This window comes from Pseudomonas sp. DW-iso17 (genome assembly GCF_058725345.1).
Genome location: NZ_JBZXEA010000032.1, coordinates 1 through 230686 on the forward strand (window position 1 = coordinate 1; position 230686 = coordinate 230686).

At 60.7% G+C, this 230686-nt stretch carries 184 protein-coding genes, 1 pseudogene and 2 riboswitches (1 of these 187 cut by a window edge); of the genes and pseudogenes, 100 read left to right on the forward strand and 85 right to left on the reverse strand.

From position 1 onward, the window contains the following. The first annotated feature begins 161 nt into the window (after window positions 1–161). The 6 genes from lexA to uvrA all read left to right on the forward strand — a co-directional run bounded on the left by lexA (window position 162) and on the right by uvrA (window position 10375). The gene (lexA, locus tag AC4PS6_RS18295; protein ID WP_020301598.1) at window positions 162–779 is read left to right on the forward strand and encodes a transcriptional repressor LexA; all 618 of its coding nucleotides are present in this window, start codon (window positions 162–164) and stop codon (window positions 777–779) included. Further along, on the forward strand, window positions 779–1393 hold the full coding sequence (gene imuA / locus AC4PS6_RS18300) for a translesion DNA synthesis-associated protein ImuA (RefSeq protein ID WP_003191873.1): 615 nt from the start codon (window positions 779–781) through the stop codon (window positions 1391–1393). The genes lexA and imuA overlap by 1 nt, the downstream gene beginning before the upstream one ends. Before the next feature lie 7 nt (window positions 1394–1400). Beyond that, complete coding sequence (locus AC4PS6_RS18305) at window positions 1401–2816, forward strand: Y-family DNA polymerase (protein ID WP_060767417.1); 1416 nt, start codon at window positions 1401–1403, stop codon at window positions 2814–2816. A gap of 157 nt (window positions 2817–2973) precedes the next feature. Next, window positions 2974–6045, forward strand: coding sequence for an error-prone DNA polymerase (locus AC4PS6_RS18310; RefSeq protein ID WP_288857352.1), 3072 nt, complete (start codon window positions 2974–2976; stop codon window positions 6043–6045). 101 nt (window positions 6046–6146) lie between these two features. Next, window positions 6147–7859 (forward strand): ATP-binding protein, encoded by a 1713-nt coding sequence (locus AC4PS6_RS18315; RefSeq protein ID WP_003191866.1) that lies wholly within the window; start codon window positions 6147–6149, stop codon window positions 7857–7859. Next, the gene (gene uvrA, locus AC4PS6_RS18320; RefSeq protein WP_336826280.1) at window positions 7856–10375 is read left to right on the forward strand and encodes an excinuclease ABC subunit UvrA; all 2520 of its coding nucleotides are present in this window, start codon (window positions 7856–7858) and stop codon (window positions 10373–10375) included. The genes AC4PS6_RS18315 and uvrA overlap by 4 nt, the downstream gene beginning before the upstream one ends. 58 nt (window positions 10376–10433) lie before the next feature. Here the strand turns inward: uvrA and tkt are convergent, their stop codons facing one another. After that, entirely contained in the window at window positions 10434–12491 is a 2058-nt protein-coding gene (gene tkt / locus AC4PS6_RS18325) for a transketolase (RefSeq protein ID WP_336826282.1), read from the reverse strand. A gap of 175 nt (window positions 12492–12666) precedes the next feature. On the opposite strand from tkt, the gene AC4PS6_RS18330 reads away from it, so the two are divergent. Continuing rightward, on the forward strand, window positions 12667–12891 hold the full coding sequence (locus AC4PS6_RS18330; RefSeq protein WP_060764685.1) for a DUF465 domain-containing protein: 225 nt from the start codon (window positions 12667–12669) through the stop codon (window positions 12889–12891). A gap of 786 nt (window positions 12892–13677) precedes the next feature. Here AC4PS6_RS18330 and hglS read toward each other — a convergent pair. After that, on the reverse strand, window positions 13678–15054 hold the full coding sequence (gene hglS / locus AC4PS6_RS18335) for a 2-oxoadipate dioxygenase/decarboxylase HglS (RefSeq protein ID WP_014718183.1): 1377 nt from the start codon (window positions 15052–15054) through the stop codon (window positions 13678–13680). Window positions 15055–15252: 198 nt separating this feature from the next. Between hglS and AC4PS6_RS18340 the strand changes: the two genes are divergently transcribed. Beyond that, window positions 15253–17889, forward strand: coding sequence for an MGH1-like glycoside hydrolase domain-containing protein (locus tag AC4PS6_RS18340; protein ID WP_103452410.1), 2637 nt, complete (start codon window positions 15253–15255; stop codon window positions 17887–17889). 191 nt (window positions 17890–18080) lie between these two features. Here the strand turns inward: AC4PS6_RS18340 and AC4PS6_RS18345 are convergent, their stop codons facing one another. Together AC4PS6_RS18345 and AC4PS6_RS18350 are read right to left on the reverse strand one after the other, a co-directional pair. Then, the gene (locus tag AC4PS6_RS18345; protein WP_014718185.1) at window positions 18081–18395 is read right to left on the reverse strand and encodes an SCP2 sterol-binding domain-containing protein; all 315 of its coding nucleotides are present in this window, start codon (window positions 18393–18395) and stop codon (window positions 18081–18083) included. Window positions 18396–18451: 56 nt separating this feature from the next. Beyond that, window positions 18452–19162: a histidine phosphatase family protein gene (locus AC4PS6_RS18350; protein ID WP_032903875.1), complete on the reverse strand. Its 711-nt coding sequence runs from the start codon at window positions 19160–19162 to the stop codon at window positions 18452–18454. Between the two features lie 194 nt (window positions 19163–19356). Between AC4PS6_RS18350 and sohB the strand changes: the two genes are divergently transcribed. Continuing rightward, complete coding sequence (sohB, locus tag AC4PS6_RS18355) at window positions 19357–20382, forward strand: protease SohB (RefSeq protein WP_014718187.1); 1026 nt, start codon at window positions 19357–19359, stop codon at window positions 20380–20382. 133 nt (window positions 20383–20515) lie between these two features. On the opposite strand, the gene dhaL is transcribed toward sohB, so the two are convergent. From dhaL to AC4PS6_RS18390, 7 genes are all read right to left on the reverse strand, one after another. Continuing rightward, window positions 20516–21160 carry a dihydroxyacetone kinase subunit DhaL gene (dhaL, locus tag AC4PS6_RS18360; RefSeq protein WP_020301590.1) on the reverse strand — a complete coding sequence of 215 codons (645 nt, stop codon included), beginning with the start codon at window positions 21158–21160 and terminating at the stop codon, window positions 20516–20518. 3 nt (window positions 21161–21163) lie between these two features. Continuing rightward, the gene (locus tag AC4PS6_RS18365; protein WP_014718189.1) at window positions 21164–22165 is read right to left on the reverse strand and encodes a dihydroxyacetone kinase subunit DhaK; all 1002 of its coding nucleotides are present in this window, start codon (window positions 22163–22165) and stop codon (window positions 21164–21166) included. 156 nt (window positions 22166–22321) lie between these two features. Continuing rightward, complete coding sequence (locus tag AC4PS6_RS18370) at window positions 22322–23437, reverse strand: erythritol/L-threitol dehydrogenase (RefSeq protein WP_020301589.1); 1116 nt, start codon at window positions 23435–23437, stop codon at window positions 22322–22324. A gap of 27 nt (window positions 23438–23464) precedes the next feature. After that, complete coding sequence (locus AC4PS6_RS18375) at window positions 23465–24220, reverse strand: SDR family oxidoreductase (RefSeq protein WP_020301588.1); 756 nt, start codon at window positions 24218–24220, stop codon at window positions 23465–23467. Between the two features lie 153 nt (window positions 24221–24373). Next, the gene (locus AC4PS6_RS18380) at window positions 24374–25381 is read right to left on the reverse strand and encodes a substrate-binding domain-containing protein (RefSeq protein ID WP_014718192.1); all 1008 of its coding nucleotides are present in this window, start codon (window positions 25379–25381) and stop codon (window positions 24374–24376) included. A 34-nt stretch (window positions 25382–25415) separates the two neighbouring features. Further along, complete coding sequence (locus tag AC4PS6_RS18385; RefSeq protein WP_014718193.1) at window positions 25416–26393, reverse strand: ABC transporter permease; 978 nt, start codon at window positions 26391–26393, stop codon at window positions 25416–25418. After that, the gene (locus AC4PS6_RS18390) at window positions 26390–27877 is read right to left on the reverse strand and encodes a sugar ABC transporter ATP-binding protein (RefSeq protein ID WP_336826292.1); all 1488 of its coding nucleotides are present in this window, start codon (window positions 27875–27877) and stop codon (window positions 26390–26392) included. Before AC4PS6_RS18390 ends, AC4PS6_RS18385 begins: the two co-directional genes overlap by 4 nt. A 262-nt stretch (window positions 27878–28139) precedes the next feature. Between AC4PS6_RS18390 and rpiB the strand changes: the two genes are divergently transcribed. From rpiB to AC4PS6_RS18405, 3 genes are all read left to right on the forward strand, one after another. Next, complete coding sequence (rpiB, locus tag AC4PS6_RS18395) at window positions 28140–28601, forward strand: ribose 5-phosphate isomerase B (protein WP_019817614.1); 462 nt, start codon at window positions 28140–28142, stop codon at window positions 28599–28601. Between the two features lie 63 nt (window positions 28602–28664). Continuing rightward, window positions 28665–29645, forward strand: coding sequence for a sugar-binding transcriptional regulator (locus tag AC4PS6_RS18400; protein WP_003191835.1), 981 nt, complete (start codon window positions 28665–28667; stop codon window positions 29643–29645). A gap of 434 nt (window positions 29646–30079) precedes the next feature. Continuing rightward, window positions 30080–31648 carry a TerC family protein gene (locus AC4PS6_RS18405; protein WP_200600852.1) on the forward strand — a complete coding sequence of 523 codons (1569 nt, stop codon included), beginning with the start codon at window positions 30080–30082 and terminating at the stop codon, window positions 31646–31648. 52 nt (window positions 31649–31700) lie between these two features. Here the strand turns inward: AC4PS6_RS18405 and AC4PS6_RS18410 are convergent. Continuing rightward, window positions 31701–31958 (reverse strand): annotated as a pseudogene (locus AC4PS6_RS18410) (thioredoxin family protein); the annotation flags it as partial. A gap of 326 nt (window positions 31959–32284) precedes the next feature. Here AC4PS6_RS18410 and AC4PS6_RS18415 point away from each other — a divergent pair. From AC4PS6_RS18415 to AC4PS6_RS18450, 8 genes are all read left to right on the forward strand, one after another. Beyond that, window positions 32285–33133 (forward strand): transporter substrate-binding protein, encoded by an 849-nt coding sequence (locus AC4PS6_RS18415; RefSeq protein WP_336826295.1) that lies wholly within the window; start codon window positions 32285–32287, stop codon window positions 33131–33133. A gap of 52 nt (window positions 33134–33185) precedes the next feature. After that, entirely contained in the window at window positions 33186–33848 is a 663-nt protein-coding gene (locus AC4PS6_RS18420; protein ID WP_019817612.1) for an amino acid ABC transporter permease, read from the forward strand. 11 nt (window positions 33849–33859) lie between these two features. Further along, complete coding sequence (locus AC4PS6_RS18425) at window positions 33860–34522, forward strand: amino acid ABC transporter permease (RefSeq protein ID WP_014718199.1); 663 nt, start codon at window positions 33860–33862, stop codon at window positions 34520–34522. Further along, window positions 34519–35301 carry an amino acid ABC transporter ATP-binding protein gene (locus AC4PS6_RS18430; RefSeq protein WP_336826298.1) on the forward strand — a complete coding sequence of 261 codons (783 nt, stop codon included), beginning with the start codon at window positions 34519–34521 and terminating at the stop codon, window positions 35299–35301. The genes AC4PS6_RS18425 and AC4PS6_RS18430 overlap by 4 nt, the downstream gene beginning before the upstream one ends. A 14-nt stretch (window positions 35302–35315) precedes the next feature. After that, complete coding sequence (locus tag AC4PS6_RS18435) at window positions 35316–35705, forward strand: RidA family protein (RefSeq protein ID WP_003191822.1); 390 nt, start codon at window positions 35316–35318, stop codon at window positions 35703–35705. Between the two features lie 134 nt (window positions 35706–35839). After that, on the forward strand, window positions 35840–36604 hold the full coding sequence (locus AC4PS6_RS18440; protein WP_014718201.1) for an IclR family transcriptional regulator: 765 nt from the start codon (window positions 35840–35842) through the stop codon (window positions 36602–36604). Window positions 36605–36613: 9 nt separating this feature from the next. After that, window positions 36614–37822: an amino acid deaminase gene (locus AC4PS6_RS18445; protein WP_072434466.1), complete on the forward strand. Its 1209-nt coding sequence runs from the start codon at window positions 36614–36616 to the stop codon at window positions 37820–37822. Window positions 37823–37950: 128 nt separating this feature from the next. Next, window positions 37951–38856 carry a sugar kinase gene (locus AC4PS6_RS18450; protein WP_032903896.1) on the forward strand — a complete coding sequence of 302 codons (906 nt, stop codon included), beginning with the start codon at window positions 37951–37953 and terminating at the stop codon, window positions 38854–38856. Window positions 38857–39015: 159 nt separating this feature from the next. Here the strand turns inward: AC4PS6_RS18450 and AC4PS6_RS18455 are convergent, their stop codons facing one another. The 7 genes from AC4PS6_RS18455 to AC4PS6_RS18485 all read right to left on the reverse strand — a co-directional run bounded on the left by AC4PS6_RS18455 (window position 39016) and on the right by AC4PS6_RS18485 (window position 52201). Continuing rightward, window positions 39016–39291 (reverse strand): peptidylprolyl isomerase, encoded by a 276-nt coding sequence (locus AC4PS6_RS18455; RefSeq protein WP_003174397.1) that lies wholly within the window; start codon window positions 39289–39291, stop codon window positions 39016–39018. Window positions 39292–39334: 43 nt separating this feature from the next. Next, window positions 39335–41872, reverse strand: a complete 2538-nt coding sequence (locus tag AC4PS6_RS18460; protein ID WP_032903871.1) for a PAS domain-containing hybrid sensor histidine kinase/response regulator — start codon at window positions 41870–41872, stop codon at window positions 39335–39337. A gap of 138 nt (window positions 41873–42010) precedes the next feature. Beyond that, the gene (locus AC4PS6_RS18465) at window positions 42011–43966 is read right to left on the reverse strand and encodes an acetoacetate--CoA ligase (RefSeq protein ID WP_336826305.1); all 1956 of its coding nucleotides are present in this window, start codon (window positions 43964–43966) and stop codon (window positions 42011–42013) included. Between the two features lie 126 nt (window positions 43967–44092). Beyond that, window positions 44093–44866 carry a 3-hydroxybutyrate dehydrogenase gene (locus tag AC4PS6_RS18470; RefSeq protein ID WP_032903869.1) on the reverse strand — a complete coding sequence of 258 codons (774 nt, stop codon included), beginning with the start codon at window positions 44864–44866 and terminating at the stop codon, window positions 44093–44095. Window positions 44867–44873: 7 nt separating this feature from the next. After that, window positions 44874–46265 carry a GntP family permease gene (locus tag AC4PS6_RS18475; RefSeq protein WP_032903867.1) on the reverse strand — a complete coding sequence of 464 codons (1392 nt, stop codon included), beginning with the start codon at window positions 46263–46265 and terminating at the stop codon, window positions 44874–44876. 237 nt (window positions 46266–46502) lie between these two features. Next, entirely contained in the window at window positions 46503–49076 is a 2574-nt protein-coding gene (locus AC4PS6_RS18480) for a single stranded DNA-binding domain-containing protein (RefSeq protein WP_146051507.1), read from the reverse strand. Window positions 49077–49096: 20 nt separating this feature from the next. Beyond that, window positions 49097–52201 (reverse strand): non-ribosomal peptide synthetase, encoded by a 3105-nt coding sequence (locus AC4PS6_RS18485; protein WP_032903865.1) that lies wholly within the window; start codon window positions 52199–52201, stop codon window positions 49097–49099. A 180-nt stretch (window positions 52202–52381) separates the two neighbouring features. On the opposite strand from AC4PS6_RS18485, the gene AC4PS6_RS18490 reads away from it, so the two are divergent. Genes AC4PS6_RS18490 through AC4PS6_RS18525 form a run of 8 tightly spaced genes read left to right on the forward strand, consistent with a single transcriptional unit; the run spans window position 52382 to window position 61709 of the window. Further along, the gene (locus AC4PS6_RS18490) at window positions 52382–53779 is read left to right on the forward strand and encodes an MATE family efflux transporter (protein ID WP_032903864.1); all 1398 of its coding nucleotides are present in this window, start codon (window positions 52382–52384) and stop codon (window positions 53777–53779) included. Between the two features lie 5 nt (window positions 53780–53784). Continuing rightward, a complete protein-coding gene (locus AC4PS6_RS18495) occupies window positions 53785–54966 on the forward strand; it encodes a 3-dehydroquinate synthase family protein (protein WP_050587250.1) in 1182 nt (393 codons plus the stop codon). Further along, window positions 54959–55765 carry a sugar phosphate isomerase/epimerase family protein gene (locus tag AC4PS6_RS18500; RefSeq protein ID WP_050587249.1) on the forward strand — a complete coding sequence of 269 codons (807 nt, stop codon included), beginning with the start codon at window positions 54959–54961 and terminating at the stop codon, window positions 55763–55765. Before AC4PS6_RS18495 ends, AC4PS6_RS18500 begins: the two co-directional genes overlap by 8 nt. A 19-nt stretch (window positions 55766–55784) precedes the next feature. Next, a complete protein-coding gene (locus tag AC4PS6_RS18505) occupies window positions 55785–57128 on the forward strand; it encodes an amidase family protein (protein WP_050587248.1) in 1344 nt (447 codons plus the stop codon). A 55-nt stretch (window positions 57129–57183) separates the two neighbouring features. Continuing rightward, window positions 57184–57930 (forward strand): radical SAM/SPASM domain-containing protein, encoded by a 747-nt coding sequence (locus AC4PS6_RS18510; RefSeq protein ID WP_081036852.1) that lies wholly within the window; start codon window positions 57184–57186, stop codon window positions 57928–57930. Between the two features lie 45 nt (window positions 57931–57975). Further along, window positions 57976–59295, forward strand: a complete 1320-nt coding sequence (locus tag AC4PS6_RS18515) for a DegT/DnrJ/EryC1/StrS family aminotransferase (protein ID WP_081036851.1) — start codon at window positions 57976–57978, stop codon at window positions 59293–59295. A 24-nt stretch (window positions 59296–59319) separates the two neighbouring features. Beyond that, window positions 59320–60984: an FAD/NAD(P)-binding protein gene (locus AC4PS6_RS18520; RefSeq protein ID WP_391802335.1), complete on the forward strand. Its 1665-nt coding sequence runs from the start codon at window positions 59320–59322 to the stop codon at window positions 60982–60984. Next, a complete protein-coding gene (locus AC4PS6_RS18525; protein WP_032903862.1) occupies window positions 60981–61709 on the forward strand; it encodes an SDR family NAD(P)-dependent oxidoreductase in 729 nt (242 codons plus the stop codon). Before AC4PS6_RS18520 ends, AC4PS6_RS18525 begins: the two co-directional genes overlap by 4 nt. Before the next feature lie 9 nt (window positions 61710–61718). Here AC4PS6_RS18525 and AC4PS6_RS18530 read toward each other — a convergent pair whose 3' ends face one another. Next, a complete protein-coding gene (locus tag AC4PS6_RS18530) occupies window positions 61719–62402 on the reverse strand; it encodes a Type 1 glutamine amidotransferase-like domain-containing protein (RefSeq protein ID WP_032903861.1) in 684 nt (227 codons plus the stop codon). A gap of 437 nt (window positions 62403–62839) precedes the next feature. Between AC4PS6_RS18530 and AC4PS6_RS18535 the strand changes: the two genes are divergently transcribed. Then, window positions 62840–63550 (forward strand): LuxR C-terminal-related transcriptional regulator, encoded by a 711-nt coding sequence (locus AC4PS6_RS18535; RefSeq protein WP_133244101.1) that lies wholly within the window; start codon window positions 62840–62842, stop codon window positions 63548–63550. Window positions 63551–63587: 37 nt separating this feature from the next. On the opposite strand, the gene AC4PS6_RS18540 is transcribed toward AC4PS6_RS18535, so the two are convergent. The 8 genes from AC4PS6_RS18540 to AC4PS6_RS18575 all read right to left on the reverse strand — a co-directional run bounded on the left by AC4PS6_RS18540 (window position 63588) and on the right by AC4PS6_RS18575 (window position 72811). Next, window positions 63588–64982: a sigma-54 interaction domain-containing protein gene (locus AC4PS6_RS18540; RefSeq protein ID WP_032903860.1), complete on the reverse strand. Its 1395-nt coding sequence runs from the start codon at window positions 64980–64982 to the stop codon at window positions 63588–63590. Between the two features lie 146 nt (window positions 64983–65128). Next, on the reverse strand, window positions 65129–66700 hold the full coding sequence (locus tag AC4PS6_RS18545; protein ID WP_019817606.1) for an ABC transporter ATP-binding protein: 1572 nt from the start codon (window positions 66698–66700) through the stop codon (window positions 65129–65131). A 10-nt stretch (window positions 66701–66710) separates the two neighbouring features. Beyond that, window positions 66711–67733: an ABC transporter permease gene (locus tag AC4PS6_RS18550; RefSeq protein WP_014718210.1), complete on the reverse strand. Its 1023-nt coding sequence runs from the start codon at window positions 67731–67733 to the stop codon at window positions 66711–66713. Beyond that, window positions 67733–68791, reverse strand: coding sequence for a microcin C ABC transporter permease YejB (locus tag AC4PS6_RS18555; protein ID WP_038449934.1), 1059 nt, complete (start codon window positions 68789–68791; stop codon window positions 67733–67735). The genes AC4PS6_RS18550 and AC4PS6_RS18555 overlap by 1 nt, the downstream gene beginning before the upstream one ends. Further along, window positions 68791–70650 (reverse strand): extracellular solute-binding protein, encoded by a 1860-nt coding sequence (locus tag AC4PS6_RS18560; RefSeq protein WP_032872826.1) that lies wholly within the window; start codon window positions 70648–70650, stop codon window positions 68791–68793. Before AC4PS6_RS18560 ends, AC4PS6_RS18555 begins: the two co-directional genes overlap by 1 nt. A gap of 130 nt (window positions 70651–70780) precedes the next feature. Then, entirely contained in the window at window positions 70781–71062 is a 282-nt protein-coding gene (locus AC4PS6_RS18565; protein WP_014718212.1) for a peptidylprolyl isomerase, read from the reverse strand. Window positions 71063–71170: 108 nt separating this feature from the next. Beyond that, complete coding sequence (locus tag AC4PS6_RS18570) at window positions 71171–71665, reverse strand: DUF1543 domain-containing protein (RefSeq protein WP_336826321.1); 495 nt, start codon at window positions 71663–71665, stop codon at window positions 71171–71173. Between the two features lie 630 nt (window positions 71666–72295). Beyond that, window positions 72296–72811, reverse strand: coding sequence for an Hcp family type VI secretion system effector (locus AC4PS6_RS18575; RefSeq protein ID WP_014718214.1), 516 nt, complete (start codon window positions 72809–72811; stop codon window positions 72296–72298). 469 nt (window positions 72812–73280) lie between these two features. Between AC4PS6_RS18575 and tssA the strand changes: the two genes are divergently transcribed. The 15 genes from tssA (at window position 73281) to AC4PS6_RS18650 (ending at window position 90662) form a co-directional block, all read left to right on the forward strand. Further along, window positions 73281–74825, forward strand: a complete 1545-nt coding sequence (gene tssA, locus AC4PS6_RS18580) for a type VI secretion system protein TssA (RefSeq protein WP_336826667.1) — start codon at window positions 73281–73283, stop codon at window positions 74823–74825. A 24-nt stretch (window positions 74826–74849) separates the two neighbouring features. Then, window positions 74850–75347, forward strand: a complete 498-nt coding sequence (gene tssB, locus AC4PS6_RS18585) for a type VI secretion system contractile sheath small subunit (RefSeq protein WP_014718216.1) — start codon at window positions 74850–74852, stop codon at window positions 75345–75347. A gap of 27 nt (window positions 75348–75374) precedes the next feature. Beyond that, window positions 75375–76853, forward strand: a complete 1479-nt coding sequence (gene tssC, locus AC4PS6_RS18590; RefSeq protein ID WP_336826324.1) for a type VI secretion system contractile sheath large subunit — start codon at window positions 75375–75377, stop codon at window positions 76851–76853. A 14-nt stretch (window positions 76854–76867) separates the two neighbouring features. Further along, window positions 76868–77269 carry a type VI secretion system baseplate subunit TssE gene (tssE, locus tag AC4PS6_RS18595; RefSeq protein ID WP_019817601.1) on the forward strand — a complete coding sequence of 134 codons (402 nt, stop codon included), beginning with the start codon at window positions 76868–76870 and terminating at the stop codon, window positions 77267–77269. Then, window positions 77259–79046 carry a type VI secretion system baseplate subunit TssF gene (tssF, locus tag AC4PS6_RS18600; protein ID WP_133633905.1) on the forward strand — a complete coding sequence of 596 codons (1788 nt, stop codon included), beginning with the start codon at window positions 77259–77261 and terminating at the stop codon, window positions 79044–79046. The genes tssE and tssF overlap by 11 nt, the downstream gene beginning before the upstream one ends. Further along, window positions 79010–80017 carry a type VI secretion system baseplate subunit TssG gene (gene tssG, locus AC4PS6_RS18605; RefSeq protein WP_019817599.1) on the forward strand — a complete coding sequence of 336 codons (1008 nt, stop codon included), beginning with the start codon at window positions 79010–79012 and terminating at the stop codon, window positions 80015–80017. Before tssF ends, tssG begins: the two co-directional genes overlap by 37 nt. A 104-nt stretch (window positions 80018–80121) precedes the next feature. After that, the gene (locus AC4PS6_RS18610; protein ID WP_032903853.1) at window positions 80122–81651 is read left to right on the forward strand and encodes a sigma-54 interaction domain-containing protein; all 1530 of its coding nucleotides are present in this window, start codon (window positions 80122–80124) and stop codon (window positions 81649–81651) included. 35 nt (window positions 81652–81686) lie between these two features. Next, window positions 81687–81818 carry a hypothetical protein gene (locus AC4PS6_RS18615; protein ID WP_014718222.1) on the forward strand — a complete coding sequence of 44 codons (132 nt, stop codon included), beginning with the start codon at window positions 81687–81689 and terminating at the stop codon, window positions 81816–81818. Between the two features lie 11 nt (window positions 81819–81829). Next, on the forward strand, window positions 81830–83026 hold the full coding sequence (gene tagH / locus AC4PS6_RS18620) for a type VI secretion system-associated FHA domain protein TagH (RefSeq protein ID WP_019817597.1): 1197 nt from the start codon (window positions 81830–81832) through the stop codon (window positions 83024–83026). A gap of 5 nt (window positions 83027–83031) precedes the next feature. Further along, a complete protein-coding gene (tssJ, locus tag AC4PS6_RS18625) occupies window positions 83032–83517 on the forward strand; it encodes a type VI secretion system lipoprotein TssJ (protein WP_014718224.1) in 486 nt (161 codons plus the stop codon). Window position 83518: 1 nt separating this feature from the next. Next, a complete protein-coding gene (gene tssK, locus AC4PS6_RS18630) occupies window positions 83519–84847 on the forward strand; it encodes a type VI secretion system baseplate subunit TssK (RefSeq protein WP_336826329.1) in 1329 nt (442 codons plus the stop codon). 5 nt (window positions 84848–84852) lie between these two features. Beyond that, window positions 84853–85713, forward strand: a complete 861-nt coding sequence (gene icmH, locus AC4PS6_RS18635; RefSeq protein WP_014718226.1) for a type IVB secretion system protein IcmH/DotU — start codon at window positions 84853–84855, stop codon at window positions 85711–85713. Between the two features lie 16 nt (window positions 85714–85729). Continuing rightward, complete coding sequence (gene tssM / locus AC4PS6_RS18640) at window positions 85730–89095, forward strand: type VI secretion system membrane subunit TssM (protein WP_103452207.1); 3366 nt, start codon at window positions 85730–85732, stop codon at window positions 89093–89095. Window positions 89096–89100: 5 nt separating this feature from the next. Then, complete coding sequence (locus AC4PS6_RS18645; RefSeq protein ID WP_019817593.1) at window positions 89101–89823, forward strand: PP2C family protein-serine/threonine phosphatase; 723 nt, start codon at window positions 89101–89103, stop codon at window positions 89821–89823. Further along, window positions 89820–90662, forward strand: coding sequence for a serine/threonine-protein kinase (locus AC4PS6_RS18650; protein ID WP_014718229.1), 843 nt, complete (start codon window positions 89820–89822; stop codon window positions 90660–90662). The genes AC4PS6_RS18645 and AC4PS6_RS18650 overlap by 4 nt, the downstream gene beginning before the upstream one ends. Window positions 90663–90670: 8 nt before the next feature. Here the strand turns inward: AC4PS6_RS18650 and AC4PS6_RS18655 are convergent, their stop codons facing one another. Together AC4PS6_RS18655 and AC4PS6_RS18660 are read right to left on the reverse strand one after the other, a co-directional pair. Beyond that, window positions 90671–91000 carry a DUF6388 family protein gene (locus AC4PS6_RS18655; RefSeq protein WP_014718230.1) on the reverse strand — a complete coding sequence of 110 codons (330 nt, stop codon included), beginning with the start codon at window positions 90998–91000 and terminating at the stop codon, window positions 90671–90673. An 11-nt stretch (window positions 91001–91011) separates the two neighbouring features. Then, window positions 91012–91266 (reverse strand): hypothetical protein, encoded by a 255-nt coding sequence (locus AC4PS6_RS18660; protein ID WP_224797013.1) that lies wholly within the window; start codon window positions 91264–91266, stop codon window positions 91012–91014. Between the two features lie 345 nt (window positions 91267–91611). Between AC4PS6_RS18660 and AC4PS6_RS18665 the strand changes: the two genes are divergently transcribed. The 10 genes from AC4PS6_RS18665 (at window position 91612) to AC4PS6_RS18710 (ending at window position 102186) form a co-directional block, all read left to right on the forward strand. Continuing rightward, entirely contained in the window at window positions 91612–93681 is a 2070-nt protein-coding gene (locus AC4PS6_RS18665) for an EAL domain-containing protein (RefSeq protein WP_103452206.1), read from the forward strand. A 562-nt stretch (window positions 93682–94243) separates the two neighbouring features. Next, window positions 94244–95239: an HOASN domain-containing protein gene (locus AC4PS6_RS18670; RefSeq protein WP_032903844.1), complete on the forward strand. Its 996-nt coding sequence runs from the start codon at window positions 94244–94246 to the stop codon at window positions 95237–95239. Between the two features lie 39 nt (window positions 95240–95278). After that, window positions 95279–96265: an HOASN domain-containing protein gene (locus AC4PS6_RS18675; protein ID WP_032903843.1), complete on the forward strand. Its 987-nt coding sequence runs from the start codon at window positions 95279–95281 to the stop codon at window positions 96263–96265. Between the two features lie 29 nt (window positions 96266–96294). After that, window positions 96295–97728, forward strand: a complete 1434-nt coding sequence (gene purB / locus AC4PS6_RS18680; RefSeq protein ID WP_492180898.1) for an adenylosuccinate lyase — start codon at window positions 96295–96297, stop codon at window positions 97726–97728. Next, the gene (locus AC4PS6_RS18685; protein WP_336826337.1) at window positions 97728–99176 is read left to right on the forward strand and encodes a class-II fumarase/aspartase family protein; all 1449 of its coding nucleotides are present in this window, start codon (window positions 97728–97730) and stop codon (window positions 99174–99176) included. The genes purB and AC4PS6_RS18685 overlap by 1 nt, the downstream gene beginning before the upstream one ends. Window positions 99177–99214: 38 nt before the next feature. Further along, window positions 99215–100288 carry a class I SAM-dependent methyltransferase gene (locus AC4PS6_RS18690; RefSeq protein ID WP_014718237.1) on the forward strand — a complete coding sequence of 358 codons (1074 nt, stop codon included), beginning with the start codon at window positions 99215–99217 and terminating at the stop codon, window positions 100286–100288. A 110-nt stretch (window positions 100289–100398) separates the two neighbouring features. Then, on the forward strand, window positions 100399–100728 hold the full coding sequence (locus AC4PS6_RS18695; protein ID WP_014718238.1) for a hypothetical protein: 330 nt from the start codon (window positions 100399–100401) through the stop codon (window positions 100726–100728). Between the two features lie 97 nt (window positions 100729–100825). Continuing rightward, a complete protein-coding gene (locus AC4PS6_RS18700) occupies window positions 100826–101272 on the forward strand; it encodes a GNAT family N-acetyltransferase (protein ID WP_014718240.1) in 447 nt (148 codons plus the stop codon). Window positions 101273–101276: 4 nt separating this feature from the next. Next, window positions 101277–101537 carry a hypothetical protein gene (locus AC4PS6_RS18705; protein WP_019820299.1) on the forward strand — a complete coding sequence of 87 codons (261 nt, stop codon included), beginning with the start codon at window positions 101277–101279 and terminating at the stop codon, window positions 101535–101537. Window positions 101538–101937: 400 nt separating this feature from the next. After that, window positions 101938–102186: a DUF1652 domain-containing protein gene (locus AC4PS6_RS18710; protein WP_014718242.1), complete on the forward strand. Its 249-nt coding sequence runs from the start codon at window positions 101938–101940 to the stop codon at window positions 102184–102186. A gap of 15 nt (window positions 102187–102201) precedes the next feature. Here the strand turns inward: AC4PS6_RS18710 and AC4PS6_RS18715 are convergent, their stop codons facing one another. Beyond that, window positions 102202–102564, reverse strand: coding sequence for an NUDIX hydrolase (locus AC4PS6_RS18715; protein ID WP_014718243.1), 363 nt, complete (start codon window positions 102562–102564; stop codon window positions 102202–102204). Between the two features lie 126 nt (window positions 102565–102690). On the opposite strand from AC4PS6_RS18715, the gene AC4PS6_RS18720 reads away from it, so the two are divergent. Together AC4PS6_RS18720 and AC4PS6_RS18725 are read left to right on the forward strand one after the other, a co-directional pair. After that, on the forward strand, window positions 102691–103668 hold the full coding sequence (locus tag AC4PS6_RS18720; RefSeq protein ID WP_336826340.1) for a Gfo/Idh/MocA family protein: 978 nt from the start codon (window positions 102691–102693) through the stop codon (window positions 103666–103668). Between the two features lie 45 nt (window positions 103669–103713). Further along, window positions 103714–104343 carry a ribonuclease T2 family protein gene (locus AC4PS6_RS18725; protein WP_336826342.1) on the forward strand — a complete coding sequence of 210 codons (630 nt, stop codon included), beginning with the start codon at window positions 103714–103716 and terminating at the stop codon, window positions 104341–104343. A gap of 13 nt (window positions 104344–104356) precedes the next feature. On the opposite strand, the gene AC4PS6_RS18730 is transcribed toward AC4PS6_RS18725, so the two are convergent. After that, window positions 104357–104959 (reverse strand): LuxR C-terminal-related transcriptional regulator, encoded by a 603-nt coding sequence (locus AC4PS6_RS18730; protein WP_168223790.1) that lies wholly within the window; start codon window positions 104957–104959, stop codon window positions 104357–104359. A gap of 181 nt (window positions 104960–105140) precedes the next feature. Here AC4PS6_RS18730 and AC4PS6_RS18735 point away from each other — a divergent pair, with 181 nt between their 5' ends. After that, window positions 105141–106754, forward strand: coding sequence for an ATP-binding response regulator (locus AC4PS6_RS18735; protein WP_019820293.1), 1614 nt, complete (start codon window positions 105141–105143; stop codon window positions 106752–106754). Here AC4PS6_RS18735 and AC4PS6_RS18740 read toward each other — a convergent pair. Continuing rightward, window positions 106744–107079 carry a hypothetical protein gene (locus tag AC4PS6_RS18740; RefSeq protein WP_014718248.1) on the reverse strand — a complete coding sequence of 112 codons (336 nt, stop codon included), beginning with the start codon at window positions 107077–107079 and terminating at the stop codon, window positions 106744–106746. The genes AC4PS6_RS18735 and AC4PS6_RS18740 overlap by 11 nt on opposite strands. A 176-nt stretch (window positions 107080–107255) precedes the next feature. On the opposite strand from AC4PS6_RS18740, the gene AC4PS6_RS18745 reads away from it, so the two are divergent. Next, complete coding sequence (locus tag AC4PS6_RS18745; RefSeq protein ID WP_014718249.1) at window positions 107256–107738, forward strand: GNAT family N-acetyltransferase; 483 nt, start codon at window positions 107256–107258, stop codon at window positions 107736–107738. Here AC4PS6_RS18745 and AC4PS6_RS18750 read toward each other — a convergent pair. Then, a complete protein-coding gene (locus AC4PS6_RS18750; RefSeq protein WP_014718250.1) occupies window positions 107722–108210 on the reverse strand; it encodes an HIT family protein in 489 nt (162 codons plus the stop codon). The two genes, AC4PS6_RS18745 and AC4PS6_RS18750, sit on opposite strands and share 17 nt — an antisense overlap. 344 nt (window positions 108211–108554) lie before the next feature. Here AC4PS6_RS18750 and AC4PS6_RS18755 point away from each other — a divergent pair, with 344 nt between their 5' ends. Next, window positions 108555–109142: a LysE family translocator gene (locus tag AC4PS6_RS18755; protein WP_019820289.1), complete on the forward strand. Its 588-nt coding sequence runs from the start codon at window positions 108555–108557 to the stop codon at window positions 109140–109142. On the opposite strand, the gene AC4PS6_RS18760 is transcribed toward AC4PS6_RS18755, so the two are convergent. The 8 genes from AC4PS6_RS18760 to gloB all read right to left on the reverse strand — a co-directional run bounded on the left by AC4PS6_RS18760 (window position 109084) and on the right by gloB (window position 119878). Next, complete coding sequence (locus AC4PS6_RS18760; RefSeq protein ID WP_020301570.1) at window positions 109084–109977, reverse strand: AraC family transcriptional regulator; 894 nt, start codon at window positions 109975–109977, stop codon at window positions 109084–109086. The two genes, AC4PS6_RS18755 and AC4PS6_RS18760, sit on opposite strands and share 59 nt — an antisense overlap. Before the next feature lie 35 nt (window positions 109978–110012). After that, a complete protein-coding gene (locus tag AC4PS6_RS18765) occupies window positions 110013–111614 on the reverse strand; it encodes an ABC transporter ATP-binding protein (protein ID WP_020301569.1) in 1602 nt (533 codons plus the stop codon). Window position 111615: 1 nt separating this feature from the next. Then, window positions 111616–112635 carry an ABC transporter permease gene (locus AC4PS6_RS18770; RefSeq protein WP_003190688.1) on the reverse strand — a complete coding sequence of 340 codons (1020 nt, stop codon included), beginning with the start codon at window positions 112633–112635 and terminating at the stop codon, window positions 111616–111618. Between the two features lies 1 nt (window position 112636). Continuing rightward, window positions 112637–113710 carry a microcin C ABC transporter permease YejB gene (locus AC4PS6_RS18775; protein ID WP_014718253.1) on the reverse strand — a complete coding sequence of 358 codons (1074 nt, stop codon included), beginning with the start codon at window positions 113708–113710 and terminating at the stop codon, window positions 112637–112639. Next, on the reverse strand, window positions 113711–115549 hold the full coding sequence (locus AC4PS6_RS18780; RefSeq protein WP_014718254.1) for an extracellular solute-binding protein: 1839 nt from the start codon (window positions 115547–115549) through the stop codon (window positions 113711–113713). Then, window positions 115546–117375, reverse strand: a complete 1830-nt coding sequence (locus AC4PS6_RS18785) for an extracellular solute-binding protein (RefSeq protein WP_014718255.1) — start codon at window positions 117373–117375, stop codon at window positions 115546–115548. Before AC4PS6_RS18785 ends, AC4PS6_RS18780 begins: the two co-directional genes overlap by 4 nt. Window positions 117376–117611: 236 nt before the next feature. After that, on the reverse strand, window positions 117612–119012 hold the full coding sequence (locus AC4PS6_RS18790; protein WP_020301567.1) for a transglycosylase SLT domain-containing protein: 1401 nt from the start codon (window positions 119010–119012) through the stop codon (window positions 117612–117614). A gap of 98 nt (window positions 119013–119110) precedes the next feature. Then, window positions 119111–119878, reverse strand: coding sequence for a hydroxyacylglutathione hydrolase (gene gloB / locus AC4PS6_RS18795; protein WP_336826348.1), 768 nt, complete (start codon window positions 119876–119878; stop codon window positions 119111–119113). 65 nt (window positions 119879–119943) lie between these two features. On the opposite strand from gloB, the gene AC4PS6_RS18800 reads away from it, so the two are divergent. Together AC4PS6_RS18800 and rnhA are read left to right on the forward strand one after the other, a co-directional pair. After that, window positions 119944–120702: a class I SAM-dependent methyltransferase gene (locus tag AC4PS6_RS18800; protein ID WP_003190694.1), complete on the forward strand. Its 759-nt coding sequence runs from the start codon at window positions 119944–119946 to the stop codon at window positions 120700–120702. A 31-nt stretch (window positions 120703–120733) separates the two neighbouring features. After that, window positions 120734–121186, forward strand: coding sequence for a ribonuclease HI (rnhA, locus tag AC4PS6_RS18805; RefSeq protein ID WP_003173571.1), 453 nt, complete (start codon window positions 120734–120736; stop codon window positions 121184–121186). A gap of 135 nt (window positions 121187–121321) precedes the next feature. Here the strand turns inward: rnhA and AC4PS6_RS18810 are convergent, their stop codons facing one another. Beyond that, window positions 121322–121627, reverse strand: a complete 306-nt coding sequence (locus AC4PS6_RS18810) for a DUF2388 domain-containing protein (RefSeq protein ID WP_336826350.1) — start codon at window positions 121625–121627, stop codon at window positions 121322–121324. Between the two features lie 202 nt (window positions 121628–121829). Between AC4PS6_RS18810 and dnaQ the strand changes: the two genes are divergently transcribed. The 3 genes from dnaQ to AC4PS6_RS18825 all read left to right on the forward strand — a co-directional run bounded on the left by dnaQ (window position 121830) and on the right by AC4PS6_RS18825 (window position 126002). Next, a complete protein-coding gene (dnaQ, locus tag AC4PS6_RS18815; protein WP_164692278.1) occupies window positions 121830–122570 on the forward strand; it encodes a DNA polymerase III subunit epsilon in 741 nt (246 codons plus the stop codon). A gap of 586 nt (window positions 122571–123156) precedes the next feature. After that, window positions 123157–125412 (forward strand): Orn/Lys/Arg family decarboxylase, encoded by a 2256-nt coding sequence (locus tag AC4PS6_RS18820; RefSeq protein WP_108538502.1) that lies wholly within the window; start codon window positions 123157–123159, stop codon window positions 125410–125412. Between the two features lie 20 nt (window positions 125413–125432). Further along, the gene (locus AC4PS6_RS18825; RefSeq protein ID WP_032903567.1) at window positions 125433–126002 is read left to right on the forward strand and encodes a GNAT family N-acetyltransferase; all 570 of its coding nucleotides are present in this window, start codon (window positions 125433–125435) and stop codon (window positions 126000–126002) included. 4 nt (window positions 126003–126006) lie between these two features. Here AC4PS6_RS18825 and AC4PS6_RS18830 read toward each other — a convergent pair whose 3' ends face one another. Then, entirely contained in the window at window positions 126007–126915 is a 909-nt protein-coding gene (locus AC4PS6_RS18830; RefSeq protein WP_014718261.1) for a LysR substrate-binding domain-containing protein, read from the reverse strand. A gap of 183 nt (window positions 126916–127098) precedes the next feature. On the opposite strand from AC4PS6_RS18830, the gene AC4PS6_RS18835 reads away from it, so the two are divergent. Beyond that, the gene (locus tag AC4PS6_RS18835; RefSeq protein WP_020301563.1) at window positions 127099–127437 is read left to right on the forward strand and encodes a hypothetical protein; all 339 of its coding nucleotides are present in this window, start codon (window positions 127099–127101) and stop codon (window positions 127435–127437) included. Between the two features lie 49 nt (window positions 127438–127486). Here the strand turns inward: AC4PS6_RS18835 and AC4PS6_RS18840 are convergent, their stop codons facing one another. Further along, window positions 127487–127723: a hypothetical protein gene (locus tag AC4PS6_RS18840; protein ID WP_032874044.1), complete on the reverse strand. Its 237-nt coding sequence runs from the start codon at window positions 127721–127723 to the stop codon at window positions 127487–127489. Window positions 127724–127950: 227 nt separating this feature from the next. Between AC4PS6_RS18840 and AC4PS6_RS18845 the strand changes: the two genes are divergently transcribed. Further along, complete coding sequence (locus tag AC4PS6_RS18845) at window positions 127951–128508, forward strand: NADPH-dependent FMN reductase (RefSeq protein ID WP_032903539.1); 558 nt, start codon at window positions 127951–127953, stop codon at window positions 128506–128508. Between the two features lie 52 nt (window positions 128509–128560). On the opposite strand, the gene poxB is transcribed toward AC4PS6_RS18845, so the two are convergent. From poxB to AC4PS6_RS18865, 4 genes are all read right to left on the reverse strand, one after another. Then, window positions 128561–130285, reverse strand: a complete 1725-nt coding sequence (gene poxB / locus AC4PS6_RS18850) for a ubiquinone-dependent pyruvate dehydrogenase (RefSeq protein WP_032903540.1) — start codon at window positions 130283–130285, stop codon at window positions 128561–128563. 78 nt (window positions 130286–130363) lie between these two features. Beyond that, a complete protein-coding gene (locus AC4PS6_RS18855) occupies window positions 130364–131596 on the reverse strand; it encodes an NADH:flavin oxidoreductase/NADH oxidase family protein (protein ID WP_058410574.1) in 1233 nt (410 codons plus the stop codon). Between the two features lie 134 nt (window positions 131597–131730). Beyond that, a complete protein-coding gene (locus AC4PS6_RS18860) occupies window positions 131731–132225 on the reverse strand; it encodes a DUF934 domain-containing protein (protein ID WP_003190711.1) in 495 nt (164 codons plus the stop codon). Further along, the gene (locus AC4PS6_RS18865) at window positions 132209–133867 is read right to left on the reverse strand and encodes a nitrite/sulfite reductase (RefSeq protein ID WP_003190712.1); all 1659 of its coding nucleotides are present in this window, start codon (window positions 133865–133867) and stop codon (window positions 132209–132211) included. The genes AC4PS6_RS18860 and AC4PS6_RS18865 overlap by 17 nt, the downstream gene beginning before the upstream one ends. A gap of 425 nt (window positions 133868–134292) precedes the next feature. Here AC4PS6_RS18865 and AC4PS6_RS18870 point away from each other — a divergent pair, with 425 nt between their 5' ends. Beyond that, window positions 134293–135360, forward strand: coding sequence for an ABC transporter substrate-binding protein (locus AC4PS6_RS18870; protein ID WP_336826356.1), 1068 nt, complete (start codon window positions 134293–134295; stop codon window positions 135358–135360). On the opposite strand, the gene AC4PS6_RS18875 is transcribed toward AC4PS6_RS18870, so the two are convergent. From AC4PS6_RS18875 to metH, 3 genes are all read right to left on the reverse strand, one after another. Continuing rightward, window positions 135357–135575, reverse strand: coding sequence for a DUF2970 domain-containing protein (locus AC4PS6_RS18875; RefSeq protein WP_019820265.1), 219 nt, complete (start codon window positions 135573–135575; stop codon window positions 135357–135359). The two genes, AC4PS6_RS18870 and AC4PS6_RS18875, sit on opposite strands and share 4 nt — an antisense overlap. A 52-nt stretch (window positions 135576–135627) precedes the next feature. Beyond that, window positions 135628–140472: a dermonecrotic toxin domain-containing protein gene (locus AC4PS6_RS18880; protein WP_103451755.1), complete on the reverse strand. Its 4845-nt coding sequence runs from the start codon at window positions 140470–140472 to the stop codon at window positions 135628–135630. A gap of 633 nt (window positions 140473–141105) precedes the next feature. After that, window positions 141106–144816 (reverse strand): methionine synthase, encoded by a 3711-nt coding sequence (metH, locus tag AC4PS6_RS18885; protein ID WP_492180904.1) that lies wholly within the window; start codon window positions 144814–144816, stop codon window positions 141106–141108. A 167-nt stretch (window positions 144817–144983) separates the two neighbouring features. Here metH and AC4PS6_RS18890 point away from each other — a divergent pair, with 167 nt between their 5' ends. After that, window positions 144984–147275: a fatty acid cis/trans isomerase gene (locus AC4PS6_RS18890; protein ID WP_103451751.1), complete on the forward strand. Its 2292-nt coding sequence runs from the start codon at window positions 144984–144986 to the stop codon at window positions 147273–147275. A 188-nt stretch (window positions 147276–147463) separates the two neighbouring features. On the opposite strand, the gene AC4PS6_RS18895 is transcribed toward AC4PS6_RS18890, so the two are convergent. Genes AC4PS6_RS18895 through AC4PS6_RS18905 form a run of 3 tightly spaced genes read right to left on the reverse strand, consistent with a single transcriptional unit; the run spans window position 147464 to window position 151816 of the window. After that, window positions 147464–148270: an SET domain-containing protein-lysine N-methyltransferase gene (locus tag AC4PS6_RS18895; RefSeq protein ID WP_492180905.1), complete on the reverse strand. Its 807-nt coding sequence runs from the start codon at window positions 148268–148270 to the stop codon at window positions 147464–147466. 18 nt (window positions 148271–148288) lie between these two features. Then, window positions 148289–151093 carry a hypothetical protein gene (locus tag AC4PS6_RS18900; protein ID WP_492180906.1) on the reverse strand — a complete coding sequence of 935 codons (2805 nt, stop codon included), beginning with the start codon at window positions 151091–151093 and terminating at the stop codon, window positions 148289–148291. Between the two features lie 3 nt (window positions 151094–151096). Then, the gene (locus AC4PS6_RS18905) at window positions 151097–151816 is read right to left on the reverse strand and encodes a hypothetical protein (RefSeq protein WP_492180907.1); all 720 of its coding nucleotides are present in this window, start codon (window positions 151814–151816) and stop codon (window positions 151097–151099) included. Window positions 151817–152030: 214 nt separating this feature from the next. Between AC4PS6_RS18905 and nfuA the strand changes: the two genes are divergently transcribed. Further along, window positions 152031–152615 (forward strand): Fe-S biogenesis protein NfuA, encoded by a 585-nt coding sequence (nfuA, locus tag AC4PS6_RS18910; RefSeq protein WP_003190728.1) that lies wholly within the window; start codon window positions 152031–152033, stop codon window positions 152613–152615. A 115-nt stretch (window positions 152616–152730) separates the two neighbouring features. Here the strand turns inward: nfuA and cobM are convergent, their stop codons facing one another. From cobM to AC4PS6_RS18930, 4 genes are all read right to left on the reverse strand, one after another. Continuing rightward, a complete protein-coding gene (gene cobM / locus AC4PS6_RS18915) occupies window positions 152731–153477 on the reverse strand; it encodes a precorrin-4 C(11)-methyltransferase (protein ID WP_020301554.1) in 747 nt (248 codons plus the stop codon). 70 nt (window positions 153478–153547) lie between these two features. Further along, a complete protein-coding gene (locus tag AC4PS6_RS18920; protein ID WP_019820250.1) occupies window positions 153548–153940 on the reverse strand; it encodes a cobalamin biosynthesis protein in 393 nt (130 codons plus the stop codon). Beyond that, complete coding sequence (locus AC4PS6_RS18925) at window positions 153937–154641, reverse strand: CbtA family protein (RefSeq protein WP_336826366.1); 705 nt, start codon at window positions 154639–154641, stop codon at window positions 153937–153939. The genes AC4PS6_RS18920 and AC4PS6_RS18925 overlap by 4 nt, the downstream gene beginning before the upstream one ends. An 11-nt stretch (window positions 154642–154652) precedes the next feature. Next, complete coding sequence (locus tag AC4PS6_RS18930) at window positions 154653–154841, reverse strand: CbtB domain-containing protein (protein ID WP_003190735.1); 189 nt, start codon at window positions 154839–154841, stop codon at window positions 154653–154655. Window positions 154842–154937: 96 nt separating this feature from the next. Further along, window positions 154938–155149, reverse strand: a riboswitch (cobalamin riboswitch). Window positions 155150–155340: 191 nt separating this feature from the next. On the opposite strand from AC4PS6_RS18930, the gene AC4PS6_RS18935 reads away from it, so the two are divergent. The 5 genes from AC4PS6_RS18935 (at window position 155341) to AC4PS6_RS18955 (ending at window position 163677) form a co-directional block, all read left to right on the forward strand. After that, complete coding sequence (locus AC4PS6_RS18935) at window positions 155341–156708, forward strand: M10 family metallopeptidase C-terminal domain-containing protein (RefSeq protein ID WP_003190737.1); 1368 nt, start codon at window positions 155341–155343, stop codon at window positions 156706–156708. A 64-nt stretch (window positions 156709–156772) separates the two neighbouring features. Then, window positions 156773–156972: riboswitch (cobalamin riboswitch) on the forward strand. Between the two features lie 93 nt (window positions 156973–157065). Beyond that, on the forward strand, window positions 157066–158127 hold the full coding sequence (cobW, locus tag AC4PS6_RS18940) for a cobalamin biosynthesis protein CobW (RefSeq protein WP_014718278.1): 1062 nt from the start codon (window positions 157066–157068) through the stop codon (window positions 158125–158127). 2 nt (window positions 158128–158129) lie between these two features. Then, a complete protein-coding gene (cobN, locus tag AC4PS6_RS18945) occupies window positions 158130–161891 on the forward strand; it encodes a cobaltochelatase subunit CobN (RefSeq protein ID WP_336826369.1) in 3762 nt (1253 codons plus the stop codon). A gap of 125 nt (window positions 161892–162016) precedes the next feature. Then, window positions 162017–163021 (forward strand): magnesium chelatase ATPase subunit I, encoded by a 1005-nt coding sequence (locus AC4PS6_RS18950; protein WP_019820244.1) that lies wholly within the window; start codon window positions 162017–162019, stop codon window positions 163019–163021. Window positions 163022–163074: 53 nt separating this feature from the next. Continuing rightward, window positions 163075–163677 carry a vWA domain-containing protein gene (locus AC4PS6_RS18955; RefSeq protein ID WP_019820242.1) on the forward strand — a complete coding sequence of 201 codons (603 nt, stop codon included), beginning with the start codon at window positions 163075–163077 and terminating at the stop codon, window positions 163675–163677. Window positions 163678–163791: 114 nt separating this feature from the next. Here the strand turns inward: AC4PS6_RS18955 and AC4PS6_RS18960 are convergent, their stop codons facing one another. Further along, window positions 163792–164739, reverse strand: a complete 948-nt coding sequence (locus AC4PS6_RS18960) for a DUF1853 family protein (protein ID WP_336826372.1) — start codon at window positions 164737–164739, stop codon at window positions 163792–163794. Window positions 164740–164883: 144 nt separating this feature from the next. Between AC4PS6_RS18960 and AC4PS6_RS18965 the strand changes: the two genes are divergently transcribed. Genes AC4PS6_RS18965 through pepN form a run of 6 tightly spaced genes read left to right on the forward strand, consistent with a single transcriptional unit; the run spans window position 164884 to window position 171384 of the window. Then, entirely contained in the window at window positions 164884–165774 is an 891-nt protein-coding gene (locus tag AC4PS6_RS18965) for an NAD(+) kinase (RefSeq protein ID WP_003217892.1), read from the forward strand. After that, window positions 165771–166745: a metallophosphoesterase gene (locus AC4PS6_RS18970; RefSeq protein ID WP_162236638.1), complete on the forward strand. Its 975-nt coding sequence runs from the start codon at window positions 165771–165773 to the stop codon at window positions 166743–166745. Before AC4PS6_RS18965 ends, AC4PS6_RS18970 begins: the two co-directional genes overlap by 4 nt. Further along, on the forward strand, window positions 166742–167611 hold the full coding sequence (locus AC4PS6_RS18975) for a rhomboid family intramembrane serine protease (RefSeq protein WP_336826374.1): 870 nt from the start codon (window positions 166742–166744) through the stop codon (window positions 167609–167611). The genes AC4PS6_RS18970 and AC4PS6_RS18975 overlap by 4 nt, the downstream gene beginning before the upstream one ends. 14 nt (window positions 167612–167625) lie before the next feature. After that, entirely contained in the window at window positions 167626–167886 is a 261-nt protein-coding gene (locus AC4PS6_RS18980; protein ID WP_003190750.1) for a YeaC family protein, read from the forward strand. Next, a complete protein-coding gene (locus tag AC4PS6_RS18985; RefSeq protein ID WP_336826377.1) occupies window positions 167883–168713 on the forward strand; it encodes a DUF2797 domain-containing protein in 831 nt (276 codons plus the stop codon). The genes AC4PS6_RS18980 and AC4PS6_RS18985 overlap by 4 nt, the downstream gene beginning before the upstream one ends. 13 nt (window positions 168714–168726) lie before the next feature. After that, a complete protein-coding gene (gene pepN, locus AC4PS6_RS18990; RefSeq protein ID WP_058410561.1) occupies window positions 168727–171384 on the forward strand; it encodes an aminopeptidase N in 2658 nt (885 codons plus the stop codon). A gap of 121 nt (window positions 171385–171505) precedes the next feature. On the opposite strand, the gene AC4PS6_RS18995 is transcribed toward pepN, so the two are convergent. The 3 genes from AC4PS6_RS18995 to AC4PS6_RS19005 are packed head-to-tail and all read right to left on the reverse strand — an operon-like array spanning window position 171506 to window position 174804. Beyond that, window positions 171506–172363, reverse strand: a complete 858-nt coding sequence (locus AC4PS6_RS18995) for a metal-dependent hydrolase (RefSeq protein ID WP_019820224.1) — start codon at window positions 172361–172363, stop codon at window positions 171506–171508. Window positions 172364–172378: 15 nt separating this feature from the next. Continuing rightward, window positions 172379–173269, reverse strand: a complete 891-nt coding sequence (locus AC4PS6_RS19000) for an SDR family NAD(P)-dependent oxidoreductase (protein ID WP_020301543.1) — start codon at window positions 173267–173269, stop codon at window positions 172379–172381. Next, the gene (locus AC4PS6_RS19005; RefSeq protein ID WP_336826380.1) at window positions 173266–174804 is read right to left on the reverse strand and encodes a flavin-containing monooxygenase; all 1539 of its coding nucleotides are present in this window, start codon (window positions 174802–174804) and stop codon (window positions 173266–173268) included. The genes AC4PS6_RS19000 and AC4PS6_RS19005 overlap by 4 nt, the downstream gene beginning before the upstream one ends. A 287-nt stretch (window positions 174805–175091) precedes the next feature. On the opposite strand from AC4PS6_RS19005, the gene AC4PS6_RS19010 reads away from it, so the two are divergent. From AC4PS6_RS19010 to AC4PS6_RS19055, 10 genes are all read left to right on the forward strand, one after another. Beyond that, window positions 175092–176090, forward strand: coding sequence for an alpha/beta fold hydrolase (locus tag AC4PS6_RS19010; protein ID WP_032903562.1), 999 nt, complete (start codon window positions 175092–175094; stop codon window positions 176088–176090). A gap of 295 nt (window positions 176091–176385) precedes the next feature. Beyond that, window positions 176386–177666 (forward strand): alkane 1-monooxygenase, encoded by a 1281-nt coding sequence (locus tag AC4PS6_RS19015; protein ID WP_020301540.1) that lies wholly within the window; start codon window positions 176386–176388, stop codon window positions 177664–177666. 125 nt (window positions 177667–177791) lie between these two features. Next, complete coding sequence (gene praA, locus AC4PS6_RS19020; RefSeq protein WP_019820220.1) at window positions 177792–178286, forward strand: alkane oxidation protein activator PraA; 495 nt, start codon at window positions 177792–177794, stop codon at window positions 178284–178286. 134 nt (window positions 178287–178420) lie between these two features. Then, window positions 178421–178906: an alkane oxidation protein activator PraB gene (gene praB / locus AC4PS6_RS19025; RefSeq protein WP_014718293.1), complete on the forward strand. Its 486-nt coding sequence runs from the start codon at window positions 178421–178423 to the stop codon at window positions 178904–178906. A gap of 141 nt (window positions 178907–179047) precedes the next feature. Further along, window positions 179048–180493, forward strand: coding sequence for an outer membrane protein transport protein (locus AC4PS6_RS19030; protein ID WP_014718294.1), 1446 nt, complete (start codon window positions 179048–179050; stop codon window positions 180491–180493). A gap of 217 nt (window positions 180494–180710) precedes the next feature. After that, a complete protein-coding gene (locus AC4PS6_RS19035; RefSeq protein WP_336826385.1) occupies window positions 180711–183221 on the forward strand; it encodes an acyl-CoA dehydrogenase in 2511 nt (836 codons plus the stop codon). 152 nt (window positions 183222–183373) lie between these two features. After that, window positions 183374–184717: a 3-oxoacyl-ACP reductase gene (locus tag AC4PS6_RS19040; RefSeq protein WP_336826387.1), complete on the forward strand. Its 1344-nt coding sequence runs from the start codon at window positions 183374–183376 to the stop codon at window positions 184715–184717. 3 nt (window positions 184718–184720) lie between these two features. Further along, window positions 184721–185611, forward strand: coding sequence for a MaoC/PaaZ C-terminal domain-containing protein (locus tag AC4PS6_RS19045; protein WP_014718297.1), 891 nt, complete (start codon window positions 184721–184723; stop codon window positions 185609–185611). Continuing rightward, on the forward strand, window positions 185608–186906 hold the full coding sequence (locus AC4PS6_RS19050) for an acetyl-CoA C-acetyltransferase (protein ID WP_014718298.1): 1299 nt from the start codon (window positions 185608–185610) through the stop codon (window positions 186904–186906). The genes AC4PS6_RS19045 and AC4PS6_RS19050 overlap by 4 nt, the downstream gene beginning before the upstream one ends. 31 nt (window positions 186907–186937) lie before the next feature. Continuing rightward, window positions 186938–188641 (forward strand): AMP-binding protein, encoded by a 1704-nt coding sequence (locus tag AC4PS6_RS19055; protein WP_336826390.1) that lies wholly within the window; start codon window positions 186938–186940, stop codon window positions 188639–188641. Between the two features lie 114 nt (window positions 188642–188755). On the opposite strand, the gene AC4PS6_RS19060 is transcribed toward AC4PS6_RS19055, so the two are convergent. Then, window positions 188756–189871 carry a Gfo/Idh/MocA family protein gene (locus tag AC4PS6_RS19060; protein WP_014718300.1) on the reverse strand — a complete coding sequence of 372 codons (1116 nt, stop codon included), beginning with the start codon at window positions 189869–189871 and terminating at the stop codon, window positions 188756–188758. A 430-nt stretch (window positions 189872–190301) separates the two neighbouring features. Between AC4PS6_RS19060 and AC4PS6_RS19065 the strand changes: the two genes are divergently transcribed. From AC4PS6_RS19065 to AC4PS6_RS19085, 5 genes are all read left to right on the forward strand, one after another. Further along, window positions 190302–191339: a YCF48-related protein gene (locus tag AC4PS6_RS19065; protein WP_198833554.1), complete on the forward strand. Its 1038-nt coding sequence runs from the start codon at window positions 190302–190304 to the stop codon at window positions 191337–191339. Between the two features lie 18 nt (window positions 191340–191357). Next, window positions 191358–193733, forward strand: coding sequence for an efflux RND transporter permease subunit (locus tag AC4PS6_RS19070; protein ID WP_032903192.1), 2376 nt, complete (start codon window positions 191358–191360; stop codon window positions 193731–193733). 203 nt (window positions 193734–193936) lie between these two features. Beyond that, on the forward strand, window positions 193937–194224 hold the full coding sequence (locus tag AC4PS6_RS19075; RefSeq protein ID WP_198833530.1) for a DUF5629 family protein: 288 nt from the start codon (window positions 193937–193939) through the stop codon (window positions 194222–194224). Beyond that, window positions 194214–195386 (forward strand): lactonase family protein, encoded by a 1173-nt coding sequence (locus AC4PS6_RS19080; RefSeq protein WP_019820208.1) that lies wholly within the window; start codon window positions 194214–194216, stop codon window positions 195384–195386. The genes AC4PS6_RS19075 and AC4PS6_RS19080 overlap by 11 nt, the downstream gene beginning before the upstream one ends. A gap of 156 nt (window positions 195387–195542) precedes the next feature. Next, window positions 195543–195722 (forward strand): hypothetical protein, encoded by a 180-nt coding sequence (locus AC4PS6_RS19085; protein WP_003190784.1) that lies wholly within the window; start codon window positions 195543–195545, stop codon window positions 195720–195722. Window positions 195723–195832: 110 nt separating this feature from the next. Here the strand turns inward: AC4PS6_RS19085 and AC4PS6_RS19090 are convergent, their stop codons facing one another. The 4 genes from AC4PS6_RS19090 to AC4PS6_RS19105 form a co-directional block, all read right to left on the reverse strand. Further along, a complete protein-coding gene (locus AC4PS6_RS19090; protein WP_003190786.1) occupies window positions 195833–196426 on the reverse strand; it encodes a glutathione S-transferase in 594 nt (197 codons plus the stop codon). After that, window positions 196423–200061 (reverse strand): AAA family ATPase, encoded by a 3639-nt coding sequence (locus AC4PS6_RS19095; RefSeq protein ID WP_492180912.1) that lies wholly within the window; start codon window positions 200059–200061, stop codon window positions 196423–196425. The genes AC4PS6_RS19090 and AC4PS6_RS19095 overlap by 4 nt, the downstream gene beginning before the upstream one ends. Next, entirely contained in the window at window positions 200058–201299 is a 1242-nt protein-coding gene (locus AC4PS6_RS19100) for an exonuclease SbcCD subunit D C-terminal domain-containing protein (protein ID WP_032903194.1), read from the reverse strand. The genes AC4PS6_RS19095 and AC4PS6_RS19100 overlap by 4 nt, the downstream gene beginning before the upstream one ends. 174 nt (window positions 201300–201473) lie before the next feature. Further along, window positions 201474–201725 carry a DUF6124 family protein gene (locus AC4PS6_RS19105; RefSeq protein WP_336826399.1) on the reverse strand — a complete coding sequence of 84 codons (252 nt, stop codon included), beginning with the start codon at window positions 201723–201725 and terminating at the stop codon, window positions 201474–201476. Between the two features lie 407 nt (window positions 201726–202132). Between AC4PS6_RS19105 and AC4PS6_RS19110 the strand changes: the two genes are divergently transcribed. After that, the gene (locus AC4PS6_RS19110) at window positions 202133–202603 is read left to right on the forward strand and encodes a hypothetical protein (RefSeq protein ID WP_173877528.1); all 471 of its coding nucleotides are present in this window, start codon (window positions 202133–202135) and stop codon (window positions 202601–202603) included. 290 nt (window positions 202604–202893) lie between these two features. Here the strand turns inward: AC4PS6_RS19110 and AC4PS6_RS19115 are convergent, their stop codons facing one another. The 8 genes from AC4PS6_RS19115 to AC4PS6_RS19150 form a co-directional block, all read right to left on the reverse strand. Further along, window positions 202894–203016, reverse strand: coding sequence for a hypothetical protein (locus AC4PS6_RS19115; protein WP_020301527.1), 123 nt, complete (start codon window positions 203014–203016; stop codon window positions 202894–202896). Window positions 203017–203119: 103 nt separating this feature from the next. Further along, entirely contained in the window at window positions 203120–204760 is a 1641-nt protein-coding gene (locus AC4PS6_RS19120) for a BatD family protein (RefSeq protein WP_019820202.1), read from the reverse strand. Continuing rightward, a complete protein-coding gene (locus AC4PS6_RS19125) occupies window positions 204757–206496 on the reverse strand; it encodes a tetratricopeptide repeat protein (protein WP_198833825.1) in 1740 nt (579 codons plus the stop codon). Before AC4PS6_RS19125 ends, AC4PS6_RS19120 begins: the two co-directional genes overlap by 4 nt. Beyond that, window positions 206493–207581 carry a vWA domain-containing protein gene (locus tag AC4PS6_RS19130; protein ID WP_019820200.1) on the reverse strand — a complete coding sequence of 363 codons (1089 nt, stop codon included), beginning with the start codon at window positions 207579–207581 and terminating at the stop codon, window positions 206493–206495. Before AC4PS6_RS19130 ends, AC4PS6_RS19125 begins: the two co-directional genes overlap by 4 nt. Then, window positions 207574–208068, reverse strand: a complete 495-nt coding sequence (locus tag AC4PS6_RS19135) for a DUF4381 domain-containing protein (protein WP_003190798.1) — start codon at window positions 208066–208068, stop codon at window positions 207574–207576. The genes AC4PS6_RS19130 and AC4PS6_RS19135 overlap by 8 nt, the downstream gene beginning before the upstream one ends. Continuing rightward, complete coding sequence (locus tag AC4PS6_RS19140; RefSeq protein WP_492180913.1) at window positions 208065–208997, reverse strand: DUF58 domain-containing protein; 933 nt, start codon at window positions 208995–208997, stop codon at window positions 208065–208067. Before AC4PS6_RS19140 ends, AC4PS6_RS19135 begins: the two co-directional genes overlap by 4 nt. A gap of 5 nt (window positions 208998–209002) precedes the next feature. Further along, complete coding sequence (locus AC4PS6_RS19145; RefSeq protein ID WP_020301524.1) at window positions 209003–209962, reverse strand: AAA family ATPase; 960 nt, start codon at window positions 209960–209962, stop codon at window positions 209003–209005. Between the two features lie 266 nt (window positions 209963–210228). Further along, the gene (locus AC4PS6_RS19150) at window positions 210229–210582 is read right to left on the reverse strand and encodes a hypothetical protein (protein WP_336826403.1); all 354 of its coding nucleotides are present in this window, start codon (window positions 210580–210582) and stop codon (window positions 210229–210231) included. A gap of 482 nt (window positions 210583–211064) precedes the next feature. Between AC4PS6_RS19150 and AC4PS6_RS19155 the strand changes: the two genes are divergently transcribed. Next, window positions 211065–215933 carry an NAD-glutamate dehydrogenase gene (locus AC4PS6_RS19155; protein ID WP_492180915.1) on the forward strand — a complete coding sequence of 1623 codons (4869 nt, stop codon included), beginning with the start codon at window positions 211065–211067 and terminating at the stop codon, window positions 215931–215933. A 184-nt stretch (window positions 215934–216117) separates the two neighbouring features. Here AC4PS6_RS19155 and AC4PS6_RS19160 read toward each other — a convergent pair whose 3' ends face one another. The 3 genes from AC4PS6_RS19160 to AC4PS6_RS19170 all read right to left on the reverse strand — a co-directional run bounded on the left by AC4PS6_RS19160 (window position 216118) and on the right by AC4PS6_RS19170 (window position 219006). Continuing rightward, window positions 216118–216804: a GntR family transcriptional regulator gene (locus AC4PS6_RS19160; protein WP_014718316.1), complete on the reverse strand. Its 687-nt coding sequence runs from the start codon at window positions 216802–216804 to the stop codon at window positions 216118–216120. Window positions 216805–216820: 16 nt separating this feature from the next. After that, window positions 216821–217522, reverse strand: a complete 702-nt coding sequence (locus AC4PS6_RS19165; RefSeq protein WP_014718317.1) for a FadR/GntR family transcriptional regulator — start codon at window positions 217520–217522, stop codon at window positions 216821–216823. Between the two features lie 158 nt (window positions 217523–217680). Continuing rightward, a complete protein-coding gene (locus AC4PS6_RS19170; RefSeq protein ID WP_172832684.1) occupies window positions 217681–219006 on the reverse strand; it encodes a C4-dicarboxylate transporter DctA in 1326 nt (441 codons plus the stop codon). 215 nt (window positions 219007–219221) lie between these two features. Here AC4PS6_RS19170 and AC4PS6_RS19175 point away from each other — a divergent pair, with 215 nt between their 5' ends. Further along, entirely contained in the window at window positions 219222–219851 is a 630-nt protein-coding gene (locus tag AC4PS6_RS19175; RefSeq protein WP_336826407.1) for a DNA-3-methyladenine glycosylase I, read from the forward strand. Between the two features lie 127 nt (window positions 219852–219978). On the opposite strand, the gene AC4PS6_RS19180 is transcribed toward AC4PS6_RS19175, so the two are convergent. Beyond that, window positions 219979–220380 (reverse strand): cupin domain-containing protein, encoded by a 402-nt coding sequence (locus AC4PS6_RS19180; protein ID WP_014718320.1) that lies wholly within the window; start codon window positions 220378–220380, stop codon window positions 219979–219981. Window positions 220381–220464: 84 nt separating this feature from the next. Beyond that, window positions 220465–221898 (reverse strand): MocR-like pyridoxine biosynthesis transcription factor PdxR, encoded by a 1434-nt coding sequence (gene pdxR, locus AC4PS6_RS19185; RefSeq protein WP_019820194.1) that lies wholly within the window; start codon window positions 221896–221898, stop codon window positions 220465–220467. A 161-nt stretch (window positions 221899–222059) separates the two neighbouring features. Between pdxR and AC4PS6_RS19190 the strand changes: the two genes are divergently transcribed. Beyond that, window positions 222060–225428, forward strand: coding sequence for a calcium-binding protein (locus AC4PS6_RS19190; RefSeq protein ID WP_492180917.1), 3369 nt, complete (start codon window positions 222060–222062; stop codon window positions 225426–225428). Window positions 225429–225452: 24 nt separating this feature from the next. After that, a complete protein-coding gene (locus AC4PS6_RS19195) occupies window positions 225453–227183 on the forward strand; it encodes a hypothetical protein (protein ID WP_336826412.1) in 1731 nt (576 codons plus the stop codon). 51 nt (window positions 227184–227234) lie between these two features. On the opposite strand, the gene AC4PS6_RS19200 is transcribed toward AC4PS6_RS19195, so the two are convergent. The 4 genes from AC4PS6_RS19200 to AC4PS6_RS19215 form a co-directional block, all read right to left on the reverse strand. Next, window positions 227235–228002, reverse strand: coding sequence for an SDR family oxidoreductase (locus AC4PS6_RS19200; protein ID WP_014718324.1), 768 nt, complete (start codon window positions 228000–228002; stop codon window positions 227235–227237). A gap of 21 nt (window positions 228003–228023) precedes the next feature. Further along, window positions 228024–229091 (reverse strand): phosphotransferase family protein, encoded by a 1068-nt coding sequence (locus AC4PS6_RS19205; protein WP_020301516.1) that lies wholly within the window; start codon window positions 229089–229091, stop codon window positions 228024–228026. Between the two features lie 129 nt (window positions 229092–229220). After that, window positions 229221–230174 carry a 2-hydroxyacid dehydrogenase gene (locus tag AC4PS6_RS19210; RefSeq protein ID WP_014718326.1) on the reverse strand — a complete coding sequence of 318 codons (954 nt, stop codon included), beginning with the start codon at window positions 230172–230174 and terminating at the stop codon, window positions 229221–229223. 148 nt (window positions 230175–230322) lie between these two features. Further along, window positions 230323–230686, reverse strand: the 3' portion of a protein-coding gene (locus AC4PS6_RS19215) for a hypothetical protein (RefSeq protein ID WP_336826417.1). It continues 50 nt past the right edge of the window; the window shows 364 of its 414 coding nt (coding positions 51–414); its start codon lies beyond the right edge, outside the window — the gene reads right to left on this strand; the stop codon is at window positions 230323–230325.

Sequence of the window (230686 nt, forward strand, 5' to 3'; positions counted from 1 at the left end):
GGGGCGCCTAAGATCAAAAGCAGATCAAGATCAAGAGCGGCTCGCTTCGCATCGTTGTAACCGTTGAGCTTACAGACTTAAGTAGATACCTATGCCTTCATGTGGTAGCTGGCAATTAGCAGACTGACGGTTATTGTCAGAAATTTCCCACAGGAGTACAAATGTACTCCATGACAAACCTGACTCCCCGCCGCACCGCCATCCTGACCTTCATTCGCGAGCGCATCGCGCAACAAGGCCAGCCTCCCAGCCTCGCCGAGATCGCCGAGGCGTTCGGCTTCGCCTCGCGCAGCGTCGCCCGCAAGCATGTGGTGGCGCTGACCGAAGCCGGCTTTATCGAGGTCAACCCCAACCAGGCCCGTGGCATTCGCTTGCTCAATCAACCTGCGCGTCCCGAGTGGCTGGATGTACCGGTGCTCGGCCGTGTAGCGGCCGGTCGGCCGATTGGCGCCGATGCCGAGGTGCACAGCCGCTTGCAACTGGACCCCGCCACCTTCGCCAAAACCCCCGACTACCTGCTGCGAGTGCAGGGCGATTCGATGATTGAAGATGGCATTCTCGATGGCGACCTGGTGGGCGTACGCCGCACTGCCGAAGCCTTGAACGGGCAGATTGTGGTGGCGCGCCTGGACGGCGACGTCACCATCAAGCGATTCGAGCGCCACGGCGACAGGGTTCGCCTGTTGCCGCGCAACCCGGCGTATCAACCCATCGTGGTCGGGCCCGAGCAGGACCTGGCCATCGAAGGCGTGTTCTGCGGCCTGGTGAGGCAAGGCTGATGGGCGCCGTGGTTGCCCTGGACTCGCTGTTCAATGGCGGGCGAGTCTGGAAGGGCCGGCCCGCCGCGCCCCCGGCCAGCGTACATCCCACGGGGCTGGCGGCGCTGGATGCGGTGCTGCCCAGTGGCGGCTGGCCGGAATCGGCCTTGAGTGAAATCCTGATGGCCCAGGACGGGGTGGGCGAGTTGCAACTGGTGCTGCCCACACTGGCGCGCTTGTCGGCCCTGGGCGAGCGCATTGTGCTGGTGGCGCCGCCCTATACCCCCTATCCCCATGCGTGGCAGAACGCCGGGGTGGATGTGCGCCAGTTGTCCATCATCCGGGCCGAGGAGCGTGACGCGCTGTGGGCGGTGGAGCAATGCCTGCGTTCGGGCAGTTGCGGGGCGGTGTTGTGTTGGCCGCGCAAGGCCGATGATCGTGCCTTGCGGCGTTTGCAGGTAGCGGCGGAAACCGGGCAGACCCTGGCGTTTGCCTGGCGCTCCTTGAGCGAGGCGATCAATGCCTCGCCCGCCGCCCTGCGCTTGGCGGTCGAGGCCAGGCCCGCGCAAGTGCGGGTGCTCAAGTGCCGTGGCGGGCTGGCCCATCCGGCGCCGATTGCCCTGGCGGGGCATTGAGGTTGCCATGCGTTGGGTGTGTATTGTCTTCCCGCAATTGGCGCTGGACGGGGCACAGCGTGTGCACCCCGAACCCGAGCAGCCGCTGGCGCTGCTGGCCGGCACGCCGCAGCGGCGTGTACTGCAAACCGTCAACGCCGCCGCCCGCGCCTTGGGCCTGCGTCCCGGGCAATCGTTGACGGCGGCCCATGCCCTGGTCAAGCACTTTGCCTGTGTCGAATATGACCCGTTGGAGATCGAGCGCCTGCAGCAGTTTCTGGCCGCCTGGGCCTATCGTTTCAGCTCCCAGGTCAGCCTGTATTACCCACGGGCTTTGCTGTTCGAGATCGAATCGAGCCTGGGCCTGTTCGGGCCCTGGCCGCACCTCGAGGCGCGTTTGCGCAAAGAGCTGACCGAACTTGGCTTTCGCCATCGCATCGTCGCTGCGCCCAACCCGGCGGCGGCGCGGATATTGGCAAACGGCTACGACGGCCTGGCCGTGGCCGATGACCGCGCCCTGATGCAGGCCCTGGCATCGTTGCCTATCGACCGCGCGGGCCTTGAACCCCAGGCCGCCACCGCCTTGTCGCGCATGGGCCTGCGTAGCCTGGCCCAGGTGCAGGCCTTGCCCCGGCACACCTTGGCGCGACGCTTTGATGCCAGCCTGCTCAAGCACCTCGACGCCCTGAGCGGGCAGCGGCCATTGGCCCTGGAGTTCTATCAACCGCCCGACCAGTTCGATGCACGCATCGAGTTGAATTTCGACGTGCAATCCCACCAGGCGCTGTTGTTCCCCTTGCGGCGCTTGACCGGCGATCTGTCGGCGTTCCTGTGCGGGCGTGACAGTGGCGTGCAGCGCTTTGACCTGCACCTGGAACACGCCCAGGCACACGACAGCGTGATCAAGGTGGGCCTGCTCAGTGCCGAGCGCGAGCCTTCGATGTTGTTCGAACTGGCCCGTGGGCGCCTGGAGCAGGTACAGGTCACCGCGCCGGTGCGGGGGGTGCGCCTGGTGGCCGAGGACTTGCCGGTGTTCGTGCCGCAACGCCAGGACCTGTTCGACGACCGCCCGCAACAAACTCTGCCGTGGGAACAGTTGCGCGAACGCCTGCGTGCACGTCTGGGGGATGAGGCGGTGCAGGGCCTGCGTTTTCAGGCCGACCACCGCCCCGAATGCGCCTGGCAGGCCGCGACCGACCCCCAGGCGTGCCCGAGCTTGAACAAGGTCCGCCGCCCAGGCTGGCTATTGCCGCAACCGACCTTGCTGGCCGAACACGGCGTACAGATCCTGATGGGCCCGGAGCGCATTGAATCCGGCTGGTGGGATGGCGCCGATGTGCGCCGCGACTATTACCTGGTCCAGACCCGCGCCGGCCAGCAGGGGTGGGCCTATCGCACGGTGGGGCAAGGCGATGGGCTGTGGTTGCAAGGGTGGTTTGCATGAGCATCCCCTCAGCTGGAGCGCACCTACTGTGGCGAGCAAGCTTGCTTGCGCTGGGGTGCGCAGCGCCCCCAATAAAAGCCGGAGACTGCTGCGCAGTCAGCGGGAGCAAGCTCCCTCGCCACAGCAGGCTCGCTCCTACAACAGGAGGTGGGGGCGCATGAATTATGCCGAGCTGCACTGCCTGTCCAATTTCAGTTTCCAGCGTGGCGCCTCCAGTGCGCTGGAGCTTTTCGAGCGCGCCAAGCGCCAAGGCTACAGCGCCCTGGCGATTACCGATGAATGCACGCTGTCGGGCATCGTGCGCGCTTGGCAAGCCGCCAAAGCCGTAGACTTGCCGTTGATTATCGGCAGCGAAATGCACATCGAAAACGGCCCGAAACTGGTGCTGCTGGTAGAGAGCCTGAGCGGTTACCAGCACCTGTGCCGGCTGATCACCCTGGCCCGGCGGCGGGCTGAAAAGGGCCGCTATCGCCTGCTACAGGAAGATTTCGAGCAACCGTTGCCCGGTCTTTTGGCGTTGTGGGTAGCGCAAGACAGCGACACCCAGGCCAGCCTCGACTGGCTGCGCCGCACCTTCGACCAGCGCCTGTGGCTGGCGGTGCATCTGCATTGCGGCCAGGACGATGCGCGCCATCTGCAACAGCGTTTGCAACTGGCCCACAGTCTGCAAATCCCTGCCGTGGCCTGCGGCGATGTGCATATGCATGCGCGGGGCCGCCGGGCCCTGCAAGACACCATGACCGCCATCCGCCACCACGTGCCGGTGGCCGAAGCCGGCACGCGCCTGCACCCCAATGGCGAACGCCACCTGCGTAGCCTCGATGCGCTGGCGGCGCTGTATCCCCAGGCCTTACTGGATGAAACCCTCGCCATCGCGCGGCGCTGCACCTTCGACCTCGGCCAGTTGCGCTATCACTATCCACGCGAGCTGGTACCCGCGGGGCATGACGCCCAATCCTGGCTGCGCACCCTCACCGAAGAAGGCATCGCCCAGCGCTGGCCCGAAGGCATCGACGACAAGACCTTGCAGCAAATCCATCGTGAACTGCAGCTGATCAGCGAGCTGGGTTACGAAAGCTATTTTCTTACGGTGCATGACATCGTGCGTTTCGCCCGCAGCCGTTCGATTTTGTGCCAAGGCCGTGGTTCGGCGGCTAACTCGGCGGTGTGTTTTGCCTTGGGCATCACCGAAATCAACCCGAGCCTGACCAACCTGCTGTTCGAGCGCTTCCTGTCCAAGGAGCGCAACGAGCCGCCGGACATCGACGTGGATTTTGAGCACGAACGCCGCGAAGAGGTGCTGCAATACGTGTTCCAGCGCTATGGCCGCACCCGTGCAGCCTTGACGGCGGTGGTCAGCAGTTACCACGCCACGGGCGCGGTACGTGATGTGGCCAAGGCCCTCGGGCTGCCGCCGGACCAGATCAACGCCTTGGCCGATTGCTGCGGGCGCTGGAGCGATGAGGCGCCGCCGTTGGAGCGCCTGCGTGAAAGCGGCTTCGACCCGGACAGCCCACTGCTGCGGCGTGTCTTGACGTTGACCCAGCAACTGATCGGTTTTCCGCGGCACCTGTCCCAGCACCCTGGCGGCTTTGTGATCAGCGAATACCCGCTGGACACCCTGGTGCCGGTGGAAAATGCGGCCATGGCCGAGCGCACCATTATCCAGTGGGACAAGGACGACCTCGACGCCGTCGGCTTGCTCAAGGTGGACATCCTCGCCCTGGGCATGCTCAGCGCGATCCGCCGCTGTTTCGATTTGCTGCGCCGGCATCGCCACCGGGACTTGAGCCTGGCCACGATTCCCAAAGAAGACCCGGCCACCTACGCCATGATCAGCAAGGCCGACACCATCGGTGTATTCCAGATCGAGTCGCGGGCACAGATGTCGATGTTGCCCCGGCTCAAGCCGCAGACGTTTTATGACCTGGTGATCGAGGTCGCCATCGTACGGCCTGGGCCGATCCAGGGCGGCATGGTGCATCCGTACTTGCGTCGACGGAATAATGAAGAGCCCACGACCTATCCGTCGCCGCAATTGAAAGCCGTGCTGGAACGCACCCTGGGCATCCCGCTGTTCCAGGAACAGGTGATGCAGATCGCCATGGTCGCCGCCGACTACAGCCCCGGCGAGGCCGACCAGTTGCGCCGCTCCATGGCCGCCTGGAAACGCCACGGTGGCCTGGAGCCGCATCAGCAACGCCTGCGCACCGGCATGCTGAAGAACGGCTACACCGAAGCCTTTGCCGCGCAGATTTTCGAGCAGATCAAGGGCTTTGGCAGCTATGGTTTCCCTGAGTCCCACGCCGCCAGTTTCGCCTTGCTGACCTATGCCAGTTGCTGGCTCAAATGCCATGAGCCAGCGGCCTTCGCCTGCGCCCTGATCAACAGCTGGCCCATGGGCTTCTACAGCCCGGACCAGATCCTGCAGGACGCCCGGCGCCATCGCTTGCAGATCCGCCCGGTGGATGTGCAGGCCAGTGACTGGGAGTGCAGCCTGGAGCCCATTGACGGCCAGCAACCGGCGATTCGCTTGGGCTTGCGCATGATCTCGGGGTTTCGCGAGGAAGACGGGCGGCGTATCGAAGCGGCGAGGCAGCAGCGGCGGTTCAACGACATCGCTGACCTGGACGCGCGCGCCGGCCTGGATACGCGTGCCCAGGCGCTGCTGGCGGATGCCGGGGCCTTGCGCGCCCTGGCCGGCAACCGCCATCAGGCGCGCTGGGACGTAGCCGGTGTGCATCAGCAACTGGGCTTGTTTGCCGGCCTGCCGAGCCCCGATGAAACGCGGGTGGCATTGCCCGAGCCCACGGTAGGCGAAGATTTGCACGCCGATTACGCCACCCTCGGTACCACCCTGGGGCCCCATCCCCTGGCGTTGTTGCGCGCCGAGTTACGCCGGCGCCGCTGCCGCAGTTCCCAGGAGTTGCTGGCGGTGGAACATGGGCGCAACGTGAGCATCGCCGGGCTGGTCACAGGGCGCCAACGCCCAGGCACGGCGAGCGGCGTAACCTTTGTCACCCTGGAAGATGAGTTCGGCAACCTCAATGTGGTGGTCTGGCGCGACCTGGCCGAGCGTCAGCGCCAGGCGCTGGTGGGCTCGCGTTTGCTCAAGGTGGACGGCCGTTGGGAGGCGGTGGGTGAGGTGCGGCATTTGATCGCGGGGCGCCTCACCGATTTGACGCCGCTGCTGGATGGAATGGTGGTGCGCAGCCGGGATTTTCATTGAGTTCCAGGGGTTTATGCATTCCTCTGTGTTCAGGATGAAACCATCCACCGCTGGCGCGCTCCAAAACTTGCGACTGTCTTGTCCCTGCACAGAGCCCAATCATGCAATTTTTATCCAACCCCCATGGCTGTGAAGGCTGGGCCGGCGAAATGGCCCAGCGGATTCGCACGTTTGACTGGTCAAGTACCGACCTTGGCCCCTTGGATCAGTGGTCCACGAGCCTGGCTTGCACCGTGCAAATGATGCTCGCCTCACCCGTGCCGATGGTGATGCTGTGGGGGCGGGCAGGGTACATGATCTACAACGACAGCTATTCGGCATTTGCCGGCGGGCGCCATCCCTACCTCTTGGGCACTCCGGTCGAACTGGGCTGGCCGGAGGTGGCCGAGTTCAATCGGCATGTGGTGGATACGTGCCTGGCGGGCGGCACCTTGTCGTTCAATAACAAGGAACTGGTGCTATCGCGTCACGGCCAACCGGAAAGCGTATGGCTGGACCTCTATTACAGCCCCGTGGCCGGGGACAACCAACAGCCGGCCGGGGTGCTGGCGATTGTGGTGGAAACCACCGAACTGGTGAAGTCCGAGCGGGTGCGCCAGGAGCTCACCCATAATCTGGAGCAACGCGTAGCCGCTGAAGTGCAGGCGCGGTCGGCCGCAGAAGACCAGTTGCGCCAGTCACAGAAGCTGGAAGCGATTGGCGGCCTGACCGGGGGCGTGGCCCATGACTTCAATAACTTGCTGCAAGTGATCGCCGGCAACCTGCATTTGCTCGCCAGGCATGAACCGGACAACCCCCAGGTGCAACGTCGCGTCACCGCGGCCATCGCCGCCGTGGAACGTGGGGCCAAGCTGTCGTCGCAACTGCTGGCCTTTGCGCGTCGCCAGCCCTTGTCTCCGGCGGTGTACAACCCGCAGCGCATCTACGCTGGCCTGGGCGAGTTGTTGCAACGGGCGTTGGGGGAAACCATTCATATCGACGTGCAACTGCCCCAGGACTCCTGGTGCATCAATGTCGACCGCAACCAGCTGGAAAACGCGCTGCTCAACCTGGCGATCAACGCCCGAGATGCCATGCAGGGCGAGGGTGTGATTCGTATCACCGGAGAAAACGTCATCCTCAACCCGGACGATTGCATCGGTAAAAGCATCAAGCCCGGCGAGTACGTGCGCCTGGCAGTGGCCGACACCGGCGTGGGCATGTCCGAGGCGACCCTCAAGCGCGCATTCGAACCCTTCTTTACCACCAAGCGCGAAGGCCACGGCACCGGCCTGGGCCTGAGCATGGTGTTCGGTTTTGTGCGCCAAAGTGGCGGGCACGTGGACATGTGGAGCGAGGAGGGCAAGGGCTCGGTAGTGCAGATGTATTTCCCCCACTGCCTGGAGCCTGAATGCTTCGACGACTACAGTGATGCGGACCTGCAAGGCGGAGGCCAGGAAACCATCCTGGTGGTCGAGGACAATGAAGGCGTACGACTGACGGTGGTCGAGTTGCTGCAGCAGTCGGGCTATACCGTACTGATTGCCGAGGATGGCGACCGCGCGATGCAAGTGTTGCAGCGCGGCGTGTCGCCGGACCTGATCTTCACCGATGTGGTGATGCCCGGTCGGGTCAAGAGCACCGACCTGGCCACCTGGGCCCGCGCGCAGAACCCGCCGGTGCCGGTGCTGTTTACCTCAGGCCACACCCGCGACATTCTGTCTTCCAATCATCTGCTCAGCGCCGATATCCACCTGCTGAGCAAACCCTACAGCCCCGATGCCCTGACCCAACGCGTGCGCAGGGTGCTAAGCGCAAGACAAGGTTGCCCATGACATCACAGCGCAACATCCCACCGCTCACCGCCCGGCAAGCGGGCTTTGTCAGGGTGCGTGGCGCCCGTGAACATAACTTGCGTAATGTCGATGTGGATATTCCCCGGGACGCCCTGGTGGTGTTTACCGGCGTGTCTGGCTCCGGCAAATCGTCCCTGGCGTTTTCCACAGTGTATGCCGAGGCCCAGCGCCGCTATTTCGAATCGGTGGCGCCCTATGCGCGGCGCTTGATCGACCAGGTCGGCGTGCCGGACGTAGACAGCATCGAAGGCTTGCCGCCTGCCGTGGCCCTGCAACAGCAACGCGGTACACCCAGTGCGCGCTCGTCGGTGGGCAGTGTCACCACCTTGTCGAGCTTGATCCGCATGCTCTATTCCCGCGCCGGCCGTTATCCGAAAGAGCAGGCCATGTTGTACGCCGAGGACTTCTCGCCGAACCTGCCCCAGGGCGCGTGCCCGCAATGCCATGGCCTGGGCCGTGTGTATGAAGTGACCGAGGCGCTGATGGTGCCCGATCCGTCATTGACCATCCGCCAACGTGCAGTGGCGTCCTGGCCGTTGGCGTGGCAGGGCCAGAACCTGCGCGACATCCTTGTGACGCTGGGCTATGACGTGGACATCCCATGGCGCGACTTGCCGAAAAAGCAGCGCGACTGGATTCTGTTCACCGAAGAAACCCCCACCGTACCGGTGTACGCCGGCTTCACCCCGCAGCAGACCCGCGAGGCGTTGAAACGCAAGCTCGAACCCAGCTACCAAGGCACCTTCAGCGGCGCTCGGCGCTATATCCTGCACACCTTCGCCCACACCCAAAGCGCGCTGATGAAAAAGCGTGTATCGCAGTTCATGCAAGGCAGCGCCTGCCCATTGTGCGAGGGCAAACGCCTGAACCAGGCGGCGCTGTCGGTGAAGTTTGCCGGGGTGGATATCGGTGAGCTGTCGCAGCTGTCTTTGGCGCAATTGGCCGAGTTGCTGCGGCCGGTGGCAGCGGGACAGGACAGGATGAAGCTGTCGGTGGAAAAACGCCTGGCGGCCCAACGCATCGCCCAGGACCTGCTCGAACGGGTCAACACCTTGATCGAACTGGGCCTGGGCTATCTGTCCCTGGAGCGCAGCACGCCAACCCTGTCGTCCGGGGAACTGCAGCGTCTGCGCCTGGCTACCCAATTGGGCTCGCAGTTGTTCGGTGTTATTTATGTGCTCGATGAGCCTTCGGCGGGCCTGCACCCGGCGGATGGCGAAGCATTGTTCACCGCGCTTGATCGTTTGAAGGCCGCGGGCAATTCGCTGTTTGTGGTGGAACATGACCTGGAAACCATGCGCCGCGCCGACTGGCTGATCGACGTGGGCCCGGCTGCCGGCGAACATGGCGGGCAAGTGCTGTACAGCGGGCCGCCCGCAGGGTTGGCGGACGTCGAGGCCTCGCAGACCCGCGAATACCTGTTTGCCCCACCTCGCCCGGCCAATGCGCCAAGCCGCGAGCCGGCCGGGTGGCTGAAGCTCACAGGCGTGACGCGAAATAACCTGAAAAATTTGAACGTGGATTTCCCGCTGGGCTGTTTCACCGCGGTGACCGGTATTTCCGGCTCGGGCAAGTCCAGCCTGGTCAGCCAGGCGCTGCTGGAGCTGGTGGGCACGGGCCTGGGGCGTGTGCTGGAAAGCGACGACGAACCGAGCCTGGAAGATGCTGCACCGCAAGCCAGTGGCGGGCGCATCAGCGCCGGGCTGGAGCACATCCAGCGCCTGGTGCAGGTGGACCAGAAGCCCATCGGCCGCACGCCGCGCTCCAACCTGGCGACCTACACCGGGCTGTTCGACAACGTGCGCAAACTGTTCGCCGCCACGCCAGCGGCCAAAAAGCGCAATTACGATGCCGGGCAGTTCTCCTTCAATGTCGCCAAGGGCCGTTGCCCGAACTGTGAGGGTGAAGGTTTTGTCAGCGTCGAGTTGCTGTTCATGCCCAGCGTGTACGCGCCATGCCCGACCTGCCACGGCGCGCGCTATAACCCCGACACCCTGGCGATCAAATGGCAGGGCTTGAATATCGCCCAGGTGCTGGGGCTGACGGTGGAGCAGGCGGTGCAGGTGTTCGCCGAGCAACCGGGCATCCTGCGCTCGTTAGTCGTGCTGCGCGATATCGGCCTGGGTTATCTGCGCCTGGGGCAGCCGGCTACCGAGCTGTCCGGCGGCGAAGCCCAACGCATCAAGCTCGCCACTGAACTGCAACGTAACGCCCGGGGCGCCACCTTGTATGTCTTGGACGAACCGACCACCGGCTTGCACCCCAAGGACGTCGATCGTTTGCTCAGCCAGTTGAATCACTTGGTGGAGGCGGGGCATACGGTGGTTGTGGTGGAGCATGAAATGCGCGTGGTGGCCCAGAGTGACTGGGTGATTGATATCGGCCCGGGGGCAGGGGACCTGGGCGGAACGGTAGTGGCGTGCGGCACGCCCCACAAGGTTGCCAAGAGCAAACACAGCCGCACCGCACCTTATCTAGCCCAATCACTGACCTAACGGGGGCTGATGCCCAACATGTGGGAGGGGCAAGCCCGCTCCCCCATTAAGCCCCGTGTTAGTCAGTGAGGTTGTGCTGGATCTGCTCTTTGGCCAGCTTCACCACATTCTCCACGGTAAACCCGAACTTCTCCTGCAACTTGGCCAGCGGTGCCGAGGCGCCGAAGCTGTTCATCACCACTTTGGCGCCGGTCTGCCCGACGTAGCGGTCCCACCCCAAGGGCCCTGCCTGCTCCACCACTACACGGGCTTTTACCGCAGGCGGCAGGACGCTGTCGCGGTAGGCTTGATCCTGGTCTTCAAACAGCTCCCAACTGGGCATCGACACCACGCGAGCGCCAATGCCTTGGTCTTTGAGCTGCTCATAGGCGGCCACCGCCAGGCCCACTTCGCTGCCGGTGGCGATCAAGATGACCTCCGGTTGATCCGCGTCGGCCAACACATACGCACCTTTGGCCGCGCCGGAAGCTGCGGCAAAGTGGTTGCGGTCGAGGGTCGGCAATGCCTGGCGCGATAACACCATACAGCTGGGCCGATGGGTTTGTGCCAGCGCCACCTTCCACAGCTCAAGGGTTTCATTCGCATCGCCCGGCCGTAGCGTCAACAGCCCCGGCGTGGCACGCAGTTGGGTCAGGTGTTCGATGGGCTGGTGGGTGGGCCCGTCTTCGCCTACGCCGATGGAGTCATGGGTAAACACGAAGATCACCGGCAATTCCATGATCGCCGCCAGGCGGATTGGCGGTTTCATGTAGTCGCTGAACACCAGGAAGGTCGAGGTGTACGGGCGCAGGTAGGAAAGCGCCATGCCGTTGGCAATTGCGCCCATGGCGTGTTCGCGGATACCGAAGTGCAGGTTGCGCCCGCCGTAGTCACCCGCGCTGAAACGCCCGGCACCGTCGAAGGTGAGGTTGGTCTTGGTCGAGGGCGACAGGTCTGCCGAACCGCCCAGCAGCCATGGAATTTGTTGGGCGAAGGCATTCAATACCTCGCCGCCCGAAGCACGGCTGGCGACGCCTTTGGCATCGGCGGCAAAGCTGGGCAGGTGTGCTTGCCATTGCTCGGGCATCTCCCCGGCGCGCATGCGTTGCAGCTCATCGGCCCGTTGCGGGTCGAGGGCGGCGAGGGTCTGGTTCCACTCGGCGTACAGCGGCTCGGCGCGTTCGTAAAGGGCATCGCGCAACAGTGTGCGGGCCTCTTCGGGCACGAGAAAACTTGAATCCTGCGGCCAGCCATAGGCGGCCTTGGTCAGGCGAATCTCGTCCTCTCCCAGTGGCTCGCCATGGGCCGCAGCGGTGTTGTGTTTGTGCGGTGAGCCGTAGCCGATCACGCTGTCCACCACGATCAAGGTGGGGGCGCCGGTGTTGGCCTTGAAGGTTTCCAGCGCCACGCTCAAGGCCGGCAAGTCATTGGCGTCGGTGACGTGCACGGTGTGCCAGCCATAAGCCTGGAAGCGTTGGATTACGTCTTCACTGAACGCCAGCTCAGTGTGGCCCTCGATGCTGATGGTGTTGTTGTCATAGATCCAGCACAGGTTATCGAGCTTTAAGTGCCCGGCCAGGGACGCGGCTTCGCTGCTGATGCCCTCCATCATGTCGCCATCACCGCACAGGGTGTAGACGTCGTAGTCAAACAGCACCTGGCCGTCGCGGTTGAAGCGCTGGCCCAGCCAACGCTCGGCCATGGCCATGCCCACGCTGTTGGCGCAGCCCTGGCCCAGCGGCCCGGTGGTAGTTTCCACGCCCGTGGTCATGCGGTACTCGGGATGGCCTGGGGTCTTGGAGCCGATCTGCCGGAACTGCTTGATGTCGTCCAGGCTGACGGCCGGCTCGCCCGAGCGCTGGCCATGGGCATCGATTTCCACCACGCCGGCCAGGTGCAACAGCGAATACAGCAGCATCGAGGCATGCCCTACCGACAGCACAAAACGGTCACGGTTGGGCCAGTCAGGATGCTCGGGGTGATAACGCAGGAAGCGACTCCACAACGTATAACCCACCGGCGCCAGGCCCATGGGCGTACCCGGGTGCCCCGAATTGGCCTTCTGCACGGCATCCATGGCCAGGGTGCGTAGGGTGTTGATGCATTGGGTGTCGGCAGCAGTGGCAACGTGATTCATAAAACCGTTCTCCCTGGGGTGGCGATCTACAGTGGAGGGCGGGGCGGGGCAAAGGTTTGATCCCATCGCTTGCGCCGCGACGAACGGGACGTTGTTGGCCTCAAACATGACAAGAGCTGTTGGAATGGGCTAGCTTCAAGGGCGTAGACCATCGATCAATCTGTGGAGGTACGCCATGCCAGTGAAACACGACCTGTATCAGGACTTGGGGTTGAGCAAGGAAGTTGTTCACGAACGCAGGGCGCAGGATAAACGGTTGGATGCGCTGCTCACTCAATACGACGACGCCGACGCTGAGGTGCTAAAAGCGGAAAAAGCCAGTGCCAGCGATGAGGATGTGGAAAAGCTGAAGAAGAAACGGCTATTGGTCAAAGACGAAATCGCGCAGCGGCTGGCGTAAGCAAACCCGCAACCTGTGGCGAGGGAGCTTGCTCCCGCTGGGGTGCGAAGCGCCCCCATTGGCGGCGGCTGCGCAGCCGAGCGGGAGCAAGCTCCCTCGCCACACACACGGAATGTGCACATTTGTTCAGAATTGTCTGGAGGACAAGTGCCGTTTCACTCCTTATGATGCGCCCCGTCCACTCGGCTCTGGGGCTTGTTGCGACGCAAGGATTGCGTTGTTTGAGCCGGGTGGGCATCCTCAGAATTCATGCAACACAGGGCCGAATCGGTCGGCTGCAAATGCTGCCCGTGGGAGCTGGTTTGCCTGCGATGGCGGCCTCCCAGCCGATGCCTATCCACCTGACACCCCACAATCCAAATGTGGGAGCTGGCTTGCCTGCGATGACGGCCTGACAGTCAACACAGTTGGACCGGGTACATATCCATTCCTGCGGTAACGGCCACTTAGGGTTCCGCTTTTACAGCGGCTCACTTTTGAAAAGCCGGAATGCCGGCCCAGACAAAAGTTAGCAAAACGCTCTTGCCCCACCACTCGGCACCTCGCCTAGGCTCGGTGTGCCCGTAATCCGCCAGTGATTTGGGGGGCCGCCGCCACGCGCCATCCATGGCGCGGGGCGGCTAAACCGGCATCCCTGCCGGTTTACCCCCAAATCCCTGTCGAATTCCGGCCAGCGTGGTTTAACGGGGCGCCTAAGATCAAGATCAAAAGCAGATCAAGAGCGACTCGCTTCGCATCGTGGTTACCGTCAAGGCCGTGACGCTTGGCGTTCGGTCTTGCATCCAGTCATTTCAACAGCGTTTCAACACATATATCCATGGAACGCTGCTGCGTCTGCTCATACAACTGCAGCTCATCAATCGTGCTGCGCCCCAGCGCCTGCTCGAAGGCTGCCCGGTTGGAGTTGCCCGCGTAGTGACTCTGCGCCCCATCCCCCAGGTTTGACTGGAAGATTCCCGCCGCACTGACCGGCAGAAAATCCTCGTACACCAGCGGTTCCACCGCCACATGACCGGCGTTGACCAGCGTCTGCAACGTGCGTGGCTGGTCTACCTGGCCGCGTGCCGCCAAGCCCTTGTCGGTGACGAAGTAGCGAAAATACGCCAAGCCCTGCTCGCGCATTTGCGGGTAGTTATCGGGGAAGGCATGGAAGTGCTGTTCCATCAATTGCACATAGCGTTCGGCGTTGGCTTCATTGGGGAATGTGCCGAGTTCGTCGCGGGCGGCGTTCAGCAGTTGGTCGTACAGGGCGCGGCCTTTAGGCGTAAGCGCGACACCGCGTTGTTCGATTTCGCCGAAGCGCGCGCTGTGGCTGCCGTGGGCATCGGTGAAGGCGATGGGTTCGTCCAAGGCCTTGAAGCTGGTCTGGCGTAGCAGGATCGGGCACTGGCGCCGAGGTGGGCCTTCGATCACGGCTTTGGGGGTGATGCCTTTGCCAGGCATCGCCGCCTGCACCTGGTCGATGTCCAGGGTGCGTGGGGTGAGGTGGTTGATGTGCGGGCCTTTGAACGCGACGACGTCGGCGATCAGGCGGTGCTGGTCGCTCAGTTGCTGATATTGGGCGCCGGTGACCGTGGCAGTGTGGTGCCAGCGGAACGTCTCCAGGGCCTGGCGGATAAAGGCCTCGGCATCGCTGGCATTCAAGCCGCCTTGGGTCTCTGCCTGGTCGATCAATGCCAACGCCTCGGCGGTAAAGATCGAGCGTTTGGCCAGGGCGCTTTCGGCGAAGGCACGCAGGTCGGGGTTTTCGATCAGTTCCAGGCGCAGCAATGAAGTGAACACGCGAAACGGGCTGGTTTGCAGCGCGTGTTCATGCACGGCGCGAAAGGCGGTGGAGTGCACGGGCACGCCAGCGGGGGTGAGGTCGTAGTAGCCCACCGGTTGCATGCCCATCACCGCGAATAAACGGCTGATGGTTGCCAGTTCCGCAGCGGTGCCCAGGCGGATGGCGCCGTGGCGTTCCATGTCCAGGCGCTGGATTTCGCCGGTACGTTGCAGTTGATGCGCCAGGCCCGGTTCGCTGTCGAGCACGCGGGCATTGGTCTGGGCCACCAGCTCAAGCAGCGCGCCGTACAAGGGCACTTCATCTCGATACATGTCGGACATGGCCTTGGAAAAGCCCTTGCGGATCTCGTCGGGGCTGACATGGGCGGTGGCGTGCATAGAAAAATTCCTGATGACTGGAGCGATGATCGTGGCCTTTGCCCGATTTTGTTGAGCGGCCGGCCGGCTTGCAAACGAAGATTCCTCTGGACTTCATTCTGCAAATGAATGAGTTGACCTTGCGTCCAAGTCTTCATGTGCATGCGGGCGTCATTGCGCTCTACACTGCGCCTCACTGTGTAGGTGAAGGAGGACCCGATGACGGCCAAACCCGCAACCAACCTGCTGGGCACCATTGAAGGCCAGCGCCTGGCAACGCAACACGCCGAACGTTGGCGCGAGTGGGGGCCGTACCTGAGTGAACGCCAGTGGGGCACGGTGCGCGAAGACTACAGCGCCGACGGTGACGCCTGGGCCTACTTCCCTCATGAACACGCTCGCAGCCGCGCCTATCGATGGGGCGAGGACGGGTTGGCCGGTTTCAGTGACAAGGCCCAACGCTGGTGCCTGGGCCTGGCGCTGTGGAACGAGCGCGATGCAATCCTCAAGGAGCGTCTGTTCGGCCTCGACAACGCCGAAGGCAACCACGGTGAAGACGTCAAGGAGCTGTACTTTTTCGTCGATGGCGTACCGAGCCATGCCTACATGCGCATGCTCTACAAATACCCCCATGCGGCGTTTCCCTACGCCGACCTGATCGCCGAAAACGCCCGTCGTGGGCTGGATGATGCCGAGTATGAAATCCTTGATACCGGTGTGTTTGCAGATAACCATTACTGCGATGTCAGTGTCGAATACGCCAAGCATCAACCCGACGATATTTTCATGCGCGTCACCGTGCATAACCGTTCGGACCAACCCACACGCCTGCAGGTGCTGCCCCAGCTCTGGGCGCGTAATGACTGGAGCTGGACCTTCGATGCACCCAAGCCCAGCTTGAGGCTGGACGGCGAGCGGATTCTGGCGCTTTATCATGAACTCGATGATCGCCACCTCAGTGCCTGGGGCCAGGACGGGTTGCAGTGGCTGTTCTGCGAAAACCAAACCAATCGGCCCAAACTGGACGGGCAACCGGCGCCGGGGCCATTCAAGGATGGCATTAACGATTACGTGGTGGGCGGGGTTGAGTTGGCCGTTCGCCGGGACGCCGGCACCAAGGTGGCCGCGCATTTCACCCTTGAACTGGCAGGCCAGGAAAGCAAAACCCTTTACCTGCGTTTTGCGCCGGTGGGCGCGCCCGATGTCAATGCGCGCAAACTGTTCGAACAGCGCCGCCAGGAGGCCGATGACTTCTACTCGGTGTTGCAACAGGGCCTTGCCGATGACGATGCGCGCACTGTACAACGCCAGGCCCTGGCCGGCCTGCTGTGGTCCAAGCAGCTGTACTATTTCGACGTGAACCAGTGGCTTGACGGCGACCCGGCCCAGCCCGCGCCACCGCCCGAGCGCCTGCATATCCGCAATACTCATTGGCGGCACCTGTGCAACTTCGACATCCTGTCGATGCCAGACACCTGGGAATACCCGTGGTACGCCTCCTGGGATCAAGGCTTCCAGGCGGTGGCCATCGCGCTGATCGACCCTGGTTACGCCAAGCAACAGTTGTTGTTGCTGGTAAAGGACCGCTTCATGCACCCCAACGGCCAGTTGCCGGCCTACGAATGGCGCTTTGACGACGCCAACCCGCCCGTGCATGCCTGGGCCAGCTGGCGCGTATATCAGCAGGACAAGGCGCTGACCGGCGTGGGCGATATGGATTTCCTGGAGCGGATCTTTCACAAGCTGCTGTTGAATTTTTCTTGGTGGGTCAACCGCAAGGACGCCGAGGGCCGCAACCTGTTCCAGGGCGGTTTTCTGGGCCTGGACAATATCGCCTTGTTCGACCGCTCGGCCCCGTTGCCGACGGGTTACCAGTTGGACCAGGCCGACGGCACCGCCTGGGTGGCGGCCTATGCCCTGGACCTGATGCGCATCGGCCTGGAGTTGGCCAAGCGTAATGGGGTGTACGTGGATATTGCTGTGAAGTTTTTCGAGCATTTCCTCTACATCGCCGGCGCTATCAACCGCGTCGATGACAGCGCCGAAGGCTTGTGGGATGAGCAGGACCAGTTTTTCTATGACGTGCTGCACCGCCCTGATGGCCAGAGCGAGCCGGTGCGCCTGCGCTCCATCGTCGGGTTAATGCCGCTGTTCGCGGTGCTGGTGCTGGAGCAGCGCGAGCATGAAGGCTTGGAGGGCTTGCGCGAGCGCCTGCTGGGCTTTATGCATCATCGGCCGGACCTGGCCAAGCTGGTTTCGCGCTGGACCGAACCGGGGCAGGGCAACCGCCTGTTGCTGGCGCTGCTGCGCGGTGAACGCACCAAGGATTTGCTGCGGCGCATGCTGGATGATCAGGAGTTCTTGTCGGCCTTTGGCGTGCGCGCCCTGTCCAAGGCGTTCGCCGAGCAGCCCCTGGCGTTGAAGATGAATGGCGACACCTTGTGTGCCAGTTACCAGCCCGGTGAGTCCGACTCACGCTTGTACGGTGGCAACTCCAATTGGCGCGGGCCACTGTGGATGCCGGTCAATTACATGCTGATTGAATCGTTGCGCGAGTTTCACCGCTACTACGCCGATAACTTTTCCGTGGAGTACCCGGCGGGCAGTGGGTATCTGGCGTCTCTGGAGGAGGTGGCTGACAGCCTCAGCGAGCGGCTGACGCGGTTGTTTCTAAGAGATGAAAACGGGGTGCGGCCGTCGATGGCGGGCTATGCACAGTTGCAGGAGGACCCGGCCAGTCGTGACCTGGTGTTGTTCCATGAGTATTTTCATGGAGAGACAGGGCGAGGGCTGGGGGCTTCACACCAGACCGGGTGGAGCGCGTTGGTGGCGTTACTGCTGCAACCCAAAAACTGAGCAACCTTGCGGATTTGCTTTTCTGTGGGAGCTGGCTTGCCTGCGATACAGGCACCGCGTTGCGTCCGGCAAATGGAGTAGATGCCATCGCAGGCAAGCCAGCTCCCACAAGGGGTCTTCATTCTCCGCGAGAATGCAGGCAAAAAAATCCCGCCGGGGAGGCGGGATCAGGATTCAGGGTTACCCGTGAATCAGGAAGGGAACAGCTCGCTCAGCTTCATCGCCAGCATCATGTCGCCTTCGGTGCGCAGCTTGCCGCCCATGAACGCCTGCATGCCGTCGGTGGAGCCGTCGACGATGCCTTCCAGGGTCTCGCTGTCCATCACCAGGGTGACCTGAGCGTCAGGGTTTTCGCCTTCTTTGAGTTCGCAGGTCTTGTCCTTGACCACCAGCGAGAAATTCTTGGTGTCGTCGATACGGAAACCGAACACCAGGTCCAAGCCTTCGGCAGCGCTTGGGTTGAATTTGGCTTTCATTGCTTCTACGGCTTTAGCTACGTCAGTCATGGTTTCGATCCTTAAGGGTAGAGTCCAGTGACCTTGGGGTCACGGTTGGCCACAGTTCATCGGAAAGTGATGAGCTGCGGCGCCTTCAACAGTTGCAAGTGGGCGTGACTGTTGAAGGAAGCCAGTGCCACCTCGCGACCACGGAACTTGAGTTGGTTGAGCGAGGTGTTAACAATTTGCCAGTTCATTTCGAAGGCCTGGGCGGCAGGCATTCGGGTAATCAGGTGGAGCAGGGCGGTGATGGTGCCGCCGGAGGTGAATACGGCGATTTTGTCGGTGTGGTTCGCGGCTTCCAGGATACGCTGCAAGCCACCCTGGACCCGCTCGACAAACCCCAGCCAGCTTTCCAGCCCTGGTGGGTCATAGGTGCCGGCCAGCCAGCGTTCGATGATCAGGGCGAAAATGCGCTGGAACTCGCTGCGGTTCTGCGGGCCGTTGCGCAGGATGTGCACGGCATCCGGTTCACTGCTGAGCAGGTCGGGCAACAGGCCGCGAATGATCGCTTCGCCGTCGAACTCGTTGAACGCGCTATCTGTTTCCAGCGCCGGAACCGGCAAGCCCAAGGCGCTGTACTGATCGAACGTGGTGCTGGCAGTGTGCTGCTGGCGACGCAGGTCGCCGGCGATGCAGCGGTCAAACGCAATGCCCAGGTCTGCCAGGTGGCGACCGAGCACTTGCGCTTGTTCCACGCCAACGGGCGAGAGGACGTCATAGTCGTCTGCACCGAAGGAGGCCTGGCCATGTCGAATCAGATAAATGCTGCCCACGTCCGTTTTCCCGGTACGTTGAAAGTCTGGCGAGGTTATGAGGATGCCTGCGAGCTGTCAATGAAAAAACATACGCTTGTTTTAAAAGCGCGTTGGAGCCCGCCTGCTGGCGGTTTGATCACTGGCTCCTTCGCAGTGGCGTCGGTATGCTGGGGCCATCCGCGCCCGGCGCAGTGCATTTTTTAAGGAGACATATGGATTTTTTGGCCGAATACGCGAGCTTTCTGGCGAAGACCGTCACCCTGGTGGTCGCTATTCTGGTGGTACTGATCAGCTTTGCAGCACTGCGCAGCAAAGGTCGTCGTAAGTCCGCCGGCCAATTGCAGGTCAGCAAGCTGAATGATTTCTACAAGGGCCTGCGCGAGCGCCTGGAGTCGAGCCTGCTCGACAAGGACCAGCTCAAGGCCCTGCGCAAGTCCGAAAGCAAAGCCGAAAAGAAGAAAGACAAGAAGAAGCCCGAGCCCAAGCCGAGGGTGTTCGTGCTGGATTTCGACGGTGACATCAAGGCCTCGGCCACCGAAAGCCTGCGCCATGAAATCACCGCACTGCTGAGCCTGGCCACGCCCAAGGATGAAGTGGTGCTGCGCCTGGAAAGCGGCGGCGGCATGGTGCACAGCTATGGCCTGGCCTCTTCGCAACTGGCGCGTATCCGCCAGGCCGGCGTGCCGTTGACCGTGTGCATCGACAAAGTGGCGGCCAGCGGCGGCTACATGATGGCCTGCATCGGCGAGAAGATCATCAGTGCACCCTTCGCCATTCTCGGTTCCATTGGCGTGGTGGCGCAGTTGCCCAACGTCAATCGCCTGCTTAAAAAGCACGACATCGACTTTGAAGTGCTGACCGCCGGTGAATACAAGCGCACGCTCACAGTGTTCGGCGAAAACACCGAGAAGGGCCGGGAGAAGTTCCAGGAGGATCTGGACATCACCCACCAGCTGTTCAAGAACTTCGTCTCGCGTTACCGCCCACAGTTGGCGATTGACGAGGTGGCCACCGGTGAAGTGTGGTTGGGCGTCGCTGCCCTCGACAAGCAACTGGTCGATGAGCTGCAAACCAGCGACGAATACCTGGCTACCAAGGCCAAGACCGCCGAAGTGTTCCACTTGCACTATGCCGAGCGTAAGAGCCTGCAAGAGCGCGTGGGCCTGGCGGCCAGCGGTTCGGTGGACCGGGTGCTGTTGACCTGGTGGAGCCGCTTGACCCAGCAGCGGTTCTGGTAAGCCAGTACTGAAAACCAGGTAATCCCTTGTGGGAGCGGGCCTGCTCGCGAATGCGGTATATCAGTCAATAGATTTGCTGGCTGACACTCCGCATTCGCGAGCAAGCCCGCTCCCACATTGGTTTTCGGTCATGTCAGGTTAAACGGGGTTTAATCGAGTCCGCCAACTGCGTAAGGATCAGGCAGCACGACACGGCCCCGGCATCCAGAACGCCGAGGGAGCGCTCACCCAAACGACTGGCCCGGCCAATCTTGGCCACCAGGTCCTTGGTCGAATCCCGCCCTTGGGAGGCGGCCGTTTTCATCGCATCGAGCGCATCGCTGAAAGAACGCCCCGACGCATGCGCCCGTTCAAACGCTTCTACCGCCGGAATCAATGTATCCATCAAGCACTTGTCGCCCACGCCCGCTTCGGTGATGTCCTGCAGCGAGGTCAAGCCGCCGCGCAGCAGGCGGGCGAAGGTGGCGGCGTCGATGTCTTCACTGCCGCGCACTTCGTCGGCCATGCCGATAAACAGGCTGCCATACAAGGGCCCCATGGAGCCGCCGATGCCTTCCATCAGGCTCAGGGTCAGTTCATCCAGAGCTTCGGCCAGGGTCAGTTGGCGGCCTTCGATCGTGCGGCCGCAATGGGCAAAGCCTTTGGCCATGTTGATGCCATGGTCGCCATCGCCTATAGCGCCGTCGACTTCGCTGAGGTACTCCCGGTTGGCCACGATCACGCTGACCAGGTCGGCGACGATGGCGCTGCCATCATGGGTGGAAAAATGCTGGCTCATGGTTCACTCCGCCTGGGTCATGCCGATGGAGCGGCAGGGTTGGTCGATCAGGGTTTTCAGCTCGGCGTCGAGGCCGAGCAGGGTCAAGGTCACGCCCATCATCTCCAGGGAAGTGAAGTAGTTGCCCACGTAGCAACGGTGAATCTTCAAACCTTTGGCCTTGAGCTGTTTTTCCACCTCGGCGTAGAAAATATACAACTCCATCACCGGGGTGGCGCCGAGGCCAGAGACCAGCACCACCACGCTGTCGTCCTGGCTGAAATCGCGGTCGGCGAGGATCGGCGCCAGCATGCGCTCGGCCATGGCGGCGGCCGGTTCAATCGGGATGACTTCGATGCCCGGCTCGCCATGATGGCCAATACCTAATTCCATCTGCCCGTCGGGAATCTGGAAGTTCGGCTTGCCCACCGCGGCGATGGTGCAGGGCGTAAGGCCGATACCAATCGAGCGGCAGTGGTCGACGGTTTTCTGCGCCACCCGAATCACGCCGTCCAGGTCGTAATGCTGGGCAGCGGCGGCACCGCCGATCTTCCACATGAAGATCTCCCCGGCTACACCGCGACGCTTGGCGATGTCGGCCTTGGGCGCGGACGCCACGTCGTCGTTGGCGACCACCGTGCGGATGCGCATGTCTTTGCTGGCGGCCATTTTCATCGCCAGCTTCACGTTCATGTTGTCGCCCGCGTAGTTGCCATACAGGCAGGCAACGCCAGCACCATGGTCGGCAGCGCGGAAGGCGTCGAAAAAGCTTTTGGCGGTGGGCGAGGAAAAAATCTCGCCAACGGCCACCGCATCCACCAGGCCTGGGCCAACATAACCGAGGAACGCCGGCTCATGCCCGGAGCCGCCGCCGGTGACAATGCCAACGCGGCCCTGGGCTGAGGGCTTGGCCTTGACGATGACCCGTGGGTTGCTTTCGTACTGGCGCAGCTCGGGGTGCGCGACCAGGATGCCGCGCAGCATGTCTTCGACCACTTGGTCGGGATCGTTGATGACTCGATTCATAACGCGGGTTCCTGTGTTCTTGTTCTTAGGGGCGGCACTATTCCACTGTGGGAGCTGGCTTGCCTGCGATGGCGGTGTGTCAGCTGGGGATTTTTTACTGATGCACCGTCATCGCAGGCAAGCCAGCTCCCACAGGGTTTTGTGTTGTTACTCAGATCAGGGTTCGAGCACAACCTTCAGCGACTTGTCGCCGCGCTCCATCACTGCAAACGCTTCCTTGAAATCCGCCAGCGCAAACTTGTGGGTCACCACGTCGCGCATGTCGATCTTGCGGTTGCCGATAAAGTCGATGGCCCTTGGGTACATATACGGTCCCAGGTGTGAGCCGAGGATATCCAGCTCCTTGCGGTCGCCAATGATCGACCAGTCCACCGTGGCCTCGTCATTGAACACGCTGAATTCGACAAAGCGTCCCAGCTTGCGCAGCATCGCCAGGCCCTGGTTCACCGCCTTGTGGTGCCCGGTGGCTTCGATATAGATGTCGCAGCCGTAGCCATCGGTGATTTCGCGGATTTTCGCCAGCACATCCACCTCGGCCGGGTTCCACACTTCATCGGCGCCCAGGCGCAGGGCGAGGGCGGCGCGTTCGGTTTTCATGTCCAGCACGATGAGTTTTTTAGGGTTGCGCAACCGCACCGCGCCGATGATGCCCAGGCCCAGGGTGCCAGCGCCGGCGACCACCACGATGTCGTCATGGTCGACGTTGGCACGTTCCGCCGCGTGCAGCGAGCAGGCCAGCGGCTCGATCAGGATCGCTTCATCGGGGGCGATGGATTCCGGTACTTTGTGGATGATGCCTTCCTTGGTGAAGATCATGTATTGGGCCATGGCGCCCTGCACATTGTTCTGGAAGCCATACAGGTCGTGCTTCTGGCACATCCAGTACTGGCCGTGGTTGCAAAAGCGGCAGCCCCAGCACGGCACGATCTGCTCGGAGATCACCCGGTCGCCCACGGCCACGCCGCGCTTCTCGGCGCCTGGGCCAAGGGCGACCACGCGGCACACGAACTCATGCCCGGGGATCATCGGTGGCTTCACGTAGCGCGGTTGTTCGGCATCGCCCCAGAACGACGGCGCGCCGCGATAGGTCTTGATATCGCCCATGCAAATGCCGCACAGCTCGACTTTGGTCAGGATCTCGTCGGGGCCGGGGGTGGGCACGTCGACGGTTTCCAGGCGGTAGTCTTCCGGGCCGTGGCAGACCACAGCCTGCATGGTTTTCGGGATGCTCGGGGCGAGTTGTTCAGGTGTGCGTTCGGTGACAGTGGACATGACAAAACCTCACGACATAACGATGAATTACTGAATGCTGTAACCGCCGTCGATCACCATGTTGGCGCCGGTGATCATCTGCGCGGCGTCGCTGAGCAGGTACAGCGCCAGCCCGGCGATTTCTTCCGGCTGGGCAAAGCGACCTGCCGGGATCTGCAATTTGGCCCGCTCACCCACCTCGCCGGCCCAGGCTTTTTTACCCAGGGCGGTTTCGACGATGGTGGGGGAGATAGCATTGACGTTCACCTGCGGCGCCCACTCCATGGCCAATACTTTGGTCATGCCGACGATGGCGGCTTTGCTGGCGCAGTAGGCGACGTGACGGTCCAGGCCAATCACGGCGGCCTGGGACGCCAGGTTGACGATGCGCCCGCTGCCCTGGGCGATCATGTGCCTGGCGCAGGCCTGAGCCATGAAAAAGCTGGCCTTGAGGTTGATGTCCAGGGTGGTGTCCCAGGCGCTTTCGCTGACGTCGATGGCCTTGTCCAGCAGCACCACGCCTGCGCTGTTGATCAGGTAATCCAGGCGCTGGAAATGTGCGAACACCTTGTCGACGGTCGGTTGTATCTGGTCGATCTTCCCGAGGTCGACGGCAATGCCCAGGTGCCCGGCACCCAGGCTGGCGGCCACCTCGACCACGGCCGGATCGCGGTCCAGCAGCGCCACCCTTGCGCCGCGTTCCGCCAGCAAGGTAGCGCAGGCCAGGCCGATGCCGGCGGCGCCACCGGTGATCACCGCGCAACGGCCGCTGAGGTCGAAGGCTTGGTTCCAGAAACCAGACATGAATGACTCCCGATACAGATCAAAAGGTAGAACTCGGTCCAATGTGGGAGCTGGCTTGCCTGCGATTGCATCAACCCGGTCTACCTGATGCACCGAGGTGCCTGCATCGCAGGCAAGCCAGCTCCCACAGTTGACTGTGTTTCAAGCCACTGACTACTTACCGCCGCTGACTTGCTTGTACAGCGCATCCGCATTGGCATTGGTCACCGGCACCCAGGGCAGGATGTAGTTCTTGGCTGTGCCGTCGGCCCATTTCACGTCCTTGGCGTAGCGCTCCCAGATCACCGATTGCGGCTTGTAGTCCTCGCCTGCCAGGGCGCGCAGGGCCACGTCCAGTGCGCCTTGGGATTGGGCCTGGGCATCCTGGAGGAAGGTGGTGACTTCGTCCTTTTTCGCCGCCTGGATCGCATCCGGCATGCCGTCGATAGAGGTAACGGGCACATCCTTGGCGGTGAGGCCATGGGACTTCAAGGCCTGCACGGCGCCCAGGGCCATGTCGTCGTTCTGGGCGATCACGCCATTGATGCCCTTGGGGTGGGCGTTGAGCCAGTCTTCGGTGAGGGTCATGGCCTGGGCGCGGTCCCAGTTGGCGGTTTTCTTTTCGATGATCTTGATGTCCGGGTGTTTGCCCAGCACTTCCAGCTCGCCTTTTTCCCGGTCGATCTGCGCCGACTGGCCAATCGGGCCCTGGATGATCACCACGTTGCCCTTGCCGTTGAGCTTGTCGACCATGGCCTGGGCCTGCAGGCGGCCGCCTTCCACGTCGTCGTTACCCACATACGGCACGCTGGCATCGGCTACTTTCGTATTGGAGGCGATGACCACCACGTCGTTGCTCATGGCGGCCTTGACGGTGCCGACGCCGGCCTTGGTATCAATCGGCACGAACAGAATCGCGTCGTAGCGTTGGGTCACCATATTTTCGATCTGGTTGTTCTGGGTCAGGGCGTCGTAGTTGCCGTCGAACACGGTCAACTGCACGGTGCCATCCTTGACGGCCGGATGCTCCTTGAGCTCACGAACCCAGTTCTGCATGAACTGCCCCTTGAGGCCATAGACGGCTGCGCCGATCTTGTAGGTCTTGCCGTCGGCGGCCAGGGCGATACTGCTGGCGAGCAGGGAGAGGGCCGCCGCGGCGGCCAGGGTGGTACCCAGTTTCATAAGTAGAACTCCGGTTATTGTTATGGGTCGTTCTTCAGCGTTTCTTCTTGCGCCACACGTCGATCAGTACTGCGAACACAATGATCAGGCCCTTGGCGACCTGCTGGTAATAGGAGGACACGCCGAGCAGGTTCAGGCCGTTGTTGATCACGCCGATCAACAGGGCCCCGAACAAGGTGCCGACAATGCTGCCGGTACCGCCCGACAGGCTGGTGCCGCCGATCACCACCGCGGCAATCGCGTCCAGCTCATAGGAAACCCCGGCCTGGGGCAGGGCAGAGGTAGTGCGTGCCGACAGCACCACGCCGGCCAACCCGGCGAGCAGGCCCGAGACCACGTACACCGAGAACATCACCTTGCGCACGCCAATGCCGGAGGTGCGTGCGCTTTTTTCATTGCCGCCCACCGCATACACATAACGGCCGTAGGTGGTGTAGCGCAGCACCATCCAGAAAATAAGCGCGACCACGGCGAAGATGATGATCGGCACGCCCACCGGGCCGACCTTGCCGATGCCGAGGGCCAGGTAGGCGTCGGGCAGGTCGGTGATCGGGCTGCCGTCGTTGAGAATAAAGGTCATGCCCCGCGCGATGCTGAGCATGCCGAGGGTGGCCACGAACGGCGGGATCGACAGGTTGGCGATCATGAAACCATTGACCACCCCGAGCATCGCGCCGGCAAACATCCCTGCGCTGACCGCCGCCAACAGGCCATAACCCTGGGTGGCGACCATGGCGCTGCACAACCCGGCGAACGCCAGGATCGACCCCACCGACAGGTCGATACCCTTGGTCAGGATCACATAGGTCATGCCCACGGCGAGAATGCCGTTGATGGAGGTCTGGCGCAGGATGTCCATCCAGTTGCGCCAGGTCATGAAGTACTCACTGGAAAACGCCATCACCACGCACAGCAGGATAAACACCAGCGGCAGGCCGAAGCGGTCGAGGGACAGGCGCAGGCGGTTGCGCGGCGCGGCGGTAACGGGGGCAACGATGGTTTTGGCATTCATGAGGCAAGACTCAACAAGGCTTCCTGGGAAAGGGCGGTGTCGGTGCTGATAGTGACCAGCCGGCCGCCTTTGAAGACGGCGATGCGGTCGCTCAAGTGCAGCAGTTCCGGTGCTTCTGACGACACCACAATGGCTGCGCCACCGGCCCGCACAAACTGGTCGAGCAGGTGGTAGATCTCCTGTTTGGCGCCTTCGTCGATGCCGCGGGTGGGTTCATCGCAGAGCAGGCACACCGGTTCCGTGGACAGGCATTTGGCGAGCACCACCTTTTGCTGGTTGCCGCCGCTCATGGACGCCACCGGCAGCTCCAGGGAACTGGTCTTGATCTGCAGGCGCTTGACCATCTCCTCGGCCAGTTGCGCCTCTTTGCGTGCGTTGATCAGCGACCAACTCGACAAGCGCTTATAGGCCGACAGTGCAATGTTCGACAGGATGCTGCCGGTCAGCACCAGGCCGCTGTCCTTGCGGTCTTCGGTGACCAGCGACATGCCGGCGTCGATGGTCGCCTTGGGCTGCCCGATGGGCATGGGCTTGCCTTGCAAGGTAACGCTGCCGGCATCCGCCACGGTCAGGCCGTAGATGCAATTGAGGAATTCACTGCGCCCGGAGCCCATCAACCCATAAATGCCGAGGATCTCGCCACGGCGCAGTTGCAGGCTGATGTCGTGGAACTCACCGTTGCGGCTCAGGTGGTCGACCTGCAGGCAGGTGCTGGCCGCGCATTCGCGGCCCACCTTGTGGTCGATGCGCGTCAGTTCCTGGCCGACAATGCCGCGCACCAGGTGGTCGCGGTCGATATCGGCCATGCGCCCGCTTTCCACAAAGGCGCCATCACGGAAGATGCTGTAGTCATCGGCGATCTGCGCCAGTTCGCTCAGTCGATGGGACACGTACACGATGCCGGCACCGCGTGCGGTAAGGCGGCGAATCGCCTTGAACAGGGTTTCGGCCTCGCGCTCGCCGATGGCCGAGGTGGGCTCGTCCATGATCATCACCTGGCAGTCATGGCTGAACGCCTTGGCGATTTCCACCAGTTGCATCTGCGCCACGCTCAAGCGGTGCATGGGGCTGGTGGCGTCGACGTCGAACTCCAGGCTTTCGAGCAGTTCGCGGGTGCGGCGATTGAGGGTCTTGCTGTCGACGATGCAACCGGCGCGGCGCGGTTCGCGGCCCAGCCAGATGTTTTCGGCGACGGTCATGTAGGGGATGGGTTCGAGCTCCTGGGTGATCATTGCGATCCCCGCGGCCAAGGCTTCACTCGGGCGATTGAACTGCACCGGTGCGCCGTTGAGCACAATGCTGCCGGCGTCACGCTGGGTGATGCCCATCAGGATGCTCAGGAAGGTCGACTTGCCGGCACCGTTGCCGCCGCACAGGGCGTGGACGCTGCCGGCGCGCAGAGAAAGGCGCCCGTCGCGCAGGGCTGGCACCCCGGCGTAAGCCTTGGCGACATGTTCAGCCTGGAGCAGTAATGGCGTGGCCATCGGCGTGTCCTCGTGCTGTGAATTCTTATTAGGTCGCACAGTCATGTTTCGCTGTGATCATATGTGTATCAAATGAAATTCTGATCAGTCAATCTCTTTCACTTAAAAGGTGTGATTCTCATCTTTGACGCGGTTATTGCCTTGGTATAGGGCTTTGACTGGCAGGTCAGTTAAATCTCGCTTGACAGTAAGGGGTGAATGCTTGCGAAATGAGTGAGAGATATTTCACTAAGTGATCATTTGATCAGTGGAGTTTGGCGCCATGAACACACCTTTCCCGGTGGCTATCGGATGCGATGAAGCAGGTTTTGAGCTCAAAGAGTTGTTGAAGCGCCATATCGAGGCGTTGGGGTACCCGGTCACCGACTTCGGTACGCATTCAACGGCACCGGTGCTGTACCCGGACATCGCCTTGGCCGTGGCCACGGCCATCAATGCCGGGCAACAGCGCCTCGGCGTGCTGGTATGCGGCACCGGCATAGGCATGGCCATCTCGGCCAACAAAGTTCTGGGCATCCGTGCGGCCCAGGCTCATGACACCTACTCGGCGGAGCGGGCGCGCAAGAGCAACGATGCGCAAATCCTCTCCATCGGTGCGCGGGTCATCGGTGCGGAGTTGGCCAAAAGCATCGTCAGTGCGTTTTTGGCCTCGGAGTTCGAAGCGGCGCGGTCCGGGGCCAAGGTCGAGCGCATCAATGCGATCGAGCGCGATGGGCATCAGTAGTGGACGGCGCAGGGCAAGAGTCGGGAGAATGCGCCTTTGACGCCGAAACGGAAGCCCGTCCCCATGAGTGACAGTACCCAGCGCATGGCCAGTGATATCGATCAGATGACCGAAGTGGCGATGCTCTATTACCTTGAGAACGTCACTCAGGAGGCCATTGCCAAGCGTTTTGACCTGTCGCGGGCAAAAGTCAGCCGCCTGCTCAAGCGCGCGCGCGATGAAGGGATTGTCGAGGTGCGCGTGCTGCAGCACCCGGCAATGAACAACGAGCTGGAACGGGCACTGGTGGAGCGCTTCAAGCTCGACCGCGCCTTGATTGCGGTCGACCACAGCGACCCCGACACCCAGCGCTCGGCGGTCGCCAGCCTGGTGGCCAACTACCTCAACAAGACCCTGGGCGACGGCATGATCGTTGCGGTGGGCATGGGGCGTAACGTCGGCGCGGTGGCCGATAACGTGTTTCTGCCGGTGACCCGCAACTGCACCTTCGTGTGTGCCATCGGCGGTTCGCTCAAGGCCGGTGAATACATGAACCCTGACCACATCTGCCGGCGCCTGGCCCTGCGCTTTGGGGGCGAAAGTGAAAGCCTCTACGCTCCAGCGCTGGTGGCCAACCCCGAGCTGCGCGGGGTGCTGATCAACAACGACACGGTGCGCTCCACCCTTGACCGCGCACGCCGCGCTGACATTGCCTTGATCGGCATCGGCGACATGAGCGAGAACAGCAACATGGTGCGCATGGGCTGGTTCTCGCCCCAGGAAATAGCCCAGGCGCGCCTGTCTGGCACTGTGGGCGACATGATGGGCTATGACTTTATCGACATTCACGGCCAGCCGGCGGTCAACGCCATCCAGGGGCGCGTGATCGGGTTGACGGTGCAGGAGCTGTTTCGCATCCCGGATGTGGTGGCGATTGCCAGTGAGAACACCAAGGCGGCGGCGACCTTGGGGGCGTTGCGCTCGGGAGTGATCAATACGCTGGCGACCACCGTCACCAACGCCCACACTATCCTGGCGCTGGACGATGCCACTCGTAAAACCTGATACAGATCGTTCCCACGCTCCAGCGTGGGAACGCATCCTGTGACGCTCCGCGTCACCCTTGCGCGGGTGGGACGCGGAGCGTCAAAGGCGGCATTCCCACGCGGAGCGTGGGAACGATCAACACCGAGGTGCCTGCATCGCAGGCAAGCCAGCTCCCACAAGTATTGGTGTGCTTCTGATAGGGGCTACAGGTTTTGTAATAGTTTTGCGCTGTAGGAAATTTGTATTTCAAATGTAGGATTCAAGTCCTTTTGTCATTTCAGGACTTGCATGAACACCCTCTCGGAGCCTCCCAGTCGTCTTTCCCCAAGACAACCGCTGTCGCTGTTCCCGCTGAAGCACCCCGTATTCCGTCAACTAACCTTGTCTCGGTCGTATGACCGCACTTTGCCGTGCCCGGCGTTCTGAACACTTTAAAGACAGAGAATTTATAAATGGAATGGTTAGCGGATCCTACGGCCTGGCTCGGCCTTGCGACCTTGATTGTGCTGGAACTGGTGCTGGGTATCGACAACCTGGTGTTTATCGCGATCCTGGCGGACAAGCTGCCACCGGAGCAGCGTGACCGTGCACGTTTGATCGGTTTATCCCTGGCGCTGCTGATGCGCCTGGGCCTGTTGGCGAGTATTTCCTGGTTGGTGACCCTGACCCAGCCGCTGTTCGAGGTGTTCGACAAGAGCTTCTCGGGCCGTGATCTGATCATGCTGTTCGGCGGTATATTCCTGCTGTTCAAGGCCACCATGGAATTGCATGAGCGCCTTGAAGGCCATGTGGCGCAGCACAAGGGCAATGTGGCTTACGCGATGTTCTGGCCGATCGTCGCGCAAATCGTGGTGCTGGATGCGGTGTTCTCCCTCGATGCGGTGATTACCGCCGTGGGCATGGTCGACGAGCTGGCGGTGATGATGATCGCGGTGATCGTGTCCATCGGCCTGATGATCGTGGCGAGCAAGCCGCTGACCCGTTTCGTCAATGCGCACCCCACCGTGATCATGCTGTGCCTGGGCTTCCTGATGATGATCGGTTTCGCCCTGACCGCCGAAGGCCTGGGTTTCCATATTCCCAAGGGCTACCTGTACGCGGCCATTGGCTTCTCGATTCTGATCGAGGTGTTCAACCAGATCGCCCGAGCCCGTCGCAAGAAATCGGCGCAGGGCGTGTTGCCGGTGCGTGAGCGTACCGCCCATGCGGTGATGCGCTTGTTGGGCGGCCGCAGCTTGGCGGTGGAAGAAGTGGGTGAAGACGTGGCTGACCTGCTGGGCGAGCCGGATGCTGCGCAGGGGCCGCTGTTTGATCGACGCGAACGGGTGATGATCAGCGGTGTGCTGCAACTGGCCGAGCGGCCGATTCGCACCCTGATGACCCCAAGGGCCAAGGTTGACTGTATCGACCTGGCGGACGAGCCCGAGACGACGCGTCTGAAACTGATGCACTCGTCCTACTCGCGTCTGCCGTTGATCCGTAACGGTGCAGTGGATGAGCCTTTGGGCTTTGTGCACAAGAAAGAGCTGCTCAAGGAATACCTGGCTGGCAACGAGCCGAACCTTGCGCACTTGGCGCGTCGGGCGATCAACCTGCTGGAAAGCTTTTCGATCCTCAACGCTCTGGAGCAGATGCGCCAGGAGTCTACCCACATCGCTTTCGTGATCAACGAATTCGGCGACTTCATGGGTGTATTGAGCATGACGGATATTCTGGAATCCATCGCCGGTGAATTGCCCGATGCCAGCGAAATCGAAGGGCCGGACATAGTCGAGGACGGCGATGGTTTCCGTGCCAATGGTGCCTTGAACCTCAACCTGCTGCGTCAGCGAACGGGCTTCAAGGCTGCGGCTACTGAGGACTATCAAACCTTGGCGGGGTTGGTGATGAGCCTGCTCGACCGCCTGCCGGCGGTGGGCGATAGCCTGGAGCATGAAGGCTGGCGTTTGACCGTGGCTGAAGTGGAAGAGCGCCGGGTGACGCAAGTGCACTTGCGCCCTTGCTCAGGTCATAACGGCTGAAGATGTCTTTTACGCACTGTTCTTGACTTTCCCAAGGGCCGAAGCCTTTGAATATGTCTGCCAGGACGCCGTCCACGTAGACTAAAAGCGTCGGGGTGCCTGTAACGTCAGGGTGCTTCGGCGTATTTGCACAATCCAGTACCAGGCTGACTATCCAGGGATGCTTCCAGGCGGCCTGCTCGAAGAAGTCGCAGGCCTGCGCGCAAGCGGGGCAGTGCTCTGAAAAAAAAAGAATAAACACCGGGCGCGGTGTGTTCAGTACCCGATTGAACCCTTGGGCGCTGGAAATTCTGCGCGTGGCGACTCCCATGTTGATCCTCCTGCCTGCCGTGTTGGTTTTTGCTCACGCTAAGCCGGAGGGTCGTCACCGTCTACTGTCAACCTTCACAGGTGCGCGTCACTTGCACTCGACCCGTCTAGGTGCGCTGTAACACCGTTGTGGGGCGTTGCGTAGCACTGCCATGCGACGACGGCGCAACGCTGTTTATCTCTGCAATCGCTATCACGCTGATCCATAACGCATTTATTACCCCCATAGGTTTCCTCCAGCGTCTGTGGCACACTTTCTGCTGTCTATTCCGTTGTTACATACCAAGTTCCGGTATAGCGGAATACACAATCCCTGGAGTGCTTGTCATGCATCACCGACCTTCCGTATTCAAAGCGTGTGTTTTTCTCGTCGCTGCATCGGCTTCCTTCGCCAGCCTGGTGCAGGCGGCGGACAGCAAGCTCGATGATGTGCTCAAGCGTGGGCACTTGATCGTAGGTACAGGCAGTACCAATGCGCCGTGGCACTTCCAGGGAGCGGATGGCAAGTTGCAGGGATTTGATATCGACATCGGCCGCATCGTGGCCAAAGGCTTGTTCAATGACCCGAGCAAGGTGGAGTTTGTGGTGCAGTCGTCCGATGCACGTATTCCCAACCTGCTCACCGACAAGGTCGACATGAGCTGCCAGTTCATCACCGTCACCGCCAGCCGTGCGCAGCAGGTGGCCTTCACCCTGCCGTACTACCGGGAAGGCGTCGGCCTGCTGCTGCCGAACAACAGCAAGTACAAGGAAATCGAAGATCTCCAAGCCGCAGGTGATGACGTTACCGTGGCAGTGCTGCAAAACGTATACGCCGAAGAGTTGGTGCACCAGGCGCTGCCCAAGGCCAAGGTCGACCAGTACGACAGTGTCGACTTGATGTACCAGGCCGTGAACTCAGGTCGCGCCGATGCCGCCGCCACCGATCAGTCCTCGGTCAAATACCTGATGGTGCAGAACTCTGGCCGCTACCGCAGCCCCACCTACGCCTGGAGCCCGCAAACCTACGCCTGCGCGGTCAAGCGCGGCGACCAGGACTGGTTGAACTTCGTCAATACCGCGCTGCACGAAGCCATGACCGGTGTGGAGTTCCCCACCTATAAAGCCTCGTTCAAGCAGTGGTTTGGCGTGGATCTGCCAGAACCGGCGATTGGTTTTCCCGTGGAATTCAAGTGACCCGCAACAATAGGGGCGTGCCTGAACACGCCCCCTTCAGGTGCTGCTGACCATGAACTATCAGTTGAACTTTGCCGCCGTCTGGCGTGATTTCGACACCTTGCTGGCGGGGCTCGGCCTGGGGTTGCAGTTGGCGTTGCTGTCGATCGCCATCGGCTGCGTGATCGGCCTGTTGATGGCGTTTGCCATGCTCTCCAGGCACCGTGCGTTGCGTATTCTTGCCTCGGTGTATGTGACGGTGGTGCGCAACACCCCCATCCTGGTGTTGATCCTGTTGATCTACTTCGCCTTGCCCTCCCTGGGTATTCGCCTGGATAAGATTCCCTCGTTCATCATCACCCTGTCGTTGTATGCCGGTGCCTATCTCACCGAAGTGTTCCGCGCAGGCCTGGTGAATATTCCCAAGGGTTTGCGGGAAGCCGGCCTGGCCATCGGCCTGGGGGAGTGGCGAATTCGCGCTTACATCACCGTGCCGGTAATGCTGCGCAACGTGCTGCCGGCGCTGTCGAACAACTTTATCTCGCTGTTCAAGGACACCTCCCTGGCCGCTGCGATCGCGGTGCCGGAGCTGACCTATTACGCCCGCAAGATCAACGTCGAAAGCTATCGGGTGATTGAAACCTGGCTGGTCACGACCGCGCTCTACGTGGCTGCCTGTTACCTGATTGCCATGCTGCTCCGTTACCTGGAACAGCGTTTGGCTATCCGTCGTTAAGGAAGGGTCCCATGTACGAATCCCCCAGTTGGCTGCATGAATTGTGGATCGCCCGCGAGACCCTTTGGGCTGGCTTCCAGGCCAGCGTGGCGGTCTCGGCGCTGGCGATTGTCTTTGGCACCCTGATCGGCATCGTCGCCGGGTTGATCCTCACCTACGGCAAATTCTGGATGCGCGCGCCGTTCCGTCTGTATGTCGATTTGATCCGTGGCACGCCGGTGTTTGTACTGGTGTTGGCGTGTTTCTACATGCTGCCGGCCCTTGGCTGGCAAATCAGTGCGTTCCAGGCCGGTGCGGTCGGGCTCACCTTGTTCTGTGGCTCCCATGTATCGGAAATCGTGCGCGGCGCGCTGCAAGCCATTCCCCGTGGGCAAATGGAAGCGGGTAAGGCGATTGGCCTGACGTTTTATCAGTCCCTGGGCTACGTGCTGTTGCCCCAGGCGCTGCGGCAGATTTTGCCGACCTGGGTCAATTCCTCCACGGAAATTGTCAAGGCTTCCACCTTGCTGTCGGTGATCGGCGTGGCCGAATTGCTGCTCAGTACTCAGCAGGTGATCGCGCGCACCTTCATGACCCTGGAGTTCTACCTGTTCGCCGGTTTTCTGTTCTTTGTCATCAACTACGCCATCGAATTATTCGGGCGCTACATTGAAAAACGGGTGGCCTTGCCATGAACCAAGCTCAAACCAACCCAGCGCTGCTGGACATTCGTGGCCTGCGTAAACAATACGGCCAGGTGGAAGTGCTCAAGGGCGTCGACCTGTCCATGCAGCGCGGCAATGTGGTGACGTTGATCGGCTCCAGCGGCTCGGGCAAGACCACCTTGCTGCGCTGCGTGAACCTGCTGGAGGAGTTCCAGGGCGGGCAGATCACCCTGGATGGCGAGTCCATTGGTTACAGCGATGTTGGCGGCAAGCGCGTACGCCACCCGGAGCGGGTGATCGCCCAGTACCGCGCAATGACCGGCATGGCGTTCCAGCAATTCAACCTGTTCCCGCACCTGACTGCGCTGCAGAACGTTACCCTCGGCTTGCTCAAGGTCAAGAAGATGGGCAAGGATGAAGCGGTAGCCCTGGCCGAAAAATGGTTGGACCGCGTCGGCCTGCTGGAACGCCGCAATCACTTTCCCGGCCAATTGTCCGGCGGCCAGCAACAACGTGTGGCCATTGCCCGGGCCATTGCCATGAACCCCAGCCTGATGCTGTTCGATGAAGTCACCTCGGCCCTCGACCCGGAGTTGGTGGGCGAAGTGCTCAGCGTGATCAAGGGGCTGGCGGAGGAGGGCATGACCATGTTGTTGGTCACCCACGAGATGCGCTTTGCCTATGAAGTTTCGGACCAGATCGTGTTCATGAACCAGGGCCGCATTGAAGAGCGGGGCAGCGCGAAAGATATATTCGAGCGGCCGCAGTCGCCGCGACTGGCGGAATTTCTCAAGAACATTCGTTTTTAACAAGGAGCAACTATATGAGCATTACTCGTTACGGCACCGGCAGCACCGCAGGTGGCGGCCAGCCACGCCCGTTCGCCCGCGCTGTGGAAGCCGATGGCTGGCTGTACGTGTCGGGCCAGGTACCTGCGGTGGACGGTGAAATCATCAATGGCGGCATCATCGAGCAAACCCGCCAGACGATGCGCAACGTGGTGGCGATCCTCGAAGAAGCCGGCTACGAGCTCAAGGATGTGGTTCGGGTGGGCGTATGGTTGGAAGACCCACGGGACTTCTGGAGCTTCAACAAGGTGTTCGGCGAATACTTCACCCCGGAACACGCCCCGGCGCGTGCCTGTGTGCAGGCCAATATGATGGTCGATTGCAAGGTCGAGATTGATTGCGTGGCCTACAAGAAAAAGGCCTAACTGATCATTCCCACGCTCTGCGTGGGAATACCGCCTTGGACGCTCTGCGTCCGCGCTTGTGACGCAGAGCGTCACCGCATGCATGCCCACGCAGAGCGTGGGAACGATCATCTGGAACGGGACCGAGTACTGCCATGACCGAAGACACCATCAAACGCCGCGCCAAAGGCCTGGACCGTGCGTTCGATATCCTCGATTTTCTCAAGGAAATCGGCCAGCCCCTGCGCCCGAATGATATTGCCAGCGGCATCGGCAGCCCCAAATCCACGGTCTACGAACTGGTGGCGTCGTTGCTGGAGCGGCGCATCCTGGAAACCGTGGGCAAGGAAGGCCACGTGTACCTGGGGCGTCAGCTGTATTTCCTTGGCCAGGCACACTTGCGTCACTTTGACCTGACCCGCGAGGCCGACCACGCCTTGCAGGAGATCGTCAGCCAGACCCACGAAACCGCACAGATGTGCCTGCTCAACGGGCGCAAATACACGGTAGCGCTGATGCGCGAGGGCCAGCGGCATTTCCGTATTTCTTCGGATATCGGTGAAAACGCCCCCATTCCCTGGACCGCCTCGGGGCGCTTGTTGCTGGGGCATTTGAGCGATCAGCAGATCGTCGACCTGATCGACCCCGACGATTTCATCCTGCCGGACGGCCTGCGCCTGCCGCTGGACACCTTCCTGGCGCAGATCCGCCAGGCCAGCCTGGATGGGTTCTTCTCCTTCGACAGTGTGGCCGACACCTTCACCCATTGTTTTGCCGCCCCGGTGCGCGATGCCCAGGGCATCAGCATCGCGACTCTGTGCATCGTCGCCCCCCGGGCTGATGCGAGTAAAAACTACCACGACTATCGCCGGGTACTGATCGACAGTGCCAACAGCCTGGCCCGGCGCATCAACGAATAGGAGTTTTCCATGTCTGCCCTCAACGCCGTTGAAAAAGGTGCCGCTGCCGTCGGTGCCCATTTGGTTCGCGATGTCAGCCTGCCGGCCCTGGTGCTGCACCGTGACGCCCTGGAACATAACATCCGCTGGATGCAGGACTTTGTCCGCAGCAGCGGCGCCGAGCTGGCGCCCCACGGCAAGACCAGCATGATGCCCGCGCTGTTCCAGCGCCAGATCGCCGCCGGTGCCTGGGGCATCACCCTGGCTACCGCCGTGCAGACCCGCGCCGCCTACGCCAGCGGCGTGCGTCGCGTGCTGATGGCCAACCAACTGGTGGGCGCAGCGAACATGGCCTTGATCGCGGACCTGCTGGCCGACAAGGATTTTGACTTTCATTGCATGGTCGATCACCCGGACAACGTTGCCGACCTGGGCCTGTTCTTCGCCGCCCGTGGTCAGCGCCTCAATGTGATGATCGAGTATGGCGTGGTCGGTGGCCGGTGCGGCTGTCGCAGCGAGCAGCAAGTGCGCGACCTAGCCAAGGCGGTCCAGGCCCAGCCGGCCTTGGCCCTCACCGGTATCGAGGGTTACGAAGGCGTGATCCACGGCGAGCACGCCATCAGTGGTATCCGCGCCTTCGCCGCCAGCCTGGTGAGCCTGGCGGTCGAGCTGCAAGACAGCGGCCTGTTCGACCTGCCCACGCCGATCATCACCGCATCGGGCTCGGCCTGGTACGACCTGATCGCCGAGTCGTTCGAAACGCAGAACGCCGCCGGCCGTTTCCTCAGCGTGTTGCGCCCAGGCAGTTACGTGGCCCACGACCATGGCATCTACAAAGAGGCGCAGTGCTGTGTACTCGAACGCCGCAGCGACCTCAACGAGGGCCTGCGCCCGGCAATGGAAGTCTGGGCGCATGTGCAGTCGTTGCCGGAGCCTGGTTTTGCGGTGGTTGCCCTGGGCAAGCGCGACGTGGCCTACGACGCCGGTTTGCCGGTGCCACTCAAGCGCTACAAGGCCGGGATCGTGCCGGCGCAAGGTGATGATGTGAGCGGGTGCAAGGTCACGGCGGTAATGGACCAGCATGCGTTCATGACTGTGGCACCGGAGGTGGAATTGCGCATTGGCGACATCATTTCCTTTGGTACGTCCCACCCTTGCCTGACCTTTGATAAATGGCAGGTGGGGTGCCTGGTGGATGAGCAGTTGCAGGTGGTTGAGTCTCTGCGTACCTGCTTCTAGACCGAGTCGCGGCTATCGCAGGCAAGCCAGCTCCCACAGTGACCGCGTTTTAACTGAAGGAATGCAGTCGAATGCGGGAGTCGGGCTTGCCCGCGATGGGGCCCTCCAGCACACCTGAGAACTTTGCCATGAACACCCACCCCCGCATCGCCCTCATCGGCGAATGCATGATCGAACTGCAACACCGCGCCGACGGCAGCCTGCACCAGAGCTTCGGCGGCGACACCCTGAACACTGCGGTGTACCTGCGTCGCGAGCTGGGCGATGCCGGCAGCGTTGACTACGTCACCGCCCTGGGCGATGACAGCTTCAGCGATGCCATGTGTGAGCATTGGCACGCCGAAGGCCTTGGCCTGGGCAGGGTCCAGCGTCTGCCTGGGCGCCTGCCGGGCTTGTATTGCATCCAGACTGATGCCCAGGGCGAACGTAAATTCCTCTACTGGCGCAACGAAGCGGCCGTGCGCGACTGCTTCACCACGCCTGCCGCCGAGCCGGTCCTGGCGGCATTGCCGGGCTATGACGTGGTGTATTTCAGTGGCATTACCCTGGCGGTGCTGGGAGACATCGGGCGTGAGCGCTTACTGCAGGCGCTGATCGAAGCCCGCCAGCGTGGCGCCAAGGTGGTGTTCGATAACAACTACCGGCCCAGGCTGTGGGCCGATGTGCAAACGGCCCGTGAGGCGTATCGCAGGGTGTTGGCCGCAGTGGACATTGCCTTGTTCACCGAGGATGACGAACGCGCGTTGTTCGGCTACGAGGATAGCGAGCAGGTGTTTGCGGCGTATCCCTCGATTGCAGAAGTAGTGCTCAAGCGGGGAGCGGATGCGTGCCTGATTCGTTGCGCGGGCGAGCGCTTTGCGGTGCCGGCGTTGAAAGTGGAGAAGGTGGTGGACACCACGGCGGCGGGGGATTCGTTCAGTGCGGCGTATCTGGCCAGTCGGCTCAACGGTGGTTCGCCCCAAGACGCCGCACTGGCGGGGCATCGGTTGGCGAGCCGGGTGATTCAGGTGCCGGGGGCGCTGATACCGAGATGATCACTGATCGTTCCCACGCTCTGCGTGGGAGCGCAGCCCGGGACGCTCCGCGTCCCAGAAACGGACGCAGAGCGTCCAGTGAGGCATTCCCACGCAGAGCGTGGGAACGATCGGATGTGGGAGCTGGCTTGCCTGCGATAGCGGACTGAAGCCATCCACTCAATCGCGGTAAAACACCTGCACCAGGTGATAGCCAAACTTGCTCTTGATCGGCCCGTGCACCACCTTCACCGGTTTCTTGAAGATCACCGCATCAATCGCCCCCACCATCTGCCCGGGCCGCACTTCGCCCAGGTCACCACCGCGTTTGCCCGACGGGCAGGTGGAGTACTTCTTGGCCAGCACATCAAAGGCTTCGCCTTTGGCAATACGCTGCTTGAGTTGTTCGGCTTCTTCGCTGGTTTTCACCAGGATATGACGGGCTTGGGCTTTCATGGGGCTCTACCAGCTGTGCGACGGCGCGCGATTATGCCTGAACTCAGGCCTCGACGCCGATCATGCTACGGATTTTGTTGGCCAACAGGTCAATGGAAAAAGGCTTGGCGACCATGTCCATGCCGTCCTCCAGGAACCCCTGGCGTTCGGCGGCTTTCTCGGCATAACCGGTCATGAACAGCACGCGCAGGCCGGGGCGATGCTGGCGGGCGATTTCCGCCAGTTGCCGGCCGTTCATGCCGGGCAAGCCAACGTCGGTCACCAGCAAGTCCACGCGCAAATCCGATTCCAGCAACGGCAGCGCCGCACGCGCATCCGCCGCCTGGTGCGCGGTATAGCCCAGTTCGTCGAGTACATTGACCACCAGCATGCGCACCGCTGGGTCGTCCTCGACCACCACCACCGCTTCACCGGCCAGGGCCACGGGGGCTTCGGTCAGGCTGGTAGGCAGACTGCTTTCCAGTGCGGTGCCATACAACCGCGGCAGGTACAGGCGCACGCAGGTGCCCTGGCCCGGTTCGCTCTGGATGGTCACGTGGCCGCCGGATTGCTGGGCAAAACCGTAGATCATCGACAACCCAAGGCCAGTGCCTTGGCCGATGGGTTTGGTGGTGAAGAACGGGTCGAACGCCTTGGCGAGGATTTTCGGCGCCATGCCGCTGCCGTTGTCGCTCACGCCAAGCATCACATAGTCGCCGGCCTTGACCGGTTCCAGGGTGGTGATGTCGGTGCCGTCCAGGTAACTGTTGGCGGTTTCGATCAGCAGCTCGCCGCCGTCGGGCATGGCGTCGCGGGCGTTGATCACCAGGTTGAGCAGGGCGTTTTCCAATTGGCTGGCATCGGTGTTCACCGGCCAGGTGTCCTTGCCCAGTTTTACCTTGAGTTCGATATGCGCGCCCTTGGTGCGCCGGAACAGGTCTTCCAGGGACGCCACCAGTTGGTTGGGGTCGGTGGGGCGACGGTCCAGCGACTGGCGTCGCGAGAACGCCAGCAGCCGGTGGGTGAGGGCGGCGGCGCGGTGGGCGGAGGACACGGCGGCATCGGCAAAACGGCCGATATCGTCGCTGCGTCCGGCGGCAATGTAACGCTGCATCAGGTCGAGGCTGCCGATGATGCCGGTGAGCATGTTGTTGAAGTCATGGGCGATACCGCCGGTGAGCTGGCCGACCGCTTCCATCTTCTGCGCATGGCGCAGGGCATCTTCGGCACGCTCGCGCTCGAACATCTCGTTTTGCAGGCGCTGGTTGGCTTCGGCCAGCGCCTGGGTGCGCTGGGCCACGCGTTCTTCAAGGTTCTCGTTGAGGTGGCGCAGGGCTTCTTCGGTGAGCTTGCGTTCGGTCTCGTCGATCACAAAGATGTAGAAACCATTCACCGAGCCGTCACTGCTAAAGCGCGGCAGGTACTTCATCAGTGCATGGCGCGGGCGGCCATCGCGATGAGGCGTCACCGTCATGAAGCTGCACGCCTTGCCCTTGAGCGCGGCGGCAATCTTGTCTGCGCGCCCGGCATACACCTCGTCGCCAAGTACTTCGCGGATGGTTTTGCCGTACAGCTCCTGGGGCGTCTTGCCGTACCAGTCCAGGTAAGCGCTGTTGTTGAGGCGAAAGCGCTGGTCGTGGTCAACGTAGCCGATCAACACCGGCATGGCGTTGATGATCAGTTGCAGCTCGGTCTGGCTCTGGCGCAGGGCTTGCTCGGTGTTTTTACGCTCGGTGAGGTCCAGCGCGGCGCCGAGGAAACGCGCAGGCCGGCCCTGTTGATCCTTGTAGCAGCGGCCACGGGCGAACACCCAGCGCACCTGGCCGTCGGCTTGCAGCAAGCGATACTCCTCGGCGTATTCGGTGCCATGGGTAATGCAATGCTTGATGCTGCGCGTCACCGTTCCCCGGTCCTCAGGGTGCACACCATGCAGGTAGGCGCTGATGGGCAGCAGGCTCGAATCGTTGGGGTCGACGCCATGCAGGTAGGCGAAATGGGCGTCGGCGATGAAACGGTCTTCGCCGATATCCCAGTCCCAGGTGCCTACCGCGTCGGTGGCCGCCAGTGCCAGTTGCAGGCGCTGCTCGGTGTTGTGCTGGGCCTTGAGGCTGGCTTCGGAGCGCTGTTGCAGTTCGAGGGTTTTGCTGCGCCGCTCATTGGTTTCAATGGCCGTGACCAGGATGCCGGCCACCCGGCAGCTTTCATCGCGCACCGGGCTGTAGGTCAGGTCGAGCCATATCTCGGTGTCGCGGCCCTCGCGTTGCAGCACAAAGCGTTGCTCGCTGAAGGTGCGCACCTGGCCGCCGAGCACGGCGTCGTAGACCGGCGCGGCGAAGCTTTCCAGTTCGGGCCAAGTGTGGTGCGCCGGCTGGCCCAGAGCGCCGGGGTGCTTGCCGCCTATCAGGTGGGCAAAGCCATCGTTATAGAGTTGTATGAGGTGTGGGCCCCACAGCAGCACCATTGGCATGGGTGAATGCACGACGATATCGACAGCAGTGCGCAGGCTTTGCGGCCACTCAGTGGCCTCACCGAGGGGGCTTTGCGCCCAGTCCAGCCGCCTGATCAATGCAGCGGCTTCGCTACCGGTGGATGTTCCATTCATAAAAAGCCCTGAGCCTGACGCTTTGAAAAATGACAACACCCATTGTCCCAAGGAACGACAACGGGTGGCTACCCCGGAAAAATAGCATGCCTTGAGGGTTTTTCTTCAAAACGCTGTGTCAGCGCTGAAACCTTTCATCTAATCGGCCAGCTCAGCTCTGTGGCGAAATTGCTCCAGTGCCTGGGGGTTGGCCAGGGCATCGGTGTTTTTCACCGGCTCGCCATGCACCACATTGCGCACCGCCAATTCGACGATTTTGCCGCTGATGGTGCGGGGGATATCCGTGACAGCGAGGATCTTCGCCGGCACGTGCCGCGGTGTGGTGTTGGCGCGAATCACCTGGCGGATCTGCTGTTGCAGCGCCTCGTCCAGTTCAATTCCATCATCCAGGCGCACAAACAGCACCACGCGCACGTCGTCCTGCCAGCGTTGACCGATGGCGAGGCTTTCCAGCACCTGCGGGACCTTTTCCACCTGGCGATAAATCTCGGCGGTGCCAATGCGCACGCCGCCGGGGTTGAGCACCGCATCGGAACGCCCGTGGATCAACAGGCTGCCGTTGGCGCGTTGCTCGGCATAGTCACCCTGTGCCCACACGCCGGGGAACTGGCTGAAATACGAGGCGCGCAGTTTTTGCTGTTGCGGGTCATTCCACAGCCCGATGGGCATGGCAGGGAAGTGCCGGGTGCACACCAGTTCGCCTTTCTCCCCGATCAGGGGCCGGCCCTGGTCGTCCCACACTTCGATGGCCATGGCCAGGCTCTTGCACTGCATTTCACCGCGCCGTACCGGCAGCACCGGGTTGCCGATCACAAAGCAGGAGACAATGTCGGTGCCACCGGACATCGAGGACAGGCACAGCTCAGCCTTGATCTCGCGGTACACGTAGTCGTAACTCTGGGGCGACAACGGCGAGCCGGTCGAAATCAGACCCTTGAGGCTGCCCAGGTCGTGGCTCAAGCGCGGCTGCAACCCGGATTTTTCCAGGGTGGCGAGAAATTTGGGGCTGGTGCCGAACACGCTGATTTTTTCCGCATCGATCAGGTCGATCAAGCGTTCGGGGCCGGGATGGAACGGCGAGCCGTCGTACAGCACCGCGGTGGCGCCGATCGCCAGCACCGACACCAGCCAGTTCCACATCATCCAGCCGCAGGTGGTGTAGTAGAACAGGCAGTCCTCGCGGTTCAGGTCGGCATGCAGGCCGTGTTCCTTGAGGTGCGTCAGCAATACGCCGCCCGTGCCGTGGATGATGCACTTGGGGATGCCGGTGGTGCCGCTGGAATAAAGGATATACAGCGGGTGATCGAACGGCACCGCGACAAATTCGGGTTCGCCGCAGGCTTGGTAGAAGTCGTCCCACAGCGCAACATGGGCGTGGGTGGCGTAGTCCCCAGCCTGCGCCTCGGGCTTGGCGTAAGGCACGATGATCAGCTGTTGCAGGGAGGGCAGGCGTTCGAGGATTTCATTGAGCTTGGCGCTCTGGTCGATGCGCTTGCCGGCATAGCGGTAGCCTGCGCAGGTGATCAGCACCTTGGGCTCGATCTGGCCGAAGCGGTCGATGACGCCCTGGGTGCCGAAATCTGGCGAGGAGCACGACCAGATCGCACCGAGGCTGGTGGTGGCGAGCATGCCGACCAGGGTTTGCCAGGTGTTGGGCATACACGCGGCCACCCGGTCACCCAGGCCGACCCCTGCCGCCCGCAGGCTTTTTTGCAGGCCGGCCACGTGTTCCGCCAGCTGCGCATAGCTCAATTGTTCACGTTGGCCGTCTTCGCTGACAGCCACCACAGCAGGATGATCGTCGCGGCGGCGCAACAGGTGTTCGGCAAAGTTCAGGGTGGCGCCGGGAAACCATTGGGCGCTGGGCATCTCGATGTCTTCGATCAGGGTCACCGTGGGCGGGCTGCGAAACTGCACGTCAAAGAACGCGACAATCGCCTGCCAGAAGTCCGGGCGTTGGTCGATGCTCCATTGGTGCAGGGCGGGGTAGTCGTGGAGCTGCACGCCGTGGCGCTGGTTGATGAAGCGGCGGAACTGATCCATGCGCGTGTTGGCGATGCGTTCCGGGGACGGTTGCCAGAGGATGTCGGACATAAGCTGCCTCTTCTCGTTCCCACGCTTCGCGTGGGAATGCCTGACTGGACGCTCTGCGTCCGCTTTGGGGCGCGGAGCGCCCCGGTCTGCGTGCCCACGCAGAGCGTGGGAACGATCATCACGGGTTTACTGGGCCAGCCAGCCACCATCGATGTTCCAGGCCGCGCCGCGCACCTGGGCACCGGCTTCACTGCACAAGAACAACACCAGCTCCCCGAGCTGCGACGGCGTCACAAACTCCAGCGACGGCTGTTTCTCCGCCAGGAGATCCTGCTGCGCTTGCTGTGGGTCGACCCCGGTAGCCACGCGATCATCAATCTGCTTCTGTACCAGCGGCGTCAGCACCCAGCCGGGGCAGATGGCGTTGCAGGTGACATTGCTGGTGGCGGTTTCCAGGCCCACCACCTTGGTGAGGCCGATCACCCCATGTTTGGCCGCCACATACGCCGCCTTGCCCACTGAGCCGACTCGCCCATGCACCGAGGCGATATTGACGATGCGCCCCCAGCCCTTGGCCTTCATGCCCGGCAAGCTCAGGCGTGTGCTGTGGAACACCGAGGACAGGTTGATGGCGATGATCGAATCCCAGCGCTCCACAGGGAAGTCTTCTACCGCTGCCACATGCTGGATACCGGCATTGTTGACCAAGATGTCCACGCCACCGAACTCGCGCTCGGCGTAGGCGAGCATATCGGCGATTTGCGCGGGGTCGCTGACGTCTGCCGGGTGATGCCCGACCTTGCCGCCAAACGCCTGTACCTGGGCGATCACCGCGCTGGCGTCGCCGAAGCCGTTGAGAATCAGGTTGGCGCCGGCCTTGGCCAGGCTCAGGGCAATCCCTAAGCCGATGCCGCTGGTGGAGCCGGTGACCAGGGCGGTCTTGCCATTCAAAGTTGTCATGAAAACCTCACACAATGCCGGTGGCGTAGAAAGTGCCGATCACCACGAACACCGCAAGGGTCTTGATGATCGTGATGCCAAAAATGTCCTTGTAGGCTTCGCGGTGGGTCAGCCCGGTGACGGCCAGCAGGGTGATCACTGCGCCGTTGTGGGGCAAGGTGTCCATGCCGCCGCTGGCCATGGCCGCGACCCGGTGCAGCACCTCAAGGGGGATATTGGCCGCGTGGGCGGCTGCAATGAAGCTCTCGGACATCGCGGCGAGGGCGATGCTCATGCCGCCGGAAGCGGAGCCGGTGATACCGGCCAGCAAGGTCACGGTGATCGCTTCGTTGACCAGCGGGTTGGGGATGCCCTTGAGCCAGTCCGCCAGTACCAGAAAGCCTGGCAGCGAGGCGATTACTGCGCCAAAGCCGTATTCCGAGGCGGTGTTCATTGCCGCTAGCAGCGCACCGCTGACCGCACTTTTACTGCCTTCGGCCAGCTTGCTCCTGATCGCCGAGAAGCCGAACACCAGCACCACGACAATCCCCACCAGCAACGCCGCCTGCACCGCCCAGATCGCGGTGAGCTTGGCGATTTCGGTGGTCACCGGCGCGCTCATGCCCGGCAGGCTGAGGCTGTGGGTCTTGCCGTACCACTGCGGGATCCAGTGGGTGAACAACAGGTTCATCACCCCCACCAGGATCAGCGGCGACAACGCGAGCCACGGGTTGGGCAGGCTCAGGTTGTCGGCGGTTTCGGGCTCATTGCGCAACTCGGTGCCATAACCTTCACCGGCGCGCTGGGCCTTGTTGCGCTGGCGTGCGAGGTAGAGCATACCGGCGCAAAACACGAAGATCGTGCCGATCAGCCCTAGCCACGGCGCCGCCCAGGCGGTGGTGTTGAAGAAGGTGCTGGGGATGATGTTCTGGATCTGCGGCGTACCGGGTAGGGCGTCCATGGTGAACGAGAACGCACCGAGGGCGATGGTCGCCGGGATCAGGCGCTTGGGGATATTGCTCTGGCGGAACATCTCGGCGGCAAACGGGTACACCGCAAACACCACCACGAACAGCGACACGCCACCGTAGGTGAGCAGGGCGCAGACCAGCACAATCACCAGCATCGCCTGGCGCGTGCCGAGCAAGCGGATCGCGGCGGCGACGATCGAGCGCGAAAACCCCGACAGCTCAATGAGCTTGCCGAACACCGCACCGAGCAGGAATACCGGGAAATACAGCTTGATAAAACCGACCATCTTTTCCATGAACACCCCGGTAAAGGCAGGGGCGACAGCGGACGGGTCGGTGAGCAGCACCGCGCCAAGGGCGGCGATGGGGGCGAACAGGATAACGCTATAGCCACGGTAGGCGGCCAGCATCAGCAGCGCGAGCGCGGCCAGGGCAATGATCACACTCATGGTGTGTCTCCATCGGATTGTTATTGTTGTGGGGTAACACTGGGAAACGCTATAGCTAAATGCGTGCCAAGCGTATAACTGTTTGAAAAATAACGATTTAATGGATGTTAATTCAGGCGCTGTCTCCATTGTGAGACTGTGTGCTGGCGGGGTGTGATCAAACCAACTCGATTTCCAAAGCACGCGCTGCGGCGCCGTCTGTGACAACGCACAGTCTCTTTTATGAGGCTTTAGTCTCTAGATAGAGAGTTTTTGCGTTTGCGCCGTAGATCGCCATAGCGGATAGACGTCAGACAGGTAGATGGGGGTGCGGTAGTAAGTATAAAGGTGAAAAGGGTGGTCAAGCGTCAATGGCTCAGTGTGTGCCAAGCGTCGCGCCAGGGCAGCACGCAACTCTGGGCGATTGGAGTTAGAGTTCCAGAGGCCGTTCTGGTGTGCAACGCACACCATGGCGTAGGCATTTTCGGCAGCAAGGTCAGTGGCGCAGGCGATGATGCAATCGAGGAGTTCATCGACGAGTGCGTTGGTCGCGTAATGCTTGATCGGGTTGATGCCGCGAATCAGCAGAGCAGGCTCGTTGCCAATGGTCAGGGTATACAGTTGTACATTGCCCACCAGGCGCCCCCGTCGCTCGCTGAAAATATTCAGGTGAAAGTGATCGTCTCTTTCGAACAGCCCGCGGTTGATGTCGGTACAGATACCCGTCGTTGATTTGGCAAAAAAAGACGCTGCATTTTTTGAAAGATAAATTCGGAGGCGGTCATAAGGCTTGCGCTCTTGATTGATGAAATAGCGATAGCCTTGCAAATGCGGTACGAAGCCTCGGTTGAATCGTTTCAAGCCTGCACGCTCTACGTGCCCGCAATGATCCCGTAACTCGCACAGCGTTTGTTGCAGATCACTGATGCCGGCGGTAATTGGCCTGAACAGGGTATAGATCGTCTCTGCGAGCGACGGTTGGGTATCACCTTCATTCCCCGTCGACGAGGGCAATAGCGGATGGTTGCCCAATACGCGCTGGCTGGCTTTTAGATTGTTCAGGTACAGCTCATTTACGAGGGACGAAGGGTCGTCGCAGTCCAGGCATCGTGACAGCCAGTAAGGCGTAGTCAGACCATGTTTCACCGCGTTTTCGAGTTTTTTGGTCTGTGCGATGGCGGCGATTGCGTCAGCGGGGGACATCGCGCCCAGGGTCGTCAGTAAAGTGGCGAGTTCAGTCGGGGTTCTGGCAATTACACTGCGCAGAAGTGTGCGAAGGCGCCCCAGGGTATCTTTGTCGCGTATGTGTTCAAACAGGCTTCCCAGTGCGTCAATTGCGCCGGGGTGGATAAACACGAGCTGGCGAACGTCCGTCAGGATTCTTTGATCGACGAATACCGCCAGTAGACGATCACGGTGGGCGTTGCTGTCAAGCAGGCGCTTGGCTGATGGGTTGCCCAGTACGGTCCACAGCAATTGGAACAATTCCACAGGGCAAGCGGGGCCGCTGGAGTCTGGATGCAGTTGTGCCTGGAGCGAGAGAAAGCGTTGCGCCATGCCCGGGTCGATACCGTAGTGATCCAGGGCCGGTTCCATGTAGCGCAACGCTGCCTGGGCTGAGGTGCGGGCAGTTGCAATGTGCTGCGAGGGGTTGAACCCCTGCAGGGATTGCTCGACCAACAGCATCTGGTGTTCGGATTCCAGTTTTGAATATGCCTCATAGGACTCGGCGTGTTCGGGCTGGGAGCCCGGCTGAAGCTCTTGTGCGAGTACTTTGCCTCGTTTGGGCGGACAGGCCGCCTCCAGGTTCTGCCTGAGTGCGTCCAGTGACACGCTCAAGGTTGAAGCCATGTCGTCCAAGGGGGGCAGGGCACTCTTGAGGCGTCTGCGCATGGCGATCCGTTGTCCTGCAGCCCATTGCCCAGAGGGTTCGAGGGATTGCCGGTCGCCAGTGTGGCCTGTGATGTGCATCGAAGGCTGGGTCTGCAGCATCAGTGCAGGCCAGTGTGGCCGGGCCGCATCCAGTCGCCAAGGCGTGTCGGGGGCGAGCAACTCCACGACCTGCCGGGCGATGGCGCTCAATATCCCTTCATAGCCGTCAGGACCGCATTGGTGATGAGCAATCACAACGTGTAGCAGGTCAGGCAGGTTGCCGGCGCCGTCGATAAAGAAGTAGAACCGCTGGGTGCCAAACATTAATTGTTCGGTCGTATAGGCACTGAACAACGGCGAATCACATTCGCTGCTGTCGCAGAGGGCGACCAACTCGCGAACCCGTTGCTGTTCATGAAAGCCCAGTGACGCGGGCGGTGGCAGTTGCACAAAACCCTGGCGTTCCAGGTGCAGCTTGATCAGTGCAACGAGTTGACTGTTCTGGTGCCGGCGATGCCGGTGAAAGTGATGGTTTTTTGCTTTCGAGCTCGGCACGAAGTCGATTTTTTGCGCTGGCAAAAGAATCGAAAATTGCTCCAGAACCACCTCGTACTGATTCGGATGAGTTCGCGGGTCGACGCTCTCCTTGAGCACATCCGGTCTGATTCTCAAGCGGCCACTGACTGAAATGATGTCTGCCTGGCGAATCTGCGCCGTGGCATCCCGCAGCGCCGCATCCAGGACAATCACTTGTAATGAAAAATAGTGGCTGGCCACGCGCAAGAAGGTCATGCCGCCCAGCTGCCGTACCGCTTCGCAGCGCCCATTAAGGGAAATGACCCGGTCTTTATGCTCAGGCAGCTCATCCGGGTATAAAACCAGCGAAGCGTCAGGTCTGTCAGCGGTTTCAGTAAAGTGGCCCATTACAATGATCGTCCCTGTAAAAAGGTGCATCGACACGGCGACAGTGCCGGTTGCCACTAGGCGATGGTCAGCAATTGATCCAATGCTTGGTGGAAATCCGCCAACAACGCCTGGGCATTCACCTGCGAGATCCCATCGCGGTAATAGGACAGACTGCCGATCAGCCCGCTGTCGGTGCGCACCGTGTTAAGGGACACATCGGTCTTGATGCCTGTGGACGGCACGCCGATCCCCCGCAACGGCGCGTCACCCAATTGGCGCTGCCTTGACGGGTAGTTATGGTGGTTGTACCAGTAGGGAAACCGGGACCCATAGGCACTGGAGCGTGGTGAGCAGTTGGCTTCAAATAAGTGTGGAGGCAACAACGCATGGCCGTAGGCATCGAGCACGCAGTGATTGATCTGCTCAAGAAGGTGCAGGGAAGGTGACCAGTGGCTAAGCTTGGGTCTGATCACCATGGGATGAACGAAGTACCCCACCACCGATTCAAGGGCCGCATCGATCCGATTGGCGACTGGTGAGCGCACATACAGATCCTCGGTGTCGGTGTTTCGGGCCAGTGCCACCAGGAATGCGCTCAGGATGATGGTGTACAGGCTGAATCCGCTGCGATTGCACAGGCGTTCTATAGCGGCGTACTGCGCATCCAGGTTCAATGGGATGACCGCGCTGCGAAACGTAAACGCGTCCGGTCGCTGGCCCGCTCCGCGCAAGGCAAAAGGTTCGGGTAAATGTTCGAGTGCCTGTCGCCAGAAATCCAGATGCTTGTCCAGCAACTTCTCGGTAAAGCGTTGATGCTGGGCATCCGTATAGTCTGAGTAGCTGAGGCAATGCACGATCTGCTCAGGTGCGACGCTGCCCATGGGTGCCTGATAGTGTGCGCATAGCTGGTCCATCAGCACCGCGCCTGACCAGCCATCGAAGGCAATGTGGTGAGCAGTGATAATCAGCACATCATTGGCCTCAGGGCACTGAATATAAGTGGCCCGGATCAACGGGGGGCTGCTCAAGTCGAAGGCGGTCAGTGAAGCTTGCACCACTAGGTCTGTAACGGTGTCGTCGGACTGGTTTTGCGGCTCAAGGTTGATGACGTGAAACGGCAATGGGAAATCATCGATAACGTGCTGCGTGCGACGCCACTGGCCGTGTGTGTTTAGCGTGAAGCTGCAGCGCAGTGCCGGTTGCTGTGCCAGTACCGTAGCAAATGCCTCGCGCACCCTGATCGCTGAACAAGTGCCCTTAATGTAGAACGCCAGCACTACATTTTCCAAGTAGGCCGGGGTTTGCGCGGGTTTATCCAGTATCTCCAACTGAGCCAGCCCGGGCGTCTGTTCACCCACTCGTCGGCGCCAGGCATAAGCGTCGAGCAACATAGCGTTTTCAGCGCCATGGCTGGCACCTTCGCCGAGTAGCGTCACTTGTTGAGCCAGAACCGGATGATCGAAAATATCCTTGGGGCTCAGATAGACGTTGAACAGGTTCGCAATCCTGCCCAGCAGCATCATCACCGAGAGGGAGGTCGCCCCGCGTTCAAAAAAGTGGCTGTCAGAGGAAATCGTTTGCTGATTGAGTACTTCCGTCCAGATGGACTGCAATTGCACGGCCGTCGAGGTTTGCGCGTCGATTTCGGTGGGGCCGGTATCCGGTTGAAAAGCCAGTTCACGCAAAGTGTTATGGTTGATTTTGCCATTGGGCAACAGTGGCAGTTCGCTCAGTGCCTGGATTCGGCTGGGGTGCATATAGGACGGGAGCTGAAGGGAGAGGGCCTGCCTGATGCGTTGCTCAACGGCGTGTGTATCCGTATCGCCCTGTGGCACAAACGCCACGCAAATCTGTTTTTCTGCGCTGACGAGCGTATCAATGTAGGCGGCGGCGCTGTGCACGCCGGGCGTCTGCTGCACGATTTCCTCTATAGCCAGAAGCTCTACTCGGTGCCCGTTGATTTTGTACTGGCTATCGCGACGTCCCAGGTAGTGAAGATCGCCTGTGGTGGAAAAAAAGCCAATATCGCCCGTTTTGTAAGTTCGCAGAGCGTGTCCATCGAGGTTAAGCGATGTAAAGCGCAGCTCATTTTCATGAGGGCTGTTGACGTAGCCAATGGCGACACCCGGTCCCGCAATGACTATTTCGCCTTCTTGATGCGGTAGAGCAACAGGTTTCCCCTGCTCATCCAGCAGGTATACCTGCATACCGCGAATGGGCTGGCCGATGGGGGCAGGCAACGCCCTGTCGGCATCTGGGTTCACCCGCCAGAAGGTCGCGTCTATAGTGGTCTCGGTAGGCCCATACAGGTTGACCAACGGGGTGCGGGTTTTCGCCAGGAACAGGTCCGCCAACTCCCAGGTCAATGACTCACCACCACAAAATACCAGCCGGCAGGGGATGTGTTCGAATTGCCTCAGCCTCACCAGCTCGCGCAGCAGTGTAGGTACAAACTGGGCGATGGTTATATGTTCTCTCTGCAGTGTCAGCAAAATCCCCAGCGGATGCTTGGCATAAGCTGCGGGGAGCATGACGGTACATGCGCCGGCCGCCAGCCCCGTCCATAGCTCCCAGACCGACGCATCAAACGCTATCGAAGTGCGTTGCAAGATGATGTCAGCCTCGTTGACAGCGAACGCTTCTATGAACCAATGCGTATGGTTCAATAACGCGCCGTGGCTGATCAGTACGCCTTTGGGGGCGCCGGTGGAGCCAGAGGTGTAAATACAGTAGGCGCACGTACTGGGTCGTGGCCCGCTGATGTTTTTACGAGGGTAGGCTTGGCTGAAAATTGTGTGTGGGTTGACGGTCATGGCGCAAAAGCCCTGACGAGGGAATGACTCTGCATCGCTGAAAATACATTCAACCCCGGCGTTATCCAGAATGTTTTTGATTCTGTGCTCAGGGTTGTCGATGTCAATGGGTAGATAGGCACAGCCATGCTTCATTATCCCCAGGCAGACAGCCATTAGCTGGACGGTTCTTTCCATGGCGACTGCAACAATAGCATTGCGTGGAACGTCGTTATGCTCCAGGTAACCGGCAATCAGATCTGCCTGCTGGTCCAACTGTCGATAGGTCAAGTGCTGCGCACCGCATTTGACGGCGATACGATCAGGCGTGGAGTTCACGTGATATAAGATCATGTCTAATATACTGTCGTAAGTGCCATGATTCATATCAACTTTCTCCTAGGGTAGATAATAGCCGGTAGCATGATATTTATCCTGCTGAATAGGCTCTCGCCCTGCAACTACCAAGTTTGGTAGTTGCGCTGACTTCGTTGCGAAGTATGCTTTGTCCATTAGCGCCGCAGCACGGCAGTTTAAGCTGGCGCGGCCTCACTAGAGTGATAAACCATGTTTGCAAGTTATCTGGGCGTTGCCAAAAGCATCTCTTATATGTCAGTGCCCATTGCCGTCGGCATCGTTATCCAATCGTTATATTTGCTTATCGATTTGTTCTTTGTCAGCCACTTGGGGGCAAATGCAGTCGCAGGCGTCACGTCGACTGCCACTGCCGCGCTGCTCACCGGCATGCTTGGGCAACTCTTGGGTATCGGGGCGGTCGCGTTGATTGGTCAGGCACTGGGGGCCGGCCAATTTGCACTGGCGCGACGGATCTTTGTCCATGCGGGCCTGATGGCTGTTCTTTGCAGTTGCGCTGTGGTCGCTGCCGGATACATGGGCGGGGCTCACATGCTTTCCAGGTTGGCCTCGGGCGCGGCGGCCCAAGAGCTTGGCGAGTCCTACTTGAACGGGTACATACCAGGATTGGCCCTGCAGATAGTCATGACTGTCGCGACTTTCGGGTTACGTGCCGCCGGCGAACCCTATGGGCCTTTGATCGCTCAATGTGTTTCGGTCCCCATCAATCTTGTCCTGGCGCCTTTGTTGATTTTCGGCGTGCCGGGTGTCAATGGCTTGGGCACCTTCGGCGCCGGCCTGGCTACAACGGTCGCCACCGGGGTTGCTGTGTTGATAATTCTTCGCAGAGCATTTGATCGCTACCGTCAGTTTGCCCAACCACCAATGGCGTTTCGGTGGGAATACTCGACTGCCAGAAGGATCTTTTCAGTCGGGCTGCCTGCCGGTCTGGAAACCCTCGTTATTTATATGTACACCGCGCTGATGTATTGGGCCGCTGCAAAGTTAGGTGCGCCTGTGCAAGCGGCGATCGGTATAAGCCTGATGCTCATCCAGGCACTTTTTATTCCGTCTGTTTCCGTGGCGCACGGTTGCGTGCCAGTCGCTGCGTACTATATCGGCGCGGGTAACAGGCGAAAGGTCAAAGAAATATACGTTGTCGCATTCGCGCTGGTGACCAGCGTGATGGGCTGCCTGACGTGGGTATGTAACCTATGGGGACATAGCCTGGTGTCGTTTTTTTCCAGCGACCTTCAGGTTCTCGATGACGCAACTTATGTGCTGGCGTGCCTGGCCTTGAATTTCGTCACATCGGGATTAAGCCATATCAATAGTTCCATATTGCAAGCGGCCGGGCGAACCATCTGGTCGCTGCTGGCGATTTGCACGCGTTTGGCAATATTCATCGTGCCGTTGTATCTGCTGATCGACGCTGGCCAAGTGACCTTGCAGCGTTTGTGCCTGTTATCCAATCTGGCGTTTTTGTCCCAGGCACTGGTCAGCAGTTACGCGGCCTACCTTGTTATTAAACATCCTGTTTTCACAGCATCAGTGCCTGAGGCGGCTACTTCACGAGGGTTTGATTCGTTGTTAATGAACAAGGAGCAATAGAACTCATGAGCAACTCAACAAACTTTGAAAACAGATGGCATTCAGCGTCTGAACTAAAGCAATTCGAAAATCGCTACGCGATCAGCTCAACACTCTTGAGAGAGTACAAGATTTTTTTATCGTGTGATGTCATGTTCGACTCATCTGAGTTACTCGGATCACTCATTGATACACGCTGCGCCATGGTGATTTATACGCCAACTGTAAATGCATTATATGGCGAGGCCATTCGTCGAAAGTTTTCCCAGCTCGAGTGCGGCGAGCGGGTGTGTTTTTTCGAACTTGCCGTTACCGAGGAAAATAAAGATATCACTATGTCGCTCGAGGTCTGTCGATTAGCCAAACAGATCAATTTGCCCCGCCATGGCCAGATTATCGCAATTGGCGGCGGCGTATGCCTGGATATTGTCGGCTTTGCCGCGTCCATTTACAGGCGTGGGGTCAGGTGCATAAAAATACCGACGACATTCATTGGCATGATTGACGCAGCAGTCGGCATCAAGAACGGCATTAACTATGAAGGGAAAAAAAGTGTCCTCGGTTCGTTTTATCCGGCGGAGTACACCATTGTGTGTCCCAGCTTTTTAAAAACGCTAGCGGTAGAGCATTTGAAAGCAGGGTTTGCCGAAGCGATCAAGATAGCCGTCATCAAGGATCCAGTACTGTTCCGGCAGTTGGTCAACGTCTCAACGACCCTGCATGAGGAAAAGCTTCAGGGCGGTGTGGGCTGGGACGCGATTGATCGGTCGGTAGCGGGCATGCTGACGGAGCTGTCGGAGAATCTGTATGAGCTTGACAGCTATCAGCGCTATGTCGACTTCGGCCACACATTCAGCCCTCATATCGAGGCAGCGACTGCCTATAAAATCAGCCATGGTGAAGCGGTCGCAATCGATATTGCGTTGTCGGCTGTCATCAGTGCCCAACGCTCGATACTTGCCTGGCAAACCTGCGATCTGATCGTCAATACCCTTAAGAGCGTAGGGCTGCGCGTCAGCGTCCCGGCTGAAGTGAATACCCCGGCACTTTATGATTCCCTGGCCGCGGTGGTTGCCCATCGTGCTGGTGCGCTGAATCTGGTTATTCCCGTCGCGATTGGCGCGGTCGGCTACTTGGAGCAGTGGCAAGAGCTGACGTTTGAGCAACTGCAACAGGCTGTCACTTACCTGGCTGTCAATAATGACTGATCTGGGCTGCGCAACCTGGAGTTTGCCCCAATCCTGCCAGCCTGCTGTGTTGCCCCAACAACTGGTGCTGCATGCTGGCGTTCAGACATTGGCGCAACTGCGTCTTTTGAGGGCATGTCCAGTCAATAATGAACAAGCCCTGAATGTAGGCCTGGGTGGCTACAGCGGTAGCCATAAAGTCAGTGCCATCGGCTTGAACCTGGTTGAGGCGTTCGGACTGAACGAGCAGGGCGCACGCAGGTTTCAAACCGAGTTTTTTGAAAGTGCCGTGCATATTGTCAAGCAAGCGGCGTTTCTGGAAGTGCCTGCCGTTTATATTCCCAGCTTCAACAAAAATGAAATAGTGCAGGCGAGTGACTTCGCCGCGACCGCTACGTTTTTCCGGCGACTGTGCCGCGCCGTTCGGGGACTGCCGGTGATGATCGCCAGCGAAAACAGTCTGTCCGCGGGGCATCAATCAGCACTAGTGCATCAGGTAGATGAACCAAACTTCAGAATCTTGCTGGATATCTTCAACCCGTTGCGTTGGGGACATTCGGTTGAAGAAATTCTTTGTTCAGTCCATCCCTATCTGCTTGATCAAGTGCATGTGAAGGACGGTATCTTGCCAGCGTATGACAATGTTCCCCTTGGGCGGGGTGAGGGCAATGTCGCAGGAATTATCGACACTATTGAACGTCTTGGATTTTGCAATACCTACATTCTGGAAAATAACTACTCCTTGCTGTCCATTGCTGGATTGAATGCGGACATCGCGTTTGTGCGCTCGCGTTTATCTGGTGTGCAAAGAACACCGTAACCGGGGTGAAAGACAAGAGATGTTTGAACAAAAGAAACTGCGTCAGCTGTTAGAACACTCAACGCCAATGGCCAGGGTTTCATCTTGCCTGTCTGTCGACTGGGAGGACCGCTATTGCGTGTTCGTCAATCGCTTGGCCGCTGCGCCGCAAGGCCAGACGTCCCGCCCAAATTCGTCAGCTCCCGGGAGCGGGCCACTGGCCGGCGTAGGGTTTGTTGTCAAAGATAGCATTGACGTTCTTGGGTTTGCGACAACCAACGGCACCGCGGCTCTGAACAACAATTATCCGACGTCTGATCATCAACTGGTCGCTCGTCTTAGATCCATGGGCGGCATCTGTGTCGGTAAAGCCAACCTCGATGAAATGAGCTATGGCTGGGCGTCAGACAACGCCTATTACGGGCAGGTGATCAACCCGACCTTTCCCGAGCATTCTCCCGGCGGCAGCAGCGGTGGATGTGCTGCCGCAGTGGCGGGCGGTGCTGCCTGTTTCGCGGTGGGCGAAGATACCGTGGGGTCTGTACGGATTCCCGCGGCGTTCTGTGGGCTCAGCGCATATAGAGCGCTTTGCGCGCAGCCGGCCAGCCATGAGGTTTGTCCGTTAACGTCCTCTGGCTACGATCAATTAGGCCTGATTGCCCCCTCGATCGATGATATCTCCAAGCTGGAAAGCCTTATTCATGACTATGAAGAGTTGCCCGTCTTAGCGCCTGGGGAACTTTCTATTGCTGTCGCCGCCAATTTCTCGCTGTCGGCGCTGGCGCCAGAGGTTGAAGCCAGTATGCATGACGCGATCTTCAAGCTTGCCGGCGCCGGCGCCACGTTGGTGATGCATGAGGTGCCAGACTCATTCGGCTCGGCCGCCTGCGCATTAACCACGATTGTTAACTACGAATTTTTACCCGCGTTCAATAGTTATCTGGAGAGCCGGGCAGGTGAACCTGCGACGCTGGAACGACTGCTCGACCACCGACACACCCTGGCCGCCCGCCGCATCAGATCATTGGCACTCCCAACGGGTAGACCAGTACAAGCGGTATATGAGCGTGCCCGGCTCACTGCAAATCAAATAAAACAGGATGTGGTTGATTATTTCCAGCAGACCCAGTGCCAAGTGCTCATCCATCCTACAGTCGCAATCAATGTGGCCACGTCGGACATTCACAGTCACGCGTCGACAGACCCTCTTGCGCTAGCCCGGCATGTATCGGTCGCCACCTGTGCCCGGACCATTGCGATGAACTTTTCCATGACCAGTCCGAAAGGGCTGCCGGTCGGCATTGAAATGTTATGCGCGCCGACAATTGATTCAAAACAGGCACTGGCAATCTGCCGCACTATCGAAACTATCGTTAAAGACTGAACCAGCACGAGGGACAGTAGTAAGCCCTGTCATCCACGTTACGAGGCGAAGTTTTATGAGACTTTTAAATGTTGAAATTGAAATAAATTCGCGGTGTAACCGTAAATGCAGCTATTGCCCTGTATCGATTATGCCGTTTCCGCAAGTGCCACGCTTGATTCAAGAGCACGTGCTATCTGCCTTTATCGAGCGGCTGGTTGAAATAGACTTTGATGGCCGGATCTCATTTCATTTCTACAATGAACCGTTAATCCATAAAGGACTGGAAGAGATCATCCGTCGTATTTTGGCGGCAGTGCCAAAATGCCGTCCTGTATTGTTTACCAATGGAGACCTGCTGACCCAGCACCGCTATGACTCGTTGATCGAAGCTGGCCTGCAAATGATCGTTATCACCTCCCACAGCGGTAAATCCCACCCGCCCCGGCCCAAACAGGTTGTTCAGTTTTCAGACGATCTGGTGCTGACCAATCGCGGTGGAACCATGGAAGACCTGCCCAAGGCCACCGGCGAGGACGTTTCGCAGCGCTGCTTTGCGCCGACAGAGATGCTAATCGTTACCATCACCGGCGACGTGGTCCTTTGCTATGAGGACGCTCATCGCAGCCATGTCATGGGCAATATCTGCGAGCAATCCATTACCCAGATTTGGAATAGCCACGATTACTCGCGCATCCGCGCAGCGTTGGAAGCCGGCAATCGTCAAGGCGCCTGTGAAATGTGCACGCACTGTACAAACCGCGCGCATACCACGGTGGGTATGTCAGACCGATCCGAACCTTTTTGGGACCTAATTTCCTGAGCACTTGCTCGCAACCAGGCACTTTTCAGTCAACAGGTAAAACCCATGAATATTCACATCGACGCAACGAGCCGTTCTCTCCACACTCCGGCAGGGGCGACTGTTAGCTGGCCTAAATGGCCTTCACACGACAGTGACACGCTGAAGATCGTCAGTGAGGTTCTGGAATCGACACGGTGGACAATCAGTGGCGCCTACACAGGGCAGGAGGCGTACGAACGACGCTTTGCCCGAGCGTTTGCCGACTACTGCGGCACGTTGTATTGCACACCTGTCACCAGCGGCACCTCCGCGCTCACCATTTCGCTGCTGGCGCTTGAGGTCGGGGCGGGGGATGAAGTCCTCGTGCCTGGATTGACCTGGGTCGCTTGCGCCTCCGCCACCTGCAGCGTTGGTGCGGTGCCGGTGTTGGTCGATATTGATCCGATGTCCCTGTCGATGTCGCCGCAAGCCGCCCAGGCGCGGATCAACGCCAAGACCAAGGCGATCCTGCTGGTGCATCCTTATTGCCGAACAGCGGACATCGATGCCTTCCTGGACATTTCCGAGCGCTACGCCATTCCATTGATCGAGGATTGCTCTCAAGCCCACGGTGCAATGTGGCGTGGCCGCAAGGTCGGATCGTTTGGTGCGTTGGGCTGTTTCAGTATGCAACAAGCCAAGGTGCTGACCTCGGGCGAGGGCGGTGCAGTGGTGACCTCGGACCCTGTGCTGGCAGAAAAGCTTGAGCAGTTGAGGGCCGACGGGCGGCTATTTTCCGGTACGCCTGTGGAGAGTCGCTTGGAGCTGGTCGAACGGGGTGCGGTACAAGGACAGAACTTTTGCCTGACGGAGTTTCAGTCGGCCATATTGCTGGACAGGTTGCAGCATCTGGACCAGCAGAATACGCAACGTGAAGCATGCGCAGAAACCTTGCGAGCGTTGTTCGAAGGAGAGGAGGACTTCATTACCTTCCTGCGCCGTGATCCACGCAATACGCGCTGTACCTATTACAACCTGGTGATGAAAGTTGGCCTGGAAAAATATTTCCCGGGCTGCACGATCGATGCCCTCGCCCTTGCCATGACCCAAGCGTTGAATGTTCAGGTAAGCCCGCTTTATCAACCAATGAATTCGTTCAGGCTGTACAACCCGCTATCAAGTCCGAGAATCAAAAACTTTTCCAACAGGCTTGATTTCGAGCCCGCGCGCTATCCATTGCCCCAGGCTGAGTCCGCCCGGCTGGATCACATCACCCTGCCGAACTGGGTCTTGCTTGGCGGCGCCGACTCAGCGCACCGCATCGCGATGGCTCTCAGGGACCTGGCCGCGCAGCCGCACAAGGTGCTCGCCGCTCGGCAGGCTCCGACGGCTGACGCTTTTTAAATTACACCCAAGAGGGTATAGGTCATGAAGACCGTGAGCGTCACCATTGTCGGGTTCGGACCCCGTGGGCTTTGCGTGCTGGAGCGTATCCTGTCGCTGGCGGCGCGACGCCCGCAGCAGCAGGTTCAAATTGTGATTGTGAACAAAGGGCTACCGGGCCAGGGGGTACATGGCCAGACGCTGTCCGACAGGTTCTTGCTCAATACGGTGGCGGGCTTGTTGACCCTGATCCCAGGCGACGAATTCCAACCGTCATTGGTCAAAGACATGTTCGCGGATTTTCTGCCCTGGTTGAAACAGCAGGGCGTAGCGGCGCAAAGTGGCGCCTATGTGCCACGACGCTGGTTTGGTGCCTACTGTCACGCGCTGTACCAGTTGTTGTTGGAGCATTGCCCGGGCAATTGCCAAGTCGAATATGTCGATGACGAGGCCGTCGATATACAACAGGATGGCCCGCAAGAGATCACTCGTCTGCTGAGTGATCGCAGCATTGTCAGCGACTACGTGGTCATTGCCGTCGGCCATTTGCTGCCGGTTGCCAATTGCGCCGAAACGATCACGGACATCTACCAGGCCGGGCTTGATCGCCAGGACATACCGGCCGGTTGCACCGTCGGAATCCAGGGGTTTGGCTTGACGGCCATGGATGCGATCGCTGAGTTGACCCGAGGCAGGGGCGGTGTATTTGCCGACGGTGTTTATAAGGCAGCAGGTACCGAACCTGCCATTGTCCTTTTTTCGCGCAGCGGGTTGCCGTCGCGAGCACGACCGGTCGATGACGGACTCGCTGAGTTCGAACCCCAACTGCGCTTCGATGAGCGAGCTGCGTTGGCAATGCGCGAGCAGCATGGTTGCGGAACGATTAATTTCATGACGCAAATTTATCCCTTGCTTGCTCAGGACGTCGCACGGGTCGCACTTGAACAAGATGTACCGGCCGAAACGGCAACGGCGTTGATGAGTCGCCTGCTATGGGCTGAGCTCCCTCAGGCAAGTAGCGAAGAATATGCCGCCGGTGTTGTTCAGTTCATCACCAATGATTTGCACCAAGCCCGCCTTGGCCTGGCGGGCAGCGCGCAAAAGCGCGCCCTTGAAGTCTTGATGAGCGCCCGGGAATCGATCAGGGCCATCGTTAATCATGGGGGGCTGGCGCCATCCTCCCATAATTGGTTCTACAACCACTTTGCCTCTGCAATCAATCGCAATGTGATCGGCCCGCAGTATGATCGACAGGAAGAGTTGCTGATGTTGATCGACGCGGGGGTTGTCTCAACGCCACTGGGGCCTGCACCTGAGTTGCATTGGGTATCGGAAAAACGATGCTGGAATGTGCAGTCGACGGTATTTGCCGATCCGGTAAGCATCGACCTGGATCACCTTCTGCAAGGTTACACGGCCCAACCGACATTGAAGAACACAACCAGCGTCCTGTTCGCCGGGCTGATGGAAGGCGGGCGTGTGCACTCACGCAATGGATCTTGGCTCGCCACCCCGGGGGTTGCGGTCAGTGCCGGATCACACTGCATATCGGCCCAAGGCATAGCACAAGCACGGTTGTTCGCTACCGGCGTAATGAGTGAAGGCAGCACCTATTACAACTGGTATGTGCCCACCATCGCGAGTCAATCCAGGCCGTTCGTAGAGGCGCAAAGCATCGCCTGTGCGATATTGGGAGGTGGCGGTCTATGAGTGCAACTGAGCGTAAGATCGCCTGGGTAACGGGTGCCAGCTATGGCATTGGCCTGGTGATCGCCGATGCCTTGAGACAGGCAGGCTACGCTGTCGTGACCCTGCAGCGCAGCGGTGGTGATGTTGACTGCGATTTCTATCAGGCTGGCGATATAGGTCAGGCTTGGAGTGCGGCCGAAAAACTCTCCGGCCCCCCGGACCTGATGGTATTGAACGCTGGCGCCTGTGTTGATGACGATTTCGTCAACACCCACCTATCCACACTGGAGTCGACCTTTGCATTGAACGTCTTCAGCCCCATGTTACTTGCCCGGTTGGCTATTCGCAGCTGGCAGTCGCAGAGCAAGATGGGGCATATCATTTTCATTGGTTCCCAGGCGGCCCTGCCAGGGGCCAGGCAGACGGGCAATACCCTTTACACTGCCGCCAAAGGTGCCCTGCATGCGCTGATCGGGCCGCTGGCCTGGGAGTGTGGCCCGGCCATCAGGATTAACTGCATTGCGCCGGGTGATGTGATGACTCCGGGAGAAGAAAGGAGCCTGCAGGCGAGGTCGGACAAGACTGGAACGCAAGTGGCCGCATTGGTCGATCTGATAGCGGAAAATACGGCACTCAAACGATGGGTGAGGCCTGAAGAGGTGGCCCAGGCGGTCGTGTTTCTCGAACAATGTGGCGCAATGACCGGTACGCTGTTGAACCTGAGTGCCGGCTCTTGCATCCATTGAACGTTCCGATCACAAGCGCGTTACGTGGGGCGATTGCACGGCGATTGCATAACCGCTGCAAGTGGCGTCATTGTGAAGGGTCCTGTGATATCTACCATTTTTGAAGTGCAACGCAATGCCGTCATCGACGGCGTAGGCGGGATGAATGCGTTGGTTGCAAATCAGTTCGACAAAGGACGTTTCTCGCCCCTCTTCAGAATTGAAGTGCGGGCACAGCGCACCGGGCAGCAAGCCCAGTCCATCGATCAGCGCAAAAGCCCCCCCGGAATCCGAGTGGCCGAAATCGAACCAGCATATGGCACCCGCGCTGACGCCACACAGGACCTTGCCCTGGTCCCCGGCGGCTTTCAAAAGATCAATAACACCAAACTCGCGCCAGACCGCCAACATCGCACGGGTGTTACCACCGGCGACGTAAACGATGTCAGCCTTCTCGAACATCGATGAAATCTGCTGCGCATGAGGGAAGGGCGGGGTGAAGAATGCGAGCGGGATGACGGGGCAGCCGACCGCAGCATACTTGTTCGAGAAATCTGAGATTTTCTCCGGGTCATCGCCATTGGCGGTGGAGATATAAAGGACCACGGGCGCTGCTTTTCCGGTCAACGAAATAATGTATTCATCAATCGGTGTCATGCACTTCACATCGTCATCGGACTCGCCTCCAATGACAATAATATTTTTATTCGACATATATTCTGTCCCGCTGTTTTAAAGATATTGTGATTATGTTTACTTCGAATAGAGACTTGTCAAGTCAAGGCCGCGAATTGACTACAATTTACCATAAAAATATCGCATTTAACCATTTGGTTCATAGGCTATTTCTATATCAGATGAGCACCGTATATCGGATTCTCCATTTATTATTAATTTGCAATACAGTCTCTGCGCCGAGAGATAAGGGCTTTTGTAAGACTTTTCCCTATGATCTTGGGCGCTAGGTTTTGTCGAGAACAGCAAGAACCACTGGCGCTGCACAGCATCTACACTTATATTTCACTTGAAATGCGTTCCACGCACGACAAAGTATATGCCATGTTGTCAATGGCGTTTCCGCTTTAAACTCTAATCTTGGTAAAGACTAGGAAACTGACCAGTGTGATCACATTTAATACAGGAGGTGGAGTGTGTATGCATGGATCAGCAGTTTGAGTCAGCGATTTAAGACATGTGCGTGTGAAGAACATGCAACTGAAACCATGCAGGACGTCATCGGTGATTTGGGATTTTACTATTTTTCCTTCGCTGTTCGGTCGGCGACGCCATTCGTAAAGCCGATGACTAAAATTTCCGGGACTTATCCCTTACATTGGGTAACGCGATACCTGGACCTTCATCATTCTAGCAAGAACGAGCTTATTGCGAAGCACTCGAAATCGTCATCGCTGGTCATCTGGGATCACCGCTTACTCGCGGGCGTCGATAGGACACTGTCCGATGAGGCTGTTCGGCACGGCTTAAAGTACGGTTGCACCCTGACCTTACGTGACTTTAATAACTCATTGTTGACCTTTTCTGTGGCTAGGCCCCTGAAAGCGATCAGCGCGAGTGAAGCGCAGGAGCTGGCTTTGAAGCTCAGGGTATTGATTGAAGTTTTCAGTGAAGGGATGGACGTGAAGGAAACCGGTGAGAATAGCGCTAGGGAACCGTTGTTGACGGAACGCGAACGCCAAATATTGCAGTGGACTGCCGAAGGCAAGAGTTCGGCAGAGGTGGCAATAATCCTGAGCATTTGCGCTGATACGGTAAATTACCATTTAAATAACGTTAAAAATAAGCTCGGCGTTCCGAACAAGACCTCAGCAGTTGCCTATGGCGTTGCGCTCGGCCTGCTTTGAGCTTGAGCAGGTATGGGCATGTACTGGATGTCGTCTACTAAGATGTCATGCCCAATGCGACAATTTTTTTGTATAGCGTAGATCGACCAATCTTCAGGCGCCTGGCCGCCTCCACCACATTCCCCGCGCACGCCTGCAACGCCGCGCCAATCACCTGCCGATCAAATCGTTCCCTTGCTGCCGTATAGGTTTCGCCCTCGACCGCCGCCACCTGCCCCCGTCGCACCGGCCTGAACGTGCCAATCGCTGCGCGAATCTCTTCGGCGTTCAACACCAGGTCATCACTCAACAACGCCGCCCGCTCGAGCACATTGCGCAACTCGCGGATATTCCCCGGCCACGCATGCTGGGCCAACAACGCCAGGGCATCGCGGTCCAGTTCGTGCTGGCTGCGCAGTTCCTCGAGGATCGCCTCGCTCAATGCCGGAATATCCTCCAGCCGCTCACGCAACGGCGGCACCTGGATCGGCAGCACATTGAGGCGGTAATACAGATCGGCACGAAACTCGCCACGCTTGATCGCCGCCTCCAGGTCCATGGACGTCGCGGCAATCACCCGCACATCGCTGTGCAGCATCTCGTTGGAGCCCACCGGTTCGAATTCCTTTTCCTGCAACACCCGCAGCAATTTGCTTTGCAGTGGCAGCGGCATGTCGCCGATTTCATCGAGAAACAACGTGCCGCCCTGGGCGATCTGGAATTTGCCGGGGCGACCCTTGCGGTCGGCACCGGTAAAGGCGCCGGGCGCAGTGCCGAAGAACTCGGCTTCAAGCAGGTCATGGGGAATCGCCGCGCTATTGATGCTCACAAAAGCTTTGTGCGCCCGGGGCGATGCGCCGTGGATGGCCTGGGCGAGCAACTCCTTGCCGGTGCCGGTTTCCCCGAGCAGCAATACCGGCGACTCGGCACTCGCACTGCGCCGCGCCCGGCGCTTGACCTCAAGGCTGGCGGCGCTGGTGCCGATAAAGTGCGCAAAGTTGTATTTGCTTTGCCGCGAACGCAGCAGCGAGCGCGTGGAGGCTAGCTCCTGCTGCATGCTCAGGTAGCGCTCGATCAGCGGCGACAGGTTGCGCAGTTCATCGAACAGCGCAAACCCAATCGCGCCGATCACCGCCCCGGCCTCGTCGTGGATCGGCAGGCGCATCACCACCAGCGGGCCTTTGGGAGTGTCCTGGATATCCAGCAGGATCGGCCGGTCGTTGCGCACCACCTGGCGCAGCAGGCTGTTGGAAATCACCTGCTCGCAAGGCTGGCCGATGGCTTGGTCGGCGCTCTTGAGGCCAAAGCGCTTGGCGTAACGCTCGTTCATCCACACGATATTTGCATCGCGGTCGACGATGACCGTGCCCTCGCTGGACTGCTCGATGATCTCGAACAGCGACTGGATGGCCAGGCCGCGAACCTGTTGGTAGTCCTTGAGGCTAGTGCTCATGGGTACAGAATCCTGTTAATGATCGTTCCCACGCTCTGCGTGGGAATGCCTACCGTGACGCTCTGCGTCACTTGGCGTAGGGCCAGGGCACGACGCGGAGCGTCTCGGGTTGTGTTCCCACGCAGAGCGTGGGAACAATCTCACCCCTACAAAGGGATGTGCGCTGCTGCCAGCAGTTCTTTGGTGTACGGGTGTTGGGGCGATTCGAAGACCTCATGGCTCGCGCCACGCTCCACCACCTTGCCATCCTTGACCACGATCATGTCATGGGCCATGGCGCGCACCACCGCCAGGTCATGGCTGATAAACAGGTAGGTCAGGCCGTATTTGTCCTGCAGTTCGCGCAGCAGCGCCACCACTTGTTTCTGCACCGTACGGTCCAGGGCCGAGGTGGGTTCGTCGAGCAGCATCAGCGCTGGCTTGAGTACCAGGGCGCGGGCAATGGCGATGCGTTGGCGCTGGCCACCGGAAAACTCATGGGGGTAGCGATGTCGGCTGGCAGGGTCGAGGCCCACATCCTTGAGCACCTGGACCACTTGCGCATCGCGGTCGGCCAGGCTGCACGGGGCATGCACTTCCAGGCCCTCGCTGATGATCTGCTGCACCGACATGCGCGGGCTGAGGCTGCCATAGGGGTCCTGGAACACCACCTGCATCTGCTTGCGCCATGGGCGCATCTGCTGATGGTTGAGCGGGTCCAGAGCTTCACCCTGAAAGCGGATGCTGCCGCTGGAGTCGAGCAAGCGCAGGATCGCCTGGCCCAGGGTGGACTTGCCGGAGCCGGACTCGCCGACAATCCCCAGGGTCTTGCCGCGCTGCACGCTGAGGCTGATGCCGTCCACTGCGCGCAGGTAGGTCTTGGCCCGGAACAGTCCGCCACCGAGAGGGAATTGCACGCTCAGGTCATCCACTTCCAGTACCGTGTCACGCGGCTCGCTGCACAGCACGTCGCCCGAGGGCTCGGCATCCAGCAGCAGGCGGCTGTAGGGATGCTGCGGTGCGGTGAACAAGGCCTGGCAGTCGGCCTGCTCGACGATTTCGCCGGCACGCATCACGCAGACCCGCTGGGCGATACTGCGTACTAGGTTGAGGTCATGGCTGATCAGCAGCAGCGACATGCCCAGGCGTTGTTGCAAGGACTTGAGCAGCAACAGGATCTTGCGCTGCACCGTCACGTCCAGCGCTGTGGTGGGCTCGTCGGCAATCAGCAGCTCGGGCTCGCAGGCCAGGGCCATGGCGATCATCACCCGCTGGCGCTGGCCGCCGGACAATTGATGGGGGTAGGCCTTGAGCCGTTCCTGGGGTTTCTGGATGCCCACCAGTTCCAGCAGTTCGAGGATGCGCGCCTGCGCCGCCTTGCCGCCCAGGCCCTTGTGCAGCAGCAGGGTTTCGCCGATCTGCTTTTCGATGCTGTGCAGGGGGTTCAGGGAGGTCATCGGCTCCTGGAAGATCATGGCAATGCGGTTGCCGCGCAATTTTTGCAAGGTACTCGGTGAGGCGCCGATCAGTTCCTGGCCGCGATACTTGATCGAACCCAGGGTTTGGGTGCCGGCTTGCGGCAGCAGTTGCAGGATAGAGTGGGCCGTCACCGACTTGCCCGAGCCCGACTCGCCCACCAGCGCCAGGCACTCGCCAGGGCGCACGTCCAGGCTCAGGTTGCGCACGACGGTCTGGCCGTTGAAGGCGACGCACAGGTCGCGGATTTCGATCAGGTTCATACGCGGTCACTCATGAGCGGGGGTCGAAGGCATCACGCAATGCCTCGCCGATAAACACCAGCAACGACAGAATCAGCGCCAGGGTGAAAAACGCCGTCAAGCCCAGCCACGGCGCTTGCAGGTTCTGCTTGCCCTGGCCGATCAGCTCGCCCAGGGACGCGCTGCCGGCGGGCATGCCGAAGCCAAGGAAATCCAGGGCGCTCAAGGTGGATATCGCCCCGGTCAAAATGAACGGCAAATAGCTGAGGGTCGCGGTCATGGCGTTGGGCAGGATGTGCCGACGAATGATCTTGCCGTCGCCCAGGCCCAGGGCGCGCGCGGCCTTGACGTATTCCAGGTTGCGCCCGCGCAGGAACTCGGCGCGCACCACGTCCACCAGGGCCAGCCAGGAAAACAGCGCCATGATCCCCAGCAACCACCAGAAATTCGGCTCCACAAACCCCGACAGGATAATCAGCAGGTACAGCACCGGCAGGCCAGACCACACCTCCAGGATGCGCTGGCCGAGCAAGTCTACCCAGCCACCGTAGTATCCCTGCAACGCCCCGGCGGCAATGCCAATGACGGCGCTGATGGCGGTCAGGGCCAGGGCAAACAGGATCGACACCCGTGCACCAAAGATCACCCGGGCCAACACATCGCGGGACTGGTCATCGGTGCCCAGCCAGTTCACCGCCGACGGCGGGCTCGGGGCAGGGCGGGTGAGTTCGTAGTTGGGCGTGTCATCGCTGAAAGGAATTGGCGGAAACAGCATCCAGCCGCCCTCCTGCTTGATCAGCTTTTGCACGTAGTCACTGCGGTAGTCCGCCTGGAACGGCAACTGCCCACCGAACTGCTGCTCGGTGTAGCGCTTGAACACCGGAAAATACAGCTCGTTCTTGAAACTGAGCACCAGCGGCTTGTCATTGGCGATCAACTCGCCGCCCAGGGTCAGGATAAACAGGCCGATAAACAGCCACAGCGACCACCAGCCACGGCGGTTTTTCTTGAAGCGCTCGAAGCGTCGGCGGGCCACGGGGGAGAGGTTGAGCATCAGGCGTTCCTCGCGGCGAAGTCGATACGCGGGTCCACCAGGGTGTAACAGAGGTCACCGATGAGTTTTATCAAGAGGCCGAACAGGGTGAAGATAAACAGCGAGCCAAACACCACCGGGTAGTCGCGGGACACGGCCGCCTCGTAGCTCATGCGGCCCAGGCCATCGAGGGAGAAGATCACCTCGATCAGCAGCGAACCGGCAAAGAACACGCTGATAAACGCTTGGGGAATCCCCGAGATCACCAGCAACATCGCATTGCGGAACACGTGACCGTACAGCACCCGGCGTTCGCTCAAACCCTTGGCGCGGGCGGTGACCACGTACTGGCGGGTAATTTCATTGAGGAACGAGTTCTTGGTGAGGATGGTCAAGGTGGCGAACCCGCCGATCACCAACGCGGTTACCGGCAATACCAGGTGCCAGAAGTAGTCGGCGATTTTGCCCACGGCGCTCAGTTCGGCGAAGTTTTCCGAGACCAGCCCGCGTACCGGGAACCAGTTCAGCGAGGTACCGCCAGCGAACACCACGATCAGGAACATCGCGAACAGGAATGCCGGCATCGCGTAACCGATGACGATGGCCGTGCTGCTCCACATATCAAAGCTGCTGCCATGGCGCACGGCCTTGCGTATGCCCAGCGGGATCGACACCAGGTAGGTGATCAGCGTGGCCCACAGGCCGAGGGAAATGGTGACGGGCATCTTTTCCAGGATCAGGTCAGTTACCGTCGCGCCGCGAAAGAAGCTGTTGCCGAAGTCCAGTTGGGCGTAATTCTTGAGCATCAACCACAGGCGTTCCGGCGCGGATTTGTCGAAGCCGTATTGTTTCTCGATGTCCTTGATCAGCTTTGGGTCCAGACCGCGGCTGGCTCGCGAGCCGCTGATGCCTTCGCCGGATGCGCCGGCTACACCACCGCCGCCAATGCCTTGCAAGTGGGCGATAGCTTGCTCCACCGGCCCGCCGGGCGCGGCCTGCACGATCACGAAGTTCACCAACAGGATGATCACCAGCGTCGGGATGATCAGCAGCAGGCGCCGTACGATATAGGCAAACATCAGTGGGCCTCTCCGCGTTTTTTCAACTCAGCCTGCATTTGTTCGTTCGTCAGCGGGGTGGGGCTGACTTCCCACCAGGTTTCCAGGGCTTCGTCGTTCTTCGCCTCGATGGCCGGGCGCCCGAAACGGTTCCACCATGCGGCGGAGGTGCCCGGTGGGTAATAGTTGGGGATCCACAGGTAATTCCATTGCAGCACGCGGTCCAGGGCGTGGGCATAGGTGAGCATCTTCGCCTGGGTGTCAGCCTTGACCAGGCCATGGATCAGGGTATCGACGGCCGGGTCCTTGAGCACGATGTAGTTGTTGGCGCCCGAATCGAACGCGGCGGCAGAGCCGAAATAGTTGTACAGCTCCATGCCGGGCGAGGTGGTGACCGGGAAACCCGTGACGATCATGTCGTAGTCGCGGGCCATCAGTCGGTTGACGTATTGCGAGGAGTCGATGCGGCGGATATTCAGGGTGATGCCGATCTGCGCCAGGTTACGTTTGTAGGGCAGCAACAGGCGCTCAAGGCCGTTCTGGACGTTGAGGAAGGTGAATTCCAGTGGCTCGCCCTGGGCATTGACGAGTTTGTCGCCCACAGGTTTCCAGCCGGCGTCTTCCAGCAGGGCCAAGGCTTGCAGCTGTTTGTCGCGGATCATGCCACTGCCATCGGTGACCGGGGCCTTGAACACCTGGGTAAACACCTCGTCGGGAACCTGACCGCGCAGGGGTTCGAGGATCGCCAGTTCTTCCGGGGTCGGTAACTGGCTGGCGGCCAGCGGGCTATTGGAGAAATAGCTCTGCTGGCGGATGTACAGGTTGCGCATCATCTGGCGGTTGGCCCATTCAAAGTCCCACAGCATCGCCAGGGCCTGGCGCACGCGGCGATCCTTGAACATCGGTTTTTGCACATTGAACACATAGCCCTGGGCCGGCTGCGGCATCTCCTTGGCCAGGTGCGCGCGCTGCAGACGGCCATCGTCCAGGGCCGGGCCGTTGTAGCCGATGGAGTAACCGGTGGCGGAGAATTCACGGTTGAAATCATAGGCGCCGCCGCGTAGCACTTGGCGCGCTACTTCGGTGTCGCCGAAGTACTCCAGGCTCAGGTGATCGAAGTTGTACAAGCCGCGGCTGACCGGCAAGTCCTTGCCCCACCAGTCGGGGTCGCGGGTGAAGGTGATGGTATTGCCGGAGTCGATCTTGCTGACCTTGTAAGGGCCGCTGCCCAGTGGCGCTTCGTAGCCGCCGCCGTTGGCAAAGTCGCGGGTCTTCCACCAGTGCTCGGGGAACACCGGCAAAGTGGCGAGATCCAGAGGGAGGGTGCGGTTTTCGTTGCTGGAAAAATCAAAGCGCACCTGTCGTTCGCCTTCGATTTCGACGTGTTTGACGTCTGCAAATAACGTGCGATAGCGCAGGCTGCCTTGGGTCATCAACACGTCAAAGCTGTAGCGCACGTCTTGCGCGGTAATGGGCGTGCCATCGGCAAAGCGCGCCTTGGGGTTCAGGTAGAAGCGCAGCGACAGGCCGTCGTCGGCCCGTTCCATCTTTTGCGCCACCAGGCCATAGACGGTGTAAGGCTCATCCAGCGAGCGCAACGCCAAGGGTGCATACACCCAGCCGTCGACCTGGGACACGCCGATGCCTTTGTCGATATAGGGCAGCACATGGTCAAACCGCCCCACCTCCAGCGCTGAGCGCCGCAGGCTGCCGCCCTTGGGGGCGTTGGGGTTGGCATAGTCGAAATGGCTGAAACCTTCGGCGTACTTGGCGGGCTCGCCGTACACCGTCAGGTAGGTTTGCGGGGCTGCGATCACCGCAGTGCTGGCCATTAGAAAGGCCAGGGTGGAGCAGAGCAGAGATGAAAAAGCCAATCGCATTATCAGCCTTGAGCGCCGGGTAAAGAATAATAAGGATTTGTACGCTAACGGCCTGGGCATCGCCAGTCATCAGATGCACAACGGCCCACCAAAGGGCGGGCCGTTGTTTATAGCATCAGCGCAGATTGAATCAATCCTGGCGGCTGGTGACTTCCAACAGGTGATAGCCGAACTGGGTCTTCACCGGGCCTTGCACGGTGTTGACCGGGGCACTGAAGACCACGGTGTCGAATTCCTTGACCATCTGGCCTGGGCCGAACGAACCGAGGTCACCGCCCTGACGGCTGGATGGGCAGCTGGAGTTGGCTTTAGCGACTTCTGCGAAATCAGCGCCGCCTTCGATTTGGGCCTTGAGTTCGTTGCACTTGTCTTCAGAGGCAACGAGGATGTGACGGGCGGTGGCTTTGGCCATGGTGAGTAACTCCTAGAGTAAAAAACGGTGAGCGTACCGGATTCAGGCGGTTATTTCTCGGCAAAGTTCCACTGGGTTTTCAGTCGCCGCTGTTTAGGTCATGCCGGTTCAAGGTAGTACGAGATAGTCGTTGCGCTGCACGATCGCTTGGTGCGCTGCTTGCAGCAGGTGGATATAGCGGCCGTCCACCAGGTCGATGGGCAGGCAATCGTCGATATCCAGCACCGTGTCGGTGTGGGCCTGGGACCAGTGGCTGAGCATCTGCTGCTTACCTTTGCGCATGGCCTCCTGTTTGTTACGGGCGATCACCAGCAGGTAGTGGTGGGCTTCGCCAAAGCTATTGGCCTCGTAGCCGCCGAGGTTGATGAAGTACAGGCGCGGCGCATCGCCGTGGGGCGCCAGGTGGCTCAGTTCAACCTTCCAGCCGTCGACGCCATCGACGGCCATCCATGAATCGATGTGTACGCCTTTGGGGCTGCCAAACCAGGCGTCGCGTAATTGTGGGTAGGTGGCTTGCAGGGTATCGGCCACTGCGAATACCACATCGTGTACTTCGATCCTGGCTCGCGGGTGCTTTCCCCCGAGCATGACGACAAACAGCATTACCGGTGTTTCCTGGGGAGTGGTTAGAGGGCAACCATACTGCGATTGAGCTGGTTTGTCCGGTTGTGATGAGGCCTGTGTGTCGCGACGCTGAACCTGTGGGAGCTGGCTTGCCTGCGATAACGCCCTGACAAGCAATACCTATCTACCTGACACCCCAGGATCCAACTGTGGGAGCTGGCTTGCCTGCGATAACGCCCTGACAAGCAATACCTATCTATCTGACACCCCACAATCCAACTGTGGGAGCGGGCTTGCTAGCGAAGGCGGCCTGGCAGTCAACACAGTTGGATTGTGTACATATCCATTTCTGCGGTAACGGCCACCTAGGGTTCCGCCCAACGGCGGCTCACTTTCGAAAAGCGCGAAAGTAAGCAAAGCGCTCTTGCCCCACCACTCGGCACCTCGCTTGGGCTCGGTGTGCCCGAACGCAGGCTTGAATCCGTGGGCCGCCGCCACGCGCCATCCATGGCGCGGGGCGGCTAACCCGGCGTCCTGCCGGGTTACCCACGAATTCAAGCCTGCGTTCGGCCAGCGTGGTTTAACGGGGCGCCTGAGATCAAGATCAAAAGCAGATCAAGATCAACAGCGGCTCGCTTCGCATCGTGGTTACCGTCTTTACTGCTCGCGTTAACCCGTCACTGGGCTGCGCCAGTCATCCGAGCCGGACGTCCCGGCCACTTCGTGAGTCCAGATAATCTTGCGATAGGTGAAGTGCACATCCTCCAGGTGGGTAAAGTGGGCGTTGTCTGGGTCTTGGCAGTTGGGCATGCGAGATTGGATGTCAACGATGGTGGCGCCTTCCAGTTCAATCGTGAAGTAGTGCTCCTGGGTTCCGGCCGAGGAGGTGCGCAGCCACTCCAGGCGGCAGGACACTTCTTCGCCGGTGGTCAGGGCGCTGAACAGCAAGGGTGAGGATTTATCGAAAACCTTGCTGATCATCAGGGGTTTATGCACGCGCTGACCGGTCGGCTGGCCCGATTGCGGGTCGCGGGGAATGATCACCTGATGAGCAAACGCCTGCACCAGAATCTGGTCCTCATGGCCTTCCTGATAAATGTTGCCTACCGAGTCCTGGGTAAATGTGCCTGCCGTAATCAAACCTTGTTTGACACCAGTGATGGAGAGGTACGCGGGTGTGGGCATGACGGGTTTCCTTGCCTGATTGAGTAGGTATTGCCGGGCAGCGAGAGCGCTGAGCGGTCAAGTGCCTTTAACAAGAAGCGTGCCTGAAAGTGTGAGGCTCAATGAAATAAGGGCGAAGAAGACTCAGTGGCCGTTATTGAGAATTTGTTGTAGGGCTGTGGGTGAGTTTTTAGCGCTATTAGTTGCACGCCTATGCGCACTTAGTTGCTCATGTCATGTGTTTTTGTAAATGCAAGGCTGTGGGCGCTTGAGAGTGTTTTCTAGTTGGATAGACTGCGCAAATAACTGCGCATGTCTTTATTTTCAAGCTGCGTAGGATGTTTCTTAAGTTCCGTTCCGTTACTTGCTGATTGTTTTTTTCGTGGCTAAGGTTCGTTCACTTCGATGTGGTTTGAACGGAAGTTAAAAGGTTTTTAACAACGACGTTAATTTTGCCTGTTTTGCCTTGGATGGTTGTGTGCAGCCCAAAATAGTTTATTCAGAACAGCTATATGACTATTGCCAGGAACTTGCCCGGACAGCGTGTTCGCCAAGCAGTTTTGTTGGTAGCGACATGCGTTTTTCAAACGAGTTTGAGGTGCTGGAAACCGAGTTGGGCAAGGCTCACTCCATTCATGGTGCGGGGCTGCCGGATTGGCAGAAGATCAGCGAGATCAGCGAGTGCATTTTGCGTGAGCATTCCAAGGATCTGCGCGTTGCCGCCTGGTTGACCTGGGCCCTGTATCAGCGTGATTCATTCGCTGGGTTGCTGGCTGGTCTCGGTGTGCTGCGCGAACTCTGCGAGCACCATTGGACGCAGGTCTATCCAGTTAAGCTGCGTACCCGCGTTGCGGCGTTTGGCTGGTTGGTGTTGCGCCTTGAGCAAGCGTGCGCGCACAACCTGCCGCTCAGTGATCAACGGCCTTTATTCCAGGCGCTGTTGGAACACCTCGAATGTCTCGATCAGATATGGGGTGAACAGCTTGGCAGCGAGGCGCCGCTGCTGTTGCCGGTTCGCCGGCAGCTGTCGGCGCGCTTGGCCCAGGCTGCTGCCGAACCTGGCGACGTCGCGGGCGTCATTGCCCGGGTCAAACCTGCGCCAAGCCCGCTGCCGGCCCCCGAGCAACCGCTCAATAACGAAAAAGACGCGCACAAACGGCTGCGCGCATTGCAGGAGCAGGCTTGGCCTTTATGTACCTGGTGGTTGCGTCAGGATGCGGCCGACCCGCGCGCCTTGCGCCTGGGCCGAACCTTGGCCTGGCTGATGCTCGTCAATTATCCCGACGCCAATAATGAGCGCGTCACGGCGCTGCGCCCATTGGCTACCGACAAGCGCAAGCGCTATCAAGACCGCTTCAGCCAAGGCCATTACGCCGATCTGTTGCTTGAACTCGAGGTCAGCCTGGCCGGTGCAATGTTCTGGTTCGATGGTTTGCGCATGGTCTGGGAGTGCCTGGAGGCCTTGCACGCAGACCTCGCCATGACCGAACTGGAAATGCAATTTGCTCTGCTGCTGCATCGCCTGCCGAACCTGCCTGAGTATCGGTTCGAGGACGGCACGCCCTTTGCCGACTCCGCGACAGGTGAGTGGATCGCATTTCACGTCATGCGTCACCTGCACAAGCCTGAGCCCTCCAATGTCGTCGTCGACAGCGCTGCTCAGCCCTGGGAAGCCGCGTTGCAGGCGGTGATGCCCTGCCTGCGCAAAGACGGGCTCAAGGCCGCGGTGAGTGTGCTCAAGCAAGGGCTGCGGGCGGCGTGTGGTGATCGAGCGCGTTTTCACTGGCACCTGGCGCTGGCCAGGTTGTGTGTGGCGGCCGGCAAGCATGACCTGGCCAGGATCCAGCTGGAACAACTCGACCTGCAATTACAGCGCACGGGCCTGGAAAGTTGGGAGCCGGAGCTGGCCATGCAAGTGGGCCAACTGCTGTATCGCTGCTACGACCTGTTGCCACAAAACCAAGCCGTACAAGACGGAAAAGACACCCTGCATCGCCGGTTATGCCATTTCGACCTGGAAGCAGTACTTGAATAGCGCCTCATCAAAAGGAGAAGCACCATGGCCAAAGACGGTTCGGTAGCCCCCAAGGAACGTATCAATATTACCTTCAAACCCGCGGTCGGTAGCGCTCAGGAAGATGTCGAACTGCCGTTGAAGCTGCTGGTGCTGGGGGATTTTTCCCAGCGCGCGGACCCACGCAAACTCGAAGATCGCAAGCCCATCGGTATCGACAAGCACACCTTTGACGAGGTGTTGGCCAAGCAAGCATTGAGCCTGACGCTGAGCGTTCCCAACCGCCTCCAGGATGCAGCCGACGTGGAAGAACTGCCGGTTCAGGTGCGAATTAACACCATGAAGGACTTCAACCCCGCGAACCTGGTGGAGCAGATCCCGCAATTGCAAAAGTTGATGGCATTGCGTGAGGCATTAGTGGCGCTCAAGGGACCGCTGGGCAATACGCCCAGCTTTCGCAACGCTATCGAGCGGGCGTTGGCCAATGGTGACTCTCGCGCACGAGTGCTCGCCGAACTGGGCCTGGATAGGCCTCAAGCCTGACGTTTTCAGTAAAAGGACACTGACACCATGACCACCATTCAACACGGCACGCAACCCGTACAGGTTATCGAAAGCGGTAGCATCCTCGATAACATCATTTCCCAGACATTGCTCAGCGCCGACGACGAGGCTTATGGCATCGCCAAGCGCGGCGTGTCGGCGTTTATCGCAGAGCTGGTCAAGCCACATAATTGTGACGAACCCGTAAAGAAACGCCTGGTCGACCGGATGATCGCCGAGATCGACACCAAGCTCAGCGAACAAATGGATGAGGTCCTTCACCATCCGGACTTCCAGGCGTTGGAGGCTTCGTGGCGAGGCTTGCAGTTGCTGGTCGATCGCACCAATTTTCGCGAGAACATCAAGATCGAACTGTTGAATGTTTCGCGCGAGGACCTGTTGGATGATTTCGAAGATTCCTCGGAAATTACCCAGTCCGGGTTATACAAGCACGTCTATAGCGCCGAATACGGTCAGTTCGGCGGTCAGCCGGTGGGCGCGATCATTGCCAATTACTTTCTTTCGCCCAGTGCGCCCGATGTGAAACTGATGCAATACGCATCCAGCGTCGCCGGCATGGCCCACGCGCCCTTTATCGCTGCAGCGGGGCCAAGTTTCTTCGGCTTGGAAAGCTTCACCGGGTTGCCCGACCTGAAGGATCTGCGGGACCATTTCGAAGGCCCGCAGTTTGCCAAATGGCAAAGTTTCCGGCAGAGCGAAGACGCACGATATATTGGCCTCACCGTGCCGCGCTTTTTGCTGCGCACCCCGTATGACCCCCTTGAGTGCCCGGTCAAGACCTTCGCCTACCAGGAGAACGTGGTTAACAGCCACGAGCATTACTTGTGGGGCAATACCGCCTATGCCTTTGCCACTCGCCTGACCGACAGCTTCGCGCGCTTTCGCTGGTGCCCCAACATTATTGGCCCGCAAAGCGGCGGGGCGGTCGAAGACCTGCCGCTGCATCACTTCCAGAGCATGGGCGAGATTGAAACCAAGATTCCTACGGAGGTGCTGATTTCGGACCGACGTGAGTACGAGCTGGCACAAGAAGGTTTCATCGCCTTGACCATGCGCAAGGGCAGCGATAACGCAGCGTTTTTTTCCGCCAGCTCCGTGCAGAAGCCCAAATCGTTCGGCATCAGTGAGGAGGGCAAGGCGGCAGAGCTGAATTACCGCTTGGGCACCCAATTGCCCTACATGATGGTGGTCAACCGCCTGGCTCATTACCTCAAAGTGCTGCAACGGGAGCAGTTGGGCGCGTGGAAAGAGCGGACGGACCTGGAGTTGGAGCTCAACAAATGGGTTCGCCAATACGTGGCGGACCAGGAAAATCCCAGTGCCGAGGTGCGCGGGCGGCGCCCCTTGCGCACTGCGCGCATTGTCGTCAGCGATGTCGAGGGCGAGCCTGGCTGGTACCGGGTCAACGTTACGGTACGCCCGCATTTCAAATACATGGGGGCAGACTTCACGTTGTCCCTGGTCGGGAAGCTCGATAAAGAATGAGCAGAAGCCAGGGCATGCTTGAGCACAACAGCCTTTTCGAACGCCTCGAGCAGGGGGCGTCTAACCCGGGTGCCACCGTGGCGTCCATCGCCGCACATTTGGGGAAAATGCTCAGCACTCGTGCGGGCAGTGTCCAGACGCTGCCTGATTATGGCTTGCCTGACCTCAATGACATGCGGCTCAGCTTGCATGAGTCCTTGAGCCAGTCGCGGCTGCATATCGAACGTTTTATCCAGGCCTATGAGCCGCGGCTGACGAACGTACGTGTCAGGCTGTTGCCGGTTGTGCGTGACTCCTTGTCCCTGGCATTCGCCATTGAGGCTGAGCGGATGATTGCGGGCGTACTGCATCCTGTAGTGTTCCACGCGCGCCTCACGGATACCGGGCGGGTTGAGGTCTGTGCCAATGACGCTTAACCGTTATTTTCAAAGCGAACTCAGTGCGTTGCGCCAACTGGGGCGACGTTTTTCCGAACGTAATCCCGCCCTGGCGCCGTTTCTCGGCGAAGCGGGCCAGGACCCGGATGTCGAGCGCTTGCTGGAGGGCTTTGCATTCCTGACCGGGCGCTTGCGTCAGAAGCTGGATGACGAACTGCCGGAGTTGACGCACTCGTTGATGCACTTGCTCTGGCCCCATTACATGCGCCCGATACCGGCCTTCAGCATCTTGCAATTCGACCCGTTGAAACGCGCCGGCCCAAGCGTTCGGGTGGCTCGGGATACCGCCGTGCAAAGCGCTCCCATCCACGGTGAGCGTTGCCAGTTCCGTACATGCTATCCCACCGATGTCATGCCATTGCAACTCACTGACCTGGAATACAAATGCCAGGGCGAAGGGGCCTGGTTGGATTTGCGCCTGTGCATGAGTGTCGACGGCAGCTTCAGTGAGTTGGAATTCGATTCGCTGCGACTGCACCTGGCCGGCGACCACTACATCAGTCAGGGCCTGTACTTGGGCCTATTGCGTCATCTGGCGGGAATCAGCCTGCAGCTCGTGGATCACGATGGCCTGCCGATCAGCGCCGGCGATGACCAACCCCTGACGCTGCGGCTCAATGCCAACCAGGTCCGGCCAGTGGGGTTTTCCCAGGAACAGGCGCTGATTCCTTATCCGCAGAACACGCTGGAGGGCTATCGGCACCTGCAGGAGTACTTCGCGTTTCCCGAGAAGTACCTGTTTGTCGATGTCGAAGGCTTGGAGGTGTTGCACACGTTGTCTCACGAGTTGCTCCGGCAGGCGCACGGCCTGGTGATGCGTTTCGAGCTCCGCAGTCAGGGCCGCGAGCCCCTGCGTCCTACCTTGGATAACGTAAAGCTGTATTGCACGCCCATCGTCAACCTGTTTACTCAGGATGCAATTCCCATTCGCCTGGACGGTAAACAGGACGAGTACCTTTTGGTACCTGGGGAATACACGCCGGGCAATGCCAGCGTGTATTCAGTGGACCGGGTCACCGGCTGGCGCCCCGGTGGCTTGGGCTATCAAACCTACGTGCGGTTCGAGTCGTTTGAACATGACTGCCACAGCGAGCCTGTGGCGGCACCGCCCAGCTACAGCATTCGCCAACGTTCGTCGGTTCAACATGGTGGACTCGACACCTGGATGGGGTTCGGCAATCGCCGCAAACAGGGCCAGGAAACCCTGTCGGTCGAACTGACCTGTACCAATTGCAACCTGCCACGGCAATTACGTGCAGGCGATATCAACCAGCCCGGCGAACACACACCGGAGTCGTTGACGTTTCGCAATATCACCGCGCCAACGGCGAGCTACGCACCGCCCCTGGACCAGGATTTCCTGTGGAATCTCATCAGCAATATGTCGCTCAACTACTTGTCGTTGACCGACATCAACGCCTTGAAGGCGATTCTCGCAACCTACGACCTGCCGCGTTATTACGACCGCCAGGCGCTGAAGGTCAGCCAGAAAAGACTGGCGGCTTTGCGCGCCATCCATCATGAGGCGACGGATCGCCTGCATCGTGGGTTGCCCGTGCGAGGGGTGCGGGTCGATCTGACGGTCGATTCCCAAGGCTTTGTCGGCCAGGGCGACTTATTTGTATTCGCTTCGGTCCTCAATCAGTTCTTTGCGCTTTATGCCAGCCTCAATTCCCATCACGAGTTGCGTGTCATCAGCACACAAGGAGACGTGTATTTATGGCCATCCCTGACGGGACAACAGCCCCTGCTCTGAATCAACTTTGCCGTGGTATCCGTGAATACACGTTGTTCCAGGCGGTTTTGCAGGTGATCGAGCGATTGCGTGAGGCTCATCCGCTGCTGGATGAGGACGCGTTGTACGACCAGTTGGAGTTCCAGGCCAACCCTGGCTTGGGCTTTGCCGCGCACGATATCGACCGAGTGGAGTTCTTTATGGAGCATGGACATTTGCGCGCACGCCTGCGCCTCAATGTACTGGGGTTATTTGGCGCCGGGTCCCCACTGCCTGCGTTTTATGGTGAGCAGGCATTTGCCGAGCAGCCAGGCGGCAACCCGACTCGAGATTTCCTGGATATGTTCCATCATCGCTTGCACCGGCTGATGCTCCCGATCTGGCGCAAGTACCGCTATCGGGCGTGTTTCCGGGCAGGCGCCAATGATGGTTTTTCCGAGCAGATGTTTGCCTTGACGGGTCTGGGCGGCACCGCAATCCGTGGCGCTTCCCAGCTCGATTGCAAACGCCTGCTGCCCTACCTGGGCCTGCTGAGTGTGCGTGTGCACTCGGCGGCGTTGATCGAGTCGGTCCTGCGCTACTACTTCAAGCACGACGCGTTGTTTATCGAGCAGTGGGTTGAACGCCAGGTCGAGATCAGCCCGGTCCAGCGCAATGACCTGGGGCGGGCCAACAGTGTGCTTGGCGAGGACCTGGTGCTGGGGCGCCGCGTCGCTGACCGCAGTGGCAAGTTCAGGGTGCATGTCCGCGCGTTGGGGTGGCAGCGTTTTCACGACTTCCTGCCCACGGGAAAGGCCTATCAGCCGCTGCGTTCGCTGGTGCGCCTGACCCTGCGCGACCCATTGGAATACGACCTGCGTCTGGTACTGGCGCAGGGTCAGATCAGGGCTCTGCACATTGGCGAAAACACGGTTTGCCGCCTGGGTTGGACCACCTGGCTGGGGCACGAGCGGGCCGATGGCGTAGTCACGCTAACCCGTAATTTTCATTAGGGATGAATGGACATGATGAACAGGGATTTGCAACGCATGATCGGCGCACTGTCAGCACGGCTGGAAACAGCATCGGCCCTGGTGGATTTCTGCGGGTGCAGCCAATGACCGATAACCTGCCCGGTGGAGGGGCCGACGCGCTGAGGTATGCCGACGCGTTGTCTGCCTGTTTCGCACGCTTGGGGTTCGAGCGTGATGAACACGCGTTACCTGACGGATGTGTCAGCACGGCGGCCCGGCTGAGCCAATCTGACGTCAGCCAATTGTATCTGCTCGATGAAGTGACCGGCCGGCTTGAACTGATCGCCCAACATCTAGCCCAAGTGTCGTCGCTCACCGTCATGCCTCCACGGCCTGGTCAGCATTCCCAACAGTTGCTGCACGACGCCTTGACCCAAGGCACTGGGTTGAGCCTGGAGGATGTGCAAGGCAGCGGCCATGACACAGGTTTTCTGCCCGCATTGGCGACACCATGGCGTGCGCTATTAATCGTGCCGCTGTTCAATCAATGTGAGCGGATAACTGGGGTGCTGGTGTGCGCCCGCCAACAGCCGGCCCAGCTGCAAGGCTACGCCCCCTCGTTGGGGCATTTGGGCAGCTACGCCGTGAACCGGTTACGCGTACTGCGCGGTAGGCAGCCCAACGTCGGCCCAAAGCCCGCAGGCCACAAACCCTTGGCTGGCGCATACGGCCTGATTGGCACCAGCGCGGCAATGGAGCAGGCCTGTCGTTTGATCAGTAAAGTCCTGCACACCCCTTACACCGTGCTGTTGCAGGGTGAGACCGGCACAGGCAAGGAAGTGGTGGCCCGGGCCATACACACGGCCGGGCCGCGCAAGGCCAAGGCCTTTGTCGTGCAGAACTGCGCGGCGTTCCCGGAAGGATTGCTTGAAAGTGAGCTGTTCGGCTACCGCAAAGGTGCGTTCACTGGTGCCGATCGCAATCACGGGGGGCTGTTCGACGCCGCACATGGCGGTACGTTGCTGTTGGATGAGATCGGCGATATGCCGCTGCCCTTGCAAGCCAAGTTGCTGCGGGTATTACAGGAGGGTGAGGTTCGCCCGCTGGGTGCCAGTGCGGCACATAAGGTCGACGTACGCATCATTGCCGCGACCCACCGCGACCTCGCGGCGATGGTCGCCGAAGGGCGCTTTCGCGAAGACCTCTATTACCGTCTGGCTCAGTTCCCCATCACCTTACCGGCCCTGCGCGAGCGGGACGGCGATGTGCTGCAACTGGCGCGCCATTTCACAGGCAAGGTGTGCGCGGCGCTGGGGAGGCCACCTGTCGAATGGGCGAATACCGCCCTCGATCAACTGTCCAGCCATGGTTTTCCCGGCAACGTACGCGAGCTCAAATGCCTGGTGGAACGCGCCGTGTTGTTGTGTGACGACAGCGTGATTCGGCCCGAGCACCTGGCACTGCCGCCGGCACCAGAGCCGGCCACTCCCGATGACGTGACGCTGCGCCAGCGGATGGAGCGAGTGGAGCGTACGTTCCTGCTCGACTGCCTGCACAAGAACCATGGCAATCGCACGCGCACCGCGCGGGAGCTGGGGGTCGCCCGGCGCACCCTGCTTTACCGTCTTGCCCGTTTGAACATTCCCTTTGGCGATGCCCGGGAGGAACGCTAAATGGTGCACTTGATTTTTACTGTGGGAGAAACCTGATGCCTGATCGTCCATGGCACGTCGTCGTGCTGGTGATGTGTTTGCTGGGAGGCTGTAACGCTAACTATGTGTTCGATGATGCCGAGTACCACCCCATGGGTGACCCGCAGGCGATCATTCGTGGCCGCTGAAAGGAGGGGGCATGAAGCTGCAGCTTGTGTTTGAGGTCTGCGCGTGCGAAAGCGACCAGAGCCTACTTTTGGCCCGCAAAGTATTTGACGGTACAGGCGGCGTGATCGGGCGTGGTCCTGGATGTGACTGGGTGATCCCTGACGCCAGCCGCGTACTCTCCAGCCATCATGGATTGATCGGTTACCGTGAAGGACGTTATTTCCTCACGGATATCAGCCGCAACGGTATCGGGATGGCCAAGAGTCCTGAGCGCCTGCGCAAGGGGCAGGCACGATTGATCAGTGACGGCGACGTATTCGAGCTGGGGGTGTTGACGATACGTGCGCGATTGCTGGAATCGCCGCGACCTTCCGACGAGCTGCTGGCGCCAGCGGCGGTGCCGATCCCCGATGACGCTTTCCTGTCGCTGGACCCGTTGCATGGCTTGGATCTTGATCGGCAGATGCGGGCCACGTCGGATGATCTGGAGGCCTTGAACAAGAGCGCCGATGAGCAAGCGGTATGGGCAGATCACTATGGGGCCGATTGCGAGCACGTGGTATTGCCGCGGCGGCAAGACCCTTCGATGGAGGTTACCGCGGTACCCGCTGTCGCGTCGACGCTGTCGACCGACGAGGTGTTCTGGTCGCAATTTGCAGCGGTCCTGGGTATGGACCTGACGACCCTCGACACACCGGCCCGGGAGGCATTGGCGATCAAGGTGGCACGCTTGTTTCGGGTGACGATCGAAGGGCTGCAACAAGGTTTGCGCACCCGTGAAGAACTGAATAACGAACTGGGTATGGCGCCGTTCGCCAGTCAGGGCTCCGGCCAGAATCCCTTGAAAGTGTATAGCGACACCGATGCTGCTTTATCCGCGATGCTCGATACCCGGGAGTTGGGTCAACTGCCCGCGGTGCGCGCCATTGCCCAGGTGCACCTGGAACTACAGGTGCATCAGGTTGCGTTGCTGGCCGCTTGTCGAAGCGCCATGCGTAATGCCCGCGCTGTCTTTGAACCCAGCCATCTGTTGGGGTGTTTTGCGTCCCAGGGCAAGCCTGCCGGGTTTTTCTCCGATGGCGGGCGGTGGCGTGCCTACCAGCGTTACTACCAGCGTGTGGTGGCGCAAGAACAGTTGAATGATCGCCCGTTGGCCGGCGACTTCGCCAAGGCCTATGAGGAGCAGGTGCGCCTGATCTCCAGCCTGCACATTGATTTTCCAGGATGATAATCATGTATCGAGCCACCTTTGTTTCGTTGTTGCTCTTGTGCGGGCTGTTGGCGGGTTGCAGCGCCGTCTCGCCATTTTCCACGCTGACCAAGCTGGACGTGGTGCTGACTGCCAGCGAGCACGTCAACCCGGACTTGCACGGTCGTCCTTCTCCCGTGGTGGTGCAGTTGATCGAACTGCGCCATGGCGTTGCCTTTGAACATGCCGACTTCTTCAGCCTGTATGGCAATGCGCAGCACACGCTGCCAAAGGACTGGGTCGGCAGCGAGGAGGTTGAGCTGCGCCCGGGTGACCGGCTGGCGCTCAAACTGCGCATCGCTCCCGATAGTCGTTTTGTGGGAGTACTGGCCGCTTTTCGAGACTTGCCCCATGTCCAGTGGCGGCTGCTGGTGCCCTTGACGGTACAGCAACGCAACCGTGTCGAGCTGGTGCTGGACCAGGGCGGTATACGTGTTGCTGACCCGCTCGCCGGTGTGGAGGCGCAATAACATGCAGGTTCATAAAGTTATCTGGCAGGAAGGCATGCTGTTGCGGCCACAGCACTTGCAGCACAACGACCGTTATTACCACCAGCAGCTCAATCAGACCCGCCTGCTGGGCAGTGACACCTGGGGTTTGCTCACGTTCGAACTCAATACGCAGTACCTCAAGTTGGGCAAGCTGGTGGTCAACCAGGCCAGCGGCGTGTTGCCGGACGGCAGCCTGTTTGACTTGAATGCTGCCATGGAGCCGCTGGTGGTGCAGGTGCCAGAGGGTTCGGGCGCGCAAGGGGTTTACCTGGCGCTGCCGCTGGTCAGCGGCAGTCACCTTGAAGCCCGCCGGCCTGAGCAAAGTGACGTGTTGGCGCGCTACCTCAGCTGTGAAGTGGAAGTGGGGGATTCCAACGTGGGGGCGGATACGCGTTGCCGAATCCACTGCGCGCGCCCGGACTTACGTCTTCTGTTGGGTGGACAGCCGGGTGACCAGCACTTCATCAAGCTCAAGGTGGCCCAGGTACTCGACGCCAGCGGTGAAGGCGGTGTGAACCTGGATACGGCGTTCATCCCGACGTTTATCTTCGTGCAGGAGCATGGGTACGTGGCGTCGTGTCTCAAGGAGGTGATTGGCCTGCTTGCCAGTCGGGGCGATGCCATCGCGGCGCGCATTCGTGGCGAGAGCACGACCCAAGGCACACAAATCGCCGATTTCCTGATGCTGCAAGTGATCAATCGTAGTGAGCTGGAGCTGCGCCACTGCCTGAGCCAGACGCGGGTGCGGCCTGAAGCGGTGTTCCGTGCGCTGGTGTCGCTGCTCGGGGAGCTATCAACCTTCACCACTGAAAGTAAGCGCGCGCAGTTGGATGTTCACTATCAACACGGCGATCAGGGCGCCAGTTTTCGCGGGCTGATGGCGCAGGTGCGTACGGCACTGTCGGTGGTGCTGGAGCAACAGGCGATCAAGTTGGCATTGCAGCCTCGCCAGTACGGGGTGCTGGTATGCCCGGTCAGCGAGTTGAAACTGCTTGGCACAGCCACCTTCATCCTGGCGGCCACCGCGCAGTGTGAGGCGCAGGAATTGCGCCAGCGCCTGCCAGCCCACCTGAAAGTCGCGCCGGTTGAGCGCATACGCGAGTTGGTCAACCTGCACTTGGCCGGTATCAAGGTCAAGCCTTTGCCAGTGGCGCCGCGACAGATTCCTTTCCATGCCGGCAAGACCTATTTCGTGCTCGATATGAGCCCCCGTGATATCGCACAGCTGGAACAGTCGGGTGGTTTCGCTTTCCACGTAGGGGGTGAGTTCACCGGGCTTGAACTCGACTTCTGGGCCATCAGGAACTGAATGCCATGGACAGTGAATACACCCAGGATGAAAAAACCGTCCTGCTCGACCGGGAGACTCATGAGCCTGCCCAGGGGCCGTTGACGGATTTCCCATCGCCGCCGCGCTACGAACAGTTGGAAGACCGCATGATCTACGCCGGCCACAGGCTCGATACGCATAGCTTTCAGACAGGGCTCAACCCGCTGGTAGCCGCAGCCTTGGCGGTATTGTTCGAGGTTATTGGGATCAGGGTCTGCTCCGGCCGTGAAAACCTGGGCACGCTCAACGACCGATTAGTGTTGGCGGTGACTCAGTTCGAAACCCGCGCCTTGCAGGGCGGCGTGGAGAACAGCCAGGTCATGTCGGCGCGCTATGTGTTGTGCAGCGTGATCGACGAGGCGGTGGTGACGACACCGTGGGGGGCGCAAAGCGAATGGTCGAAGATGAGCCTGTTGAGCCGCTTCCATAACGAAACCTTTGGCGGCGAAAAAGTATTCCAGTTGCTGGAGCGCCTCACGCGCGACCCGGTGAAGCACCTGGCGATGCTGGAGTTGCTGTATCTGTGCCTGTCCCTGGGGTTCGAAGGCAAATACCGGGTGATGGAGCGGGGCGTGACGCAACTTGAGGCTGTCCGCGATGCCTTGTATCGCCAGATCAGGCACGTACGTGGGGAGCCGGCGGCGCAAGCGCTACTGCCTGCCCAGCAGCGGACCGACCGGCGCAAGCAGGTGCGGGTCATCCCTGCCACTTGGTGGGTCGGCCTCACCTTGGTGTGTGTGTTGGCGATGTACACAGGGTTTGCCTGGGTGCTGAGCAACGAGCGTACAAACGCGCTGCACCCCCTTCAACTTTCGGCGTCGGATCTGGTCCGCACGCCCTTGTAAACGCTGGGAGCAATGAATGATCGCATTCTTCAAGGGGGTGGGCACCGTGCTGGGCAGGATTTGGGTGTGGAGCCTGTTGCTGGTGCTTTCCTGCGCGGCAATGGTGTGGTTCTTGGGGCCGCTGCTGGCAGTGGATGATCACCGTATCTGGGCCGGGGCGACTGCTCGGTTGGTCACCATCAGCGGTGTGTTCTTGCTATGGGGACTGGCGATGGCGTTTGTGGGCCCAGGTTTTGCCGCCTGGCGCCAAAGACCAGAACGCGAGGTGCGCCGACAGCCGATGACGCGGGTGGAGGACGAACGCCGGCACCTGCGCAGTCGGTTCAAGAAAGCCGTGCACCTGCTCAAGATATCCCGCCATTATGGAGAGCGTAACGCGCGTTGGCGTCATGAGTTGCCCTGGTACCTGTTGATCGGTGAGCCGGGCAGTGGCAAGACACAGCTGCTGGCGGCAGCGGGCTTGCCGCTGGCGCTGGACCACGCGCAAACGCGGCCGATCGGTAGCAGTGCCCATTGTGACTGGTATTTCGGCGACGAAGGCGTGCTGATCGACACCCCGGGACGCTACCTTACCCAGCCCGACTCTTCAGTGGACGCCGCAGGCTGGATCACCTTGCTGCATCTGCTCCGGTGGCGCCGTCGAGTGCGGCCGCTCAGCGGTGTGGTGGTGACGCTATCGGTCGACATGCTGTCGAGCACCAACGAATACGACTTGGATCATCACGCACGCCATGTACACTCGCGCCTGCAAGAGATCCAACAAACGTTGCATGTGGATGTGCCGATTTACCTGGTGTTGACCCACGCCGACCGATTGCCGGGATTCGCTGAATTCTTCGACTCACCCATTGGAGAAAGTGCCGACAGCGTGTTGGGTCAGCACCTGCAAGGTTGCGCCGACGGTACTGACACAACACAGGTTCGTCAGGCGGTCGAGCAATTATTGCAGCGCTTGAACAGTGAGCTGATTGGGCGACTGCATCAGGAGCGCAATGTCGAGCGACGTGGGCAGATGCTGGAGTTTCCCCAGCAGGCAGCACGAATGGGGGAGCGCGTCAGCCTGTTCGTTGACATGGCGTTTTGCGCACATCGCTACCAACCCATCAACGGTTTGCGAGGGTTCTTCTTGACCTGCGCCGATGGCAGGCACCCGCGCTTTGTGCAGGGCCTGTTCAGCCAGGTGATCTTCGCCGAGGCCGACCTTGCGGGTTTGCAGGCTCAGGAACAACAACGTCTGCGTTGGCGCCAGGGCGCGCAGGCGGTGGCTGCAGCGCTGGTTATTGGCGGTGTCGGCGGGCTATGGGGGCACAGTTACTCAGTCAACCACCAACGCTTGGCGCAATTGTCGGCGCTGACCTCACACCCGCCGCTCGCCCTTGCGGCCGACGATGAAAGCACGGCGCTGTTGGCGCTGTTGGACGCGCGACTGGCGGCGACGCAGGTTTTTCCTGGGCCGGCAGATGTACGCCTGGTGGAGCGCACCGGGCTGTATCAGGGCGAACTGAGCCGTCCCAGCGTCGATCAAGCCTATGATCACGCGCTGCAAAAGCCATTTCTGGCCTGGACAGCCGCCCAGTTGGAAGAACAGGTAATTGCCAGCCTCGGGGACCGGGAGCGGCTGCTCGACGACCTGCGTGCCTACCTGATGCTCAATCTGCGCGAACGCCGTGACACGACCTGGCTGGCAGAACATATTGCAAGCCTTTGGTCGGTGCGGTTTGCCGGGGATATGCCAACACAGAAGCGCCTCAATGTGCACCTTGCGCGGCTGCTGGAGCAACCTTTTGTGGTGTCACTCAACGCGGAGCGGGTGGCCCAGGCCCGTGAAGCGCTGAGGGGCGAATCGTTGGCCGATGGGGTCTATCGGGTATTGCGCGAACAAGCGCGCAGCCTGGAGCCGTTGCGGCTGGCCGAGGGTAAGGTGTTCGCCGCTATCGATCCGCCTGTGCCGGGGTTCTATACCAAACGCTATGTGCAGTACTTTGAGGCGCAGGGCCCGCGGTTGGTAAACGCCATCACCCAGGACAACTGGGTGCTCGGCGAGGGTACCGACCTGGGGACCGAGGACTTGCGGCGCCTGATGGCTGAACTGCAGCAACGTTATTTCAGCGAGTATGCCGATGCCTGGAGCGATGCGCTTGGCCGAGTCAGGCTGCAAGAGACTGACAACCTGCGCCAGGATGCCGAGCAACTGATGAACCTGACGTCGGCGCAATCGCCTTTGATTCGTCTCTTGCAACAGGTGCGTGAAAATACGCGTTTGTTGCCAAGCCATGGACTGCTGGACAAAGTGGCCCAGCAGTCGGCAGACCTGGGCGAGATGGCCAAGTCGAGGTTGACGGCGGGGCAGGCGGGTATTGTCGAGGCTCCGCGGCGCGCCTTGCAGCGCCGCTTTGAGCCTTTGCATCAATTGCTGGATGAGCAGCAGAACCCCGGCGTAGAGCTGACTCAGGCCTTGCGTCTGCTGGATGAAGTGCACCTGCATTTGACGGCCTTGAACCGGGACAGCGCACCCGAGCAGGCCGCCTTCCTGCGTGCCAGGCAGCGCATGGAGGGCCAGCAGGATGCATTGGGCCATCTGCGAGACGCCGCCGCTCGCCTGCCGCTGCCCGTTGCCGGCTGGCTCGAAAGTATGGCGGATGACAGTTGGCGGCATTTGCTGGAACAGGCCTATGTGCACGTCAACCAACGTTATCAGAGCGAGGTGCATAGCCTTTATGCCAAGGCCATTGGCCGACGTTACCCATTCAATGCGCACGCCAGCAGTGAGGTCGCCCTTCACGATTTTCAGGAGTTCTTCAAGCCACGCGGGGTGATGGCGCGCTTTTATGAGGGCTACCTGCGGCCTTTTATCAGTGCCGACGGCAGCCGCTACCGATTGCGTGGGCTGGATGGCCAGAGTTTGCCGGTTTCCCGTGCGCTGCTGGAGCAATTGATGAAGATCCAGGTCATCCGCCGCGGCTTTTTTACCGAAGACGCGGGGGAGTTGTCCGTGCGATTCACCTTGGCACCCTACAGCCTGGACCCATCGGTCAGCCGAGCGATCCTGCGGTTTGGCGACCAGCAATTGGAGTATCGCCACGGTCCGATCGTACCCATGACGTTCCATTGGCCCACCGACGCAGACAATGGGCGCAGCAGCCTCGTCTTGGAGAGAGGCGCGGAGCAGCGCCCCTTGGGCATCGAAAAAGACACTGGAGCGTGGTCGTTGTTCCGGTTTCTGGACCTGCTGCAGAAAGAGCCCGCCAGCGGCCGTAATATACAGATCCTCAAGGCAGACCTCGCCGGCCTGCGCGCCAATTACCGGCTCACCAGCCAGCGTACGCCCGGTCCGTTTGACATGGACACATGGCGCACCTTTCGCCTGCCGGAGCAGCTGTGACCCCGATGGAAGCCCCGTGGCGCAGCGCCGGGCGCACGCAGCGAGGCCTGGCGCGGTTGCGCAATGAGGATGCATTCCTGGACAACCCGAGCACGGGTTGCTGGGCGGTGGCGGACGGCATGGGCGGGTATCGGCACGGGGATGTCGCCAGCCAGTGGATAGTCAGCCACTTGGCTTCAGTGTCGGCTGACGGCAACCTTGACCAGCGTATTCAGGCGGTTCGCAACAAATTGCAGGACGTCAACCAAGGAGTACGACGCGCATGGACAGAACCTGGCGCAACCAATGAAGTGACGATGGGCAGCACCGTGGTCGCCCTGTTGTTGGAGAAGGGCCGGGCGGCCTGCCTATGGGCGGGAGACAGTCGCTGCTATTTATGGCGCGACCAGAGTCTCTACCAATTGTCGAAGGACCACTCGCTGCTGCAGCGCCTCATGGACGAGCGTCAGTTGAGTGTGGCGCAAGCCCAGGCTTACCCGGGTGCCAGGGCCTTGACCCGGGCCGTTGGCGCGCGTTCGCGGTTGCATCTGGAGGTACTGGAACTGCGTACCCGCCCTGGGGATGTATTTTTGTTGTGCAGTGATGGCTTGTATCAGGCCCTCAGCCATGTTGACCTGGGGCGGGCGTTGAGCATGGGCACGCCTCAACGGGCAGTGGAACGGCTATTTGCAGCGGCGTTGCGCCGGCCGATACGCGATGATCTGACTGCGGTTGTGGTGCAGCCTTGAACTCGGCAGCTCAAGCCTGCCGTTTACTGTCTGGGCGCTATCACCTTGAACGTGTCTTGGGCAGAGGTGGCATGGGCAGGGTGTACCGCGCGCGCGACCTGTTGCACGAGCAATTGGGCGAACCCTGTTCCAAGGTCGCGATCAAGCTACTCGACGAACCCATTTCCCAGTGCCCCGACGCGCATGTGTTGTTGTACAGCGAGTTTGCGTTGACCCGCAGCCTGAGGCACGCGCATGTGGTACGGGCGTTTTCGTTTGAGGTCGATACACACAGTCAAGTCGCGTTTTTCACCATGGAGTTGCTGCAAGGAGTGACGCTGGACCGCCTGCTGCTGGAGTGCCCCTATGGCTTGCCCTGGCGGGAGTTGCGACCCATCGCCGTGCAGTTGCTGGATGCGCTGGTCTACACCCACCAGCAAGACGTTCTGCACGGTGATGTCAAACCAGCCAATGTCATGGTGGGCGAGGAGGGCGTGCGCTTGTTCGATTTCGGCCTGGGCCAGGCTCAAGCAGGCGCCGCAATGGGTTTGCCGAGTGTCAGCCGCAGTCGTTTCAATGCCTGGACACCTGCCTACGCCGCCCCGGAACTGTTGGCCGGCGGTGCGCTGACCGCCGCTGCCGACCTGTACGGCGTGGCCTGCGTCCTGTACGAACTGGCCCACGGTAAGCGCGTTGGGGAGCGCGCCTCCAAGGTCTGTCTGCCCCGGCCCGCGCAGTTACCCAGGCATTGCTGGGTGGCGTTACAGGCAGCGTTGGCGATAGACCCGCAGCACCGAAGCATAACGGTCGCCGAGTTGCGTCACGTCATGGGGCGCAACCGAGCACGCTGGTGCTTGTAGGGCAAAGGTCAAACGGCCAAGCCGTGCAACTGGCAGTACTGCGCCCAGTCCATGCCTGCCATCTGTGCGACTTCTTTATGCACTTCGCGCCGCTGGGCCTCGAAGGCTTCGGTCGAATCGGCCGTCAGCTTGAGGGTCAATTCCCAGGCGAATAATTTTTGCTGTTCAGCGTGTGCTTCGAAAGCCTCATGCAGGCGTTCGGCGCGATACTGCGCCAGGGTTTCGCCCCTGGCCTGGGCTACCAGCGGGTTTAGGCTGTCCAGCTCGGCAGCGACCTGCGGTTGTTCGCGCAGGAATCTGTCCAGCGCAAGTTGGTGCGTATCGTTGGGTGCCGACACAGGTAGACACCTTAATGAGAAGGGTGAGAGTTGCTATCGGACGCGCGTGCGTTGAGGTGATGGCGGGCACGCTTGCGCGACCTGCGCTGCATCCAGTTTTGCAACGGCGCCAGCAAGAAAAACATCAGGTAAGCGACCAGCACCAGGGTCAGGTCTACCCAGGTTTCAGCCACAGGCCCAGTGAACAATTCAATGAGGTTCTTGATTACAAACAGCAACACCACGCTGCACAACCACAGCAGGATGGTGACAAACAGAGGACGCATGTGACTTGAGCGTTTGTCTTGCATAGTGAGGTTCTCTCCTTTGGCCTGTTGTCGTTCCAGGCAAGATTCCCTGAGTGCGTACCCATTATCAGACAGGTTGTAACATCCTTTAACACGCACAAACCGTGCGGATGATACCGACTCAGACAGCCTTAGGGGATGATTCAAGTCAGAAAGTTCGATAAATCTGTAGGGATTTAGTCTAGCAACCCGGCATTCACTGGTAAAAAAGCCGGGCAGGGACGGGGATAAAGGCTTTCGCTTCGGCTATCAGGCCGTGTAGCGTTAGCGGGTGTTTCCGGCCCTGATCTTCAGCGGCAGTCGGTGACAGGCAGAGGACGGCCCATGGCGCACACCCTGTTCAAACTTTTCCTGACACAGCGCCTGGCGGTCCTGGCCAGCACGGAGTCGCTGCGTGCGATTCGGGAGGGGCTGCTGTGGATACTGCCGTGCCTGTTGGTGTCCGCTGGTTTCCTGATCCTGTCCGAATGCGCCCTGGCGCTGGGGTTCGATGCGCAGGTGGTGAGTTTCCTGGCCGGGTTGCATAAACAGATCAGCTCGGTGATCCCGTTGCTGGTGGCGGCCTCCATCGGCTACATGTTGGCGATTCAACACCGTCTGCCACAACTGCCGGTCGCCTTCCTGTGCCTGGCCCATGTAGTGGTCGCAACCTTCGTGCTGCGTGAGTACCCGCGTGCTTCGGCCACGTTCCTACTCTTTATTGCCATTGCTTCGCCCTTGATCAATGTGCCGGCCATCGCCTGGCTGCACCGCTTTCGCTGGACGCGCCTGGTCAACCAGGACCTGGTCGGCCATAACCTCAAGGGCACCATCAACATGGTGATACCCGGCGCACTCACGGCCTTGTCGTTGGTGGCGGTGTTGTCGTTGCTGCTGTTGATCCCCCATGTGGCGCAAATCCAGGGGCCGCAGGTGCTTGATGCGTTGCAGACGCCTTACGGCAGCGGGTTGTTTGTCACCCTGATGAATTCGCTGCTGTGGTTCTTCGGGATTCACGGCGTGTATGCCATGCAGCCGTTATTCGATGCATTGGACCAGGCGGTGGCGCTCAATGGCGCAGCGTTGGCGGCGGGGGAGCCGGTGCTGTACCTGCTCAACAACGGCTTGCTGGGCAGTTTTGCGTTTATCGGTGGCTCGGGCGCAACCTTATGCCTGTTATTGGCGATCCTGCTATTTTCCAAGAGCCAGTCCATGCGCTTGCTGGCGGTGGCCAGTTTGCCGCTGTCATTATTCAATGTCAGCGAAGTGCTGTTGTTCGGTTTGCCGATCATCCTCAACCCGCGCCTGTTCATACCGTTTCTATTGGTGCCGGCGTTCAACGCGATGGTGGCGTTGATGGTGGTGCAACTGGGCTGGGTCTCACCGGCGGTGGCCAGCGTGCCCTTTACCGCCCCGGTGCTGCTCAACGCGTACCTCAGCACCCATGGCGATGTGGCGGCGGTGGTGTTGCAGATCGTTCTGTTGGGCGCCGGTACCCTGGCGTATGCGCCCTACGTCAGGGCGATTCATCGCCAGTCCAGCGATGGCGGCACGGTGTACCTCAAATCCCTTGACATGACCTTTCGCGGTCTCGAGGAGAAAGGCCGTCTGCTGGAGTTCGATCCGGTGCTGGCCACTCACCAGACATTGGCCCGTCAGGCCGCTGAGTTGAACCGTATTCAACAGATCAGCGATTACGAGTTCTACCTTGAGTTTCAACCCCAAATCTCCACCCGCACCGGTTTGTGCACCGGCTGCGAGGCGCTGATGCGCGCCCGGGACAGCCAGGGCACGGTGCATTCGCCCTGGGAGTTCCTGCAATGGCTGGCGCACGCCAGGCTGATGCCGGACGTAGACGTGTGGGTGGCATCCCAGGCTGTGCGCCAGTATCAGAAATGGCAGAAGGTGGGTTTTGAACTGCCGATGACCATCAATATTTCCAGCACCACGCTCAAGGACGCCGCCTATGGCGACCGCCTGGTGGAAATTCTTCGCCAGGCCCGTGGGCAAGTTTCAGTGGAAATTACCGAAGACGCGCTGGTCAGCGACATCCCGGCCACCCGCCAGACCATCCAGAAGTTGCAGGCCATGGGCGCCAAGGTCTATCTGGATGATTTTGGCACTGGGTTTTCTGCGTTGAGCTATCTGCACCAGTTTCCTGTGGATTTCATCAAGATCGACCGCAGTTTTGTGGTTGCCCAGCATGACCCTAAAGGCGCCCAGGTGCTCACAGGTATGTTGCGGTTCTGCGAGGCCTTGGACCTGGGCGTGGTAGTGGAAGGGGTTGAGACGGCTGAGCAATTGGCCTTTTTGAGTAACGGGCCTGAGTTGTTTATCCAGGGCTGGTATTTCAGCAAGGCACTGCCTGGGGATCAGTTGCCGCGCTTTGTGCGTGAGCGCAGGGCGTTGGTCTGATGGCCGACGCTTATCTAACTGACGCCCTGCGGTCCAACTGTGGGAGCTGGCTTGCCTGCGATGACGGCCTGCCAGTCGACGCCTATCTACCTGACACCCCGCAGTCCAACTGTGGGAGCTGGCTTGCCTGCGATGACGCCCTGACAGCCGACGCTGTTATACCGTGTACATATCCATTCCTGCGGTCACGACCACTTAGGGTTCCGCTCTGACAGCGGGTCACTTTGGAAAAGAGCCGGAATGCCGGCCCAGCCCAAAGTAACCAAAGGGCGCTTGCCCCACCACTCGGCACCTCGCTTGGGCTCGGTGTGCCCGTAATCCGCCAGTGATTTGGGGGGGGGGGCGCTTCAGATCAAGAGCAAGATCAAGAGCGACTCGCTTCGCATCGTGGTTACCGCTGGCTGCTACGGAGTTGTGTAATACCTATTGTTTGGTGGCGCCAACCCCCCATCTCCAAGCCTTTGAAAGAATTTTCCTACAGGTGTTGACCTTGCCACTACGGGAACCTTTAGGCTTTTTTCCGAGTACGCCCAACCACAAAAACAAGATTCAGGGGTTATCAATGGATACTGCTGCCCTGCAACAACGCTCGGATTCCGATCTCTTCACCAACGCCTCGCGGCTGATGGTGAATGCCTTGGAACCCAGCGCCAACTACGCCCAAGTCACCCGCGCGCTGGAAGCGCTGCTCGCACTGACCCGGCAAGGCCTGGCGGGAGACGCCCAAGCTTATGCGCACTATCAGTCAGCCCTGCTGCAACTGCACCTCCCCGGTGACCCGCGCACCGAGCCGACCCGGCGCTGGATGGCCAGCGAGGTCTACCGCGTCGAAGATGAGTTCGCCGCCGACGTGCCGGGCTTTAAAGCGTTGCCGGCGGACGAGTTCCGTCAACAGGTCGACGCTGAAATCGCCGCACGCAGCCGGGTCAACCACCCGATGTCGGTGCACCTGTTCCAAGGTACGCCGCCGGTGCAGGATGTGCGCTTTTTCCTGGAGCATCACTGGACCCGTTCCTACAACTTCTACAGCCTGCTGGCCGAGTTGGCCTTCCGTTTCGAAGCCATCGAAGACGCCTCGGTGTTTTACCGCAACTTGTACGGCGAAGCAGGCGCTGAGACACCGGAGCGTTCGCACCCGGCGATGCTCGCCCATCTGATGGAGTATTTCGATATTCCGCTGGCCATCGATTTCCCCGCGCTGCATCCGCTGGAAAAGGCCTACCTGAATAATCGCATTCGCTGTGTGCGCCACACCGATGTCGCCTGGGGCCTTGCGCTGCTCTATGCGGTGGAGTCTGTCAGCTGCGTCAACCATCGGCGCATCTACGAGTTGTTGCAGCGCCTGGATGTACCGGCGCAGCCCAGCGAATTCCACCGCTTGCATGGCACCCAGGATGAGATCGACACCGAAGAAATGTGGGCACTGATTGCCAAGTTCGCCAGCGAGGAAGGCTTTCAACGCACGTTCATGCGCGCACTCAAGCACCACTTCGAAATCAACAAGGCCTACTTCGACAGCCTGTGGCAGCAGATGCAGGCCCAACGCCTGTCTGCCTGAACGACCTGCGACCCAAAAACAAAAATAATGGAGCACATGATGAGCCCACGTAATTTTTCCCTGGCGCAATTGCAGAATATTCACACGGCCGAAGCCCGTCTGCTGGCGGAAGCCTTGAAACCGGACGCGACGTTCAATCGCATCGAAATTGCCGCCAATATGCTGCGCGCCCTGTGCGAGACCGGCCAACGTGGCGACGCCGCGAATGCAGCGCAGTGCCAGCAATTGCTGTACATCCTCTCGTTGAGCGACGACGTGGCCACCGCCTCGACCCGGCGCTGGCTGGCCAATGCCGTCTATAGCGTGCAAGAGCGTTTCATGCCGTCAGCCGACTTGGCATCGCCCTTGTCCGAGGCCGGCTTCCAGCAGCGCCTGGAAGAGCAGATTGCCGCGCAGTCGCGGGAAAACCATCCGATGTCGCAGTATGTGTTTGAAGGCAAAGCCTCTCACGAGCAACTGCAGGTGTTTTTGCGCCACCAATGGTTCCGTACTTATCGCCTTTACCGGGACGCCGCCGACCTGCTGGTCAACCTGACTGACGTGGACGAGGCGGCCGCCCTGGCGCGTTATCTCTACGGCGAGTTGGGCGAAGAGGATGAGCAGCGTTCCCACCCGAAGCTGTTGGCCAAGCTGCTCGCCGCCGTGGGCCTGAATGCCGATTTCGAGGCCCTCTCGACGATGCCCGAGGAAATCGCCTACCTCAACAACCGCGCACGCTGTTTCCGCAACCCCGATGTCGGCTGGGGCCTGGCGGTGTTCTACATCACCGAACTGGTGGTGCCCGGTAACCACGGCAAGCTGTACAACGCCCTGCGCAACGCGGGCTTGAGCCAGGATGACGCGGAGTACTACGAAGTGCACATCAGCCTGGTGCCGCCGCGGGCCAAGCGTGAATGGGCACTGATCTCACGGCGTATTCCGGACCTGGGGTTCCAGAATGCGTTCCTGACGTCTCTGGCCGAGCACTTCCGGCTGGAGCGGGCTTATTACGATGCAGTCTGGGAAGAAGTACAACGCGTGAAGTAGCCCTCCCTGGACAACCCGAGTAACCCGACATGCCAAGTCATATCACTGAATCCCGTATCCACGGGGGCGCTTACTCGTCCCCGGAATTTGCTGCGATCTTCTCTGATGCCAATCAGGTGCAGAAGTGGCTCGATGTTGAAACAGCACTGGCGGCGACCCAGGCGCAGATGGGCCTCATCCCCCAGGAGGCCGCCCGGGAGATTGCCCGGGTAGCCAGCGTGGAACTGCTGGACCTCGATGCGTTGGGGCGCGAGGGCCTGGAAACCGGGCACATCCTGGTGCCGACCCTGCGCGCCTTGCAGGGGTTATGCGCCGATGGGCTGGGCGAATACGTGCATTACGGCGTGACCACCCAGGACATCCTCGACACCGGCCTCATCCTGCAAATCCGCGATGCCTGGGGCCTGGTAGTGCAGCGTTTGCGCGGGATCCGCGGGCATCTGCTCACGCTCGCCCTGCGCCATAAGCACACGGCGATGGTCGCCAGAACCCATGGCCAACACGCATTGCCCACCACGTTCGGCTATAAGGTGGCGGTGTGGGTCGATGAGATTGATCGACACCTTGAACGCTTTGACGAAGCCTACGCCCGGGTGATGGTCGGCAACCTGACCGGCGCCGTGGGCACCCTGGCCGGGCTTGGCCCGCAGGGTTTGGACGTGCAGCGCCGCACCCTGGAAAGCCTCGGCCTGGCGGCGCCGTTGACCAGTTGGCACAGCGCCCGCGACCGCATCCTGGAAGCGGCGTGGCTGCTGGTGCAGGCGTCGGCGACGTTGGGGCGTGTCGCCAATGAGATCTACCACCTGCAGCGCACCGAGATCGACGAAGTGCGCGAGGGGCGGCGAGCCGGGCAAGTGGGGAGTAGCACCATGCCCCACAAGCAAAACCCGTCGACGGTGGACTTGATCAGCGCGCTGTCACGGCTGGTACGTGCGCAGATGGTTGCGCTGACCGATGCGGCTTTCCAGATGCACGAGCGTGACGGCACCACCTGGCGCATCGAATGGGCGGCCTTACCCGAGCTGTTCATTTACGCCGGTGCGTTGCTCGCTCGTGTGGAAGGCTTGCTGCTGGCGGGGTTGGAGGTGCGTGAAGCGCGCATGCGCAGCAACCTGGACTTGTTGGGCGGGCTGATCCTGTCGGAGCGCGTGATGCTTGCGCTGGCGCCTCGGTGTGGCAAGCAGACGGCCCATCACCTGGTGCACGACATCGCCCTGCAGGCCCAAGACGCGGGCGTTTGCTTTCGCGACGCGCTGCTTGGCGACCCTCGGCTGCGCGGTTGTTTCAGCCCACAAATGCTCGATGACTTGCTTGACCCGACGGCCTACACAGGGCTGGCGGCCGAAATGGTCGATCTGGTGGCAACTAAAGCACGACCTCGCGCTTCAGGCGATGGCGCTGAAGCACTGATGGCAACCCAAGGCAATACCAATCAGTCCCTGTACGCTACGGAGGGTATGTGATGGATGCGCAAACTTTGGAAACGACAGCTCGTGCGTCTTGCACCGCACGTTCGGACCACCCAGGTTTTGATCATGACGGCGAGCAATGCCGCCACGAACACAGCCACATCCTCGATTCGAAAACCCACGGTTCGGGTTATGCCGGCCCGCAGAGCCGCAAGATTTTTTGCAGTCATTGTCGCCTGCAACGCTGGCTGGACGTGGAAGCCGCGCTGGCCATGGCGCAGGCCGATGTCAACATCATCCCGCGCGAGGCGGCCCTGGAGATCGAAAAGGCCGCGTTGCTATCGGGCATCAATGTGCGCCAACTGGCCGAGGGTGTGGTTGCCACTGGGCATTCGCTGATGCCATTGCTGAGCGCCCTGCAAAAAAATTGCAGCCCCAGTGCCCGTGAATACGTGCATTACGGCGCTACCACCCAAGACATACAGGACACCGCCCAGTCCCTGGAGATGCGCGATGTGCTTGATGCGATGGACCAGGCCCTGGAGACTTTGCTGGGTAAGTTGTCGACCCTGGCCGATGCGCACCGTGACTCGCTGATGGTCGCCAGGACCCACTCGATTCCCGCCTTGCCGACCACCTTCGGGCTGAAGGTCGCTGGCTGGATCGATGAGCTGTTGCGCCACCAGCAGCGCTTGGCCGAAGCCCGCCAGCGTGTACTGGTGGTGCAACTGTTCGGCGGGGTCGGCACCATGGCGGCGTTCGGCCCGGACGCCATGCCGATGCTGGAGCGTTTTGCCCAGCGCTTGTCGCTGCAAGTGCCCCTGACGGGCTGGCATGTGTCCCGTGACCGCGTTGCGGAGTTCGTCAGCACCCTGGCCATGGTTACCGCCTCGTTGGCCCGCGTAGCCGATGAAATCCGTACGCTCAATCGCTGGGAAATCGCTGAAGTGGAAGTGGGCTGGAGCGACCAGCAGATCGGCAGCAGCACCATGCCGCACAAACGCAACCCCGAAGGCTGCGAGCAGGTGGTGGTGTTGGCGCGGCTGGCCAAGGCCCAGGTCATGCTCGCGCTGGACGCGATGATTCTTGAGCATGAGCGCGATTACCGCGGTACGCGGCTGGAGTGGTGCGCGGTCGCGGACGTTTCCCACTATGCATTGATGGCGCTCTCGATTCTGACCGAGACCATCGACGGGCTCACCGTGAATGTGCAGGAGATGGAAGGCACCGCCCAGGCGTATGGCGATGCCATCTGCACCGAAGCGGTGGTGTTCGAAATGGCGCGCAAGCTGGGCAAGAGCAGCGCCTACCAGATCATCTTCGAAGTATCCCAGGCCAGCCAGCGCAATCACGTGTCGATCCGCGAGGCAATCGAGGCCGATGCGCGGGTGCTTGCTGTCATGAGTGACGGCGCCCTGGCACGGCTGTTCGAGCCCAGGACCCACCTGGGCATGTCCGAGCGCATCGTTGACAACGTGCTGGCCAAACTCGCCGGCCATTGATCCCTTAACAGACTTGCAAATTCATCAAGGAGCGACAGATGTCCAACGTTATGGAAGTTGATAAAGCCAAGGTCCAACAGTTCTCGGCGCGGATCATGGAGGATTACGGCAACACGCTGCGCGGTGCCATGCTCTACATCGGCGACCAACTCGGCTTGTTCAAGGCATTGGCCGACGGCCAGGCGGTGACCCTGGAAGAGTTGGCGCACAAGACTGGCTACAACGCGCGTTACTTGCGCGAATGGCTGGGCAGCATGGCCACCGGCAATTATGTGACCTACGACGCGCAAACCCGCCGCTACCAGATGCCGGCTGAATTTGTGCCGGTGCTGGCCGATGAAGACTCGCCGTATTTCGCCGGCGGCATCATTCAGCTGAGCGTGCCGTTCGTGAGCATGGCGCCCAAGGTCATCGAAGCCTTCCGCCATGGTGGTGGCTGCGCTGAAGAGGCGTTCCCGCTGGAAACCTGGAAAGGCATGGAGCGCATGACCATGCCCTGGTACAAGCATTACTTGGTCCAGCACTGGATTCCATCCTTGGATGGCGTCGAAGAGAAGCTCAAGACCGGCGGCAGTGTCCTGGATTTTGGCTGCGGTGCGGGCCTGGCGGCGATCACCATGGCCAAGGCCTATCCTGAGGCGCGCATTGTCGGCTGCGATTTCCACCTGCCTTCCATCGAGTTGGCGCGGGCCAACGCCGAGGCGGCCGGCGTGGGTGACCGGGTGCAATTCGAGGTGAACGACTCCGATGCGTTGCGCGGCCAGCAATTCGACTTCGTGACCACCTTTGTGGTGATCCACGATGCTACCGACCCCCAGCAGATGCTCAAGGATTTGCGCGCTGCCACGGCCGAGGACGGCACCTACCTGATGGTGGAGCTCAACCTGTCCGAAGAACTGCACGAGAACATGAACCTGTTCGGACGCGTCATGTACCCGCAGAGCACCCTCTATTGCATGACCTGTTCGCTGTCCCATGGCGGCGCCGGGCTGGGCGCGTTCATGGGCGAGAAGCGTGCCCGCCAGATGGCTGAAGCAGCCGGGTTCAGCCGCTTTCGTAAAGTGCCTTCGCAGTGGCCACCGATGCCGGCGCTGTTCGAACTCAAGCCTTGATAGAAAGCATCCGCGAGTCGCTTTGCGCAGTAAGGCAATTTAATGGCCCCTTTGTAACAAAATCCTCGCCAAAATCACTTTTATTTTCAGGTGGTTAGGTGAGGATGCAAATGCGCGCTGTGGGAATGATGCTGATTGCCTGCTCCCTGGCTGGCGGCGCGACTGTCGCGCAGGCCAGGGAATTGCGCGAGGGTGACAAGTACATGTGCAGTTGGGGCGCAGGCACGGCCGCCAGGGCCCAGGAGCTAAAGTTATCCGGCGTTTCGCTATACGCGGCCCGGCAGAAGATCCAGACCCTCAAGTTCAGCAAATCGTGGATGCGCATGATGGCCATGGGCATCACCGAGCAGACCTATGACAGCCGCTCAAGGCTCAAGCCCGAGGCGATTCGTCAGAGCTTTTATCAGGATTGCCTGCGCTACAAGGTGGCGCGCAAGTAATTCGTAGCCCCGCACCAGCCGTAGGGCCTTTACAAATCCACGACAAACCCCGTGTGAGTATTTGCATACAATTGCGCACTTCTTCATGGAGGCCGGTATGCAAGTACTGATTCGAACGGCAACACCTGATGACGTCGACACGCTGTGCGCGATTCGCACCTCGGTGGTGCAAAACCACCTGAGCCTTGAACAGATGGCTGGCCTGGGGATTACCCCGCAGGTATTGAGCGACACGTTGCGCGCAGCACCTTGTGGCTGGATCGCGGAAGTGGACGGCCAGGCGGCGGGGTTTTCCATGGTCGACCTAGATGAAGGTGAAGTGTTCGCGATGTTCGTGCTGCCATCCCACGAGAAGCTTGGCCTGGGCCGTCAACTGATGGCGGTGGCCGAGGCGGCCCTGTTTGAGCGCCACGACACGGCGTACCTGGTGACTGATGGGCGTGATGAGATCCGGGCCAATGGGTTCTATCAGCGCCTGGGCTGGTCTGTCGTGGGCCCGGTCGATGGAGATGATGTGCGTTATGAAAAGAGCAGGGCGCCATAAGGCCATGAATGCCCCAGCGCCTTCATCGTCCAACAGCTTGCGCTACTTCGCGGCGGGCGTGCTGGTTGTCGCCGTGTTACTGGGGTTCTATTTTGTTCAGCTCAACGCCAAGGTCGACCGCCAACGTGAAGAAGCCGCTGAACGTTTGGCGCTGTGTCGTCACCTGGAGGCTGTGGTGGGCGCCACCGCTTCGAGTCGTGAGGCCCTTCAAGAAACGTGCAAGCAATTAAGTGAACAATTACTTAAAAGTACGGCACCGGATTAATAACCCTTTTTTATACGTGGGTTTATGCCCGTTACTTGCACCAAAAAGTAGCATGACTGCCGCCTTCCACCTTAAAAAACATGTGGTTATTGAATGACTTACGACGCTTTCAATCCGACGAAAGGATTAAAATAATCTTGTTACATGTTTTTACAATCGCTACTATAGCCGGGCGTTCACCTCCCACGGTTTATGCATTTTTAAATCCCAAGTTTCCATCAGCTACTTGGGATTTTTTTTGCCCGCGATTTAATCTCGGCCTGTCGTTCATGGCCGGTTACGCCCGACAAAGTGAGGGCTGGTTAACACTGTTGCATTAAATGTCCGGTGGCCGGCAAAACCTTATCTATGCTGCTTGCATCGCCTCAATCGGGTAGAACCCAGGGACGGGGGGCTGATCATGATTTCCATCACCGAATTCAACCGCATCATGGCCTCAGGCTTCCTGCCGCTTGCGTGTGAGTGCTGCCTCAATAGCGACGGCTCGCTGCGCATCAGCGTGTTCGAGCCTGCGTCCGGTCGTGTCGACTTGCTGCTGACCCGCGTATCGCCCGAGGGCCTGGACAGCATCCGTGCCATCGCCAACCTGATTGGTGAGTTGCGTGCCGAGATAAAGGCCGGGCGCCGCGGGTTCGCGGCGGTGGGTTAGCGGCTGTCCAGGGCGTCAGAGGCGCCGCAGGAAGGATTTGACGATGTGGCGGGTGGCGTCTGTGGTGTCCAGCTCGTCCAGGGCGCTGTAGGCATACCACTGGCAATCGACAATCTCATTGCACGGCCGTGCCTCGTCGATATTGACCACCGAGGCCTCAAACACATGGTGGACGGTGTCGCGGGCCTTGAGCTCTTGCAGGTACAGCAAGCCGTCCACGTTTAACCCGGTTTCTTCTTCCAGTTCGCGTTCCGCCGCGCCGACAGGGCGCTCGTGCGCTTCGACTTTCCCGCCGGGCAATGCCCATTTTGATCTGGCCTTGCGCACGAAGAGGATATGCCCCTCATGTTCGCAAATGACGGTTGCCCTAATTTTCATCGAATGTGCCCCCGCGCCGAATGAGTGTCATAAAAGTGTAATGCAATTGTCATGCTAAGTGGTTATGGCGCGCCAGGGGCGGTATGTGGATACTGCCCGATTGACGAATACGACCGAGGACATTAGATGAAGACCATACGCTGGGGCATGATCGGCTGTGGCAGTGTCACTGAATTGAAGAGTGGACCGGCTTTCTATAAAGCGCCAGGTTCGGCCTTGGTCGCCGTGATGGGGCGGCGTGCCGAGGCGGTGCGCGATTACGCGGCGCGCCATGGTATTGCCCGTTGTTATACCGATGCCCAGGCCTTGATCGACGACCCCGAGGTGGATGCGGTCTACATCGCCACGCCACCCGACAGCCATCTTGAATACGCCTTGAGGGTGGCGGCGGCGGGCAAGCATTGCTGCGTCGAAAAGCCGATGTCGCTGAATGCTGAACAGAGCGCGTTGATGCAGCGCACATTCGAGCGCGCCGGGCTGCATCTGTTTGTCTCCTACTACCGGCGTTCATTGCCACGCTTTCAGCAAGTGCGCACCTGGCTGCAGGAAGGCCGTATCGGTGAGTTGCGTCACCTGACCTGGACCTTGTGCAAACCCGCTGTCGCTACAGACACCGACGCCAGCAATTGGCGCACCGACCCGGCCATTGCCGGTGGCGGCTACTTTGCCGACCTGGCCAGCCATGGGTTCGACCTGTTCCAGTACCTGGCCGGGGACATCGTCGAGGTCTCAGGCTTTTCCGCACGACAGGCAGGACGCTACGCGGCAGAAGACGCAGTGACGGCCTGCTGGACATTTGCCAGCGGTGCATTGGGCATGGGCTGCTGGAATTTTGTGGCGGACCGCCGCGAAGACCGGGTCGAACTGATCGGCAGTCGCGGCCGTATTCAATTTTCGGTGTTCGACGACCAGCCGCTGCGTCTTGAAGGCGAGACCACCGAGGTGTTAGAGGTGCCGTGTCACACCCATATTCAATGGCACCATGTCCTGAACATGAACGCGCATATTCGTGGCGAGGCCGAGCATCCGTCGCTGGCCATCGAAGCGCTGAAGACCGATATCATCCTGGACAAGGTGTTACACCGTTATTCCCAGCATCCCTAGTCGTGGCAATAGCGTAAGGCTTCACTCTTTTAAAGGAATACCGGGATGAAATACTGGATGGTGGTGTGGCTGCTGATCGCCACCGCGACAACGGCGGCGCCACGCAGCCAAGGGCAGTCGGGCGAGTTTGATTTCTATGTGCTGTCGTTATCGTGGTCACCCACGTTTTGCCTGACGCACCCAGGCAACGAGCAATGCTCGGGTAAGGGCTACGGCTTTGTGCTGCACGGTTTGTGGCCGCAATACGCGCGGGGAGGGTGGCCGGCGTCCTGTACGCCGCAGACGCGCTTGAGCGAGGCAGAAATGGACAAGGGCGCTGCGCTGTTTCCCACCCGCGCGCTGCTCAAGCATGAGTGGGCCACGCATGGCACCTGCAGTGGGCTCGAACCGTTGGAATATCTGGAGAAGACCGATGTAGCGCTCGGTGCGGTCGCCATCCCGCAGCAGTTGCAACCGTTTAATACGCCGCCGTCATTGCCGGCCAGTGAGATCGAGGCGCTGTTTCGCGCGAGCAACCCGCGTATGGGTAACCACGGGATGGCGGTGATCTGCAAGGGAAAGGTGTTGTCGGAGGTACGGTTGTGCCTGACCAAGGACCTGGCCTTTGCCGGTTGCCCGCGCAGTGTGAAAAGCCAATGCCGTGGGGGCGGTATTCGTATTCCCGCGCAGCGTTGAGCCGTGCAATCGCCTAGAACTCGCCGGAATACTTCACCGCAGCTGCAGCGCGCGAGGGGACATTCAGGCTGCGCAACAATGACGACACATGGATACGTACGGTAAACGGCGAGATATTCAGGGCCTTGGCAATTTCCTTGTTGGTCTTGCCCTGGGCAATCAGGCGCAGCACTTCCTGCTGGCGGGTGGTGAGGGTGTGGGTGTCGAGGGGCAGCAGGCCTGAAGGGGCGAATTTGACCAGCACTTCGCCTTCGCGGATCGCCAGCAGCGCCTGGCCGATCTCGTCCGGGGCGATGTTCTTGCCGATAAAACCGTCGGCGCCCAAGGCCATGACCTGTTCGATCAGCGCGGGGTCATCGACCATCGACACCAGGACCAAGGTGGTGCGCTTCAGTTGCTGGCGCAGTTCGGCCAGTTGGCTGATGCAGGTCAGGCCGGGAAAGCGCAAATCGAGGATCAAGGTATCGACCTCGCCCGCTTCGCGCAGCAACGCATTCACCGTGGCCAGGTCGCCGGCCTCCTGCACCACCGCGCCCGGCAGCAGGCGCTGCACGGTGCGCGTCATGCCTTCGCGAAACATGGGGTGGTCGTCGGCGATGATGATTCGGCCGGTCATGGCGAGCTCCTTCCTGGGGCAAGGTTGTGTCGAGGCATGCTAATTTATTTACCGTCGGTGTAGGAGCGGGCTTGCTCGCGAAGCACGCACGGGCGCCGGGTACTTCCAGGTCAAACGCGTTATCGTTGACGTTTTTCGCGAGCAAGCTCGCTCCTTCAGATGATAGGTCAAGGATATGACGATGAGCCCCGAGACTAACTCCGAACTCGATCAGGCAAACCTGCGCATCGTGGTGGCCAGCATCGCTATCGTTTACATCGGCGTGCTGGGCTTTTTGCCTGGGCAGTCGCTGGACACCTATCTGCCGGTGATCCTGTATATCTTGCTGTTCCTGCTGGCGTCCATCGTGCTTCGCCAAGTGATCGCACGCTGGCCCGGGCATTATCCGGCGCGGCGGATCTTTGGCATGATCCACGACTACACGGGCACTTCGTTCGGCCTGGTGGTAGGCGGTGAGGCGGCATTGCCGCTGTATGCGGTGATGGTCTGGGTGAACCTGGGCAACGGCATGCGCTACGGTTCGCGCTACCTGGCAATTGCGACGGGGCTGGCGTTGCTGGCGCTGTTGATCGTGTACCAACTCACGCCGCTGTGGCAGGCACAACCATTCATGGTGCTGATGCTGATGATCACCAGCACGGTGATCCCGGTGTATGCCCATATCCTGTTGGAGCGCACGCGCAAGGCCTCCGAGCAGGCGATCGCTGCCAACCTGGAAAAATCCCGTTTTCTCGCCCAGGCCAGCCATGACCTGCGCCAGCCGATCCACTCCATTGGCCTGTTTACCGCCTGCCTGCGCGAAGCCCGTTTGGGCGAGGACGAACAGCGCTTGGTGGACAATATCGACCGCTCGCTGCTTAACGTCTCGCAATTGTTCCGCTCGATTCTCGACCTCTACACCCTCGACAACGGGCGCCTGTTGCCCAAATACCAAGTGATCCACCTGGGCGACTTCCTTGCCGACCTCGTGCGCCAGAACGCCGAGGCTGCTCGCTGGGCGGGCGTGGAGTTGCGCCTGCGCCCCTGTGCCCACTGGGTGCTGGTTGATCCGGCCATGCTGGCGACCATGGTGCAGAACCTGCTCTCCAATTGCTTCAAGTACGGGGCGCAACGACCGGTGCTGATTGGCGTGCGCATGCGTGATGACGGCGTGGTGGTGCAGGTGCACGACCAGGGGCGGGGGATTGCCAGGGAGCATCTGTCAAAGGTCTTCGAAGAGTTTTATCGCGTGCGCCAACTGCGTGACAAGGACGTCGAAGGTGTGGGCCTTGGGCTGTCCATCGTCAAGCGCCTGGGGCAATTGATGGGGTTGCAGGTGAGCCTGCGTTCGCGGGTCGGCCATGGCACCTCAGTAAGCCTGCATGGCCTAGCCTTGGCCACCGCGCCGCGTCAACCGGCCTTGCGCGACGATGCACGCCAAGCCGGGCTGCTCACCGGCCTTAAGGTGTGCCTGGTGGAAGATGACTACAACGTGCTGCTCGCCACCCAGGCCCTGCTGGAGCGCTGGGGGTGCCAAGTGCAGGCCGAGTCCACGGGGCAGGGTTTGGTCAGTGACTGCGACATCATCGTTGCCGACTATGACCTGGGCAACCACGCCACCGGCATCGAATGCATCGACCAGTTACGCCAGCAACGCGGCTGGGCGGTGCCAGCGCTGATCCTTACCGGGCACGACGTGGAGAAAATCCAGGCCGCGTTGCACGATCGTCAGATCGCTATTTTGTCCAAACCGGTACGCCCTGCGGAACTGCGCGGCACTCTGCGAGCGCTCAGCCAGGAAAATATTACTGCATGAACGGCGTCAACCCATTGCCTTTGGCGCCCTTGGGCATGCAGTAGGCCGCGGGCTTCATCAGGCCGAAGCTGGCAATCGCGAACGCGCCGCCGCTGGCACCACTGGGTACGGAGCAGTTGTACTCGCCGGAGGCTGTGTTAGCGACGTAGTAGGTGGTCATGGAGTCGCTGCGCACATTGGAGATACGTTTTACCGGCTCGCCCAGATTGGTTTCCGACAGCTTCTTGAGATGATCTTCGGTGGGCTTGATATTGCTGCAACCGGCGACGCCGATGATCAAGGCGCCCAGCAGGGCAAAGCGAGTGACAGGGGAGTAGAGTTTCATGGTGCTTCTTCCTTGGGGTTGTTTTGGTTTTTCCAACGCGCAACGAACCCGCGCGCACGGAATGCGCGGTGTGGGTGAGAACGTTGGAAGTGCCGCGGAATATAGCGCTGCCGTGAGGTAGGGTCGATTAGCACAAATGGGCTAATGGCAGTTTGAGGTCACGGAAGGAGCTTGCGATGCTGGAGATAAAACGTGCCACGCCGGACGACGCCGAGCGTGCGTTTGAGATTCGTCGCGAGGCCATTCGCGGCCAATGCATTGGCGCCTATAGCGCTGAACAAATGGCGCTCTGGACCCGAGGTCGCGCCAGTGATGGCTACGGCGCGCTGATGGAAAAACAGTTCTACATGGGATGGTTCAATGGCAAACCAGTCGTCACTGGCATGCTGGATCTTGCCAGCCATGAAATCGGAGCCTTGTTTGTATTGCCCCTATTCAGCGGGCGAGGGTTTGGCAAAGTGATGCTTGCTCACTTGGAGCGTATGGCGCAGCAGCGGGCGATTGAACAGGTTGTGCTGGATGCGACACTGAACGCGGTGAGTTTTTATAGAGCGTGCGGGTATGTGGGCGATGAGCAGGCGGTGTACCGCTCGCCGTCCGGGTTGGTGCTGGCGTGTGTACCGATGGTGAAGCGGTTGCGGGTTATGAGTCCCGTTTGAATGCAGCGCGCAATTGCTCGATCACAGGCTCTATCCCTGGCCCTTGAATCGGCGGCGGGGTGAGGCTCTCGCCAAACTCGCGCCATACGAACAGGGTCAGTTCAGCGCCATCGGTCATGGGTTCGAGGGGGGGCGTCCCGAAAGCGTTCAGCGAGCGATAGCGTTCGTCCCGCCAGAACGCTTGCTCTACCCAGTCATAGACGGGGATGCAATGAAAATGCAGCGGTAAGCCCGGCACATGGCCGTAACGGCTGATATACAGCCATTTTGGCTGGAGCTGGGTTTGCATCACCCGCTGGATATTGGCGAGCAGGCCGCCCAGTTCGGCCAGAGCGGCTTCAGGCATGTCGGGGAGGGCGTCAATCGGCGCCCTGGCGCCCAGCATCAGGTAACCGGGCAGCTTTGAGGTCAGGTGGTGGTTGAGCTGCCAGTGCTCGGTCTGGTGAAGGATAAAGGCTGGGTTGATTTGCATGCGCACGGGTCCCTGTGGGTTGGAGTGGCAGGATACCAAGGGTGAGGCGGTGTCATCCCCTCCAAGTGGCCACGCGCTGTACCTGTGGCGAGGGCGCTTGCTCCCGCGACGCTCCACGGTCCAAATGTGGGAGCTGGCTTGCCTGCGAAAGCGGTGGTTCAGTTAAAGATGCAGTGGCTGACACGCCGCCTTCGCGGGCAAGCCCGCTCCCATAGTTTGATCGTGGGGGCATCCATCAGATCAGCGTTCGTTTCTGAAGCGCCCAGGGGCATTTTGTTCAATACGCTCATCGCCCGGCGCGTTACCGTGATCTCAACATCGTTGGCATCACACAAGGAACTGTAATGAGCTTGATCCTCTCCATGGCCGCTTTTGCCCTGGCCACGTCCATCACGCCCGGCCCCGTCAATGTGGTTGCTTTAAGTGCCGGCGCGCGTTTCGGTTTTGTCGCCAGCCAGAAACATGTGTTGGGCGCCGCCGTAGGTTTCACCTTGTTGTTGATACTGATCGGCCTGGGGCTGCATGAAGTGCTGGTGCGCTGGCCGATACTGATCCAATTGATCCGCTGGGGCGGAGTCGCGTTCCTGTTGTACATGGCGTGGAAACTCGCCGTGGACGATGGTCGGCTGGACGCTGACGGTACCGACACCGCGCCGTCGATGCTGTATGGCGCGATCATGCAGTGGCTCAACCCGAAAGCCTGGCTGGCGTGTGTGGCAGGCATGGGGTTGTTTGTGGCTGATGGCGATGCGGCGCAGGTGTGGTTGTTTGCCGCGCTTTACCTGGTGATCTGCTACCTGTCGGTGGCGTGCTGGGTGTATGCGGGGACGTTTTTACGCCGCTACTTGAACAACCCCAAAGGTGTACGGCTGTTCAACCGCTCAATGGCCGCGTTGCTGGTGGCCAGTGTGGGTTATTTGCTGATGGCTTGAGGTTCTCGCGGTATTGCCCCGGCGTGGCCGCGAGGTGTTGTTTGAAGGTGCGCTGGAAGTGCGCCTGGTCGGCAAAGCCCGCGGCCAGGGCGACGTCGGCAATCAGTGCGCCATTGCGCAGTTGGCTGCGGGCAAACTGGATGCGTCGGTTGACCATGAAGGCGTGGGGCGTCAAGCCGTAATACTGCTTGAACGCGCGGATCAGGTAAGACGGCGACAGGTCGGCCGCCTGGCAGATGTCTTCGAGTTTCAAGGCCTGAGTGCAGTAAGCGCGGATGTAGTCGGCGGCGCGTTCGAGTTTGTGGTTGACCTCGCGTACCGGTGCCAACGAAGGGTTCAGACGCTGTTGCACCTCGGTGAAGTAACTCACCAGCGTGCTCTGTTTTTGCAGCAGTTCGGCCTGTTCATCCACTAGCGTGCGGTACAGGTCGAGCAAGCCGTGGTACAGCGTGGTGTCGCGGGTATGGGGCGTGTCGAATGGCCGGTAGCCCTGGTCGGTACTGAACCCCAGCTGGTATTGCAGGTCGGTCAGCCAGGGCGTGTCCAGGTACAGCATGTGGTAGGACCAGGGCTGGTCATGGATGGGGTTGCACGCATGCACATCGCCTGGGTTCATCAGCACCACGGTGCCGGCGCTGATTTCGAAGGTGCGCGCGCCATAGTGGTAATAGCTGCAGCCGGTGGTGATCGCACCGATGGAAAAATGCTCATGGGCGTGCCGGGTGTAGGTGACCTTGCGCCCGTCGGCGATGGTGCGCGCTTCGATGAACGGCAGGCGTTCGTCGCGCCAGAAGCGCGGCGTGTCTGCGGGACGGGCGATTGGGCTGAGCGACATGGCGTTATTTCTCCTGCATTTGCACCCGCGTGCCGTCAGGCCGGCACCAAAAAAGCCGCCTTGAGCAACTGCCGGGTATAGGCATGTTGCGGGTCAGCAAAAATAGCCTGGGCATCGCCTTGTTCCACCACCTGGCCTTGCTTGACCACCATCAACTGGTGACTCAGCGCCTTCACCACTGCCAGGTCATGGCTGATAAACAGGTAGGTCAGGTTGTACTTGGCCTGCAAACCGCGCAGCAACTCTACCACCTGGCGCTGTACCGTGCGGTCCAGGGCCGAGGTGGGTTCGTCCAGCAGGATCAGGCGCGGCTTGAGCACCAGCGCTCGGGCGATAGCGATGCGTTGGCGCTGGCCGCCGGAAAATTCATGGGGGTAGCGATGCCGGGATTCGGGGTCCAGGCCCACTTCCTTGAGCGCCGCGATAATCGCCGCTTCCTGTTCGGCGGGCGTGCCCATCTTGTGGATACGCAGGCCTTCGCCAACGATCTCGCTGACGCACATGCGCGGGCTCAGGCTGCCGAACGGGTCCTGGAACACCACCTGCATTTCCCGGCGCAACGGGCGCACCTGCTGTTGGCTGAGGCGGTCCAGTTGCTGGCCTTCGAAGCGAATCCCGCCCTGGCTGCCGATCAGGCGCAAAATTGCCAGGCCCAAGGTGGACTTGCCCGAGCCACTTTCGCCAACGATGCCCAGGGTTTGGCCCTGGGGCAGGCTGAAGTTGATGCCGTCCACAGCCTTGACGTAATCGACGGTATTGCGCAAAAAGCCTTTCTTGATCGGAAACCAGACTTTCAGGTCGTCCACTTCCAGCAGCGGAGGGCCGACATCATTGTTGGCTGGCCCACCACTGGGCTCCGCCGCGAGCAATTCCTGGGTGTAGGGATGCTGGGGCGACTGGAACAGTGTCTCGCAATCGGCCTGTTCAACGATGCAACCTTGCTGCATCACACACACACGATGGGCGATGCGCCGTACCAGGTTGAGGTCGTGGCTGATCAGCAGCAGGGCCATGCCCAGCCGCGCCTGCAGCTCCTTGAGCAATTCCAGGATCTTCAACTGCACGGTGACATCCAGCGCCGTGGTGGGCTCGTCGGCAATCAACAACTCCGGCTCGTTGGCCAGGGCCATGGCGATCATCACCCGCTGGCGCTGGCCGCCGGACAGCTCATGGGGCAGGGCCTTGAGGCGTTTGTGCGGTTCGGGGATACCCACCAGCTCCAGCAATTCCAACGTGCGCTGGGTGGCGACCGTGCCGGTCAGGCCCTTGTGCAGGCCGAGCACCTCGTTGATCTGTTTTTCGATGGAGTGCAGCGGGTTCAACGAGGTCATCGGCTCCTGGAAGATCATCGCAATCCGATTGCCGCGTATATGCCGCAGGGTCTTCTCTTTAAGCGTCAGCAGGTCTTGCCCTGAATACTCGATAGTGCCCGACGGATGCCTGGCCAACGGGTAGGGCAGCAGGCGCAGGATCGAATGGGCGGTGACCGATTTGCCCGAACCGCTTTCACCCACCAGCGCCAGGGTTTCGCCGCGCTTGATGTCGAAGCTGACGTGGTTGACCACCCGGTGGTGGTGCTCGCCGGTGACGAATTCGACACTGAGGTCGCGGATTTCGATCAGATTGTCCGGATTCATCTCATTTCCTCGGGTCGAACGCATCGCGAGCGGACTCGCCGATAAACACCAGCAGGCTCAACATGATCGCCAGCACCGCAAAGGCACTCATGCCCAGCCACGGCGCTTGCAGGTTGGACTTGCCCTGGGCCACCAGCTCACCCAGCGACGGCGAACCTGCCGGCAGCCCGAAGCCGAGAAAGTCCAGGGCGGTGAGGGTGCCAATGGCGCCGGTGAGGATGAAGGGCAGGAAGGTCATGGTCGAGACCATCGCATTGGGCAGGATGTGACGAAACATGATCGCGCCGTTCTGCATGCCCAGCGCCCGCGCCGCGCGCACGTACTCCAGGTTGCGCCCGCGCAGGAACTCGGCGCGCACCACATCCACCAGGCTCATCCAGGAAAACAGCAGCATGATCCCCAGCAGCCACCAGAAGTTGGGTTGCACGAAGCTGGCCAGGATGATCAGCAGGTAGAGCACCGGCAAGCCGGACCAGATCTCCAGGAAACGTTGCCCGGCCAGGTCGACCCAGCCGCCATAAAAGCCCTGCAAGGCGCCGGCAATCACGCCGATGATCGAGCTGAGTATGGTCAGGGTCAGGGCGAAGAGCACCGATACACGAAAGCCGTAGATCACCCGCGCGAGCACATCGCGCCCCTGGTCATCGGTGCCCAGCAGGTTGACCGAGGACGGCGGCGCCGGGGCCGGGACTTTCAGGTCGTAATTGATGCTCTGGTAGCTGAACGGAATCGGCGCCCACAAGGTCCAGGCGTCCTTGGCCTTGAGCAGTTCCTGGATATACGGGCTCTTGTAGTTGGCTTCCAGCGGGAATTCACCGCCGAAGGTAGTCTCCGGGTAGCGCTTGAGCGCCGGGAAGTACCAGCCGCCGTCGAAGTGCACCGCCAGGGGCTTGTCGTTGGCGATCAACTCGGCGCCCAGGCTCAGCACGAACAGCACCAGAAACAGCCACAGCGACCACCAGCCACGTTTGTTGGCCTTGAACCGCTCGAACCGGCGGCGATTGAGGGGGGACAGGTTCATCTCAATGCTCCCGGCTGGCAAAGTCGATTCGCGGATCGACCAGGGTGTAGGTGAGGTCGCCGATCAGTTTCACGATCAGCCCCAGCAGGGTGAAGATAAACAGCGTGCCGAACACCACTGGGTAGTCACGGTTGATCGCCGCTTCAAAGCTCATCAGGCCCAGGCCGTCGAGGGAGAAGATCACCTCCACCAACAACGAGCCGGTAAAGAAGATGCCAATGAAGGCCGAAGGGAAACCGGCGATCACCAGCAGCATGGCGTTGCGGAACACGTGGCCATACAGCACGCGGCGGTTGGTCAGGCCCTTGGCCTTGGCGGTGACCACGTACTGCTTGTTGATCTCGTCGAGAAAGCTGTTCTTGGTCAGCAGGGTCATGGTCGCGAAGTTGCCGATCACCAGGGCGGTGACGGGCAGCGCCAGGTGCCAGAAGTAATCGAGGATCTTGGCGCCCCAGCTCAACTCCTCGAAGTTGTTGGAGGTGAGCCCGCGCAAGGGGAACCAGTCGAAATAACTACCACCGGCAAACACCACGATCAGCAGAATCGCAAACAGGAACGCCGGTATCGCGTAGCCGACGATGATCGCCGAGCTGGTCCACACATCGAAATGGCTGCCGTGGCGCGTGGCCTTGGCGATCCCCAGGGGGATGGACACCAGGTACATGATCAGGGTGCTCCACAACCCGAGGGAAATGGACACCGGCATCTTCTCCTTGATCAGGTCGATGACCTTGGCGTCCCGGAAAAAGCTGTCACCGAAGTCCAGCTGGGCGTAGTTCTTGACCATGATCCACAAGCGTTCCGGCGCCGATTTGTCGAAGCCGTACATCTTTTCGATTTCCTTGATCAGCGCCGGGTCCAGGCCCTGGGCGCCACGGTAGCTGGAACCGGCCACCGCAACTTCGGCCCCGCCGCCAGCAATGCGGCTGGTGGCGCCGTCGAAGCCTTCGAGTTTGGCGATCATTTGCTCCACCGGGCCGCCGGGAGCGGCCTGGATGATGACAAAGTTGATCAGCAAGATCCCGAACAGCGTGGGGATGATCAGCAACAGGCGGCGAACAATATAGGCCAGCATTCAATCGCCTCCGCTCGCCGCATCGGCGTTCTGCGTGGTGTCGAGGGATACCGCCGGTTTGACGTCGGGTTTAGCCCACCAGGTGGCGGTGCCGACGTCGTAGCGTGGCGAGACCTTGGGGTGGCCCAGGTGGTCCCAGTACGCCACGCGGAAGGTCTTGATGTGCCAGTTGGGAATCACGTAGTAGCCGAACTGCAGCACGCGATCCAGCGCCCTGGCGTGGGCGATCAGGCTTTGCCGCGAACCGGCGTCGATCAACTCTTCCACCAACTGGTCGACGGCGGGGTCCTTGAGGCCCATGTAGTTGCGGCTGCCGGGCTTGTCGGCGCTGGAGGATTTCCAGAACTCGCGCTGCTCGTTACCCGGCGAGGTGGATTGCGGGAAGCTGCCCACCAGCATGTCGAAGTCGCGCGAGCGCAGGCGGTTGACGAACTGCGAGACGTCCACCCGACGAATCACCAGGTCGATGCCCAGGTCCGCCAGGTTGCGCTTGAACGGCAGCAGGATGCGCTCGAACTCGGTCTGGGCCAGCAGGAACTCGATGGTCACCGGTTTGCCGGTATTGTCGACCATTTTGTCGTCAACGATCTTCCAGCCCGCTTCTTGCAGCAGTTGGTAGGCCTCGCGCTGTTGGGTGCGAATCATGCCGCTGCCGTCGGTGTGGGACGGTTCGAATGCCTGGGTGAAGACTTCGCCAGGGATCTTGTCGCGCAGCGGCTCGAGAATCGCCAGCTCGTCCGGACCGGGTAGGCCGGTGGCGGCCATTTCCGAGTTTTCGAAATAGCTGCGGGTACGGGTGTAGGCACCGTTGAACAGCTGTTTGTTGCTCCATTCGAAATCCAGCAACAGGCTGATGGCCTTGCGCACCCGCACGTCCTGGAACATCGGCTTGCGCATGTTGAACACGAAGCCCTGCATGCCGGTGGGGTTGCCGTTGGGGATTTCTTCCTTGATCAAACGGCCTTCTTTCACCGCTGGAATATTGTAGGCATTGGCCCAGTTCTTGGCGCTGAACTCCAACCAGTAGTCGAACTGCCCGGCCTTCAAGGCTTCCAGGGAGACGGTGCTGTCGCGGTAGTAATCGGTGATGCGGGTATCGAAGTTGTAGAAGCCCTTATTGACCGGCAGGTCCTTGGCCCAATAATCCTTGACCCGCTCGTAGCGAATCATACGGCCTGGCTTGACCTCCGCCACTTGGTAAGGCCCGCTGCCCAAGGGGACTTCCAGATTGCCCTTGGAAAAATCCCGGGTCGCCCACCAGTGTTTAGGCAGCACTGGCAACTGCCCCAGGATCAGCGGCAATTCGCGGTTGTTGGTGCGCTTGAACTTGAACAGCACGCGCAACGGGTCTTCAGCCACGACTTCATCGACGTCGGCGTAGTAGTTGCGGTACAGCGGGTTGCCTTCCTTGATCAGGGTCTGGAAGGTGAACACCACGTCTTCAGCGCGGATCGGGTGGCCATCATGGAAGCGCGCTTCGGGGCGCAGGTAGAAGCGCACCCAGCTGTTGTCCGGGGCTTTTTCGATTTTGCCAGCCACCAGGCCGTATTCGGTGATGGGTTCGTCCAGGCTTTGCATGGCCAAGGTGTCGTAGATCAGCGGCAGGTTGTCTGCCGGCACGCCCTTGCTGATATAGGGGTTGAGGCTGTCGAAGCCGCCCATGGCCGATTCGCGGAAGGTCCCGCCCTTGGGGGCGTCGGGGTTTACGTAGTCAAAATGCTTGAAGTCGGCGGGGTACTTGGGGGGCTCGTTGTAGAGAGTCAGCGCATGTTGCGGCGCGGCGTGCGCCGCGGTGCACAGCAACAGGCTGGCGAGCAGGGTAGTACGCAAGGACATCATTGGGCTTTCTCCGAAGCTTTCAGCCACCACGCGCTCAGGCCCAGGCTGTAGGGCGGCGTGGTGACGAAGGCGAACCGGTTGCGGTACGCCAGGCGATGATAGTTGAGGTACCAGTTGGGAATGCTGTAGTGCTGCCACAGCAGCACCCGGTCCAGGGCGCGGCCGGCAGCCAGTTGTTCGTCGCGGGTCTGCGCCGCCAGCAGTTGGTCCAGCAGGTGGTCGACCACCGGGTTGGCGATACCGGCGTAATTCTTGCTGCCCTTGATTGCGGCCTGGCTGGAGTGGAAGTACTGCCACTGCTCAAGACCGGGGCTCAAGGTCTGGTTGAGAGTCATCAGAATCATGTCGAAATCGAATTGATCGAGGCGCTGTTTGTACTGTGCGCGGTCAACGGTGCGCAAGCGGGCGTCGATGCCGATGCGGGTCAGATTTTCGACATAAGGTTGCAGGATGCGCTCAAGGTTCGGGTTGACCAACAGGATTTCCAGGCGCAGCGGTTGCCCGCCCTTGTCCAGCAGGCGCTGCCCCGACAGTTTCCAGCCGGCCTCGCTGAGCAGGGCCAGGGCCTGGCGCAGGGTTTCGCGGGGAATGCCACGGCCATCGGTGTGCGGCAGGCTGAACGGTTGGGTAAACAGCGCGGCCGGCAGTTGGTCGCGGTAGGGCGAGAGCATCAACCACTCATGGCCCACGGGCAGACCGGTGGCCGAGAATTCACTGTTGGGGTAATAGCTCACCGAACGCTTGTAGGCGCTGCTGAACAGCGTGCGGTTGGTCCATTCAAAATCGAACATCAACCCCAGGGCTTCACGCACCTTGGCCTGGCTGAACGCCGGTCGCCGGGTATTCATGAACAGGCCCTGGCTCTGGGTGGGGATCTGATGGGCGATCTGCGCCTTGATCACATCGCCGCGGTTGACCGCCGGGAAGTTGTAACCGGTGGCCCAGTTCTTGGCCTGATGCTCGATATAAATATCGAATTCACCGGCCTTGAAGGCTTCAAAGGCCACGTCGCTGTCGCGATAGAATTCCACTTCAACCTTGTCGTAGTTATAGAAACCCTGGTTGACCGGCAGGTCTTTGCCCCAGTAATCCTTGACCCGTTCAAACACCAGTTGCCGCCCAGGCGCAACCTTGGTGATGCGATAAGGCCCACTGCCCAGGGGCGGCTCGAAGGTGGTGGCCTTGAAATCACGGTTTTTCCAATAGTGCTGGGGCAGCACCGGCAACTCGCCCAGGCGCAGGATCAGCAAGGGGTTGCCGGCGCGCTTGAACACAAAGCGGATACGGTGGGGGTTGAGGATATCGACCCGTGCCACTTCTTGCAGATTGGTGCGGTACTGCGGGTGGCCTTCGGTCAGTAGGGTGCGATAGGAGAACGCCACGTCATCGGCTGTGATCGGCTTGCCGTCGTGAAAGCGTGCTTCGGGGCGCAGGTTGAACACCACCCAACTGCGGTCCTCGCTGTATTCCACCGACTGGGCAATCAGGCCATAACTGGAGGTGGGTTCATCGCCCGACGGCGCGTATTGCCCGGTGCCCACCATCAAGGGCTCATTGAGCTCGTTGACGCCGTACTGCAGGAAGTTGGCGGTGGAAACCGGGCTTGAACCCTTGAAGGTGTAGGGGTTGAGCGTATCGAAGGTGCCAAATGCCATCACCCGCAGCGTCCCGCCTTTGGGCGCTGCAGGGTTTACCCAATCGTAATGGGTGAATTTGGCCGGGTACTTGAGTGTGCCGAACTGCGCATAACCGTGGCTCTCGGTGATCGTCGCGTTCGCCGCAAAGCTCAAGGCCAGGCTTATTAGTAGAAGGAGGGGACGCTTCAAGTCAGAGATCCGATCCAGGCGGCTTGGGCTTTATGATCGGTACAGTAACAGCTTGTTCCGGTTGGAAAAAGGCTGTCGGGAAGGCCATGTTGCGCACTGCGAGCTATTGGACGGTGTGAAGGTCAAATGTGGGAGCTGGCTTGCCTGCGATAGCATCACTGCGGTCTGACTGATAGACCGAGGTGCCTGCATCGCAGGCAAGCCAGCTCCCACACAAGCCAGCTCTCCCCGAGGTATTAGCGCGGCCCGGAAACCACCAGCATCTGCCCTGGCTTCAATGCCTGGCCGGTGCGCGGGTTCCAACGCTTGAGGTGTTGCATCTCAACGTTGAAGCGCTTGGCCACCATGTACAGCGAGTCACCTTTCTTGACCTTGTACTGCACCGGTTTTTTCGCCGCGACTTTACGCGTGTCCTGCATCACCAGGGTCTGGCCGACCTTGAGCGCCTGGCCGTTGAGCTTGTTCCAGCGCTGCAGGTCATGCACGTCAACCTTGTTGGCCTTGGCGATCAGCGTGAGGTTATCGCCACTGCGTACCTTGTAGCTGCGGGTACGCCCGGCAACCGCCTTGGTCTCGACTTCGTCGAACACCGGCTTCTTGGGGCGCATGCTCAGCAATTCTTCCGGCTTCATCGTCGAAAGGGTGCTGGTCAGCAGTTGGGCCTTGGAGGTTGGTACCAGCAGATGCTGGGGGCCATCCAGAGTGGTGCGTTGTTTCAAGGCCGGGTTGAGCTGGAACAGTTCGTCTTCGTCGATCTCGGCCAGCGCGGCAACCCGTGACAGGTCCATGCTTTGCTTGACTTCAACTACTTCGAAGTACGGTGTGTTGGCAATCGGGTTCAGGTTGACGCCATAGGCCTCGGGCGCCAGTACCACCTGGGACAAGGCCAGGAATTTGGGCACATAGTCCTTGGTTTCCTGAGGCAGGGGCAGGTTCCAGTAGTCAGTGGGCAGGCCGAGCTTTTCGTTGCGCTCGATTGCCCGGCTGACCGTGCCTTCGCCGGCGTTATAGGCCGCCAGGGCCAGCAGCCAGTCGCCGTTGAACATGTCATGCAGACGCGTCAGATAGTCCAGGGCGGCGGTGGTGGAGGCGGTGATGTCGCGGCGGCCATCGTAGGCGCGGGTCTGGCGCAGGTTGAAGTAGCGCCCGGTGGAGGGAATGAACTGCCACAAGCCGACCGCATCGCTGCGCGAATAGGCCATTGGGTTGTAGGCACTTTCAATCACTGGCAGCAGCGCCAGTTCCAGGGGCATGTTGCGTTCTTCAAGGCGTTCGACGATGTAATGAATGTAGAGGCTGCCGCGTTCGCCGGCATTTTCCAGAAAGGAGGGGTTACTGGCGAACCACAGGCGCTGTTGCTCGATGCGCGGGTTGACGCCGACACCGTCCTGCAATTGAAAGCCCCGACGCATGCGTTCCCAGACGTCCTGGGGTACTTCGGGGCTGGGCTTCTCTGATAGCCAAATAGGTTTTTGCTTGATCTTGGCAGCAAGATTCGGTTTGGGTTGCACGGTGGATTGTGCAGCGTAATTGGTCGATTGGCAGCCCGCCAGAGTCGCGGAAACGGCCACCGCCACGGCTTGAGCCAGGCGGGTCAATGCGTCTGAAGAAATGGATTTACGAATAGATGACGACATTGGCTGGAAGTAAGTTCCGGGCAAAAATGTCGGGCGATTCTAGAAAGCGCTTTGGTTCCGGTCAACCATTCAGAAATTACGTATCAGATTGCATCTGGTTAGAACTTATCTTTCCAAGCCCTCAAGCTAGCAAACACCTCGCCCCCAGAGCGGTTGTCGCGGCCGTTCCGTTCGTCCGCTTTTTGTTTAACGGATGTTTCAGCGGTGCGCAGAAAAGGGTTAGTACGTTTTTCCAGGGCCAGGTTGGAGGGCAGCGTCATCTCACCACGGGCGCGAAGTTGGGCGACATTTTCCACCCGTTCGGCGATGTCGGCGTTGTGCGGTTCCACGGCTTGGGCAAATTTCAAGTTACTTTGCGTGTATTCATGGGTGCAGTACACCTGCGTATCGGCGGGCAGGGCGGCCAGGCGTTCCAGAGAGTTGTACATCTGTTCGGGTGTGCCTTCGAACAGGCGACCGCAACCCGCGGCGAACAAGGTATCGCCACACAGCAATACGCCCTGGTGGTAAAAGGCGATGTGGCCGAGGGTGTGGCCAGGCACGGCGTACACGTCGAAGTCCCAGCCCAGCACGCTGATACGGTCGTTATCCTGTAAGGCCACATCCCGCGCCGGGATCTTTTCGTTGGCCGGGCCGTAGACCGTGGCGCCGGTGACAGTTTTCAGTTGCTCCACACCGCCCACATGATCATGGTGATGATGGGTGACCAGAATGTCGCTGAGGCGCCACTCGGCATTCTGCTTGAGCCAGGCCAGTACTGGCGCGGCATCGCCGGGGTCGACCACGGCGCAGCGCAGGGTCGTGGGGTCTTGTAACAACCAGATGTAGTTGTCGGTGAAGGCGGGTAGGGCACTGATCTGTATCATTCTTCGATTCGCCAAGCTGAACACATTGGTGCATCTTAGAACGTCTAGGCGAGTTGGAGAATGCAATGACTGATAAAGCGTTCGCCCAGGCCGATCCTGAGTGGCTGGCCCTGATCAGCGCCGCCCGCGAATGGTTGTCCGGGCCGATTGGGCAGTTTTTGCTGGAAGAAGAGCGGCGCATGCTCGAAGACGAGCTGGGCCGGTTCTTTGGGGGCTACCTGGTGCATTACGGGCCGTCGGCCGACACGCCGCCCTCGGCACCGCAGGTGCAACGCAATGTACGCCTGGGCGCGCCATTGCCAGGTGTGGAAATCGTCTGCGAGGAACAGGCCTGGCCGTTGAGCGAACACGCCGCCGATGTGGTGGTGTTGCAGCATGGCCTGGATTTCTGCCTGTCGCCCCACGGTTTGTTGCGCGAAGCGGCGAGCAGCGTGCGCCCTGGTGGCCATTTACTGATTGTCGGCATCAACCCCTGGAGCAGTTGGGGCCTGCGCCGTGTGTTCGCCCATGACGGACTGCGTCAGGCGCGTTGCATCGCGCCATCACGGGTGGGCGACTGGCTCAACCTGCTGGGCTTCGCGCTGGAGAAACGCCGCTTCGGGTGCTATCGTCCGCCGCTTGCGACGGCCAAGTGGCAGGGCCGCCTGGCCGGTTGGGAGCGCCGCGCAGGGGCCTGGCAGCTGTCGGGTGGCGGCTTCTATTTGCTGGTTGCACGCAAGATCGTGGTCGGGCTGCGACCGGTGCAACAAGTGCGCCGCGAGCCGATCGGCAAGCTCGTGCCGATGCCGTTGGCCAAGGTCAACCGCGAACAACGCGAACCGTAAAACCTCTTTTTGATTTCAGGCCGAATAACCGATGACCGATAGCGTAGAACTCTTCACCGATGGCGCCTGCAAGGGCAACCCCGGCCCGGGCGGCTGGGGCGCCTTGCTAGTGTGCAAGGGCGTGGAGAAGGAATTGTGGGGCGGCGAAGCCAATACCACCAATAACCGCATGGAACTGATGGGCGCGATTCGCGGCCTCGAAGAACTCAAGCGGCGCTGCAACGTACTCCTGGTGACCGACTCGCAGTACGTGATGAAGGGCATCAACGAGTGGATGGTCAACTGGAAAAAACGTGGCTGGAAGACAGCGGCCAAGGAGCCGGTCAAGAACGCCGACCTGTGGCAATTGCTCGATGAACAGTGCAACCGTCACGACATCACCTGGAAATGGGTGCGCGGGCACATTGGCCACCCTGGCAACGAGCGCGCCGACCAGTTGGCCAACCGTGGCGTGGATGAAGTGCGCGGCTACAAGCAGAGCTGAGTCAGCGACACCGCAGCGGCCGCTCGAGCCGCTGCTTCACCGCCGCCATCGCGTGTGGCGAATCTACCCGCACGGCATTGAGCTTCAGGCAGGCAGACGTTGGCCTGATCACAAAGATCCCGTGATTGTTGTCGCTTACAGAGCCAGGATCGCACGGGCGAGTTGTTCGTCCGTGTATCGCAGGTCCACTCTCGTCTGGCGAATATGCCGCAAGGCTGACTCTAGTTGGGCACCGCGTATTGCACCTTCGCTTGCGACAAACGATGCGGCATCGGCCTTGGCCGCCAGCACAATCTTGTCGTCCTTGAAGCTGCTGCTGGTGCCGCCCGTGGCACTCATCGACAGGCTCACCAAGGCGTCAGTGGTCATCACGAAACTGGTGGCTCGCGCACCGGCAGCGCTGAGCAGGCAGGGGATGAACAGCCATTTCAGGTTGAACATGAGTCAGGGAATTCCGTATCTGGAGGAGGCGCGCAGGTTAGCGATGAGGGGCGTAGCAATCCGCAGCAAGTTTGCGAAATCTTGTAAATAACTGTTGGGTGTCCACCGGTGGCTGGGTGCCATGGGCGCTTCGTTTACAGAGCGTGCTAATATCCCGCCCCTTGAACTGTACCGAACCGTTGAGAGCTGAACCCTGATGGCCATCCGATCTGTTGTACTCGATACCGAAACCACCGGCATGCCGGTGACCGATGGTCACCGGATCATCGAAATCGGCTGTGTCGAATTGATGGGGCGCCGCCTGACCGGCCGCCACTTCCACGTCTACCTGCAACCGGACCGCGACAGTGATGAGGGCGCGATTGGCGTCCACGGCATCACCGACGAATTCCTCAAGGGCAAGCCGCGCTTCGCCGAAGTGGCCGATGAGTTCTTCGAATTCATTAATGGCGCCCAGTTGATCATCCATAACGCGGCGTTCGACATCGGCTTCATCAATAACGAATTTGCCCTGATGGGGCAGACCGACCGTGCGGACATCTCCCAACACTGCACGATCCTCGATACCTTGATGATGGCCCGCGAGCGCCACCCGGGCCAACGCAACAGCCTCGATGCCTTGTGCAAGCGCTATGGCGTCGACAACTCCGGCCGTGAACTCCACGGCGCCTTGCTCGACTCCGAGATCCTGGCCGACGTTTACCTGACCATGACCGGCGGGCAGACCAGCCTGTCCCTGGCCGGTAATGCGTCCGATGGCAGCGGTTCGGCGGAAGGCTCGGGCAACCGCCCTTCGGAAATCCGCCGCTTGCCAGCTGATCGCAAACCGACGCCGATCATCCGTGCCAGCGAGCAGGACCTGGCCGAGCATGCGGCACGCTTGGAAGCGATCGCCAAGGCAGCCGGTGCGCCGGCGTTGTGGACTCAACTCACTCAGCAATAACCGCTCATGTAGGAGGAGCAGGCTTGCAGCCATGGGTACTTACACAGTTGCATCTGTGGCGAGGGAGCTTGCTCCCGTGGCGGCCTGCCAGCCAATACCTATCTACCTGACGCTGCGCGATCAAACTGTGGGAGCTGGCTTGCCTGCGATAGCGGCCTGCCAGCCAACGCCTATCGACCTGACGCCCCGCGATCAAATTGTGGGAGCGGGCTTGCTCGCGAATGCGGCCTGACAGTCAACACGGTTGGATTGGGTACATCTCCATTCCTGCGGTGACGGCCACTTAGCGTTGCGCTCTGACAGCGGGTCACTTTGGAAAAGCCGGAATGCCGGCCCAGCCCACCCACATTTGGATTGCGGAGCCTCAGGTAGATAAGTGTCGGCTGGCAGGCCGCATTCGCAGGCAAGCCAGCTCCCACAGTTTGATCGCGGGTGTGAGGCAGGTATGGCCCGGCAGGCGGGCCGTCACGGGAGCAAGCTCCCTCGCGACTTATGTAGATACCTCTCGACCACCTGTGAAATCTTCATTCGCCACTTTTGCTTCCAGCTTCTACCCTTGTGCAAAGCCTCCGGAGTAAGAGTGCTCATGTACAAAGACCTGAAGTTCCCCGTTCTGATCGTGCACCGTGACATCAAGGCCGACACCGTTGCCGGTGACCGGGTTCGAGGCATCGCCAGGGAGTTGGAACAGGAGGGCTTCAGTATTTTTTCTGCGGTGGACTACGCCGAGGGGCGGCTGGTGGCCGCTACCCATCACGGTCTGGCCTGCATGCTGATTGCCGCCGAAGGCGCCGGGGAAAACACCCATCTGTTGCAGAACATGGTGGAGTTGATTCGCTTGGCGCGCCTGCGCGCACCCAACCTGCCGATCTTTGCGCTGGGCGAGCAAGTCACGCTAGAAAACGCACCCGCCGATGCCATGAGCGAGCTCAACCAACTGCGCGGCATCCTTTATCTGTTCGAAGACACCGTGCCGTTTCTGGCGCGCCAGGTCGCCCGCGCCGCACGCACTTACCTGGATGGCCTGTTGCCGCCGTTCTTCAAGGCGCTGGTGCAACACACCGCCGACTCCAATTATTCCTGGCACACCCCCGGTCATGGCGGTGGCGTGGCCTATCGCAAAAGCCCGGTGGGGCAGGCCTTTCATCAGTTCTTTGGGGAAAACACCCTGCGCTCTGACTTGTCGGTGTCGGTGCCCGAACTGGGCTCGCTGCTCGATCACACCGGGCCTTTGGCCGAAGCCGAGGCCCGCGCCGCGCGCAACTTTGGCGCCGACCATACGTTCTTCGTGATCAACGGCACGTCCACCGCCAACAAGATCGTCTGGCATTCCATGGTGGGGCGCGATGACCTGGTGCTAGTGGACCGCAATTGCCACAAGTCGGTGTTGCATTCGATCATCATGACCGGCGCGATCCCGCTGTACCTGTGCCCGGAGCGCAACGAGCTAGGGATCATCGGCCCTATCCCCCTGAGCGAATTCAGCCCTGAGTCGATCCGCGCCAAGATCGACGCCAGCCCCTTGACCCGTGGGCGACCACCGAAAGTGAAATTGGCGGTGGTGACCAACTCCACCTATGACGGCCTGTGTTACAACGCCGAACTGATCAAGCAGCAACTGGGCAACAGTGTCGAGGTGCTGCACTTTGATGAGGCCTGGTATGCCTATGCTGCCTTTCACGAGTTCTTCGCCGGGCGCTATGGCATGGGCACCTCGCGCACGCCGGACAGCCCCTTGGTGTTCACCACCCACAGTACGCATAAGTTGCTGGCGGCATTCAGCCAGGCGTCGATGATCCACGTGCAGGATGGCGGCGCAAGGCAACTGGACCGTGACCGCTTCAATGAAGCCTTCATGATGCATATCTCCACCTCGCCGCAATACAGCATCATCGCGTCGCTGGATGTGGCCTCGGCAATGATGGAGGGCCCGGCCGGACGCTCGCTGCTTCAGGAAATGTTCGACGAGGCCTTGAGTTTTCGCCGTGCCCTGGCCAACTTGCGCCAGCATATAGCGGCCCAAGACTGGTGGTTCTCTATCTGGCAGCCACCCTCGGTCGCGGGCATCGACCGGGTCGCCACGGCGGATTGGTTGTTGCACCCTGGGGATGAATGGCATGGCTTTGGCGACGTGGTCGAAGACTACGTATTGCTGGACCCGATCAAAGTCACGCTGGTGATGCCTGGCCTCAACGCCGGTGGGGCCTTGAGCGAGTGTGGGATTCCCGCTGCAGTGGTCAGCAAGTTCCTCTGGGAGCGCGGTCTGGTAGTGGAGAAGACTGGGCTGTATTCGTTCCTCGTGCTGTTTTCCATGGGCATTACCAAAGGCAAATGGAGCACCTTGCTCACTGAGTTGCTGGAGTTCAAGCGTAGCTACGATGCCAATGTCAGCCTGGCCAGTTGCTTGCCGTCGGTGTATGCCCAAGGCCCGGCGCGTTATCAAGGCCTGGGGCTGCGCGACCTTTGCGACCAGTTGCACAGCTGTTACCGTAGTAATGCCACGGCCAGGCACCTCAAACGTATGTATACGGTATTGCCGCAAATCGCGATGAAACCCGCCGATGCCTACGACCAACTGGTCAGGGGCGAGGTGGAGGCGGTCTGCATCGATGCCTTGGCCGGACGCATCGCCGCCGTGATGCTGGTGCCTTACCCGCCGGGCATACCTCTGATCATGCCCGGCGAACGCTTCACCGAGTCAACCCGTTCAATCATCGATTACCTGGCATTTGCCCGCACGTTCGATAGCAGTTTCCCCGGTTTTGTCGCGGATGTGCATGGGCTGCAACACGAAGATGACGGCAGTGGCCGTCGTTACACCGTCGATTGCATCAAGGGTTAAGGAAGTTTATGCAAGCTGTGATGAACCCGAAGTATCCAGGGCTCAGTGTGCGAGTCGCCGACGAAGGTTTTGACGCCTATGTGTGGGGCAACGATTTCAGCTTTGAAGTCAGCGCCTATGGGGTGCCGCAAATGGGCCAGCGCGTCGACCAATGGCCGGTGGAAAAAGTGCTGCCGTACCGCAAGTGCTATGGCATCGACCCGGAAGAATTCGCCAGTTTTCGTGATGCCGCCGACAGCTCGATCTTCATGGCGTACCTGGATGACCGCGCAGTGGGGCATATCGTGGTCAGCACCAACTGGAACGGTTTCGCCCATGTTGACGAGTTGGCTGTGGCGTTACCGGCGCGTCGACATGGCGTGGCCAAGTCGTTGTTGGACGTGGCGCAGTTCTGGGCTCGCAAGAAGAACCTGCCGGGCATGATGCTTGAGACCCAGAACAACAACCTCGGCGCCTGTCGCCTGTATGAGCGTTGTGGCTATGTAATGGGCGGCATCGATCAACTGCGTTATCGCGGGATTGACCCGCAAACCCGCGAGGTCGCGATTTTCTGGTATCGGTTGTTCAAGGCGCAAGTGGAGGCGGTCTGACCTCCTACAGGGGCTTGGTGTCGTTACCAAGCAGGCTTTCGGCTTTCTGGATGACGATCTCCAGCAGCGCATTCAATGCAGGGGAGGCCGCAGCGTCTTTCAAGGTCAGCGCATACAGGCTGACCACTATCGGTGGTGACACCGGGCACGCATCAAGCCCGGACTCGCGTGCACCCAAGGCGGTGAACGGGTCGACAATCGCCAGGCCTTCCCCGGCTTCCACCAGGCCGCGCATCATCGGGTAGGTTTGTACGCGCGTCTGCACCACGGGCACTGGCCGCAGGGCATGCAGCTTGGCGTCCAGCAAACGGCTGAGCGGATCATGGCCTTCAAGGCCGATCAACGATTGGCCGGCCAACTCCTGCAGCGCAATGTACTTTTGCTTGGGCTTGAGCCAGCCATGGGGGGCCAGCAACTGCAATTTGCCTTGGGCCAGCACCGTGCTCTGGATATGGGGGTGTTCTGGGTCATGCAGGCTCAGGCCCACATCGGCTTCATGCAACAGCAGGCTGTTGATGATCTGGCCAACTGGCCGGCTCGACAGGTTGCACGGCATGTCCTGGAAGCGTCGACGCAGCGCGGCAATGCTCTGCGGCAACAGTTGGTTGGCCAACGGCGGTGTGCAGAGGGCGCGTAGGGGCGGAGCATGATGGTGTTTCAAGCGGCTGGCAAGGCGTTGCAACGGCTCCAGGGCTTCATACAGAGTTGTGATTTGTGCCTGCAACTCCAGGGTTTCCCGCGTGGCCTGCAAGCGCCCGCGCACGCTGGCGAACAGCATGAAGCCCAGTTGCTGCTCGGCATCCTTGAGGGTGGCGTCTACATCGCCCACGGGGAGTTGCAACCACTCGGCGGCGGTGCCGAGGTGGCCGGTCTGCAAGATGGCCTGAATCACTTCGATATGACGTAAACGCATGGCCGGAGTCTATGTGCAGTGCGCAGGGGATTCAATGGCGCAGGCCTTCGTGCGCAAAAAAGACTGCCGGGGTCGTCCCGGCCTATGGCGCTCAGCCAGGACCCCATTAGAATGGCGGGTCTGATCAGCAACGACCCCTGCCGGTTTGCCGGTACTTAAAATAAAAAACAGGTCTGGTCTCATATGCCTCTACCCTCGACTTTCTTCGGGGTAACGGCCAAGCAACTCGTGGTCCTGGTGACCGTGGGAGGCCTGGCGGCTTACTTCTTCAATCATCAGGATGAACCGACGCCGGACAATCTCGCACTGGAAGCCTTTATTCGCTCCCAGCAACAGGTGGGCGAGCAGGTGGGCGCAGTCGTGGGGATCAGCCTGATCAGGGAGGTGGAGGCTTACCCCGCGTACAACGCAGCAGGTTACAAGCGCTCGATGTTTACCGTGCAAGGGGAGCACGGCCAGGTGCTGGTGACGCTCAAGCAAGACGAACAGGGCATAGAGATGACGCAGATCCGCCGCCCATGAGCTTCCCCAGCCCAGCCCCCAGGACTGAGCAGGTGAACAAGGCAAGCGCTTACGATGCCAGAGTGGTTTCGGACTCGCGCACGAGAATGGTGCCCGACTGGATCAGTTTGAATTCATCACCTTCCAGCTTTTCTACACGGTCGCCAATGGCCAGCTTGTAGGTCGTGGTGGGCGTCGATCCGGCCAGGTCGCCTTGCGCCGGGTTGGATTCCTGAAACTCATGCACCGAATACACGCGGCCTTCCGCGTCTCTGGCATGAAACTGTCCAACAAGTACTGCAGCCATCTGTTTAGAACCTCTGGAGATAAACACTCGATTTGCGGTTCTGTAGACCGTCAGGGAGCGGGGTAGTTTACCTATAAGAAAAAAATACTATTCGCTGATATTTTCAGACGCTTCCTACGCAAGTGCTTGCAAGGAAAACGTCGAGGGAATCCGCACAACCCTCTGGTGAACGCGTCGCGAAGCCTCTATAACTACAAGCTCCTTTATTCAGAAGTCGGGAAACCTCAATGAGCAAGGTCTACACGATTGCCGTCCTGGTGGGCAGCTTGAGAAAAGAGTCGATCAACCGCAAGGTCGCCCTGGCCCTGGCCGAACTGGCCCCCGCCAATCTCAAGTTGAACATTGTTGAAATCGGCGACTTGCCGCTCTACAACGAGGACATCGACGGTGCAACACCGCCCGCAGCCTACAGTACTTTTCGCAAACAAGTGAGTTCATCCGACGCGGTGCTGTTCGTCACCCCCGAATACAACCGCTCCGTGCCGGCGGCCTTGAAAAATGCCATTGACGTGGGCTCGCGCCCATACGGGCAGAGCGCCTGGAGTGGCAAGCCCGGGGCGATCATCAGCGTGTCGCCGGGTGCCATTGGCGGTTTTGGCGCCAACCACCATTTGCGCCAGTCCCTGGTGTTCCTGGATGTGTGGTGCATGCAACAGCCGGAAGCCTACCTGGGCGGGGCGGGCAATGTGTTCGATGAGGCGGGGAAGGTGTCGGAAAAGACCAAGCCGTTCCTGCAGGCATTCATCGATGCCTACGGTAAGTGGGTAGAAAAACAGAAGGATTGATTTGGCAATGCGCTCAAATGTGGGAGCGAGCAAGCCCGCTCCCACAATGGGGTTATCGCAACCAGTTGGTGCGTGCCAGTTCGATAACCTCATCGCCACGCCCGCTCATCACCGCCTTGAGCATGTACAGGCTGAAACCCTTGGCCTGTTCCAGCTTGATGCTCGGCGGCATCACCAGTTCCTGAGTCGCGGTCACCACATCCACCAACACCGGGCCATCGTGGGCCAGGGCACGGCGCAGTGCCGGCTCCAAGTCTTCGGATTGCTCCACACGTATGCCCAAAATGCCCATGGCATTGGACATGGCCGCAAAGTCCGGGTTTTTCAGCTCGGTGCCGGTGTCCAGGTAACCTGCAGCCTTCATCTCCATGGCGACAAAGCCCAGGGACGAATTGTTGAACACCACAAGTTTGACCGGCAATTGCAGTTGCGCCAAGGAAATGAAATCCCCCATCAACATGGTGAAACCACCGTCCCCAGACATCGAGATCACCTGCCGTCCAGGGAATGCCGCCTGGGCGCCGATAGCCTGAGGCATGGCGTTGGCCATCGAGCCATGGTTGAACGAGCCGATCAGCCGGCGCTTGCCGTTCATCTTCAGATAACGCGCCGCCCACACGGTGGGTGAGCCGACATCGGCGGTAAAGATCGCATCATCATCGGCCAGCTCGCTGAGCAAGCGCGCCACATACTGGGGATGGATCGGCCGGCCGGCCTTGGACGGTTGCGCCAGGTCATCCAGGCCTTGGCGGGCTTTTTCGTAGTGCTTCAGGGAGGTCTCGAGGAAGCTGCGATCGGTCTTGCGGGTCAGGCGCGGCAACAGCGCGGCGATGGTTTCACTGACGTCGGCGGCGATGCCCAGATCCAGGGTCGCACGACGCCCCAGGGCTTGGGGGTTGCGGTCCACCTGGATGATCCTGGCGTCGGTCGGGTAGAACTGGCGATAAGGGAAGTCGGTGCCGAGCATGACCAAGGTGTCGCAATCGAGCATGGCGTGGTAGCCGGAGCTGAAACCGATCAGGCCGGTCATGCCGACGTCGAACGGGTTATCCCACTCCACATGCTCCTTGCCCCTCAGTGCGTGCACCACCGGCGCGCCGAGGGCGTCGGCCAGCGCCACCACTTGATCGTGGGCACCGGCACAGCCGCTGCCACACAGCAGAGTGACTTTCTCGCTGCTCTGGAGCATGTCGGTGAGGCGCTGCAAGTCCTGCTCAACCGGCAGGGTGCGCGGTGCGTGCAAGGCCGGCCACGGCTTGAGCTTATCTTCCACCTCCAGCAGCGATACATCTCCCGGAATCACCACCACCGCCACGCCTCGGTTGAGGATCGCCGAACGCATGGCACGGTGCAGCACCTGAGGCATCTGCTCGGGGTTGCTCACCAGCTCGATAAAATGGCTGCACTCCTTGAACAGTTCCTGGGGATGGGTTTCCTGAAAGTAATTCAGGCCAACCTCCGATGACGGAATCTGCGCGGCAATCGCTAGCACCGGCACATGGTTGCGATGGCAATCGAACAAACCATTGATCAAATGCAGGTTGCCCGGCCCGCAACTGCCGGCGCACACCGTCAACTCGCCGGTGGCCGCCGCTTCGGCACCGGCAGCGAAGGCGGCGACCTCCTCGTGGCGCACATGCATCCACTCGATGCTGTCCATGCTGCGCAGGGCGTCGGTCAGGCCATTGAGGCTGTCGCCGGTGAGCCCCCAGATACGCTTGATACCCGCTTGTTCCAGGGTGGACGCCAACTGCTGGGCCAGGTTGATTTTCGCCATGAGGAACTCCAATCGTCAGTGAGGTTGAAAAACTGCTGATCAGTAGGGGACAGTTCAATCACGGCGAATGCTCCGCCTTTAATGTGAAGATTGCGTCATGCTTGCGCGGTATTGCCGCGTACGCCGCGCGATAAACCACTGGTCACAGGCCAATGCCAGCCAGGGCGCAACGTTGGGGTTGGGCAGGCGGCCGCGGCTCAGACGGCGCATCTGGTCGCGCACCACGGCGAGGGTGGCGAGGGCGGCCAGGGGTTTGCGCTTCCATTCCATGGGCCGCAGTTGTGGGTTGAGGTCGCGACCTTCACGCCACTGTTTGATCAGTTGCGGCTCCAGGGTCAGGGCGGTGGCGATGCCGGCCATGGCGATGCCGCTGTCCAATACTTGCTGAACCACCGGCAAGCGGCGAATACCGCCGGTCACCATCAGTGGCATGGTGGCGATGCTCGCCATTTGTGTGGCGAAATCCAAAAAGTAGGCTTCACGGGCCAAGGTGCGGCCGTCCCGCGCCTCACCTTGCATGGCCGGCGCTTCATAGCTGCCGCCGGACAACTCAAGCAAATCGATCGGCAGTGTATTGAGCATCTCCACTACTGCGCGCGCATCGGTCTCATCGAAGCCGCCGCGCTGGAAGTCTGCGGAATTGAGCTTTACCGACACACAAAATGAAGGGCTGACGCTGGCACGTACGGCACGGACGACCTCCAGCAACAGGCGTGCGCGGTTTTCCAAGGGGCCGCCCCAGCGGTCGGTGCGATGGTTGCTCAAGGGCGAGAGGAACTGACTCAACAAATAGCCATGGGCGCCGTGGATCTGCACCCCGGTGAACCCGGCTTGCTCGGCCAGGCGGGCGCTGGTGGCGAAGCGCTTGATGACGTCCTGGATGTCGTCTTCGGTCATGGCCTTGGGTTTGGCGAACATCTTGGAAAAACTGCCCACATCCAGCGCAATAGCCGAGGGGGCCAACGCTTGTTGACCGAGGTTGGCCATGGTCTGGCGGCCCGGATGGCTGAGCTGTACCCAGAAGTGCACACCTTTGGCCCGGGCTACGTCGGCCCATTCACGAAAACTGGCCAGGTGTTGCTCGTTTTCTAGGGCGACACCGCCAGGGCCGGTCATGGCGCGGCGGTCGATCATCACGTTACCGGTCAGCAGCAGGCCGGGTTCGCCGTCGGCCCAGGTCTTGTACAGCTGCTTCAAGGCTTTGGACGGTGCCTGATGCAGGTCCGCCATGTTCTCTTCCATCGCGGCCTTGGCGATGCGATTGGCGATGACTTGGCCGTTAGGCAGTTGCAGCGATTCGAACGGTGACATGGGTTAACTCCTGAGCAGGGGAGGTCTCAGGCTAAGCTTAAAGTTAACTTTAATGTCAAGCGGGAGTCGATCACACAGGATTGACGGGCGATGGAACGGTAGGAGCGAGGCGTTCCCCTCGCTCCTGCAGAGTGTCAGCGGCGGCGGAACAGCGGCAAAGGTTCATCGGTGGCCGCTTGATAGGTCACCGAGAAATCCTTGAGGCTTTCCAGCGCTTCGTACGGGTCTTTGTCCGCGCGCAAGGCGAAGGCATCGAACCCGCAGCGGTGCAGGTAGAACAGTTGGTCACGCAGCACGTCGCCAATGGCCCGCAGTTCACCCTTGTAGCCATAACGGTCACGCAGCAGGCGGGCATTGGAGTAGTTGCGCCCGTCGGTGAAGGCCGGGAAGTTAAGGGCGATGACCTGAAAATGCTGCACGTCATCACCGATTTCTTCGGCTTCTTCATCGGCGTCCAGCCACACACCCAGGCCGCCATCGCGGGCCTTGAGGGCATGGCCGTGCTCGCGCCACAGTGCCAGCGGCACGATCAGGTCGTCGCAGTTGGAGATGCCGTCGAAGCTCGCGTCCTTGGGCAGCAGGTGCCAGGTTTCGTCGACGACTGCGTTGTTCTTAATGATTCGCTGCATAGACACGCTCCTTGAACAGGTCGATGCCGATGCGCTGGTAGGTGTCGATGAAGCGCTCATCTTCGGTACGCTGTTCGATATACACGTCGATCAGCTTGCCGATCACCTCTGGCATGGCTTCCTGGGCGAAGGATGGGCCGAGGATCTTGCCCAGGCTCGCATCGCGGCTGGCGCTGCCACCCAGGGACACTTGGTAGAATTCTTCGCCTTTCTTGTCCACGCCCAGGATGCCGATGTGGCCGACGTGGTGGTGACCACAGGCGTTCATGCAACCGGAGATGTTCAGGTCCAGCTCGCCGATGTCGAACAGGTAATCCAGGTCGTCGAAACGGCGTTGGATCGACTCGGCAATCGGGATCGACTTGGCGTTGGCCAGGGAGCAGAAGTCGCCGCCCGGGCAGCAGATGATATCGGTCAGCAGGCCTATGTTCGGCGTAGCAAAGCCGCCTTCGCGCAGTTCGCCCCACAGGGTGAACAATTGGCTTTGTTCAACGTCCGCAAGAATGATGTTCTGCTCGTGGGAGGTGCGCAGTTGGCCAAAGCTGTAGCGCTCGGCCAGGTCGGCGACGGCATCCAGCTGCTTGTCGGTGATATCGCCAGGGGCAACACCGGTGGGCTTGAGCGACAGGGTCACTGCCACGTAGCCGGGCTTCTTGTGCGCCAGGGTATTGCGCGTGCGCCAGCGGGCGAAACCTGGGTGTTGCTGGTCGAGTGCGGCCAGCTCGGCGTCCTGATTGCTCAGGGCCTTGTACTCAGGGTCGACGAAGTGCTTGGCGACGCGGTGCACTTCGGCTTCGGTCAGGGTGGTCTGGCCGCCGCGCAGGTGTTCCATTTCGGCATCGACTTTCTGGGCAAACACCTCAGGGGTCAACGCCTTGACCAGGATCTTGATCCGGGCCTTGTACTTGTTGTCGCGACGGCCATAGCGGTTGTAAACCCGCAGGATGGCGTCGAGGTAGCTCAGCAGGTCCTGCCACGGCAGGAACTCGTTGATAAAGGCGCCGACCACCGGGGTACGGCCCAGGCCACCGCCGACCAATACGCGAAAACCCAGCTCGCCGGCGGCGTTGTACACCGGCTCCAGGCCGATGTCGTGCACTTCGATGGCGGCACGGTCCGAGGTCGAGCCATTGATGGCGATCTTGAACTTGCGCGGCAGGTAGGCGAATTCGGGGTGGAAGGTGGTCCACTGACGCACGATTTCACACCACGGCCGCGGGTCGATCAACTCGTCGGCAGCGACGCCGGCAAATTGGTCGGTGGTCACGTTGCGCAGGCAGTTACCGCTGGTCTGAATGGCGTGCATCTGCACGGTAGCCAGTTCAGCCAGGATGTCCGGCACATCTTCCAGGGCCGGCCAGTTGAACTGCACATTCTGGCGGGTGCTGATGTGGGCATAGCCTTTGTCGAAGTCGCGGGCGATCTTGGCCATCATTCGCGTCTGGCGCGACGTCAGTTGGCCATAGGGCACGGCCACCCTCAGCATCGGCGCAAAGCGCTGCACATAAAGGCCATTTTGCAGGCGCAGAGGGCGGAACTCTTCTTCGCTCAGTTCACCTGCTAAGTAGCGTCGGGTCTGATCACGGAACTGCTTGACGCGGTCCTCGATGATGCGCTGATCGTATTCGTCGTATACGTACATATAGGTCCTGTTCTCGGCAAATCTGCGCGCACGGCCGCGCACTCCCAACGGAGCCGGCGCACGATACCAGTTTGCGTATATGCGCAAAAGTGATGTTTGGGTATATGTAAATAACCAAACTGACTAATGAGAACCGTTATCGCCATACCCACATTTGTCATAGGGAAAACTCTGGTCTTTACTGTGATCGAGTCTTAGTGCAGTCACCTATAAAACCGACAAGAGGCGATGCGATGAGCAATTCCACCAAAGCCCGTAAACCCGACAGTACCGTGGATGCCTGGGCCATTTTATTTTTGATCATCCTGGTGGTGGGAACCGCCGTGTTCTGGGTTAGCCACCAGTAAAGCAGCGGGTTGATTGAACCTCGATTGAATATCTAATTGCCACTATCATGGCGCTCTATGTTCAAGGTTCAGACAACCATGTTGAAGGTTCTGATGGCGTGTGTGTGGTTGCTGGGGTCGGCGTACGGGGCAATCGCCCAGGCTGCGTCGGTGGTGTTTCTCAACCCTGGCCGGTCTTCGGAAACCTTCTGGGTCAGTTATGCGCAATTCATGCAGGCCGGCGCCAAGGACCTCGGCCTGGATTTGCGTGTGCGCTATTCCGAGCGTGACAACCAAGTCACCCTGGCCCATGCGCGAGAGGCATTGCTGGGCACTGAACGACCTGATTACCTGGTGCTGGTGAATGAGCAATACGTTGCCCCGCAAATCATGCGCATGGCCCAGGGCAGCGGGGTGAAATTACTGATCGTCAACAACGCCCTGACGCCCGACCAGACGCAGCTCTTGGACGCCTACCACGACACCCGGTTGATCGGCAGCATGGTCGCGGACGACGAGCAGGCCGGCTACCTGATGTTGACCGACTTGTTGCGCCAACACGGGCCGATCGCTTCTGGCGCAACGCTGGACCTGCTGGCATTTTCCGGTGCCAAGACCACACCGGCGGCGCAGTTGCGTGAACAGGGCCTGCGCCGCGCCCTGGCCGAACATCCGCAAGTGCGCCTGCGCCAGTTGGTCTACGGTGAATGGAACCGCCTGCGCGCCTACGAACAAGCCACGCAGATGCTCAAGCGCTATCCACAATCGGCCCTGGTGTGGTCGGCCAATGATGAGATGGCATTGGGCGCCATGCAGGCCCTGCAAGACAGCGGTCGGGTACCGGGCAAGGATGTGTTGTTCAGTGCGGTCAACAGTTCGCCGCAGATCCTTGCAGCACGCCTGGACGGGCGGCTGAGTACGCTGGTGGCGGGGCACTTCACCCTGGGCGGCTGGGCAATGGTGTTGATCCATGATGAGGCCAAGGGTGTCGATATCGGCGCCCTTGGCGGTCGCAACCGCCAACAGGCCTTGTTCCAATTGATCGATGTTGCCCAGGCACGGCGCCTGATGGGGCCCATGCGGTCGGTGGAATTTCGCGCACTGTCGGCGGTGGGCAAGCCCCCGTCCTACCGTTACCCGTTCAGCTTGCAACTACTGCTGCGTTAAACCCCGGCCAGGTGCAGCACCAATTTGACGATGCCAAATAAGGTCAAGGCAAACACCACCGTAAACAGGATGCCCAGCATTACAAAGTGGCTAGGCTTGCCGTGGGTAAAATCGCGGGCGCGGTTCTTGCCGCTTTGCACACCAAAAGCCGCCGCCATCACGCTGTGCAGCATCTGCCAGAAGGTCGGCGGCTTGTTATCGATTGGGTCGTCCATACAGCCCTCGTCAACGGGGTCATCGTACAGAGCATAGACAATCGGTTACGGCTTATCTTGGGCTGAGCACCTCCAGACCCAGGAATAGCTGTTGGTCCAGCGGCGGCTTGATCTCGGCTTTCTCCAGGTTGACCACGGCCCGGTTGTCGGCACGTGCCCGCTCGATCAGGTCCTTGCGGGTATACAGCCGTTCAGCTTTGGTTTTCAGATGCCCGAAGTCAGGGCTGGCAGGCGGCTTGTCGGCCGTCGCGTAGTGGAAGTGGGCGTACCACAGCACGGCATCCTCGCCTTGTTTGCCTTCCCTGATTTTGCTTTTATCGCGTATCGCATACTCGGTCAGGTAGTCCCCCGCTTTTAACGGGACACGGCTGCGGACCAGGTTGATGTCGACAAAACCGTGTCGCCATAAATAGGCCACATGGGCTGCCCTGGGGCGCTGCAACTTGTAACCGAGGCTGCATGCCTCGCGTGCTTGCCGGGTGGCGGCGGCGGCCTCTTCCTGGTAACGGTCGATCAGCTCGGTGGCACGGGCGTCTGTGGCATGGTCGCGCTTGAGTTCTTCAGCCAGGGTTGTGAATTTTTGCGCATGTTGCGTCAGCATGACATCCCATTCATGGGGGGCCAGGCTTTCCAGTCGGCTGGGGTCGTTGAGTTTGCGTTGTTGAAAATGAATACTGCGATCAATTCCCGCGCGCTCGTCTTTGACCGTTTGTGCCTGTGCCTCTATTGCCCTCAGTGGGCGCTTAAGCGCCACCTCAGCAGGCGGTGCGGCGCGGGCTGGCTCTACGACATTCCAGAACCCCTCACTGGCGTGTTCAAGGTAGGTGGCGAGCGTCTTGCCGGTCAGCGGGTCTTTGATATCGACGAAATTGCCTGGCGCATCCGGCTGGCCGACACGCAAGTCTCCTACCAGGGTCCTCCTGTCGCGGGTGGTGATGACTCTGCGACTCGAGGCTTTGAGTCGCGTGGCGCTGTCGGGGGGCGTGACAGGGGCAAAACCCTCCTCGACCAAAATCGAATGGGCCAGTTGGGTTTCAAGGCTGCTGCGGGCTTGGGCCAGATGTTGCAGGAAGGGCTCGCGGTATTCTTCGCGAATAAACCCTGAACCCATTTCAGTCAATGAGTTGACGGCGTTTTCCAATTGCTCATAGCGCTCCAGGACACTCTTGAGTACATCGATCTGCTCTAGGGTCGAGTAGCCGCTGGTCGTCATCATTTCCGTATGCGCCGACAGGCTGGTTGCCGTGCGTGGGTCGGTCAGTTCACTGACGAAAGGATACTCCGCCAGCTCCCTTGAGCCGTGCGCACGGTTTAATACCAAGTCGATAAACACCAGCAGCGCATGTTGCTTGATGATCACGGAATGGATGTTTTGATCGGTGGGCCTGTCTTGCAGTAAAAACTGACGCGTTGCCGGGGTAGCTTCCTTGAGCAGTGTCTCGATTTTTTCTGCGGGCTCGATCATGTGTTCGAGCGCCTGGACCTGGCGTTTCTGCAGGTTGATGTAGTCGTCGTAGGCGTCGGTGATGTCATTGGGCAACTCCTGCTTAGTGCGCGCATTCAGTTCGTCATAACTTTCGCCGCGCTCGGTCTCAAGGGTGTCTGACATTCGTTGGGAGAGGGACTCATAAAGCCCGCCCCAGAAGCTGTAAAGGGTTTTGATGGCCCTGTCCCGCGCGCGCTCGTGGGCCGGGTCAGTCCTGTCCAGGCTCATCAGCTCGTTGGCCTTGGCCTGGATTTTTTTCATCAGTTCGACAACGGGTAGCCCGTGTCGGCGCTGGTTGTCCAGGGCAATATCCCACTGGATCCTGGCCTGTGCGGTTGCAATGCGGCGTTGCTCATGACGCTTGACCACTTCGGCGTGCAGTTTCGGAATGCTCTTGGAACTGGCCAGCAGCAACCAATCCTTGCGCAGGTTCTTACTCTGTTCGACCAGATTGGTACGGGCGATCGTCAGGGCTCTTTCAGAGGTAAAAGAGGCACCCATCAAGGAAAACATCGTGGCGTTGAGCGCAGTAAGCTCTGAATTCAGAGTCCGCAGGCGTTCGGCACGTTCCTTTTGCCAGGTACTCAATCGGTCACGGGGCATGCCGCCGTTGAGCCTCGCGTGGCGGTCAAGGCGCCAATGTCCTTGGCCGTCGCTTATCAGCCTGAAGCCTGGATGTTGAGGATGTTTGGGGTGCACCAGGTAGACCTCGCCGAACCCCGGTGTCACGCTGACTTGGAACAGCAGCCCGCCAAGGCTGGCGTGCCAGACGCCGTCAATGCGGTAGAGGCCCTTGAGTGCACCGCTCGCTTGCGGGGCCGGCAGTGACGAGGGCCAGGGCACCTGAATATCGAGCATCGCTCTGAGCCGTTCACTGGCTTGAGGGCTGGCCAGGGACCGGCTGAAGTCCAGCACCGTATCACCCGTCGCCGGCGGCTCACCGGGCAGCGACACCACGCCCTCGCGTATCGCTGGCAGTTGTTCCGCTTCCGGCGTGCCCGGGGCACGGCGCCAGACTGCCAGTCGCAAACCACGGGCCTCTGTATCAGCTTCCAGTAACGGCGTGCCAGACGCGGATGCGCCATGCAGCAACACCATGGCGGTATTGAGCAGCAGATCGATCAATGCCGATTCACGCGTAATCGGGTCCGTGCTGTCCAACCCCGCCAGATCCTGCTCCAGGCTGGCGACCAGCACCAGAAACCAGCCCGCCAACATGGCTGGGCCGCGTACCAGCGGCAGCAACAAGGTGTTGAACAGCAACCACGCACCTTCCATCAAGACGGCCCAGCGGCTTTCGGTGTTGGAGACTGATTCACGGTCCGCCAAATCGACCAGCGCCCGCGCTGTACTGCCGAACAGATGATTAAGCAGTTGGCCGTTGACCTGCGATTGCAGCCATTCACCGGCACCCTCATCAACCGCCAGGGTCGCCGGGGCGGGTTTCTCGGCCAGGCTGTATTCATCGCCGGGCAGGAAACGAATGATGTGCGGTTCCTTGATACCGCCGTGGGCATAGATGGGGCGGGCTTTCTCCGATAACCAGTCCAGCACGCTGTTTTGCAACTCGCCTGGCTGGGCAATGGCCTGCAACAGCGCCTGGCGGCTGGGGTATTGATGCAGGGCGTCGGCATACAACGGTCGATACAGCAAATGTGGGCCCGCACTGATATCGCGTGGCTCGATGATGAAAATATTGCTGGCTTGATCCGGCGCAGCCCCGGTCTTGCGGCACAGGGCCAGCGGGCGCAAGACGATCTCCTGGCCGTCAACGATCCTGTCGGCTGGCATTTGCGCCATCAGCGCCTTGACGTACCGATAACCGGTGACGGTCATGCCGTGTTGCTGGCGGATCTTGTATTCCAGTGCCTGCATCGGCAGATGAACCTTGAGTTCACGAGTAAACAGCGACTCCCTGCGCTGGGCATCGGCGGTGTCGGATAACAACAGCTCTTTGAGAGCGTCAGGGTAGGTAGTGCCAATATCAACGCGCTGGATCAGGCCGCTGCTGCCCAACAGGTAATCTTCGTTCAACCAGCCTGGCAACGGTGTTGTCGTGCTGGAGGATAGCTTCAGCGTGCCAGAGGGCTTGCCAGCGAGGTTCTTCAGAGCCAGTTCCGTCAGCGACATGCGCACATGCTCGACAATTCCGGCTCCCCCTGGATAACCGGCGGCCACAGTGAAATCCAACAGCACGGCATCGGGGTCGACGTCGCCGTGATCAGCCTGCATCTGCTTGCGTAGTGCGGCCCGGCTGAACGTGTGGATGTTTTCAATGCCTTCGTTGAACGCGCGGCCCTGGTTTTTTTGCAGCACCTGCGCCATGTCCTGCAGATGGCGGTGGTAGGCAAATCGATCAGCGCTGCTGGCTTGTGCGAGCCATGCCGGCAGTCGCTGGCTCACGGCATCGAGCCGTTCGGCGGCGGCGATCGGGACGTCGGTGAAACAGCGTGCCGGATCGGTGATCTTCTCCAGGTGCTGCTCAAGGGTTTTTTCGTCTTGGCCCTGGAAAGACAGGGTCTCCAGGTCTTCCAGGTGTGTATTGAGGATCAGCCCCGCCTGTTGCTCAAACACATTGGCGACCGGCTCGTTGCGCCGCCAGGTCAGGCTGTCGCATCGGAACTGCTCCTGCATCTTCGCGCCCCAGGCCTGGCTGAACGCCGCCAGTGAGTCGAACGCGTCGATCTTGCCGGCCACGCTGTACAGCAGCAGCTGTTTTTCACGTACCAGCAGCAGATCTGGGGTGAGTACGCGCACGGTTTCGCCGGCGTCAGCGAGCGTGGTTTCTATGAAATACACATAGGTGGCCGGTGAGGAGCGGGGCAGGCGCTCACGTTGTGCCGGCCAGGCGGCGACCACCGCCAACATGTCACGCTGCGTGTCGGTCAGGGTTGAAGGACCCGCCGCCGCGGCGGTCATCCGACCGTTGAGGAACTCGCTGAGCCACTGCCAGCGACTGTTGCCATGCTCGTCAACCTGGCTCCAATAGTCGGCCAGCTCATGCTGCATGTACAGATAAAGCGAGGCTGGCAGCTCGTCGATGATCTGTGCGATGACTTGCATGTCGAGACCCGGCAGGCCCTCGGGCTTGATCACTTCGGGTGGCGTCTGGGTGAGGAAGTAGGGACGCTCGCGCACGGAGTGCAGGTCAAGCGTCCGCGGGTTCAGCACATGGGCGATAGCCACTTCCATCAATGCAGGATAGGCGTAACCGCCGGATGGCTGAGGGCTTGCCAGTTTGACCGTCTGCCAGTCCAGCTTCAACGACGGGTAGCGTTCCAGAATACGCTCGCGCAGGGCGTTCAACAGCACTGAATACAAGGCTGGGCGGGTGGCGAAACGCGCATGTACGGCCTGGGCGGGTAATTGGCGAAAGGCCAGGGTTGACGCGGGGGTAATGGGTTCGGGCATGACGAAATCCGTTTCCTGTGTAAAACCGGTTGTTCTGAGCTGCCGGCCCAGCGGACCGGGAATCGGTCCGGCACAGGAAATCGCATTTGGTCATTGCGGGTGCGGTAGGTGATTACCGCGAGCCTATCAATTGCGGTGCTAACGACCCTGCACCGTATATATTCACCACCGAGCAGCGTCTGGAGGGTGATGTTCTGTCATTCCCAATCACAGGAATGACCGAATGTCTGATCTACCCACCCAGCGCTTCGTTGACAAGCAACCGGCAGCAACTTCAGGTTATGTGCGGGAATGAGCCTGATGAAAATCAGGCTGACAGGCTGTGTGTATTTTGCCATTGGCGACAAGTACAGCGACCACCGCAGGACCTGGCCGTCCCCAGGCGGCAGTTATGGCAACAACTGGCCGATGAGCCGGGGCATGAGCGGTTTTTCCATCTGCTCGAACCACTGCACGATACCCAGGCGTACCGGTATGCGACGGCTGATCAAGGGCCAGCGTTTGCTGGGGCTGTCCCGACAATTGTTAAGGAGGTGCAGGCATTACAGGCAACTGTCACCGTAGCGCCACGACCCGGTCCGGCATCGCCGCAACCGGGGTCGTCGACACGGCGGTAACGAGCCGGACAGGCCTTCAGTTGTCGTAACCCAGGTTCGGCGCCAGCCAGCGCTCTGTCACGCTCAGGTCCTGGCCTTTGCGTGCGGTGTAGCTGGTCACCTGATCCTTGTCGACTTTGCCCACCGCAAAATACTGCGCCTGTGGGTGGGCAAAGTACCAGCCACTGACCGCCGCCGCCGGGAACATCGCGTAGTGCTCGGTCAGGAATACGCCGCTGCGCCCGGCGTGCATTTCACGCGCCTCTGGGTCCAGTAGTTGAAACAGCTGGGCCTTTTCCGTGTGGTCCGGGCACGCCGGGTAGCCGGGGGCAGGGCGTATGCCGCTGTACTGCTCCTTGATCAGTGCTTCGTTGTCCAGTTGCTCGTCCTTGGCATAGCCCCAGTGCTCTTTACGCACTTGCTGGTGCAGCCATTCGGCGCAGGCTTCGGCGAGACGGTCGGCGAGGGCCTTGACCATGATCGAGTTGTAGTCATCGCCGGCGTCCTGGTAAGCCTTGGCCACTTCTTCGGCACCGATGCCGGCGGTGGTGATGAAACCACCGATATAGTCGGTCACGCCGCTGTCCTTGGGCGCGACGAAGTCGGCCAGGGAAAAGTTCGGCTTACCGTCGGTCTTGATGATTTGCTGGCGCAAGTGATGCAGTTTGGCGATGGGCTGGCCGTCGTCACCGTACACTTCCAGATCATCGTCCTGCACCTGGTTGGTCGGCCAGAAACCGAACACCGCACGGGCGCTGATGAGTTTTTCGTCGATCAACTTCTTGAGCATTTCCTGGGCATCGGCATACAGCGCGGTTGCCGCTTCACCCACCACTTCATCGGTGAGGATGCGCGGGAACTTGCCGGCCAGGTCCCAGGAGATGAAGAACGGCGTCCAGTCGATGTATTCGGCGAGGACGTTGAGGTCGATATTGTCCAGCACCCTGGCGCCGGTAAAGGTCGGTTTGACCGGGGTGTAGCTGCTCCAGTCGAACTGCGGCTTCTTGGCGATGGCCGCCGGGTAGCTCAGGCGCTCGGTGCGTGCACTACGGTTGGAGGTGCGCTCACGTACGTCGATGTATTCCAGACGGGTCTTTTCGACGAAGCCGGCCTTCAACTCCTTGGACAGCAACTGGGTGGCCACGCCCACGGCGCGGGAGGCGTCGGTGACGTAGATCACCGCGTCGTTGCTGTACTTGGGCTCGATCTTCACCGCCGTGTGCGCCTTGGAGGTGGTGGCGCCCCCGATCATCAGCGGCAGGTGGAAATCCTGGCGCTGCATCTCGCGGGCCACATGCACCATTTCATCCAGAGACGGGGTGATCAGGCCGGATAGACCGATGATGTCGCACTTCTGCTCCTTGGCTACCTGCAGGATCTTCTCCGCCGGTACCATCACCCCCAGGTCGACGATGTCATAGCCGTTGCAACCCAGCACCACGCCGACAATGTTCTTGCCGATGTCATGCACGTCGCCCTTGACCGTGGCCACCAGGATCTTGCCCTTGGCTTCAGGCTTGTCGCCTTTTTCCAGCTCGATGAACGGGATCAAGTGGGCCACCGCCTGCTTCATCACCCGGGCGGATTTCACCACCTGGGGCAGGAACATCTTACCGGCGCCAAACAGGTCGCCGACGATGTTCATGCCGGACATCAGCGGGCCTTCGATCACTTCGATCGGGCGCGCAAACGACAGGCGCGATTCTTCGGTGTCTTCGACAATGTGCGTGGTGATGCCCTTGACCAGCGCGTGTTCCAGACGTTTGTTGACCTCCCAGCCACGCCATTCCTCGGTCTCGGCTTCCTTGACGCTGCCGTCGCCCTTGTACTTGTCGGCAATCGCCAGCAGGGCGTCGGTGCCGTCCGGCGTACGGTTGAGTACCACGTCTTCGACGGCGTCACGCAGCTCGGCGGGGATCTGGTCGTAGATCTCCAACTGGCCGGCGTTGACGATACCCATGGTCAGGCCCGCACGGATCGCATGCAGCAGGAACACCGAGTGGATCGCTTCGCGCACCGGGTTGTTGCCCCGGAACGAGAACGACACGTTGGACACGCCACCGGAGGTCAGCGCGTAGGGCAACTCATCACGGATATAGGCACAGGCGTTGATGAAATCGACGGCATAGTTGTTGTGCTCTTCGATACCGGTGGCGACCGCGAAGATGTTCGGGTCGAAGATGATGTCTTCCGGCGGGAAACCGACATCATTGACCAGGATGTCGTAAGAGCGTTTGCAGATTTCTTTCTTGCGCGCTTCGGTGTCAGCCTGACCGGCTTCGTCGAACGCCATCACCACCACCGCCGCGCCGTAGCGCTTGCACAGCTTGGCGTGGTGAATGAACTGCTCTACGCCTTCCTTCATGCTGATGGAGTTGACGATGCCCTTGCCCTGGATGCACTTGAGCCCGGCTTCGATCACTTCCCACTTGGAAGAGTCGATCATGATCGGTACGCGGGAGATGTCTGGCTCACCGGCGATCAGATTGAGGAAGGTCACCATGGCCTTCTTCGAATCCAGCATGCCCTCGTCCATGTTGATATCGATCACCTGGGCGCCGGCTTCCACCTGCTGCAGGGCGACTTCCAGGGCTTCGGTGTAGTTGTCTTCGCGGATCAGGCGGGCGAACTTGGCTGAGCCTGTGATGTTGGTACGTTCGCCGACGTTGACGAACAGCGAACGGCGATCAATGGTGAACGGCTCCAGGCCTGATAGGCGGCAGGCCTTGGGAATGTCCGGGATCGGGCGCGGCGCGTAACCGGCCACGGCCTTGGCGATGGCTTCGATATGCCCCGGCGTGGTGCCGCAGCAACCGCCGACGATGTTCAGGAAGCCGCTTTGGGCGAATTCTTCGATGACCTTGGCGGTTTCTGACGGCAGTTCGTCGTACTCGCCGAATTCGTTGGGTAGGCCAGCATTAGGGTGCGCCGAAACGTGGGTGTTGGCCTTGTTCGACAACTCCTCCAGGTAGGGGCGCAGCTCGCTGGCGCCGAGGGCGCAGTTCAAACCGACCGAGATCGGCTTGGCGTGGGCCACGGAGTTCCAGAACGCTTCGGTGGTCTGGCCCGACAGGGTACGACCTGAGGCGTCGGTGATGGTGCCGGAAATCATGATCGGCAGTTCCACGCCCAACGCCTCGAACACACCTTGCACCGCGAAGATCGCGGCCTTGGCGTTGAGGGTGTCGAAGATGGTTTCGATCAGGATCAGGTCGGCGCCACCTTCGATCAGGCCCTTGGTGGCTTCGGTGTAGTTTTCCACCAGCTCATCGAAGGTCACGTTGCGGTAGCCGGGGTTGTTCACGTCTGGCGACAGCGAGCAGGTACGGCTGGTCGGGCCCAGTACACCGGCGACAAAACGCGGCTTGGCCGGGTTCTCGTGGGTTTTGGCGTCGGCCACCTTGCGCGCCAGGCGTGCGCCTTCCACGTTCAGTTCATAGGCCAGTTCTTCCATGCCGTAATCGGCCATGGAGATTCGCGTGGCGTTGAAGGTGTTGGTTTCAAGGATGTCGGCGCCGGCGTCCAGGTAGGCTTTTTCAATGCCGCCGATCACGTCCGGGCGGGTCAGCACCAGCAGGTCGTTGTTGCCCTTGACGTCGCTTGGCCAATCGGCGAAGCGTTTGCCACGGTAGTCCTGCTCCTCGAGTTTATAGCTCTGGATCATCGTGCCCATGCCACCATCAAGGATCAGGATGCGTTCCTTGAGGGCTTGGTGAAGGGCTTGCAGGCGAGCGCTACGATCGGGCATGGGACTACTCTGGTCAGGCATTACGGAGGGCGTGAATCATAGCAAACCTGTGCCGATTTGGAGCATGTCCGGGTTGTGCATGAATATCGCTCATGTTGCTGGCGGTCATGGCCCGGTAGAATCACCGCCATTTCACAGACCGCACGCCTTGAATCGGGACCCGATACATGTCACTTCGTTTGATTGTCAGCGCCGTCCTGGCCTTGATAGCCAGTACTGCGCAGGCAGAGGGTCCCGCTTCGGCGATCTCCTACACCCGCGATATCCAACCGATCTTCACCGAGAAATGCGTGGCCTGCCACGCCTGCTACGACTCCGCCTGCCAGCTCAACTTGGGGAGCGCCGAGGGCGCCGCACGCGGGGCAAGCAAAATGCCGGTGTATGACGGCGAGCGCAGCCAGGCCACGCCAACGACGCGTTTGTTTTATGACGCATTCGGTAAGCAGGCGTGGCAGCAAAAGGGCTTCTATTCGGTGCTGGACGCCCAGGGCAGCCAGGCTGCGCTGATGGCGCGCATGCTGGAGCTGGGGCACAACGCGCCGCTGGCGCCCAATGCCAAGCTGCCCGACAACATTGTGCTGGGGCTCAACCGCGAAAATATGTGCGCAACGCCCGGCGAGTTCAGTGCCTATGCCGGCGCTCACCCCAAGGAAGGTATGCCGCTGGCGGTCACCGGCCTGACCGATCAGCAATACCAGACTTTGCAACGCTGGCTGGCCTCCGGCGCGCCGATTGACGAGCAGGGCCTGGCGCCGAGTGCCAGGGAAGCGTTGCAAGTGCAACAGTGGGAAAACCTGTTCAACCAGCCGGGCGCCCGGGAAAGCCTGGTGGCGCGCTGGCTGTTCGAGCATTTGTTCCTGGCGCATATCTATTTCGAGAACGGCGAGCCGGGGCATTACTTCCAGTGGGTGCGTTCGCGTACGCCCAGTGGCCAGCCGATTGACCTGATCGCCACACGTCGCCCCAACGACGACCCAGGCACCCAGGTGTACTACCGCCTGTGGCCAGTGCAGGGCGTGATCGTGCATAAAACCCACATCACTTACCCCTTCAGCGCGGCGAAGATGGCGCGGATCAAGGCGTTGTTCTACGCCGGCGACTGGCAGGTCACGGCCTTGCCAGGCTACGGCCCCGGCAGCCGCGCCAACCCGTTCGCGACATTCGAAGCCATCCCGGCTAAAGCGCGCTACCAATTCATGCTCGATAACGCTGAGTACTTCGTGCGTACCTTCATTCGCGGGCCGGTGTGCCGTGGGCAGATCGCCACGGACGTGATCCGCGATAACTTCTGGACGCTGTTCCAGGACCCCGACCACGATCTGTACATCACCGATGCGCGTTATCGCGGCCAGGCCACGCCGTTGCTGGCCATGCCCGGGCAGAATGACGACGTGGGCAGTGTGCTGAGCCTGTGGCTGGCCTATCGTGACAAGCGCAACCAATACGAAGCCTTGCGCCGTGACAACTATGCAGACCTGCCGGCGCCGAGCTGGTCGACATTGTGGGCGGGCAATGACAACGCCTTGTTGAGCATTTTCCGCCATTTCGACAGCGCCTCGGTGACCAAGGGCCTGATTGGCGAGGTTCCGCAGACGATGTGGCTGTTCGACTACCCACTGCTGGAACGCACCTATTACCAGCTAGCGGTGAATTTCGATGTGTTTGGCAACGTCTCGCACCAGGCCCAGACCCGCCTGTATTTCGACCTGATCCGCAACGGCGCCGAGCAGAACTTCCTGCGCCTGATGCCCGCCGACACCCGCGAAGACTTCCTGGACGACTGGTACCAGAACAGCGGCAAGCTCAAGCTGTGGCTGGACTACGAAGCGATTGACGATGACAAGGCCAGTGGTTTGCACCTGAGCAAGAAGGACCCCAAGCGTGACTTCGCCAACCAGTTGCTGACCCGCTACGGCCATTTGAACGCCAGCCCCGACCCGATCAACCGCTGCAGCGGCGCGTTCTGCTCCCGCGACGGCATTGACCCGGCCTTGCAGGATGCCGAGCAAGCCCTGAGCCGCCTGACCTCGCGGCCGGCGGCGGGGCTCAAGGTGATCGAGCAATTGCCCGAAGCCACCATGCTGCGCATCGAAACCGCCAGCGGCAAGCGCGAGGTCTACAGCCTGCTGCGCAACCGTGCCCACAGTAACGTGGCGTTCCTGCTGGGTGAGGCATATCGCTATCAGCCGGGGCTGGACACGGTGACGATCTACCCAGGCGTGCTCAGCAGCTACCCGAACTTCATGTTCAATATCCCGGCCCGGCAAGTGCCTGAGTTTGTCGCGCAGATGGAGCAGGCCAAGGACGCCAAGAGCTTCGAGAGAATCGTCGACCGCTGGGGTGTGCGCCGCAGTCACCCGCTGTTCTGGCAGTACTTCCATGACTTGTCGCGGTACATTCACGAAACCACGCCGGTGGAAGAGGGCGTATTGGACATGAACCGCTATGAGAACCTATAACTGCTCGCGTTGCGCTGGGCCATCGAGCACAGGGCAATGATAGCGGTGTGCATCGCCGTCATTGCGCTGGGCGTATTGGCCAGTTACCAGGTGTTGTATAAGGCTACGCATCGCAGGCTCAAACATTGGTTTGGCATTGATGATGCGTTACCCATCAGGCAAAAGCATTAGGACCGCCGTTTGGCGGCTCAGGGCCTCACGTACTTCCAGTAGGCTTTACCATAGTCCATCAGCAACTCGGTCCCGGCAGGGATATCCCGCCAAGCGACTATGAACACCATGTATTTGCCTACATACACGGCGCCGACATTTTCGATGCCAACGTCGGGCAGATTGGGCACCTTGACCGCATTGATCAGGCTTAGCGTGTTGCTGTTACCGTGGCCGCTGATAGTCGCGCCATGAGTGTGGGTCTGGAATAAATACGTGCCGACGGCCGCTTCACCTTTTTCCAGTATCTCGGTATTGATCGAGGCTTGATCCAAGTGCAGCTTGCCGGTATACGGCCCAAGGACATCGAAGCGTTTTATATCGGTTCTGGCTACGACCGACAGGCCACGCTCTGGGCCCTCCTGCAGTTTCTTGACCTCCAAAAGGCGATCAAGCCGGCGATGATGATTGCCTTCCTTGGCGATCCATTCACGGATACTCTTGGTTGCAGCCTCTTTGACTTCGACGTATTGCAGGCCGGTGAACTCGTCAAAAAACTGGTTGGCGTCGGTGATCTCTATTTTTTGCAACGGACCTTCAAGTTCAAGGGTCAAGCTGCGCCTGACGTCGTTGGGGTCTTGCAGAATTGGCGCATTATTGTTGATTTTATGATCAAAAGACGCCGTGATTGAAGTGGATCGGCGCCGCGTGGGTGTGGCGTCATCGTCCAGCCGCGGACGTTTTGAGCTACCTGCCGTGGGGGGCGCAGGCCGCTTCCTGGCCACGGGCTCGTCCACCGGGCTTCGTTGTCCGAACAGCCACCTTTCTCTACCGGCGCGGGTCATGCTGCCATTGTCATTGACCTAGTCACTCCAGATAAGCGGGTTGAGGTTGTTCTGCTCGACAAATGCGTGCATGGACACCCTTGAGTTGGTGGCGTTGTAGTGCTTGTTCCACTCTTGCAGGTGTTCGGGTTTCAGGTCGTCGAATTGTTCACCTCTGGCGTATTTGGCGAGTACTTTGCCTGCCGCTCGATAGGTGCCATCAATGTTTACATGCTCGGCAAAGGCCACCGGGTCCAGGTTATGGTCGGCGGCGAAGCCTTCAAGGGTGAGGCTGTTGCGCTCGCGCTGGGACGCCTTGCTCCAGTGCTCCATATGCTCGTAAGTGACGCAGGTGCGGGCGGTCCCTGCACGGTCCAGCATCTTTCGCCCTCGGGGTGTCAGGGTGTTGCGGCTGTTGACGAACTGCCGAAAGGCGCTGGGGTCCAGGTTGTAAGTGCTGACGAAGTTGTCCATGGTTTTTTTCAGGGCGTCTTCACTGGCCTCGGTCCATTTCAACAGCACTGAGGGCGTTACCACGCTTGGCGCATCCGGCGCGCCGCCCGCGAGCTTGATCGGGCCTGAATACCAATGACCAGGCTCCACCGACGACAGCGTGATCGACAAATCGCGATTGCTCCTCGGATTGACCAGTACGATAGAAAAGCTGGTGTCGGCGCCCGCGGCGGCCTCCTGAATGAACCCATAGGAATTGTCGCGGACCTGGTACACCGCGATTTTGCCCTTGTCATCAACATTACAGATGAACTTCTGGTTGTAGTCCGCTCGGGAGAAGATACCGCGTGCGTCGGGCTTGAGGCCTCTGATCAACTCCGGGTCAACCGCGTACTGACGAATCAACGGGCTGCTGTTGCTGATGACCGTGATCGGCTCTCTAAAGCGCGGCCCGAAGGCTTTATTGGAGGCGGTATCGATCAAGCGATAATCCGGCGCCTCGAGGCTGCCGACGTTGCGCATCGGGACATTGGCGAAGCCGTCCACGGTAAACAGTTGATCGCCCGCCTGCAGCGGCTTCCAGCTGTCAGGGTCAACCGAGCGTATGTGCCTTGCGGCGATCGTCCCATCGCGCAGCTGGGCAATACCCCGTTTTGCCTGGCGCATCAATTTATGTCCCAGCTTGAGCAAACCAAAGCGCGCGAGCCTGAGCAGGCTGGGCAGGGCGGCCAGGGGGTTGAGTTCGTGGAGCGTGGCAATTACCAGCTTCCCGGTCAGTTTCGCGAGCTTAGGCAGCGCCAGGCGCAGCCCGGTCTTGCCTGCGTGGATGAGCAGGCGGGTGGAGCCGGCCACATACCGCCCTACCGGCAACGCGAAAGCTACGATGTCAATGAACAGGCCGGCGACGCCTGACTTGATGCGCTGGGGATCACCGGAGGCGATGTCGTCGATACCGCCCCAAAACGGGATAAAAATCTTGCCCCAGAACGCCAAGTCTTCGAGTACCTCAGCGGGAATGTCTACCTCCCGCGTGTCTTTGCGGGTTTTTTCCAGGAGGGCTTGCTCATCGCAGAAAAACAGCTCGCGGGCAATCATGCTTGCCAGGGTTTCACTGCGCGGCGCATACAGCGTGTTGGGCGCGAACGATGGGATGCGCGGCCCTGCGTCGATGCCAGGCAGTGTCTCGCCGACTTGTTCAACGATCAACTCAGCTTTTTTGCCTGGTCTGGGCGCTTTGTTCTCGCGGTAAGCCTCTCGATCAAACGGTACTTCGGTGGCCAGCCTGTACTTGTCCCAGCTCATGGCGTCGCGTAGCTCTACCACTTTGCCGTTTAGCGGTAGGCTTTGCAGGTCTTTGCGTCGACGCAGCAGGCCGGCGAAGGGGAATACCTCGATGTAGATGGCATGGAGGGGCGAGCGGGGCTTGGCGATGCGTAGGATAAAACCTGTCCGGTAACGAACGGCATCGGTCTTGGCTTTGGTTTCATATTCGATGGGCACCTTGTCCAGGGCTTCTCTTAATGAATACACGGTGATCTCGTCCTGATCCACATCCAGGGTCGCATTGCCCAGGTGCGCAAGCAGTGACTGGATTAAGGTCTTGTAGGCGTTTCTCGGCATCTCAAGGGCGTCGCGAAAGGCTTTGTCGTACTCCATGTCCGAGACAAAGCGCCAACGGCTGGGCAGTTTGAGTTTGAGGTTCTGAATTGCGTTGAACATCTCATATTCATGCTGCTCCAGGGCGGTGACGGCCTGGGTGAGCTCATCCCGTGAGTGGCCCGACGATCGGCTGGCGATCAGGCCGTTGGCCTGTGCCCATTGCACGGTGGGGCCCAACTTGGCCGCTGCGACCAGTGCCTGTTGTTTAATGTCATCGCCGCTGGCGCGAAAGTGTTCCGCCGCCAGGTTGAGCAATTGTTCGAAACTCATGTGGCGCGATGAACCCGGTGCAATCGTTTCGGCCAGCAGAAAGCCGCTTCTGAAATTGACCCAGGTACTGGTGGCAGCGTAGGGCAGGTCATCGGGAATATCGGCCACCCAGACTTCGCTGGCAACATTGGCCTTGAGGACGCACACCGCCAATTGTGCCGCGTCAGCGCTGATCGACAAGCTATGTTCATAGCGGCTGATCAAGGATTGGCGGACCGACGAATAAGACGCGCCAGGCGCGATGAATAGTTTCAATTCGTTGTCGATCAGCGAGTCGGTGCTGGGAATGATCGTCAGCCACAACGCGCGCCACAGTAATTTCACCCGTACCGGGTCTGGGCAGATTTCGTCCTTCTGGCTGCCATACCAGTCCAAGGCCTTGGCAATCCGTTCGCCCAGTGCCAGGTTATCGGGGCTATTGAGCAATTGATCGAGCAGCACGGTGGGGGTGGTGGTGAGCATGTCCTATTGTGAGGCGGTGAATGTTTCGGGCAATACATGACGGAACAGCGATTGACGGGTTTGTGTTTCGATCTGGCGGATAATCTCCTTGATTTTCTGGTCGGCAGGCGCATCCAGCAAGTGCTGCAAATCGCTGAGGTTGCCTTCGTGTCCGAGTTTTTTCAGGGTGTGATGTTCCTGCAAGACAGCGAGAACCGCTTTCCACTGCTCGCGGGTTTTGGGCTGTGCCGGGATGATCGAGTAATACTTGAGCACCAGATCAAACCGCACCGAACCGTCGCTTTTGAGGCCGTTACCCACACGCCGGTTGATATCCAGCAACACGTCGGCGTCGATGTACCAATAGGTGGGCATATGGCGCAGGATGACCGAATGGTCGGCAATGCTGAACGTTTCGGCAGAGTCGGGTATCGGTGAGCGCGTGCTGCTGAACAAGGTGGAGAGCAGGTCGTAAAGGAAGTCCCGGCCGATAATGGAATCATCCGGTTCGGGCTTTTCCCGCAGGAAGCGCTGAAAGTCTTCATCGGCTTCCAGCTTTGCCAAGACTCGAAAGGCTTCCTTGCACTCGCGATGCAGTTCGCTGTTGTGCGGGGGGCAGTAGTACACCTCGGCGGCGGATGCCGTCAGCGAGCCTTGTGTCGTCACGAAATCAATCAGATGGTCCAAATGCACTTGCTGTTCCGGCAAGCCCTTGAAATAGAAGCTCTGCAATGCGTTATTCATTCAATCCTCACAATCCGTAGTCGAAGAGGATTCACTCTATTGAGCCGGGGTTTGCGGGGGGGGCTATATAGGTAGGCACAGGTTTTCGCAGAAATGGCCAGGTGTCACGATGCGTCAGGCCAACAGGAACAGGTCTTTCCCGACAAAAATACTCGGACTTTGTACCTGCGTAATAATTTGGCGTAAACTGCGGGCAAGCCTGTGAGGAGTTTCCATGACTGCCATAACCATTACCGACGCCGCCCACGATTACCTGGCTGACCTGCTGTCCAAGCAGAACACCCCGGGTATCGGCATCCGCGTCTTTATCACCCAGCCCGGCACCCAGTATGCCGAGACTTGCATTGCCTACTGCAAGCCCGGCGAAGAGAAGCCTGAAGACACCGCCCTGGGGCTCAAAAGCTTCACCGCGTACATCGATGCCTTCAGCGAAGCCTTCCTGGACGACGCCGTGGTCGACTACGCCACCGACCGTATGGGCGGCCAGTTGACCATCAAGGCCCCCAACGCCAAGGTGCCGAACGTCAACGCCGACAGCCCGGTCAATGAGCGTATCAACTACTACCTGCAAACCGAGATCAACCCGGGGTTGGCCAGCCACGGCGGCCAGGTGAGTCTAATCGACGTGGTGGATGACGGTATCGCCGTGCTGAAATTCGGCGGCGGCTGCCAGGGCTGCGGCCAGGCGGACGTGACCTTGCGTGAGGGCATCGAGCGCACGCTGCTGGAACGTATTCCTGAACTCAAGGGTGTACGTGACGTGACTGACCACACGCAGAAAGAAAACGCCTACTACTGAGTAAGGTGTTCACTGCGAACAAAAAAACGGCGCCCGTGAGCGCCGTTTTTTATTATTTAAATTCATAGAGTTGCAAAATATATCTGATAAAGCAGATCAAGTGTGGGAGCTGGCTTCAGGGGCGATAGAGGTGCGCATGCCCTGCGCGGTACAGCGACGACTCGCTGAAGCTGTCACTGGCCAACACCTGCCCCACCACAATCAACGCTGTCCGCCGAAACCCCTTCGCCGCAACTTTCTCGGCAATGTCACTCAGCGTACCGACCACCCAATCCTGATCCGGCCAGGTGGCACGGTGTACCACGGCAATCGGGCAGTCCGAACCGTAATGCGGCAGCAGCTCGGCAACGATTTTCTCCAGATGATTGACCCCCAGATGAATCGCCATCGTGGTGCCATGTCGCGCCAGGCTGTCGAAGTCTTCACCGGGAGGCATGCTGGTTTTATCGGCGTAACGGGTCAGGATCACGCTTTGGGCGATGTCCGGCAGGGTCAGTTCGGTCTCCAGCAGGGCCGCGCACGCGGCGACCGCCGTGACCCCTGGAATGATCTGGAAAGGGATGCCCAGCTCACGCAAATGGCGTATTTGTTCACCAATCGCCCCATACAGGCTGGGATCACCGGAGTGCACCCGCGCCACGTCCTGGCCTTGGGCATGGGCCGTCTTGATCAGCTCGATGATCTGCTCCAGGTGCAGTTCGGCGCTGTTGACCACCTGGAGCGCCTGATGACCTTCCAGCACGGCGGCGGGCACCAGCGAGCCGGCGTAGATGATCACCGGGCAACTGCGGATCAGCCGCTGGCCCTTGACGGTGATCAATTCCGGGTCACCGGGGCCGGCGCCGATAAAGTAGACGGTCATGGAGAAATCCTGTTGAAAAACGGGCGAGCATGAACACGGCTCATGCTCAAGAGCGGAAATTATCGGGTTTTTAACCCGCGCAGGCTAACGCAAAGGTGGCCTGCGCGCTTTTTTGACGGGTGATCAGCAGGCGGGCAGGGCTGTCGGACAGCTGTTCGGCGAGGGCCAGGGCGGCGCTTTCGGCCACGCCGTAACAGCCGGTGTGGGCAAAAGCCAGCGCTGAGCGATGGCTCAGCCGATGTTCATAGCCCGCCAGGTGCTCGGCGCTGAAGCACTGCAAGGGCAGGTTCGATCGCTGAGCCAGTGCCAGCAGCCCAGGTTCCTCGCGTTTGTGGTCAATGCTTGCCAGCGCGGTCACGCGTGAGCGATCAATGCCGGCCTCGACCAGGGCGCTGTCGAGCAACGCCAGCAGGCTGTGAACCTCACAGCCCCGCTGGCAGCCCAAGCCGACAACCAGGATCATGCCGAGTATTGGTCGTCGCGGTTGCGGCGGAACAACCAGGCGCTGATCAGGCCCAAGGCCAGCCAGAAAGCGACGTTGGTCAATTGCGAGGCGATCTTGAACTGCGCTTCGAGCGCCTCCGGGGCCAGCATCGAATGTACCTCAGGTTGCGGCGCGCCGATGACGTGGGGCACGGCAAGAATCGCCAGCCCAAGGCCTTTCAACAGCCAATTGCGACCGAACACGATCAGCGCCAGGCCGGCGGCGGTGGAGGCTGCGGTGCCGATCCACCAGGTCTGGCGCAGTGTCAGGTCCGCGGCCGCAGTGCCCGGCAGTTCCGGTGGCAGGCCCAGGGTGGGGGCCAGTACAAAGGTCGCGTAGCCGGCCAGGCCCCAGAGCAGGCCTTGGGCGGTGCGGGTCGGCGCACGCAGCGTGTAGAGGCCGGCGAGCATCAGTGCAAAGCCTACGGCCACCACCAGGTTGCCTCCAGTGGTGGACAACACACGCTGCCAGCCATCTTCCGGCTCCCAGGCTTGGGCATCGTGGCTGTGGGCAGCAACGCCAGCGGCGTGCTCGTGCACCACTTCGGCGGCTGGCGAGGCTTTTTCAAAGCTTTCCGCCTGCAGGATCAGCGGTGCCACCCAGAAACTTTGCAGCAGGGTCAGCAGCAAGGCAGCCAAAAGCCCAGTGAACCCTGCGGTTTGCGCAATACGCTTGATCATGTCGGCAGCTCTCAATGGCACGGGAACGCGGCGCTGTGGCGGGTATCGTGGGCGGCGTTGTGCACCGCCTCGATATGCGAGAACCCGGCGAAATACACCAGGCACGCGCCAAGGATCGACGCACCGATGGCGGCGGTCAGGCGTTGGCTGAGGGTGGCGGTGCTAGTGGCGGTGTGCGAAGTGCTGCTGATGATCGACATGGCGCGTCCCTTTCAGGTGTCAGGGTGAAACGAGCGCATGAAAACCCCACGCGCCAGGCACGCAGGGTTCGAACAGCGCCCGCCCACCGCGGGTTTGTTATCTGAAGTTTTCGGGCCGGTCTCCGGGCTTGCGAGGGGCGGCTCTGGAAAGAGTCCTCCTGAAAGCATCGCCTTCCCATGCACAAGCACAGTGGCCATGACGCTTCGCTCGCTTACCGTTGCGGGGGCAGCACCGGACTTGTCATTGGATTTGACGCACCGGTTTCCCGTTTCACCCTGTGAAGGGCACCCGAAACAAGGTGTGTAGGAGAGCATGGTGTGCAGGTCAGCGTCAATTGGATGAGGACACCTACGAAGTACACGGCGATGAAGTATTTGCAGACGCAATAGGCAGACACGCGATGTATGAAGTGTTTGGGAACGCCTGCGCTTTTTTCGATAACTCAGAAGGAAACCCGGTTTATCTCCCCGCGCAACATTGAAATTAACGGTGGGCTTTATGCGACTTTCCAATACGCTGCAAAGTTTTCATGCGCCGCTTGCTGGCGATCAGCAATCAGCGGTGGCCGATGCGACCCTCAGGCCCAACGACCCCTCTGAATCGAACGTTGATAAACCCTCTTTCACGGTTGATCAGGCCGCGCGTCAAATCACTCGAACCGGCCATCGTTGGTTTGACGCCAATCGCGACGGCATCACGCAGATCTCCTATTCATTCAACAAGCACGCAAGAGGGCACACGGCGTTCAATGCGACCCAGAAAGAGCAGGCCCGGCGCTCGATGCAATCGTGGGAGGATGTCGCGAATGTTTCATTCCAGGAAGGCAGTCGTCGCCCCGAGGGGCTTCTAGCGTTCTCCAATAGCACGGACTACGAGGTCGCCTTCGGCCAGTATCCGGGCCAGGAAGGTAAAGTGCTGATCAATCCCCGATTTGGCACCAATACTAATCCAGCCTTGCACAACCATGGGCGAATGACCCTGACCCATGAAATTGGGCACAACCTGGGCCTGTTACACCCAGGCACCTATAATTTTGGTAATCCCAATTACCGCGATCACGCCTTATATGCTCAGGATACGCGGGCTTACAGCGTGATGAGCTACTTCGATGCACCTGAAGCGGGTAAACACTTCAATGGAAAGTTACCGTCGGCGCCGATGATGGATGATATCGCCGCTGCGCAGCGGGTTTATGGTGCCAATAACACGACGCGCAATTCAGATACCACCTATGGCTTCAACTCCAATGCGGGACGAGACTATCTGGAGTTGAACTCGCGTCACGATACGGCCTTGTTTTGTGTATGGGACGGTGGTGGTGTCGATACGTTGGACTTTTCCAAGTATCACCAAAACCAGACTATCAATTTGCGGGCGGAGTCCTTTTCGGATGTTGGCGGCCTGGTGGGGAATGTTTCCATTGCCAAGGGGGTTACGCTGGAGAATGCAATCGGCGGCTCCGGGCATGACTCGATCATTGGTAACCAAGCAAACAACGTGCTTAAAGGTGGGGCGGGTGCGGATCGACTCCGAGGTGCGGGGGGCGCTGACACCTTCGCTTACGACAATGCCAGCGACTCCACGCCGGAATATCCCGATCAGATTATGGATTTTGTCACGGGTGTGGACAGAATCGATCTGTCGAACCTGCTGGGCAACGCGGGGGTTGATGCCCTGAGGTTCGTCAGGCGGCTGACGGGCAAACCAGGTGAAGCGATTCTGGATTACAACCGTACGACTAACCTGTCTAGGCTGGCCATCGACCTCACAGGGAATGGCCGATTTGATTTTTTCCTCAAGGCTTACGGCCCGATCAATGTGCCCGACATCATCACCGCCAATCCTGGCAGGCAGCGCTACGCCTAGTTGGCCGCTGCCTGGACCGACTTGCCGGTAGGTGCTTGAGCATTGACCGCCTGCCGTGCACTGCGTAGCCTTGCACCCTCGAGGTTCTTCGGCCCAGGCCGAAGCTAAGAAGGGAACGCGGTTCAAGCCGCGGCTGCCCCCGCAACTGTGAAGGGTTCAGTTGACTGCCACGCCACTGCCGATAGGGCGGGAAGGCGCAGTCAGCGTTGGTCGCAAGACCTGCACACCCCAAGCCAGGAGACCTGCCTCGCCACTGATTTTCCAATTCAACCGGGCGGGGTGATCCGGTGACGAAATCCGCTGCTGCGCGCCGCCGCAGGGCCTGTCGTCCCGTATGCCCGCCCCAAAGGGCATCCGATGAAAACACTGGCCAAACTTCCCGTCACCATCGTTACCGGCTTCCTTGGCTCGGGCAAAACCACGTTGCTGCGCCATATGCTCGACAACGCCCAGGGCCGTCGCATTGCGGTGATCGTCAACGAGTTCGGCGAGCTGGGCATCGACGGTGAAATCCTCAAGCAGTGTTCTATCGGTTGCACCGAAGAAGAAGCCAATGGCCGCGTCTACGAACTGGCCAACGGTTGCCTGTGCTGCACGGTGCAGGAAGAGTTCTTTCCGGTGATGCGCGAATTGGTCGCCCGTCGCGGTGACCTGGACCATATCCTCATCGAAACCTCGGGCCTGGCCCTGCCCAAGCCGTTGGTGCAAGCCTTCCAGTGGCCGGAAATCCGCAGCGCCTGCACCGTTGACGCGGTGATCACCGTGGTCGACAGCCCGGCCGTGGCCGCCGGTACCTTTGCCGCCTTCCCGGACCAGGTCGACGCCCAGCGCAAACTTGACCCGAACCTGGACCACGAGTCGCCGTTGCATGAGCTGTTCGCCGACCAACTGGCCAGCGCCGACCTGGTGATCCTCAACAAAAGCGACTTGATCAGCGCCGAAGACCTGGCCCGCGTGCGCCTGGAGGTCGCCGAAGAACTGCCGGCCGCGGTGAAGATCATCGAAGCCAGCAGCGGTCGCCTGCCTCTGGACGTGCTGATCGGCCTGGGCGCCGGTTCCGAGGAACATATCGACGGGCGTCACAGCCATCACGACCATCACCACGAAGGTGAAGACGACCACGATCACGATGCCTTCGACTCCATCTCCATCGACTTGCCCCAAGCCGATGAGGCGCTGCTGCTCGACGCCCTGACCCAATTGGTGGTGCAGCACGGCATCCTGCGGGTGAAAGGGTTCGCCGCGATCCCCAACAAACCGATGCGCCTGCTGATCCAGGGCGTGGGCACGCGCTTTGACAAGCACTTCGACCGTGCCTGGGGCGCTGACGAAGCACGCACCACGCGCCTGGTGCTGATCGGCCAGGAACTGGACGCCGCCGGCCTCGAAGCGCAATTGCGCGCTGCCCTCAGCGTTTAACCATGCACCTGCTCAGGACCCAACCCGGTGGTTTCGTCGCGGACGACAATATTGCCGACCTTGGCCAGACCCCCGCTGAACTGGTGATCCTGTGCAGCGGCGATTCCAGCCTGGCGCTGCTCGCCGAAGCCGCCCAGCAATTGCCCGAGGATTACCCCAGCCTGCGCCTGGCCAACCCGATGCAGGTGCAGAACCATGCCTCGGTCGACCTGTACGTCGACGAGGTATTGCGCCACGCCAAGGTCATCCTGCTGTCATTGCACGGCGGCATCGGGTATTGGCGCTACGGCATCGAGCGCCTGGTGGAGTTGGCCGAACGCGGCGTCACCCTGATCCTGGTGCCGGGTGACGACCGCCCAGACCCGGAACTCAGCAGCCTGAGCACCGTTGCGGCCGAACACCGCGAGCGCCTGTGGCACTTCCTGCGCCAAGGTGGCCTGGGCAATGCCCTGGATTTTTACCATTGCCTGGCCAGTGCCCACCTGGGACGCGACTATGCCTGGGCCGAGCCGCAAGCGCTGCCGCGCACGGCGATCTATCACCCGCGCAACGCCAATGCCCGCCTCAATGACTGGCAGGCCGATTGGCACGCTGATTGGCCCGTGGCTGCGGTGCTGTTCTACCGCTCGCATTTGCAGGCGGCCAATACCGGCTTTATTGATGTGTTCTGTCAGCGCTTGCAAGCGGCGGGCCTCAACCCGTTGCCGATTGCGGTGGCCAGTCTGAAAGAGCCCGGCTGCCTCACGGTGGTTGAGGACCTGCTGGACGATGTGCAAGCCTCGGTGATCCTGAACACCACCGGCTTTGCCCAGTCCAGCCCGGAAGCGCCGCACCTGCGCCCGTTTCGCCGCAATATCCCGGTAATCCAGGCGATCTGCGCCCAGGACAACCAACCCGGCTGGCAGGCCAGCGAACAAGGCCTGGGGCCCCGTGACCTGGCGATGCATATCGCTTTGCCGGAGCTGGACGGGCGCATCATCAGCCGGCCCATCAGTTTCAAGGACCTGGCCTGGCGCAGCGAGCGCAGCCAGTCGGATGTGGTGTGCTACCGCGCAGCGCCCGAGCGCATGGATTTTGTCGCTGAGCTGGCACGCCGTTGGGTCGAGTTGGCGCGGGTGCCCAATGCCCAGAAACGGATTGCGCTGATCCTCGCCAACTACCCGACCCGCGACGGTCGCATCGGTAACGGCGTGGGCCTGGACACCCCGGCGGCAGCCCTGAATATCCTGCGCGCCTTGCAAGCCGAAGGCTACCCGGTGGCGGATGTGTTGCCCGACAGTGGCACCGCGCTGATCCAGGAACTGCTCGGCGGCGTCACCAACGACCTCGACAGCCTCGACCTGCGGCCCTGCCATCAAAGCCTGGGCCTTGTGGAATACCAGGCGATGTTTGATCGTTTGCCGGCCTCCAATCGCCAGGCCGTGCTGGAGCGTTGGGGCGCGCCGCAAAACGATCCGATGTGCCGCGATGGCCGCTTGATGGTCGCCGGCCTGCGCCTGGGCCTGACCTTTGTCGGCATCCAGCCGGCCCGGGGTTACCAGGTAGATGCCAGCGCGGTGTACCACGACCCGGACCTGGTGCCGCCCCATGGCTACCTGGCGTTCTATTTCTGGCTACGCCATACCTACGGCGCCCACGGCGTGATCCATGTGGGCAAGCACGGCAACCTGGAGTGGCTGCCCGGCAAAGGCGTGGGCCTGTCGGAGCACTGCTGGCCGGATGCATTGCTGGGGCCGCTGCCGAATATCTACCCGTTTATCGTCAACGACCCGGGTGAGGGCGCCCAGGCCAAGCGGCGCACCCAGGCGGTGATCATCGACCATCTGATGCCACCGCTGACCCGCGCCGAAACCTACGGCCCGCTGCGTGACCTTGAGTTATTGGCCGACGAATATTACGAGGCGCAATTGCTCGACCCGCGCCGTGCGCTGGAGCTGCAAAAAGACATCCTCAAACTGGTGCGCGAAACCCGTATCGACCAGGAGCTTGAACTGGGCAGTGAGGCGGACGCGGCGGTGTGGCTGCCGCGCCTGGATACCTACCTGTGCGACTTGAAGGAATCGCAGATCCGCGATGGCCTGCATATCTTTGGCGAGTCGCCCGAGGGCCGCTTGCGTATCGACACCTTGCTGGCGCTGTTGCGCATTCCCCGTGGCGATGGCCGGGGCCCGCAGTCGAGCCTGCTGCGAGTGTTGGCCAAGGCATTCGACCTGGGGTTTGATCCGCTCGATTGCGCACTGGCCGAGCCCTGGACGGGGCGGCGCCCGTTGGTGTTGCAGAAGATTGACGATCAGCTGTGGCGTACGGCCGGGGATACCCGTGAACGTCTGGAGTTGTACGCGGCGCGCTTGATCGAGCAGGCACTGGAAGGCCCCATCGAACAGTTGGAAGAGCCCGGCTGGCAGGAGGTGAAGGCGGTGATCGAAGGCCTGCGCATCGTCGTCGCGCCACGCCTGGATGCCTGCGGCCCCGCAGAGATGCGTGGCTTGCTCGATGCCTTGAGTGGGCGTTTTGTCCCGGCGGGGCCCAGCGGTGCGCCGAGTCGCGGTCGGCTGGATGTGCTGCCTACGGGGCGTAACTTCTTTACCGTGGACGTACGCAACCTGCCAACCACCACGGCCTGGCGTCTCGGATTCCAGTCGGCCAACCTGATTCTTGAGCGGCACCTGCAAGACCACGGTGACCACCTGCGTCAGCTCGGCCTGTCGGTATGGGGCACTGCCACCATGCGCACTGGCGGGGACGATATCGCCCAAGCCATGGCGCTGATGGGCGTGCGCCCGGTATGGGCCACCGGCAGCCAGCGGGTGGACGATTTCGAGATCCTGCCGATCAGCTTATTGGACCGTCCGCGCGTGGACGTGACCCTGCGCGTGTCCGGGTTCTTCCGCGATGCGTTTGCCAACCTGATCCGCCTGTTCGATGCGGCGGTGCAGGCGGTGGCGGCCCTGGATGAACCCGACGACATGAACCCGCTGGCCGCCAAAGTGCGCAGTGAACGCCAAGCATTGCTTGAGGCGGGCCTGGATGAAGGTGCCGCGGCCAAGCAGGCCGGCTGGCGCATTTTCGGCGCCAAACCGGGTGCCTATGGCGCGGGCGTGCAGGGCGCGATTGACGGGCGCTTGTGGCAGAGCCGCGAGGACTTGGCCGAGGTCTACCTGAACTGGGGTGGCTACGCTTACGGGGGGGCTGACGAAGGCACTGCGGCTCGCGAGCAATTTGCCCAGCGGTTGAGCCAGGTGCAGGCGGTGTTGCAGAACCAGGACAATCGCGAGCACGACTTGCTCGACTCCAACGACTACTACCAATTCCAGGGCGGCATGCTGGCCGCCGTGGAAACCCTGAGCGGCGAAAAGGCCGCCAGCTACCATGGCGACCACAGCCAGCCGGACGTGCCGAAAATCCGCACCTTGAAAGAAGAGCTCAACCGGGTGATCCGTTCCCGTGCGGCCAACCCCAAGTGGATCGAAGGCGTGAAGCGCCATGGCTATAAAGGCGCGTTTGAAATGGCCGCGACCGTGGACAACCTGTTCGCCTTCGACGCTACCACCGCGCTGATTGACGATCACCAATACGCCTTGCTCGCCGATGCCTACCTGCTGGACCCTGATACCCGTGCCTTTGTGCAACAGCACAACCCAGATGCCCTGCGCGACATGACCGAGCGCATGCTCGAAGCCCAGCAACGTGGCTTGTGGCAGGCACCGGGGGCGTACCGCGAAGCCTTGGAAAACCTGTTGCTGGACATAGAAGAAGACAGCTGAGTGATCGTTCCCACGCTCCGCGTGGGAATGCAGCCCGTGACGCTCTGCGTCACAAGAACGGACGCCGAGCGTCCAGCGAAGCGTTCCCACGCGGGAGCGTTGGAACGAGCTATTAAGAGTTGACTATGACTGATACTCCCCATTTCCCGCTGTCCGCCGTGGTCGGCGCCGATGACTTGAAGCTCGCGCTGTGCCTGGCGGCCATCGACCCGAAGATCGGCGGCGTGCTGATCGAAGGGCCACGGGGTATGGCCAAGTCGACCCTGGCCCGTGGGTTGGCGGACCTGCTGGCCAGCGGGCAGTTTGTCACTTTGCCCCTGGGCGCAACCGAAGAGCGCCTGGTCGGCACCCTGGACCTGGATGCCGCGCTGGGCGAAGGCCGCGCGCAATTCTCCCCCGGCGTGTTGGCCAAGGCCGACGGCGGGGTGTTGTACGTGGATGAAGTCAACCTGCTGGCCGACCACTTGGTGGACCTGCTGCTGGACGTAGCCGCCAGCGGCACCAACCTGATCGAACGCGACGGGATTTCCCATCGCCATGCGGCGCGCTTTGTACTGATTGGCACCATGAACCCGGAGGAGGGCGAGCTGCGCCCGCAGTTGCTCGACCGCTTCGGCTTCAACGTGGCCTTGAGCGGGCAAACCTTGCCCGCCGAGCGCGGGCAGATCATTCGGCGTCGCCTGGATTTCGACACTGACCCGGCGGCGTTCTGCGCGCAGTGGGCGCCAGCGCAAGCTGCCTTGCGCGAACGCTGCACCCTGGCGCGGGCACGGCTAGACAGTATCGCCCTGGATGACCAGGCGTTGGCCCACATCACCGAGCGCTGCTTTGCCGCAGGGGTCGACGGCCTGCGTGCCGACCTGGTCTGGTTGCGTGGCGCCCGTGCCCATGCGGCGTGGCGTGGCGCCGTCGCTATCGAGCAGGACGATATCGACGCGGTGGCGGAGTTCGCCTTGCGCCATCGACGTCAGCAGCAAGCGCCTGCAGGCGCGCCGCCCCCGCCGAATGACGGGCCGTCATCGTCACCCTCTGACCCCTCGCCCGGCCAAGGCCAGTGGGGCGATATGCCCGCACCCGCCTTGCCCACGGGCACCCGCCGCGATGTACCCACCTGGCCAAAAAAGCCCTAGGCATCCGCCCCCGAGCTGACACGGGGGCGGATGCCCGGCCCCAGGCGGGGCGATTGAACACTGGCCGGCAGGGCAAGGCCCGCAGCGCACAGCGCGGGGCGATCAATTGGCCGGGCACGTTGCTGGGTGGGCGGCCGCAATGCCGTGAGGACCTGCTGTTCCACCTGCGTAGCCGGTCGGCTCCTGAACTGTGGTTGGTGATTGTCGATGCCTCGGCGTCCACGCGGCGCCATCGGGCGTTGACCGATGCCAAGGGGTTGTTGGCTCAGCTGTTTGACGATGCTTATCGGCAACGGGCGCGCATGGCGTTATTGACGGCCAGCGGGCAATCGCCGAAGTGGCAGGTGCAAGGCTTGAAGGCGGCGAAAGGCTTGGCCGATTGGTTGGGGCAGTTGGGAGCAGGCGGCGGGACGCCGTTGCTGGCTGCGCTGACGGAGGCGGGGCATTGGTTGGCGGCACGGCGCAAGCGCTATCGGGCCGAGCAACAGAAGCTGCTGGTGGTGACCGATGGGCGGCTCAAGGCGACGGGCGCGCTGCCGCGGTTGGAGTGTCCAGGCATGCTGATTGACATCGAACGTGGGCCTATCAGGTTGGGGCGTGCTGAGGAATTGGCGGTCGGATTGCAGTTGGAGTATCAGCACATCGATAAGTTGTAGCGCCTGGGCTATCGCCATCGCAGGCAAGCCAGCTCCCACATTGTGGCGGCGCCGCCGGTTCCATGTGGGAGCTGGCTTGCCTGCGATGAGGCCCTCAATTACACCGCACACCTATCAGCCTGTCCCCGGTACATTCGGCCAAAGATCGGCCACCAGAAACAACCGCTCTGCTTCTTCCCACGCCTCACCGTTCGGCACCATGCGCACCAGCAACTGCGCCGGGGCCATCGGGTCCAGGTCTGCCAGCCAGCCTTTCATCTGCACTTCACTCCACACTTCATCGGCCGGGTAATACGCGGGCGCCAGCCAGGCATGGCGGGGCAGGGGTTGCCAACGGCCCTCTGGGCGGGTGCTGACAAAGTCTGTCCAGTCGCGCTGATGCAACCAGCGCCCACGCAGGTGCTGCGGGTGAGCGCCGAGGGGGGAGAGCGCCGCGCCGGGCCAGGGGTAAAGCAGATAGCCGCCGAGCCACAAATGCGCATCGAACGCTTGGATATCCAGCGCCGCCAAGGCCTCGCGGCTTTCTGCCCGCGCAGAGATTGGCAATTGATGCTCGGCCAGGTGTGCCAGCTTGCGGTCCAGCCGATCATGGCAGCCAGGCCCCAGCCATTGCGTAGCGTCCTGGCCGTTGCCGTCCTGCGGGCCCAGGTAGAGTTTGATCGCCAGTTCCAGGTGGTGCACCCCATCGCGGTCGCGCAGCAGCATGTCCAACTCGCCCAGCGTGTGCCCGGCACGGCGGATCGGCAGGTTGGCGGCCAGCAACTCCACGCCCGGCGCATGCTGCACCGCAAATTGCCACAAGCGCTCGTAGTACAGGCCCAGGCGCCGGGTACGTGCCAGGCTCAACCACTGCTGCAACGCGCTGCTGTCCTGGTCCAGCTGGCGCAGCCAGGCTTCGAGTTGGTGAGGGGCTTGCACCCAGTCACTGCCCGCCAGCGGATGGCGCTGCGGCCAAGGCGTCTGCGCCAGCATCGGTGGTGCGAGCATCACCCACGCCAGGTCGCGCACCTCGGGGTGGCGCAGTTGGCGGGGCAGGGTGTGCAAGTCGGGGAATGGCGTCATGGTCCGAGCATAGCCTTTTCAGCGCGCAGAAGGTGCCTGAGAACCATTGTCATCAAGGCGTGGCGGCGACAAAGGATTTTGCCTGAGGCGGCCTTTCGCCCATAATCGCTCTTTTTGCCTCACCCCAGATCCCGCAGGAGCCCCATGGAGCAATTTCGCAATATCGGCATTATCGGTCGCCTGGGCAGTACCCAGGTGTTGGACACCGTCCGCCGGCTGAAGAAGTTTCTGCTCGAGCGCCACCTGCATGTGATCCTCGAAGACACCATCGCTGAAATCCTCCCTGGCCATGGCCTGCAAACCTCGTCGCGCAAGATGCTCGGCGAGGTGTGCGACATGGTCATCGTGGTCGGTGGCGATGGCAGCCTGCTCGGCGCTGCCCGGGCGCTGGCGCGCCATAACGTGCCGGTGCTGGGGATCAACCGCGGCAGCCTGGGCTTCCTCACCGACATCCGCCCCGATGAGCTGGAAGTCGAAGTGGCCAAGGTGCTCGACGGCCATTACCTGGTGGAGAACCGCTTCCTGCTGCAGGCCGAAGTGCGCCGCCATGGCGAGGCGATCGGCCAGGGCGATGCCCTTAACGACGTGGTGCTGCACCCCGGCAAATCCACGCGCATGATCGAGTTCGAGCTGTACATCGATGGCCAGTTCGTCTGCAGCCAGAAGGCCGACGGCCTGATCGTCGCCACACCCACAGGTTCCACCGCCTACGCGCTGTCGGCCGGCGGCCCGATCATGCACCCCAAGCTCGATGCCATTGTGATCGTGCCGATGTACCCCCATATGTTGTCCAGTCGGCCAATTGTGGTCGATGGCAACAGTGAGCTGAAAATCGTGGTGTCCAAAGACATGCAAATCTACCCGCAAGTCTCCTGCGACGGGCAGAACCATTTCACCTGCGCCCCCGGTGACACCATCACCGTAAGCAAGAAGGCACAGAAGTTGCGCTTGATCCACCCGCTGGATCACAACTACTACGAAGTGTGCCGCACCAAGTTGGGCTGGGGCAGCCGCTTGGGAGGTGGAGGCGACTGATGCTCGATCCCGCGCGTAGCTACGACCTGATTGGTGACGTGCACGGTTGCGCTCATACCCTTGAGCACTTGCTCGACCAATTGGGTTACCACAAGCAGGGCGGCACTTGGCGCCATCCGTCACGCATGGCGGTGTTCCTGGGCGATATCATCGACCGTGGCCCGCGCATCCGTGAGGCGCTGCATATCGTCCACGATATGACCGAGGCCGGCCAGGCGCTGTGCATCATGGGCAACCACGAGTTCAATGCGCTGGGCTGGACCACGCCGGCACCGCCGGGCAGCGGCAAGCAGTTTGTGCGTGAGCACAACCCGCGCCACGCCCGCTTGATCCACGAGACCCTGACCCAGTTCGAACACCACCCGGCCGACTGGCACGACTTCCTCGGCTGGTTCTACGACATGCCGCTGTTTGTCGATGCCGGGCGTTTCCGCGTGGTGCACGCGTGCTGGGACGACAGTTTTATCCAGCCGCTGCGCGCCACCTTCCCGGATGGCTGCATCGACCCGCACTTCCTGCAAGCCGCCGCCGTACCGGGCAGTTTCGCCTGCAATGCATTCGACCGCCTGTTGCGCGGCACCGATATGCGCCTGCCCGATGGGCTCACCCTGACCGGTGGCGATGGCCTGACGCGTTCGTTCTTTCGCACCAAGTTCTGGGAAGACGACCCCAAGACCTACGGTGACATCGTGTTCCAGCCCGACGCCTTGCCGGAGCCGGTGGCACGCACGCCGTTGTCGTCCACACAAAAGAATTCTTTGCTGCGCTATGGCGTCGATGAACCGTTGTTGTTCGTCGGCCATTACTGGCGTAGCGGCAAACCCGCGCCGATCCGCCCGAACCTGGCCTGCCTGGACTACAGCGCGGTGCTGTACGGCAAGCTGGTGGCGTATCGACTGGACCAGGAAACCCAGCTGGATCCGCGTAAATTCGTATGGGTCGACGTTGAGCGACCAGAGGCCATTCCATGAGTACCGTAGCTGTATTGCGCTTGCCCCTGAGCGTCGACCTGGGTGGTTTCGTCAAGTTGCTGCACCGCATGCAGGTGCCGCACCGCGTCAGCGAGGAGGCCGGTGAACAGGTGCTGTGGGTGCCCGAGGCCATCAGCGACGACGTGCGCGTGCTGTATCAACGTTTCCCCGCTGGCGACCCGGACCGGCAACTGGACATTCCCGAGCAGGCGCCGGTTGCGCGGCCCGGCTTTGTCCAGCAAGTGCGCCATAGCCCGGTCACCGCGCTGGTTTTACTGGCCAGCCTCATCGTCGCGGCCGTGACGTTGCTCGGCGAAAACCTGCAAACCATGGCCTGGCTGACCTTCCTGCCGTTCCGGGTGCTGGGCGAGTACATCCAGTTCACGCCGTTGGCTGACACCCTGGCCTCGGGGCAGTGGTGGCGCCTGGTCACGCCGATGCTGATCCACTTCGGCATCCTGCATCTGGCGATGAACGGCATGTGGTACTGGGAGCTGGGTCGGCGCATTGAAGCGCGCCAGGGCAGCATCAACCTGCTGGGCCTGACCCTGTTGTTCAGCCTGGTCTCCAACTACGCGCAATACGCCTACGGTGGCCCCGGCTTGTTTGGCGGCTTGTCTGGCGTGTTGTACGGCCTGCTCGGGCACTGCTGGATCTTTCAATTATTGTCGCCCAACCCGGCCTATCGCCTGCCCCGTGGGGTGCTGGTGATGATGCTGGTGTGGTTGTTGCTCTGCCTGTCGGGGCTGGTCTCGATGATCGGTTTCGGCGAAATCGCCAACGCGGCCCATGTGGGCGGGTTGGTCATCGGTTGCTTGACGGGTTTGCTCGGCGGTTTGTACAACCGTCGCAAAGCGTCTCTTTGATAAGGAAGAGCCTTATGTCCTCTTTTGCTGAAATGATCGAAAACATCACCCCGGACATCTACGAGAGCCTCAAGCTCGCGGTAGAGATCGGCAAATGGTCCGATGGCCGCAAGCTCACCGCCGAGCAGCGCGAATTGTCGTTGCAAGCGATGATCGCCTGGGAGATCCAGAACCTGCCCGAAGAGCAGCGCACCGGCTATATGGGCCCGCAGGAGTGCGCGTCCAAATCCGCGCCAGTACCGAATATCCTGTTCAAGTCGGATGCGATCCATTGATTGAAATTGGTCGCGGTGCAGTCAGCAAAATGTCGGCGCAGCTCGGTGAGCCGACCGTTCAATACGCCTTTCGCTTAGGAAGCACCGAGGTGCCGGTCAATCCGCTGATCGGTACCCATATCCGCCTGGAATACCTGGGCGCGATTCATTGCAGCCATTGCGGGCGCAAGACCAGGACCAGCTTCAGCCAGGGCTACTGCTACCCCTGCATGACCAAGCTGGCCCAGTGTGACCTGTGCATCATGAGCCCCGAGCGTTGCCATTACGACGCCGGTACCTGCCGCGATCCGGGCTGGGGCGAGACATTCTGCATGACCGACCACGTGGTGTACTTGGCCAACTCGTCGGGCATCAAGGTCGGCATTACGCGTGCTACGCAGTTGCCCACCCGTTGGCTGGACCAGGGCGCCAGCCAGGCGCTGCCGATCATGCGCGTGGCGACACGCCAGCAATCGGGCATCGTCGAAGACCTGTTCCGCAGCCAGGTGGCCGACAAGACCAACTGGCGCGCCTTGCTCAAGGGCGACGCGCAAGCGGTGGACCTCAAGCAGGTGCGTGATGAGCTGTTCGCCTCTTGCGCCGAGGGCTTGCTGGGTTTGCAGGAACGCTTTGGCCTGCAAGCCATCCAAACCATTGCCGACATCGAGCCGATTGAAATCCGCTACCCGGTCGAGCAGTATCCGACCAAGATCGTCAGCTTCAACCTGGACAAGAACCCGATTGCCGAAGGCACGCTGCTGGGGATCAAGGGCCAATACCTGATCTTCGACACCGGCGTCATCAACATTCGTAAATACACGGCCTACCAGCTCGCCGTGCATCAGTAGAAGGATCCCCAGCATGCGCACCGAACAACCGAAGATGATTTACCTTAAGGACTATCAGGCGCCGGACTACCTGATCGACGAGACGCACCTGACCTTCGAGTTGTTCGAGGACCACAGCCTGGTCCACGCGCAGCTGGTGATGCGCCGCAACCCCGAGCGCGGCGCCGGTTTGCCGCCATTGGTGCTCGATGGCCAGCAACTTGAGCTGTTGAGTGTCAACCTGGCCGACCAGCCGTTGACGGACGCTGACTACCAGCTGACCGACAGCCACCTGACCGTGCAGCCCAAGAGTGAGACCTTCACCCTCGACACCACCGTCAAGATCCACCCAGAAACCAACACCGCCCTGGAAGGCTTGTACAAATCCAGCGGTATGTTCTGCACCCAGTGCGAGGCCGAAGGTTTCCGCAAGATCACCTATTACCTCGACCGCCCGGACGTGATGAGCGTGTTCACCACCACGGTGATCGCCGAGCAGCACAGCTACCCGGTGCTGTTGTCCAACGGCAACCCGATCGCCAGCGGCCCCGGTGAAGACGGCCGGCACTGGGCGACCTGGGAAGACCCGTTCAAGAAACCGGCCTACCTGTTTGCCTTGGTGGCCGGTGACCTGTGGTGCGTTGAAGACAGCTTCACCACCATGACCAACCGCGAAGTCGCGCTACGCATCTACGTCGAGCCGGAAAATATCGACAAGTGCCAGCACGCCATGACCAGCCTGAAAAAATCCATGCGCTGGGACGAAGAGACCTACGGCCGCGAGTACGACCTGGACATCTTCATGATCGTCGCGGTCAACGACTTCAACATGGGCGCCATGGAGAACAAGGGCCTTAACATCTTCAACTCCAGCGCCGTGCTGGCCCGCGCCGAAACCGCTACAGACGCCGCTCACCAGCGCGTCGAAGCCATCGTTGCCCACGAATACTTCCATAACTGGTCGGGCAACCGCGTGACCTGCCGCGACTGGTTCCAACTGTCGCTCAAGGAAGGCTTCACCGTGTTCCGTGACTCGGGCTTCTCTGCCGACATGAACTCGGCCACGGTCAAACGCATCCAGGACGTGGCGTACCTGCGTACCCACCAGTTCGCTGAAGATGCCGGCCCCATGGCCCACGCCGTGCGCCCGGACAGCTTTATCGAGATCTCCAACTTCTACACCCTGACCGTGTATGAAAAGGGCTCGGAAGTGGTCGGCATGATCCACACCTTGCTCGGTGCCGAAGGCTTTCGCAAAGGCAGCGACCTGTATTTCGAACGCCATGACGGCCAGGCCGTGACCTGCGACGACTTCATCAAAGCCATGGAGGACGCCAATGGCGCCGACCTCAGCCAGTTCAAGCGCTGGTACAGCCAGGCCGGTACCCCGCGCCTGGCGGTGAGCGAAGCCTACGATGCGGCGGCCAAGACCTACAGCCTGACCTTCCGCCAGAGCTGCCCACCCACTCCGGATAAGGTCGAGAAGTTGCCCTTCGTGATCCCGGTGGCGCTGGGCTTGCTGGACGGGCAGGGCGCCGGCATTGCCTTGCGCCTGGCCGGTGAAGCGACGGCGGGCGACACTTCGCGGGTAATTTCGGTAACCGAAGCGGAACAGACCTTTACCTTCGTCGACATCGCTGAAAAACCCTTGCCTTCGTTGCTGCGTGGTTTCTCGGCGCCGGTGAAGCTCAGCTTCCCCTACAGCCGCGATCAACTGATGTTCCTGATGCAGCACGACAGCGACGGTTTCAACCGCTGGGATGCCGGCCAGCAGTTGGCCGTGCAGGTGTTGCAGGAGCTGATCGGCCAGCATCAGGCGGGCCAGCCGCTGAAGCTTGATCAACGCTTGATCGACGCGCTGCGCACGGTGTTGAGTGATGAAAGCCTGGACCAGGCCATGGTCGCCGAAATGCTCTCGTTGCCGAGCGAAGCCTACCTCACGGAAATCAGCGAGGTGGCGGATGTGGACGCTATCCACGCTGCCCGCGAGTTTGCCCGCAAGCAACTGGCCGACAACCTGTTCGAAGGCTTGTGGCTGCGCTACCAGGCCAACCGCGAGCTGTCCAAGCAAACGCCTTACGTGGCAGAAGCCGAGCACTTCGCCCGGCGTGCGCTGCAGAACATCGCGCTGTCGTACCTGATGCTCAGCGGCAAGCCAGAAGTGTTGGCGGCCACCCTGGATCAGTTCGACACCAGCGATAACATGACCGAACGCCTGACGGCGTTGGCGGTGTTGGTGAACTCGCCGTTCGAAGCAGAGAAAGCCCAGGCCTTGGCGGTGTTTGCCGAAAATTTCAAGGACAACCCGCTGGTCATGGACCAATGGTTCAGCGTACAGGCCGGCAGCACCTTGCCGGGCGGGCTGGCGCGGGTCAAGGCGTTGATGGAGCACCCGGCGTTCACCATCAAGAACCCCAACAAGGTGCGCGCACTGGTGGGCGCATTTGCCGGGCAGAACCTGATCAACTTCCATGCGGCGGATGGCTCGGGCTATCGCTTCCTGGCCGACCTGGTAATCCAGCTCAATACCTTGAACCCGCAGATCGCCTCGCGCCAACTGGCGCCGCTGACACGCTGGCGTAAATACGACAGCGCCCGGCAGGCGCTGATGAAGGCGGAGCTGGAGCGCATCCTGGGTGCGGGTGAACTGTCCAGCGATGTGTTTGAGGTGGTCAGCAAGAGCCTGGCGTAACCCTCACTGCCTTAACGCGATCCCCCTGTGGGAGCGGGCTTGCTCGCGAAGGCGGCGTGTCAGTCGACATCAGTATGACTGACCCACCGCTTTCGCGAGCAAGCCCGCTCCCGCATTTAGGTCAGGAGGCGTCAGTTTGATAAGCGTCGTAGCTGCGGCGCGTGCGCTCTATCTCTTCGACCAACCGGTCAATGCCCGCCAATCGTGCCCGGTTGTCATGATCCCAGGGATGAAAGCCCGGCTTGAAGTAATGCAGCCACGGCCGGCACATCCGTGGAAACACACCCTTGGGCCCATACAAGAACTTCACCATGCGCCACAAGCCCTTCAGCGTGCCGCCCGAAGTGCGGTCGGCAATCAACAGGCGCACGTGAAAATCCAGCACCACCACCCAGAACAGCACGCTGGTGGTCAGCATGGTGCCGGTGCGCAGCAGGTAACGTGCAGGCCCTGGCTTGATCACCCTGTTCCACACATCGAACGCCACGGCTTTGTGTTCGGTTTCTTCCAGGGCGTGCCAGTACCACATCTGCTGGTAACCCTTGAGTGAGTCGCCAAAGCGCGAAGGGTCGCTCAGCAGGATTTCCGCGAGCATGGCGGTGTAGTGTTCCAGGGCGATGGTCACCGCCAGGTTGAACGACGCCGGCAGGTGTTTTTTCTGCAGGTCGAGGAAGAACTTCAGGCGTCGGTCGAGGGAGTGCGCCGGCAGACCGGCCGCTTGCAGCAAGTCGTTATACGCCACGTGTTCACGGCTGTGCATGGCCTCCTGGCCGATAAACCCCTGGATCTCTTTTTTCAGTTCGGCATCGTCGATCTGCCCACGGTAGTGGCGCACGCTGTCCATGAAGAACAGCTCGCCCTGGGGAAACAGCAGCGACAGGGCATTGAAGAAATGGCTGACCACAGGCCCTTGTTCGTGCCAGTTCTTGATGCGCTCGGCAGGCAAGGCAAAACGGATATCGCGACGGATCGGCAGCATGGTGCGTGCTCCTGTTCAGAGTCGAGGCTCGTCGTTGGTTTCAAACACGGGCGTGCGCGGCTTGGGCGCCATGCGCTTGCTGGCAAACACCACCAGGGCCTGATAGGCCGCCGGCAGGCAACGGGCGAGCAGGTCGAGGAAATAGGCATCGCGGCCAATCAGCACGCGACGCTTGTTTTTGCGTACGCCTTGCAGGATCACTTTGGCGGCCTGGTCGGCGTCGGTGATGAAGAGTTTTTCGAAATCGGCGCGGGCTTGTTGCTCGCTGTGGATGAGAAAGCCGGTCATGTTCGCGTCGATGCGGCTGCTGCGGCAGATGTCGGTACGAATGCCACCGGGGTGCACACAGGTGGCCGACACGCCGCAGCGTTGCAGGTCGAGTTCCTGGCGCAAGGCTTCGGTGAAACCGCGCACGGCGAACTTGGTGGCGTTGTAGCCGCTCATGCCGGGCTGGGCGAACAGGCCGAACACGCTGGACGTATTGATGATATGCCCGTCGCCGCTGGCCTTGAGGTACGGCAGGAATGCCTTGGTGCCATGCACCACTCCCCAGAAGTTGATGCCGACGATCCATTCCAGGTCGGCGTAATCCACGCCTTCGACGGTGCTCGACAGCGCCACCCCGGCATTATTGAAGACCAGGTTGACCTTGCCGTGCTCGGCCACGCAGCGTGCTGCCCAATCGTGCATGGCCTGGCGGTCGGACACGTCCAGCACTTGGGTGGTGACAGTGACGGGCGACAAGGTCGAGGTGCGGATCAGCGCCAGGGTCTGTTCCAGGCCCTGGCTGTTTTTGTCTGCCAGCGCCAGATGACACCCTTCCCGCGCCAGGGCCAGGGCCAATGAGCGGCCCATGCCGGACGCCGCGCCGGTGATCGCCGCGACGCGGCCGTTGAATGACTTCATGACAGGCTGCCTTCTGTGGTGGAGTGGGGCGTTGCAACCGCTCGCGGCAGGGCGGGCGCCGGCGCCTGGTTGACGCTGTAGTCTTTGAGGGCAAAATGCCGGGTGACCTGCTTGAAGCGCCAGGTCGAGCCGGGCCACAGCGTGGTGTTCTTGCCGGTGCGCGGGTCGAGGTACCAGCTCTGGCAGCCGCCGGTGTTCCAGATGGTGCGCTTGAGCTTGTCCTGCAACTGCTGGTTGTAGGCGTGCTCCACGGCGTGTTTGACCTCTACCGTGGTAAGGCGCTGGCGCTGCATGTGTTTCAGGGCGTCGAGAATGTACGCGACCTGAGCCTCGATCATCAGGATCATCGAGTTATGCCCCAGGCCGGTGTTGGGGCCCACGATCAGAAACAGGTTCGGGTAGCCCGGCACGGTGGTGCCTTTGTAGGCATGGGCGCCATCGCGCCAGGCATCCATCAGGTCGATGCCGTCACGGCCGATGATGCAGCCACGGGGCAACGGGTCGCTGGCCTGGAAACCCGTGCCGAAGATCAGGCAATCGGCGGGGTGCTTGATACCGTCGGCGGTGATCACGCCGTCGGCTTCGATGCGCAGCACGTTGTCGGTGACCACCTCGACATTGCTGCGCGAGAGTGCCGGGTAGTAATCGTTGGAAATCAGCACGCGCTTGCAGCCGATGGTGTAGTCCGGCGTCAGTGTTTTGCGCAGGGAAGGGCGGGCCACCTGTTTGCGCAGGTGACGCAGGGCGATTTTCTGCACCATTTTCATCAGGCGTGGATGCAGGGCAAAGCCCACCACGCGGCCTTCCAGTGCCCAGTAAAGCGCAGCACGCACCAGCTTCTGGGTGAGCGGTACATGCTTGAACAACCAGCGCTCGGCAGTGGAAATCGGCCGATCAGGCTTGGGCATGATCCACGGCGGTGTGCGCTGGAACAGGTCCAGGTGCGCCACCTGCGGGGCGATCTGCGGCACGAACTGGATGGCGCTGGCACCGGTGCCGATTACCGCCACGCGCTTGCCCTTCAAGGAGTACTCGTGATCCCACTGCTGGGAGTGGAAGCGCTTGCCCTTGAAACTGTCCAGCCCTGGGATATCTGGCATTGCCGGGCGCGACAAGCCCCCCATTCCCGACACCAGCACCCGTGCGCTGACGTGGCGGCCGTTAGTGAAGGTCAGTTGCCAGCGCTGCTGTTGTTCATCAAACAGCGCCCGTTGCAGGCCCATGCCAAAGCGCAGGTAGGGCGCCAGCTTGAAGCGCCTGGCGCAGTCTTCCAGATAGGCGCGTATCTCGGGTTGCGCCGCGAACTGTCGCGTCCAGTTCGGGTTGGGCGCAAAGGAAAACGAATACACATGGGACTGCACGTCGCAGGCGCAACCTGGGTAGTGGTTGTCGCGCCATGTACCGCCGAGGGTCTGGGCCTGTTCGGCGATAAAGAAGTCGGTGAGCCCGGCTTCCTTGAGTTTGATCGCCATGCACAGGCCCGCGAACCCGGAGCCAATGATGGCGATGTCGATTGAGTCACTGGGGGCAATCATAGGGCTGCCTCGTCAATAAAGCGCTTGGGCATCGGATGTGCTCCTGTTTTTGTTTTGTCTTTTAGATAGAACACCATTGCAAAGGAAAATTGAATTAATTATTTTAAAAAAGATTTTAAATAATCTACCTGAAAAATTCGCCTACGCTAGGGCCTTGTTGCGCATGAGCGATTTGTCCGACGGACGAACGTGGTATGCATGAAGTCTAGGTCCAGGGTGTGGACGATGGCTGGGGCCAGATCAATTCCGGTCGGGTCGCCAGCAGCAGGGAAGCAGAGGACCGAGCTATGGCTGTCGAGTGGGTTGTCGCTGCGGGTGTGCTGGCGGGCGCCAGTGCGGCGTTATGGGGCTTGAGTGCCTGGATGACGCGGCGCATTGAAGCGACCGTGCCGATCAACGGGCGTTTCGTCGAGGTGGATGGCGAGCGCTTTCATTATGTCGAAGAGGGCAAGGGCCCGCCGCTGGTGATGATTCACGGGCTGATGGGCAGCAGTCGCAACCTGACCTATGCCTTGTCCGGCCAGTTGTGTGAGCATTTTCGGGTCATCAGCCTCGACCGGCCGGGCTCAGGCTATTCCACCCGGCACAGCGGCACGCCGGCAGACTTGCCGGCCCAGGCGCGACAAATCGCGGCCTTCATCAAGACGCTGGATCTGGGCAAACCGCTGATACTGGGGCACTCCCTGGGCGGAGCGATTGCCCTGGCGCTGGCCCTCGACCATCCTCATGCGGTGTCCGGGTTGGTGCTGGTTGCGCCCTTGACTCACCCCCAACGCATGCTGCCGCTGGTGTTCCTGTCTCTGGCCGTGCGCCCGGCCTGGCTGCGGCGCTGGGTGGCGCACACCTTGACCTTGCCCATCGGGCTGCTGACCAAAGACTCGGTGGTGAAGGGCGTATTTGCCCCCGATCCTGCGCCGCCGGACTTTGCCACCCGTGGCGGCGGTTTGCTGGGCATGCGCCCCGACAATTTCTACGCCGCGTCCACCGAGATCAACCGGGTCAACGACCACCTGCCGGAGATGGTCAAGCGCTACTCCCGATTGACCCTGCCCATCGGCCTGATCTACGGCGCGCAGGACAAGGTGCTCGACTTCCAGAAACACGGCCAGGCCCTGGCCAGCAAGGTGCCAGGGCTGAAAATGCAAGTGATCGAAGGCCGTGGGCATATGTTGCCGATCACCGCCACCGAGCGCGTGGCGGCGCTGGTGGAGCAGGTGGCCAAGCGGGCTCGACCCGGCGAGAGCGTCCGGCCGTTAAACCCACCTGTCGCCCTGGCGAGCCAGTAACAGTGCCACCTGACTGCGGCGCCTGGCGTTGACGCCTGCCCCTGAACACCTGACCAAACGGCTGAAAAGAGACTGCTCGGTCACGGAGAAAAGGGCTGGAGAAACTAGTTGACGACCTAACGATTCCGCGCTATTTATTTAAAAAAATTATTTCAATGTGTAATTTGAAATTATTTTTGAAATGCCTAAGAGCGAATAAAATAATGAAAAAAACGCCTTTTATCGCATGCATGATTTCTCGCAGCAGTCAGCGCACCGCTGCCGCATTGCCTACCGAATGTGTGCGGAGGCTGCCATGAACCAGACTCTGGCAGCTGCGACCGTGTGGGCCGACGGCAAACGCCACCTGTGGTGGCTGGGCATTATGCCGCTGGCGACGCCCTTGCTCTCCGGTGCCCTTGCCATCACCACAGGCGTGCAACAACTGTGGTGGGTGGGCGTGCTGGTGATCTTCGGCTTGATCCCGCTGATTGACGGCCTGCTCGGCGAAGACGTCAGCAACCCGCCCGAATCTGCGGTCAGCCACCTTGAATCCCAACGCTACTACCGCTGGATCGTCTACACCGGCGTGCTGTTTGTGATTGCCTCGGTGGTGATCACCGGTTGGCTCGCTGCGGGCGGTATCGACTGGATCATCAACGGCGGCCTGTTACAGGCCACGGCCACCCTGGAACCCTCGAACTGGCTGGCCAGGACCGCCGCGTTCATCACCGCACGCACTGAACTTCACGGTGCAGTCAGCTGGTTGACGTATGTGGGCATGGCCATGTCCACCGGGGCCGCCACCGGCATTGCCATCAACACCGCCCATGAGCTGGGGCACAAACCCAAGCCTCTGGAAGTGTTCCTGGCCAAGGTCACCCTGGCGCCAACCTTCTATGGCCACTTTTACACCGAACATAACCGTGGCCATCACGTACGGGTCGCCACGCCGGAAGACCCGGCCAGCTCGCGCCTGGGTGAAAGTTTCTGGGCATTCCTGCCGCGTTCGGTGTGGTTCAGCGCTGTGTCGGCCTGGAACCTGGAGCGCGAACGCCTGCGCAAACTCGGCCTGCCGGCCCTGCACTGGAAGAACGCGGTGCTCAGCGCCTGGATGTACAGCGTGGTGTTGTGGGGCGCAATGATTGCCTGGCTGGGGGCGGCGGTAATTCCGTTCCTGATTATCCAGGGCATCTACGGGTTCTCGTTGCTGGAAGTGGTGAACTATGTCGAGCATTACGGCCTCAAGCGTCAGAAGTTGCCCAATGGCCGTTATGAACGCTGCTCGCCGCGTCACTCGTGGAACAGTAATCGAATTGTCACCAATATCTTTCTGTTCCAGTTGCAGCGGCACTCCGATCACCATGCCAACCCCACGCGCAGTTATCAGTCGCTGCGTCACTTTGATGAATCACCGCAACTTCCCTATGGCTACGCCAGCATGATTGTCTGGGCTTATGTGCCGTACTTGTGGCGGCGTCGCATGGACCATCGTGTACTGAATCACTATGCCGGCGATATCAACCTGACCAATCTTCAGCCGTCAAAGCGTTTGAAGTATCTGGAGAAGTACAGCGGTAGTGCCAAGCCGTTTTGAGATGAAGTAAGCCTTCAGGGTGTACTCGGGATCTGTGTATCGCGCAGGTCCTTGTCGCCCGGCGTTTTGAGTGCAAGAACCTGGTTTGACCCTACAACAATAATTTCAAGGGAAGGACGTACACCATGCAAAGTTCTGCCAAGTTCACCGCCCACATCTTCTTGGCGGCCATGGGCCTGATTGTGTATCACCAGGCTCAGGCTGCGCGTATCGAACCCGCTGGCAGTGCCTTCACTGCCCAAGGACCTATCAGCTTTTCCAAAGGCAAGCTCATCAGTGCCGACTGCACCATCAAGGTAGCCGGCAAGGTTGCAGCCGATGGTTCATCGGTGAATGTCGACAAAGTCGAGTTCGACGGTGGCCTCAAGTGCAGCCGTGTCGAAGCCATCAACTTGCCTTGGGTGTTAATCGCCAAAGATACAAAAAGCGGCTCCATGTCGAAGATCAGCGTGGACGTGCATGCCTTTGGCCTGGGTGGCAAGTGTGGGCCGTCGACGGCCGACGGTACTTGGGATAACGCCACCGGCAAGTTGGAAGCCGCCGATGTTGCGATTGGCGAAGACTGCAAGATCAAGACGGTGTCGATCAAGATGCCGGCCAACTTCAAAGTTGTCGAATAACACGTTCCGACAGTTGTAGCGGTAAATGCATTGAAATTTGGCTGGAAAGGGAAGTTCTGCAGTTTCACCGTGACCTCTCGATCATGGCCATTACCCCTGGCGAAATGAATCGCCATAACATGTGAGGAAAAACAATGAAAAGCTTGAAAACCCTCGTTTGTGCAACTTCGTTTGCTCTGTGCTTTGGTGCCGCCTCCATGGCGAGCGCGGCGTCCGTTTCTCCAGACGGTCCGTTCTCGACTAATGCCGGTACCATCGTGGTGAAGTCGCCCTCATCCTTCGGTGCGGCAGTGACTTGCGGCATTACCTTTACCGGCAACGTTAGCGGTGGCGTGGCTTCTATCAACGGTGCGTCCTTGACCGGCGGTGGCCTGTGCGCACTGCCCACGCTGACTAACCTGCCTTGGGTTCTTACCGCAGCGACGGGCACCACCGGCACCGTGACCAACGTAGGCTACAAAATCTCCTCGATTCCGGCCACTAACTGCGGCCCTACCACCATTGCCGTGGCGTGGACTCCTGGTACCAAAACACTTTCGGCCACCAATCAGTCGCTGACCGGCAACTGCACCGTCGTATCGCTGAATGTTGTTGCCCCGACGCTGACGGTTAACCCGTAAGCATGTGACTCCAGAGGGCTGATCACCCGTGAAAGGCCGATGCCTCATGCGAGGCATCGGTTGGGCAGGGTACTTACGGTGTGCCTGCGGCCACACGACCCACCGGCAGGGGCCGGGCGAAATAATAATAAGGAGCAGCGCATGAATAATAAGAAACAACACGCTCACACGTTACTGGGGTTGGCGCTGTTGGGAGGTTTGATGACCACGGGACATGTGCAGGCGGGCGGCTTCTCCACGCCAACCTACGGTGCGCCTGGCTGGGGCCGCGCGTTTGGCGGCGGTTCATTGTTCAAGAACGACCCCAGTGCCGCGTACAACAACCCGGCGGCCATGGCGTTCATCGATTCAACTATCGCGCAGCAGACTGTCGATTATGCCCGGGTCAAGATCAAATATTCGGGTCAGGCTTTTGACCACAACGGTAATCCTGTGACCAATACGCCGGTATTGGATGATCAGGGCAGCATGGGCGATCCGACGCTCAATAACAATAACGGGGGGCAAGGTGGCTTTACCGCGTGGCTGCCAACCGGTTTCCTGGTGATCCCCATCGGCGACCGCTTTGCGTTTGGCTTGAGCCAGGTGGTCCCCCAGGGCATGAGAACAACTTGGAACGAAGACTCCAAGCTGCGGGATTTTGCAGTCGACACCAAAATTGAGACCGTTGGCCTGACAGGCTCACTGTCGTTCAAGGTCAATGACCAGTTTTCGGTCGGCGGTGGCGCCATCGTCCAACGCAGCCAGGGATTTGTCAGCCAGAACGTCGACTTGCTGGCAGCGGCGGACGTCTCTCCCGGACTCGGCGGGACCGGCTTTCCGACCGGTGTAGGGCATTCGTTGATGCGTGTGAAAGTCGATAATATCTCGGTCGGTTGGTTTGGCGGTGTGGTATGGAAGCCGACGGCGCAAGACACACTGGGCTTGAACTATCACGCCAAAATCAAAAACAAGATGACCGGCAAATACAATGTCTATACGGATGCTATCGGTCGCAACGCGATGACCAATCCTATTGGACCGAACGGCGAAACATTGGTTGAAATGGCGTATCCGGGGCTGAAGCTTTTCCCGGACGGGGCGCATGCCAGCACTCAGTTGGATATTCCGGCTACTGCGGCGATTGACTGGGTCCACCAGTTCAATGATCGCTGGACATTAGGTGTCAGCGCCCAGTGGACTGAATGGTCTTCGTTCAAAGACCTGACACTCAAGTCGCAAGGCTCGACTATTGTTGCCATCCCCTACAACTACAAGAACGCCTGGATGACCTCGATCGGTGGCGACTATAAAGCCACTGACGAACTTACCCTGCGTGCCGGTGTAGCTTACGACCAGACACCTACCCGTAACTCCACGCGTGACCCCCGGATCCCCGACGGCGACCGCTATTTCTTGGCGTTTGGTGCCGGTTATGACATCAAGGCTGTGCCTGGTCTGTCAGTGGATGCCGCGTATTCGCACCAATTCGTCCAGAAGGTCAATCTGAAGACCAAGAACGTTGATCGTCTCGGAGCCGCCCAACTGGACGGCAAAGCCGAATCGTCAGGTGATGTGGTCAGTCTGTCGGCTACCTACAAGTTCTAAAGGGCACGTGGAGCAGTTGTCGAGCAGGGTTCCCAGTGCACCTGGAGACCCTGCCGGGGCTGTTTAGGCTGTTCTGGTTTCTTATTCCACAAGGCTGAGTCGTTCAGCCTGATTTTTTTCGTCAACATACTAAATAAAAATTTCAAAACATTATTTGAATTTATGATTTGAAGTTTGTAGTGTGGTTTTACGCCCTGAATCAAGTAGAGGTATCCCCATGCTTATCTGGTTATTGGTGGGTCTCGCCGCCGCGATTGCCCTGGCGTATCGACAAGCCGCCGCCACCCTCTGGCTGGGCGCTGGCCTGGTCTGGTTAGCGGCGGGTTATCTGTTCAACGCGGTGGCCGTGCCGGGCATTACCCTGGCGGCGGTATTGGTGGTGGTGCCCGCCTTGGTGCTGGCAGTCAAACCCCTGCGCCGCAAGCTGCTGACTACCAAGGCCTTGGGCCTGTTTCGTACAATCATGCCGGCGATGTCCGATACCGAGCGTGCGGCCATCGAGTCCGGCACGGTGTGGTGGGATGCCGAGCTGTTCAGCGGCAAACCCGACTGGCAGCGCCTGCTGCAAGCCGCGCCGGCCAGCCTGAGCGCCGAGGAGCAAGCTTTCCTCGACAACGAAGTCGAAACCCTGTGCGACATCGCCAACGACTGGGAAACCACGCAAGTCTGGCAGGACATGTCCCCCGAGGGCTGGCAGTACACCAAGGAGGCCGGGTTCCTCGGCATGATCATTCCCAAGCAGTACGGCGGCAAAGGCTTCTCCCACTACGCCCATTCCCAGGTGGTGATGAAGCTGTCGACACGTTGCTCGGCGGCAGCCATTTCGGTGATGGTGCCTAACTCCCTGGGGCCGGCCGAGCTGCTGCTGCATTACGGCACCGACGCTCAGCGCAACTACTACCTGCCGCGCCTGGCACGCGGTGACGATATTCCGTGTTTCGCCCTGACCAGCCCGTATGCCGGCTCCGATGCCGGCGCGATCCCTGACCTGGGCATCGTCTGCAAAGGCATGCATGAGGGCGAGGAAGTACTGGGTTTCAACGTGACCTGGGACAAGCGCTACATCACCCTTGGCCCGATTGCCACGGTGCTGGGCCTGGCGTTCCGCGCCGAAGACCCGCAGGGCTTGCTTGGCGCGCCTGGTTCCCTGGGCATTACCTGTGCGTTGATCCCCACCTCCCATCCAGGGGTAAACAGCGGCCGGCGTCACTGGCCGTTGAATGCGGTTTTCCAGAACGGTCCTACTACCGGCAAGGATGTGTTCATTCCCTTGGAGTGGGTGATCGGTGGTCGCGAACAAATCGGCAACGGCTGGCGCATGTTGATGGAATGCCTGGCGGCAGGCCGGGCGATTTCCCTGCCATCGGCCAACGTCGGCCTGGGTAAAGTGGCGGTGCGCGGTACCACAGCCTATGCGGCGATGCGCAAGCAATTCGGCCTGCCCATCGGCAAGTTCGAAGGTGTACAGGCGCCGCTGGCGCGCATGGCCGGGCATCTGTATGCCTGTGATGCGGTGCGCAAGGTGTCGGTGGCATCCCTGGACGCCGGCGAGAAACCGTCGGTGATCTCGGCCATTGCCAAGTACCACGTCACCGAGCGGGCGCGCATCATCGTCAACGACGGCATGGACATCGTCGCCGGCAAAGGCATCTGCATGGGCCCCAATAACTTCCTCGCCCGTGCCTACCAGCAAAGCCCCATCGCCATTACGGTGGAAGGTGCGAACATCATGACCCGCTGCCTGATCATCTTTGGCCAGGGCTTGATTCGTTGCCATCCCTACGTGTTCCGCGAGATGGAAGCGGCGCGCAACCCCGACCGGCGCAAGGCCCTGGAAGACTTCGACAGCGCAATGTTTGGCCATGTGAGTTTTGTCGTGGCCAACACTGTACGCGCAGCGGTGCATGCCCTGACCGGCGGACGCCTGATTGCGGCCCCGGCCAAGACCGACTCGGCGCTGGCTGCCTACTACCGCCAGGCCAATCGGCTGTCGGTGGTGCTGGCGCTGATCTCGGATATTTCCATGGGCGTGCTGGGCGGTGCCCTCAAGCGCAAGGAAAGTATTACCGGGCGCCTGGGGGATATTTTGTCGCAGTTGTACATCTTGTCTTGCGTGCTCAAGCGCTTCGAGGATGACGGCAGGCCCCAGGCGGACTTGCCGCTGGTGCACTGGGCGGCCCAGGACGCCTTGTTGCGCGCCCACGAAGCCTTGGCCGAAGTGCTCGACAACTACCCTTCAAAGCCCGCAGCAGCAGTGGTGCGGGCGTTGAGTTTTCCGTTTGGCATCCCGCAGCGCAAACCGTCGGATCGCCTGTTGGCGCAGGTGGCGGAGGTGGTGCAGACCCCTGGCGAAACCCGCGACCGTTTGCTGGCCAACTCCTACATTCCCCGTCCGGAAGTCGACAAGCTGGCCTACGGCGAATTGGGTTTCCGTTTGCTGCCCCAAGTGGAGCTGATCGAGGCGCGGCTCAAGCCCGCCATCAAGCAAGGTCTGCTCGGTCCGCTGCCGATCTCTGCCACGGCCTTCACCGACTGGCGCGTGAAGGCGCGGGCGCTGGATTTGATCAGCGACGACGAAGACGCCTTGCTGGCGCGCTATGTGGAATACGCCGACCACGGTATCCAGGTGGACGACTTTCCCCAGGACTTTGGTTTGCTGGAGGCCCTGCAGCAGCGTAAGCAGGCGCTCGAGCCGGTGGCCAAACGGCGCAGCGCTCCGGTCAATTAAGAGAACCCCGGTCCACCTGTGGGAGCTGGCTTGCCTGCGATGGCATCACCTCGGTTTGACTGACACACCGAATCGCGGGCATCGCAGGCAAGCCAGCTCCCCCATTCGATCGGGTTTACAAGACAGCCATTGTGTTGTGAGTGGAACCCTCTATGAGTGACAGTTACCTTTCGTTTGTTAATTCCCCCTGGGGCCGGCGTCTGGCCCAGGCGGTCGGCTTGCCGCAACCCTTGCCCCTGCAACGGCATCGCAGCGGCCAGGCCGGCCTGGCTAATCCTGTGATCATCGCCGGGGCAGGGCGGCTGGTGGCCTCGGTGCAGCGCGTGTTCAGCGCCACCGACACCGTCGCCGCGAGCCCGGCGACGCTCAAAGCACCGTCCACGGTCAAGGTGCAAGGCGCGGTGTTCGACGCCAGCGGCGTGACCGACCTGCAACAGCTGGATGAGCTCTACCTGTTCTTTCACAGCAATGCCAAGCGCCTCGGCCAGCATGGCCGAGTAGTGGTGCTCGGAACGGCACCCGAGCATTGCGACGACTTGCCCCAGGCCATCGCCCAACGCGCCCTTGAAGGCTTGGTGCGGTCGCTGGCCAAGGAACTGCGCCGCGCGATCACCGTGCAACTGCTGTACGTGGCGCCGGGCGCGGAAGACGCGCTGGACAGCAGCCTGGGGTTTTTCCTGTCGCGCCGTTCCGCCTATGTCTCGGGGCAAGTGGTGCGCCTGGAAAAACCGGTCGATGGCCACGCCGCCATCAACTGGGACAAACCCTTTGCCGGCAAACGTGCCCTGGTCACCGGCGCCTCCCGTGGCATCGGCCTGGCGATTGCCCAGGTGCTGGCGCGCGACGGTGCCCATGTGGTGTGTGTGGACGTGCCCCAGGCCCAGGAAGCCTTGCAGCAGGCGGCGACCAGCGTGAGCGGTTCGGCGTTGCCCCTGGATATCACCGCCGCCGACACCGCCGCACTGTTGCAAACCCACGTCAGCCAATATGGCGCCTTTGATGTGGTGGTGCACAACGCCGGCATCACCCGCGACAAGACCATCGCCAAAATGACCGAGGGCGCCTGGCGCAGTGTGCTGGCGGTCAATCTCGAAGCGCCGTGGCAGCTCAGTGAGGCCTTGCTCGACAGTCAGGGTTTGAACCCTGGTGGGCGCATTGTGTGCGTGTCGTCGATTTCCGGTATCGCCGGCAACCTGGGGCAGAGCAACTACGCCACGTCCAAGGCCGGGGTGATCGGCCTGGTACAGGGCCTGGCACCGCGTGCGGCAGCCCGGCAGGTCACGGTAAACGCGGTGGCGCCCGGCTTTATCGAGACCCAGATGACCGCGAAGATCCCGCTGATGATCCGCGAAGCGGGGCGGCGCATGAATTCGTTGTCCCAGGGCGGGCAACCCATCGACGTGGCCGAGACCATCGCCTGGCTGGCGCATCCGGCGTCGGGCGGCGTCAATGGCCAGGTGGTGCGGGTGTGCGGCCAAAGCCTGTTGGGAGCCTGACCGATGGACTACGTGACACAGATCATCGACCCACCGCCGTCGCGCACGCAGTTGTTGCTCGACGGCCTGCGCGCCTTGCGCAAACCCAAGCCCGACGGTGCGCCGCCATTGCCCACCGCACGCCTGGTGCGCAGCGCGGTGGAGCTTTCGTCGGCCGGTATCGCCGCTTACTCACGGGCGTGTGGTTTTCGTCGCGAGCAGGGCGTGCCATTGTCCTATCCCCATGTGCTGGCGTTCCCACTGCACCTCATGCTGCTGACTCGGCCAAGCTTTCCGTACCCGGCCAGTGGCATGGTGCACCTGGCCAATCGTATTCGTCAGCACCAGCGCTTGCACGAGGGTCAGGCGTTGCGCCTGGAGGTGTATTGCGAGCGCTGGGTGGCCCATCCCAAAGGGCAGGCGTTGAGCATTGCTACCCGTGCCTACAGCCAGGAAACCCTGGTGTGGGAAAGCGATAGCCTGTATTTGCGCCGTGACGTCAGCAATCCGGTGGGTGAACCCTGGAATGACCCTCTGCCGCTACAGGAAGACGGCCTGTTACGCACCCAGCGCTGGGTACTGCCCGCCGACCTGGGGCGACGCTTTGCCAAGGTCTCGGGGGATTTCAATCCCATTCACACGTCGGTCATCGGTGCCAGGCTCTTCGGCTTTCGTCGCGCCATCGCCCATGGCATGTGGACCCTGGGCCGCGCATTGGCAGCGCAACAGCCGCCCGGTGGCCTGGACCAGGCCGAGGCACATTGCGACTTCAAATTGCCGATCTTCCTGCCCGGCCAGGTCGCCCTGTGGCGCCACCCGGCGAGCGGGCCACGGCGCGAGTTCGAAGTGCGCAATTTTGTCGGGGACAAGCCCCATATGCGCGGGCTATTCATTTGGAAAGAGAGCCAGCAATGAGTGACTACAGTTTTACCCCGGCCCCGACCCGCCGCGTGGCGATTATCGGCGGCAACCGTATTCCATTTGCGCGCTCCAACACGGTGTATGCCCACGACAGTAACCAGGACCTGCTGGTCGCCGCCCTGCAAGGGTTGGTGGAGCGCTACAACCTGCACGGCCAACGCCTGGGCGAGTTTGCCGCCGGGGCGGTGATCAAGCACTCGCGGGATTTCAACCTGGCGCGCGAGGCGCTGTTGTCCACCACGTTGTCTGCGCAAACCCCTGCCTATGATGTGCAACAAGCCTGTGGCACGGGCCTGGAAGCCGCGCTGCTGGTGGCGAATAAAATCGCCCTCGGCCAGATCGAGGTGGGCATTGCCGGTGGCGCCGATACCACTTCCGACGCGCCCATTGGCATCAACGAATCCTTGCGCCATACCTTGCTCGCGGCCAATCGCGCCAAAAGCCTGGGCGACAAGCTCAAGGCCTTGATGAAAGTGCGCCCATCGATGCTGTTCAAACCATTGCTGCCGCGCAATGGCGAGCCGCGCACCGGGCTGTCCATGGGCGAGCACTGCGAAGAAATGGCCAAGCGCTGGCAGATCAAGCGCCTGGCCCAGGACGAGCTGACCCTCACCAGCCACCAGCGCCTGGATGCGGCCTATCAACGCGGCTTCTTCGACGACCTGATCAGCCCCCACCGCGGCTTGGCCCGTGACAACAACTTGCGTGCCGATATCAGCCTGGAAAAGCTCGCCGGCTTGTCGCCGGCCTTCGACCGCCAGAACGGCACGCTCACCGCCGGCAACTCCACGCCCCTGACCGATGGCGCCTCGGTGGTGCTGCTGGCCAGTGAAGAATGGGCAGCCGCCCATGGCTGGCCGGTGTTGGCCTACTTGCGCACGGGCGAAACGGCTGCGGTGAATTTTGTCGACGGCACCGAGGGCCTGCTGATGGCGCCGGCTTACGCCGTGCCACGCATGCTTGCGCGGGAAGGCTTGAGGTTTGCCGACTTCGATTTCTTCGAGATCCACGAAGCGTTCGCCGCCCAGGTGCTGTGCACGCTCAAGGCCTGGGAAGACCCGCAGTATTGCCGCGAGCGACTCGGCCTTGACGCCCCCCTGGGCGCCATCGACCGGGCCAAGATGAACGTCAACGGCGGCTCACTGGGTTGCGGCCATCCCTTTGCGGCCACCGGTGGCCGGCAGCTGGCGGCGCTGGCCAAGGCTATCCATGAACGCGGTGGCGGTCGCGGCCTGATCTCGATCTGCGCGGCGGGTGGGTTGGGCATCACCGCCATCGTCGAAAAGTAGCGCTATCAAAAACAACAATAAGGACACTGCGATGAACGCGATCAGCCTGGAACACACCGAACGCATCTGGTTGAACACATACCTGCCTGGCGTGCCGGCGGATATAGAGGCCGGGATCGAGGACTACCCGTCGTTGCGCGAAGTGTTCCTTGAGCACCTGGAAAAATTCCGTGAGCGGGTGGCCTACGTCAGCATCGGTACTGAAATGACCTATGCCGATTGGCGCACCCAGGGCATTGCCTTTGCCGCCTGGCTGCAGGACCAGGGCGTGAAGAAGGGCGATCGCGTGGCCCTGATGATGCCCAACTGCTTGCAGTACCCGATCTGCCTGCTGGGCACGATCCTGGCCGGGGCGGTGGTGGTCAACGTCAACCCGTTGTATACCGCCCACGAGCTCAAGCACCTGCTCAAGGACAGTGGCGCCGAAACCGTGGTGATCTTCGAAAATTTCGCACATACCCTGGAAAAAGCCATGGTCGGCAGCAGCGTCAAGCGTGTGGTGGTCGCGGCCATTGGCGACTTGCTGGGCACCTTCAAGGGCGCGGCAATGAACTTCATCCTGCGCAGCGTGCAGAAGCAGGTACCAGCCTTCAGGCTGCCCGGCTCGCTGCGTTTCAACCAAGTGCTCAAACAGGGCAGGGCCATGCGCCATTTACCGGTCAGCCTGCACCGCGATGAACTGGCCTTCCTGCAATACACCGGCGGCACCACCGGTGATGCCAAGGGCGTGATGCTCAGCCACCGCAATATCATCGCCAACCTGCTGCAAGCCAAGGCCTGGGTCGGTGATCAGTTAAACCTGCACAAGCAGGAAACCAACGTGACCTTGCTGCCGCTGTACCACATCTTCTCCCTGACGGTGAACTGCCTGATGTTCATGTGCCTGGGCGGGCGCAATATCCTCATCGCCAACCCTCGGGACGTGAAGCGCGTGCAGATGATCCTGCGCAAGGAACGCTTCAATGGCATCGCCGGGGTGAACACGCTGTTCAATGGCTTGCTGGAAAACAAGGAGTTCTGTGCACGGGACTTTTCCGACCTGCGCCTGGTGATTGCTGGCGGCATGGCCACCCACACCGCGGTGGCCAAGCGCTGGAAGGAAGTAACCGGGCTGCCGATCATCGAAGGCTACGGGCTGACCGAGTGCTCGCCCGTGGTGAGCATCAGCCCCATCGATATTTCGCGCATGCGCGAGATGGAATTCACCGGCAGCATTGGCGTGCCGTTGCCCTCGACCTGGGTGCGCTTCTTGCGCGAAGACGGCGAACTGGCGGATATCGGCGAGCAGGGCGAGTTGCAAGTACGTGGCCCGCAAGTGATGCAGGGCTACTGGCAACGACCGAAGGAAACCGCCGAGGTGCTGGATGCCGAGGGCTGGCTGTCTACCGGGGATATCGGCGTGATGGACGCACGCGGGTATATCCGCCTGGTGGACCGCAAGAAGGACATGATCCTGGTCTCGGGCTTCAACGTGTACCCCAATGAAATCGAGGACGTGGTGGCCATGCACCCTGGGGTCGCCGAAGTGGCCGCCATTGGTGTGGAAGATGCGGTGACCGGGGAGAAAGTCAAGATCATCGTCGTGCGCAAGGACCCGAGCCTGACACAGGAGCAGATTCTTGCTCACTGCCGAGAGTACCTGACGGGGTACAAGCTGCCTAAATATGTGGAGTTCCGCACCATGGAATTGCCCAAGACCACGGTGGGCAAAGTGCTGCGCCGGGCCTTGCGCTGATTGAATGGTTCAGATGACCAAATGTGGGAGCGGGCTTGCTCGCGAAAGCGGCGGTTCAGGCACTGAATGTGCCGACTGACACAGCGTATTCGCGAGCAAGCCCGCTCCCACATTTTAAACCGTGCCCACTTTCACCCAGCGTTCCTCAAGGGCGGCCACTCGAATCGCCGTCGCCAGCCGCTCCACCTCCCAGGCCGCCTCAAAGTCCGTCCCCAGCGCCCCTTGGCCGGCCAGCGCCATGATCAACTCGTGCACTTCCAACGTCTTCAATTCGTTGTAACCCAACTGATGCCCCGCCGCCGGGCTGAATGCCGCATAGCCGGGCAGGGCAGGGCCAGCCAGCACGCGCTGGAAGCCGTCCTGGCCGATGCGGTACAGGCGCAGTTCATTCAAGCGTTCCTGGTCAAACGCCAGCGTGCCTTGGGTGCCGCTGATCTCGAAACTCAGATGGTTTTTGTAGCCGTGCTTGAGCCAACTGCTGCTCACCGTGCCACGGGCGCCGTTGGCGAAGCGCAACAGGGCATGCACCTGGTCATCCACGGCAATGGCTTTTGAGGTTGGGCTGCCGGCGGTGGCGGGGCGCTGGCCGTGCACGGTCTGGGTGTCGGCACAGACATGAGTGACCTCGCCCACCAGATAGCGGGCCATCGACAGCAAATGGCTGCCCAGGTCAGCCAGGGCGCCGCCAGCATGCTCCACTTCGCAGCGCCACGACCAAGGGGAGGCCGGGTCGGCCATGAAGTCTTCGCTGAACTCACCCTGGAAGCTGATGAGTTGGCCCAGTTCGCCTTGGGCGATCATCTGCCGCGCCAACACGATCATCGGGTTGTGCTGGTAGTTGTAACCCACCCGCGTTACCACTCCGGCGGTATGGGCGGCGCGGCGCATAGCGTCGGCTTGTTCAAGGCTGACGGCCAGGGGTTTCTCGCAATACACCGCTTTACCCGCCGCAATCGCGGCCATGGCCATGGGGTAATGCAAGTGGTTGGGGGTGGTGATAGCCACGACATCGACCTTGGGGTCATTGATCAACGCTTGCCAGTCGCCATGGGCCTGGGCAAACCCCCAGGCGCTGGCGCAACGCTGGGCGCGTTCGGTGTCGGCATCGGCCAGGGCGGCCAGCTTGAGCTGCACGGGCAGTTCAAATACCGCTCGAGCGTTGTTGAACGCCAGCGCGTGGGCGCGGCCCATGAAGCCTGTGCCGATCAAGCCGATTCCGAGTTCACGCATCGTCGTGGTCCTTTGGATTATTGTTTTCAGGAACGCCATTAATGGAATAAAAATTCACTAAATTCAATAGATGGAATAAAAATTCATTCTCCCTGATCGTTCCCACGCTCCGCGTGGGAATGCCGCCCGGGGCGCTCTGCGCCCCGCTGTTTGCGCGGTGAGGACGCAGAGCGTCAGGGGTGCATTCCCACGCGGAGCATGGGAACGATCACGTGGGGCCATCATTTCAGCTGATGTAGCTATATTCAGCACATGGCCAAACGCCGCCAGTTAACAAAAGATAACGTAGCGCCGATTGTCAGACGATTCCAAAGCCCGATAGGATGGCCCCTGCTTCCTCCAGGCGCTCTAGATTGCAGGTTTCAAGGTCCTGGAACAGAAGACGACCTAACAATAATAAATGGGAGAAAGGTCTATGAGTGAGCCTGTCATGGGTTGGGTTGTTTGCCGCCCACGCGCCGCACGCAGGGTTGCGTTGCTGGCCACAGCGCTCTCGCTGCTTGCTGGCAGCGTATTGTCGCTGCCGGTTCTGGCTGCCAGCGATACCCCCGCCGCCGCAGTCTTTGCAATTGAATCCCCCAGGGCCGCCAAAGGCTTGATGATCGACGTGGTTCACGCAGGCAAGCGCCTGGTGGCGGTCGGTGATCGTGGGCATATCCTCTATTCCGATGACCAGGGCAACACCTGGACCCAAGCCAAAGTGCCCACTCGGCAACTGCTCACGGCGGTGTTTTTCGTCGATGACCAGCACGGCTGGGCCGTCGGCCATGATGCGCAGATTCTTGCCAGTACCGATGGCGGCGCCACGTGGACCCAGCAATATCAAGACCTCAAGCGCGAAGCACCGTTGCTCGATGTGTGGTTCAACGACGCCAACCACGGCCTGGCCGTGGGCGCCTACGGTGCGCTGATCGAAACCACCGACGGCGGCAAAACCTGGAACGATGTCAGCGAGCGTCTCGACAACGAAGACCAGTACCACCTCAACGCCATCGCCCAGGTCAAGGGCGCCGGCCTGTTTATTGTCGGTGAGCAAGGCAGCATGTTTCGCTCAAGCGACGACGGCCAGACCTGGGAAAAACTCGAAGGCCCCTACGAGGGTTCGCTGTTTGGCGTGATCAGCACCGCACAGCCGCAAACCCTGCTGGCGTATGGGTTGCGCGGCAACCTCTACCGCTCCACCGATTTCGGCAGCACCTGGGAGCAGGTCCAGTTGAACGCGGCGCGTGGCGCGTTGGAGTTTGGCCTGTCGGGGGCGACCTTGCTGGAGGACGGTTCCATTGTTGTGGTCGGCAACGGCGGCAGCGTGGTGGTCAGCCATGACGACGGCCAGACCTTCAGTGTGTTCAATCGCCCGGACCGCATTTCACTCTCAGCGGTCACGGCAGCAGGCAATGGTAATTTGGTCCTCGCGGGGCAGGGTGGCGTGCGGGTTGCCACATCGGCCGGCGCAGAGCTCTCAAAATAACAAGAAGGCGGGGATTCAATGAGCAGTCATCACAACGATAAAGCGACCTTTCTTGAGCGTCTGATCTTCAACAATCGCCCGGCGGTGATCGTCATCTGCCTGCTGGTGAGTATCTTCCTGTTCTGGCAGGCGACCTTGATTCGCCCGTCCACCAGCTTTGAAAAGATGATCCCCCTCAAGCACCCCTTCATCGAAAAGATGATGGAGCACCGCAACGATTTGGCCAACCTGGGCAACACCGTGCGTATTTCGGTGGAAGCCAAGGACGGCGACATCTTCACTAAGGAGTACATGGAGACCCTGCGCCAGATCCACGACGAGGTGTTCTACATCTCCGGTGTGGACCGCTCGGGCCTCAAGTCGCTGTGGAGCCCCAGCGTGCGCTGGACCGAGGTGACCGAAGAAGGGTTTGCCGGCGGGGAAGTGATCCCGCAGAGCTACAACGGTTCGCCGCAGAGCCTCGACCAGTTGCGTAATAACGTGCTCAAGTCCGGCCAGGTCGGGCGGCTGGTGGCCAATGACTTCAAGTCGAGCATCGTTGATATCCCGCTGTTGGAGTCCTACCCGGACCCGCAAGACCAGGGCAAGTTGCTGGCCCTGGACTACCGCAAGTTCTCCCATGAACTGGAAGACAAGATCCGCGACAAGTTCGAAACCCAGAACCCCAACGTCAAGATTCATATTGTCGGCTTTGCCAAAAAGGTCGGCGACCTGATCGATGGCCTGGTGATGGTGGTGCTGTTCTTCGGCGTTGCGTTCGTCATCACCCTGATTCTGCTGCTGTGGTTCACCAACTGCCTGCGCAGCACCATCGCGGTGTTGAGCACGACATTGGTGGCGGTGGTCTGGCAACTCGGGCTGATGCACTTCTTCGGTTTCGGACTGGACCCGTATTCAATGCTGGTGCCGTTCCTGATCTTCGCCATTGGCATTTCCCATGGCGTGCAAAAGATCAACGGCATTGCCCTGCAATCCAGCGAGGCAGACAACGCCCTGACCGCTGCGCGGCGCACCTTCCGGCAACTGTTCCTGCCGGGGATGATCGCCATTCTGGCGGATGCGGTGGGCTTCATCACGCTGCTGATCATCGACATCGGCGTGATCCGCGAACTGGCTATCGGCGCGTCCATCGGCGTGGCGGTGATCGTGTTCACTAACCTGATCCTGCTGCCGGTCGCGATTTCCTACGTGGGCATCAGCAAGCGTGCCATCGCCAAGAGCAAGAAAGACGCGAACCGCGAACACAGCTTCTGGCGCCTACTGTCCAAATTTGCCAGCCCGAAAGTCGCGCCGGTGTCGGTGTTCCTCGCCTTGATCGCCTTTGGTGGTGGCCTCTGGTACAGCCAGAACCTGAAGATCGGCGACCTGGACCAAGGCGCACCGGAATTGCGCCCGGATTCGCGCTACAACAAGGACAACAATTTCATCATCAACAATTACTCCACCAGCTCCGACGTATTGGTGGTAATGGTCAAGACCAAGGCCGAAGGCTGCTCACGCTATGAAGCCATGGCGCCCATCGACCAGTTGATGTGGAAGATGCAGAACACCGAGGGCGTGCAGTCGGCGATCTCGTTGGTGACCGTGTCCAAGCAAATGATCAAGGGCATGAACGAAGGCAACCTGAAATGGGAAACCCTGTCGCGCAACCCGGATGTGCTGAACAACTCCATCGCCCGTGCCGATGGCTTGTACAACAACAATTGCTCCCTGGCGCCAGTGTTGGTGTTCCTCAACGACCACAAGGCCGAAACCCTCGACCGTGCCGTGCATGCGGTGCAGGACTTCGCCAAGGAAAACAACAAGGACGGCCTGGAATTCATCCTCGCAGCGGGTAATGCCGGGATCGAAGCGGCCACCAACGAGGTGATCAAGGAGTCGGAGCTGATCATCCTGATCCTGGTGTACCTGTGCGTGGCGACCATGTGCATGATCACCTTCCGCTCCTGGGCGGCGACCCTGTGCATCGTGTTGCCGCTGGTGCTGACCTCGGTACTGGGCAACGCACTGATGGCGTTCATGGGCATTGGCGTCAAGGTCGCGACCTTGCCGGTGGTGGCCCTGGGTGTGGGGATTGGCGTGGACTACGGCATCTACATCTACAGCCGCCTGGAAAGCTTCCTGCGCGCCGGCCTGCCGCTACAAGAGGCGTACTACCAGACGCTGAAATCCACCGGCAAGGCCGTGCTGTTTACCGGCCTGTGCCTGGCCATCGGCGTGTGCACCTGGATCTTCTCGGCCATCAAGTTCCAGGCCGACATGGGGTTGATGTTGACCTTCATGTTGCTGTGGAACATGTTCGGCGCGCTGTGGCTGTTGCCGGCGCTGGCGCGATTCCTGATCAAGCCTGAGAAGCTGGCAGGGCAGAAGGGCAACTCGTTGTTCGCGCACTGATCCTGCTCCCAAATGGCGAGATCGGGCTTGTGTGGGAGCGGGCTTGCCTGCGATAGCATCGCCGCGGTGTCACTGATACACCTCGGCATCTGCATCGCGGGCAAGCCCGGCTCCCACACATCGCTCCCACATGGGTGCGGTGTTCAACCTCTAGGCTACAGCCTGGGCTATCATTGCGGCTTTCCCCAAAATGATTGACTGCCATGACTGCCGACACCCTGACTCGCGTCCTTGCTACCAGCGATATGCTGATCATCAATGGGCTGCACGCCTTTGACTTCGAGGTTGATCAGCAACTGCAGATCCAAAGCATGGATGGCCGGGAACTCAAGCGCTGGACCTTCAGTCCAGAACAGTTGGAGGCGGCTACCTTTGACGAGAGCTTGCAAAGCTGGTTGCTGATCAACGACGACGGTGAACACCGTCTGGTCTGCTTGAGCGCCATCCAGGGCGACAACAATAACGACGAGGACGAAGCAGATGATGCGTAAATTCTGGCCCCTGCTGATGGCAGGCAGTGTCGGTGCGATGTCGGTGCAGGCCGCACCGGCCGATATCCATGAACTGTTGGTCGGCAGCTATACGGCCGGCACCAGTGAAGGGATCTACCGCCTGCAATTCGACAGTAGCACCGGGCAGTTCAGCGGCAAGCCGGTGCTGGCGGCGAAAACCGCCAACCCTTCCTGGCTGACGATTTCCAAAGACCAGAAGCAGTTGTTTGTGGTCAATGAAAACGGCCCCGGCCAGGAAGACCCGGTGGGGCGTGTCAGCAGCTATAGCATCGACCCCCAGAACCACCAGTTGACCCTGATCAACCAGGTGCAGAGCCTGGGCAATGAGCCGACCCATTCCAGTGTGGCCGCCGATGGGCGCTACCTGTTCGTCGCCAACTACTCGGTGGTGGAAGACCCGGGTGGCAGCCTCGCGATCCTGCCGGTGGATGCCAGCGGCAAGCTGTCGGCACCGGTGCAGTTGAGCGGGCACCCGGCCAGCCGTGTGAACCCGGAGCGCCAGGCGTCCAATCATGTGCATTCGGTAGTGTCGTCGCCGGACGGCAAGTATGTATTTGTGCAGGACCTGGGGGCGGACAAGGTGTTTGCCTACCGCTACGACCCCAAGGCCAATCATGAGCTGCCACTGACGGCGGCCGACCCGGCGTCGGTGCAGTTGCCACCGGGCAGCGGCCCGCGTCACTTGCTGTTCAGCGCGGACGGCAAGCACGCCTGGCTGACCACTGAGATGAGCGCCCAGGTAGCCGTGTTCGATTACAACGACGGCAAGCTGACGCAAACCCAGTTGCTCGACTATGCCGCCGGCCAACCGGTGTCCGACAAAGCCGGTGCGGCGTTGCATGCGTCAAACGACGGCAAATTCCTGTACGTGAGCAACCGTGGCACGGCCAATCAGATGCTGGTGTTCAGCATCGACCCGGCCACCGCGCACCTCAAGGAAATCCAGCGGCGTTCTGTCGAAGGCGACCATCCGCGTGAGTTCAGCCTCGACCCTAGCGGCAAATTCCTGCTGATCGCCAACCAGAAAAGCAATGAAATTGTCGTCGTCGAGCGCGACCCCAAGACCGGCCTGCTGGGTAAAACCGTGCAGAAATTGCCGATTGATGCCCCCAGTGACCTCAAGTTCCTGGTGCGTCAATAAGCCACAGGCCCCGCACTGCGGGGCCTGAGCCTTTGTATTAATCGCAGTGATAACGGCTACTGTTTCAAAGCATTTCTAAGGTTCAACCCTCGGGCGTAAGTTGGGTTCCAAGGCCTTCCCAGGCCACCCAACCAAACGCACACAAGGGTTACCGCCATGAATTTCAATCTCTTCTCGATCATTGCTGCTTCTGCTGTTTCCGCCACCGTGGCATTGCCTGCCGCCGCCAGCGTGGAAGTCACCGGCAAAAAATCCAATGTCACGGCCTATACCCAGAAATACCTGCAACAGAGCGCCAATTTCTATGCGGCGCTGGATCACAAGACCCAGCACTGAGCCACGGTCCAATGTGGGAGCTGGCTTGCCTGCGATGCGGACCACTCGGTATAGCTGATGTACCGAGTCGATGCCATCGCAGGCAAGCCAGCTCCCACATTGGATTGGCCTCAGGGTTTTGCCATCACTGCTCTAAACAACGGTGAATCCAGAAACCGCTGTAACCAGGCCTGCAAACGCCGATAGGGCGTGCCCGCAAACCACTCCCGATTCACATGGGCAAACTGGCGCACAAACGGCGCCAGCGCTGCATCTGCCAAGCTCAGGTGATCGGCGAGTAGATACTCACGGTCTGCCAGCAAATCTTCCAGCTTGCGCAAGAACACCTCGCCCTCGGCCCGATAGTGTTCCATCGGTTGCTCCGGGTAGCGCTCGGCGTACTTGTATCGATTCAAATGATGTTTGAACACCTGGTCATTTTCTTCAATCAGCGCATACACCGCCGGATCGCCCTGTAGCCGCCAGTTTTCGGGGTCGTGCTGGGCCAGCGCCCACTGCATGATCTCCAGGCTTTCTTCGATCACTCGCCCTTCGACGCTCAACACCGGCACCGTGCCCTTGGGCGACAGCGCGAGCATCTCGGCCGGCTTGGCTTTCAGGCTGACTTCGACGATGCTCACCGCAACGCCGGAATAACGCAGCGCCAGTCGCGCGCGCATTGCATAGGGGCAGCGCCGGAACGAATAAAGCAGCGCTTCGCTCATTTGACCTCCAACGTGCTCAGGCCATTGCCCTGGCGCTTTACCTGGATCTGCACCGGGATGCGTTCATGCATTTCCTGTACGTGGGAGATCACCGCCACCTTGCGACCCTGGGCCTGCAAACCATCCAGAGCGTCCATCGCCAATTGCAAGGACTCCGGATCAAGGCTGCCAAAACCTTCGTCGATAAACAGCGACTCGATCTTCAAGGTGCTCGACGCCATCGAGGCCAGCCCCAACGCCAGTGCCAACGACACCAGGAAGGTTTCGCCACCGGACAGGGAATGCACCGAGCGCAGTTCATCGCCCATCTCTGTGTCCATCACCAGCAGCCCCAGCATGCTGCCGCCGCGTTTAAGCCGGTAGCGGCGCACCAGTTGGCGCAGTTGCACGTTGGCATGGTGCACCAGCAAGTCGAGGTTGTAGGCCTGGGCGATCTTGCGGAAGGTGTCGCCGGTGGCCGAGCCGATCAGCGCATTCAGGCGTGCCCAGCGCTGCCACTGCTCGTAAGCCTTGGCAATCTGTTCGGCCAGGGCCTGGTTGGCATTCTGGCGGCGCTGGTCTTCGGACTGGCGTGCGCGCAGTTCGGCGCAGTGTTTCTCACCCTCAAGCAATTGCTGCTCAAGCGTTGCCAGGGTGGCGGCCAACTGCTCGGCCTCCAGGTTGCCATTGTGCAGGGCCTGGTGTTCGGCCAGGCGCTGTTCGCGCTCGTGCAACAGAACCTTGGCTTGCTCGACGGCCTTTTCGCTGCTGTGCAGGTGCTGGCGCAACTGCGCGACCTGGGCTTCATCAAGGGCCAACAGGCGTGCCAGGCCCTGATCATCCAGGTCTGGGTGCAGGGCGCGCCATTCGCCGATGCGTGTCGCAAGGGCTTGCTGCTCCGCCTCCAATGCCTGCTGGTGGTGCTGTTGGGCCTTGAGGTCGGCGGCCAGCTGTACCTGGGCCGTGTGCACGGCGTGCAGTTCCTGGTTGGCGTCCGTCTCGCTTTGGCGCGACTGCGTGACCGCTTGCTCCAGCTGCTGTTGCCAGTGCTCGGCGCTGGGGTGGTCCCCTAGCAAGGCGCGGAGTTTTTCCTGGACGGCGTGTTGCTGGTCGGCCAGCTCGGCGACTTGCAGATTCAAGGCGTCGAGTTGCTGCTGACGATGCTGTTGGTGGGTGTGTTGTTTCTCGATGGCCTGTTGGCGCTCCTGCTGCTCGGCCTGCTCATCGCGTTGATGGCCCAACTGCTCAAGGCGCTGGCTGACCTGCTGGTCGAGCTGCATGAAGGTCGCCGCAGGCGCGCTGCGCAAACCTTCCAGCGTTTCGCTGGGCAACAGGCTGGCGAAGGCGCTGAGTTCCGCCTCCAGGCGTTCGCGGTCGCCGGCCAGTTGCCGTTGTTGGTCCACCAGCAATTGCCGGGCTTGCTGGCTGGCGTCCTGGGCCGCTTGCAATTGTTGCTGCAAGCGCCCGGCGTTCTGTTGCAGGTTGAGCAGGGCGCCTTGGCGTTGTTCGTCCTGGCTGATGCTTTGGGTCAATTGGGCCAATTGCTGGGCCAGCCAAGGGCTGCGCTTGGCGGCGTCCTGGGCGAGCAGCGAGGCCGACAGTGGGTGGGCTTGCAGGCTCGGTGCCAAACCCTGCTGCTGCATGGCCAACTGTTCCTGTTGTTGCAGGAACTCTTTTTGCTGAGCGATCAGGCCGCCCACTTCACCGCGCAGTTCGGTAAGTTGTTCCTTGAGGCTGTCGACGGCTTTCTGCGCAGCCGCCTCTTCACTTTCATCATGGCGACCCAGGCTCTGTAGCAGAGCCTCGGGCTGGTGATAGGGGTGTTCGTGGCTACCGCACACCGGGCAGGGTTGGTCATCCTGCAACTGCTCGCGTAATTCCTCGACGCTGGCACTGCGGGCCAGGCGTTGGCGCTCAAGCAGTTGCTTGGTCACCGTCAGGGTTTGTTCGGCAACGGTGAGTTCGGCCTTGGTTTGCAGGCCGGTCTGGTTCAGTTGTTCGCGTTTTTGCGCGGCCTCGGCGAGCCTTTGCGTGAGCGCAGAGGCCTGTTGATCCAACTGTTGCTGGCTGTCCCACAGGCGGGCCAGGTCTTCGAAGGCGCGCTGTTGCTTGCGATTGTCTTGCAGCAGGCTGGCCAGTAACTGGATTTGTTCGGCCACCGCGTGCGGTTCGGCACCGGCCTCGTGGTAGAGCAAATCCAGGGCTTCGCGCTGTTGGGTGAACTGTTCAATGGCGGCGCTGGCGCGCTGTTCGAGCTGCCCCAGCTCGGCCTGGCCTTGGTTGAGGCGATTGCCGATCAACACCAACTGTTGCAGGCGGTCACGGTAGGCGTTCCAGGCATCGCTCAGCGGCGCGAGGGCGGCGCTGTGCTCAAGCTCGGTGGCTAGGCGTTGCAGGCGCTCGGTGCCTTGGGCCTGCGTGTGTTGCAAACCGTCGAGCAGGGCCTGGCCTTCGGTGCAGGCGCTTTCGTGCTGGTGTTTTTCCTCGTTGCGCTTGGCCAGTTCGCGGCTCACGTGGGCGAGGGTGTTTTGCTCTTCGATGGCCTGGCGCAGCAGGGGCGCGGCGTCGGCCTGGTGTTTCAGGGCCGCGGCCAGTGCTGCCTGGGCGACCACTTGCTGGTGTTGCGCCTGCTCCTGGCGGGTGTGCAGGGCGGTTTGTTGCTCGAGGTGCTGGGCAATCTGTGCCGCCAGGGGCGTCAGCAAGGTGGCGAGTTCTGCCTGGCGCAGGAAGTGATGGCGTTGCGGTGCCAACTGCTCCAGAAGGCTCAGGTCCTGGCGTTGCTGACCTTGGTCGGCCCAGGTCTGCTCGTCGCGTTGCAGTTGCTCCACAGCATGCTGATGGCGCTCCTGCCATTCACGCAGCTCCTTGAGCCAGGTGTGCTGCAACTCCAGCTGCTTGAGCTGGGCTTGCTGGCTCTTGAGCTGCTGCTGGGCTTGGGCCAACTGTTGATCCAGCTCGGCGCGGGCTTCGGGGGCCAGGGGTACCACGCCGGTGGCTTGGTCCTGCAGCTGTTTGTGGGCGTCCTTGGCCTCTTTGGCCTTGTCGAACGCACGGCGGCCGAGCTGGGTGTAGAGCGCGGTGTCGGTGAGCTTTTCCAGCAGTTCGCTGCGCTCATTGTCATTGGCCTTGAGGAAGGCGCTGAACTCGCTTTGCGCCAGCAGCACCGCACGGGTGAACTGTTCGAAGTTCAGGCCCAGGGCCAATTCCAGCTGGGTCTTGTATTCGGTTTTCTGGCTGGCCAGCAGTTGGTCGCTGTCCAGGTCGATCAGGCTTTGCCGGCTGTTCTGTAACTTGCCGCTGGCCTTGTCGCGGGCGCGGTTGGCTTCCCAGCGGGCGCGGTAGCGACGGCCACTGACACCGACAAAATCCACCTCGGCATAGCCGCCGCCGGTGCCGCGGCGAATCAGGGTGCGCGGGTCGCCGATGGAAATGTCCGTGTCGGCATCCGGCATTTTGGCCTGGCCGGTATCACCCAGGCGCGGCACCGCGCCAAACAGCGCCAGGCACAACGCATCGAGCAGGGTGCTTTTCCCCGCGCCAGTCGACCCGGTGATGGCGAACAGGCCAGCACTGGCCAGGGGCCCGGCGGTAAAGTCGATTTCGAACGGGCCCGCCAGGGAGGCGAGGTTTTTCAGGCGGATGGCGAGGATCTTCATGGCTGTTCGCCCTCCTGTTGCACTTCCTGGAGCAGCACGGCGAAGTCCTTCAAGGTCTGTTCATCCACCTCACTGCCGTAGCTGTCCTGCCAGGCGCGGCTGAACAACTCCTGGGGCGTGAGCTGGTCGAGTTCGATCAGCTGCGCATCGTCTGCCTCTGCGCTGCCGCGTGTGCCGGCATAGTCGGCGGCGATCCGCACCAGGCGCACGGCCTTGCCTTGCAGGGCGGTTTCGATCTGCTGGCGCAGGTCCGGTTGCGGCTCGTCGAGGCGCACGCGCACTTCCAGCCAGGGGTGGCGCTGGGTTTCGGCGAGCAGGTCGATGTCGGGCAGTTCACCCAGTTGCTTGAGAATATCGGCCAGGGGCGCAGCTTCCAGGCGTTGCAGGTTGACGGAGCGGGGAATCAGGATCGGTTCACAGCCCACCAGCCGTTCGCCCTGGAACGTCACGTCGAGAATCTGGTGCTTGTAGCCGATTTCGGAGAACGACAGGGGGATTGGCGAGCCGCTGTAGCGAATGCGCTCCTCGCCATTGACCTTTTGCGGCTTGTGCAAATGGCCGAGGGCCACATATGCCACGCTTCGGTCGAACAGTGTGGCGGGCAGCGCCTCGGCATTGCCGATGATCAGGCTGCGTTCGGAGTCTTCGGATACCGACCCACCGGCCATGTGCGCATGGCTGATGGCTATCAATGCCTGGCCTTTGTTGCGCTTGGCATTGGCGGCCGCGATCAGCCATTCATGCACTTGGCCGATGCCGCGCAGGTAATCATCGCCCAGCTGTGCGCCGGTGACTTCCGCCGGGCGCAGGAAGGGCAGCGCCAGGCACCAGGCGGCGATCTTGCCTTTGGCATTGGGCAGCGGGATCAGCAGGCGGTCGGCATCCAGTTGCCCGTCATCCAGCCACAGCACTCGGCCCAGGGCATGGGTGCGCAAGCGGCGCATCAGAGGCGCAGGCAGCTCAATGCGCGAACCGGAGTCATGGTTGCCGGCAATCATCACAATGGTCAGTGTCGGCTGTTGTTCGTGGGCGCTGATGATGAAGTCATACAAGCGCTCCTGGGCCTTGAGCGGCGGGTTGACCGTGTCGAAGATATCGCCGGCGATCAACAGCACGTCCGGGCGCTGTGCCTTGAGTTGGCCCAGCAGCCACTCAAGGAAACAAGCGTGTTCGAAGTCGCGTTCCTGGCCGTGGAGGTTTTGGCCCAAGTGCCAGTCGGAGGTATGAAACAGACGCAAGGCGAACTCCGTGGAGAAGATGAAAAGGAGGGGAGTTTACCTGTTCTGCGTACCTGCTGCTCCAGGCGACGCAGGTCAAATGTGGGAGAGGACTTGCCGTCGATGGCGCTGGGTCAGCCAGCATCCCTGGCACTGAACCACCGCCATCGGGGGCAAGCCCCCTCCCAACAGGGGTTATGGGGTGTTAGTGGGGTTGGGTTGCAGGCAATCCAGCGCACGGTTGGCGAGGGTGCGGGCCATGTCGATCAGGTGAGCGGTGGAACAGGCCATGTCGCGCTGGGTGCCTTTGAGGCCCTCGGCGGTTTCGGTGGCGGTGGTGGCGGCGCAACGCAGTAGCGAGGAGATGCTGGCGATAGCGTCTTCGAAACTCAGGTCTTCGTGGGCGACGAAAATCGGAAAGGGTGGGTCGGGGATAAGTTTGTTCATGGATAAAGCTCCTGCTTGGATTGGGAGCCATTCTTTTGCCGATCTCACACGTCAAAAGGTGCAGCTATGTGCGGGGTGAGATACCGGAAAACAGGACCCGGCCAGGCCGAAGTCTGCCCGCACACAGCCGCCATTGACGGTTGTAGCGCAGTGCGCCTGCTAATAACGGGATCTCACACCCGATCGCTGATAGGCAGCGACGAAGCGAAGGCTAGCCAGCGAAATGAGCAGGCGCAAGGCCAAAGGATTGTCTAGGAAACGTCCTGTAAATTAAAGGGATATGGATTGCTGGCCTTTAACAATGCATGTCGAGCGGGCGTGACGAACGAAGTGGAACCACAGGGCGAGTGGCGACCACGCACAACGTGGATTTCTCAATCAACCCCTGAATGAATCAGAGGCCCACCATGTCTTTTTCAGTAAACCCACCTTCCACTAGCGCTTTCACCGCTCTACCAGAGCAACTGGATGCTGAAAGTCGCTCAACCCAAGCTAACCATCGTCAGGCACGAAGCACTCAAACCCAGGCCAGCGCCCCGGACCTGCGCCCGTACGCAAGCGTGAGTGACCGGCAACTAATAGGGTTGATCCGCGATCACTTCCGTGAATTCGCCGCAGGGGCGACAGACAGCTATGTGAACTTCAATGAATTGAAAGAGGCCGCCGGCCTGATCGCCACCGACAGGACGTTCTCACCCGAGGCCCACCACGCGGCCAAGGAGCTACTCTCACGCCCTAAACTGCTGCGCAAGCTGGATATCGGCATCAGCTTCTTCGGTGGCCCCGGCAAGGAGGATGGCCGGTTCGATATGGATAACCTGAACTATCTGTACAAGTTCCCCCATCGGGAATGGAAGGTGCCGCGTCGTAATCACTGAGTGCAAGCAGGCGTCCGAGCAGGCGATGCAGATCAACTGTGGGAGCTGGCTTGCCTGCGATGGCGGAGTATCAGCCAGCACATCTGCCGCCTGTTACAACGCCATCGCAGGCAAGCTAGCTCCCACAGGGGTTTTGTGGTGTTGGTTGAGGCTGGGTTACTTGGGGTAGAGCGGCAGCAAGCTGGTGGTGTCGGTGGCCAGGTCTTGCTCGCGTTCGGCCACGGGGATGGCCTTGATCGCTCGCCATTGATCGTTCCCACGCAGAGCGTGGGAACGAGCAGGCTCGGGGGTTACTTGGGGTAGAGCGGCGGCAAACTGGTGGTATCAGTGGTCGGGTCTTGTTCGCGTTCGGCAACGGGGATGGCCTTGATCGCTCGCCATTGATCGTTCCCACGCTCTGCGTGGTAATGCATCCCGTGACGCTCTGCGTCACCGTTGCACAGGGCGTAAAACCTGGACGCGGAGCGTCCGGGGCGGCATTCCCACGCAGAGCGTGGGAACGAGCAGGCTCGGGGGTTACTTGGGGTAGAGCGGCGGCAAGCTGGTGGTGTCGGTGGCCGGGTCTTGCTCGCGTTCGGCCACGGGGATGGCTTTGATCGCTCGCCACAGGTCATCACCCAACCAGTATTGACCGCTTTCGCTGTACAGCGCGCCATTCAGGCCATCCAGGGCATCTGACAGCGGCACAAACCGTGCGGCCATGTCGGCCAGGGTTTCGGGTTGTTGCCGCGCCCAGGCGTCGAGGGCCTGGCGGGTGGCGTGGGGGTCGTTGGCCTGGGTGGCGCGCTTGAGGTCGTCGAGCAGGGTGCGTGGGCTGGGACCGGTTTGCGCGGCGCGTTGTACCGCCGGTTGCCGGCGTGCGCGCCACCACAGGCCAAAGCCCAGCAGGGTGGTGCAGGCCAGTATCAGTGTGCTCAGTTGCCACAGCCACAGGCGGTCATCGTCAGGGGCGGTGATGATCGTCGGTGTCGCCGGTGTGTCCACCACCAGGCTGGGGTTCACCGCCACGTGCACGGTGCGCGCCGGCAGGCTGGTGCGTTCCAGATGATCTTCGTGAGTGTTCCACCACACCACTTCCACGGCGGGCAGTTCCAGTTCGCCGGCGCGGGTCGGCACCAGGGCTTCGCGGTCTTCACGGCTGCCGGTCAGGCCGCGGTCGCTGGTACGGTTAGCCATCACTGGTTGGTCGGGGTAGCGGCGCAGGCCGTTGACCTCGGTGCCGGGCAGCGCCGGCAGTTGTGCGCTGGACAGGCCTTCGGCCTCCACGGTAAGGCTGCGGGTCAGAGAGTCGCCGACTTGCACGTGGTCCGGCGTGGGGTTCCAGCCTTCGCTCAAGGTCAGGCTGCGCGCGGGCAACCAGGGGGTGTCGGCGGGGTAGGCGTCCGGTTTGGGTTTGACCGTCAAGGGCAGGGGCGCTGAGCTAACGTGAATCATCTTGCCCGGCTTGGTGCCCTGCAGGGTGTTTTCCTGGGGCGGTCGCGATTCCACCAGGGTAGCGCTGAAGGTCTGCGCCGGAATCACCACAGCGCCGCTGTGTTGCGGGTAGAGGGCGTAGCGGGTTTCGATCACGCCATGGCGAATGCTGTTGATGACCTTTTCATAGGTGCGTGATTCGCCCAGTTGTTCGACACGTGCATCCGGTATCTGCAAGGGCGTGAGGCTGCTGTCGTCATACAGCGACACCGAGTGGTAGACGCGCACGGTCAACAGGGCCTGGGCCTGCACGTACACGCTGGTCTGGTCGAGGCTGGCTTCGATGAACACCGGGGCCAGTTCGGCGCTGGTGTTCTGGCTGGCGCTTTCCACCACTTGCAGGGTGATCGGCTGGGTCTTGAGTGCGCCCACCTGCAGCGGCGGGATCACCACGTTGCCGTTTACCTTGGGCAACAGGGTGATGATCCAGCGGGTGGTGGCGTGGTTGTCGCCGTCCAGCGTGGTGAGTTGGTTGATCTGGCGGGTGCCGCTGACTTCGAACTGCGCGTCCAGGGGCGACAGGTCCGGTTTGCCAAACTGGGTTACATCACTGGATTGCACCGTCAGCTCCACCGTTTCCCCGGAGTTGAGGCGGCTGCGGTCTACGCTGGCGACCAGGTCCGCCGCCTGGGCGTGGCCTGCCGACAACGCGAGCAGGAGCAAAAGGGTAGTGCGGCGGCTCATCGAGTGGTGTCCTGATGTTGTTGCTGTTCGTACCAGAATTTGCGGCGCAACAGCTCGCCGGGGTTGTCCGGGATTTCCTGCAACCATTGCTCCAGCGCTTGGCGGCGCTCGCCTTCCAGGCGCGTGTCGGCAGGGCGCAGTGGCGGCGTGGTCGTTTGCTCGTCACCCAGTTCGCTGCCTGGCACTTCATTGCCACCGGCCTGTGGCGGGGCGTTGGCCTGGGTCTCACCCGTGCCGGCTTCGCCCTGGCCGTGGGACGACTGCTCGCCGCCCTGGGCCGTTTGTGCGCTGGCGCCCGGTTGCGCAGTTTGGCCGGGTTGGGCGGTTTCGTCATCTTCGTTTTTTGCGGACGGGTCTGGCTCGGGCTGCGCTTGCTCCTGCATCAGCGCTTCAACCAGGGCTTTGTTTTTCAGCGCGGGCTGCAAATCGGGCTGGGCTTCCAGGGCTTGTTCATACGCATCAAGGGCCGCCTCAAGTTCACCGGCCTTGGCCAGGGCATTGCCGCGGTTGTAGTGAGAATAGGCGTCGCTGCCTTGGGCAAACCGCTTGATGGCCTCGGCGTAATTGCCGGCTTCATACAACGCAACGCCTTGCCATTGCGGGTCCTGGAAGTGTTCGGCGGCTTCGGCCGGGCGTTTGTGCTTGAGCAGGTACTGGCCTTGTTGGTCGGGGCGCAGCCACAGGTCCTGCAGCCCAAAGGCGTAGCTGGGTTGCGGCGCGCCCATCAGCAACAAGGGCAGGCAGAACAGCCAGCCGCGACGCCCGGCGCACGCGGCCAGCAGCAACAACGGCAAGAGCAGCCAGTAACCCTGGTCGGCCCAGCTGTCCAGGCGCAGCCGTTGGCCGTCGTCGCGCAGGGCCTGGGCGCTGTCGAGCATGCCGAGTTGGCGCAGGTCCTTGTCATCCAGGCGTGCCGCACGGTAGCGGCCGCCCATTTCGCTGGCGAACGCCTTGAGGGTCGGGCTGTCAAGACGCGGCACCAGGATCGCGCCCTGGTCGTCCTTGAGGAATTCGCCGCTCTCCTGCGTCACCGGCGTGCCTTCGCGACTGCCGATGCCGAGGATCGACAACGTTGGAGCCTGGGCACTTTGCAGTTGCAGGCGGATGCCTTGGCGCTCTTGTTTGGACAGTGAGGAACCGATCAGCAGCAGGCGCCCCTGGCCGAGACCGCCTTGCTTGAGCAGGCCCAGGGCTTTTTCCACGGCCAGATCGGCACGATGGCCGGGCTCGGGCATGATCGATGGGCGCAGGGCTTCCAACAGGTTGCGGCTGGTAGCCAGGTCATCGGACAGCGGTACCAAAGTATGGGCGCTGCCGGCATACACGATGATGGCTGTTTGCGCATCGGTGCGTGCTTGCAGCAAGTCATACAGCTTGCGCCGCGCCTGTTCCAGGCGGTTGGGCGGGCTGTCGGTGGCGAGCATTTCCGGGGTCAGTTCCAGCAGCACCACCAGGGGGTCGGAAGGTTTCTGGCTGGCCTGTTCAACCCGTTGCCAACTGGGGCCCAGCAACGCGAGCACGGCCAACAGCCAGGCGATGCCGAGCACCACCCATGGCGATTTACTCTCGCGGCCATTGCCACCACTGAGCAACTCGGCATGGAACGCCGGCGGCAGGATCATCTGCCAGCGCCCGGCGCGCTTTTGCCGATGCCATAGCTGCCACAGCAACCAGCCAAGCAGGGGCAGCAGCAATAGCCACCAGGGGCGCAACCAGTGCGGCCACAGCGCGATCATCGACGCCTCCGCAAGCGCAGGCGCTGTAGGCGCTGGCGCCATTCAGGGTGTTGCTGCAAAAAGATGCCCCTGCTCGATAGCCTATTGAAGGCTCGTTGCAAAGCGTTGTTCGGCCAGCGTTCCTGGATCACCAGCAGCAGGCTCAACACCAACGCCAAGGCCAACGGGCCGCTGTACAGCGCCTGAGCCGGGCGGGCCTGGGTGGGTTGTTGCTCCACGGGTTCAAGGGTGTCGAGGGTGTCCTTGATCTTTAGCAGTTCCTCGCCGTCCCGGGCGCGGAAATACTGGCCGCCGGTGGCCTCGGCCAGTGCCTTGAGCGCCGGTTCGTCGAGGTCCAGGCTCGGGTTTACGCCAAGGATGCCCAGGGAGCCGGTTTGCTCGGGGTCGGCACCGATGCCGATGGGGTAGATTTTTACGCCTTCCTCGGCCGCCAGGCGCGCGGCGGTCAACGGGTCGATCTGCCCGGCGTTGTTGGCGCCGTCGGTGACCAGGATCAGCACGCGGCTTTGCGCCGGGCGTTGGCGCAGACGCTTGAGGGCCAGGCCGATGGCGTCGCCGATGGCGGTATTCTTGCCGGCAATGCCGATGCGCGCTTCATCCAGCCAGGTGCGCACGGTGCGGCGGTCAAAGGTCAGGGGCGCTTGCAGGTAGGCTTGGCTGCCGAACAGGATCAGGCCCACGCGGTCACCTTCACGCTCCTCCAGAAAGTCTCCCAGCAGGTGCTTGACCAGGGCCAGGCGGCTGACGTCCTCGTCCTGCCAATGCATGTCGGGAAAATCCATGGAGCCGGAGACATCCACCGCCACCAGCAAATCCCGGCCGCTGGCAGCAATCGGCAAGGGTTCGCCCAGCCATTGCGGGCGGGCGGCGGCGGTCAACAGCAGCAGCCACAGCACCACGAATGGGGCTTGCTGGCGCCAGCCGGGCAGGTTGACCCGGGCACGACGCCGGGCCAAGCCTTCCAGGTCACTGAGGTAACTGACTTTGAGCGCCGGTTCGCCGCTGTCGGCCACGGGCAGCACCAGGCGCATGATCCAGGGCAGTGGCAACAGGGCGAAGATCCACGGCCAGGCGAACTCAAACATGTTTGCGAATCCAGGTGTCGACGGCTTGGGTGAGACCGGCGATGGCTTTGTCGTCGAGCTTGCATTCGGGTTTGTAGGCGCCTTCCACCAACACCATCCAGCGCGTCAGGCCGGCGGCGGGGCAGCGGTTATCCAGGAAGGCTAGCCATTTGCGCCCGTTGAGGGTGTGGCTCTGGCTATAAGGGTAGTCGTTACGGCACAGGCGCTTGAGCAGGCCGTTGAGTTGCTGCAACCAGGCGCCCGCTGGCGCTCCGTCGTAGGGCTTGGGCATCAACGCCAACTCGGCCAGGGCGGCGATACGCAACGGGTCCAGCGGTTGTTCGGCACGGGCCACGGGGCGGCGGGCCGGCAGGAAACGACGCAGCCACCACAAGCCCCAACCGAGCAGTGGGATCACCAGCAGCAACAGCCACCAGCCCGGCGCAGGTGGCCAGAAGCCAATGGCGGGCGGGGCAATCAGCGGTTGCAGTTGGTCCAGGCTGCTCATGGTTTTTTAACCGGGCGTTGCGGGTTGAGGTATTCGCGCAGTTGCTCGACCATTTCACTCTGGGTGCTCAAGGGCATCAACAACAGCCGCAGTTTCTGCGCGAGCAGTTCCCAGCGGGCGATACGCGCTTCGGCTTGGGCCTTGTAGGCCTGGCGCAGGTCGATGTTCAGTGTGTCCAGTTCCAGTTGCGCACCTCTTTGTGCGAAACGCAGCAGCCCGGCGGCGGGCAGGGCGTGGTCCAACGGGTCGGAGATTCGCAACAACAGCAGGTCGCAATGGCGCGCCAGCAGGCTCAGCTGTTGCTCGGCGCCTTCGGTGAGGGCGCGTTCATCACAGATCACCACCACCAGGCTGCCCGGGCGCAGTACCTCGCGGCCACGGCGCAAGGCCATGCCCAGGGCATCCGCTTCCGGCTGACGCTCGGTATCCAGGCTCTGGTTGACCCGCACCAGCCGGTTAAGCAGTTGCAATAGGCTTTGCTTGCTGCGCCGTGGCTTGATCTCGTAGTGCTCATTGTCGCCGAACACCAGCCCGCCCACCCGGTCGTTATGGCCCAGGGCGGCCCAGCCGATCAGGCTGGCGGCCTGGGCGGCGAGCACCGACTTGAACATTTGCCCCGAGCCGAAAAACAGCCGGCAACTTTGCTCGACCATGATGAAAATCGGCCGTTCGCGCTCTTCGTGGAACAGCTTGGTGTGCGGCTCCTGGGTACGCGCCGTCACGCGCCAGTCGATGGTGCGCACGTCGTCGCCGGCCTGGTACACGCGCACCTGGTCGAAATCGACGCCACGCCCGCGCAGCTTGGAGTGATGCAGGCCCACCAGCGGGCTACGCTGGCCAGGCGTGGAGAACAACTGCACTTCACGCACGCGGTGGCGCATCTCAATCAATTCACTGAGGGTTACGCGGATACCATCGCTTGCGTTCATCGACTTCAAGCGACGGCAACGACGTCGAGAATGCGTTGCACCACGCGGTCCTGGTCGACACCGGCGGCTTCGGCCTCGAACGACAGGATGATGCGGTGACGCAGCACGTCGAACAGCACCGCCTGGATATCTTCCGGGCTGACAAAATCGCGACCGGCCAACCAGGCATGGGCTCGGGCACAACGGTCCAGGGCGATGGAACCACGGGGGCTGGCGCCATAGGCGATCCACTCGGCCATTTCCGGGTCGAACTTGGCAGGGGTGCGCGTGGCCATCACCAGTTGCACCAGGTATTCCTCCACGGCATCGGCCATGTACAGGCCGAGGATTTCCTTACGCGCAGCAAAGATGGCCTGCTGACTGACCCGGCGCTCGGGCTTGGTTTCGCCATTGAGTGCTTCGCCGCGGGCTTGCTGCAGGATGCGGCGCTCGACGGCGGCGTCCGGGAAGCCGATCTTGACGTGCATCAGGAACCGGTCGAGCTGCGCTTCGGGCAGCGGGTAGGTGCCTTCCTGTTCGATGGGGTTCTGCGTGGCCATCACCAAAAACAGCGGCGACAGCTCATAGGTGCTGCGGCCTACGCTGACCTGACGCTCAGCCATCGCTTCAAGCAAGGCCGACTGGACCTTGGCCGGGGCACGGTTGATTTCGTCGGCCAGTACCAGATTGTGGAAGATCGGCCCCTGCTGGAATACGAAACTGCCGGTTTCCGGGCGATAGATCTCAGTGCCGGTGATGTCGGCGGGCAGCAGGTCGGGGGTGAACTGAATACGATGGAACTGCGCTTCGATCCCTTCGGCCAACTCCTTGATCGCCTTGGTCTTGGCCAGCCCCGGTGCGCCTTCGACCAGCATATGGCCGTCGGCGAGCAGGGCGATCAGCAGACGATCGATGAGTTTTTCCTGGCCGAGAATCTGCGTAGAAAGAAAGGTTCGCAGCGCAAGCAGCGCTTCACGATGTTCCATCGATGACGGTTCCTGGAAAGATGAGCCTGGGTGTTGTGACAGAACACCGGGCCTGGGGCGTTTACTTTAATGCATCGCGGGGTGCGGCGACTAACGGCTTGATGGGTATTTTTAGCAAAACCCATGGGATAGCAAGCGTCTGGGCTGGTAAAGCACGGTCACTGTGGGAGCTGGCTTGCCTGCGATGGCCTCAACTCGGTCTGGCTGAAAGACCCCACCGCCTGCATTGCAGGCAAGCCAGCTCCCACATGGGGTCTTCGGTGCATTCAGATCCGAATGAAAGTGCCGGTGCCTGTGAGGATGTTCTGCAGCGTTTCCTGCACTTCGGCCATGTCTGCCGCAGCGGTGCTGTGGGTGATCTCCAACTGGTCCTTGCCGCCCAAGGCATCGGCATCGCCGGCCGCCAGTTCGATCAATAAGGTGGTGTCGCCCAGCGTCACTTTCAGCCCATTGAGGGTCGAAGGCTCGTAATCCCAGGTCAGCTCCACTTCATCTTCATCCGGGTAACGGGTGAGCATGAACATTTCGCCGTTCTTGCCGTGACAGCAAAGCATGGCCATGTTGTCTTCTTCGTCGTCGCACGGAGTGGCAATCAGGGCGTCGGTTTTCAGCTGCAGCATGGGGCAATCCTGTGTTGGGGAGGGCAATTGTGCCACTGCGGCGAATTTTGTGCTTCATCCTGTGTCGGAAGTCAGGCATGACCTGACGGGCCGGATCGGTCATTTCTGGTACTGATGGTGTGCAAAGTAGCAAGATTTTCTACCGAAAATCCGAGGTTGCCCAAGTTGCAACCGACACCCTGCTTACCGATGACCGAATATGTCGCAGCGTCGCAAGCAGCGTTCTTCCTACACTCGTTAAGCTGCGCAACGGATGTGCCCTGTGCCAGGCGCCTGACCTGCCCGTCGTATCGTCATCTGGCCAACGGCATGCCGTATGGAAGTTGTATGTGACCTGACTGTCCTGTCCAGCTTCACCCACCTGTCACCCTGATTCGTTTATGGTGCTTGTCAGCACACCAGCGAACAGAGCTGACGGTCTCCCCGCAAGGGGATAACACGCGACGCTTTCATCAATAACAAGCCCAAGCGGAGTACCACAGATGGCGTTCTTCACCGCAGCCAGCAAGGCCGACTTCCAGCACCAACTGCAAGCGGCACTGGCGCAGCACATCAGCGAACAGGCACTGCCACAAGTGGCGCTGTTCGCTGAGCAATTCTTCGGCATCATTTCTCTGGACGAACTGACCCAGCGTCGCCTTTCCGACCTGGCCGGTTGCACCCTGTCTGCCTGGCGCCTGCTTGAGCGCTTTGATCACACCCAACCGCAAGTGCGGGTCTACAACCCCGATTATGAGCGTCATGGCTGGCAATCGACTCATACTGCGGTCGAAGTGCTGCACCATGACCTGCCCTTTCTGGTCGACTCGGTACGCACCGAGCTGAATCGCCGTGGCTACAGCATCCATACCTTGCAAACCACCGTGCTCAGCGTGCGTCGTGGCAACAAGGGCGAGCTGCTGGAAATCCTGCCCAAGGGCACCCAGGGCGACGGCATCCTGCAAGAATCGCTGATGTACCTGGAGATCGACCGCTGCGCCAACGCCGCCGAACTGAACGTGCTGAGCAAAGAGCTTGAGCAGGTACTGGGCGAAGTGCGCGTAGCCGTGGCCGATTTCGAACCGATGAAAGCCAAGGTTCAGGACCTGCTCGCCGGTATCGACGCCAGCGCGTTCGCCATTGACGGCGAAGAAAAAGCCGAGATCAAGAACTTCCTCGAATGGCTGGTGGGCAACCACTTCACCTTCCTGGGCTACGAAGAGTTCGTGGTACGTGACGAGGCGGACGGCGGTCATATCGAATATGACGCCAGCTCCTTCCTCGGTCTGACCAAGCTGCTGCGCGCCGGCCTCACCGCCGAAGACCTGCGCATCGAGGACTACGCGGTGGCCTACCTGCGCGAGCCGACCGTACTGTCGTTCGCCAAGGCCGCCCACCCAAGCCGCGTGCACCGTCCGGCCTACCCTGACTACGTGTCGATCCGCGAGATCAGCGCCGACGGCAAGGTCATCAAGGAACACCGTTTCATGGGCCTGTACACCTCCTCGGTGTACGGCGAAAGCGTGCGAGTGATTCCGTACATTCGTCGCAAGGTCGCGGAAATCGAACGTCGTTCGGGCTTCCAGGCCAAGGCGCACCTGGGTAAAGAGCTTGCCCAGGTGGTGGAAGTATTGCCCCGTGACGACCTGTTCCAGACTCCAGTCGACGAGCTGTTCAGCACCGTGATGTCAATCGTGCAGATCCAGGAACGCAACAAGATCCGCGTGTTCCTGCGCAAAGACCCCTACGGTCGTTTCTGCTACTGCCTGGCGTACGTGCCACGCGACATCTACTCCACCGAAGTGCGCCAGAAGATCCAGCAAGTGCTGATGGACCGTCTGAAGGCCTCGGACTGCGAGTTCTGGACCTTCTTCTCCGAGTCCGTCCTTGCCCGTGTGCAACTGATTCTGCGAGTTGACCCGAAGAACCGCCTGGACATCGACCCGCTGCAACTGGAAAAAGAAGTGGTGCAGGCCTGCCGCAGCTGGCAGGACGACTACGCCAGTCTGGTCGTGGAAAGCTTCGGCGAAGCCCAGGGCACCAACGTGCTGGCGGATTTCCCTAAGGGCTTCCCGGCCGGCTACCGCGAGCGTTTCGCTGCGCATTCGGCTGTGGTCGACATGCAGCACCTCAACAGTTTGACCGAAGCCAACCCGCTGGTGATGAGCTTCTATCAGCCGCTGGGCCAGGTCTCCGGCCAGCGTGAGCTGCATTGCAAGCTCTACCACGCTGACACCCCGCTGGCGCTGTCCGACGTACTGCCGATCCTGGAAAACCTCGGCCTGCGCGTGCTGGGCGAGTTTCCGTATCGCCTGCGCCATGCCAATGGCCGTGAGTTCTGGATTCATGATTTTGCGTTCATCGCCGCCGAAGGCGTGAACCTGGATATCCAACAGCTCAACGACACCCTGCAGGATGCATTCGTGCACATCGTGCATGGCGATGCCGAGAACGATGCGTTCAACCGCCTGGTCCTCACCGCCGGCCTGCCATGGCGCGACGTGGCGCTGCTGCGTGCCTATGCCCGTTACCTGAAGCAGATTCGCCTGGGCTTCGACCTGGGTTACATCGCCAGCACCCTGAACAACCACACCGACATCGCCCACGAGTTGACCCGGTTGTTCAAGACCCGCTTCTACCTGGCGCGCAAGCTCACTGCCGACGACCTGGAAGACAAGCAGCAACGCCTGGAACAAGCGATTCTCACGGCTCTGGACGACGTTCAGGTGCTCAACGAAGACCGCATCCTGCGTCGCTACCTGGACCTGATCAAGGCCACCCTGCGCACCAACTTCTACCAGACCGATGCCAACGGCCAGAACAAGTCGTACTTCAGCTTCAAGTTCGACCCGCGTGCCATCCCCGAGCTGCCCAAGCCAGTGCCGAAGTTTGAAATCTTCGTGTACTCGCCACGGGTCGAGGGCGTGCACCTGCGCTTCGGCAACGTCGCTCGTGGCGGCCTGCGCTGGTCTGACCGTGAAGAAGACTTCCGCACCGAAGTGCTTGGCCTGGTAAAAGCCCAGCAAGTGAAGAACTCGGTAATCGTGCCGGTGGGCGCCAAGGGCGGCTTCCTGCCGCGTCGCCTGCCATTGGGCGGCAGCCGGGACGAGATCGCGGCCGAAGGCATCGCCTGCTACCGCATCTTCATCTCCGGCCTGTTGGACATCACCGACAACCTGAAAGACGGCGCCCTGGTGCCGCCGGCCAACGTCGTGCGTCATGACGACGATGACCCGTACCTGGTGGTAGCGGCGGACAAGGGCACTGCAACCTTCTCCGACATCGCCAACGGCATTGCCATCGACTACGGCTTCTGGCTGGGCGATGCGTTCGCCTCCGGTGGTTCGGCTGGTTACGACCACAAGAAAATGGGCATCACCGCCAAGGGCGCATGGGTAGGTGTACAGCGTCACTTCCGTGAGCGCGGCATCAACGTGCAGGAAGACAGCATCACAGTGGTAGGCGTCGGCGATATGGCCGGTGACGTGTTCGGTAACGGCTTGTTGATGTCGGACAAACTGCAACTGGTCGCAGCCTTCAACCACCTGCATATCTTCGTCGACCCGAACCCGAACCCGGCCACCAGCTTCGTCGAGCGCAAGCGTTTGTTCGAACTGCCGCGTTCGGCCTGGACCGACTACGACACCAGCATCATGTCCGAAGGTGGCGGTATCTTCTCGCGCAGCGCGAAAAGCATTGCCATCTCGCCACAGATGAAAGAACGCTTCGACATCCAGGCCGATAAGCTGACCCCGACCGAACTGCTCAACGCCTTGCTCAAGGCGCCGGTGGACCTGTTGTGGAACGGCGGTATCGGTACCTACGTCAAGGCCAGCACCGAAAGCCATGCCGACGTGGGCGACAAGGCCAACGACGCGCTGCGCGTGAACGGCAACGAACTGCGCTGCAAGGTGGTGGGCGAGGGCGGCAACCTGGGCATGACCCAACTGGGCCGTGTGGAATTCGGCCTCAATGGCGGCGGTTCCAACACCGACTTCATCGACAACGCCGGTGGCGTGGATTGCTCCGACCACGAAGTGAACATCAAGATCCTGCTCAACGAAGTGGTGCAGGCCGGTGACATGACCGACAAGCAGCGCAACCAGTTGCTGGCGAGCATGACCGACGAAGTTGGCAACCTGGTGTTGGGCAACAACTACAAGCAGACCCAGGCCCTGTCCCTGGCTGCGCGCAAGGCTTACGAGCGTGCTGCCGAGTACAAGCGCCTGATGAGCGACCTGGAAGGCCGTGGCAAGCTGGACCGTGCCATCGAGTACCTGCCGACCGAGGAACAGCTTACTGAACGCGCCTCTGCCGGCAAGGGCCTGACCCGCCCGGAACTGTCGGTACTGATCTCGTACAGCAAGATCGACCTCAAGGAAGCATTGCTCAAGTCGCTGGTACCGGATGATGAGTACCTGACCCGTGACATGGAGACCGCGTTCCCACCGAGCCTGGTGGCCAAGTTCGGCGAAGCCATGCGTCGCCATCGTCTGAAGCGCGAGATCGTCAGCACCCAGATCGCCAACGACCTGGTCAACCACATGGGCATCACCTTCGTGCAGCGACTCAAAGAGTCGACCGGTATGAGCCCAGCGAACGTGGCGGGCGCGTATGTGATCGTGCGGGACATCTTCCATCTCCCGCACTGGTTCCGTCAGATTGAAGCCCTGGACCACCAGGTTTCCGCTGACGTGCAACTGGAGCTCATGGATGAACTGATGCGCCTGGGCCGTCGTGCTACGCGCTGGTTCTTGCGCAGCCGTCGCAACGAGCAAGACGCCGGGCGCGACACCGCGCACTTCGGTCCGCACCTGGCGGCGCTGGGCCTCAAGCTCGACGAACTGCTGGAAGGCCCTACCCGCGAAGGCTGGCAGAACCGCTACCAGGCCTACACCCAGGCCGGCGTACCAGAGTTGTTGGCGCGCATGGTTGCAGGCACTACCCACCTGTACACCTTGCTGCCGATCATCGAAGCCGCCGACGTGACCGGGCATGACGCCGCCGAAGTGGCCAAGGCCTACTTCGCCGTGGGCAGCGCCCTGGACCTGCCTTGGTACCTGCAGCAGATCAGCGATCTGCCAGTGGCCAACAACTGGCAAGCCCAGGCCCGCGAAGCCTTCCGCGACGACGTGGACTGGCAGCAACGGGCGATCACCATTTCGGTCCTGCAAATGGCCGATGCGCCACAAGACATGGAAGCCCGCGTGGCCCTGTGGCTTGAGCAGCATCAGGACATGGCGGATCGCTGGCGTGCCATGATGGTGGAAATTCGTGCCGCAGTGGGCACGGACTACGCCATGTACGCGGTGGCCAACCGTGAGTTGCTGGACCTGGCGTTGAGCGGTCAGTCGGTGGTGCAACCGGCTTGATGCCTCGCTAAACCAAAAGCCCCCGCATCCTGAGATGCGGGGGCTTTTTTATTTGATCTGGAATGCGATCAATGTGGGAGCTGGCTTGCCTGCGATAGCGGCGGGTCAGTTAATAATTTGGTCACTGGTACACCGCTATCGCAGGCAAGCCAGCTCCCACAGTTTTAACTTTACTCACTTGGAGTCAGTGGTGTTTGAGTAGTCGGGTTTCCAGGTGATCCAGGTGCTGGGTCATCAGGGCGACGGCCGTGTGAGCGTCGCGCTGTTCCACGGCATCCACAATCGCCACATGCTCCTGCCACGCGCAATAGGTGCAGGCTTTTACTTCAAATTGCGCAATGATCAACGACGTCAACGGCACCAGGCTGTTGAGAAACTGCGCCAACGGCGCATTGCCTGCCATGTGCGCCAGTTGCAGATGAAACTCTCCCGAAAACCGGATCGCCGGCCCCCGTTGGTCACGCTCAATGGCGTCGCGCTCCTGTGCAATCAGCTCGCGCAGTTGGCGAATCTGCATCGCTGTGGCCTGAGCGCAGGCCAGTTGCACCACGGTCATTTCGGTGAGGCGCCGTGCTTCCAGAATCTGCCGTGTGTGCTGGGCATCCGGCGCGGCGACCTGGGCGCGCTGGTTGGGGCGCAGGATGACCACTTGCTGATGGGACAGCTTGGCGAGCACTCGGCGAATCACGCTGCGGCTCACGCCAAAGAGTTCGCCCAGGCCTTCTTCGGTGAAGCGGCTGGCGGGCGCAATGCGTTGCTCAAGAATGGCGTCGAACAAGCGTGGGTAGATATCGTCCACCGAGGGCTTTTTTTCGGGCGTCCAGCGTAGGGACGTGAGGGTGGAGTCGCGTTGCAGGGCGTGAGCGTTCATGGCCGGTCTCCGAAAATCAACTGCCCAGATGGTCGTCCGGGATATTCAAGCGAATGCCCATGCGCAGGCCTTCCTGCAGGATGTGCCGACGCATTTCGGCACTGGCCAGGGCGCTGTTCTTGTTGCGGATGGCGCGTACCACGGCCTCGTTCTCTTGCAGGCGTTCGGCCAGGTGTTCAGGCGAGTTGCGCAGTACCTGGGCGCTTTGCTTGAGCGCGGTGCTGGTTTGCTGCACCACGTTCTGGAAGATCGGGTTGGAGGTCAGGGCGAACAATTCTTCATGGAAGTCGATATAGGCGTTCATGCCGGCTTCGGCATCGCCGGCATCGAGGGCCTCGCGCATGTCCATCAGGGTCAGGCGCAGTTGGCCGATTTCCTTGCTGCTGATGGACTGGGCCACCAGGCCGACGATGAAGGGTTCGAGGGTGTAGCGCAGTTGCAGGATGTCCTCGAGGCTGGCATCGGCCACGGCGTCGCTCGATTGCGGCTCGCTGACGCTGGTTTCCAGCACGACCACGCCTTTGCCGGGCATGGAGCGCACCAGGCCGAGGGTCTCCAGCACGATTACCGCTTCGCGCAGGCTCGGGCGGCTGATACCTAGCTGTTCGGCCAGTTCGCGTTGACCGGGCAGCATTTCACCGCGGCGCCACTGGCCTCGCGCCAAGGCGGCGCGCAGTTTTTCTACCACTGAATTGACGACGGTTGAAGTGCTGATCACGTCGAAGGCTCCTTGATGTTGCTCATACAGTATTCAGTCTGGCGAAGGTCCAGTGTGGGAGCTGGCTGGCCTGCGATGACTGAGTGTCAGGCACTACAGTTGACGCTGACCCACCGCTATCGCAGGCAAGCCAGCTCCCACATTGGATGGGTGTTGTCCTAGAACTCCTGATGCGCCGGCAGTACCGGCTTCTTGGCCTGGAAGGCATAGCCTTGCTGGCCGTCGAGCACCTTGTTGGCGCGCTGGATATCAATGTCTTTTTCCCAGCGTGCAATCGCCACGGTGGCCACGCAGTTGCCGATCAGGTTGGTCAGCGCACGGCCGATGCCCATGAACCAGTCCACGGCCAGCACCAACACCAGGCCGACCACCGGAATCGCCGGAATCGCTGTGAGCGTTGCCGCCAGAATCACCAATGCCGAGCCTGGAATGCCGTGGGCGCCCTTGGAGGTGATCAACGATACCAGGAGGATGGTCAGCAAGTCGGTCATCGACAGCGGTGTGCCGGTGGCGTTGGCGATAAACACGATAGCCAGGGTCAGGTAGATGGAAAAACCGTCGAGGTTGAACGAATAGCCGGTGGGAATCACCAGGCCCACGGTGGAGCTGCCGATGCCCAGGTGTTCCAGTTTACGCATGATCTGCGGCAACACCGCGTCGGACGACGCGGTGCCCATCACGATCAGCAGTTCTTCGCGCAGGTACTTGAGCAGCGGCAACATGCGCAGGCCCGACAGGCGCATCACCAGCCCGAGGATCACCGCCACAAAGGCAAAACAGGTCAGGTAGAAAAGCCCCACCAGGCTGCCCAGGTGTTGCAGTGAATCGAGGCCATAGGTGCTGGTGGTGAACGCGATGGCACCGAATACGCCAATCGGCGCCAGGCGCACGATCATGCCCATGATGCGGAAGATCACATGGCTCAATTCGTTGATCAGTCGCGAAATCCCGCTGGCCGCTTCGCCCACCAGGTTCAGCGCGCTGCCGAACAACACCGAAAACAACAGCACTTGCAGCACGTTATTATCGGCAAAGGCGCCGACTACCGAGTTGGGGATCAACTCCATCAGAAACTGGCTGGTGCCGCGGATGTGCTGGCCCTTGTCCGCCAGTTCATTCAAACCGGCGGAAGAGAGTTGCTCCAGGTGAATATTGGCGCCGCTGCCGATGCCGGTGCTGAAGGCCATGATCAGGCCGAGCACCAGGGCGACGGTGGTCAACATCTCAAAATAGATCACCGACTTGAGGCCGATGCGTCCGACCTTCTTCAAGTCGCCCGCGCCGGAAATACCGCTGACCACTACGCAGAACACGATCAGGCCGATCAGCATTTTGATCAGCTTGATAAAGCCGTCACCCAAAGGTTTGAGTTGCGAGGAGAATTCGGGAAGGGCCAGGCCGCAGACGATGCCGAGTATCAGGCCAATCACGACTTGCAGGAAAATCGAACGCGAGCACCATCTGAGCATGGGAGGGATCTCTATTCGGTGCCCTGGTGGTTCCAGGGCTTAATTGTTGTGGTCTTACCGGTAAGTCCAGTGCGGGGCCAGTCTACGCTCGGGTTTTTTCAAATCACAAGTAAATATTTGGCGGTTGGCAGGTCCCGGTCTGACCAGTTGGTCGGTAAGTACGATGCTTGAGCGGTTGGCGGGGATTAATTTTTTTTGCGTATCATCGCCTTGGGCATACGAGGTGATGGATGGATCAATCAGGGCTGACAACCGACGAAGCAGGGCGCATGTATTGCGCCTGGCGCACTGCAGCGCCTGCGTACCTGCATTACCACGACCACGAGTGGGGTGTGCCGGTGGCGGATGACATCGCGTTGTACGAGAAGATCTGCCTGGAGGGGTTTCAGGCGGGGATGGCGTGGATCACCATCCTGCGCAAGCGCGAAAACTTTCGACAGGCGTTCGAGGGTTTTGATTTTCGCCGGGTGGCGCACTACGGCGAGGCGGACATCGAGCGGTTGATGAGCGAACCGGGCATCGTGCGCAATCGCGCGAAAATCATCTCGGCCATCAACAACGCACGCCGGGCCTGTGAGCTGGTGGAGGAGACCGGTTCGCTGGCGCGCTGGCTGTGGGCGTTCGAACCCGGCGCGCAAGAGCGGCCGGCAGTGGTGGACATGGCTTATTGGACGGCCAATCCGACCTCAGCGGCTTCGGTGCGCTTGTCCAAGGCCCTGAAGAAACGCGGCTGGACCTTCGTCGGCCCGACCACGATGTATGCGTTGATGCAGGCGATGGGGATGGTCAATGATCACTTGGAGGGTTGCGAGTGCCGGCCGCGCATTGAACACCAGCGCAACCTGTTCAAACGTCCCTGACCAGATACGGTTAAAACTGTGGGAGCTGGCTTGCCTGCGATAACGGTGGGCCAGTAAAAGATGAGCTGGCGGGTCCACCGCTATCGCAGGCAAGCCAGCTCCCACATGGGTTTTGTGGTGTTGCTGATTATTTGGGAAGCGGGGTGAGTACCTCAGCCTTGTCATCCAGCACCATCACCACCAGCAGCTTGGCCGGTTGGGTCTGGCTGGCATTGCTTGACTCAAAATGCCGCGAGCCGGCCGGCTCGTAGAACGATTGCCCGGCTTTGTAGGTGATCGCCTTTTCATCATTGACCCGCGAGGTGATCTCGCCTTCGAGCACATAAGCCACAGCGGTGCCGGTGTGGCTGTGGGGCACGGTGGCCTGGCCGGGGGCGTAGTCCACGGTGAGCATGATGGTTTTCTTGCCCGGCACGTTGGTCAAGGCGTGCTCTTGCAGCACCTTGAGCGTTTCCTGGTTGTAGACCGGGTCGTGGGCAAATGCACTGAGGGAGGCGAGCATCAGGGTGGCAGCGAATAAGCGTTTCATGATGAGGGTTCCATCGGGTGAAAGACCGCTTCACCCTACGCCGCCGAGGGCTTGCCACCAATGACCAATGCGCCGGAAAACTGCCTAGCCAATCTGCAGCAGAATATCGCGGACCTTGTCCAGCGCCGGGTCGATGTCCAGGGTCTCGATGGCGCCGAACCCCAGAATCAGCCCCGAGCGCACCGGCTTGTCGTGAAAAAACACGTCCAAGGGATATAAACCCACCTCAACCTGGCGCGCCCGTTCCATCAGCAATGGAATATTCACCGGCACCTTGCACAGGGCCGCCAGGTGAAAGCCCGCCACCGTCGGTACTGCCTCGAACCACGGCGACAGATCGCCCGCCAGACGCTGCAGGATGCGTTCGCGACGCCCCGCATAGACCCCGTGACAGCGGCGAATATGCTTGAGCAGGTAGCCTTCGCTGATGAACTTGGCCAGTGCCCACTGCGGCAAGGTAGCGCTGTGCTGGTCGGTCAATTGCTTGGCCTTGAGCACCGCACCATAAATGGCCGGCGGCAGCACCGCGTAGCCCAGGCGCAACTCCGGCGACAGGGTTTTGGAAAAGGTGCCGACGTAGGTGACCACGCCTCGGGTATCCATGCTTTGCAGGGAGTCGGTGGGGCGGCCTTCGTAGCGGAATTCGCTGTCGTAATCGTCTTCGATGATGATCGCGCCGAGCGCAATGGCGCGGTCCAGCAGAGCCTCGCGCCGCGCCTGGCTCATGGGCATGCCGAGGGGGAACTGGTGGGACGGCGTCACATAGATCAGGCGCGTGCCATCCGGGATCTGGTCGACCTGCAGGCCCTGTTCGTCGACGGCAACACTGGCGACGCGGGCGCCCATCGCGACGAACAATTGGCGTGCGGGGCTATAGCCGGGGTCTTCCATCGCGACTAGGCTGCCGGGTTCAAGCACCACGCGGGCAAGCAGGTCCAGCGCCTGCTGTGCGCCGTTGGTGACCACGATATCGCGGGCGCTGCATTTGACCCCGCGGGAAAACGCGATATGCCCGGCGATGGCATCGCGCAGGGCGGGCACGCCTTCTGGCTGGCTGTAAAAACCACTGTTCTGGGCGATGCGACGCAACGCATCCTGGGTGCAACGCCGCCATTCATCCTGTGGGAATTGGTGGCGTGTCGTCGCGCCACCGATAAATTCGTAGCGCAGGATCTCCTCGCGGGCGGGGTGGCCCATGGGTGAGGGCAGTGCCGCCCATTTGCCCAGGTTGGCGGCACACGCCAGGTCGGTGGCGGTTTGCACGCGGTCGGGCTGTGGCGCCCAGGCATTGACGAAAGTACCGCGGCCGATCTTGCCAATCAGCAGGCCCTCGTAGGTCAAGGTGGCGTAGGTGTCCGACACGGTCTTGCGCGAGATGCCCAGTTGTTCGGCGAGCAGTCGGCTGGGGGGCAGCTGTGCGCCTGCCGACAGCCGCCCGGTGGCGATGGCTTCGCGCAACTGCTGGTAGAGCTGTTCGGCCAGGTCCTTGCGGCCATTGATTACCACGTGCAGTTCCATGTTTCATCCCAAGGCTTCACTCCGCGCCAAGATTACTCGCTTGCGCTATGGGCTCAAACTATCTGTGCGTCAATTGCCGGTACGCATAAGCATCTACCGTTGCCTGGGTCCTGTTGGCCGCCACTATCCCTGTTTACGTCGTGGCATAGGGAGGCGGACGCATGGCGACAATCGAAACACCTGCGAAAAAAAGGCAAGCAGCATTGCTTGCCCTGGATCAGAGCCTGGGGCCATTGGTTGTGGGTGAGCTGACTGTGCAGCGTAGAGACCTTGCCGCCATGGGGGCCTACATGGCGGGAAAACCGGTAAAGGCCCATCACCTGGCGGTACGCGAAGCAGACCAGACGCTGCTTGATGCGATCCGATTCTCGGCATCCAGACTGCATCGGTGTCTGCGCAGGAATGACTCGGTCAGTGACAACAGTGCCGCGCTGTTATTCGAGTTCGCGGCATTGCGTTCGCTACAGGCACCACCTCTGCTGTTGGCGAAGCCGGGAGACGAACATCCTGGTGCAGTCGGCAAGCTCGATAACCTGTTGCGTTCAGTACAGAAAACCAATCTCAACCAAGCGGCGCAGTTGGAGGGAATGCCTCGCTGGGTCGAGCCGAAGAAAAGCCGAAGCCTGGCGGTCATGGGCGCGGGGCTTGCAGCTTACGGGTATTACAGCGCAATCAGCGCCTTGGCCGAGGCGATCAAAACTGGCGACATCAATAGGTCGGTGGTCACCGGCGCTGAGTTATTGGCCAACCTCACAGGGGCTGCACTGGAGCTGGCGCTGGAAAAACTCGGCAGACGGCTGCTGGAAAACGGTCGCAAGGTATTTGCAGGTTTCAGCACCAGTTGCCTTGGCCAGGCCCTGCGACGGGGGGCCAGCCTGTTTGCGTTGGTGCTGACGTTGCCCTTTGATTATCTCAATGCCAAGGAGTCGTTCGCCAAGGCAGCGAAGAGTACCGGCAAGGAAGCCATGGACCATTACGTCAATGCCGGCTTCAGTATTGTGAGCGCCAGCGTGGCTGTGGCCCTGAGTGCCGCTGCGTTGGCCGGGTTCAGCGTGGCCGGCCCGCTGGGCATTGCCGCCGCTGCCGTACTGATCTTTGGCACGCAACTCTATGCTGCGGTTCGTCAGGTGGATGACATTGATGATTACATCGAACTGAGTATCTTCGAGCGCCTGCACGCGGGCTGGTTGGCCTTTCAAGGCAAGGAGCAGGAGAGGGCCATACGCGATCGGTACGTCGTGGCCCGGATGGAACAACAGTATGCGCAGCAACTGGAGGAGCAGGCCGATGCCTGGCTTAAAGGCGCGCTCAAAGGCACCGTGCAGGCGGTGGTCAATGGCGGGTTTGAGGTGCGGTTGAGGCCAGTCCGCCATTGGAAGCGCCGCTGGAACGAGGCCGAGGGTGAAGATCCGTACATCGATACCACAGAGCCCACGGTGATTGACCAAGATGATGAAGTCGATGCGTCCAATACCCCGGTTGACCGTCTGCCGGGTGCGGTGTTTGACAGTACTGCCGTGGATGCGGCTGTGCTCTGGCAACTGGGGGGAGGTAATGACAAGGTCAAAGGTTCGACTGGCAACCCGAACATTTTCCGCTTCGGTGAAGGCCACAAACAGCTCACCGGGGGCGCCAGGAACGACCTGTTCAGGTATGACATGCCGACGGCCATACTGGACGAAACCGATGCGAATAGCCCGGCCAGCGAGCTGCGTGGCGAGGAGGGCAGCGATATGCTTTACCTGGCCAACTCGACAATTTATGAGGACGGGACGGCAGGTTATGCCATCGACCTGCAGGCGGGCACTGTGGTGCGGCGCAAGGATATCGACAAGTCGCCGCCTTATCCTTCGATCAGCCTGGACTCGATAGAAAATATCTACACCCCAACCGGGCTAGCCAGCCACGTCAAGGGTTCAGCACAGGCCAATACCCTGGTCGCCGCCGGTCACAACGATCGGATCGAAGCCGCAGAGGGCAACGATACAGTGATTGTGCTGGGCGCTGGCGCCTGGGTGGACGGTGGGGCGGGCAAGGATCGTTATGTGATTGCCAGCAACCCTGGCGCGGTGACATTGCATGAGCAGGACTGGGCCGAGGGCTCTGTGATTGAGATGCGCTGGCCGTTGGCGTCTATCAGCAGTTGGCGTATCCAGGGCTGTGCGCTGGTCATCGTGGCGTGGAGGGGCGTGGACGGCGAACTGCCGGAGCAAGTCATCAAGCTTGAGCGGCTCTATACGTCCAGTGATGAGCTGCGCCGCTTGAACAAGCACAACCTGCTGTTTCTCACGGAGGACGGCTATACGCTTGAGCCGATCCTTGAACCGGTGTTGATGGGCAGCGAGGACACTAACGTCACCGTTGCCGTGAGAGCGGGCGGCCAGGACGTCAGCCTGGACAAGGTGTTGGGCGCTGGCACGTTCGTGGTGCCCCATGGGCGTTCTACGCGTGGGTTCGTCGAACGCGGGCCAGGTGCAAAGGTGCTCGATGTTCGCCTCAAGGGCGACACCACCACGTGCGTGCTGTACGTGGACTATTCGTCGCGGGAGATTCTCCAGGCCTTGGCCCATTACCGCGTGACCCTGCGCAGGAGGGGACACTTCGATTCGCTGACCTACAGCGACGTGAGATTGACCATCAGGTTCATCGACGGCAGCCAATTGGTCCTCGCCCACTATGCCAGCGATCGTTCTTCGGCGCGCACCAACGTGACCTCAAACATCATCGCGGTGGCCTTGACGCTGGACTGCCGATTCGTGCTGGTCATGAATGACGGCGTCTCATACCGCGTGCAGGCGGCCCAGCAATCCTATATCCAAGACCGTGCCTCGCCCGGGTTCAAGACCTTCGACGGCAGCTCTGCCTTGATAGAAAAGCCCGGCGTGCACGGGTTTTTTCGACCGCACAGCGCCAAGGGCATCTGGTTGCAATCGGTGCAACAGAAAGTCGTTATTCCTGTACCGCCCCATTACCAGAGGCCTTATGCGCTGATGGGGCGCTCATCGACCTACGAGGTCGTGCCCAGCGCAGGCTCAACGATTGCCCTGTCCACGCCGGGGGCGTTGGCCAAAACGGCGGACGCGTCGTTCTGGCGGATCAATACCGCCGGTCTTGGCGAGTTGATTGAGCGGGCGCATATCGCCCTGATCAACGACACGCTGACCGTTGGCAGCGTGACAGTGTTGCTGCCTCCCGTGACAGACCCTTCGATACCGCTGGAACAGGTCAGCGTACACACCCTGCAGGGCGAGCAGTACGACATTCGCCAGGACCTGGGCGCGATCTGCCTCGTGCAACTGGATGCTTGCCGTTATTCGAGCATCGATGAGGTACTGGGTGCGCTGCGCCGTTCTCGCCAGTGGACGACCGTGATGGTGCGTCAGTTGCGTATCGTCGGCCTTGAGCTGGAGGACGGTACGGTGTCAGGTATTCATTACGATGCAGGTCGCGATTGCTGGGGAGCGGACGCTGATCCCCAGCGCACTGTGACGTCTGCGCAACTGCGGTTTATCGGTGCCGATTCAGTTTGATAGATCATTGAAAAGGGATTTTTTATGCAGCAAAAACCTCAATCACCCAGGACCGCGCATGTATCACCCTCACGTATCGGCTTGGGTGCCGACACCGTCATGGTCAGGGACTATGGCCGTCTGGTTCCTTCCCTTCAACCTGTGAATCAAGGCGTGCAGCGCGCCGGGCACGGCGACGCGCTTGGGGGCGCGCACATAAGTGCGCTGGATCTGCCTGGGCCGCTGCCGCCGCAGGCAGTGTGGGTAACGGGCGATGCGCTTGGGCCCGCAAATGCCGAGGGTATTCGTCAGGCTGCCGGCCGCAGTTACATTGATCTGGATACCGGGCAGACAGTGCAAGTGGACTATCACCCGGCCAGCGGCACTTATCACCCGCGTTTGGCTCATCAACTGGCGGCCAGCCCATCTGCTGTCAGCAGAGTGGGGGGCACTTGGACCTGGACCGGGGTGACGACGGCGGCTCATGCCAGTGCATCGGTGTCGATGCCGATGGCCGCCGCCGTGCCGCGGGATCCACGGTTGGATCTGCAGCTTTACGATGCACGAGGTGGGGGCGCAACGACGGGGCCGGCTATCCAGGGGAAAAGACAGTACGTCATGGGCGGGCAGAGCTACTACGGCGATGCCCGGTTCTCGTTGGCGTCCTTCAAAGCGGGCGATAACAAACTTTACGTACCTGACGCGCGTGGGGTGTGGCAGCAAAGCGGGGCCATCACCGAAGACGGCATCATTCAGATCTCTGGTGACTCAATCGCCAGCTATCTGGAGGTGGGGGGCGTAGTGGTTCGCGTCGATCTTGATAGCACGAGAAATAAATACCAGATGATTCCCAATGCACACAGCCATGCGCCGGGTGTTTACCTGGATACCGGTGGCAGCCGTGCTTCGTGGGTGCCCGAGATGCGCTTGGGCAGCATCGGCGCCATCATTCGCGCGGCCCGCAAGGTTCTGGGCTACACCACTGTTACCAGTGATATGAGCCAGGGGGTGATGTCGACGCAGGACAGGCAAACGTACTGCTACATGCGCCAGTATGCGCGGCAGATGATTGCATTCGATAACCCGGCTATCCGCAATGCACCCGCGCACCTGCAAGATCGCAAGATTGATACGCACATCTGGACCCATGGTTATCCCTATGGTCGGCTGTTACAGGGGATACAGGCCAAGGCCGACGGCCTCGCCCTACCCATGGGCATTGTGCAGTTTGATCCGTTTCAAGGCATGGCCACCGTTGCGGTACGCCGTGAGGGCTCGTTCAATGTCGACGCAGTGGCCGCCAACGACCAGTTTCATTATCCCCATCGGCAAAGGCGCGCGGATGAAATAGCGTTGTTTGATCATTGGAAGACGCTGAGTATTCAGGATGCAAAGGGCCGTGGGCTTGCCAATGAGAAGATGTACCGCGCACTACTGGTCAATGATGGCTATCAAATCATCCCTGGTGGAACCTACGGTGGCGGTCAAAACGGTTTCGATCTGGTGTTCAAAGGGCCCGCGGGCGATGTCTACGTGCTTGAGGTCAAGCATGCCAAACCGCGCAATGTCAGCATGCAGAGGGTCTATGAGCATTTCCAGATGGAGGATGGCTGGGTTAGACGCGTGTTGAAGAAGTTGGACCGCAGTGATCCAGGGGCCAGGCAACAGGTAGCGGATGCGCTGGACCGTCAGCGGCTGTTCAAAGTGATTGGCGCGACCCTGCCAGACGGCAAACTGGTGCTATTCAAGATCGATATGAGCGGCGTGCGAGTCTGAGTCTGATGGCAGACGGCTCAGCCCCGTCTGCCACCGATGGCGCTTGGGGCGTCAGGACAAGAAACCACCGTCCACATTCAGCGAAACCCCAGTGGTATAGCTCGACGCATCACTGGCCAGGTACAGCACCGCGCCAGCCATTTCGCTGGGGTCGGCCACGCGCTTGAGCGGGATCTGGGCCAGGGCCATTTTCAGGATGGAATCATTCTTGACCAGCGCCGAGGCAAACTTGGTATCGGTCAGGCCCGGCAGCAGCGCGTTGCAACGGATTCCAAAGGCCGCACATTCCTTGGCAAACACCTTGGTCATGTTGATTACGGCGGCCTTGGTCACCGAGTAGATGCCCTGGAACACGCCCGGCGAGATGCCGTTGATCGAGGCCACGTTGATGATGCTGCCGCCGCCGTTCTCGCGCATCAGCTTGCCGGCTTCCACCGACATGAAGAAGTAACCACGGATATTCACGTCAACGGTCTTCTGGAATGCGCCCAGGTCGGTGTCCAGTACATTACAGAACTGCGGGTTGGTGGCGGCGTTGTTGACCAGGATATCCAGGCGGCCGAACTGTTCACGAATGCCGGCGAACACCTGGGTGATCTGCTCCATTTCACCAATATGGCAGGCAATGGCCGTGGCTTTGCCGCCCTCGGCGATGATCGCATCGGCCACGTGCTGGCAACCCTCCAGCTTACGGCTGGAGACAATCACATGGGCGCCTTGCTGGGCCAGCAACTTGGCGATGGCTTCACCGATGCCACGGCTGGCGCCGGAAACAAACGCAATCTTGCCATCGAGGTCGAACAGGTTGGTCTTGGACATGAGGGTTCCTTGTAGTTGCACTCAGAGCGCTGATTTGCCGATGACATTCAGGCTCATCTGCTCCAGCAGTTTGTTCATGTGGATGAACTGCGCGAAGCGTTTGTCCTGGGTCTGGCCATGGAAGAAGCGGTAGTAGATCTGCTGCACAATCCCGGCCAGGCGGAACAGGCCGTAGGTGTAATAGAAATCGAAATTGTCGATCTGGATGCCGGAGCGCTCGGCGTAGTAGTCGACAAACTGGCGGCGGGTGAGCATACCGGGGGCGTTGCTCGGCTGGCGGCGCATCAGTTGCACCGGCGCCGGGTCCGCGGCCTCGATCCAGTAGGCGAGGGTGTTGCCCAGGTCCATCAACGGGTCGCCCAGGGTGGTCAGCTCCCAGTCCAGCACGCCGATGATCTGCATCGGGTTGTGCGGGTCGAGGATCACGTTGTCAAAGCGGTAGTCGTTGTGCACGATGCTGGAGGTGGAGTGATCGGCAGGCATCTTGTCGTTGAGCCAGGCGCGTACCGCCTCCCATTTTGGCGCATCGGGCGTCAGGGCTTTTTCATAGCGCTCGCCCCAGCCGCGAATCTGCCGCGCCACGTAGCCTTCGGGCTTGCCCAGGTCGGCCAGGCCGCAGGCGTGGTAGTCGACCTGGTGCAGTTCGACGAATTTGTCGATAAAGCTCTTGCACAAGGCCTCGGTGCGGGTGGCGTCCAGGCCCAGCTCAGCCGGCAGGTCGGAGCGCAGGATGATGCCGTTGACGCGCTCCATCACATAGAACTCGGCGCCGATCACCGATTCATCGGTGCAGTGCACATAAGCCTTGGGGCAGTACGGGAAGCCATCTTTGAGCTGGTTGAGAATGCGGTATTCGCGGCCCATGTCGTGGGCAGACTTGGCCTTGTGACCAAACGGCGGGCGACGCAGCACAAATTCCTGGTCGGGGTATTCCAGCAGGTAAGTCAGGTTCGACGCGCCACCAGGGAACTGGCTGATTTTGACGGTACCGCTCAGGCCCGGAATATGAGCTTTGAGGTAGGGATCGATCAGGCTGGCATCAAGTTCTTCGCCTGGGCGAATCTGGGTCGATTGGTCGTTCAGCGCCATGCTTATCCCTTCTGCTTATTCTAAAGGCCTTGGACTATTTCCTAATCTAATGCGCACAGCCGCCCAGCGACAAGGCCGGGGCGGCTTAATAGGTTAGCGTGTTGAAGGGTGATCAGCGTGCCTGATCGGTCATTTTGCAGGCGCTGGCAAGGCCACCGGTGTAAGCACGGGGCGGCCGGCAAAGTATTCCACCAGGTTATCAGCGACGCGCTGCACCGTGTCATGGGCCGCTTCCGGGGACAGGCCGGCCACGTGGGACGTCAGCACGGTATTGCTCAGGCGCTTGAGGGCATCGGGCACTGCAGGCTCATCGTCAAACACGTCCAGCGCGGCGCCGCCGATGCGGCGCTGCTCCAGCGCGGCGACCAGGTCGGCGGTCACCACTACGCTGCCGCGGCCGATGTTCACCAGATAGCCATTGGGCCCCAACGCATCCAGCGCATGTTTATCGATCAGATGGCGAGTGCCGGCCCCACCGGGCGTGGCCAGGATCAGGAAGTCCGAAGTGCGCGCCAGTTCGACGGCCGTTGAGCAGTAGGTGTAATCCACGTCATCGCGAGGTTGGCGGTTGTGATAGCTCACTTCCATGCCAAACCCGAGGGCGGCGCGCTTGGCGATTTCCATGCCCACGGCCCCCAGCCCGAGAATGCCCAGTTGTTTGCCGGCCAGGGAAGGGCGCATGACCTTCGGCCACTCGCTGCGGCGAACAGCGGCGTCGGTCTGAGGAATCCCGCGCACCAGTGACAACAGCAACGCCATGGCGTGATCAGCCACCGAGGGTGCGTTCACGCCGGCACCGTTAGTCACCACTATCCCGCGGTTGCTTGCCGCTTGCAGGTCCACATGTTCGTAGCCGGCGCCAATCACGCAGATGATCTCCAGTAATGGCAACGCGGCGATCTCTTCGGCATACAACCCAAGCGGCCCGCGGGTCAGCACGGCCTGAATCTGCCCCCCATGGGTCTTGATCGCTTGGGCGCGTTCAGTAGGCGTCGGCGCCAGGATCACATGAAAGTCGTTGCTCTCGATGATTTGCAGGTATTCGTTGATGGTTTCAACCAGGACCAGAACAGTGGTGGGCATCGCAAGGCTCTTCCTGAAGGGTTTGAGAGCATGAGTATGCGCCGAACCTACCCGTTATTGCGCTGACCTCCTGCAAGATTTCCGGATACGTCAAACCTGGCTGCGCAACCCAAACCCGCGCACCCAGGCTCCTTCGCTGTCGCGCCAGCTACTGAGTAGTCCCCGGTTGCCGTGCCTGGGCCCGCTCTCTTTGTGCGATCGGCATGAAATCGTAGGTCGGGAAGAATTCCGTCTTGTAGACACCCCACGCCGTATTCTCGATGGCCAGGTTGACTTGAGCCAGGCGAGACGCCGGTAAACGCAGCACGATGACTTGCCCGATGCCCATGGTGATATTCCAACTGACGACTTCGACACCTTCCGGCGGGAAGGCCTTGTGAAATTCCTGCTTGGCCAGTTGGGCTTTCAATTCGCCCAGCGGGCGTGATTGATCGTGTTTAAGAAACACGGTCAACATGACGGTGCTATCGGGCGTGGCGGCGATGCTTTTGGTGGGCAGTGTCGTGTTGGCC

What these genes read in the sequence shown, in the direction of transcription:
- lexA (WP_020301598.1), top strand. Translation starts at nt 162, where the DNA reads ATGTACTCCATGACAAACCTGACTCCCCGCCGCACCGCCATCCTGACC.
- imuA (WP_003191873.1), top strand. Translation starts at nt 779, where the DNA reads ATGGGCGCCGTGGTTGCCCTGGACTCGCTGTTCAATGGCGGGCGAGTC.
- AC4PS6_RS18305 (WP_060767417.1), top strand. Translation starts at nt 1,401, where the DNA reads ATGCGTTGGGTGTGTATTGTCTTCCCGCAATTGGCGCTGGACGGGGCA.
- AC4PS6_RS18310 (WP_288857352.1), top strand. Translation starts at nt 2,974, where the DNA reads ATGAATTATGCCGAGCTGCACTGCCTGTCCAATTTCAGTTTCCAGCGT.
- AC4PS6_RS18315 (WP_003191866.1), top strand. Translation starts at nt 6,147, where the DNA reads ATGCAATTTTTATCCAACCCCCATGGCTGTGAAGGCTGGGCCGGCGAA.
- uvrA (WP_336826280.1), top strand. Translation starts at nt 7,856, where the DNA reads ATGACATCACAGCGCAACATCCCACCGCTCACCGCCCGGCAAGCGGGC.
- tkt (WP_336826282.1), bottom strand. Translation starts at nt 12,491, where the DNA reads ATGAATCACGTTGCCACTGCTGCCGACACCCAATGCATCAACACCCTA.
- AC4PS6_RS18330 (WP_060764685.1), top strand. Translation starts at nt 12,667, where the DNA reads ATGCCAGTGAAACACGACCTGTATCAGGACTTGGGGTTGAGCAAGGAA.
- hglS (WP_014718183.1), bottom strand. Translation starts at nt 15,054, where the DNA reads ATGCACGCCACCGCCCATGTCAGCCCCGACGAGATCCGCAAGGGCTTT.
- AC4PS6_RS18340 (WP_103452410.1), top strand. Translation starts at nt 15,253, where the DNA reads ATGACGGCCAAACCCGCAACCAACCTGCTGGGCACCATTGAAGGCCAG.
- AC4PS6_RS18345 (WP_014718185.1), bottom strand. Translation starts at nt 18,395, where the DNA reads ATGACTGACGTAGCTAAAGCCGTAGAAGCAATGAAAGCCAAATTCAAC.
- sohB (WP_014718187.1), top strand. Translation starts at nt 19,357, where the DNA reads ATGGATTTTTTGGCCGAATACGCGAGCTTTCTGGCGAAGACCGTCACC.
- dhaL (WP_020301590.1), bottom strand. Translation starts at nt 21,160, where the DNA reads ATGAGCCAGCATTTTTCCACCCATGATGGCAGCGCCATCGTCGCCGAC.
- AC4PS6_RS18365 (WP_014718189.1), bottom strand. Translation starts at nt 22,165, where the DNA reads ATGAATCGAGTCATCAACGATCCCGACCAAGTGGTCGAAGACATGCTG.
- AC4PS6_RS18370 (WP_020301589.1), bottom strand. Translation starts at nt 23,437, where the DNA reads ATGTCCACTGTCACCGAACGCACACCTGAACAACTCGCCCCGAGCATC.
- AC4PS6_RS18375 (WP_020301588.1), bottom strand. Translation starts at nt 24,220, where the DNA reads ATGTCTGGTTTCTGGAACCAAGCCTTCGACCTCAGCGGCCGTTGCGCG.
- AC4PS6_RS18380 (WP_014718192.1), bottom strand. Translation starts at nt 25,381, where the DNA reads ATGAAACTGGGTACCACCCTGGCCGCCGCGGCGGCCCTCTCCCTGCTC.
- AC4PS6_RS18385 (WP_014718193.1), bottom strand. Translation starts at nt 26,393, where the DNA reads ATGAATGCCAAAACCATCGTTGCCCCCGTTACCGCCGCGCCGCGCAAC.
- AC4PS6_RS18390 (WP_336826292.1), bottom strand. Translation starts at nt 27,877, where the DNA reads ATGGCCACGCCATTACTGCTCCAGGCTGAACATGTCGCCAAGGCTTAC.
- rpiB (WP_019817614.1), top strand. Translation starts at nt 28,140, where the DNA reads ATGAACACACCTTTCCCGGTGGCTATCGGATGCGATGAAGCAGGTTTT.
- AC4PS6_RS18400 (WP_003191835.1), top strand. Translation starts at nt 28,665, where the DNA reads ATGAGTGACAGTACCCAGCGCATGGCCAGTGATATCGATCAGATGACC.
- AC4PS6_RS18405 (WP_200600852.1), top strand. Translation starts at nt 30,080, where the DNA reads ATGGAATGGTTAGCGGATCCTACGGCCTGGCTCGGCCTTGCGACCTTG.
- AC4PS6_RS18415 (WP_336826295.1), top strand. Translation starts at nt 32,285, where the DNA reads ATGCATCACCGACCTTCCGTATTCAAAGCGTGTGTTTTTCTCGTCGCT.
- AC4PS6_RS18420 (WP_019817612.1), top strand. Translation starts at nt 33,186, where the DNA reads ATGAACTATCAGTTGAACTTTGCCGCCGTCTGGCGTGATTTCGACACC.
- AC4PS6_RS18425 (WP_014718199.1), top strand. Translation starts at nt 33,860, where the DNA reads ATGTACGAATCCCCCAGTTGGCTGCATGAATTGTGGATCGCCCGCGAG.
- AC4PS6_RS18430 (WP_336826298.1), top strand. Translation starts at nt 34,519, where the DNA reads ATGAACCAAGCTCAAACCAACCCAGCGCTGCTGGACATTCGTGGCCTG.
- AC4PS6_RS18435 (WP_003191822.1), top strand. Translation starts at nt 35,316, where the DNA reads ATGAGCATTACTCGTTACGGCACCGGCAGCACCGCAGGTGGCGGCCAG.
- AC4PS6_RS18440 (WP_014718201.1), top strand. Translation starts at nt 35,840, where the DNA reads ATGACCGAAGACACCATCAAACGCCGCGCCAAAGGCCTGGACCGTGCG.
- AC4PS6_RS18445 (WP_072434466.1), top strand. Translation starts at nt 36,614, where the DNA reads ATGTCTGCCCTCAACGCCGTTGAAAAAGGTGCCGCTGCCGTCGGTGCC.
- AC4PS6_RS18450 (WP_032903896.1), top strand. Translation starts at nt 37,951, where the DNA reads ATGAACACCCACCCCCGCATCGCCCTCATCGGCGAATGCATGATCGAA.
- AC4PS6_RS18455 (WP_003174397.1), bottom strand. Translation starts at nt 39,291, where the DNA reads ATGAAAGCCCAAGCCCGTCATATCCTGGTGAAAACCAGCGAAGAAGCC.
- AC4PS6_RS18460 (WP_032903871.1), bottom strand. Translation starts at nt 41,872, where the DNA reads ATGAATGGAACATCCACCGGTAGCGAAGCCGCTGCATTGATCAGGCGG.
- AC4PS6_RS18465 (WP_336826305.1), bottom strand. Translation starts at nt 43,966, where the DNA reads ATGTCCGACATCCTCTGGCAACCGTCCCCGGAACGCATCGCCAACACG.
- AC4PS6_RS18470 (WP_032903869.1), bottom strand. Translation starts at nt 44,866, where the DNA reads ATGACAACTTTGAATGGCAAGACCGCCCTGGTCACCGGCTCCACCAGC.
- AC4PS6_RS18475 (WP_032903867.1), bottom strand. Translation starts at nt 46,265, where the DNA reads ATGAGTGTGATCATTGCCCTGGCCGCGCTCGCGCTGCTGATGCTGGCC.
- AC4PS6_RS18485 (WP_032903865.1), bottom strand. Translation starts at nt 52,201, where the DNA reads ATGAATCATGGCACTTACGACAGTATATTAGACATGATCTTATATCAC.
- AC4PS6_RS18490 (WP_032903864.1), top strand. Translation starts at nt 52,382, where the DNA reads ATGTTTGCAAGTTATCTGGGCGTTGCCAAAAGCATCTCTTATATGTCA.
- AC4PS6_RS18495 (WP_050587250.1), top strand. Translation starts at nt 53,785, where the DNA reads ATGAGCAACTCAACAAACTTTGAAAACAGATGGCATTCAGCGTCTGAA.
- AC4PS6_RS18500 (WP_050587249.1), top strand. Translation starts at nt 54,959, where the DNA reads ATGACTGATCTGGGCTGCGCAACCTGGAGTTTGCCCCAATCCTGCCAG.
- AC4PS6_RS18505 (WP_050587248.1), top strand. Translation starts at nt 55,785, where the DNA reads ATGTTTGAACAAAAGAAACTGCGTCAGCTGTTAGAACACTCAACGCCA.
- AC4PS6_RS18510 (WP_081036852.1), top strand. Translation starts at nt 57,184, where the DNA reads ATGAGACTTTTAAATGTTGAAATTGAAATAAATTCGCGGTGTAACCGT.
- AC4PS6_RS18515 (WP_081036851.1), top strand. Translation starts at nt 57,976, where the DNA reads ATGAATATTCACATCGACGCAACGAGCCGTTCTCTCCACACTCCGGCA.
- AC4PS6_RS18520 (WP_391802335.1), top strand. Translation starts at nt 59,320, where the DNA reads ATGAAGACCGTGAGCGTCACCATTGTCGGGTTCGGACCCCGTGGGCTT.
- AC4PS6_RS18525 (WP_032903862.1), top strand. Translation starts at nt 60,981, where the DNA reads ATGAGTGCAACTGAGCGTAAGATCGCCTGGGTAACGGGTGCCAGCTAT.
- AC4PS6_RS18530 (WP_032903861.1), bottom strand. Translation starts at nt 62,402, where the DNA reads ATGTCGAATAAAAATATTATTGTCATTGGAGGCGAGTCCGATGACGAT.
- AC4PS6_RS18540 (WP_032903860.1), bottom strand. Translation starts at nt 64,982, where the DNA reads ATGAGCACTAGCCTCAAGGACTACCAACAGGTTCGCGGCCTGGCCATC.
- AC4PS6_RS18545 (WP_019817606.1), bottom strand. Translation starts at nt 66,700, where the DNA reads ATGAACCTGATCGAAATCCGCGACCTGTGCGTCGCCTTCAACGGCCAG.
- AC4PS6_RS18550 (WP_014718210.1), bottom strand. Translation starts at nt 67,733, where the DNA reads ATGCTCAACCTCTCCCCCGTGGCCCGCCGACGCTTCGAGCGCTTCAAG.
- AC4PS6_RS18555 (WP_038449934.1), bottom strand. Translation starts at nt 68,791, where the DNA reads ATGTTTGCCTATATCGTACGGCGCCTGCTGCTGATCATCCCGACGCTG.
- AC4PS6_RS18560 (WP_032872826.1), bottom strand. Translation starts at nt 70,650, where the DNA reads ATGCGATTGGCTTTTTCATCTCTGCTCTGCTCCACCCTGGCCTTTCTA.
- AC4PS6_RS18565 (WP_014718212.1), bottom strand. Translation starts at nt 71,062, where the DNA reads ATGGCCAAAGCCACCGCCCGTCACATCCTCGTTGCCTCTGAAGACAAG.
- AC4PS6_RS18570 (WP_336826321.1), bottom strand. Translation starts at nt 71,665, where the DNA reads ATGCTGTTTGTCGTCATGCTCGGGGGAAAGCACCCGCGAGCCAGGATC.
- AC4PS6_RS18575 (WP_014718214.1), bottom strand. Translation starts at nt 72,811, where the DNA reads ATGCCCACACCCGCGTACCTCTCCATCACTGGTGTCAAACAAGGTTTG.
- tssB (WP_014718216.1), top strand. Translation starts at nt 74,850, where the DNA reads ATGGCCAAAGACGGTTCGGTAGCCCCCAAGGAACGTATCAATATTACC.
- tssC (WP_336826324.1), top strand. Translation starts at nt 75,375, where the DNA reads ATGACCACCATTCAACACGGCACGCAACCCGTACAGGTTATCGAAAGC.
- tssE (WP_019817601.1), top strand. Translation starts at nt 76,868, where the DNA reads ATGCTTGAGCACAACAGCCTTTTCGAACGCCTCGAGCAGGGGGCGTCT.
- tssF (WP_133633905.1), top strand. Translation starts at nt 77,259, where the DNA reads ATGACGCTTAACCGTTATTTTCAAAGCGAACTCAGTGCGTTGCGCCAA.
- tssG (WP_019817599.1), top strand. Translation starts at nt 79,010, where the DNA reads ATGGCCATCCCTGACGGGACAACAGCCCCTGCTCTGAATCAACTTTGC.
- AC4PS6_RS18610 (WP_032903853.1), top strand. Translation starts at nt 80,122, where the DNA reads ATGACCGATAACCTGCCCGGTGGAGGGGCCGACGCGCTGAGGTATGCC.
- AC4PS6_RS18615 (WP_014718222.1), top strand. Translation starts at nt 81,687, where the DNA reads ATGCCTGATCGTCCATGGCACGTCGTCGTGCTGGTGATGTGTTTGCTG.
- tagH (WP_019817597.1), top strand. Translation starts at nt 81,830, where the DNA reads ATGAAGCTGCAGCTTGTGTTTGAGGTCTGCGCGTGCGAAAGCGACCAG.
- tssJ (WP_014718224.1), top strand. Translation starts at nt 83,032, where the DNA reads ATGTATCGAGCCACCTTTGTTTCGTTGTTGCTCTTGTGCGGGCTGTTG.
- tssK (WP_336826329.1), top strand. Translation starts at nt 83,519, where the DNA reads ATGCAGGTTCATAAAGTTATCTGGCAGGAAGGCATGCTGTTGCGGCCA.
- icmH (WP_014718226.1), top strand. Translation starts at nt 84,853, where the DNA reads ATGGACAGTGAATACACCCAGGATGAAAAAACCGTCCTGCTCGACCGG.
- tssM (WP_103452207.1), top strand. Translation starts at nt 85,730, where the DNA reads ATGATCGCATTCTTCAAGGGGGTGGGCACCGTGCTGGGCAGGATTTGG.
- AC4PS6_RS18645 (WP_019817593.1), top strand. Translation starts at nt 89,101, where the DNA reads ATGGAAGCCCCGTGGCGCAGCGCCGGGCGCACGCAGCGAGGCCTGGCG.
- AC4PS6_RS18660 (WP_224797013.1), bottom strand. Translation starts at nt 91,266, where the DNA reads ATGCGTCCTCTGTTTGTCACCATCCTGCTGTGGTTGTGCAGCGTGGTG.
- AC4PS6_RS18665 (WP_103452206.1), top strand. Translation starts at nt 91,612, where the DNA reads ATGGCGCACACCCTGTTCAAACTTTTCCTGACACAGCGCCTGGCGGTC.
- AC4PS6_RS18670 (WP_032903844.1), top strand. Translation starts at nt 94,244, where the DNA reads ATGGATACTGCTGCCCTGCAACAACGCTCGGATTCCGATCTCTTCACC.
- AC4PS6_RS18675 (WP_032903843.1), top strand. Translation starts at nt 95,279, where the DNA reads ATGAGCCCACGTAATTTTTCCCTGGCGCAATTGCAGAATATTCACACG.
- purB (WP_492180898.1), top strand. Translation starts at nt 96,295, where the DNA reads ATGCCAAGTCATATCACTGAATCCCGTATCCACGGGGGCGCTTACTCG.
- AC4PS6_RS18685 (WP_336826337.1), top strand. Translation starts at nt 97,728, where the DNA reads ATGGATGCGCAAACTTTGGAAACGACAGCTCGTGCGTCTTGCACCGCA.
- AC4PS6_RS18690 (WP_014718237.1), top strand. Translation starts at nt 99,215, where the DNA reads ATGTCCAACGTTATGGAAGTTGATAAAGCCAAGGTCCAACAGTTCTCG.
- AC4PS6_RS18695 (WP_014718238.1), top strand. Translation starts at nt 100,399, where the DNA reads ATGCGCGCTGTGGGAATGATGCTGATTGCCTGCTCCCTGGCTGGCGGC.
- AC4PS6_RS18700 (WP_014718240.1), top strand. Translation starts at nt 100,826, where the DNA reads ATGCAAGTACTGATTCGAACGGCAACACCTGATGACGTCGACACGCTG.
- AC4PS6_RS18705 (WP_019820299.1), top strand. Translation starts at nt 101,277, where the DNA reads ATGAATGCCCCAGCGCCTTCATCGTCCAACAGCTTGCGCTACTTCGCG.
- AC4PS6_RS18710 (WP_014718242.1), top strand. Translation starts at nt 101,938, where the DNA reads ATGATTTCCATCACCGAATTCAACCGCATCATGGCCTCAGGCTTCCTG.
- AC4PS6_RS18715 (WP_014718243.1), bottom strand. Translation starts at nt 102,564, where the DNA reads ATGAAAATTAGGGCAACCGTCATTTGCGAACATGAGGGGCATATCCTC.
- AC4PS6_RS18720 (WP_336826340.1), top strand. Translation starts at nt 102,691, where the DNA reads ATGAAGACCATACGCTGGGGCATGATCGGCTGTGGCAGTGTCACTGAA.
- AC4PS6_RS18725 (WP_336826342.1), top strand. Translation starts at nt 103,714, where the DNA reads ATGAAATACTGGATGGTGGTGTGGCTGCTGATCGCCACCGCGACAACG.
- AC4PS6_RS18730 (WP_168223790.1), bottom strand. Translation starts at nt 104,959, where the DNA reads ATGACCGGCCGAATCATCATCGCCGACGACCACCCCATGTTTCGCGAA.
- AC4PS6_RS18735 (WP_019820293.1), top strand. Translation starts at nt 105,141, where the DNA reads ATGAGCCCCGAGACTAACTCCGAACTCGATCAGGCAAACCTGCGCATC.
- AC4PS6_RS18740 (WP_014718248.1), bottom strand. Translation starts at nt 107,079, where the DNA reads ATGAAACTCTACTCCCCTGTCACTCGCTTTGCCCTGCTGGGCGCCTTG.
- AC4PS6_RS18745 (WP_014718249.1), top strand. Translation starts at nt 107,256, where the DNA reads ATGCTGGAGATAAAACGTGCCACGCCGGACGACGCCGAGCGTGCGTTT.
- AC4PS6_RS18750 (WP_014718250.1), bottom strand. Translation starts at nt 108,210, where the DNA reads ATGCAAATCAACCCAGCCTTTATCCTTCACCAGACCGAGCACTGGCAG.
- AC4PS6_RS18755 (WP_019820289.1), top strand. Translation starts at nt 108,555, where the DNA reads ATGAGCTTGATCCTCTCCATGGCCGCTTTTGCCCTGGCCACGTCCATC.
- AC4PS6_RS18760 (WP_020301570.1), bottom strand. Translation starts at nt 109,977, where the DNA reads ATGTCGCTCAGCCCAATCGCCCGTCCCGCAGACACGCCGCGCTTCTGG.
- AC4PS6_RS18765 (WP_020301569.1), bottom strand. Translation starts at nt 111,614, where the DNA reads ATGAATCCGGACAATCTGATCGAAATCCGCGACCTCAGTGTCGAATTC.
- AC4PS6_RS18770 (WP_003190688.1), bottom strand. Translation starts at nt 112,635, where the DNA reads ATGAACCTGTCCCCCCTCAATCGCCGCCGGTTCGAGCGGTTCAAGGCC.
- AC4PS6_RS18775 (WP_014718253.1), bottom strand. Translation starts at nt 113,710, where the DNA reads ATGCTGGCCTATATTGTTCGCCGCCTGTTGCTGATCATCCCCACGCTG.
- AC4PS6_RS18780 (WP_014718254.1), bottom strand. Translation starts at nt 115,549, where the DNA reads ATGATGTCCTTGCGTACTACCCTGCTCGCCAGCCTGTTGCTGTGCACC.
- AC4PS6_RS18790 (WP_020301567.1), bottom strand. Translation starts at nt 119,012, where the DNA reads ATGTCGTCATCTATTCGTAAATCCATTTCTTCAGACGCATTGACCCGC.
- gloB (WP_336826348.1), bottom strand. Translation starts at nt 119,878, where the DNA reads ATGATACAGATCAGTGCCCTACCCGCCTTCACCGACAACTACATCTGG.
- AC4PS6_RS18800 (WP_003190694.1), top strand. Translation starts at nt 119,944, where the DNA reads ATGACTGATAAAGCGTTCGCCCAGGCCGATCCTGAGTGGCTGGCCCTG.
- rnhA (WP_003173571.1), top strand. Translation starts at nt 120,734, where the DNA reads ATGACCGATAGCGTAGAACTCTTCACCGATGGCGCCTGCAAGGGCAAC.
- AC4PS6_RS18810 (WP_336826350.1), bottom strand. Translation starts at nt 121,627, where the DNA reads ATGTTCAACCTGAAATGGCTGTTCATCCCCTGCCTGCTCAGCGCTGCC.
- AC4PS6_RS18820 (WP_108538502.1), top strand. Translation starts at nt 123,157, where the DNA reads ATGTACAAAGACCTGAAGTTCCCCGTTCTGATCGTGCACCGTGACATC.
- AC4PS6_RS18825 (WP_032903567.1), top strand. Translation starts at nt 125,433, where the DNA reads ATGAACCCGAAGTATCCAGGGCTCAGTGTGCGAGTCGCCGACGAAGGT.
- AC4PS6_RS18830 (WP_014718261.1), bottom strand. Translation starts at nt 126,915, where the DNA reads ATGCGTTTACGTCATATCGAAGTGATTCAGGCCATCTTGCAGACCGGC.
- AC4PS6_RS18835 (WP_020301563.1), top strand. Translation starts at nt 127,099, where the DNA reads ATGCCTCTACCCTCGACTTTCTTCGGGGTAACGGCCAAGCAACTCGTG.
- AC4PS6_RS18840 (WP_032874044.1), bottom strand. Translation starts at nt 127,723, where the DNA reads ATGGCTGCAGTACTTGTTGGACAGTTTCATGCCAGAGACGCGGAAGGC.
- AC4PS6_RS18845 (WP_032903539.1), top strand. Translation starts at nt 127,951, where the DNA reads ATGAGCAAGGTCTACACGATTGCCGTCCTGGTGGGCAGCTTGAGAAAA.
- poxB (WP_032903540.1), bottom strand. Translation starts at nt 130,285, where the DNA reads ATGGCGAAAATCAACCTGGCCCAGCAGTTGGCGTCCACCCTGGAACAA.
- AC4PS6_RS18855 (WP_058410574.1), bottom strand. Translation starts at nt 131,596, where the DNA reads ATGTCACCGTTCGAATCGCTGCAACTGCCTAACGGCCAAGTCATCGCC.
- AC4PS6_RS18860 (WP_003190711.1), bottom strand. Translation starts at nt 132,225, where the DNA reads ATGCAGCGAATCATTAAGAACAACGCAGTCGTCGACGAAACCTGGCAC.
- AC4PS6_RS18865 (WP_003190712.1), bottom strand. Translation starts at nt 133,867, where the DNA reads ATGTACGTATACGACGAATACGATCAGCGCATCATCGAGGACCGCGTC.
- AC4PS6_RS18870 (WP_336826356.1), top strand. Translation starts at nt 134,293, where the DNA reads ATGTTGAAGGTTCTGATGGCGTGTGTGTGGTTGCTGGGGTCGGCGTAC.
- AC4PS6_RS18875 (WP_019820265.1), bottom strand. Translation starts at nt 135,575, where the DNA reads ATGGACGACCCAATCGATAACAAGCCGCCGACCTTCTGGCAGATGCTG.
- AC4PS6_RS18880 (WP_103451755.1), bottom strand. Translation starts at nt 140,472, where the DNA reads ATGCCCGAACCCATTACCCCCGCGTCAACCCTGGCCTTTCGCCAATTA.
- metH (WP_492180904.1), bottom strand. Translation starts at nt 144,816, where the DNA reads ATGCCCGATCGTAGCGCTCGCCTGCAAGCCCTTCACCAAGCCCTCAAG.
- AC4PS6_RS18890 (WP_103451751.1), top strand. Translation starts at nt 144,984, where the DNA reads ATGTCACTTCGTTTGATTGTCAGCGCCGTCCTGGCCTTGATAGCCAGT.
- AC4PS6_RS18895 (WP_492180905.1), bottom strand. Translation starts at nt 148,270, where the DNA reads ATGACCCGCGCCGGTAGAGAAAGGTGGCTGTTCGGACAACGAAGCCCG.
- AC4PS6_RS18900 (WP_492180906.1), bottom strand. Translation starts at nt 151,093, where the DNA reads ATGCTCACCACCACCCCCACCGTGCTGCTCGATCAATTGCTCAATAGC.
- AC4PS6_RS18905 (WP_492180907.1), bottom strand. Translation starts at nt 151,816, where the DNA reads ATGAATAACGCATTGCAGAGCTTCTATTTCAAGGGCTTGCCGGAACAG.
- nfuA (WP_003190728.1), top strand. Translation starts at nt 152,031, where the DNA reads ATGACTGCCATAACCATTACCGACGCCGCCCACGATTACCTGGCTGAC.
- cobM (WP_020301554.1), bottom strand. Translation starts at nt 153,477, where the DNA reads ATGACCGTCTACTTTATCGGCGCCGGCCCCGGTGACCCGGAATTGATC.
- AC4PS6_RS18920 (WP_019820250.1), bottom strand. Translation starts at nt 153,940, where the DNA reads ATGATCCTGGTTGTCGGCTTGGGCTGCCAGCGGGGCTGTGAGGTTCAC.
- AC4PS6_RS18925 (WP_336826366.1), bottom strand. Translation starts at nt 154,641, where the DNA reads ATGATCAAGCGTATTGCGCAAACCGCAGGGTTCACTGGGCTTTTGGCT.
- AC4PS6_RS18930 (WP_003190735.1), bottom strand. Translation starts at nt 154,841, where the DNA reads ATGTCGATCATCAGCAGCACTTCGCACACCGCCACTAGCACCGCCACC.
- AC4PS6_RS18935 (WP_003190737.1), top strand. Translation starts at nt 155,341, where the DNA reads ATGCGACTTTCCAATACGCTGCAAAGTTTTCATGCGCCGCTTGCTGGC.
- cobW (WP_014718278.1), top strand. Translation starts at nt 157,066, where the DNA reads ATGAAAACACTGGCCAAACTTCCCGTCACCATCGTTACCGGCTTCCTT.
- cobN (WP_336826369.1), top strand. Translation starts at nt 158,130, where the DNA reads ATGCACCTGCTCAGGACCCAACCCGGTGGTTTCGTCGCGGACGACAAT.
- AC4PS6_RS18950 (WP_019820244.1), top strand. Translation starts at nt 162,017, where the DNA reads ATGACTGATACTCCCCATTTCCCGCTGTCCGCCGTGGTCGGCGCCGAT.
- AC4PS6_RS18960 (WP_336826372.1), bottom strand. Translation starts at nt 164,739, where the DNA reads ATGACGCCATTCCCCGACTTGCACACCCTGCCCCGCCAACTGCGCCAC.
- AC4PS6_RS18965 (WP_003217892.1), top strand. Translation starts at nt 164,884, where the DNA reads ATGGAGCAATTTCGCAATATCGGCATTATCGGTCGCCTGGGCAGTACC.
- AC4PS6_RS18975 (WP_336826374.1), top strand. Translation starts at nt 166,742, where the DNA reads ATGAGTACCGTAGCTGTATTGCGCTTGCCCCTGAGCGTCGACCTGGGT.
- AC4PS6_RS18980 (WP_003190750.1), top strand. Translation starts at nt 167,626, where the DNA reads ATGTCCTCTTTTGCTGAAATGATCGAAAACATCACCCCGGACATCTAC.
- pepN (WP_058410561.1), top strand. Translation starts at nt 168,727, where the DNA reads ATGCGCACCGAACAACCGAAGATGATTTACCTTAAGGACTATCAGGCG.
- AC4PS6_RS18995 (WP_019820224.1), bottom strand. Translation starts at nt 172,363, where the DNA reads ATGCTGCCGATCCGTCGCGATATCCGTTTTGCCTTGCCTGCCGAGCGC.
- AC4PS6_RS19000 (WP_020301543.1), bottom strand. Translation starts at nt 173,269, where the DNA reads ATGAAGTCATTCAACGGCCGCGTCGCGGCGATCACCGGCGCGGCGTCC.
- AC4PS6_RS19005 (WP_336826380.1), bottom strand. Translation starts at nt 174,804, where the DNA reads ATGATTGCCCCCAGTGACTCAATCGACATCGCCATCATTGGCTCCGGG.
- AC4PS6_RS19010 (WP_032903562.1), top strand. Translation starts at nt 175,092, where the DNA reads ATGGCTGTCGAGTGGGTTGTCGCTGCGGGTGTGCTGGCGGGCGCCAGT.
- AC4PS6_RS19015 (WP_020301540.1), top strand. Translation starts at nt 176,386, where the DNA reads ATGAACCAGACTCTGGCAGCTGCGACCGTGTGGGCCGACGGCAAACGC.
- praA (WP_019820220.1), top strand. Translation starts at nt 177,792, where the DNA reads ATGCAAAGTTCTGCCAAGTTCACCGCCCACATCTTCTTGGCGGCCATG.
- praB (WP_014718293.1), top strand. Translation starts at nt 178,421, where the DNA reads ATGAAAAGCTTGAAAACCCTCGTTTGTGCAACTTCGTTTGCTCTGTGC.
- AC4PS6_RS19030 (WP_014718294.1), top strand. Translation starts at nt 179,048, where the DNA reads ATGAATAATAAGAAACAACACGCTCACACGTTACTGGGGTTGGCGCTG.
- AC4PS6_RS19035 (WP_336826385.1), top strand. Translation starts at nt 180,711, where the DNA reads ATGCTTATCTGGTTATTGGTGGGTCTCGCCGCCGCGATTGCCCTGGCG.
- AC4PS6_RS19040 (WP_336826387.1), top strand. Translation starts at nt 183,374, where the DNA reads ATGAGTGACAGTTACCTTTCGTTTGTTAATTCCCCCTGGGGCCGGCGT.
- AC4PS6_RS19045 (WP_014718297.1), top strand. Translation starts at nt 184,721, where the DNA reads ATGGACTACGTGACACAGATCATCGACCCACCGCCGTCGCGCACGCAG.
- AC4PS6_RS19050 (WP_014718298.1), top strand. Translation starts at nt 185,608, where the DNA reads ATGAGTGACTACAGTTTTACCCCGGCCCCGACCCGCCGCGTGGCGATT.
- AC4PS6_RS19055 (WP_336826390.1), top strand. Translation starts at nt 186,938, where the DNA reads ATGAACGCGATCAGCCTGGAACACACCGAACGCATCTGGTTGAACACA.
- AC4PS6_RS19060 (WP_014718300.1), bottom strand. Translation starts at nt 189,871, where the DNA reads ATGCGTGAACTCGGAATCGGCTTGATCGGCACAGGCTTCATGGGCCGC.
- AC4PS6_RS19065 (WP_198833554.1), top strand. Translation starts at nt 190,302, where the DNA reads ATGGGTTGGGTTGTTTGCCGCCCACGCGCCGCACGCAGGGTTGCGTTG.
- AC4PS6_RS19070 (WP_032903192.1), top strand. Translation starts at nt 191,358, where the DNA reads ATGAGCAGTCATCACAACGATAAAGCGACCTTTCTTGAGCGTCTGATC.
- AC4PS6_RS19075 (WP_198833530.1), top strand. Translation starts at nt 193,937, where the DNA reads ATGACTGCCGACACCCTGACTCGCGTCCTTGCTACCAGCGATATGCTG.
- AC4PS6_RS19080 (WP_019820208.1), top strand. Translation starts at nt 194,214, where the DNA reads ATGATGCGTAAATTCTGGCCCCTGCTGATGGCAGGCAGTGTCGGTGCG.
- AC4PS6_RS19085 (WP_003190784.1), top strand. Translation starts at nt 195,543, where the DNA reads ATGAATTTCAATCTCTTCTCGATCATTGCTGCTTCTGCTGTTTCCGCC.
- AC4PS6_RS19090 (WP_003190786.1), bottom strand. Translation starts at nt 196,426, where the DNA reads ATGAGCGAAGCGCTGCTTTATTCGTTCCGGCGCTGCCCCTATGCAATG.
- AC4PS6_RS19095 (WP_492180912.1), bottom strand. Translation starts at nt 200,061, where the DNA reads ATGAAGATCCTCGCCATCCGCCTGAAAAACCTCGCCTCCCTGGCGGGC.
- AC4PS6_RS19105 (WP_336826399.1), bottom strand. Translation starts at nt 201,725, where the DNA reads ATGAACAAACTTATCCCCGACCCACCCTTTCCGATTTTCGTCGCCCAC.
- AC4PS6_RS19110 (WP_173877528.1), top strand. Translation starts at nt 202,133, where the DNA reads ATGTCTTTTTCAGTAAACCCACCTTCCACTAGCGCTTTCACCGCTCTA.
- AC4PS6_RS19115 (WP_020301527.1), bottom strand. Translation starts at nt 203,016, where the DNA reads ATGCATTACCACGCAGAGCGTGGGAACGATCAATGGCGAGCGATCAAG.
- AC4PS6_RS19120 (WP_019820202.1), bottom strand. Translation starts at nt 204,760, where the DNA reads ATGAGCCGCCGCACTACCCTTTTGCTCCTGCTCGCGTTGTCGGCAGGC.
- AC4PS6_RS19125 (WP_198833825.1), bottom strand. Translation starts at nt 206,496, where the DNA reads ATGATCGCGCTGTGGCCGCACTGGTTGCGCCCCTGGTGGCTATTGCTG.
- AC4PS6_RS19130 (WP_019820200.1), bottom strand. Translation starts at nt 207,581, where the DNA reads ATGTTTGAGTTCGCCTGGCCGTGGATCTTCGCCCTGTTGCCACTGCCC.
- AC4PS6_RS19135 (WP_003190798.1), bottom strand. Translation starts at nt 208,068, where the DNA reads ATGAGCAGCCTGGACCAACTGCAACCGCTGATTGCCCCGCCCGCCATT.
- AC4PS6_RS19140 (WP_492180913.1), bottom strand. Translation starts at nt 208,997, where the DNA reads ATGAACGCAAGCGATGGTATCCGCGTAACCCTCAGTGAATTGATTGAG.
- AC4PS6_RS19145 (WP_020301524.1), bottom strand. Translation starts at nt 209,962, where the DNA reads ATGGAACATCGTGAAGCGCTGCTTGCGCTGCGAACCTTTCTTTCTACG.
- AC4PS6_RS19150 (WP_336826403.1), bottom strand. Translation starts at nt 210,582, where the DNA reads ATGCTGCAGCTGAAAACCGACGCCCTGATTGCCACTCCGTGCGACGAC.
- AC4PS6_RS19155 (WP_492180915.1), top strand. Translation starts at nt 211,065, where the DNA reads ATGGCGTTCTTCACCGCAGCCAGCAAGGCCGACTTCCAGCACCAACTG.
- AC4PS6_RS19160 (WP_014718316.1), bottom strand. Translation starts at nt 216,804, where the DNA reads ATGAACGCTCACGCCCTGCAACGCGACTCCACCCTCACGTCCCTACGC.
- AC4PS6_RS19175 (WP_336826407.1), top strand. Translation starts at nt 219,222, where the DNA reads ATGGATCAATCAGGGCTGACAACCGACGAAGCAGGGCGCATGTATTGC.
- AC4PS6_RS19180 (WP_014718320.1), bottom strand. Translation starts at nt 220,380, where the DNA reads ATGAAACGCTTATTCGCTGCCACCCTGATGCTCGCCTCCCTCAGTGCA.
- pdxR (WP_019820194.1), bottom strand. Translation starts at nt 221,898, where the DNA reads ATGGAACTGCACGTGGTAATCAATGGCCGCAAGGACCTGGCCGAACAG.
- AC4PS6_RS19190 (WP_492180917.1), top strand. Translation starts at nt 222,060, where the DNA reads ATGGCGACAATCGAAACACCTGCGAAAAAAAGGCAAGCAGCATTGCTT.
- AC4PS6_RS19195 (WP_336826412.1), top strand. Translation starts at nt 225,453, where the DNA reads ATGCAGCAAAAACCTCAATCACCCAGGACCGCGCATGTATCACCCTCA.
- AC4PS6_RS19200 (WP_014718324.1), bottom strand. Translation starts at nt 228,002, where the DNA reads ATGTCCAAGACCAACCTGTTCGACCTCGATGGCAAGATTGCGTTTGTT.
- AC4PS6_RS19205 (WP_020301516.1), bottom strand. Translation starts at nt 229,091, where the DNA reads ATGGCGCTGAACGACCAATCGACCCAGATTCGCCCAGGCGAAGAACTT.
- AC4PS6_RS19210 (WP_014718326.1), bottom strand. Translation starts at nt 230,174, where the DNA reads ATGCCCACCACTGTTCTGGTCCTGGTTGAAACCATCAACGAATACCTG.